This is a genomic window from Streptomyces paradoxus, assembly GCF_014202475.1.
Taxonomy (GTDB): domain Bacteria; phylum Actinomycetota; class Actinomycetes; order Streptomycetales; family Streptomycetaceae; genus Streptomyces; species Streptomyces paradoxus.
This window is the reverse complement of record NZ_JACHGV010000007.1, coordinates 1-230,686: the sequence shown is the minus strand read 5'-3', so window position 1 is coordinate 230,686 and position 230,686 is coordinate 1. Positions and strand designations below refer to the sequence as shown.

Annotated in this window: 189 protein-coding genes and 4 pseudogenes; 123 read left to right on the top strand and 70 right to left on the bottom strand. The window is 72.1% G+C overall.

From position 1 onward, the window contains the following. Positions 1-59: 59 nt before the first annotated feature. Positions 60-686: a LysE family translocator gene (locus tag HNR57_RS23640; protein WP_184562588.1), complete on the bottom strand. Its 627-nt coding sequence runs from the start codon at positions 684-686 to the stop codon at positions 60-62. Positions 687-797: 111 nt separating this feature from the next. On the opposite strand from HNR57_RS23640, the gene HNR57_RS23635 reads away from it, so the two are divergent. Beyond that, positions 798-1,250: an Lrp/AsnC family transcriptional regulator gene (locus tag HNR57_RS23635; protein ID WP_033307166.1), complete on the top strand. Its 453-nt coding sequence runs from the start codon at positions 798-800 to the stop codon at positions 1,248-1,250. Between the two features lie 22 nt (positions 1,251-1,272). Here HNR57_RS23635 and HNR57_RS39665 read toward each other — a convergent pair whose 3' ends face one another. Both HNR57_RS39665 and HNR57_RS39660 read right to left on the bottom strand, forming a co-directional pair. Beyond that, positions 1,273-1,845 (bottom strand): phosphotransferase family protein, encoded by a 573-nt coding sequence (locus tag HNR57_RS39665; protein WP_313674513.1) that lies wholly within the window; start codon positions 1,843-1,845, stop codon positions 1,273-1,275. Then, positions 1,787-2,212 carry a hypothetical protein gene (locus HNR57_RS39660; RefSeq protein ID WP_246554861.1) on the bottom strand — a complete coding sequence of 142 codons (426 nt, stop codon included), beginning with the start codon at positions 2,210-2,212 and terminating at the stop codon, positions 1,787-1,789. The genes HNR57_RS39665 and HNR57_RS39660 overlap by 59 nt, the downstream gene beginning before the upstream one ends. Before the next feature lie 183 nt (positions 2,213-2,395). Here HNR57_RS39660 and HNR57_RS23625 point away from each other — a divergent pair, with 183 nt between their 5' ends. The 3 genes from HNR57_RS23625 to HNR57_RS23615 all read left to right on the top strand — a co-directional run bounded on the left by HNR57_RS23625 (position 2,396) and on the right by HNR57_RS23615 (position 5,088). Then, entirely contained in the window at positions 2,396-3,232 is an 837-nt protein-coding gene (locus tag HNR57_RS23625; RefSeq protein WP_184562586.1) for an alpha/beta fold hydrolase, read from the top strand. Between the two features lie 127 nt (positions 3,233-3,359). Next, entirely contained in the window at positions 3,360-4,373 is a 1,014-nt protein-coding gene (locus HNR57_RS23620; protein ID WP_184562584.1) for an AraC-like ligand-binding domain-containing protein, read from the top strand. A gap of 46 nt (positions 4,374-4,419) precedes the next feature. Continuing rightward, positions 4,420-5,088 (top strand): DUF5701 family protein, encoded by a 669-nt coding sequence (locus HNR57_RS23615; RefSeq protein ID WP_184562582.1) that lies wholly within the window; start codon positions 4,420-4,422, stop codon positions 5,086-5,088. A 6-nt stretch (positions 5,089-5,094) separates the two neighbouring features. On the opposite strand, the gene HNR57_RS23610 is transcribed toward HNR57_RS23615, so the two are convergent. From HNR57_RS23610 to HNR57_RS23600, 3 genes are all read right to left on the bottom strand, one after another. Then, complete coding sequence (locus HNR57_RS23610; protein ID WP_184562580.1) at positions 5,095-7,419, bottom strand: helix-turn-helix domain-containing protein; 2,325 nt, start codon at positions 7,417-7,419, stop codon at positions 5,095-5,097. A gap of 76 nt (positions 7,420-7,495) precedes the next feature. Beyond that, entirely contained in the window at positions 7,496-8,482 is a 987-nt protein-coding gene (gene rfbB / locus HNR57_RS23605) for a dTDP-glucose 4,6-dehydratase (RefSeq protein WP_246554860.1), read from the bottom strand. A 14-nt stretch (positions 8,483-8,496) separates the two neighbouring features. Further along, on the bottom strand, positions 8,497-9,714 hold the full coding sequence (locus HNR57_RS23600; protein WP_184562576.1) for a class I SAM-dependent methyltransferase: 1,218 nt from the start codon (positions 9,712-9,714) through the stop codon (positions 8,497-8,499). 179 nt (positions 9,715-9,893) lie between these two features. Here HNR57_RS23600 and rfbA point away from each other — a divergent pair, with 179 nt between their 5' ends. Next, positions 9,894-10,775 carry a glucose-1-phosphate thymidylyltransferase RfbA gene (gene rfbA, locus HNR57_RS23595; RefSeq protein ID WP_184562574.1) on the top strand — a complete coding sequence of 294 codons (882 nt, stop codon included), beginning with the start codon at positions 9,894-9,896 and terminating at the stop codon, positions 10,773-10,775. A gap of 50 nt (positions 10,776-10,825) precedes the next feature. Here the strand turns inward: rfbA and HNR57_RS23590 are convergent, their stop codons facing one another. Next, positions 10,826-11,932: a winged helix DNA-binding domain-containing protein gene (locus HNR57_RS23590; protein ID WP_184562572.1), complete on the bottom strand. Its 1,107-nt coding sequence runs from the start codon at positions 11,930-11,932 to the stop codon at positions 10,826-10,828. Positions 11,933-12,092: 160 nt separating this feature from the next. Between HNR57_RS23590 and HNR57_RS23585 the strand changes: the two genes are divergently transcribed. The 3 genes from HNR57_RS23585 to HNR57_RS23575 all read left to right on the top strand — a co-directional run bounded on the left by HNR57_RS23585 (position 12,093) and on the right by HNR57_RS23575 (position 14,974). Continuing rightward, positions 12,093-12,710: a dTDP-4-dehydrorhamnose 3,5-epimerase family protein gene (locus HNR57_RS23585; protein WP_184562570.1), complete on the top strand. Its 618-nt coding sequence runs from the start codon at positions 12,093-12,095 to the stop codon at positions 12,708-12,710. A 68-nt stretch (positions 12,711-12,778) separates the two neighbouring features. Beyond that, on the top strand, positions 12,779-13,930 hold the full coding sequence (locus HNR57_RS23580; RefSeq protein WP_184562568.1) for a nucleotide disphospho-sugar-binding domain-containing protein: 1,152 nt from the start codon (positions 12,779-12,781) through the stop codon (positions 13,928-13,930). Between the two features lie 51 nt (positions 13,931-13,981). Further along, positions 13,982-14,974, top strand: coding sequence for an NAD-dependent epimerase/dehydratase family protein (locus tag HNR57_RS23575; RefSeq protein WP_184562566.1), 993 nt, complete (start codon positions 13,982-13,984; stop codon positions 14,972-14,974). Positions 14,975-15,017: 43 nt separating this feature from the next. On the opposite strand, the gene HNR57_RS23570 is transcribed toward HNR57_RS23575, so the two are convergent. The 5 genes from HNR57_RS23570 to HNR57_RS23550 form a co-directional block, all read right to left on the bottom strand. Next, the gene (locus HNR57_RS23570; RefSeq protein ID WP_184562998.1) at positions 15,018-15,743 is read right to left on the bottom strand and encodes a class I SAM-dependent methyltransferase; all 726 of its coding nucleotides are present in this window, start codon (positions 15,741-15,743) and stop codon (positions 15,018-15,020) included. Then, positions 15,743-16,966 (bottom strand): cytochrome P450, encoded by a 1,224-nt coding sequence (locus HNR57_RS23565; RefSeq protein ID WP_184562564.1) that lies wholly within the window; start codon positions 16,964-16,966, stop codon positions 15,743-15,745. Before HNR57_RS23565 ends, HNR57_RS23570 begins: the two co-directional genes overlap by 1 nt. Before the next feature lie 28 nt (positions 16,967-16,994). Next, on the bottom strand, positions 16,995-18,215 hold the full coding sequence (locus HNR57_RS23560) for an FAD-dependent oxidoreductase (protein WP_184562562.1): 1,221 nt from the start codon (positions 18,213-18,215) through the stop codon (positions 16,995-16,997). Between the two features lie 34 nt (positions 18,216-18,249). Beyond that, positions 18,250-19,707, bottom strand: a complete 1,458-nt coding sequence (locus HNR57_RS23555) for an alpha/beta fold hydrolase (RefSeq protein ID WP_184562560.1) — start codon at positions 19,705-19,707, stop codon at positions 18,250-18,252. A gap of 415 nt (positions 19,708-20,122) precedes the next feature. Further along, positions 20,123-21,169, bottom strand: coding sequence for a ketoacyl-ACP synthase III family protein (locus tag HNR57_RS23550; protein ID WP_184562558.1), 1,047 nt, complete (start codon positions 21,167-21,169; stop codon positions 20,123-20,125). A 178-nt stretch (positions 21,170-21,347) separates the two neighbouring features. Between HNR57_RS23550 and HNR57_RS23545 the strand changes: the two genes are divergently transcribed. The 7 genes and pseudogenes from HNR57_RS23545 (at position 21,348) to HNR57_RS23520 (ending at position 34,014) form a co-directional block, all read left to right on the top strand. Beyond that, positions 21,348-22,400, top strand: coding sequence for an acyltransferase domain-containing protein (locus HNR57_RS23545; RefSeq protein WP_184562556.1), 1,053 nt, complete (start codon positions 21,348-21,350; stop codon positions 22,398-22,400). Further along, positions 22,397-25,345 carry a type I polyketide synthase gene (locus HNR57_RS23540; protein ID WP_184562554.1) on the top strand — a complete coding sequence of 983 codons (2,949 nt, stop codon included), beginning with the start codon at positions 22,397-22,399 and terminating at the stop codon, positions 25,343-25,345. Before HNR57_RS23545 ends, HNR57_RS23540 begins: the two co-directional genes overlap by 4 nt. Beyond that, a pseudogene (locus tag HNR57_RS41075) lies at positions 25,342-27,894 on the top strand (type I polyketide synthase); the annotation flags it as partial. The gene HNR57_RS23540 and the pseudogene HNR57_RS41075, both read left to right, overlap by 4 nt. A 57-nt stretch (positions 27,895-27,951) precedes the next feature. Continuing rightward, positions 27,952-31,494 carry an SDR family NAD(P)-dependent oxidoreductase gene (locus tag HNR57_RS41070; protein ID WP_446696904.1) on the top strand — a complete coding sequence of 1,181 codons (3,543 nt, stop codon included), beginning with the start codon at positions 27,952-27,954 and terminating at the stop codon, positions 31,492-31,494. Positions 31,495-31,547: 53 nt separating this feature from the next. Beyond that, a complete protein-coding gene (locus HNR57_RS23530; RefSeq protein WP_184562550.1) occupies positions 31,548-32,492 on the top strand; it encodes an aromatase/cyclase in 945 nt (314 codons plus the stop codon). Between the two features lie 56 nt (positions 32,493-32,548). Continuing rightward, positions 32,549-32,806, top strand: coding sequence for an acyl carrier protein (locus HNR57_RS23525; protein WP_184562548.1), 258 nt, complete (start codon positions 32,549-32,551; stop codon positions 32,804-32,806). Continuing rightward, positions 32,803-34,014 carry an acyl-CoA dehydrogenase family protein gene (locus HNR57_RS23520; RefSeq protein ID WP_184562546.1) on the top strand — a complete coding sequence of 404 codons (1,212 nt, stop codon included), beginning with the start codon at positions 32,803-32,805 and terminating at the stop codon, positions 34,012-34,014. The genes HNR57_RS23525 and HNR57_RS23520 overlap by 4 nt, the downstream gene beginning before the upstream one ends. A gap of 218 nt (positions 34,015-34,232) precedes the next feature. Here HNR57_RS23520 and HNR57_RS23515 read toward each other — a convergent pair whose 3' ends face one another. Both HNR57_RS23515 and HNR57_RS23510 read right to left on the bottom strand, forming a co-directional pair. Then, positions 34,233-35,447 carry a beta-ketoacyl synthase N-terminal-like domain-containing protein gene (locus HNR57_RS23515; RefSeq protein ID WP_184562544.1) on the bottom strand — a complete coding sequence of 405 codons (1,215 nt, stop codon included), beginning with the start codon at positions 35,445-35,447 and terminating at the stop codon, positions 34,233-34,235. Further along, positions 35,444-36,712 carry a beta-ketoacyl-[acyl-carrier-protein] synthase family protein gene (locus HNR57_RS23510; protein WP_184562543.1) on the bottom strand — a complete coding sequence of 423 codons (1,269 nt, stop codon included), beginning with the start codon at positions 36,710-36,712 and terminating at the stop codon, positions 35,444-35,446. The genes HNR57_RS23515 and HNR57_RS23510 overlap by 4 nt, the downstream gene beginning before the upstream one ends. A gap of 253 nt (positions 36,713-36,965) precedes the next feature. Between HNR57_RS23510 and HNR57_RS23505 the strand changes: the two genes are divergently transcribed. From HNR57_RS23505 to HNR57_RS23480, 6 genes are all read left to right on the top strand, one after another. Further along, complete coding sequence (locus HNR57_RS23505; protein WP_184562541.1) at positions 36,966-37,433, top strand: SRPBCC domain-containing protein; 468 nt, start codon at positions 36,966-36,968, stop codon at positions 37,431-37,433. A 2-nt stretch (positions 37,434-37,435) separates the two neighbouring features. Further along, positions 37,436-38,353 carry an MBL fold metallo-hydrolase gene (locus HNR57_RS23500; protein ID WP_313674504.1) on the top strand — a complete coding sequence of 306 codons (918 nt, stop codon included), beginning with the start codon at positions 37,436-37,438 and terminating at the stop codon, positions 38,351-38,353. A gap of 69 nt (positions 38,354-38,422) precedes the next feature. Then, positions 38,423-39,202 (top strand): SDR family NAD(P)-dependent oxidoreductase, encoded by a 780-nt coding sequence (locus tag HNR57_RS23495; RefSeq protein ID WP_184562539.1) that lies wholly within the window; start codon positions 38,423-38,425, stop codon positions 39,200-39,202. A 72-nt stretch (positions 39,203-39,274) separates the two neighbouring features. Then, complete coding sequence (locus HNR57_RS23490) at positions 39,275-39,412, top strand: hypothetical protein (RefSeq protein ID WP_184562537.1); 138 nt, start codon at positions 39,275-39,277, stop codon at positions 39,410-39,412. Between the two features lie 257 nt (positions 39,413-39,669). Then, positions 39,670-40,512 carry an AfsR/SARP family transcriptional regulator gene (locus HNR57_RS23485; protein ID WP_221342910.1) on the top strand — a complete coding sequence of 281 codons (843 nt, stop codon included), beginning with the start codon at positions 39,670-39,672 and terminating at the stop codon, positions 40,510-40,512. Beyond that, the gene (locus HNR57_RS23480) at positions 40,509-40,922 is read left to right on the top strand and encodes a nuclear transport factor 2 family protein (RefSeq protein ID WP_221342909.1); all 414 of its coding nucleotides are present in this window, start codon (positions 40,509-40,511) and stop codon (positions 40,920-40,922) included. The genes HNR57_RS23485 and HNR57_RS23480 overlap by 4 nt, the downstream gene beginning before the upstream one ends. A gap of 19 nt (positions 40,923-40,941) precedes the next feature. Here HNR57_RS23480 and HNR57_RS23475 read toward each other — a convergent pair whose 3' ends face one another. After that, the gene (locus HNR57_RS23475; RefSeq protein WP_184562531.1) at positions 40,942-41,439 is read right to left on the bottom strand and encodes a hypothetical protein; all 498 of its coding nucleotides are present in this window, start codon (positions 41,437-41,439) and stop codon (positions 40,942-40,944) included. A 619-nt stretch (positions 41,440-42,058) separates the two neighbouring features. Between HNR57_RS23475 and HNR57_RS23470 the strand changes: the two genes are divergently transcribed. The 3 genes from HNR57_RS23470 to HNR57_RS23460 all read left to right on the top strand — a co-directional run bounded on the left by HNR57_RS23470 (position 42,059) and on the right by HNR57_RS23460 (position 45,050). Continuing rightward, positions 42,059-43,042, top strand: a complete 984-nt coding sequence (locus HNR57_RS23470; RefSeq protein WP_184562529.1) for an efflux ABC transporter ATPase subunit, DrrA-related — start codon at positions 42,059-42,061, stop codon at positions 43,040-43,042. Next, positions 43,039-43,842, top strand: coding sequence for an ABC transporter permease (locus HNR57_RS23465; RefSeq protein WP_184562527.1), 804 nt, complete (start codon positions 43,039-43,041; stop codon positions 43,840-43,842). The genes HNR57_RS23470 and HNR57_RS23465 overlap by 4 nt, the downstream gene beginning before the upstream one ends. A gap of 65 nt (positions 43,843-43,907) precedes the next feature. Beyond that, the gene (locus tag HNR57_RS23460; RefSeq protein ID WP_184562525.1) at positions 43,908-45,050 is read left to right on the top strand and encodes a glycosyltransferase; all 1,143 of its coding nucleotides are present in this window, start codon (positions 43,908-43,910) and stop codon (positions 45,048-45,050) included. Positions 45,051-45,132: 82 nt separating this feature from the next. On the opposite strand, the gene HNR57_RS23455 is transcribed toward HNR57_RS23460, so the two are convergent. Continuing rightward, positions 45,133-46,251, bottom strand: coding sequence for a DegT/DnrJ/EryC1/StrS family aminotransferase (locus HNR57_RS23455; protein ID WP_184562523.1), 1,119 nt, complete (start codon positions 46,249-46,251; stop codon positions 45,133-45,135). Continuing rightward, the gene (locus HNR57_RS23450; protein ID WP_184562521.1) at positions 46,248-47,213 is read right to left on the bottom strand and encodes an NAD-dependent epimerase/dehydratase family protein; all 966 of its coding nucleotides are present in this window, start codon (positions 47,211-47,213) and stop codon (positions 46,248-46,250) included. Before HNR57_RS23450 ends, HNR57_RS23455 begins: the two co-directional genes overlap by 4 nt. 208 nt (positions 47,214-47,421) lie before the next feature. Between HNR57_RS23450 and HNR57_RS23445 the strand changes: the two genes are divergently transcribed. Both HNR57_RS23445 and HNR57_RS23440 read left to right on the top strand, forming a co-directional pair. Continuing rightward, the gene (locus tag HNR57_RS23445; RefSeq protein WP_184562519.1) at positions 47,422-48,135 is read left to right on the top strand and encodes a class I SAM-dependent DNA methyltransferase; all 714 of its coding nucleotides are present in this window, start codon (positions 47,422-47,424) and stop codon (positions 48,133-48,135) included. Between the two features lie 110 nt (positions 48,136-48,245). Then, a complete protein-coding gene (locus HNR57_RS23440; RefSeq protein ID WP_184562517.1) occupies positions 48,246-48,896 on the top strand; it encodes an FMN-dependent NADH-azoreductase in 651 nt (216 codons plus the stop codon). Positions 48,897-48,923: 27 nt separating this feature from the next. Here HNR57_RS23440 and HNR57_RS23435 read toward each other — a convergent pair whose 3' ends face one another. After that, a complete protein-coding gene (locus tag HNR57_RS23435; RefSeq protein WP_184562515.1) occupies positions 48,924-49,937 on the bottom strand; it encodes a helix-turn-helix transcriptional regulator in 1,014 nt (337 codons plus the stop codon). 81 nt (positions 49,938-50,018) lie between these two features. Between HNR57_RS23435 and HNR57_RS23430 the strand changes: the two genes are divergently transcribed. The 6 genes from HNR57_RS23430 (at position 50,019) to HNR57_RS23405 (ending at position 57,180) form a co-directional block, all read left to right on the top strand. Further along, on the top strand, positions 50,019-50,843 hold the full coding sequence (locus HNR57_RS23430; RefSeq protein ID WP_184562513.1) for an SDR family oxidoreductase: 825 nt from the start codon (positions 50,019-50,021) through the stop codon (positions 50,841-50,843). Positions 50,844-51,053: 210 nt separating this feature from the next. Further along, positions 51,054-52,544 (top strand): NDP-hexose 2,3-dehydratase family protein, encoded by a 1,491-nt coding sequence (locus HNR57_RS23425; protein WP_184562511.1) that lies wholly within the window; start codon positions 51,054-51,056, stop codon positions 52,542-52,544. Positions 52,545-52,589: 45 nt separating this feature from the next. Further along, entirely contained in the window at positions 52,590-52,925 is a 336-nt protein-coding gene (locus HNR57_RS23420; RefSeq protein WP_184562509.1) for an antibiotic biosynthesis monooxygenase family protein, read from the top strand. A gap of 64 nt (positions 52,926-52,989) precedes the next feature. Further along, positions 52,990-54,309: a crotonyl-CoA carboxylase/reductase gene (gene ccrA / locus HNR57_RS23415; protein WP_184562507.1), complete on the top strand. Its 1,320-nt coding sequence runs from the start codon at positions 52,990-52,992 to the stop codon at positions 54,307-54,309. A 28-nt stretch (positions 54,310-54,337) separates the two neighbouring features. Further along, positions 54,338-56,602: an ATP-binding cassette domain-containing protein gene (locus HNR57_RS23410; RefSeq protein ID WP_184562505.1), complete on the top strand. Its 2,265-nt coding sequence runs from the start codon at positions 54,338-54,340 to the stop codon at positions 56,600-56,602. Positions 56,603-56,712: 110 nt separating this feature from the next. Next, entirely contained in the window at positions 56,713-57,180 is a 468-nt protein-coding gene (locus HNR57_RS23405) for a MarR family winged helix-turn-helix transcriptional regulator (RefSeq protein ID WP_184562502.1), read from the top strand. A 57-nt stretch (positions 57,181-57,237) separates the two neighbouring features. Here the strand turns inward: HNR57_RS23405 and HNR57_RS23400 are convergent, their stop codons facing one another. Then, positions 57,238-57,732, bottom strand: a complete 495-nt coding sequence (locus HNR57_RS23400; protein ID WP_313674495.1) for a carboxymuconolactone decarboxylase family protein — start codon at positions 57,730-57,732, stop codon at positions 57,238-57,240. 87 nt (positions 57,733-57,819) lie between these two features. On the opposite strand from HNR57_RS23400, the gene HNR57_RS23395 reads away from it, so the two are divergent. Continuing rightward, complete coding sequence (locus HNR57_RS23395; RefSeq protein ID WP_184562498.1) at positions 57,820-58,806, top strand: pirin family protein; 987 nt, start codon at positions 57,820-57,822, stop codon at positions 58,804-58,806. Positions 58,807-58,870: 64 nt separating this feature from the next. After that, entirely contained in the window at positions 58,871-59,209 is a 339-nt protein-coding gene (locus HNR57_RS23390) for a GNAT family N-acetyltransferase (RefSeq protein ID WP_184562496.1), read from the top strand. A 40-nt stretch (positions 59,210-59,249) separates the two neighbouring features. Here the strand turns inward: HNR57_RS23390 and HNR57_RS23385 are convergent, their stop codons facing one another. From HNR57_RS23385 to HNR57_RS23375, 3 genes are all read right to left on the bottom strand, one after another. Further along, positions 59,250-60,371, bottom strand: a complete 1,122-nt coding sequence (locus HNR57_RS23385) for an AI-2E family transporter (RefSeq protein ID WP_184562494.1) — start codon at positions 60,369-60,371, stop codon at positions 59,250-59,252. 130 nt (positions 60,372-60,501) lie between these two features. After that, a complete protein-coding gene (locus HNR57_RS23380; RefSeq protein ID WP_184562492.1) occupies positions 60,502-61,281 on the bottom strand; it encodes a polysaccharide deacetylase family protein in 780 nt (259 codons plus the stop codon). A gap of 170 nt (positions 61,282-61,451) precedes the next feature. Next, positions 61,452-61,667, bottom strand: coding sequence for a hypothetical protein (locus tag HNR57_RS23375; protein ID WP_184562490.1), 216 nt, complete (start codon positions 61,665-61,667; stop codon positions 61,452-61,454). 188 nt (positions 61,668-61,855) lie between these two features. Here HNR57_RS23375 and HNR57_RS23370 point away from each other — a divergent pair, with 188 nt between their 5' ends. The 13 genes from HNR57_RS23370 to HNR57_RS23310 all read left to right on the top strand — a co-directional run bounded on the left by HNR57_RS23370 (position 61,856) and on the right by HNR57_RS23310 (position 88,027). Continuing rightward, positions 61,856-62,638, top strand: coding sequence for a class I SAM-dependent methyltransferase (locus HNR57_RS23370; protein ID WP_184562488.1), 783 nt, complete (start codon positions 61,856-61,858; stop codon positions 62,636-62,638). A gap of 242 nt (positions 62,639-62,880) precedes the next feature. Continuing rightward, positions 62,881-68,088 carry a family 43 glycosylhydrolase gene (locus HNR57_RS23365; RefSeq protein ID WP_184562486.1) on the top strand — a complete coding sequence of 1,736 codons (5,208 nt, stop codon included), beginning with the start codon at positions 62,881-62,883 and terminating at the stop codon, positions 68,086-68,088. Positions 68,089-68,306: 218 nt separating this feature from the next. Further along, a complete protein-coding gene (locus HNR57_RS23360) occupies positions 68,307-69,701 on the top strand; it encodes a DEAD/DEAH box helicase (RefSeq protein WP_184562484.1) in 1,395 nt (464 codons plus the stop codon). Between the two features lie 638 nt (positions 69,702-70,339). Beyond that, positions 70,340-73,510, top strand: a complete 3,171-nt coding sequence (locus tag HNR57_RS23355) for a putative bifunctional diguanylate cyclase/phosphodiesterase (protein ID WP_184562482.1) — start codon at positions 70,340-70,342, stop codon at positions 73,508-73,510. A gap of 120 nt (positions 73,511-73,630) precedes the next feature. After that, positions 73,631-76,867 carry an amino acid adenylation domain-containing protein gene (locus tag HNR57_RS23350; RefSeq protein ID WP_184562480.1) on the top strand — a complete coding sequence of 1,079 codons (3,237 nt, stop codon included), beginning with the start codon at positions 73,631-73,633 and terminating at the stop codon, positions 76,865-76,867. A 29-nt stretch (positions 76,868-76,896) separates the two neighbouring features. Next, positions 76,897-77,655: a leucyl/phenylalanyl-tRNA--protein transferase gene (locus tag HNR57_RS23345; RefSeq protein WP_313674489.1), complete on the top strand. Its 759-nt coding sequence runs from the start codon at positions 76,897-76,899 to the stop codon at positions 77,653-77,655. A 210-nt stretch (positions 77,656-77,865) separates the two neighbouring features. Next, positions 77,866-78,270, top strand: a complete 405-nt coding sequence (locus tag HNR57_RS23340; RefSeq protein ID WP_184562476.1) for a response regulator — start codon at positions 77,866-77,868, stop codon at positions 78,268-78,270. Continuing rightward, complete coding sequence (locus HNR57_RS23335; RefSeq protein ID WP_184562474.1) at positions 78,270-78,644, top strand: response regulator transcription factor; 375 nt, start codon at positions 78,270-78,272, stop codon at positions 78,642-78,644. The genes HNR57_RS23340 and HNR57_RS23335 overlap by 1 nt, the downstream gene beginning before the upstream one ends. Next, the gene (locus HNR57_RS23330) at positions 78,641-79,741 is read left to right on the top strand and encodes a HEAT repeat domain-containing protein (protein WP_184562472.1); all 1,101 of its coding nucleotides are present in this window, start codon (positions 78,641-78,643) and stop codon (positions 79,739-79,741) included. The genes HNR57_RS23335 and HNR57_RS23330 overlap by 4 nt, the downstream gene beginning before the upstream one ends. Continuing rightward, entirely contained in the window at positions 79,738-81,225 is a 1,488-nt protein-coding gene (locus tag HNR57_RS23325; RefSeq protein WP_221342908.1) for a glycosyltransferase family 2 protein, read from the top strand. Before HNR57_RS23330 ends, HNR57_RS23325 begins: the two co-directional genes overlap by 4 nt. Beyond that, positions 81,222-83,321 carry an ATP-binding protein gene (locus HNR57_RS23320; protein ID WP_184562470.1) on the top strand — a complete coding sequence of 700 codons (2,100 nt, stop codon included), beginning with the start codon at positions 81,222-81,224 and terminating at the stop codon, positions 83,319-83,321. The genes HNR57_RS23325 and HNR57_RS23320 overlap by 4 nt, the downstream gene beginning before the upstream one ends. A gap of 322 nt (positions 83,322-83,643) precedes the next feature. Then, positions 83,644-86,427, top strand: coding sequence for a response regulator (locus tag HNR57_RS23315; RefSeq protein WP_184562468.1), 2,784 nt, complete (start codon positions 83,644-83,646; stop codon positions 86,425-86,427). A gap of 67 nt (positions 86,428-86,494) precedes the next feature. Further along, on the top strand, positions 86,495-88,027 hold the full coding sequence (locus tag HNR57_RS23310) for a GGDEF domain-containing protein (protein WP_246554880.1): 1,533 nt from the start codon (positions 86,495-86,497) through the stop codon (positions 88,025-88,027). A 205-nt stretch (positions 88,028-88,232) separates the two neighbouring features. Here the strand turns inward: HNR57_RS23310 and adh are convergent, their stop codons facing one another. Next, on the bottom strand, positions 88,233-89,750 hold the full coding sequence (adh, locus tag HNR57_RS23305; RefSeq protein WP_184562464.1) for an aldehyde dehydrogenase: 1,518 nt from the start codon (positions 89,748-89,750) through the stop codon (positions 88,233-88,235). Positions 89,751-90,027: 277 nt separating this feature from the next. Further along, on the bottom strand, positions 90,028-91,251 hold the full coding sequence (locus HNR57_RS23300) for a helix-turn-helix domain-containing protein (RefSeq protein ID WP_184562462.1): 1,224 nt from the start codon (positions 91,249-91,251) through the stop codon (positions 90,028-90,030). 231 nt (positions 91,252-91,482) lie between these two features. On the opposite strand from HNR57_RS23300, the gene HNR57_RS23295 reads away from it, so the two are divergent. Beyond that, positions 91,483-91,884 carry a hypothetical protein gene (locus tag HNR57_RS23295; RefSeq protein WP_184562460.1) on the top strand — a complete coding sequence of 134 codons (402 nt, stop codon included), beginning with the start codon at positions 91,483-91,485 and terminating at the stop codon, positions 91,882-91,884. Here HNR57_RS23295 and HNR57_RS23290 read toward each other — a convergent pair. Next, the gene (locus tag HNR57_RS23290; protein WP_184562992.1) at positions 91,850-92,338 is read right to left on the bottom strand and encodes a hypothetical protein; all 489 of its coding nucleotides are present in this window, start codon (positions 92,336-92,338) and stop codon (positions 91,850-91,852) included. The two genes, HNR57_RS23295 and HNR57_RS23290, sit on opposite strands and share 35 nt — an antisense overlap. A 687-nt stretch (positions 92,339-93,025) precedes the next feature. Here HNR57_RS23290 and HNR57_RS23285 point away from each other — a divergent pair. The 20 genes from HNR57_RS23285 to HNR57_RS23190 all read left to right on the top strand — a co-directional run bounded on the left by HNR57_RS23285 (position 93,026) and on the right by HNR57_RS23190 (position 122,892). Further along, positions 93,026-94,891: a phage tail sheath subtilisin-like domain-containing protein gene (locus HNR57_RS23285; RefSeq protein WP_184562458.1), complete on the top strand. Its 1,866-nt coding sequence runs from the start codon at positions 93,026-93,028 to the stop codon at positions 94,889-94,891. Between the two features lie 34 nt (positions 94,892-94,925). Next, positions 94,926-95,450 carry a phage tail protein gene (locus tag HNR57_RS23280; protein WP_184562456.1) on the top strand — a complete coding sequence of 175 codons (525 nt, stop codon included), beginning with the start codon at positions 94,926-94,928 and terminating at the stop codon, positions 95,448-95,450. Positions 95,451-95,567: 117 nt separating this feature from the next. Further along, a complete protein-coding gene (locus tag HNR57_RS23275) occupies positions 95,568-96,302 on the top strand; it encodes a T4 family baseplate hub assembly chaperone (protein WP_184562454.1) in 735 nt (244 codons plus the stop codon). Next, positions 96,295-97,032, top strand: coding sequence for a hypothetical protein (locus HNR57_RS23270; RefSeq protein ID WP_184562452.1), 738 nt, complete (start codon positions 96,295-96,297; stop codon positions 97,030-97,032). Before HNR57_RS23275 ends, HNR57_RS23270 begins: the two co-directional genes overlap by 8 nt. 69 nt (positions 97,033-97,101) lie before the next feature. Continuing rightward, the gene (locus HNR57_RS23265) at positions 97,102-97,944 is read left to right on the top strand and encodes a Pvc16 family protein (RefSeq protein ID WP_184562450.1); all 843 of its coding nucleotides are present in this window, start codon (positions 97,102-97,104) and stop codon (positions 97,942-97,944) included. 32 nt (positions 97,945-97,976) lie between these two features. Next, positions 97,977-99,950: an ATP-binding protein gene (locus HNR57_RS23260; RefSeq protein ID WP_184562990.1), complete on the top strand. Its 1,974-nt coding sequence runs from the start codon at positions 97,977-97,979 to the stop codon at positions 99,948-99,950. Next, complete coding sequence (locus HNR57_RS23255) at positions 99,941-100,252, top strand: hypothetical protein (RefSeq protein WP_184562448.1); 312 nt, start codon at positions 99,941-99,943, stop codon at positions 100,250-100,252. The genes HNR57_RS23260 and HNR57_RS23255 overlap by 10 nt, the downstream gene beginning before the upstream one ends. Then, positions 100,249-107,067, top strand: coding sequence for an eCIS core domain-containing protein (locus HNR57_RS23250; protein WP_184562446.1), 6,819 nt, complete (start codon positions 100,249-100,251; stop codon positions 107,065-107,067). The genes HNR57_RS23255 and HNR57_RS23250 overlap by 4 nt, the downstream gene beginning before the upstream one ends. Positions 107,068-107,106: 39 nt before the next feature. Further along, complete coding sequence (locus HNR57_RS23245) at positions 107,107-107,781, top strand: hypothetical protein (RefSeq protein ID WP_184562444.1); 675 nt, start codon at positions 107,107-107,109, stop codon at positions 107,779-107,781. After that, entirely contained in the window at positions 107,778-108,479 is a 702-nt protein-coding gene (locus tag HNR57_RS23240) for a hypothetical protein (RefSeq protein WP_184562442.1), read from the top strand. Before HNR57_RS23245 ends, HNR57_RS23240 begins: the two co-directional genes overlap by 4 nt. Positions 108,480-108,487: 8 nt before the next feature. Continuing rightward, positions 108,488-108,859 carry a LysM peptidoglycan-binding domain-containing protein gene (locus HNR57_RS23235; protein ID WP_184562440.1) on the top strand — a complete coding sequence of 124 codons (372 nt, stop codon included), beginning with the start codon at positions 108,488-108,490 and terminating at the stop codon, positions 108,857-108,859. Beyond that, on the top strand, positions 108,852-109,991 hold the full coding sequence (locus tag HNR57_RS23230; RefSeq protein WP_184562438.1) for a hypothetical protein: 1,140 nt from the start codon (positions 108,852-108,854) through the stop codon (positions 109,989-109,991). The genes HNR57_RS23235 and HNR57_RS23230 overlap by 8 nt, the downstream gene beginning before the upstream one ends. A 33-nt stretch (positions 109,992-110,024) precedes the next feature. Then, positions 110,025-110,561 (top strand): phage baseplate assembly protein V, encoded by a 537-nt coding sequence (locus HNR57_RS23225; protein ID WP_184562436.1) that lies wholly within the window; start codon positions 110,025-110,027, stop codon positions 110,559-110,561. 15 nt (positions 110,562-110,576) lie between these two features. Beyond that, positions 110,577-110,912: a hypothetical protein gene (locus tag HNR57_RS23220; protein ID WP_184562434.1), complete on the top strand. Its 336-nt coding sequence runs from the start codon at positions 110,577-110,579 to the stop codon at positions 110,910-110,912. Further along, entirely contained in the window at positions 110,909-111,304 is a 396-nt protein-coding gene (locus tag HNR57_RS23215; RefSeq protein WP_184562432.1) for a GPW/gp25 family protein, read from the top strand. The genes HNR57_RS23220 and HNR57_RS23215 overlap by 4 nt, the downstream gene beginning before the upstream one ends. Further along, positions 111,301-114,411, top strand: coding sequence for a putative baseplate assembly protein (locus HNR57_RS23210; RefSeq protein WP_184562430.1), 3,111 nt, complete (start codon positions 111,301-111,303; stop codon positions 114,409-114,411). The genes HNR57_RS23215 and HNR57_RS23210 overlap by 4 nt, the downstream gene beginning before the upstream one ends. After that, positions 114,408-118,241, top strand: a complete 3,834-nt coding sequence (locus HNR57_RS23205) for a putative baseplate assembly protein (RefSeq protein ID WP_184562428.1) — start codon at positions 114,408-114,410, stop codon at positions 118,239-118,241. The genes HNR57_RS23210 and HNR57_RS23205 overlap by 4 nt, the downstream gene beginning before the upstream one ends. Further along, positions 118,241-120,388, top strand: a complete 2,148-nt coding sequence (locus HNR57_RS23200; protein ID WP_184562426.1) for a hypothetical protein — start codon at positions 118,241-118,243, stop codon at positions 120,386-120,388. Before HNR57_RS23205 ends, HNR57_RS23200 begins: the two co-directional genes overlap by 1 nt. A gap of 60 nt (positions 120,389-120,448) precedes the next feature. Next, positions 120,449-121,996: a DUF6519 domain-containing protein gene (locus HNR57_RS23195; RefSeq protein ID WP_184562424.1), complete on the top strand. Its 1,548-nt coding sequence runs from the start codon at positions 120,449-120,451 to the stop codon at positions 121,994-121,996. Then, positions 121,996-122,892, top strand: coding sequence for a peptidoglycan-binding protein (locus tag HNR57_RS23190; protein WP_184562422.1), 897 nt, complete (start codon positions 121,996-121,998; stop codon positions 122,890-122,892). The genes HNR57_RS23195 and HNR57_RS23190 overlap by 1 nt, the downstream gene beginning before the upstream one ends. Before the next feature lie 37 nt (positions 122,893-122,929). On the opposite strand, the gene HNR57_RS23185 is transcribed toward HNR57_RS23190, so the two are convergent. The 4 genes and pseudogenes from HNR57_RS23185 to HNR57_RS23170 all read right to left on the bottom strand — a co-directional run bounded on the left by HNR57_RS23185 (position 122,930) and on the right by HNR57_RS23170 (position 126,278). Continuing rightward, positions 122,930-124,180, bottom strand: a complete 1,251-nt coding sequence (locus HNR57_RS23185; RefSeq protein ID WP_184562420.1) for a glucarate dehydratase family protein — start codon at positions 124,178-124,180, stop codon at positions 122,930-122,932. Further along, positions 124,177-125,085 (bottom strand): annotated as a pseudogene (locus HNR57_RS23180) (5-dehydro-4-deoxyglucarate dehydratase). The gene HNR57_RS23185 and the pseudogene HNR57_RS23180 overlap by 4 nt, the downstream one beginning before the upstream one ends. A gap of 24 nt (positions 125,086-125,109) precedes the next feature. Continuing rightward, entirely contained in the window at positions 125,110-125,397 is a 288-nt protein-coding gene (locus HNR57_RS23175) for an ABC transporter permease family protein (protein WP_246554914.1), read from the bottom strand. A gap of 497 nt (positions 125,398-125,894) precedes the next feature. After that, positions 125,895-126,278 carry a DUF5997 family protein gene (locus tag HNR57_RS23170; protein WP_246554859.1) on the bottom strand — a complete coding sequence of 128 codons (384 nt, stop codon included), beginning with the start codon at positions 126,276-126,278 and terminating at the stop codon, positions 125,895-125,897. A 58-nt stretch (positions 126,279-126,336) separates the two neighbouring features. Between HNR57_RS23170 and HNR57_RS23165 the strand changes: the two genes are divergently transcribed. After that, on the top strand, positions 126,337-127,119 hold the full coding sequence (locus HNR57_RS23165; RefSeq protein WP_184562416.1) for a LysR family transcriptional regulator substrate-binding protein: 783 nt from the start codon (positions 126,337-126,339) through the stop codon (positions 127,117-127,119). Between the two features lie 48 nt (positions 127,120-127,167). On the opposite strand, the gene HNR57_RS23160 is transcribed toward HNR57_RS23165, so the two are convergent. The 4 genes from HNR57_RS23160 to HNR57_RS23145 form a co-directional block, all read right to left on the bottom strand. Beyond that, on the bottom strand, positions 127,168-127,932 hold the full coding sequence (locus tag HNR57_RS23160) for a DUF4142 domain-containing protein (protein WP_184562414.1): 765 nt from the start codon (positions 127,930-127,932) through the stop codon (positions 127,168-127,170). Positions 127,933-128,070: 138 nt separating this feature from the next. Continuing rightward, the gene (locus tag HNR57_RS23155) at positions 128,071-130,893 is read right to left on the bottom strand and encodes a beta-L-arabinofuranosidase domain-containing protein (protein ID WP_184562412.1); all 2,823 of its coding nucleotides are present in this window, start codon (positions 130,891-130,893) and stop codon (positions 128,071-128,073) included. Positions 130,894-131,066: 173 nt separating this feature from the next. Continuing rightward, positions 131,067-131,753 (bottom strand): HAD family hydrolase, encoded by a 687-nt coding sequence (locus HNR57_RS23150; protein ID WP_184562410.1) that lies wholly within the window; start codon positions 131,751-131,753, stop codon positions 131,067-131,069. A 19-nt stretch (positions 131,754-131,772) separates the two neighbouring features. After that, complete coding sequence (locus HNR57_RS23145) at positions 131,773-132,249, bottom strand: Lrp/AsnC family transcriptional regulator (protein ID WP_184562408.1); 477 nt, start codon at positions 132,247-132,249, stop codon at positions 131,773-131,775. 198 nt (positions 132,250-132,447) lie between these two features. On the opposite strand from HNR57_RS23145, the gene HNR57_RS23140 reads away from it, so the two are divergent. Together HNR57_RS23140 and HNR57_RS23135 are read left to right on the top strand one after the other, a co-directional pair. Continuing rightward, the gene (locus HNR57_RS23140; protein WP_184562406.1) at positions 132,448-133,938 is read left to right on the top strand and encodes an FUSC family protein; all 1,491 of its coding nucleotides are present in this window, start codon (positions 132,448-132,450) and stop codon (positions 133,936-133,938) included. A 207-nt stretch (positions 133,939-134,145) separates the two neighbouring features. Beyond that, positions 134,146-135,171 (top strand): lactonase family protein, encoded by a 1,026-nt coding sequence (locus tag HNR57_RS23135; protein ID WP_184562404.1) that lies wholly within the window; start codon positions 134,146-134,148, stop codon positions 135,169-135,171. A gap of 100 nt (positions 135,172-135,271) precedes the next feature. Here the strand turns inward: HNR57_RS23135 and HNR57_RS23130 are convergent, their stop codons facing one another. The 4 genes from HNR57_RS23130 to HNR57_RS23115 all read right to left on the bottom strand — a co-directional run bounded on the left by HNR57_RS23130 (position 135,272) and on the right by HNR57_RS23115 (position 139,216). Then, the gene (locus tag HNR57_RS23130; RefSeq protein WP_184562402.1) at positions 135,272-136,195 is read right to left on the bottom strand and encodes a sirohydrochlorin chelatase; all 924 of its coding nucleotides are present in this window, start codon (positions 136,193-136,195) and stop codon (positions 135,272-135,274) included. 110 nt (positions 136,196-136,305) lie between these two features. Beyond that, entirely contained in the window at positions 136,306-137,292 is a 987-nt protein-coding gene (locus HNR57_RS23125) for an N-acetylglucosamine kinase (RefSeq protein ID WP_184562400.1), read from the bottom strand. Further along, positions 137,289-137,966 (bottom strand): uracil-DNA glycosylase, encoded by a 678-nt coding sequence (locus tag HNR57_RS23120; protein ID WP_184562398.1) that lies wholly within the window; start codon positions 137,964-137,966, stop codon positions 137,289-137,291. Before HNR57_RS23120 ends, HNR57_RS23125 begins: the two co-directional genes overlap by 4 nt. A gap of 92 nt (positions 137,967-138,058) precedes the next feature. After that, complete coding sequence (locus HNR57_RS23115; protein ID WP_184562396.1) at positions 138,059-139,216, bottom strand: WD40/YVTN/BNR-like repeat-containing protein; 1,158 nt, start codon at positions 139,214-139,216, stop codon at positions 138,059-138,061. A gap of 201 nt (positions 139,217-139,417) precedes the next feature. Here HNR57_RS23115 and HNR57_RS23110 point away from each other — a divergent pair, with 201 nt between their 5' ends. Further along, a complete protein-coding gene (locus HNR57_RS23110; protein ID WP_184562394.1) occupies positions 139,418-140,002 on the top strand; it encodes an Rv1733c family protein in 585 nt (194 codons plus the stop codon). Positions 140,003-140,006: 4 nt separating this feature from the next. Here the strand turns inward: HNR57_RS23110 and HNR57_RS23105 are convergent, their stop codons facing one another. Continuing rightward, positions 140,007-142,025: a HEAT repeat domain-containing protein gene (locus tag HNR57_RS23105; RefSeq protein ID WP_184562988.1), complete on the bottom strand. Its 2,019-nt coding sequence runs from the start codon at positions 142,023-142,025 to the stop codon at positions 140,007-140,009. Positions 142,026-142,166: 141 nt separating this feature from the next. Further along, positions 142,167-143,852: a DNA alkylation response protein gene (locus tag HNR57_RS23100; RefSeq protein WP_184562392.1), complete on the bottom strand. Its 1,686-nt coding sequence runs from the start codon at positions 143,850-143,852 to the stop codon at positions 142,167-142,169. 73 nt (positions 143,853-143,925) lie between these two features. On the opposite strand from HNR57_RS23100, the gene HNR57_RS23095 reads away from it, so the two are divergent. Beyond that, a complete protein-coding gene (locus HNR57_RS23095) occupies positions 143,926-144,684 on the top strand; it encodes a PaaX family transcriptional regulator C-terminal domain-containing protein (protein ID WP_184562390.1) in 759 nt (252 codons plus the stop codon). Between the two features lie 75 nt (positions 144,685-144,759). Here the strand turns inward: HNR57_RS23095 and HNR57_RS23090 are convergent, their stop codons facing one another. Next, on the bottom strand, positions 144,760-145,548 hold the full coding sequence (locus HNR57_RS23090) for a pectate lyase (RefSeq protein ID WP_184562388.1): 789 nt from the start codon (positions 145,546-145,548) through the stop codon (positions 144,760-144,762). Positions 145,549-145,882: 334 nt separating this feature from the next. Here HNR57_RS23090 and HNR57_RS23085 point away from each other — a divergent pair, with 334 nt between their 5' ends. Beyond that, positions 145,883-147,238 carry an extracellular catalytic domain type 1 short-chain-length polyhydroxyalkanoate depolymerase gene (locus tag HNR57_RS23085; protein ID WP_184562386.1) on the top strand — a complete coding sequence of 452 codons (1,356 nt, stop codon included), beginning with the start codon at positions 145,883-145,885 and terminating at the stop codon, positions 147,236-147,238. A 21-nt stretch (positions 147,239-147,259) separates the two neighbouring features. Here HNR57_RS23085 and HNR57_RS23080 read toward each other — a convergent pair whose 3' ends face one another. After that, positions 147,260-148,339 (bottom strand): NADH:flavin oxidoreductase/NADH oxidase, encoded by a 1,080-nt coding sequence (locus HNR57_RS23080; RefSeq protein WP_184562384.1) that lies wholly within the window; start codon positions 148,337-148,339, stop codon positions 147,260-147,262. 118 nt (positions 148,340-148,457) lie between these two features. Between HNR57_RS23080 and HNR57_RS23075 the strand changes: the two genes are divergently transcribed. Then, entirely contained in the window at positions 148,458-148,808 is a 351-nt protein-coding gene (locus HNR57_RS23075) for an ArsR/SmtB family transcription factor (RefSeq protein WP_184562382.1), read from the top strand. A 46-nt stretch (positions 148,809-148,854) separates the two neighbouring features. On the opposite strand, the gene HNR57_RS23070 is transcribed toward HNR57_RS23075, so the two are convergent. Then, complete coding sequence (locus tag HNR57_RS23070) at positions 148,855-149,844, bottom strand: helix-turn-helix transcriptional regulator (protein WP_184562380.1); 990 nt, start codon at positions 149,842-149,844, stop codon at positions 148,855-148,857. A gap of 62 nt (positions 149,845-149,906) precedes the next feature. On the opposite strand from HNR57_RS23070, the gene HNR57_RS23065 reads away from it, so the two are divergent. After that, positions 149,907-151,370 (top strand): MFS transporter, encoded by a 1,464-nt coding sequence (locus tag HNR57_RS23065; protein WP_184562378.1) that lies wholly within the window; start codon positions 149,907-149,909, stop codon positions 151,368-151,370. Between the two features lie 76 nt (positions 151,371-151,446). Here HNR57_RS23065 and HNR57_RS23060 read toward each other — a convergent pair whose 3' ends face one another. Beyond that, complete coding sequence (locus HNR57_RS23060; protein WP_184562376.1) at positions 151,447-152,778, bottom strand: FAD-dependent oxidoreductase; 1,332 nt, start codon at positions 152,776-152,778, stop codon at positions 151,447-151,449. Positions 152,779-152,987: 209 nt separating this feature from the next. Between HNR57_RS23060 and HNR57_RS23055 the strand changes: the two genes are divergently transcribed. Next, on the top strand, positions 152,988-153,446 hold the full coding sequence (locus tag HNR57_RS23055; protein ID WP_184562373.1) for a DUF6214 family protein: 459 nt from the start codon (positions 152,988-152,990) through the stop codon (positions 153,444-153,446). A gap of 30 nt (positions 153,447-153,476) precedes the next feature. On the opposite strand, the gene HNR57_RS23050 is transcribed toward HNR57_RS23055, so the two are convergent. Beyond that, positions 153,477-154,127, bottom strand: coding sequence for a DUF305 domain-containing protein (locus HNR57_RS23050; protein ID WP_184562371.1), 651 nt, complete (start codon positions 154,125-154,127; stop codon positions 153,477-153,479). A gap of 190 nt (positions 154,128-154,317) precedes the next feature. On the opposite strand from HNR57_RS23050, the gene HNR57_RS23045 reads away from it, so the two are divergent. Continuing rightward, positions 154,318-155,820, top strand: a complete 1,503-nt coding sequence (locus HNR57_RS23045) for an LVIVD repeat-containing protein (RefSeq protein WP_184562369.1) — start codon at positions 154,318-154,320, stop codon at positions 155,818-155,820. On the opposite strand, the gene HNR57_RS23040 is transcribed toward HNR57_RS23045, so the two are convergent. From HNR57_RS23040 to HNR57_RS23020, 5 genes are all read right to left on the bottom strand, one after another. Continuing rightward, positions 155,808-156,494, bottom strand: a complete 687-nt coding sequence (locus HNR57_RS23040) for a TetR/AcrR family transcriptional regulator (RefSeq protein ID WP_184562367.1) — start codon at positions 156,492-156,494, stop codon at positions 155,808-155,810. The genes HNR57_RS23045 and HNR57_RS23040 overlap by 13 nt on opposite strands. Positions 156,495-156,690: 196 nt before the next feature. Further along, positions 156,691-157,380, bottom strand: coding sequence for an HAD family hydrolase (locus tag HNR57_RS23035; protein ID WP_184562365.1), 690 nt, complete (start codon positions 157,378-157,380; stop codon positions 156,691-156,693). Positions 157,381-157,389: 9 nt separating this feature from the next. Further along, entirely contained in the window at positions 157,390-158,106 is a 717-nt protein-coding gene (locus tag HNR57_RS23030) for a phosphatase PAP2 family protein (RefSeq protein WP_184562363.1), read from the bottom strand. A 145-nt stretch (positions 158,107-158,251) separates the two neighbouring features. Next, entirely contained in the window at positions 158,252-159,187 is a 936-nt protein-coding gene (locus HNR57_RS23025; protein ID WP_184562361.1) for a M56 family metallopeptidase, read from the bottom strand. Between the two features lie 98 nt (positions 159,188-159,285). Next, on the bottom strand, positions 159,286-159,834 hold the full coding sequence (locus tag HNR57_RS23020; protein ID WP_184562359.1) for a DUF5134 domain-containing protein: 549 nt from the start codon (positions 159,832-159,834) through the stop codon (positions 159,286-159,288). A 149-nt stretch (positions 159,835-159,983) separates the two neighbouring features. Between HNR57_RS23020 and HNR57_RS23015 the strand changes: the two genes are divergently transcribed. After that, a complete protein-coding gene (locus HNR57_RS23015) occupies positions 159,984-161,648 on the top strand; it encodes an FUSC family protein (RefSeq protein WP_184562357.1) in 1,665 nt (554 codons plus the stop codon). Beyond that, positions 161,645-162,307, top strand: a complete 663-nt coding sequence (locus HNR57_RS23010; protein ID WP_184562355.1) for a MarR family winged helix-turn-helix transcriptional regulator — start codon at positions 161,645-161,647, stop codon at positions 162,305-162,307. The genes HNR57_RS23015 and HNR57_RS23010 overlap by 4 nt, the downstream gene beginning before the upstream one ends. A gap of 55 nt (positions 162,308-162,362) precedes the next feature. Here HNR57_RS23010 and HNR57_RS23005 read toward each other — a convergent pair whose 3' ends face one another. Together HNR57_RS23005 and HNR57_RS23000 are read right to left on the bottom strand one after the other, a co-directional pair. Further along, the gene (locus tag HNR57_RS23005) at positions 162,363-163,124 is read right to left on the bottom strand and encodes a VOC family protein (protein WP_184562353.1); all 762 of its coding nucleotides are present in this window, start codon (positions 163,122-163,124) and stop codon (positions 162,363-162,365) included. A gap of 129 nt (positions 163,125-163,253) precedes the next feature. Further along, the gene (locus HNR57_RS23000; protein ID WP_184562351.1) at positions 163,254-163,646 is read right to left on the bottom strand and encodes a VOC family protein; all 393 of its coding nucleotides are present in this window, start codon (positions 163,644-163,646) and stop codon (positions 163,254-163,256) included. Positions 163,647-163,718: 72 nt separating this feature from the next. Between HNR57_RS23000 and HNR57_RS22995 the strand changes: the two genes are divergently transcribed. Continuing rightward, positions 163,719-164,258 (top strand): GNAT family N-acetyltransferase, encoded by a 540-nt coding sequence (locus HNR57_RS22995; RefSeq protein WP_184562349.1) that lies wholly within the window; start codon positions 163,719-163,721, stop codon positions 164,256-164,258. A 3-nt stretch (positions 164,259-164,261) separates the two neighbouring features. Here the strand turns inward: HNR57_RS22995 and HNR57_RS22990 are convergent, their stop codons facing one another. Then, positions 164,262-164,945, bottom strand: coding sequence for a glycerophosphodiester phosphodiesterase (locus HNR57_RS22990; protein ID WP_184562347.1), 684 nt, complete (start codon positions 164,943-164,945; stop codon positions 164,262-164,264). A 250-nt stretch (positions 164,946-165,195) separates the two neighbouring features. Here HNR57_RS22990 and HNR57_RS22985 point away from each other — a divergent pair, with 250 nt between their 5' ends. From HNR57_RS22985 to HNR57_RS22965, 5 genes are all read left to right on the top strand, one after another. Beyond that, on the top strand, positions 165,196-166,593 hold the full coding sequence (locus tag HNR57_RS22985) for a DUF6421 family protein (protein WP_184562345.1): 1,398 nt from the start codon (positions 165,196-165,198) through the stop codon (positions 166,591-166,593). Between the two features lie 41 nt (positions 166,594-166,634). Continuing rightward, a complete protein-coding gene (locus HNR57_RS22980; RefSeq protein ID WP_184562986.1) occupies positions 166,635-167,381 on the top strand; it encodes an SDR family NAD(P)-dependent oxidoreductase in 747 nt (248 codons plus the stop codon). Then, entirely contained in the window at positions 167,378-168,448 is a 1,071-nt protein-coding gene (locus HNR57_RS22975; RefSeq protein WP_184562343.1) for a threonine aldolase family protein, read from the top strand. Before HNR57_RS22980 ends, HNR57_RS22975 begins: the two co-directional genes overlap by 4 nt. A gap of 72 nt (positions 168,449-168,520) precedes the next feature. After that, positions 168,521-169,093: a transglutaminase domain-containing protein gene (locus HNR57_RS22970; protein WP_184562341.1), complete on the top strand. Its 573-nt coding sequence runs from the start codon at positions 168,521-168,523 to the stop codon at positions 169,091-169,093. A gap of 12 nt (positions 169,094-169,105) precedes the next feature. Then, positions 169,106-169,807, top strand: a complete 702-nt coding sequence (locus HNR57_RS22965) for a B3/B4 domain-containing protein (RefSeq protein WP_184562339.1) — start codon at positions 169,106-169,108, stop codon at positions 169,805-169,807. Between the two features lie 18 nt (positions 169,808-169,825). Here the strand turns inward: HNR57_RS22965 and HNR57_RS22960 are convergent, their stop codons facing one another. Then, the gene (locus HNR57_RS22960) at positions 169,826-170,554 is read right to left on the bottom strand and encodes a lysophospholipid acyltransferase family protein (protein ID WP_031106604.1); all 729 of its coding nucleotides are present in this window, start codon (positions 170,552-170,554) and stop codon (positions 169,826-169,828) included. A gap of 187 nt (positions 170,555-170,741) precedes the next feature. Continuing rightward, complete coding sequence (locus HNR57_RS22955; RefSeq protein WP_184562337.1) at positions 170,742-171,158, bottom strand: DUF4395 domain-containing protein; 417 nt, start codon at positions 171,156-171,158, stop codon at positions 170,742-170,744. Positions 171,159-171,236: 78 nt separating this feature from the next. Between HNR57_RS22955 and HNR57_RS22950 the strand changes: the two genes are divergently transcribed. The 4 genes from HNR57_RS22950 (at position 171,237) to HNR57_RS22935 (ending at position 174,252) form a co-directional block, all read left to right on the top strand. Continuing rightward, on the top strand, positions 171,237-171,650 hold the full coding sequence (locus HNR57_RS22950; protein WP_184562984.1) for a thioredoxin family protein: 414 nt from the start codon (positions 171,237-171,239) through the stop codon (positions 171,648-171,650). Positions 171,651-171,733: 83 nt separating this feature from the next. After that, a complete protein-coding gene (locus tag HNR57_RS22945; RefSeq protein ID WP_184562335.1) occupies positions 171,734-172,225 on the top strand; it encodes a flavin reductase family protein in 492 nt (163 codons plus the stop codon). A gap of 220 nt (positions 172,226-172,445) precedes the next feature. Next, positions 172,446-173,234 carry an electron transfer flavoprotein subunit beta/FixA family protein gene (locus HNR57_RS22940; protein WP_062925382.1) on the top strand — a complete coding sequence of 263 codons (789 nt, stop codon included), beginning with the start codon at positions 172,446-172,448 and terminating at the stop codon, positions 173,232-173,234. Positions 173,235-173,289: 55 nt separating this feature from the next. Next, positions 173,290-174,252, top strand: coding sequence for an electron transfer flavoprotein subunit alpha/FixB family protein (locus HNR57_RS22935; protein WP_184562333.1), 963 nt, complete (start codon positions 173,290-173,292; stop codon positions 174,250-174,252). A 58-nt stretch (positions 174,253-174,310) separates the two neighbouring features. On the opposite strand, the gene HNR57_RS22930 is transcribed toward HNR57_RS22935, so the two are convergent. Continuing rightward, a complete protein-coding gene (locus tag HNR57_RS22930) occupies positions 174,311-175,216 on the bottom strand; it encodes an endonuclease/exonuclease/phosphatase family protein (RefSeq protein WP_184562331.1) in 906 nt (301 codons plus the stop codon). 194 nt (positions 175,217-175,410) lie between these two features. Between HNR57_RS22930 and HNR57_RS22925 the strand changes: the two genes are divergently transcribed. Next, a complete protein-coding gene (locus HNR57_RS22925; protein WP_184562329.1) occupies positions 175,411-176,739 on the top strand; it encodes a DUF6986 family protein in 1,329 nt (442 codons plus the stop codon). Between the two features lie 154 nt (positions 176,740-176,893). Beyond that, a complete protein-coding gene (locus HNR57_RS22920; protein ID WP_184562326.1) occupies positions 176,894-178,780 on the top strand; it encodes a serine/threonine-protein kinase in 1,887 nt (628 codons plus the stop codon). On the opposite strand, the gene HNR57_RS22915 is transcribed toward HNR57_RS22920, so the two are convergent. Then, positions 178,726-179,541 carry a hypothetical protein gene (locus HNR57_RS22915; RefSeq protein ID WP_184562324.1) on the bottom strand — a complete coding sequence of 272 codons (816 nt, stop codon included), beginning with the start codon at positions 179,539-179,541 and terminating at the stop codon, positions 178,726-178,728. The two genes, HNR57_RS22920 and HNR57_RS22915, sit on opposite strands and share 55 nt — an antisense overlap. A gap of 7 nt (positions 179,542-179,548) precedes the next feature. Further along, positions 179,549-180,613, bottom strand: coding sequence for a LacI family DNA-binding transcriptional regulator (locus HNR57_RS22910; protein WP_376772275.1), 1,065 nt, complete (start codon positions 180,611-180,613; stop codon positions 179,549-179,551). Positions 180,614-180,808: 195 nt separating this feature from the next. Here HNR57_RS22910 and HNR57_RS22905 point away from each other — a divergent pair, with 195 nt between their 5' ends. The 12 genes from HNR57_RS22905 to HNR57_RS22850 all read left to right on the top strand — a co-directional run bounded on the left by HNR57_RS22905 (position 180,809) and on the right by HNR57_RS22850 (position 193,578). Next, positions 180,809-181,762, top strand: coding sequence for an ROK family protein (locus HNR57_RS22905; protein ID WP_184562320.1), 954 nt, complete (start codon positions 180,809-180,811; stop codon positions 181,760-181,762). Between the two features lie 155 nt (positions 181,763-181,917). Further along, on the top strand, positions 181,918-182,361 hold the full coding sequence (locus tag HNR57_RS22900) for a helix-turn-helix transcriptional regulator (RefSeq protein ID WP_184562318.1): 444 nt from the start codon (positions 181,918-181,920) through the stop codon (positions 182,359-182,361). A 10-nt stretch (positions 182,362-182,371) separates the two neighbouring features. Then, complete coding sequence (locus HNR57_RS22895; protein WP_033307495.1) at positions 182,372-182,788, top strand: VOC family protein; 417 nt, start codon at positions 182,372-182,374, stop codon at positions 182,786-182,788. Positions 182,789-182,937: 149 nt separating this feature from the next. Further along, positions 182,938-185,340, top strand: coding sequence for an ATP-binding cassette domain-containing protein (locus HNR57_RS22890; protein ID WP_184562316.1), 2,403 nt, complete (start codon positions 182,938-182,940; stop codon positions 185,338-185,340). Between the two features lie 130 nt (positions 185,341-185,470). After that, the gene (locus HNR57_RS22885; protein WP_184562314.1) at positions 185,471-185,707 is read left to right on the top strand and encodes a hypothetical protein; all 237 of its coding nucleotides are present in this window, start codon (positions 185,471-185,473) and stop codon (positions 185,705-185,707) included. A 65-nt stretch (positions 185,708-185,772) separates the two neighbouring features. Next, on the top strand, positions 185,773-185,973 hold the full coding sequence (locus tag HNR57_RS22880; RefSeq protein WP_184562312.1) for a hypothetical protein: 201 nt from the start codon (positions 185,773-185,775) through the stop codon (positions 185,971-185,973). A gap of 147 nt (positions 185,974-186,120) precedes the next feature. Next, complete coding sequence (locus HNR57_RS22875) at positions 186,121-187,164, top strand: NUDIX hydrolase (RefSeq protein ID WP_184562310.1); 1,044 nt, start codon at positions 186,121-186,123, stop codon at positions 187,162-187,164. 306 nt (positions 187,165-187,470) lie between these two features. After that, positions 187,471-188,502, top strand: coding sequence for an ABC transporter permease (locus HNR57_RS22870; RefSeq protein ID WP_184562308.1), 1,032 nt, complete (start codon positions 187,471-187,473; stop codon positions 188,500-188,502). A gap of 79 nt (positions 188,503-188,581) precedes the next feature. Beyond that, positions 188,582-190,258, top strand: a complete 1,677-nt coding sequence (locus tag HNR57_RS22865) for an ABC transporter substrate-binding protein (protein WP_184562306.1) — start codon at positions 188,582-188,584, stop codon at positions 190,256-190,258. Between the two features lie 74 nt (positions 190,259-190,332). Further along, positions 190,333-191,325: an ABC transporter permease gene (locus HNR57_RS22860; RefSeq protein WP_184562304.1), complete on the top strand. Its 993-nt coding sequence runs from the start codon at positions 190,333-190,335 to the stop codon at positions 191,323-191,325. A gap of 28 nt (positions 191,326-191,353) precedes the next feature. Continuing rightward, positions 191,354-192,454, top strand: coding sequence for an ABC transporter ATP-binding protein (locus HNR57_RS22855; protein ID WP_184562302.1), 1,101 nt, complete (start codon positions 191,354-191,356; stop codon positions 192,452-192,454). A 26-nt stretch (positions 192,455-192,480) separates the two neighbouring features. Next, positions 192,481-193,578: an ABC transporter ATP-binding protein gene (locus tag HNR57_RS22850; protein ID WP_184562300.1), complete on the top strand. Its 1,098-nt coding sequence runs from the start codon at positions 192,481-192,483 to the stop codon at positions 193,576-193,578. Positions 193,579-193,699: 121 nt separating this feature from the next. Here the strand turns inward: HNR57_RS22850 and HNR57_RS22845 are convergent, their stop codons facing one another. After that, a complete protein-coding gene (locus tag HNR57_RS22845; RefSeq protein WP_184562297.1) occupies positions 193,700-195,055 on the bottom strand; it encodes a dipeptidase in 1,356 nt (451 codons plus the stop codon). Between the two features lie 190 nt (positions 195,056-195,245). Between HNR57_RS22845 and HNR57_RS22840 the strand changes: the two genes are divergently transcribed. Further along, complete coding sequence (locus HNR57_RS22840; protein ID WP_184562296.1) at positions 195,246-196,490, top strand: geranylgeranyl reductase family protein; 1,245 nt, start codon at positions 195,246-195,248, stop codon at positions 196,488-196,490. On the opposite strand, the gene HNR57_RS22835 is transcribed toward HNR57_RS22840, so the two are convergent. Beyond that, the gene (locus HNR57_RS22835; RefSeq protein ID WP_184562294.1) at positions 196,474-196,923 is read right to left on the bottom strand and encodes a nitroreductase family deazaflavin-dependent oxidoreductase; all 450 of its coding nucleotides are present in this window, start codon (positions 196,921-196,923) and stop codon (positions 196,474-196,476) included. The two genes, HNR57_RS22840 and HNR57_RS22835, sit on opposite strands and share 17 nt — an antisense overlap. A 170-nt stretch (positions 196,924-197,093) precedes the next feature. Between HNR57_RS22835 and HNR57_RS22830 the strand changes: the two genes are divergently transcribed. From HNR57_RS22830 to HNR57_RS22820, 3 genes are all read left to right on the top strand, one after another. Beyond that, entirely contained in the window at positions 197,094-197,786 is a 693-nt protein-coding gene (locus HNR57_RS22830) for a TetR/AcrR family transcriptional regulator (protein ID WP_184562291.1), read from the top strand. A 98-nt stretch (positions 197,787-197,884) separates the two neighbouring features. Next, positions 197,885-199,129 carry a sensor histidine kinase gene (locus HNR57_RS22825; protein ID WP_184562289.1) on the top strand — a complete coding sequence of 415 codons (1,245 nt, stop codon included), beginning with the start codon at positions 197,885-197,887 and terminating at the stop codon, positions 199,127-199,129. Beyond that, a complete protein-coding gene (locus HNR57_RS22820) occupies positions 199,126-199,791 on the top strand; it encodes a response regulator transcription factor (RefSeq protein ID WP_184562287.1) in 666 nt (221 codons plus the stop codon). The genes HNR57_RS22825 and HNR57_RS22820 overlap by 4 nt, the downstream gene beginning before the upstream one ends. Before the next feature lie 102 nt (positions 199,792-199,893). On the opposite strand, the gene HNR57_RS22815 is transcribed toward HNR57_RS22820, so the two are convergent. Beyond that, positions 199,894-201,387: an MFS transporter gene (locus HNR57_RS22815; protein WP_184562285.1), complete on the bottom strand. Its 1,494-nt coding sequence runs from the start codon at positions 201,385-201,387 to the stop codon at positions 199,894-199,896. An 86-nt stretch (positions 201,388-201,473) separates the two neighbouring features. Between HNR57_RS22815 and HNR57_RS22810 the strand changes: the two genes are divergently transcribed. Continuing rightward, on the top strand, positions 201,474-201,866 hold the full coding sequence (locus HNR57_RS22810) for a MarR family winged helix-turn-helix transcriptional regulator (RefSeq protein ID WP_184562283.1): 393 nt from the start codon (positions 201,474-201,476) through the stop codon (positions 201,864-201,866). Positions 201,867-201,884: 18 nt separating this feature from the next. On the opposite strand, the gene HNR57_RS22805 is transcribed toward HNR57_RS22810, so the two are convergent. The 3 genes from HNR57_RS22805 to HNR57_RS22795 all read right to left on the bottom strand — a co-directional run bounded on the left by HNR57_RS22805 (position 201,885) and on the right by HNR57_RS22795 (position 204,837). After that, complete coding sequence (locus HNR57_RS22805; protein WP_184562281.1) at positions 201,885-202,613, bottom strand: maleylpyruvate isomerase family mycothiol-dependent enzyme; 729 nt, start codon at positions 202,611-202,613, stop codon at positions 201,885-201,887. Positions 202,614-202,677: 64 nt separating this feature from the next. Next, the gene (locus tag HNR57_RS22800) at positions 202,678-203,556 is read right to left on the bottom strand and encodes an SDR family oxidoreductase (RefSeq protein WP_184562279.1); all 879 of its coding nucleotides are present in this window, start codon (positions 203,554-203,556) and stop codon (positions 202,678-202,680) included. 99 nt (positions 203,557-203,655) lie between these two features. Further along, entirely contained in the window at positions 203,656-204,837 is a 1,182-nt protein-coding gene (locus HNR57_RS22795; RefSeq protein ID WP_184562277.1) for an MFS transporter, read from the bottom strand. Between the two features lie 141 nt (positions 204,838-204,978). Between HNR57_RS22795 and HNR57_RS22790 the strand changes: the two genes are divergently transcribed. After that, positions 204,979-206,457: a glutamate-cysteine ligase family protein gene (locus HNR57_RS22790; RefSeq protein ID WP_184562275.1), complete on the top strand. Its 1,479-nt coding sequence runs from the start codon at positions 204,979-204,981 to the stop codon at positions 206,455-206,457. A gap of 2 nt (positions 206,458-206,459) precedes the next feature. Here the strand turns inward: HNR57_RS22790 and HNR57_RS22785 are convergent, their stop codons facing one another. The 3 genes from HNR57_RS22785 to HNR57_RS22775 are packed head-to-tail and all read right to left on the bottom strand — an operon-like array spanning position 206,460 to position 209,152. Then, on the bottom strand, positions 206,460-207,569 hold the full coding sequence (locus tag HNR57_RS22785; RefSeq protein WP_184562273.1) for a Gfo/Idh/MocA family protein: 1,110 nt from the start codon (positions 207,567-207,569) through the stop codon (positions 206,460-206,462). Next, a complete protein-coding gene (locus tag HNR57_RS39645) occupies positions 207,539-208,249 on the bottom strand; it encodes a ThuA domain-containing protein (RefSeq protein WP_184562271.1) in 711 nt (236 codons plus the stop codon). The genes HNR57_RS22785 and HNR57_RS39645 overlap by 31 nt, the downstream gene beginning before the upstream one ends. Positions 208,250-208,300: 51 nt before the next feature. Beyond that, positions 208,301-209,152, bottom strand: a complete 852-nt coding sequence (locus tag HNR57_RS22775; protein WP_184562269.1) for a class I SAM-dependent methyltransferase — start codon at positions 209,150-209,152, stop codon at positions 208,301-208,303. 77 nt (positions 209,153-209,229) lie between these two features. Between HNR57_RS22775 and HNR57_RS22770 the strand changes: the two genes are divergently transcribed. From HNR57_RS22770 to HNR57_RS22755, 4 genes and pseudogenes are all read left to right on the top strand, one after another. After that, positions 209,230-209,661 carry a helix-turn-helix domain-containing protein gene (locus HNR57_RS22770; protein ID WP_184562267.1) on the top strand — a complete coding sequence of 144 codons (432 nt, stop codon included), beginning with the start codon at positions 209,230-209,232 and terminating at the stop codon, positions 209,659-209,661. A 95-nt stretch (positions 209,662-209,756) separates the two neighbouring features. Beyond that, positions 209,757-211,016 carry an MFS transporter gene (locus HNR57_RS22765; protein WP_184562265.1) on the top strand — a complete coding sequence of 420 codons (1,260 nt, stop codon included), beginning with the start codon at positions 209,757-209,759 and terminating at the stop codon, positions 211,014-211,016. After that, a pseudogene (locus HNR57_RS40615) lies at positions 211,007-211,102 on the top strand (carbonic anhydrase); the annotation flags it as partial. The gene HNR57_RS22765 and the pseudogene HNR57_RS40615, both read left to right, overlap by 10 nt. Positions 211,103-211,217: 115 nt before the next feature. Continuing rightward, entirely contained in the window at positions 211,218-212,237 is a 1,020-nt protein-coding gene (locus HNR57_RS22755; RefSeq protein WP_184562263.1) for a LacI family DNA-binding transcriptional regulator, read from the top strand. On the opposite strand, the gene HNR57_RS22750 is transcribed toward HNR57_RS22755, so the two are convergent. Beyond that, complete coding sequence (locus tag HNR57_RS22750; protein WP_184562261.1) at positions 212,234-216,178, bottom strand: glycosyl hydrolase; 3,945 nt, start codon at positions 216,176-216,178, stop codon at positions 212,234-212,236. The two genes, HNR57_RS22755 and HNR57_RS22750, sit on opposite strands and share 4 nt — an antisense overlap. A gap of 207 nt (positions 216,179-216,385) precedes the next feature. Here HNR57_RS22750 and HNR57_RS22745 point away from each other — a divergent pair, with 207 nt between their 5' ends. The 5 genes from HNR57_RS22745 to HNR57_RS22725 all read left to right on the top strand — a co-directional run bounded on the left by HNR57_RS22745 (position 216,386) and on the right by HNR57_RS22725 (position 222,765). Further along, a complete protein-coding gene (locus HNR57_RS22745; RefSeq protein WP_184562258.1) occupies positions 216,386-217,672 on the top strand; it encodes an MFS transporter in 1,287 nt (428 codons plus the stop codon). A 2-nt stretch (positions 217,673-217,674) separates the two neighbouring features. Further along, positions 217,675-219,138 (top strand): L-fucose/L-arabinose isomerase family protein, encoded by a 1,464-nt coding sequence (locus HNR57_RS22740; protein WP_184562256.1) that lies wholly within the window; start codon positions 217,675-217,677, stop codon positions 219,136-219,138. 320 nt (positions 219,139-219,458) lie between these two features. Beyond that, positions 219,459-220,718 (top strand): cation:proton antiporter, encoded by a 1,260-nt coding sequence (locus HNR57_RS22735; protein WP_184562254.1) that lies wholly within the window; start codon positions 219,459-219,461, stop codon positions 220,716-220,718. A gap of 365 nt (positions 220,719-221,083) precedes the next feature. After that, positions 221,084-221,371, top strand: coding sequence for a DUF3040 domain-containing protein (locus HNR57_RS22730; RefSeq protein ID WP_184562252.1), 288 nt, complete (start codon positions 221,084-221,086; stop codon positions 221,369-221,371). A gap of 881 nt (positions 221,372-222,252) precedes the next feature. Further along, positions 222,253-222,765, top strand: coding sequence for a hypothetical protein (locus HNR57_RS22725; protein WP_184562250.1), 513 nt, complete (start codon positions 222,253-222,255; stop codon positions 222,763-222,765). A 640-nt stretch (positions 222,766-223,405) separates the two neighbouring features. On the opposite strand, the gene HNR57_RS22720 is transcribed toward HNR57_RS22725, so the two are convergent. After that, positions 223,406-224,257, bottom strand: a complete 852-nt coding sequence (locus HNR57_RS22720; RefSeq protein WP_184562248.1) for a helix-turn-helix transcriptional regulator — start codon at positions 224,255-224,257, stop codon at positions 223,406-223,408. A gap of 86 nt (positions 224,258-224,343) precedes the next feature. On the opposite strand from HNR57_RS22720, the gene HNR57_RS22715 reads away from it, so the two are divergent. After that, complete coding sequence (locus tag HNR57_RS22715; RefSeq protein ID WP_184562246.1) at positions 224,344-225,147, top strand: SDR family NAD(P)-dependent oxidoreductase; 804 nt, start codon at positions 224,344-224,346, stop codon at positions 225,145-225,147. A gap of 23 nt (positions 225,148-225,170) precedes the next feature. Here HNR57_RS22715 and HNR57_RS22710 read toward each other — a convergent pair whose 3' ends face one another. Next, positions 225,171-225,761 carry an IS5 family transposase gene (locus HNR57_RS22710; protein WP_184562244.1) on the bottom strand — a complete coding sequence of 197 codons (591 nt, stop codon included), beginning with the start codon at positions 225,759-225,761 and terminating at the stop codon, positions 225,171-225,173. An 895-nt stretch (positions 225,762-226,656) separates the two neighbouring features. Continuing rightward, the gene (locus HNR57_RS22705; protein ID WP_184562242.1) at positions 226,657-227,310 is read right to left on the bottom strand and encodes an IS4 family transposase; all 654 of its coding nucleotides are present in this window, start codon (positions 227,308-227,310) and stop codon (positions 226,657-226,659) included. A gap of 245 nt (positions 227,311-227,555) precedes the next feature. Here HNR57_RS22705 and HNR57_RS22700 point away from each other — a divergent pair, with 245 nt between their 5' ends. The 3 genes and pseudogenes from HNR57_RS22700 to htpG form a co-directional block, all read left to right on the top strand. Further along, on the top strand, positions 227,556-228,194 hold the full coding sequence (locus HNR57_RS22700) for a hypothetical protein (protein WP_184562240.1): 639 nt from the start codon (positions 227,556-227,558) through the stop codon (positions 228,192-228,194). A gap of 116 nt (positions 228,195-228,310) precedes the next feature. Next, positions 228,311-229,078, top strand: coding sequence for a class F sortase (locus HNR57_RS22695; RefSeq protein ID WP_184562238.1), 768 nt, complete (start codon positions 228,311-228,313; stop codon positions 229,076-229,078). Between the two features lie 83 nt (positions 229,079-229,161). Beyond that, positions 229,162-230,686 (top strand): annotated as a pseudogene (gene htpG / locus HNR57_RS22690) (molecular chaperone HtpG); the annotation flags it as partial.

Here is a 230,686-nt window from a genome sequence, read left to right as displayed (position 1 = left end):
ACGCTTCCTGCACCGATTGTCCCGCTACCGACTCGCTGAGGCTCGTCTGTTGGGAGGCGTCAGACGGCCAGGCGCTCCACCAGCAGGAACCCGCCGATGACGATCATCATCGCGCCGGAGACGCGGGTCACCGCCCGGGCCGCGGCGGGCCGGGTCCTCAGGACCGTGCGGGCCAGCACGCCGACGGTGAGATAGACGACGGCACAGGCGGTCATGTGCAGCGAGCCGAGCAGGCCGGTCTGGCCGGCGACCGGCCAGGCACCCGCGGGGTCGATGAACTGCGGGAACAGGGAGAAGTAGAGCAGCAGGGCCTTGGGGTTCAGTCCGCTGATCCCGATGCCCCTGAGCATGACCCGCGCACGGGAGGTGCCCTCGGGGGCCACCTCCTCCGCGGGGGCCGTCAAGGCGGCCGGCTGCCGGAGGACTCCCCAGCCGAGCCACACCAGGTAGCCGGCCCCGGCCAGCGTCAGCGCGGTGAGCAGCGTCGCCGAGCTCGCCACGATCACCACCAGGCCCGCCACGGCGAGCAGGGTGTAGCCCGCGTATCCGGCGACCAGCCCCGCGACCGCCGGCACGACCGACCGGTCCCGCAGGCCGGCCGTGATCGTGTAGGCCCAGTCCGCGCCGGGGGTGAATATCAGCAGCAGATCCACTGCCAGAAAGGCCGCCAGCGTGGTCGTGTCCATCGATCGTTCCCTCTCACATGCGGTGGTGCGAGGGGAAGGTTAGGCCGGATCGATCCGAAAGTGTTCCCTTCTTTACTCCTTGATCGCGCGCGCTGGGGCAGAATCTTCTCCATGGATGCCCTGGACCGGAAAATTCTTACCGAGCTGCAGCTGGACGGCCGTCTCACAGTCACCGAGCTGGCCGCGCGCGTGAAGCTGAGCGTCTCGCCCTGCCACCGCAGGCTGCGCGACCTCGAACGCGAGGGCGCGATCCGTGGGTATCGCGCGGTGGTGGACCCGTCCGCCGTGGGCCTCGACTTCGAGGCGCTCGTCTTCGTCACCATGCGCCTGGAGGACGCCGACACGGTCTCCGCGTTCGAGGAGGCGGTGGCCGCCGTCCCGCACGTGCTCCAGGCCCAGCGGCTGTTCGGCGACCCCGACTACCTCCTGCGGGTTGCCGCCACCGACCTGACCGCCTTCCAGCGGCTCTACGACCAGCAGCTCGCCCGGCTCCCCGGCGTGCAGCGCCTCAACTCCACCCTCGTCATGAAGCACGTCGTCGACGACCGCCCGCTGCCCGAGTGAGCGCCCCCCACGCGTGTGCGCCTCAGCCGCCCAGCCCCCCGGCGAACGGCATCGACCGCCATTGCTCGACCGCCGGCTTGAGCGCGTCCACCAGCAGGGGCAGCTGCGGCGCGAGCGCGAGGCAGGCCACCGCGCGGGACATGCCCACCGCGTTGACGACCCGCAGCACGTCCCGGTCCAGCCGGCGCAGACCCAGCCGCCCGGCCGCCTCGTCGTAAGCGGCCTCGCACTCGGGGCCGAGGGCCGCGAGGTCCCACTCGACCGGCCCGAGCGTGGTCAGTTCGAAGTCGGAGTACAGGGCGCCGTCCGGGCCGGAGACGATGTTGGCCGCCGGGGCGTCCCCGTGGACCGGCTGCAACCCGATGCCGGGGAACACCGCCTCGAACCCCGCGCGTGAGGCGACGGCCGGCTCCAGGACCTCCCACTCGCGCCGCGCACGGTCGAGATCGGCCGGGTCCAGGAGATCGGGGCGCGCTTCGAGCGCGGCAAGCCCCTCGGTGACGAACCGCGGTTCGGCCGCCGAGAGGAACGGCAGTTCACCCGGGTAGGAACGCAGCGCGGCGTGCAGGCCGGCGACCAGGCCGGCCTGGTGCACGAAGTCGGGCTCGGCGCTCTGGTCCAGCTCGCACGAACTGCCAGAACGTCATCGAGAACCCGTCCCGCAGCACGGGCTCCCGCGGCACCAGCGGACTCGGCGGGATCACCGGGTGCCCCTGATCCGCGAGCCACCCCGCCACGGCCAGCTCCTGCCGCTGCCGGGCGGTCTGGGAGCCGGCGTCGGCGTACGACGGCAGGACGGCCGGCACCCTGACCACCACCGGTGACGGAGCCAGGTGCACCACGACGGAGAACACGTCGTAGACGACCCTCGCCTCGGCCACGTCGAGCCCCAGATCACGCCCCGCGGCGACGGCCGCGGCGAGGGCACGAGAGGTGCGGGCGGACATCTGATCAGGTGTCATGAACCCTTCCATGGCGCCGATGCTGTCACGCCGGACACATGGGACGCATCAGGTTGAGGACCGGCGGCCGGCTGTGCGCCCCGGGTCAACAACCGGTGCGCTGTGGGGCGATCGGCCCGCCCGGGTCCGCCCTAGCGTGGCCGGGTCCCTTGCACCAACCGCTCGGAAACGAGGAAGCAGCACATGCCGTACATCACCGTGGGCCAGGAGAACTCCACCCCCGTCGACCTGTACTACGAGGACCACGGATCCGGGCAGCCGGTCGTCCTCATCCACGGATTCCCCCTCGACGGCCACTCCTGGGAACGGCAGAGCGCGGTGCTCCTCGACGCCGGCTACCGCGTGATCACCTACGACCGACGCGGCTTCGGGCAGTCCTCCCAGCCGACGGCCGGCTACGACTACGACACCTTCGCCGCCGACCTGAACACCGTGATGGAGACCCTGGACCTGCAGGGCGCCGTCCTCGTCGGGTTCTCGATGGGCACCGGCGAGGTCGCCCGGTACGTGTCCCGTTACGGCTCGGCCCGGGTCGCCAAGGTCGCCTTCCTCGCCTCCCTGGAGCCCTGCCTGCTCAAGTCCGACGACAACCCGGACGGGGTCGCCCCGAAGGAGTTCTTCGACGGGGTCGTCGCGGCGGTGAAGGCCGACCGCTACGCCTACTACACGGACTTCTACAACGACTTCTACAACCTCGACGAGAACCTCGGCACAAGGATCAGCGAGGAGGCCGTGCGCAACAGCTGGCTCGTCGCCGCGCGCGGCGGATTCTTCGCCGCGGCCGCCGCGCCCGCGACCTGGTACACCGACTTCCGTGCCGACATCCCGGCGATCGACGTGCCGGCCCTGATCCTGCACGGCACCGGCGACCGCATCCTGCCCGTGGAGGGGACCGCGCGGCAGTTCCACAAGGCCCTCCCGGCCGCGGACTACGTGGAGATCGAGGGCGCCCCGCACGGTCTGCTGTGGACCCACGCGGAGGAGGTCAACGCGGCGCTGCTCGCCTTCCTGGCGAAGTGATCCGGTGAAGTGATCCGATTCTTCCCCCGATTCTTCCTGGACCGCCCCCGGGCGGCGTGGTGACATCGTCGAGGCCGGCAGCGGAACCCGCCTGCCGGCCTTTGATGATGCCCAGGGGGGAATCCAGGTGCCCGTCGTCCTTTCCACCGCGTCACTGTCTGCGGCCGAACGGGGGGAACGCTGGCACCACGCGGTGAGCCACACCTTCATCCCGCTCGACGTACGGCTCCTCGAGGACGATCCCTCGCCCGGCAGCATCGTCAGCAACCGCCTGGGGTCCTTACAGGTCTCGCGGGTCGAGGCCGGTCCCCAGGTGGTGACGCGCAGCAGGCGGCTGATCGCCCGGGACGGGAAGGAGTTCCTCATCCTCACCCTGCAGCGGCGGGGCAGCGCCCTCAAGGAGCAGGACGGCAGGGAGGCGCGCATCGGGCCGGGTGACTTCTCCCTCTCCGACTCCTCCCGGCTGTTCCGCAAGAAGGTGGACAGCGCGTTCTGCTTCACCTCCTTCCACTTCCCCCGCCGGGAGCTCCGGGTGCGCGACACGGACCTGCGGGCGCTGACCGCCACGGCGTTCTCCGGCCGGGAGGGCAGCGCCGCCCTGGTGGGGACCTACTTCGCGCGCCTGGCCCGCGAAGCGGCGCACCTCGACGCCGTCGCCGGACGGCAGTTCGCCGCCACGGCACTCGACCTGCTGGCGCTGCTGATCAACGAGCGGTCCGGCCGCTTCGCCCCCCAGGCCCCGGAGGCCGCCGCGGCCACCCTCGTGCGCGTCAAGGACCACATCCTGCGCCACCTCGCCGACCCGGGCCTCGCACCGCCCGCGATCGCCGCCGCGCACTTCGTCTCGGTCCGCTACCTGCACAAGCTGTTCCAGTCGGAGGGCGTGACCGTCGGGGAGTGGATCCGGACGCAGCGGCTGGAGCGGTGCCGCCGGGACCTGCTGCGCTCCCCGGCCCTGGGGGACGGGGTCGCTGCCGTCGCCCGGCGCTGGGGGTTCACGAGCCCCAGCCACTTCAGCCGCGCCTTCCGCGCGGCCTACGGGATGGCGCCCCGCGAGTGGCGGATGAACGGCCTGGCCGGCGACGCGACGACGGACGGAGCGGAGCGGGAACATCCGGGCGGAGCGGCTCGTTGCCGATGAGTTCGCCCCGTCAGAGCCCGCCGTTGTCGACGACCCAGGGAGCATCGTGCCCGAGACCACGCCCGACCCGTCCACCGTGCTGACCGCACTCCCGGCCCTGAGCGCGCAGGCCGAGCGGCTCATCGAGCTGGGGGTGCACGAGATCGCCGGGCTGTCCGCCGATGAGATCCGCACGTTCGCCGCGCGGGCCGGAGCCGGGGCCGACGGCCAGGGCGCCCTGCTGGCCGTGCACCCGGACCGGGCCCCCGCCTCGGCCCTCGCTCCGCTGCTCCGCCGCGACGGCAAACCGGGCTTCGTCGTCGTCGACATGCCCGACGTCGACGAGTTCGCCCCCTGCGCCCTCGAACTGCCCGACGCCCCGCTCTACCTCGTGCACGGCATCGACCGCGGCGACCACATGGCCAACTGGTCCCCGGACGAGGCGCTGCCCGCCCTCACCAAGGAGGACCGCACCCCGCTGGTGCTCACCGAGGGCATCCACTGGGTGCTCCAGCAGCCCGAAGCCCTGGAGCGCAACCTCTGCTTCATGACCATCGGCTCCCGGCTGCGCAAGCCCAACGGCTCCTTCGACGCCCGCACCCCGGCCATCTGGATCAGCAACGGCACCGGCCGGGACGGCCGCGAGCGCCGCAACGCGCCCAAGGTCGGCTGGTGCTGGTGGAACAACCGGCACACCTGGCTGGGCTTCGCCTCCACCACGGGCCGCCGGGGCTGAGGCCCGTCACTGCGCGAACCGGGTGAGCGGCGCCGGCCGCCCCGCGGTCAGTGCGGCGAGACCCGCGCGGGCCTCGTCCAGCACATCAGCGGGAACGCGGCCCTCCAGGGCGAGCGCGGCCCGGTACGCGGAGGCGGCCTCGGCCCGCTCGCCGAGACGGGCCAGCGCATGGGCCAGATGCAGGTGCACCTTGCCCGCCTGCTTGTGCCATCCGCGGGCGTCGAACTGCCCGCGGATGGACCGCAGCGCGCCGGCGGCCTCCTGCCACCGCCCCTCGTCGAGATGGACGAACGACACCGCGTAGACGGCGGTCAGGACCGTGAACTCACGGACGTTGGCGGGGATCCGGTCCCGGTGGCGGGGATCCGCGAGCGCGTCCATGATGCCCCGGCAGGTCTCCACGGCAGCCTCACCGCGTCCCGCCCCGCGCAGCACCCGGATCATCCCGCAGGACACCTGGAGATACCCGTTGACGTCGTCCGCCTCGGTGAACAGCTCCATGGCCTGGTGATAGTGGCCGGCCGCGGGCGGCAGCTCACCGACGGCGTCCCGCAGCCAGCCGAGGTACGCGTGGGCCCACGCCTGCTGGGGGACGTCCCCGGCCGCCCCGGCGAGACGCAGCGCGTCTGTGGCCGACGCCACCGCCTCGTCGTGCCGGCGTGCGCAGGCCCAGTACGCCCAGGCGAGGTAGTTGCGGTGGGCCGCCTCCAGCGCGGCGTGGCCCAGGGCCGCCCCGGCCGCGGCGGCACGCTCGTAGACCTCGACCCAGTGGCCCCAGGACACCCAGTGGTCGGAGAACCAGTGCATGGCCTCCGCGACCTCGGCGACCCGGGTGTGCTCGCCGAGCGCCGCGGCCTCCCGGAACGCGGCCAGCCAGAGGTCGCCCTCGGCCCTGATCCAGCGCGCCGCCTGCTCACGGTCGTCCAGTTCGACCAGCCGGCCGGGATCCGCCGGTGGCATGCCGTAGTCCGGCTCGTGCCAGCGTCCGGCGAGGACGGCCGTGTCCAGCAGCCAGTGCCGCAGCCGGGACCGCGCGGCGACCGACCTCTCCCGACCGTCCTGCGAGCGGTGCCGGGCAGCCGCGTACAGGCGCAGCAGGTCGTGCAGCCGGTAGCGGTCCTGACGGGACGTCATCAGCAGCCCCGCCTCCAGCAGTTCCTCCAGGAGGTCCTCGGCGTCGGGCAGGGGGATGTCCGCGAGCACGGCGGCCGGGGCGGCGCTGAAGTCGCGGCCCGGCAGGAGCGACAGCAGCCGGAACATCCGGGCGGCCTCGGGAGCCAGGCGGGAACAGGACAGCGCGAAGGCGGAGTTGACCCGCAGATCGCCCGCGCTGAGCGCGTCCAGCCGGCGGTCCTCGTCGGCGAGCCGGCCGGCGAGCCGCTCCAGGCTCCAGTGGGTGCGGGTGGCGGCCCAGTTGGCGGCCACCCGCAGCGCCAGCGGCAGATGCCCGCACAACTCGCCGACGGCCTCCGCGGCCCCCGGCTCGGCGTCCACCCGCCCGGCGCCCACCACGGCCCGCAGCAGCGCGGCGGACTCCTCCCGGCTCAGCACGCCGAGTTCGACGCGCCGTACTCCCTCCAGACCGGCGAGAGTACGGCGGCTCGTCACGACCACGAGCAGCCGCCCCGCACGCGGCAGCAGCGGCCTGACCTGGGCCTCGCCGCCGGCGTTGTCCAGCACCAGGACCGCCCGGAGCCCGGCGGCGATCTCGTGGTAGCGGGCCAGCCGCTCCTCGGCGGTCAGCCGGGCCAGCTCGGCGTCCGCCACGCCCCACGCGCCCAGCAGCCCCGCCACGGCCTGCTCGGCCGGCAGCGGACGATCGTCCAGGCCCCGCATGTCCAGCAGGAACGCCCCGTCGGGGCAGGGCGACTCGGGCTCCTCGGCCAGCCGGACCGCCAGCGAGGTCTTGCCACTTCCGGGCGGGCCGGTCACCACGGCCGCGGGCGGCGCGACTCCCCGGCCCTCGGCGGCCTCCCGCGCGAGAGCGCGCAGCACGGTCAGTTCCGGCTGCCGGCCGACGAAGTCCCGTACTCCCCTCGGCAGGGTGAGGGGCGAGACCCTGACGCCTTCGGCCGGACGCGCCCCGGGGCGGGCCGCGCGGGCGGCCGCGAGAAGGTCCGCGTGCGCCGACTCGTCCAGCTCCAGGCCCTGGGCGAGCGCCGTGATGGTGCCCCGGTGCGGGCGCCGGCTCCGGCCGCGCTCCATGTCACCGATGGCACGCCCCGAGATCCCCGACGCCTCGGCCAGCTCCTCGATCGTCAGCCGGCGGCTGTGCCGCAGCTCGCGCAGCAGCCGACCGAACGGCGCCGTGATCCCCACCCCAGTGCCCACCGCGCGATAATACGTGCGGCCCGTGACGACATGCGTCCGGCAGCCGGTGACGACCGCCGGACGCGGGCACGCCCGTTCACACGGCGCGGCCCGCGGGGCGCAGGAGCGGTTCCCACCAGGAGCGGTTGGAGCGGTACCAGTCGACCGTCTCCGCCAGGCCCGTGGACAGCGGGACGGTCGGGCGGTAGCCCAGTTCGCCGGTGATCCTGGAGTGGTCGACGCAGTAGCGCCGGTCGTGGCCCTTGCGGTCCTCGACCCAGCGGATCTGCTCCCACGAGGCGCCGCAGGCCCGCACCAGCCGGTCGACGAGGTCGCGGTTGGCCAGCGGTGTGCCGCCGCCGATGTTGTAGGTCCCGCCCGGGCGCCCCCGGGTCCTGACCCGTTCCACGGCCCGGACATGGTCCTCGACGTGCAGCCAGTCCCGTACGTTGCCCCCGTCGCCGTACAGCGGGGCCTCCCGGCCGTCGAGCAGCCGGGTGACGAACAGCGGGATCAGCTTCTCGGGGAACTGGTACGGGCCGTAGTTGTTGGAGCAGCGGGTGACCCGGACGTCCAGACCGTGCGTCCGGTGCTGGGCGAGGGCGAGCAGGTCACCCGCTGCCTTGGACGCGGCGTACGGGCTGTTCGGCCGCACCGGGGAGCTCTCGCTCCAGGCGCCGTGGTCGATGGACCCGTAGACCTCGTCGGTGGAGATGTGGACGAACGGCCCGACCCGGTGCCGCAATGCGGCGTCGAGCAGGACCTGCGTGCCCGTCACGTTGGTCCGTACGAAGTCCGCCGCACTGTCGATGGACCGGTCGACGTGGGACTCGGCGGCGAAGTGCACCACCTGGTCGTGCGTGCGCATCAGCGCGTCGGCCAACTCGGTGTCGCAGATGTTCCCGTGAACGAAGGTCAGCCCCGGATGATCCGCCACCGGCGCCAGGTTCGCCCGGTTGCCGGCGTAGGTGAGGGCGTCCAGCACGGTGACGGTGACGTCCCCCGGGCCGCCGGGGCCGAGGATTGTCCGCACGTAATGGGAGCCGATGAAACCCGCTCCGCCCGTGACGAGCACTCTGGTCATGACAGTTCGCCTTCTCAGACGACGCGGACGTCCGGCACGTAGAGGATCCATTTTCCGCCCTGCTCCCGGAAGGCGGTCTCCCTGGCGATGATTTCCTCTGCGTGGTTCCAGGCGAAGAGCAGCGCGTATTCGGGATAGGGCGCCGAGAACTCCTCGATCGGCTTGACGGGAATGTGCGCGCCGGGAGAGAGGCGGCCCTGTTTCGCGACCGTCGAGTCGTAGATCGCGGGAACCAGACCGGGCCCGATGCCGCAGTAGTTCGTCACCGTCGCGCTCTTCGCGGTGGCCCCGTATGCGGCGACCGTGTGCCCGGCGTCGCGCAGGCGGTGCAGCAGCGCCGTGAGTTCCTCGCAGTTGCGCTTCACCTGCATGCCGAACCGTTCGAGGATCGTGCTGTCCGTGAGCTGACGGCGGCCTTCCTCGGCGGTCAGTTCCGCCACGGCCGGGCTCGGCCGGCGGCGCCCCGCGCGGGCCAGCGTGTAGCGGACCTCGCCGCCGTGCACCGGAAGCCGCTGCACGTCGACCAGTTCGAAGCCGAACCGCCGGGCCGCGGCCTGCACCGACGAGGCGGAGAAGAGGTAGAAGTGCTCGTCGTAGATCTGGTCGAAGCTGGCCCGTTCGACGATGTCGCCGAGGTAGGGGTCCTCGAAGACGAACACGCCGTCCGGGCCCAGCAGCGCGTCGACGCCGCGGAACACCGAGTCCACGTAAGGGATGTGGCACATGGTGTTGGCGGCGTAGATGACGTCCGCAGGCCCGTCCGCGGCCCTGATCTCCTTGGCCGTGGACTCCTGGAAGAAGTCGAACCGCACCCGCACACCCTGGGCGGCCGCCAGCTCGACCACGTCGCGCGAGGGGTCGACGCCCAGGTGGCGGACACCGGCGGCGGCGACGGTCTTCAGCATGGCGCCGTCGTTGCACCCGATCTCGACCACGAACGGGTCGTCACCGTGGCACTCGGTCGCCAGCAGACGGCGCGCGGTCGTGGCGAAGTGCTCCCGCATGACCGACGACATGGACGAACGGTAGGGGTAGTCCTCACGGAACATGCGCTCCCGCGGGACCTCTTCCATGAGTTGCACCATGGCGCATTCCTCACAGACGCCGACCGCGAGTCGGTAGAAGAACTCCTCCGACGTTTCCTCGGGTCGGCGAAAAGCATCGGACAGCGGCTGGCGACCGAAATCGAAGAATTCGGTGACGGAACTCCGGCAGACACGGCAGGTGGTCATGCTCGCACGCTAGGGCCGCTTCCTTGAAGGGAACTAGACGCCTGCTAGATGCCGCCGGAATACCCCATGGGACCGGTCCGGCGGAATCGCTGTCGAGTCGTCGTCGAGGCGATCTCGAATACCGGGTGACTGAATGAGGGGCGTACCGATTCACCGCGAGCGGAGGGCGGGAGACACCCGTGAAGGGGATCATTCTGGCGGGCGGTTCGGGAACGCGGCTGAGGCCGCTCACCCTCGGCGTTTCCAAGCAGCTGCTTCCGGTCGGCGACAAGCCGATGATCTACTACCCGCTCAGCGTGCTGATGCTCACCGGCATCCGGGACATCCTCGTCATCTCCACGCCGGTCGACCTGCCGCAGTTCCAGCGGCTGCTGGGCGACGGGTCCCAGCTGGGCCTGTCCCTCACCTACCGGGCCCAGCACCGCCCCGTGGGCCTGCCCGACGCGTTCGTCGTCGGCGCCGACCACATCGGAGACGACTCGGTCGCCCTGATCCTCGGCGACAACATCTTCCACGGCCACCACTTCTACTCCGTCCTGGCCGAGCACAGCACCGACGTACGGGGCTGCGTGCTGTTCGGCTACCCGGTGCACGACCCGGAGCGGTACGGCGTGGGCGAGGTCGATGCCGACGGACGACTGCTCTCGATCGAGGAGAAGCCCGAAAAACCCCGTTCCAACACGGCGATCACCGGCCTGTACTTCTACGACAACCACGTGGTCGACGTCGCGCGCAACCTCCGGCCCTCGGAACGCGGCGAACTGGAGATCACCGACGTCAACCGCTGGTACCTGGAACGGGACGCCGCCCGGCTCGTCAACCTGGGCCGGGGCTTCGCCTGGCTCGACACCGGGACCCCCGAGTCGCTGCTCCAGGCCGGCCAGTACGTGGGCACGCTGGAGGCCCGGCAGGGCGTGCGGATCGCCTGTATCGAGGAAGTGGCCCTGCGCATGGGCTACATCGACAGTGACGCCTGCTACCGGCTGGGCGTGCGGATCGGGCCCTCGGAGTACGGGGCCTACGTGCGGACCATCGCGACGGAACTCGCGGACGGCGGCTGAGACGGCCCGTGCCTGCTCCGGAGCCGGCGGCCGGAGCAGGCGCGGCCGCCTCAGCCCCCGTCCGCGACCGGGACGAACCGGATGTCGTACCGCTCGGCGTCCGCGGCCGCGAACCGCAGCAGCCGCTCGCCCTCCTCCGTGACCTCCGCCTCCTCCCGCGCGTCGAGCGGGGAGAAGCACTTCACGGTCAGAACGGCCGTCGCTTTGCCGCGCCCTTCCCGCTTGATCACCCACAGGGCCCGCACGAAGCCGTCCACGAGCACCGCCGCCTCGACGATGATGTGCCGGCGCTGGTCGTCGGTCATCAGCCGGGAGCGGTCCGCGTGACCGAGCACGACGTTGTCCAGCGCGGCCAGGAACCGCACCGGGACCACCGTGTCCGGACCGGGCAGCGGAGCCCCGGGAAGGTCGAACAGCTCCTCCCCGCCCTCGCCCCGGTACACCCGCAGCTCCGGCCGCAGCTCCTCGACCACCTCACGCAGCCGCGTCGTACCGCTCCATGCCTGGACGTCCTTCACCGTGGCCGGCCCGAATCCGGCGAGGTGGCGCCGCACGAGCTGCCGGAGGGAGGCATCCCCGGACAGCGGCCGGTCCAGCCACTCCTCGGCGAGCGCGAACGGAGTCGTCCCCCGGCGCCCCCAGGTGCCGTCCGGCGGCGGGTGCACCACGGCGAGCAGCCCCTGCACCGAACGGGCCAGAGCGACCGGGTCCCGTCCGGGCCAGCGCTCCGCCAGCAGCCGGCCCAGCTCCGGTCGCGCGAGCGAGCCGCCGGTGAGCGCCGAGCGGGCCACCGACGCGAGCTCGGCCAGGTCCACACCGGCCGTCTGCTTGCCGAACGCGGCCTTCTGCCAGCGGTCCAGCATCGGCTGCAACAGCGGGCGCACCCACAGGTAGTCCTCCGCCGTCACCAGGTGCTGGGTGCCGCGGAACAGAGTCGCGCGCACCACCGCACGTTCCTCGAGCAGCTTCGTCAGCTCCTCCAGCCGGAACCCCTCGATCCTGCTCCACAGCCCGACGTACGGCGGATCGGGATCCTGCGCCTGCAACCCGGTGAGCCGCTCGATCACCGCCGGGGCGGCCAGGTCCGTGCGCCGCGTCAGCAACTGGCGCTCCAGCGTCGCCCGATTGAGGTCCCGGCGCGTGAGAACTTCGGCCATGGCGTCCTTTCGCCCGTGTACGCGCCGAGCACGGCGGCGGAGACGGTCCCCCGCCCGGCCAACCTAGCCGCGATCGCGGTCAGCCACTGACCGCGATCGGCCATCTGCCTGGAGCGGACCTGTAGCGCGCTTCGAGGCGGCCCGGCCACAGTCACCGGCCATGGAATCGAGAGAGCTCGAGGTCGCCGGTGCGTGCGTCTTCACCCCCGAGGTCTTCCGGGACGACCGGGGGCTGTTCGTGTCGCCCTTCCAGTCGGAGGCGTTCCTCCGGGCGACCGGCCGGCCGCTCTTCCCCGTGGCCCAGACCAGCTGCAGCTTCTCCCGGCGCGGCGTCGTCCGCGGCGTGCACTTCACCCGCACCCCGCCCGGCATGGCGAAATACGTGTACTGCGTCCGGGGCAAGGCCCTCGACATCGTCGTGGACCTCCGGCTGGGCTCGCCCACCTTCGGCCGGTGGGACACCGTCGTCCTCGACCCGGTGGACTTCCGCGCCGTGTACTTCCCCGTCGGCGTCGGACACGCCTTCGTGGCGCTCCAGGACGACACCGCCATGGCGTACACGCTCTCCCTCGCCTACGACCCGGACAACGAACTCGCGCTGTCCGTCCTCGACCCCGAGCTCGGCCTGCCGCTGCCCGGGGACATCCAGCAGGTCGTCTCCGAACGGGACCGGGTGGCCCCCACCCTCGCCCAGGCCGCGGACGCCGGACTGCTGCCGCACTACGGGGAGTGCCTGAAGATCGAGGACGCCCTCACGGCACCGCGCGACCGCCCCTGACCGCCGGGGCCGTGCCGTCCCAGCCGGATTCGAGCGCCGTTCCGGCCCGCCCCCCTACGTTCCCCGGCATGAAGACACTGGTGGCCACCGGCCCAGCTCACCCGCTGTACTACCCGATCGTGCCCCTTGCGTGGGCGCTGCGCGCGGCAGGCCACGAGGTGCTCGTGGCGGCCCCCGAGAGCTTCGAGGGCCCCGTCCGCGGCTCCGGACTGCCCATGGCCCCGGTCTACGGCCCGCTCGACATGGGAGAGGTGATGGCCAAGGACCGCGACGGCGGACGGGTCCAGGTGCCCGACACCGACGAGGAGATGGCCGAGGGCATCGGCCGCGGCTTCGGCCGGCTCGCCGCCCGCACCCTGGAGGGCACAGCCGAACTCGTCGACCGCTGGCGCCCCGACCTGATCGTCGCCGAGTCCTACGGATACGCCGCCGCCGCCGCGGCGTCCGCCCGGCACGGCATCCCCTGGGTCAAGCACGTCGTGGGTCCCGGCGACCTGCCCGTCGACCCCTGGATCGCCGACGAACTCGCCCCGGAACTCAAGGAGCTCGGGCTCGGCGCGCTCCCCGAGCCGGCCCTCGTCCTGGACAACTGCCCGCCCCTGCTGGGCGACCCGGCACCCGGCACGACGCCCCTGCGGTACGTCCCCTACGGGGAGCCGGGCACCGTGCCGGAGTGGGTGCTACGGCCCCGCACCCGGCCCCGCCTGCTGGTCACCCTCGGGTCCGTGCAGCCGCAGATCGGCGGCGCCCCGATGCTCGGGCAGATCGTCCGCTCGCTCGGCGAACTGGACGTGGACCTGGTCGTCGCGGTGGCCGATCACCTCGTCGGACAGCTCGGCCCGCTGCCCGACCGTGTCATCGCCACCGGCTGGCAGTCTTTGACGTCCGTGCTCCCGGGCTGCGACGCCGCCGTCCACCACGGCGGCCCCGGCACGATGATGGCCTGTCTCGTCCACGGGGTGCCGCAGGTCGTGGTGCCGGGGCGCGGAAAGCCGCTCGACGCCATCGCCCGGCTCACCGACCTCGGCGCGGTACGCCGCATCCACCCGGCCGAACTGTCGCCCGCGACCATGCTGGAGGCCGTCCGCGCGCTGCTGGACGACCCCTCGCACGCGCGTCAGGCCCGCACCGTGGCGGACGACAACGCCCGCCGGCCGTCCCCGGCGCTCACCGTGCCGGTACTGGAGGAACTCGTCGCCGGGCACGCCGCCGGCGCCTGAGGGGGAACCGGGCGGCCGGCCACCGGCCGCCCGCAGGACGGGGAGAACGGCATGACCACACCGCACCGGCCGGCACACCCACCGCGGCGCGTGGCCGTCCTCGGCGGCACGGGCTGGGTGGGGCGCCACGTGTGCGCCGCCCTGGCCGCCCGCGGCGACGACGTCCTCGTCGTCGCCCGCCACCCGGCGCCGCACATCCGCCCCTACGCCTTCGAACCCCTCGACCTCGCCCACGCGGGTCAGGGGCGCATCACCGGGCTGCTGAGCGAACGCCGCATCGACACGGTCGTCAACGCGACGGACGCCCTCAACGCGACGGACGGCTGGGCCCGGGCCGACGAGGACCTGGACGCCGTGAACGTCGCACTCGTGCACCGGCTGCTCGCGGCCCTGGGCGAACTGCCCTGGCGCTCCCGCGTCGTGCACATCGGCACCCTGCACGAGTACGGCGATGTCCCTCCCGGGACACTCATCGACGAGCAGGTCCCCCCGCGCCCCGGAAGTGCCTACGCGCGGACGAAACTCGCCGGGTCGCAGGCCGTCCTCGACGCCGTGCGCACGGGCCGGACCGACGGGCTGGTGCTGCGGGCGTCCAACGTCTGCGGACCGCACCCCTCCCCGGCGAGCTTCCCCGGCAAGCTGGTCGGCATGCTGCGCCGGGCCCTGGCCGACGACGAGCCCATGACCGTCGTCCTCACCGGGGCCCGCCGGGACTTCGTGGACGTCCGCGACCTCGCCGACGCCGTCGTCAGGGCCGTCCACTCCCCGGCGACGGGCCACGCGCTCAACATCGGCAGCGGCCGTGCCGTCGACATCCGCACCCTGGTCCGGCTGTTCGTCACGGCCGCCGGGCACTCCACCGACCTGATCGACGAACGGACCCGGGACGTCGCCGGCCTCGGCGGCGCCTGGACCCGGGCCGACATCACCCTCGCCGGGCGGCTGCTCGGCTGGCACCCCCGTACCGGACTCGCGGAGTCCCTCGGGGACATGTGGACCGCGGCGACGACCACGGACGGCCCCCTCCAGGCGGAAGAAGCCTGAAGGGGGCCGTCCGTGGTCGTCACCGTGCCTCAGCGCACCGGCGTCACTTCAGCACGCCGACGAACAGACCGCAGCTGAAGCGGCCGGGACCGACGTACTCCACCGAGCAGCCGGCCCGCTCGAAGGCCGCCTCGTACTGCTCCCTGGTGAACAGCCGCATGAGGTGGACGTCCGTGAAGTGCCGGATGCCGGCGTCCTTCTGCGCGTCGATGTAGTGCACCACGATCGGCACGTCGTCGCCCTGCCGCCGGGAGTGGGAGACCCGCACCGTCACCCGGTCCTCGGTGCGCACCAGGTCGTCCGCGATGTAGCCGGGCAGGAACGCCTCCGGGAAGTACCAGGGCTCCAGGACGATCACACCGCCCGGGGTGAGGTGCCGCGCGAGACTGGCCAGGGTGCTCTCCAGCTCGTCCGTCGACCGCGTGTAGCCGATCGAACTGAACATCAGGCTGATCGCGTCGTAGCGGCGGGTGAGCGTGAAGTCGCGCATGTCGCCCGGGTGCACGGGGATCCCGGGCAGCCGGCGCGCCGCCTGGGCGATCATCGGCTGCGACAGCTCCAGCCCCTCCACGGTCGCGAAGTGGGCCTGGAGGAAAGCCAGATGGCCTCCGGTGCCGCAGGCCACGTCGAGCAGCGACGAGGCGTCCGGCCTGCGATCCCGGACCAGGGCCGTCACCTCGGCCGATTCGGCGGCGTAGTCCTTGCCGCGTGCGGCGTAGACGAGTTCGTAGATCTCGGCCAGTTGCGGGCCGTACGCCTCCTGCTGCATCACGCGTCCCAGGTGACGGACAGTTCGCGCACGCCGTAGACGATGGCGCCCTCCTTGCGGGGCACTTCGTCGAGCGGTACGGCGAGCCGCAGGGTGGGGATGCGCCGGAACAGCGTCGTCCAGGCGATCTGCATCTCCAGCCGGGCCAGTTCGGCGCCGATGCACAGGTGCGCACCGTAGCCGAACCCCATCTGCTTGCGGCTGCCCCGGCGCAGGTCCAGCTTCTCCGGCTCCGGGAAGACCTCCGGGTCCCGGTTGGCGGTCAGCAGCAGGCACAGGATGCCGTCACCGGCCGGGATGACCGTGCCGTCGATCTCGATGTCCTCCAGGGCGACCCGGGGCACCCCGATGTCCCCGATGGTCACCATGCGCAGCAGTTCCTCGGTCGCCGGGCCGATCATCGTCTCCGGGTCGGCCATCAGCTCCGCCAGCTGGTCCGGGTGCTCCAGCAGGCAGGCCGTGCCCAGGGACAGCATGCTCGCGGTGGTCTCGTGACCGCCGTTCATCAGCATCCGGACCATGTTGACCAGGTCCCGCCGGGTGTACTCCTCGCCCGACGCCCGGTACTCCGCGATGATGTGGCTGGTCAGGTCGGGGCCCGGCTCGGCTTCCCGGATCTCGACCAGCTTCTCGACGTAGGCGTTGACCTCGACGATCGCCGCCACCCGCTGCTCGGGGGTGCTGTGGATGCCGAACATGTTGTTGCTGTGCTCGATGATGAAGTCGTGATCGCCCTGGGGGATGCCCAGCATGTCGCAGATGATCGTCGTGGGCAGCGACAGGGAGAACAGGCGGTGGAAGTCCACCGGCGGCGCCAGGGCCAGCAGCCGGTCGATGTGCTCGTCGACGATCTCCTGGATGCGCGGGCGCAGCTTCTGCACCCGCTGGTAGGTGAACGCCGCGGCCGCCTTCCCGCGGGCGGCCGTGTGCTCGGGCGGGTCGTAGCCGATGAAGGAGGTCTCCGTACGGGCCTCGGGCGGAGCCACGAAGTAGAAGGGGAAGCCCGGGTGCTTGCGCGAGGCGCTGACCCGCGGGTCGGTCAGCAGCCGGCGTATCGCCTCGTGCCCGGTGACCGTCCAGACGCGCAGACCGGTATTGGCGAGGGTCACCGGGGTGACGCCCTGCCGCACCATGCCCGCGTACTGCTCGGGCGGGGTGAACGGGCCGGGACGGACGAAGGGGAAGGTCTCCGGCGTGCCCGAGACGTCCGCGGTGCTGGTCATCAGGTGTCTCCTCTGCTTGCGAGTCGGGTCACGACGAGGCCCGCAGTCCGCGCCCGTCGCCGTCGGCCGGTGCGTGCCAGTCGATGTGGTGGCTGCTCATCCAGGTGGGATCGGAGCCGTCGGAGCTCTTGAAGGCCCGGGCGATGAAGTAGTTGCGCAGGAAGCGGCCGACCGGGCCGCGCCGCATGTTGCCCTCGTTGTTGTACTTGCCCTGAGCCACGATGTCCTCGACGCGCCTGCGCCGCACGGACTCGTAGGTGACGAACGCCCGGTCGACGCTGGGCGCGTCCCGCAGGCACTTGGCCAGCACCACGGCGTCCTCCATGGCCACCGAGCACCCCTGGCCCGCGGTGGGCGAGACGGCGTGGGCCGCGTCACCGATCACGACGAGCCCGTCCCGGTACCAGTGCGGCGCCCTGGGCAGGTCGTAGGTGGGAGAGGGCGGCGCGGGATCGGGCGTGGCCGCGATGATCGCCGCCGCCGGGGTCCGGTCACCGGCGAACAGCTCCAGCAGGTAGCGGCGCCAGTCCTGCCGCAGGGCCCGCAGCTGCGCCCCGTCGGGCTCCGCGGCGCAGGGCGGGTTGGCGAACCACCACAGGTCGCCGTTGGGGTGCTTGGTGTAGCTGAAGAAGCTCTTCCTGCCGAAGAACATCCGGATCACGCCGGGCGGGCCCTCGGCGGGAAAGCCCCGCGCGCAGCCGAACGCGTTGAGCACTCCGAGGTAGCGCGGCAGGGGCGCGGCCGGGTCGATGATGCGGCGCACCTGCGAGCGCAGCCCGTCGGCGCCGACGAGCAGGTCCCCCTCGGCCTGCGACTCGTCCGCGAACACGGCCCGGACCGTGCTCCCCGTCGTGGTGGCGTCCACGATCCGCTTGCCGTACTCGATGGGAATGCCGCGCTGCGCCGCCTCGTCGCGCAGTGACACGTAGAGGTCCGAGCGCCGGATCGTCTGGATGATCTGACCGTCGGCGGCGAGCCGGTCGGTGCGTACGTCGCCGGTCAGCGCCCGCCCGGTGTGGCTGTAGAACGCGATGCCGGGGGTGTCGAAGCCGCGCTCGCGCACCAGATGGCCCAGGCCGATGCTGTCCAGGGCGTCGATGCCGTTCGGCGCGATGTTGACGAAGTTGCCGATGCCGTCCGCGGTCCGGTCGTACGCCTCGTAGAGGACCGGGTCCAGGCCGGCTTTCTGCAGTGCGATCGCGGTGACCGTGCCGGCGATGCCTGCGCCGATCACGAGTGCGCGTGCCATGGGTTCTTCCTTCGCTTGTCGGACCCGGTCCGGGTCAGGCGCGGCCGGTGGCCCCGGACGTGTCGTCGGAGGGGAGGTCGGGGCGGAGCACCGTGCTCGCGCACACGGTGTCCTCGGGCACGACGCCGTCGACGAGGTACGCGTCGACCAGGGCGTCCACCGCGGCATTGCCGCTGAGCCCGTAGATCTCGTGCTGGCCGGAGTCGGCCACGGTGATCAGCCGGTAGCCGAGCCGCTCGGCCATCGCGGCCCCGCCCTCGTAGTGGTCGGTCGGGTCGCCGTCGGCGTGCACGACCAGACCGGGGGACAGGCCCTCGCCGGTCGGCTTCACCGGCGGCTGCGGGGGAGTGAAGGCCCGGAAGGCGCCCACCCACGGGGCGGCCCGCAACATGCCGTACCCGTAGGGGTAGTTCTCGCGGAACACGCGCATGTCCTCGTAGTAGACCTCGAGGCCGGCGGGCCAGTCCTTCTCCAGGGTGACCGCGTCCAGCACACCGCACCGCGTGGTGCCCTCCGTCTCGGCCGGGGGCCACACCCGCTCGTCGGACAGCCACCGGCCGGCCACCGCGGCGTCTCCGGTGCGCAACTCGTTCACCAGGTGACCGAGTTCGGCCCAGCGGGCCCGGTTCGCCGAGCGGGATCCCATGGCGCCGTCGAAGAGGGTGCGCAGGAGGGTGCCGGCCTGCTCGGCGGTGTTCCGCGCGGCGTCCTCCACGGCCGACAGCACCGCCTCCCGGGAATCACCGAGCCGGAACACCCCGTTGCGTTCGGCCGCCCACGCCGCCCACACCTCGACATTGGCCCGGTTGGCCCGGCCCTGCGCCATGAACTGCTCCCGCCAGGACCAGTCCGGGTGCACACAGGAGTCCAGGACACAGCGGTCCAGCCGCTCGGGGAACAGGGCGCCGTAGACCGCGCCCAGGTAGGTGCCGTAGGTGTAGCCGACGAAGCTGAGCCTCTCCTCGCCCAGCACCTGCCGGATCACGTCCATGTCCCGTGCGGTGTTCGGGGTGTTGTGGTGGCGGCGGGCCTCGCCGCCCAGCCGCTGGTTGCCCGCTTCGCGGATCCGGGCGTCCTCGGCGAGCAGCGGGAACTCCGCATCGGGCAGCCGCGAGTCGAACGGCGCCTTGGGCGGGATGATCTCGCTGGTCAGCGGTGTCGACGCGCCGGTGCCGCGGGGGTCGAACCCGATCAGGTCGTACACCTCGGGCAGGCGGGTGCGGGACAGGACCGCCGGGAAGCCGCGGCCCAGGCCGAAGTAGCCTCCGGGGCCGCCGTTGAGTGCGAGCAGGATGCCCCGGCGCCGGGCCGGGTCCTTGGCCCGTATCCGGGTCAGCGCCAGGGAGATCAGCGGCCCGTCGGGCCGGGCGTAGTCGAGCGGCACCTCGACGGTGCACTGTTCACTGCCGTCGCCCGAGGGCGAGGGCGACCAGGTGGGTCGCCGGCCGCGGAACCCGTTCAGGGCGTCCGGTGAGAGGTGACTGGTCGTCATGTCGTCGGAGGGCCTCCGTGTCGGCGGGGCATGCGGTGATCGGCTCACAGCCTCGGGTCGGTCACTGGAATCGGCGTGGAAGGACGGTGGATGACCGGCGGGTGGTGGCCTCGCGGCCGGGTGGCGCGCGCCCCTCCGCCGGCGGTGGCTGGAACCACTGGGTCGGGACGGCGTGGCGCTTCGGTGGTCGGACGGGTACTCGGGGGTGTGGTGTGGCCTTGCCGGTGGTGGCTGGGGCCACCGGATGGGGCGGCGCGGCGCTTCGGTGGTCGGACCGGTACTCGGGAGAGTGGCGCATCGCCGGTGATGGCAGGGGCCTGGGGCGCGGCGCCGGGCCATGCCGGTGGTGGCAGGGCCCCGGGGATCGTGGCCGACGCCCCGGACGCGCTCGCCGCCCCGGACGGCAACGCCCCGCTCACTCGTCGAAGCGCGGTGCGGGCGGAGGCTCCTCGATCACCTCCAGGACGGCGACCGACCAGGCGAAGCCGCCGCCCGCGCTGATCAACGCGCAGAACTGCCCCGGGCGCAGGGCCCCGGTGCCCGTCAGCCGGGCGAGGCCGGCGAAAGGGTCACCGGCTCCCAGGTGACCGACCCCCGAACCCCAGGACCACGTCGTACGCTCCGGATCGATGTCCAGCACCTGGAAGAACTGTGCGTCCATCTTGGGGCGTCCGAGGTTCGGCAGGACGAACCAGGCGACGTCGGACGCCTTGGTGCCGGCCTCGTGCAGCGCCCGGTCGAAGGCGGCCCGCTGCCCCCGCTGAAGCCGCTCCAGCAACCGGGTCAGCCCGGTCTCCTTGACCAGCCGCTCCCGCGACGCCGCGACGCTGATCGGCGCGCGGGCGGCCAGGGGCGCCGGGGCGAAGCCGTCGCCGTCGCGGCCCATCGCCTCCAGAGCCGGGTCGGACACCGTCACCAGGCTGCGCAGCCGGGCGAACCCCCCGCCCCGCGACAGCACGAGCGCGGTCCCGCCGTCGCCGCACACCGTTCCGGGGTCGGTGTGCCACCGGTCGAACCCCGGCAGGCAGAAGCGGTCCCCGGTGGTGATCAGCGCGCTGCGCGGTCCCGCGCCGGTGTCCGACCGCAGCCAGGCCACGGCCAGTTCCATCGCCGCCATGCCGCCGTTGGACAACTGCCCGACCTCCAGGGACAGACAGCTGTTGCCCACCGCCTCGCGCTGCACGTAGGAGGCCGGCGCCCACAGGTCGTGCCCCTGGAACCAGGTGCCTGCGTGCAGGACCAGCCCGATGTCGGACGGCACCCGCCCGGACCCCCGCAGGGCTGCCCGCGCGGCCTCCACGGCCATCTCCGGCCCCGACCACTCCCCGACGCACACCGAACGCATCCCCGTACGCCGGACCGTCCGCAGGTCGGCGATGCCCCTGTCGACGACCTCGCCGACGGGCATGCGCCGCGCCAGATGCAGCCCGACCCCGGACACGTACACGTCCGCGATGTCCACAGTCCTCCCCCGTGTGTCACTCGGACCCGCGGCGGTGGTCCGCCGCCGAGGGGGGAGTGTCGGTCCGCGGTGTCGAAGCAGGCTCGAGCCGGGACGGATCACCGAGGTTCGAACGGTCCTCCGGCGCGCCTCGACCCCCGGGGATGACCGTCTGGTCGACACGAGGAAAGGGGTGGAGATGCCGGACACGGCAGGGCGGGCCAGGCCCGTCGTCCTGATGTTCGCCGGTCAGGGCGCGCAGCACCCGAGGATGGCGGCCGGACTCCACGGGCACGACGAGACGTTCACGGCCTGGATGGACGAGGCGTTCCGGCTCCTCGGACCGGATGGCGCACACCTGCGGGAGCAGTGGCTCGCGCCCACACCGGCACCCGAGTACGACGACGTGACCGTGGCGCAGCCGCTGCTCTACGCCGTGGGGCACGCCCTGGGCCGCATGCTGCTGGAGCAGGGGCTGCGTCCCGCGGCGCTGTTCGGCCACAGCGTGGGCGAGCTGGTCGCCGCGACCCTCGCCGGCGTCCTCGAATTCGCCGACGGCATGCGGCTGATGCGCGACCGCATGGCCCTGTTCGCCGACACCCCGCCCGGCGGGATGCTCGCGGTCGCCGCCTCGGCCGACGACGTCGCCGACGTCCTGGGCCCCACCGTGCACCTGGCCGCGGTGAACGCCGCCCGCCAGTTGCTGCTGGCGGGCGAGCGCGCACCGCTGGACGAAGCGGCACGCGTCCTCACCGGGCGCGGACTGGTCTGCCAGGACGTCCGCGCCCGCCAGGCCTTCCACAGTCCCGTCGTCCAGCCCGCCGTGGACGCCTCGCTGCCCGCCTGGCACGCCGTGCGGCTGGCGCCGCCGCGGCTGCCCCTCTACTCGGCCTACACCCGCGGCCGGCTCGACGCGGACCGGGCCCGCGACCCGGAGTTCTGGGCCCGTCAGCCCGCCGAGACCGTCCACTTCGCACCGACCCTGACGACCGTGCTCGACGAGCATCCCGGATGCCTCCTCGTCGAGGCGGGGCCGGGCAACAGCCTGGCGACCCTCGCCAGGCGGCAGCGCGCGATCGCCGGCGGGCACAGCGCCGTCCTGACCCTGCTGCCCGATCGTGCCCGGGGCGACGAGGCCGACATCCGGTCCGTGGAACAGGCCTGGTGCGTGCTCTCCGGTCCGGCCGTACCCGCCGGGGCCGTGGCCGGCCCGCCCCCGCCCACGCCCGCAGAGACAGGGAGGAAGCCATGAGCCCCGCACGCGACACCGACCGGAGCCCGAAGGCCGCGCGGTCCCCTCGCCCGGGACCGCCCACGGCCGGGGCGGACGACGCCCCGGTGGCCGTCGTGGGCATGGCGTGCCGGTTCCCCGGAGCGGACGGACTCGCGGCGTTCTGGCGGCTGTTGCTGGCGGGTGAGGAGGCCATCGCCTCGGGCACCGGCAGCCGCGCGGGCCGCCGCCCCGGCGGCTACCTGCCGGACGTCGACCTGTTCGACGCCGGTTTCTTCGGCGTGCCCGCCCCCGAGGCGGCCGCGCTCGACCCGCAGCAGCGGCTGCTCCTCGAACTCACCTGGCACGCGGTGGAGGACGCCCGCACCACCCCGCGCGACCTGTCGCCCGGGCCCGTGGGCGTCTTCGTCGGCGCCGGCTCCGACGAATACGCGTTCCTCAGCCGCGCCGGCGCCGGGCTGCCCTCCACCTACACGATGACCGGCACCGGCCGGACCTTCCTGGCCAACCGGCTCTCCCACTTCTACGGTTTCACCGGCCCGAGTCTCGTCGTCGACACCGGCCAGTCCTCGTCCCTGGCCGCCCTGCACCAGGCCGTTCTCGCCCTGCGCCGCGGAGAGTGCGCCGCGGCGGTGGTGGGCGGTGTGCAGCTCAACCTCACGCCCGAGGGCGACGAGGTGGTGGAGGCGCTGGGCGCACTGTCGCCCCGGGGCCGCTGCCACACCTTCGACGCCCGGGCCGACGGCATCGTCCGCGGCGAAGGTGCCGGTGTCGTGGTCCTCAAACCCCTGGACCGGGCCCTGGCGGACGGCGACCGCGTCTACTGCACCCTGCTGGGCGGGGCGATGAACAGCGACGGCGCCCGGACGGCGCTGACCGCGCCCAGCGAGGCCGCCCAGCGCGAGGTTCTCGCCGCGGCCTGCCGGCAGGCCGGTGTCACCCCCGCCGAGGTCGGCTACGTGGAACTGCACGGAACCGGGACGGCGTTGGGCGACCCCGTCGAGGCCGCGGCGCTCGGCGGTGTCCTCGGCCACGGACGCCCGGACGACCGGCCGCTGCTGGTCGGCTCGGTCAAGACCAACATCGGGCACCTGGAGGCCGCCGCCGGCATCGCCGGGTTCATCAAGACCGCCCTCGCCCTGTTCCACCGTCAGCTCCCGGCCAGCCTCAACTTCCGGACCGCCAATCCGGCCATCGACCTCCGGGCACTGGGCATGCGGGTGTGCGCGCGGAGCCGGGACTGGCCCGCGCAGGACATGCCGCGCATCGCCGGAGTCTCCTCCTTCGGCCTCGGCGGCACCAACTGCCATGTGGTGCTGGGCGAGTCACCGGTCCCGCCCGGTCCCGTGGAACCGGGCGCTCCCGTCTCGGCCGTGCCCGTCGTCCTGTCCGGCCCGACGCCCGAGGCCCTCAGGAGCCGGGCCCGCGACCTGGCCGACGCGGTCGGCGACCCGAGCCGGCCGCTCGCGCTCACCGACCTGGCCTGGACGGCCGCGACGGCCCGCACCGCGTTCGCCCACCGCGCCGGCGTGATCGCCTCGGACCGGAACGAACTGGCACAGCGGCTGCGCGCCCTGGCGGACGGCTCGCCCGACGACGGCGAGAGGGGCCTCGTCCAGGGGACGCCCGGAGAGGGCCGCACCGCCTTCCTGTTCGCCGGACAGGGCGCGCAACGCCTCGGCATGGGGCAGGGCCTCCACAAGGAGTTCCCGGTGTTCGCCCAGGCCTTCGACGAGGTGTGCGCCCGGCTCGAACCGGTGCTGGGCGCCGACCTCGCCGACGCCATGTGGCAGCGCCAGGAGGTGGACCGCACCGAACACGCGCAGCCCGCCCTGTTCGCCGTCGAGGTCGCGCTGTACCGGCTGCTGGAGTCCTTCGGCATCGTGCCCGACCTGCTGGTCGGCCACTCGCTCGGCGAGATCGCGGTGGCCCACCTGACGGGTGCGCTGTCCCTGGAGGACGCGGCCACCCTGGTCGCACACCGGGCCCGGCTGATCGGCGAACTGCCGCCGGGCGGCGCCATGGTGGCCGTGCAGGCCGAGGAGGACGAGGCACGCCAGGTGGTGGACCGGGCCCCGGGGCTCGTCGGGATCGCCGCCGTCAACGGCCCCCGGTCCATCGTCCTGTCCGGCGAGGAAGGCGCCACGCTCAAGGCGGCCGCCCACTTCGAGGACCGGGGCCGCCGCACCCGCCGGCTCCGGGTCTCCGTGGCCGGGCACTCCCCGCTCATGGCCCCCGTCCAGGAAGGGCTGCGGTCCGTCGCCGAAGGCCTCACCTGGAACCTCCCGGACGGCCCGCCGATCGTCTCCACCGTCACCGGCGAACTGGTGGAACCCCACCGGTTCGCCGACCCCGGCTACTGGGTCCACCATGTGTGCGCCCCCGTGCGGTTCGGCCCCGCGCTCACCACGGCGCACGGGCTCGGAGCACGGTTCTTCCTCGAGATCGGGCCGGGCAGGGCGCTGACCACCCTCGCCGCGGAGACCGTCGGCCACGGCACGGAACGCTTCAGCGCCCCGATGGCCACGCGGGACGAGGCCGCGGGCCTCGCCGAGACCGCCGCCTCAGCCCATGTGTTCGGCCTGCCCGTGCGCTGGGAGCCCGTGCTCGGCGGACCCGCCCGGCGCGTCGACCTCCCGCTGTACCCGTTCCAGCGGCGGCGCCACTGGCTCGACACCGCCGACCAGCCGGCGCCGCCACCGGCCGGGGCGGCCGCCCCGCCGTGGAGCGGGGACCCCTTCGACCTCGTGGTGACCTGCACGCTCAAGGCCCTCGGACTCGGCCCGGACGCCGACCTCGACGTGGGCCGCTCCTTCAGCGAGCTGGGGCTGGACTCCCGCATGGCCGTGGCCCTGCGCACCACCCTCGCCAGGATCACCGGCCGCTCCCTGCCGACCACGCTGCTCTTCGACCAGCCCACCCCCGCCTCTCTGATCGAGGCGTTCCGCGCGGACACGCCGCTCTGACCGAAAGGCCTGCTGCACACATGAACCGCGAACCGGCTTCTCCGCACGGCGAGCAGGACGCGATCGCGATCGTGTCCATGGGCTGTCGCTACCCCGGGGGCGTCACGACCCCCGACGACCTGTGGCGCCTCGTGGCGTCACGCGGCGACGCGATCACCGAGTTCCCCGGCAACCGCGGCTGGGATCCCGCGGCGGCCGACGACACCTCCGGCGCGACCGCCCCGTCCAGTACGCGGCACGGCGGATTCCTGCACGACGCGGACCTGTTCGACGCCAAGTTCTTCGGCATCGCCCCGCGCGAGGCGGCCGGCATGGACCCGCAGCAGCGCGTGCTCCTGGAAGTGGCCTGGGAGACCTTCGAACGGGCCGGACTCGCCCGCGATGCGCTCGCCGGAGCCGACGTCGGTGTCTTCGTCGGCGCCATGGCGCAGGAGTACGGGCCGCGGCTGCACGAGGACAACCAGGGCGCCGGCGGCTACCGCATCACCGGCAGCACCCCGAGCGTGGCCTCGGGCCGCATCGCCTACTGGTTCGGGCTGCGCGGCCCCGCCATCACCGTGGACACGGCCTGCTCCTCGTCACTGGTCGCCCTGCACCTGGCCGCGCAGTCACTGCGCCAGGGGGAATGCGACATGGCTCTGGCCGGCGGCGTCGCGGTGATGCCCACCCCGGGCATGTTCATCGACTTCAGCCGGCAGGGCGGCCTTTCACCGGACGGGCGGTGCAAGTCCTTCTCCGCCGACGCGGACGGCACCGCGTGGTCGGAGGGTGCCGGCCTGCTCCTGCTGGAACGCCTGCCCGACGCGGTCGCCCGGGGCCACCGGGTCCTCGCCGTGATCCGCGGCAGCGCCGTCAACCAGGACGGCGCGAGCAACGGACTCACCGCCCCGAACATGACCGCCCAGCGGGACGTCATCGACCGCGCCCTGCGCGCGGCCGGCCTGCGGCCCGACGACGTCGACGCCGTCGAGGCGCACGGCACCGGAACACCGCTCGGCGACCCCATCGAGGCGCGCGCCCTGGCGGCGGCCTACGGCCAAGAGCGCACCGGTGGGTCCCCGCTGTGGCTGGGCTCCCTGAAGTCCAACCTGGGACACACCCAGGCCGCCGCCGGGGTCGGTGGCGTGATCAAGATGGTCCAGGCCCTGCGGGCCGGGGTCCTCCCCGCCACCCTCCACGCCGACCGCCCCAGCCCGCACGTCGACTGGGAGAACAGCGGCCTCGCCCTCCTCACCGAGGAACGGCCCTGGCCGCGTGGCGAGCGGCCCCGGCGGGCCGCCGTGTCCTCCTTCGGCATCAGCGGCACCAACGCCCACCTCGTCCTGGAAGAAGGCGACGCCGAGCCCGCGACCGGGGCCGGCGCCGCCGAAGGGCCCTTCGTGTGGCAGCTGTCCGCTCCGAACCCGGAGTCGCTGCGCCTGCAGGCGTCCGCCCTGGCCGACTTCCTGACCCGGGCTCCCGGCACGGCTCCGCAGGACGTCGCCCACGTGCTGCGCGGCCGCACCCGCTTCACCCACCGCGCCGCGGTGATCGCCGACACGGCACAGGACCTCTCCGCCGGGCTCGGCAGGCTCGCCCGCGGCGACACCGTCCCGGCCGTCCCGGGCACCTACCGGTCCCCGGCCGTGCTCGGCGGCGAGGCGAGGCGCGACTCCACCGGCCCGGTCTTCGTCTTCCCCGGACAGGGCTCGCAGTGGCGGGAGATGGGACTCGCGCTGGGCGAGGAGTCCCAGGTCTTCCGCGACAGCATGGCCGCGTGCGCCGAAGCGCTGCTGCCCTACTGCGGATGGCAGCTCCAGGACGCGCTGCGCGGGGAGGCGCTCGAACGGGTGGACGTCGTCCAGCCCGCGCTGTTCGCCGTGATGGTGTCGCTGGCGCGGCTGTGGGAGAGCGTGGGCGTCCGCCCGGCGGCCGTCGTCGGCCACTCCCAGGGCGAGATCGCCGCCGCGCACGTGGCCGGTGCGCTGAGCCTCGCCGACGCCTGCCGCATCGTGGCCCTGCGCAGCAAGGCCCTGCACAGCCTGGCCGGCACCGGAGGCATGGTCTCCCTGCCGCTGGCCGCCGACGAGACCCGGGACCTCCTCGCAGCGGTGGACGGTGCCGCCGGCATCGGCATCGCGGCTCTCAACGGCCCCCGGGCCACCGTCGTCGCCGGACCCCAGGGCGCGCTCGCCGCGCTGCTCACCGAGTGCGTGCGCAAGGGCGTCGACGCCCGCCGCATCGACGTCGACTACGCCTCCCACACCGAGGCCGTCGAGGTGCTCAGGGAACCGCTCGCCCGGCAGCTGACGGGCGTCCTCCCGCGCCCCTCCGCCGTACCCGTGTACTCCACCCTGGCCGGCGAGGCCGTCGACCCCACGGTGCTGGACGCCTCCTACTGGTACGACAACCTGCGCGGCACCGTGCGCTTCCGGACCGCGGTGGAACGGCTCGTGGCGCGCAGGCACCGCACGTTCCTGGAGATCAGCCCCCACCCCGTCCTCACCATGGCCCTGACCGACATCCTCGACGCCGCCGGGGTGCGCGGCACGGTCATCGGCTCGATCCGCCGGGGGACCGGGCTCAGCCAGTTCCTCGCCTCGGCCGCCGCGGCCGAGGCCTCCGGGGTGCCGGCCGACCTCTCCTCCGTCCAGCCCGCCGGCCGCCGCATCGAGCTGCCGGGCTTCGTCTTCAGCCGCAGCAGGTACTGGGTCACCGGCGCCCCGCCGGCCGCCCCGGCGACGGGAGCCCCCGCCGGAGGGCCCGTGTCCCTGCCGGACGGCCGGACCGTCCTGGCGGCCGCCTTCGACGCCGCCCGGCAGCCCTGGCTGACCGATCACGTCGTACGGGACACCGCACTGGTCCCGGCCACCGCCCTGCTGTCCCTGGCCGCGGAGGCGGGAAGCGCCGTCGGCTGCCCGCGGATCGAGGAGCTCACCGTCGGGCTGCCGCTGCCCGTCCCGGAGCGGGGCTCCGTGGAGATCCGCGTGATGCTGGAGCCCGCCGACGCGTCGGGCCGCCGCGCCGCCTCGCTGCACGGCCGCGCCCCGGACGGGACCGCCTGGACCGAGCACGCCACCGCCGTCCTCGCCCCTGCCGGCGGCGCGGTCCCCGAGCCACCGCACACCACCCCCTGGCCGCCGGCGGACGCCGAACCCGTGGAACCGGACCGGGCCTACGACAGGCTGGCCCGGCGCGGCTACCACTACGGGCCCGCCTTCCGGGGCCTGCGACGCGCCTGGACGCGCGGGCCGGAGACGTACGCCGAGGTGAGCCTCGGCCAGGACACGCCCGGCGGCCCGTACCCCACCGCGCACCCGGCCCTGCTCGACGTGGCCCTGCACGCCGCGCTCCTCGGCACCGGCGACGACCTGAACGTCCCCTTCACCTGGCGGGACGTCACCCTGGCGCCCTCCACGGCGCGCACGCTCAGGGTGCGCACGACGACCGGCGAGACAGGGCTCACGGTGTCCTGCACGGACGAACAGGGACGGCCGGTCGCCACGGTGGGCTCGCTCGTCCTGCGGCCCCTGACCGGCACCCCCGGCCCGGACGACGGGGCCACGAGCCTGGAACTGGCCTGGGAGCAGGCGGCCGTGGACGACCTGCCTCCGCTGCCGGACTGGGCGACCCTCGCGGCCCCCGGCCTGGGGGCCGGGCGTGACTTCCCGGGTCTGGAGACGCTGCCGGCCACGGTTCCGCCGGTCCTCGTCGTCCACCCGGAGGTGCCGCGGCCGGCCGACGACGCGCTGCCCGCCACCGTGGAGCGGCTGACGGGAGAGGTCGCGGACCTGCTCCAGCAGTGGCTCGGCGACGACCGGTTCACCCGGTCCCGCCTCGCCGTGGTGACCCGCCGGGCGCTGGACGTCACCGGCGGTGAAACCCTGCCGGGCCTGGCCGCCGCCGCCGTCGGCGGACTGGTGAGGGCGGCGCAGGCCGAACACCCCGGAGCCTTCCAGCTGGTCGACATCGACGACGACCCGGCCTCCGTGGCCGCCCTGCCCACGGCCCTCGCCCTGGAGGAGCCCGAGACGGCGATCCGCCAGGGCCGGGTCCACGTGCCGAGGCTGCGGCCGGCGGACGACCAGGGCCTGCCCGTGCCGGAAGGTCACGCTGCCTGGCGACTCGACGTCACGGCCAAGGGCACGCTGGACAACCTGGCGCTGGTCCCGCACCCGGAGGCCACCCTGCCTCTCGGTGCCCGGGAGATCCGCGTCGAGGTGCGGGCGGCGGGCCTCAACTTCCGGGACATCGCCGTGGGACTGGGGCTGGTCGCCTCCGAGAAGACCATGGGCAGTGAGGGCGCCGGAGTGGTCACGGAGGTCGGGGCCGAGGTCACCCGGGTCGCGGTCGGGGACCGGATCTTCGGCGTCTTCGAACGCTCCCTCGGACCGGTCGCCGTGGCCGACGAGCGGATGGTCCGGCGCGTTCCCGACGGCTGGAGCGACGCGCAGGCCGCGAGCGTCCCCATCGTCTTCATCACCGCCTACCAGTGCCTGGTGGACGTCGCCGCCGTCCGGCCGGGGGAGTCGGTGCTCGTCCACACCGCCACCGGCGGGGTGGGCCTCGCCGCCCTCCAGCTCGCCCGCCATTTCGGCGCCGACGTGTTCGCCACCGCGGGCCCCGCGAAGCACGGCATCCTGCGCGAGTGGGGCGTGCCCGACGACCACATCGCCTCCTCGCGCTCGCTCGCCTTCGAGCACGAGTTCCGCGAGGCGACCGCCGGCCGGGGCGTGGACATCGTCCTCAACTCCCTGGCCAACGAGGCCGTCGACGCCTCCCTGCGCCTGCTCGCCCCCGGCGGACGATTCGCCGAGATGGGCAAGACGGACATCAGGGACACGGGCCGGATCCAGGAGCAGTACCCCGGAGTGACCTACCAGGCGTACAACATCCTGGGCGTCGCCCCCGAGCGGATCGGCGAGGTGCTGGACGAGCTCATCGCGCTCTTCCGCGACGGGGCCCTGGTCCATCTGCCGCTGCGCACCTGGGACGTGCGCGCGGGACAGCGGCCGCTGCGGATGCTCAGCCGGGCCAAACAGCACGGCAAGCTCGCCCTCAGCATGCCCCGGACCCTCGACACCGGCCGCCCCGTCCTCGTCACCGGCGGCGCCGACGGCCTGGGCGCCGTCCTGACCCGCCATCTCGTCACGGCGTACGGCGCCCGTGAGATCGTGCTGCTCAGCCGCCGCGGACCCGCCGCTCCCGGCGCCCCCGAACTGGTCGCGGACTGCGCCGCGCTGGGGGCCACCGCGCACGTCCTGGTCTGCGACGTCACCGACCGGAACGCGCTCGCCAAGGTGATCGCCGAGTACGCCCCCGGAAGCGTCTTCCACACCGCCGGCGTGCTCGACGACGGACTGATCGGCGGGATGACACCGGCCCGTATGCGGGCGGTGCTGGCGCCCAAGGCGCACGCCGCCTGGCACCTGCACGAACTCACCCGCGACCTCGACCTGTCGGCGTTCGTGCTGTTCTCCTCCGCGGTGGGGGTGATCGGCGGACCGGGCCAGGCCAACTACGCGGCCGCCAACGCCTTCCTCGACGCCCTCGCCCACCACCGCAGGACCCAGGGGCTGGCCGCGACCTCCGTGGCCTGGGGGCTCTGGGAGGACCGCACGGGCATGACCGCCCATCTGACGGACGCGGACGTGACCGCTCTCGCGGCCATCGGCATCGCGCCCATGACGACCGGGAGCGCGCTGCGGCTGCTGGACGAGGCCATGGCGTCACCCCGGCCCGCGGTGACCGCCTTCAGCCCCGTGCCCGAGCGGATCCGCCCCGGCACCCGCGCCGCCGCCCTCTTCCGGGGACTGCGGGACATCCCCCGGCCCGGCCCGGCGACCCCGGCCGCCGAGACCGGCGCACCCCGGACGGCCCGTCCCTCGGGCCCCGACAAGGAAACCCTCGTGGGGATGGTGTGCGCCCAGGCCGCCGAAGTCCTCGGCTACACCGAGGCCGTGACGGTGCGACCCACGGACACCTTCAAGGAACTGGGCTTCGACTCGCTGCTCAGCGTGGACCTGCGCAACCGGCTCAACGCGGCCACCGGCCTGCGGATGCCGGCCGAGGCGGTCCTCGACAACCCCACGCCCGAGGCGCTCGCGGCGTACATGCGTGCCGCAGGGAGCGGCGAACACCCCGGCACCGCACCGGAGACGACCGCGTGAACCCGCCGCCCCACCGCGCCCGACCACACCCGATGGTGAGGAGAGAGCCCGTCATGAGCGACACCGAGCCGACGCAGGTGACGCACCGGATCGACATCGAGGCACCGGCGGACGCCGTGTACCGCGTCGTCTCCGACGTGCGCCTGTGGCCGCTGTACTTCCCGCCCACCGTGCGCGCCGAACGGACGCGGGGCGACGACAGCGACGAACACATCCGCATCTGGGCCGTGGCCCACGGCGAGGTCCGCACCTGGGAATCCCGGCGCCGACTGGACCCCGCCGCGCGCAGCGTGCGCTTCGAGCAGACCGAGCCCGCCGATCCGGTGGCCGCGATGGGCGGCAGGTGGGAGGTCCGCGCGCGCGGCGACAAGGCCTGCACGGTGGTCCTCGACCACCACTACCGGGCCGTCGGCGACGACCCGGCGGCACTGGCCCGCATCGCGGCGGCCGTCGAGACCAACAGCGTCTCGGAACTGGACCATCTGCGTCTGGCGGCCGAGCGGGCCGGGACCGAGGACGACCTCCTGCTGGACTTCTCCGACACCGAGGTGATCACCGGCTCGGCGGGGGACGTCTACGACTTCCTCTACGACGCGGCGAAATGGCCGGACCGGCTCGACCACGTCGTCCGGCTGGACCTGCGGGAGAACGTCACGGGCCTCCAGTACATGGAGATGGACACCCGCGCCCCGGACGGTTCCGTGCACACCACCGTCTCCGGCCGGGTCTGCGTGCCCCAGCGGCAGATCGTCTACAAGCAGACCAGGCTTCCCCCCGTGCTGCGGGCGCACAACGGCGAGTGGCTCGTGGAGGACGCCGCCGACGGCACGGTCCGGGTGACCGCCCGCCATCAGGTGCTCCTGGACCCCGACGGCATCGCCGCCCTCCCCACGCCCCCGGCCACCCTCCAGGCCGCGCGGGACGCCGTACAGCACTCCCTGAGCTCCAACAGCCGGGCCACCCTGGCCCGGGCCCGCGCCTTCGCCGAAGCCCGCTGACCCGACCGTCCCGTGCAGCACCACACCACCCGAGAACCACACCCGAGGAGAACCCCATGGCCGAGCTGACCATCGACGAACTCAAGGGATTCCTGCTGCGTGCCGTCGGCGAGGACGAGACCATCGACCTGTCCGGCGACATCCTCGACGCGCCCCTCGCCGACCTGGGCTTCGACTCGCTGGCCGTCATCGCCACGACGAGCGCCCTCGAACAGCACTACCAGGTCAAGCTCGGGGACGACGACGCCTCCGGCCTCGAGACGCCCAAGGACTTCCTCGACGTCTTCAACCGCCGCCTGACGCAGGCCGCATGACCGTGGCCGCACCCGCATCGGTCCACCCCGCGTCTCCCGGCACGGGGGCGCGGGCCGCCGACATCCTGGAACGGGTACGGACGTTCGTGCACGCCGAGGTGCTGCCGGCGACGGATCACTTCGACACCCTCCCGCCCGTCCCCACCCCGGCCTCGGTCCGCCTGGCCGAGGCCGGGCTGGCCAACTGGTGGATCCCGGCCGAGTACGGCGGCCCGGGAGTCTCGCTGCGGGACAGCGTGGACATCGTCTCGGAACTGTCCTACGGAGACGCCGGCTTCGCCTTCGGCTCCTTCCTGTCCGTGCTGGGCACGACCATGCTCCAGCTCTCCGGCGCCGACGCCCTGACCAGGCCGCACCTGGAACGCCTGGCCCGGGACGGCGGCGTCCTCGGCATCCTCGCCAGCGAGGAGGAGGCCGGCAGCGAACTCGGGCGCATCACGACCACCTGCCGCCGCGCCGGGGACAGCGTCGTCGTCACCGGCGACAAGTACTTCTCCACCAACACCGACGCCGCCGACCTGCTGCTCGTCGTCGCCCGGGACGCCGCCGACGAGGCCGACTTCGGCGTGATCCTGGTGCCCCGGCACACCGAGGGCGTGGAACTGACCCAGCGCTGGAACATGGTCGGCATGCGCGGCTCGGCCACCTACCGGGTCGCGCTGCGCGACTGCGCCGTTCCGGCCGACCACCGTCTGCCCGGCAACGGTCTGCGGCTGCTGGAGATCGGGCTGAACGCCAGCCGCATCCTCATCGCCGCAACCGCCATCGGCATGGCCCGCCGCGTGCGCGACCTGGCCATGGAGTACGCGGCGTCCAAACGGGTGCACGGCGCCCCGCTCGCACGCAACGCGGTGTTCGCCGGAAAGCTCGGCCAGATCGAGATGCTGATCGACGTCATGCGCAACCAGTGCCGCTCGGCCGCCGAGGAGTTCGACGGCTATCTGGCCGGCGGCGACGCCGCCGGGGCCCTGTACCGGGTGGGCACGCTGCGCTCCGCCCTGGCCGCGAAGATGTACTGCGGCCAGGCCGGCTGGCAGGTGGCCACCATCGGGTCCGAGATGTTCGGCGGGCTCGGCTACACCCACGAGCACCCCATCGGGAAGCTGGTCCGCGACCTGCGGTACGTGGGCCTGGTGGAGGGCGGGGACGACGTGATCCGCGAACTCCTCTTCACCCGCTACGTGGTACCGACCGGCAAACGCCGCTGACCACACGCCGGCGGCACCCGCACCCGCCCGGTCCGGTGGACCGGCGCGGGCGTCCGGCGCCTGATGAACCCGTGCCTGCGGATGGGGCCGGGGTGCGGTGGGCTCGGGCGACGGCCAGGGCGTCGGGGCCGCGGCCCGGACGACGGCCATGCCGTATTCGATAGACAGGCCCAGGGGGCCCGGCTCGTACGAGCCGGGCCCCCTGGGCCTGTGCGCGCTCAGGGCGCCGTCAGCACCATCGCCGAGGCGAAGCCCCCGTGGCCCCGTGCCAGTACCAGTGCCGTGCGGAACTCCCCGCCGCGGGGCTCCCCGACCACCAGGTCGACTCGTGGATCCACCTCGTCCGGCGCGACGCCGGGCACGGGCGGGACGAGTCCGTCGCGCAGGCTGAGCAGGGCCGTGACAGCGTCGAGGGCCGAACCCCCGGACATCAGCCGGCCCACCAGCGCCTTGGGCGTGCTCACCGGGACTCCACCGGCCCCGAACAGCCCGGTCAGGGCGTCGGCCTCGGCCCGATCGAGCTCCGGGCTGCCGGCGGCGTCGGCGAACACCACGTCGACGGCCCCGGCCGGCAGACCGGCATCGGCCAGCGCACCGCGGGCCGCCCGCGCCAGCCCGTCGCCGCCGGAGCCCGAGGGGTCCGGGTCGAAGGCCGCGGCGTGGCCGGCCACCGAGCCCAGCACGGTCGCGCCGCGCTCGGCGGCGGACGCACGGGACTCCAGCACCATGACGGCCCCGCCCTCCCCGGGCACGAACCCGGAGGACGAGGAGTGGAAGGGCAGGAAGGCCCGCTCGGGGTCGGTCCCGCGGCTCACTCCGGTGGCCACGGACACGGTCGAGACGCCGTACGGGCACAGCACGCTGTCGAAGCCGCCGGCGAGCATGACCGGCGTCCCGCGGCGCACCCGCCTGCGGGCGAAGGCGATCGAGTCCAGGCCGCCGGCCTGCTCCGAGACGACCACACCACTGGGCCCGCGCAGGGCGTTGCGGATGGAGATCTGCCCGGTGTTGACGGCGTAGTACCAGGCGAACGACATGTAGGGACTGACCGACTCCCACCCGGTGCCCCACAGCTGCTGGAGCTGCCGCTGCCCGAACTCCAGGCCGCCGCTGGCACTGGAGACGGCCACCCCCGCGCCGAACTCGGGAAGCTCCGCGGGGGCGATCTCGGCGGCGGCCAGTGCGCTGTCCGCGCACATCATGGCCAGCTGGGTGAGCCGGTCGGTCTGCGGCAGCAGCTTCCTGGGGAAGGCGCTCTCCGCGTCGGACGGCGGTATCTCGGCGGCCAGCCGCACCGGATAGCCGGTGGCATCGAACCGGCTGATGGGCTGGATCGCCGAAACACCCTTGAGGGCGGCGGCCCAGTAGGTCTCCAGGCCGACTCCGTTCGGTGCGACCGTGTCCGCACCCGTGACAACGACATCTTTGGTCATGCTGCGGTCCGCTCCAGACTCGTGAGCACCATCGCGCTCTGGAAACCTCCGAAACCACTGCCCACCGTGAGCACCGCGTCCAGCCGCTTCTCCCGGGCGGTGTTCGGCACGTAGTCCAGGTCGCACTCGGGATCCGGCTCGTGCAGGTTCGCCGTGGGGACGACCACGCCGTGCTTCATGGACAGGGCACACGCGGCGATCTCCAGCGATCCGATCGCGCCGAGCGAGTGGCCGATCATGGACTTGATGCCGCTCATCGGCGTGTCGTAAGCGTGCTGTCCGAGGCTGCGCTTCACGGCGGCCGTCTCATGGCGGTCGTTCTGCTTGGTGCCGGAGCCGTGGGCGTTGACGTAGTCGACCGCTCCGGGATCGACCCGCGCGTCCGCCAGGGCGAGGTCGATGGCCGCGGACATCTCCCGGCCCTCCGCCGTCAGCCCGGTCATGTGGTACGCGTTGCAGCGCGCGGCGTAGCCGGACACCTCCGCGTAGACCGTCGCCCCGCGCCGCCGGGCGTGCTCCAGTTCCTCCAGGATCAGCACGGCCGACCCCTCGCCCAGGATCAGGCCCGTGCGGGTCCGGTCGAAGGGGCGGCACGCGGTCGCCGGGTCGTCGTTGCGCGCGGACGTGGCCCGGATGACGTCGAAGCAGGTCACGGTGATGGGCGAGATCGGCGCGTCGGTCGCGCCGGTGACCATCACGTCGGCCTCGCCGTCCCGGATCAGCTCCGCCGCGTAGCCCACCGAGTCGATGCCGGAGGTGCAGCCGGTGGACACCACCGACGCGGGCCCGAGCGCGCCCGTGGTGCGGGCGACCTCGGAGGCGATGGAACTGGGCAGGAAGTAGTCGTACAGGTGAGGCACCGCGAACGACGGGTCCACGACCCAGTTCCGGCCGCCCTCGGAGAGCACGGAGTACTCCCGCTCCATGGTGGTGGTGCCGCCCACCGCGCTGCCGAGGGCCACCCCGGTGCGCTCGGCGAGCGCACCGTCGATCTCCAGACCGCTGTCGGCCAGGGCCTCGCCGGCCGCCACCATGGCGAGCTGGGAGACCCGGTCGGTGCGGCGTACCTCCTGCGGGGTCAGTCCGAGCGCGAGCGGATCGAAGTCGCACTCGGCCGCGACGCGGCAGCGGTGCCCGCTCGCGTCGAACTGCGTGATCGTACGGGTCGCCGTCCTGCCCTCGACGAGGAGCCGCCAGAAGGGTTCGGTTCCGATCCCTCCCGGCGCGACGACGCCGATTCCGGTGATGACTGCCCTTCGGGCCATGGGGCTCCTTCGCGGTGCGTGAGTCGGATGGCGCGGGCCGGTGTCACTCGTGCCGCTCGCGGCACCACTCGGGACGGACGGACCGTGCGCGCCCGCCAGCCTGCGCCGCGGTCCTCGACTCACGGTCCAGTGGCGTTGGAACGCGCCACGCGCGGGTGTGCCGGCCCGGGGGTTCGAGCCGTGCTCCACACGAGGTCGAGGCGGCCCGATGACGGTGGCGGCACACTCCTGCACCCGGCGGAAGGAAGAGTTCATGCCGCACGGTTCCGTTCCCGATGTGCGCAAGTGGGTCGAGGTCGAGGCCGACCCCCGGCGCTGCTTCGAGGTGTTCACCGAGCGAATGGCGGACTGGTGGCCGCCCTCGCACGTGCTGCTGTCCAAGCCCCGGGCCGGTCTGGCCATGGAGCCGAAGGCTGGCGGCCGTTACTACGAGTGGGACGTGGAGGGCAACGAGATCGACTGGGGCACCGTCCTCGAGTGGAATCCCCCGCACGGGCTGCGTCTGACCTGGCGGGTGGACGGCCGGTGGCAGTCGGTGCCGGACGACGAGCGGGCCAGCGAGATCGAGGTCGTCTTCACCCCGGCCGGGCCCGGCCGCACCCGGGTCGAGCTCGCCCACGTCCGGCTGGACAAGCACGGTCCCGACGCGGAGCGCATCTTCCAGGCGCTGGACGGGCCGAGCCCGGGTGAGACGCTGCAGCGCTTCTCGGAGGTGGTCTGACGGTGGCCGCCGGGACGGCAGCGCCCCCGGCACTGCGCGAGCTGGCCGAAGGCGTCCACATCTACGAACAGTTGCCCGGCGGCTGGTGCGTGAACAACGCGGGGCTGATCGCGGCGGGCGGGCAGGCGGTGCTGATCGACACGGCGGCCACCCGCGCGCGAGCGCGACGCCTGCGCGAGGCCGTGGAACGCGTCGTCCCCGGCGGTCCGGACGCCGTGGTCAACACCCACTTCCACGGCGACCACGTCTTCGGCAACGACCAGTTCGCGCCGCGGGCCACCGTCATCGCCCACGAGCTGACCCGCTCCGACATGTCGGAGGCGGGGCTCGCTCTGTGCGGCATCTGGCCGGACGTCGACTGGGGCGAGCCCGAACTCACCCTGCCCGACACGACGTTCACCGACCGGCTCACCCTGCGGCTGGGCGAGGTGACCGTGGAGCTGTCCACGGTGGGGCCCGCTCACACGGCGAGCGACGTGGTCGCCTGGGTGCCCCGGCGAGGCGTGCTCTTCACCGGGGACGTCGCCTGGTCGGGTGTCACCCCGTACGTCCTGATGGGATCCGTCGAGGGCTCCCTGCGGGCCCTGGCCGAACTGCGCGCGCTGGGGCCGCGGATCGTCGTACCGGGCCATGGCCCGGCCGGTGGCCCGGAGGTCCTCGACGCCACCGAGGCGTATCTGCGGTGGCTGCGCCGGCTGGCCGAGGACGGCAGACGGGAGGGCAGGACCGTCCTGGAGACGGCCAGGCACGCCGACCCAGGGCCGTTCGCCGCGCTCGTCGACGCCGAGCGCCTGGTGGGCAATCTGCACCGCGCCTACGCGGAGCTCGACGGGCTCGCCCCCGGGGAGCGCCTCGATGTCGCCGCCTCGCTGCGGGAGATGGCCGAATTCAACGGCGGCCTGCCGCACTGCGCCGCCTGACCGGCGGTCCATGACGAGCCGTCGGGCCCAAGCCGACGAGCTGACGTGCTGACGAGTAGGAGAGAGAACATGACCGGTGCGCGAACCGCCTTCATCACGGGCGTCAGCAGCGGGATCGGGCTCGCCACGGCCCGCACGATGGCCCGCCAGGGCATCGCCGTCTTCGGCTGTGCGCGCGAGGGCAAGAAGGTCGCCGAGGTCGTGGAGGAACTGCGCGACGCCGGCTGCGTGGCGGACGGCATGTCCTGTGACGTCACCTCGCGCGAGCAGATCGGCGCCGCGGTGGCGGCCGCCACCGACCGGTTCGGCCGGATCGACATCCTCGTCAACAACGCCGGACGCGGCGGTGGCGGGGAGATCGCCGACCTCGACGAGGACCTCTGGCTGGACGTGCTGGAGACCAACCTGACCAGTGTGTTCCGGGTGACCAAGGAGGTGCTGCGGGCCGGCGGCATGCTGGAGGCCGGGTGGGGGCGTATCGTCAACATCGCCTCGACCGCGGGCAAGCAGGGCGTCATGTACGCGGCTCCGTACACGGCGTCCAAGCACGGTGTCGTGGGCTTCACGAAGTCCGTGGGCTTCGAACTGGCCCAGCGCGGCATCACGGTGAACGCGGTGTGCCCCGGCTACGTGGAGACCCCCATGGCGGTCCGGGTGCGGCAGGGCTACGCGGCCCACTGGGGCATCACCGAGCAGGAGGTCCTCGACCGGTTCAACGCCAAGATCCCGCTGGGCCGTTACGCGACACCGGAGGAAGTGGCGGGACTGGTCGGCTACTTGGTGACGGACTCGGCCGCGTCGATCACCGCGCAGGCGCTCAATGTCTGCGGGGGGCTGGGGAATTACTGAGCGCGCCGACGAACGGCGCGGGGCCCGCACCTGGAAGAACCGGGGGGCGGGCCCTCCGATTTTGGTCCGAACATGTCAAGTCTGACGCTGGGCGGCAACCTCGATCGAGTCAGATTCGAGTTGGCTGATGAATATTCCAGCACTGTTTTAGGAAGGAATCCGATCGTCGATGGCGCATTGTTCGCCGAGGTCGATTGGTTGACCGGCTGACAGGGCGTACATAGGCTGACGGTCGTCGCTGCCGCAGGTAATGACCAGGGGGGTTGCCTGACCCATCACATACAGCACCTCGAGCCAGGACGTGGCCAAACGTGCAAGTGCTCGGCACCGTCCCGCGGTCTAACCATCCGTGGAGCTGCACTTTACTGGGGGAATTAGTGAGCATACGTCTTCTGGGAGAGCTGAACGCTACCTTAAACGGCCGATCGGTGACACCAACCGCCGCGAAGCCTCGTCAAGTTCTGGCCATGCTGGCTCTGAGTGCCGGACGCATCGTCTCGGTGCCCGCGCTCATCGAGGAACTCTGGGGCGACCGCCCGCCGATGAGCGTACGGACCACACTGCAGACCTACATACTCCAGCTGCGCAGGCTGATCGACTCGGCCCTGCCGGCCGGGGCCCCGACCCGTGCCAAGGACGTCCTCGTCACCCGCTTCGACGGTTATCTGCTCGACGTCGCGGCCGAGGACGTCGACGTATGGGTCTACGAACAGCTGGTGGACGCGGGCAACCAGGCCATCGAGCGCGGCGACTACGAGGCCGCCTCGCGTCACCTGGGCAGGGCCCTGGACCAGTGGCAGGGGCACGCGCTCGCCGACGTGCGGGTGGGCATGCCGCTGAGCATCGAGGTGGCCAGGCTCGAGGAGAGCAGGCTCATCGCCCTGGACAACAGGATCGGAGCGGACATACGGCTCGGCCGGCACAACGCCGTGCTCAGCGAACTCACCGTGCTGACGGCCAAGCACCCGATGCACGAGAACCTCTGCGCCCACCACATGGTCTCGCTCTACCGGGCCGGGCGGCAGTCGCAGGCGCTGGAAGTGTTCCGCAACCTGCGCCAGACCCTGAACCGGGAACTGGGCGTGGAGCCGTCGGTCCGGCTGCAGCGGCTGCAGCGGGCCGTGCTGCGCTCCGAGCTCGATCTGGAGGCGCCGCCGGGGGTCCGGCGGCCGGTGCGCGCCGACGCCGTTCCGGCCGCGGTGGTGCCCGGAGCGGGCTGTGACGAGGAGACGAGCGGCGTTCCCGTCGGCGAACCGGCGGGGACGGGACATCTGATGACCAGGATGGGGGGCAACGGATGGCAGCGGTGAGCACCGATCTCTACGTGGAGGTGCTGCGGTTCTACGCGGGGCAGATGGCCCTGCTGGACTCGCTGGACCTCGAGGGCTACGCCGACACGTTCACCGAGGACGGCGTGACGCACCACGTGCACCGGGGACAGAAACTGGAGGGCAGGGGCGCGTTGCTGGAGCACGCCCGCGCCGCCCTGCCCCGGTACCGGGAGGTCGTGGTCCGGCACTGGAACGACAACTACCGGATCGAGCAGGGCGACGACGGCGCGCTGACCGTGGCGTACGGGTCGCTCGTGACGCTGACGGACAAGGAAGGCCAGGTCCGGTTCGAGTCGACCTACGCCGTGACGGACGTCCTGGTCCGCGTGGACGGCCGGCTGCGCACCCGGTCCCGGACACTGCTCCGGGACCGGCCGGCGGCGGCCTGACCGATGCGGGCCGGACGGTTCAGCAGGCGTCCTTGCGGCTCTCGCGGCGCATCTGGGACGTGACGGGGAAGGAGTCCTCCTCATGTCCGGCCGCGTCCAGGAACGCGCCCTCGCCCACCGTTGTGATGCGGTCGCCGCGCAGGGTGGCCCGGTGGGTGGCACGCAGGTAACCGGTGGTGTTCCCCGCGCCGTCGAAGAACCGTTCCTTCACCGTGAAGGTGAAGGTGTTGCGGCCGGTGGTGTGCCAGGTCCCCTGCCCCTCGATGCCCCCGTCGGGCCCGGGGGGCGGGGCGATCAGGCACAGCGTGCCGTTCGCCCGGAACGACACCCGCGCCTCGATCTGCCCGTTCGGGAAGCTCACCGTACCGTTCCACACGCCCACGGGAGCCGCTTTGAGCTGCGCGGATGCGGCGACGGGCGGCGCCGCGGGGGCCTCGGCGGCTCCCGCGGCCGACGGGAGAAGGGGCACGAGGGCGAGCGCGCCCACGAGGGTGAGGGCACCGAGACTCCGGCTCATGGTCAGTCATCCGTTTCTGGTCCGTGACGGACCGTTGGTGCGACAGGAGGTGGACGGAACCGGCCACGGACGGCAGGGCGTTGTACAGCCCGTGCGCCCATGACGCGTGCCGACACCGTGGGGCTCCGCGCTATGGACCGCCTGGATTGCGCCTCGACCGGCGGCCACCGCCCGCGCGTCCGGACGGCAGCAGGCGCTCTCCCGGTGGAACCGTGGCCTGTTCCCGTCACCCTGAGAGGAGGGGCGGTACGCGCTTTCCGGCGGGGTGGCCATTTCCGGGTTTCTGCCGTCCGCGGAGCGGATCGGAACCAGGATTTCTGCTTGATCGTTGCATTACCTTCTGTTTGCCTCGGCCGAAATCCTCCGGTGCGCATGAGCGGATGGCGCGTTAACGCGTAACCCTCCTCCACCCGCCCGCGGATCCGGCGTTATTCAACTAGCTGTCCAGTGCGCTGAGCGGAGAATGTGAACCGCTCGATCCCGCGGAAGACGACAGTTTCCCGTGGCACCCGGCTACGGCGGACAAAAGCTGTCCGCGATCGGTCCTACGGTGTGAGCGCCTTGGCGGAGCCGTCGGGGCACCAATGCGAGCTCGCGCCACGCGGGTGAGGGAGGAGCAATGACGAACGCGATCGTCGCCGAGGGGCTGAGGAGAAGTTTCGGCCCCAACAAGGCACTGGACGGATTCGATCTGACAGTGCGGGAGGGCACGGTCCACGGACTGCTGGGCCCCAACGGCTCGGGCAAGACCACGACGGTGCGGGTGCTGTCGACCCTGCTCCGGCCGGACGCGGGCCGGGCCACGGTGGCCGGCCTCGACGTACTGACCAAGGCGGCCGAACTGCGCCGGATCATCGGCCTGTCCGGCCAGTACGCCGCCGTGGACGAGGACCTGACGGCCCGGGAGAACCTGCGGATGGTGGCCAGGCTGTACCACCTGGGCGCCACGGCGAGCAGGCAGCGGGCCGACGAACTGCTGGAGCGGTTCGGCCTGACCAAGGACGCCGACCGGCCGGTCAAGGGCTACTCGGGCGGTATGCGCCGCCGGGTCGACCTGGCCTGCGCGGTGGTCTCCAAACCCCAGGTCCTGTTCCTCGACGAACCCACGACCGGCCTGGACGTACGCAGCCGGATGGCCATGTGGGACGTCATCGCCGAGCTGGTGCGGGGCGGCAGCACGCTGCTGCTCACCACCCAGTACCTGGAGGAGGCCGACCAACTGGCCGACCGGATCACCGTGATGGACCAGGGCAAGGTCATCGCCGAGGGCACCCCCGACGAACTGAAGGACCGGGTGGGCGGGGAGCGCCTGGAGATCACCGTGGGCAGCGCCTCGGACGCGGAGGAGGCCCGCACCCTGCTGCGCGAGATCGCCCAGGGCGGCGAGACCTCGGTCGACGAGGAGAACAACCGGGTCATCGTGCCCGTCTCCGACGGACCCGAGGCCCTCGTCAACAGCGTGCGGCTGCTGGACCGTTCACAGGTCCGCCTGGTGGGAACCACGCTGCGCAGGCCCAGCATGGACGAGGTGTTCCTCGCCCTCACCGAACGGCCGCCGGCCGGACAACAGGCCACCGGCCGTGCGAAGGAGGAAGTGAAGTGAGCGCCCTGAGCCAGGCCGTCGAGGACGGCGTCACCCTCACCAAGCGCAACGTCATCAAGAACCTGCGCAACCCCGACATCGTGGTCTTCGCCAGCGCCGCACCGATCGCCTTCGCCCTGCTGTTCGGCTTCGTCTTCGGCAGCGCGATCGACGTGTACGGCTCCAACTACCGCGAGTTCATGGTGATCGGCATCCTCACCCAGACGATGCTGCTCACCGCCACGAACACCGGCGTCGGCATCGCCCACGACATGAAGCTCGGACTGATCGACCGCTTCCGCTCCCTGCCCATCTCGCAGTCGGCGGTGCTGGTCGGCCGCACCAACGGCGACGCGGTGAACAACCTGCTGGTCATCGTGCTGATGTCGCTGACCGGCCTGTTGATGGGATGGCGGATCCGGGGCGGCGTCGTCGACGCGGCGATCGCCTTCCTGCTGCTGTTCCTCTTCGCCTACGCCGCCTCCTGGATCACCGCGGCCATCGGTCTGACGGCGAAGTCTCCCGAGGTGCTCGGCAACGCCATGCTCATGGTGCTGCTGCCGCTCACCTTCATCTCCAACTCGTTCGTGCCCAGCGAGGGACTGCCCACCGTCCTGCGCGTGGTGGCGGACTGGAACCCCGTCTCGGCCGTGGTCGAGGCCTGCCGGCAGTTGTTCGGGAACATCCCGGAGGGCCGGCCCGAACCCGAAGTGTGGCCCTTGCAGAACCCGGTCCTCGCCGCGTTCCTGTGGGTGGCGCTGATTCTCGCGATCTTCGTGCCGCTGGCCGTCCAGCGCTACAAGAAGGCCGTGAGCCAGTGAACGGCGGGCCGCCGGCCACGGCATCAGCCGCGGCCGGCGGCCCCCGGACGATCCGAAGGAGAAGCATGCGATTCCTGTTCGTCGCCGGGGGAGGTGCCGCGCCCGTGCACGCCAGCGTGCCGCTCGCCTCCGCGGCCCGCACGGCCGGCCACGAGGTCATCGTGGCCGCCCCCGAGGAGAACCTCGACCTCATCACCGGTCTCGGTCTGCCCGCCCGCGGCGTGACCGCCATGGGTATGGCCGACGCCATGCTCAAGGACCGGCAGGGCAACTGGCTGCCCATGCCCACGGGCGAGGCCCACGAGATGGACTTCGCGGGACGCGGCTTCGCCCGGCTGTCCGCAGCCGGCCTCGCGGGCACCCTCGAACTCGCCGAGGCGTGGCGGCCGGACGTGGTGATCGGCGGCGAGTACAATCTCGCCGGCCCGCTCGTCGCCCACAAACTGGGCGTGCCCCTCGTCCGCCACACCTGGGCCATCTACGACCGTACCGACGTCGACTGGCAGGGCGCCACCGACGAACTGCGCCCGGAACTGGAGCAGTTCGGACTCGACGCGATCCCCGACGCGACCCTCTTCGTCGACATCACCCCGCCCAGTGTGCGGCCCGGCCACGCCGAACCCGCCCAGGCCATGCGCTGGACCGCCGGCAACCCCCAGATACCGCTGGAGCCCTGGATGTACGCCAAGGGCGACCGCCCCCGCGTGCTCATCACCTCCGGCTCGCGCAGCGCCTTCATCCCCGCGCTCGGCATGGACTTCTTCCGGCCGCTGCTCGACAACCCGCTCCTCAACGCCGGCGACATCGAGGTCGTCGTCGCCACGGGCGAGCCGCTCGCCGGGCAGATCCGCGAGGCCTACCCGGAGATCAAGGCCGGATTCGTCCCCCTCGACGTGATCGCGCCGACCCTCGACCTCGCGGTCCACCACGGCGGCGGCGTCACCGTGATGACCCTGCTGAGCGCCGGGGTGCCGCAGCTCGTCCTCCCCGAGATCCTGGCCTCGGCGATCCCCCTGCGCCCGGTCGACGAGTTCGGCGCGACGCTCACCCTGCCCTCGCACCAGGAGCCGCCCGAGGAAGTGGCCGCGGACATCTCCAAGATGCTGTCCGACACCTCCTACCGGCGGCGCGCCCGTGACCTCGCCGACGAGATCGCCGGGCTGCCCGCCCCTTCGGAGGTGGTCAAGGCGATCGAGGGCCTGGTCTGACACCGGACCCCTCCGAACACGATGGTGCCCGCCCCCTCCAAGGGGGCGGGCACCATCGTGTTCACGGCCGCACGGCCGCGACTCAGACGCTGAGCACGGCCTCGCGCACCGCCGAGATCACCTTGTCCTGCAGACCGGCCGGCAGCGACGGGTACATCGGCAGCGAGAAGATCTCGTCGGCGAGCCGCTCCGTCACGGGCAGCGAGCCGCGCTCGTAACCGAGGTGCGCGAAACCGGAGTTGGTGTGCACCGGCCACGGATAGCTGATGTTCAGGGCGATGTCGTGACGCTTGACGTGCTCGATGATCGCGTCCCGGCGCGGATGGCGCACCACGTAGACGTAGTAGACGTGGTCGTTGCCCTCGGTCACCGACGGCAGCAGCAGCCCGCGCCCGGCGAGATCACCCAGCCCCTCGCGGTAGCGCTCGGCCACCGCCCGGCGGCCCGCGACGTAGGCGTCCAGGCGGCGCAGCTTGCGGCGCAGGATCTCGGCCTGCACTTCGTCCAGGCGGCTGTTGTGCCCGGGCGTCTGCACCACGTAGTACGTCTTCTCCATGCCGTAGTAACGCAGCCGCCGCAGCGCCGCGTCGATGTCCGGGTCGGAGGTGAGCACCGCCCCGCCGTCGCCGTACGCGCCCAGCACCTTGGTCGGATAGAAGGAGAACGCGGCCGCGTCCCCCAGCGAACCGGCGAGTTCACCGTGATGCCGGGCACCGTGCGCCTGCGCGCAGTCCTCCAGGATCGCCAGACCGTGACGCTCGGCGATCGCCCGCAGCGGCGCCATGTCCACGCACTGCCCGTACAGGTGCACGGGCAGCAGGGCCTTGGTGCGCGGGGTGACGGCCGCGGCGACCTGGTCGGTGTCCATCAGGAAGTCGGACTCGCGGATGTCCACGAAGACGGGCGTGGCGCCCGCGCCGTCGATGGCCACCACCGTCGGTGCCGCCGTGTTCGACACGGTGATCACCTCGTCACCCGGGCCCACACCCAGCGCCTGCAGGCCGAGCTTCACCGCGTTGGTGCCGTTGTCCACGCCCGTGCAGTGGGCGCTGCCGTGGTAGGCGGCGAACTCCTCCTCGAAGCCCGCCACACTCGGGCCGAGGACCAGCCTGCCGGAACGGAACACCGTCTCGACGGCGTCCAGCAGATCCTCGCGCTCCGCCTCGTACTCCGGCAGGTAGTCCCACACATAAGTCGTCATGCCGACGGCTCTCCTTTTCGCGTCGCGACGTCTCGTCGCTCGGTGAACTCACGCCAATAGGCCTCCACCGCCTCGGTCAGCGGCCTGCGCGGCCGCCAGCCGAGCGCCCGCCACGCGGGACCGGTGTCCACGCACGACCAGGTCTCGGTGGAATGCTGTCTCCCGGTCCCGCTGTGCTCCTCCACGACGGCGGGCAGCCCGCTCCGCTCGATCAGCAGGTCGACCAGCGCCCGCACGGAGGTGCTCTCGCCGCTGCCGATGTCGACCAGTTCCCCGGAGCGCGGCGACAGCGCGGCCGCCACCACGGCCTCGGCGGCATCGCGGACATCGACGTAGTCGCGGTGCGCCAGCAACGGGTCGAGCCGGATCACCGCCGGACCGCCCCGGGCCGCCAGGAGCTGCCCGGCGACCTGCCCGAGCAGGCTCACGTCCGGGCTGCCCGGCCCGGCGATGTTGCTGATCCGCAGCACCATCCCGGTCAGTTCCCCGGTGTGGAACCGGTCCAGCACGGCCCGGGTCGCGGCCAGTTTCGCCCGGCCGTACGCACTGGTCGGCCGGGCCTCGGTGACCGCGGCCGTGGAACTGCCCTCCCGCATCCGGCCGTACTCCAGCACCGAACCGAGATGCACCAGCCGCGGACGTGCGGGCAGCAGGGCGAGGGCGTCCAGCAGACGCAGCGTCGGGACCGCGGCCGCCTCCCACATCTGGTCGTCCCGCCGCCCCCAGATGCTGCCGACGGCGTTGACCACCACGCCGGCCCCGGTCCCGCCCAGCACCCGGGCCAGTTCGCCCGAAGGCGCGCTGACCAGGTCGAGGGCGAGGAAGCGCCAGGGCGGGAGACCGGCCGGTGCCCCGCGGGCCACGGACACGACCTCGACGCCCCGCTCGTGGAGGGCGGCGCACACATGCCGCCCGAGGAAACCCGTACCGCCCAGGACGACGACCGTGCCGTTCGCGGACATGGTGTCCTTCCTTCCGCTGCCTGTGCCGTCGCCCGGTCGGTGCCCGTGCGGTCCTGTCCCACCTCCGGGAACGGCGTGCCGTGGGCATCGTGGACCGTCTCGATCGCGACTCGCTCAAGCCCCGGCCGGGTTCCAGCGGCGCTCGACGGGGAGCGGGGAGTCTGCCGGGAGTCAGAAGGACACCTCACCGCCCGGCCACGGAGGAATCATGTACGGCGCCGACTCGGCCAAGATCTACCACGCGCAGCACACCGCACGGGGCAAGGACTACGCCGCGGAGGCGGAACTCGTAGCCGAACAGGTCCGCGAGCGGCTGCCCGGGGCCTCCAGCGTGCTCGACGTCGCCTGCGGCACCGGCGGGCACCTCGGGCCGTTCGGCGAACTCATCGGGCACGCCGAGGGCATCGACCTGTCGGAACCCATGCTGGAGATCGCCCGGGCCGACCTGCCCGGGGTCCCGCTGCACACCGGTGACATGCGCTCCTTCGACCTGGGCCGCACCTTCGACGCCGTCACCTGCCTGTTCGCCTCCATCGGCTACGTCGGCTCCCTGGACGAACTGCACCAGTCCCTGCGGTGCTTCGCCCGGCACGTCGTACCCGGGGGAGTGGTGGCCGTCGAACCGTGGTGGTTCCCCGAGACCTACGTCGATCGCTGGGTCTCCAGTGACGTCATCGACTCGGACGGCACCACCATCGCCCGGGTCGCGCACACCGTCCGGGACGGCGACGCCTCCCGGATGAGCGTCCACTACCTGATCGCCTCGCCCGACGGCGGCGTCCGGCACGTCACCGAGGTCCACCGGGCGATGCTCTTCACCCGCGACCAGTACGAGCACGCCTTCGAACTGGCCGGACTGCGGCCCGAGTACGTACCAGGGGTGCTCTCAGGCCGTGGGCTGTTCGTCGGCGTGCGCCAGTGACGTGGACGGGGCGCAAGCAGCGCTCCGACCGGGTTCGAGCGCGGCACCGGACCATGCGTCCAGCCGAGCGCCGGACCCGGGCGCTCACCGATCCTCATGAGAGGTGGCCCGTGGCCCGCCTGTTGCACATCGACTCCTCGCCCTCGCCCTACTCCGTCTCGCGCCGGCTCGCCGGCGTCTTCCGGGAGACCTGGGCCAAGGAACTGCCCGACGGCGACGTCACCCACCGGGACCTGGTGGCGACCCCCCTGCCGCACCTGGACGCCGACGGGGTCCACACCCTCCTCAACGCCCCCGAGACCGACGCCCAGCGCACCGCGGCCGCGCTGCACGACGAACTCGTCGAGGAGGTCCTGTCCGCGGACGCGCTGCTGATCAGCGCGCCCATGCACAACTGGACCATCCCCTCCCACCTCAAGGCGTGGTTCGACCAGTCCCTGCTGATGGGCCGCACCCTGCCCTTCGACCCGTCCGTCAACCCGCTCGCGGGCCGCCCGGCCACCGTGGTCCTGGCCTACGGCGGCGACTACGGCCCCGCCTCCCCGGACCACGCGATGGACCACTGCGCGCCGTACCTGCGGACCGTGCTCGGCCAGGTCCTCGGCTACGACCTGGAGATCATCACCGCCTCGCACACGGTGGCCCCGTTCACCTCCCAGGACCCGGCCGACCACGAGAAGGCGGCCGTCTCGCTGCGAGAGGCGGAGGGTGCGGTGGCGGAACGCGCCCGGGTCACCGCTGCGGTGCCGGCCCGCGCCTGACCGAGGGCGGCCGCGTGAGGGACCCCCTCACGCGGGCCGCCCCCCGGCCGCCGGGTCACGGACGCTGCCGGCCCACTCGTCGCTCTCCGGCCAGGCCGCCCGGTACAGCCGGCCGGTGAGCGTCCGCAGCCGCTCCACCAGCTCGTCCGGCTCGTGCACCACGAAGTCGAACCCGAACGCGGCCACCCACACGGCCAGGTGGTCCAGGCTGTCCGATCCGATGCGCAGCAGACACGACTCGTCGTCGATGGGCTCCACCGTGCCCAGGGTCGTGGGCACCTCGTCGGCCACCTCCGTCGCCGAGCCGCGCATCGTCAGCACGGCCCGGTAGCGGTACTGGGCGGTGGTGCGCCCCGTCGACAGATAGCTCACCAGGTCCTCGGTCGGCAGCGCCCGCGGGCTGAAGCGGGGCCCGGTCGGCACCTTGAGCTCCAGCCGGTCGACCCGGAACCTGCGCCAGTCCGAGCGCTGGGTGTCCCACGCGAAGAGGTACCAGCGCCGCGCGTCGTGCACCAGCCGGTACGGCTCCACGTCGCGCACCGAGCGCTCCCCGTCGTAGGAGACGTAGTCGAACCGGAGCCGTTCGCGATCCCGCACGGCCGAGGCGATCGCGCTCAGCGCCGACGCGTCGATGGTGCGCCCTGGGGTGGGCATGGTGACCATGGCGGCGCCGAGCGTGTTGATCTGATGGCGCAGCCGGGACGGCAGCACCTGGTCGAGCTTCGCCAGCGCCCTGACGGACGTCTCCGCGATGCCCGTGACCGCGCCCGACGCCGCCGTCCGCAGCCCCACCGCCACGGCGACCGCTTCCTCATCGTCGAGCAGCAGGGGCGGCAGCGAGGCGCCGGCACCCAGCTGGTAACCACCGCCCACCCCGCCGATGGCGTTGATCGGGTAGCCCAGGGCGCGCAGCTTGTCCACGTCGCGCCGGATGGTGCGCGCGCTGACGCCCAGCCGGTCGGACAGTTCCTGCCCCGACCAGTCACGTTGTGTCTGCAGCAGCCCGAGCAGACGCAGCAGCCGGGCCGAGGTTTCCAACATGGCGAGAGTTTGACATCAATGGCGGTCAATAGGTGACCGCGAATGCTCCTAACGTCGCTCCCAGACGGAAGGAGACCCCCCATGACCATTCTTGTAGCAGGTGCCACCGGCAACGTCGGACGTCCTCTCGTGGAGCAGCTGGTCGCCTCGGGACACCAGGTGCGCGCGCTCACCCGCAACCCGCAGAAGGCCGACCTCCCGGCCGGCGCGCAGGCCGTCGCCGGGAACCTGGCGGACACCGCCAGCCTGGCCCAGGCCTTCGACGGCGTGACCGCCGCGCACCTGATCAGCTTCAACGGCGAGGACTTCTCCCCGCTGACCAACGGTGTGGAGATCGCCGAACTGGCGCGCAAGGCCGGGGTGCGGCGGGTGACGGTGCTCAAGGGCGACGTGGAGAAGAGCCCGCTGGAAGAGGCGGTCGAGGCCAGCGGCCTGGAGTGGACCCACCTCTCGCCGGTGGAGTTCATGTCCAACGCGCTGGAATGGGCCGAGTCCGTCACCACCGAGGGCGTGGTCCGCGAGGCGTTCCCCGAGGCCAAGAGCGCGATGGTGCACGAAGCGGACATCGCGGCGGTCGCCGCCGTCGCCCTGACCGCGGACGGCCACGCGGGCCAGGAGTACTGGCTCACCGGCCCCGAGGCGCTGACCCCGCCGGACAAGGTCCGCATCATCGCCGAGGTCCTCGGCCGTGAGGTGCGCTACGTCGAGCTGTCCCGGGACGAGATCGTCGGCCAGTGGCGCGAGCAGGGCTACTCGGACGAGGACATCGAGTTCTTCATCATGATGCGCACCAACCCGCCGGAGGCCGGCTACACCGTGCTGCCGACGGTGGAGAAGGTCACGGGCAAGCCGGCCCGCACCTTCGCCCAGTGGGTGCGGGAGAACCGGGCCGCCTTCGGCGGCTGACCACGGCGCGAGGACAGCGCGCCGCGCGGTGCCGACGGCACGTCAGCCGGCCGGCACCGCATCCGGACAGGGCCGGGCGGGATTCCCCCGCCCGCCCGGCCCCTTCCGAGCCGCCGCCCGCCGGTTCGACCACCGCTGTGGGCATCGTCGAGCAGCTCTGACCACCGTGGCGGACGACCTGTCGGGCCATCAGGCACTCGGGAGTCCGCCTTGACCGCAACCGTCCCGTCGGCCGCACGCCGGCCGGAGTCCCCCGGGGACTCCCCGTCCCTGCGGATCGCACGGTCCGCCCTGGCGACCTCCGGTCACCTCGCGGACCTGGACGCCTTTCACGATTGGTTCACCGACTGCGGACGGCGGTTCGCGATGGAGGTGGGGGTGGTACCCCTGGACGCGCTCCGTGGCTGGCGCACCGACCCGGCCACCGGCGACCTGCGCCACGAGTCCGGACGGTTCTACACCGTGACCGGGCTGGAGGTGCACACCCCGGGCGCGCCGGTCAGCCGGTGGCGGCAGCCGATTCTCGACCAGCCGGAAGTGGGCGTCCTCGGCATCCTCGCCAAGGAGTTCGACGGCGTGCTGCACTTCCTGATGCAGGCCAAGAACGAGCCGGGCAACCCCGGCGGGCTGCAGCTGTCACCGACCGTGCAGGCGACCCGCAGCAACTTCACCCGGGTGCACGGCGGCAGCCGGGTGCCCTACCTCGACCACTTCCTCGACAGCTCGCGCCACCAGGTGCTGGCCGATGTCCGCCAGTCCGAGCAGGGCGCCTGGTTCTACCGCAAACGCAACCGCAACATGGTGGTGCTCGTCACGGAGGACGTCGAGACCCTGGACGGCTTCTGCTGGCTGACGTTGGGGCAGTTGCACCGGCTGCTGGCCGTGGACGACCTGGTGAACATGGACGCGCGCACCGTGCTGTCCTGCCTGCCGTTCGCCGCGGCGGGCCTCTCGGACCTGCACGGCGGGCCCGCCCCCGATCCCTTCACGGCCGCCCTGGTCCGCTCCTGCGAGCCCGGGGCCACGGACCGGCAGGAGACCAGGGAACTGCTCAACTGGCTGAGCGGATTCCGGTCGGGCCGCGAGGACCGCGTCCTCCCCGTCCCGCTGCGCGACGTGGACCGCTGGCGGGTCACGGACGGCCGGATCGTGCACGAGGACGGAGCGTTCTTCAGCGTGATGGGCGTGACCGTCTCGGCGGCGGGGCGTGAGGTCCGCAGCTGGTCCCAGCCCCTGATCGAGCCGTGCGACCAGGGCGTGTGCGCTTTCCTGGTGCGGCAGCGGGAGGGTGTCCTGCACCTGCTGGTGCAGGCCAAGGCCCAGCCCGGGTTCGTCGACACCGCCGAACTGGCCCCGACGGTGCAGTGCACGCCGTCCAACTACGACGTACTGCCGCCCGGCGCCCGGCCCCCGTACCTGGCCGAGGTGCTCTCCGCGCGGCCGGACCAGATCCGCTTCGACACCGTCCTCGCCGAGGAAGGGGGGCGGTTCTTCCGGGCCCGCAACCGGTACGTCGTCGTCGAGACCGACGAGGACCACGACACCCCGCGGGACGGCTACCGGTGGGTGACGATGGCGCAGCTGTCCGAGCTGCTCTGCCACAGCCACTACCTCAACGTGGAGGCCCGCAGCCTCGTCGCCTGCCTGCACGCGCTGTCCGCCGGACTTCGACCGGACCTCGAGACCGCGTTCCGACACTGAGCACCGTCCTGACCTCAGCGTTCCCGACCTCACGAGGAGACCACCATGTCCGCTCCGGGCGACCGCGCGGGAAGTGTCACGTTCGTCAACCGCTTCACCGTCTCCGGCGATCCGGACGCCTTCGAGAAGGCGTTCGCCCGCGTCGCCGAGTTCATGACGGTGCAGCCGGGCATTCTCGGCTACACCCTGTCGCGCGACGTCGACGACCCCAAGCGCTACGTGAACATCGCGCGCTGGGAGAACGCCCCGGCGCTGCGGGCCGCGGTCACGCAGCCGGGGTTCCGGGAGCACGTGGAGGAGCTGCGGCAGCTGGCCGAGAGCAGCTCCGAGCTGTACGTGGAGCGGCAGCGCTACCTCGGTGACGGCGCGCCGGCGGCATGACACCCCGGCGCGCCACAGCGCCGGACGCCATCGACCGGCCGACGAGACGAGAGGAGCGGTGCCCGTGGACGAGCTGAGCGCGGCGGTGCTGGCGGACGCCCCCGCCGAAGAGCTGCGGAACATCCCCCTGCCGCGGAGTTACCGGGCCGCGTGCCTGCGGGCCGAGGACACCGGGACCTTCGCCGGCGTCGACGACAAGGACGTGCGCAAGACGCTCCGCGTCGACGACGTGCCCCTGCCCGAACCGGCCCCGGACGAAGTGCTGGTGGCCGTGATGGCGAGCGCCGTCAACTACAACACCGTCTGGTCGGCGACCTTCGAGCCGCTGCCCACCTTCGGCTTCCTGGAACGCCTCGGCAGGCAGGGCGGTTTCGCGGCACGCCACGACCTGCCGTACCACGTGGTCGGTTCGGACGCGGCGGGCGTGGTGGTGCGCACCGGTGCCGCCGTCGCCCGGTGGGCCGTCGGCGACCACGTGGTGGTCAGCTGCGTCCAGGTCGACGACCACGAGCCGGCGACGCACGGCGACGCCATGCTGGGGTCGGGCCAGCGCATCTGGGGGTACGAGACCAACTTCGGCGGCCTCGCCCACTACGCCGTGGTGAAGGCCAGCCAGCTGCTTCCGAAGCCGGGGCACCTCACCTGGGAGGAGGCCGGGAGTTCCATGCTCACCGCGGCCACCTCCTACCGCATGCTGATCAGCGACAAGGGTGCCCGGATCAAGCTCGGCGACGTCGTGCTGATCTGGGGCGCGGCCGGCGGACTGGGCGCGTTCGCGGTGCAGTTGGTCAAGCAGGCGGGCGGCATACCCGTAGCCGTGGTCGGCTCACCCGACAAGGCCCGTGCGGTGCGCGCCCTCGGCTGCGACGTGGTCCTGGACCGCACGGAACTCGGGCTCGGCGGCGGTGGCACGGGTGAGGAGATCACGGCCCAGGGCAAGCGGCTCGGACGGGCCATCCGCAAGGCGGTCGGGGAAGACCCCGCCGTCGTCTTCGACTACGTCGGCAGGGCCACCTTCGGGCTCTCCGTCTTCGTGCTGCGGCGCGGCGGCACGGTCGTCACCTGCGGCTCCAGCACCGGCTACCGGCACGAGTTCGACAACCGCTACCTGTGGATGCACTCCAAGCGCGTCGTCGGCAGCCACGCCGCCAACCTCATGGAACAGTCCGAGTGCAACCGGCTGTTCGACCTCGGCAAGCTCGTGCCCGTGCTGTCCGAGGTGCACCCCCTGGACGAGGTCGGCGAGGCGGCCCGCAGGGTCCAGCTCAACCAGCACACCGGCAAGGTGGGCGTCCTGTGCCTCGCGCCGCGCGAGGGGCTCGGAGTGACCGACCCCGAACGGCGGCGGGCGATCGGCCCCGCCGTCCTCAACCCGTTCCGATGAACTGAAAGGCCTTCCGGTACACCGTCGCATGCGAAACACAGAAGACGACATCGTCATCGTCGGCGCCCGTGAGAACAACCTCAAGGACGTCTCCTTACGACTGCCCAAGAACAAGATCACCGTCTTCACGGGCGTGTCGGGTTCGGGCAAGTCCTCCGTGGTGTTCGACACCATCGCGGTGGAGGCGCAACGGCAGCTGAACGGCACGTTCAGCTGGTTCATCCGCAACCAGCTGCCCAAGTACCAGCGCCCGCACGCGGACGTCATCGCCAACCTGACCTCACCGGTCGTGGTCGACCAGAAGCCGGTCGGCGGGAACGCCCGCTCCACGGTGGGCACGATGACCGACATCTACTCCAGCGTGCGCGTGCTCTTCTCCCGCCTGGCCACGCCCTGCAACGCGCCGTCCCTCTACTCCTTCAACGACCCGCAGGGGATGTGCGCGGAGTGCGACGGACTCGGCCAGGCACGCCGCGTCGACGTGGACCGGATGCTCGACCGGTCCAAGTCCCTCGACGAGGGCGCCATCCAGCTCCCCACCCACAAGGTGGGGAGCATGGACTGGCAGCAGTACGCCAACTCCGGCCACTTCGACAACGCCAAGCGCCTGAGCGACTACACCGACGACGAGTGGCAGATGCTGCTGTACGGCAGCGGCGGCAAGGTCACCGTGAGCACGGCGAACAGCACGGCGACCCTCAACTACGAGGGAGTCGTGGCGCGGTTCGCCCGTACGAACCTCAAGCGCGACCTGAGCTCGCTCAGTGAGCGGGGGCGGGCCAACGTCGAACGGTTCATCACCCTGGGCGTGTGCGAGGCCTGCCGCGGAGCGCGCCTGAACCCGACCGCCCTCGAGGCCAGGGCCGGGTCCCACACCATCGCCGACTGGACGCGCATGGAGGTCAGCGACCTGATCGAGGTCCTCACAGCGGTCGACGACCCGGTGGCCGGCGCCATCGCCGAGGGCGTCGTCACGGCGCTCCGGCGGATCGAGACGGTCGGCCTGGGCTATCTCTCCCTGGACCGTGCGACGACCTCCCTGTCCGGGGGCGAGGCACAGCGCCTGAAGACCGTACGCCACCTCAGCAGCAGCCTCGTCGGGATGACGTACGTGTTCGACGAGCCGAGCACCGGGCTGCACCCGCGGGACGTGGGCCGGCTCAACGACATGCTGCGCGAGCTGCGCGACAAGGGCAACACGATCGTGGTCGTCGAGCACGACCCGGACGTGATCGCCATCGCCGACCACGTCGTCGACATGGGACCCGGCGCCGGTGTGCACGGCGGCGAAGTCGTCTTCGAGGGGTCCTTCGACGCCCTCCGGCAGGCCGACACCCCCACGGGCGCCGGACTGCGCGCCATCGGGGGAGTCAAGGAGCCGGTGCGTGAGCCGACCGGTGAACTGCGCGTGGAGAACGCCGCCCTGCACAACCTGAAGAACGTCTCCGTGGGCATCCCCACCGGCACGCTCACCGCGGTGACGGGCGTGGCGGGCTCGGGCAAGAGCTCCCTGATGGCCGGTGCCTTCATGGCCGCCCACCCCGAGTCCGTCTTCGTGGACCAGTCGCCCATCAAGGCGTCCTCGCGTTCCACTCCCGCCAGCCACCTCGACGTGATGGACGCGATCCGCAAGCTGTTCGCCAAGGCGACCAAGACGCCGGTCTCCCTGTTCAGCTTCAACTCGGCGGGCGCCTGCGACGAGTGCAAGGGCCGCGGCGAGATCGTCACCGAGCTCGCCTACATGGATCCGGTGCGGACGCGCTGTGAGGCCTGTGAGGGCAGGCGGTTCAAGGACGACGTGCTGGCGCACACGCTGCGCGGCCGGTCCATCGCGGACGTGCTGGAGATGTCCGCCGAGGACGCCGTGGCGTTCTTCCACGAGCCCGAGGTGCACGGCAAACTGGCCGGGCTGCTGGAGGTGGGGCTGGGCTACCTCACCCTGGGCCAGCCGCTGAGCACGCTGTCGGGCGGTGAGCGCCAGCGGCTGAAGCTGGTCGCCCACCTGCACCGGACGGGGGCCGTCCACGTCCTCGACGAGCCGACGACCGGACTGCACATGTCGGACGTCGACACCCTCGTGGGCCTGCTGAACCGGCTGGTCGACCGCGGCAACACCGTCGTGGTCATCGAGCACAACCTCGACGTCGTACGGCAGGCCGACTGGGTCGTCGACCTCGGCCCCGACGGTGGCAAGCACGGCGGCGAGGTCGTCTTCACCGGTACCCCGAGCGACCTGCTGAAGGACGAGGCCTCCGTCACCGGCGCGTACCTGCGCCAGTACTGCGGAGTCTGACCGCGCTCCCGCCGCGGTGCCGGCCCGGACGGCGGCGCGGCGGGAACGGTGACGCGCCAACCGGACCTCGCCCCTTCGATGACGTGTCAACGATGCCTACACTTTCTCTCATGGCGGAGACGGTGCGATGGCTGACGCCGGAGGAGCAGCGCGCGTGGCGCGGATTCGTCCGGCTGCACGAGCGGCTCGGCGGGCGGCTCGGGCGCCTGCTGCAGTCCGAGTCGAAGGTGTCGCCGGCGGATTTCGCGGTGCTGGTGCACCTGACGGACAGTCCGCGAGGGCGGCAGCGCTACCAGGATCTGGCCCGGGCGCTGGAGTGGGAGAAGAGCCGGATGTCCCACCACATCGCGCGGATGGCCGGACGGGGCATGGTCGTCCGGGAGGAGTGTCCCGAGGACGGGCGCGGCGCGTTCGTGGTGATCACGGACGCGGGGCGCGAGGCCGTCGAGGCCGCCGCGCCCCGCCACGTCGAGGCGGTGCGTGAGCTGTTCATGGACCACGTCACGCCCGCCGAACTGCGGGTGCTGACCGAGATCTCCGAGCGTGTCATCCGCAGGATGGACGAGGACCCGTCCTGAGCCGGGAGGAGCCGGGCGGATGAGCGCGGTGCCGCCGGTGCCCCGCCCTCGGTGCCCTCACGGCTGGTCCGTCGCGTGCGGCCGCACCGGATGCCGGCTCAGGATCGACACCCGGTTGAACGCGCCGATGGTGATCGCCACCCAGATCGCGGCGGAGATCTGGTCGTCGGTCAGCACCTGCCGGGCCGTCGCGTAGGCGTCCGTCTGCGCGGCGGTGTCCGCCGGATCGTTCGTCGCCTCCGCGAGCTGGAGCGCCGCGCGCTCGGCGGGGGTGAACACCTCCGTGTCCCGCCAGGCCGGCAGGACCGCCAGCCGCTGCGGCGACTCGCCCGCCCGCAGGGCTTTCCTCGTATGCAGGTCGAGGCAGAAGGCGCAGCCGTTCAGCTGGGAGACGCGGAGGTTGATCAGTTCGACCGTCGTCCGGTCGAGATCCGCCTCCGCGGCCGTCGTGCGGACCGCCTCCGAGGCCTGCACCAGGGCGTGGAAGGCCTTAGGGCTCTGCTTGTCGATGAAGATCCTCCGGGACCCCGGACCGGTGGTTCCGTCGCTCACTCCACGCCTCCATGCGCTGTGGCCGTCAGTCTGCCTGCGTGGCATCCTAGTTGATGTGACAACTAGAACGGGTGAGAGGTGGTCCCGGTGAGCAATGTCGAAACCGACCCGGCCGCGCTGAGGTGCGGAACGGCCGTCGACGGCGACCGGCCGGCCACGGCACCCCGGGTCGACGTGCTGTCGGCGCGGGAGGTGCCGCTGGGCGGGCCTCGTGCCCTGCTCGTGCGCCGGACACTGCCGCAGCGGGCCAGGACACTGATCGGAGCCTGGTGCTTCGCCGATCACTACGGCCCGGTCGACGCCGGTGCGACGGGCATGGACGTGCCCCCGCATCCGCACACCGGCCTGCAGACGGTGAGCTGGCTGTTCAGCGGGGAGATCGAGCACCGCGACTCCCTCGGCTCCCGCGCCCTGATCCGGCCCGGCGAGATGAACCTCATGACCGGCGGGTACGGCATCGCCCACTCGGAGGTCTCCACCCCGGACACCACCGTGCTCCACGGCGTCCAGCTGTGGGTGGCGCTGCCCGGGGAACACCGGAACGCCGCCCGCGACTTCCAGCACCACGTGCCGGAACCCGTGCGGCTCGACGGCGCCGAGATCAAGGTCTTCCTCGGCTCGCTCGCCGGCAGCACCTCACCGGTGCGGACGTTCACGGCCCTGCTCGGCGCCGAGATCGTCCTCGAACCGCAGGCGGCGGTCACCCTCTCCGTGGACACCGCCTTCGAGCACGGTCTCCTCGTGGACAGCGGGGACGTCCGCATCATCGGCACCCCGCTGCGCCCTGCGGAACTGGGCTACGTCCCCTGCGGCGCCGACACCCTGACGGTGGCCAACGAGTCCGACGCCCCCGCGCGCGTCGTCCTGCTCGGCGGCCCTCCCTTCGAGGAGGAGATCGTCATGTGGTGGAACTTCATCGGCCGCAGCCACGAGGACATCGTCCGGGCCCGGGAGGACTGGCAGGCGGGCTCCGACCGCTTCGGCGCCGTCGAGGGCCACGCCGGACGCCGCCTGCCCGCACCGGCCCTGCCGAACGCCGTCATCGCACCACGCCGGAACCCCGCCCGCCGCTGAGTTCCGGACGGGGCGGGCACCCGCGCCGCTCAACTCCCTTGCCACGCTTCATGAAAGGCACCCGATGAGCCAGACCTCCGCCGTCCCCGCCGTTCAGCGGTCGGACACCGAGCAGCTGTACGCGATCCTGGTCGACGGACGCCGTGCCGGGCTGACGGCCTACCGCGACCGCGGGGAGCAGCGCGTCTTCTTCCACACGGAGATCGACGACGACTTCGCCGGCCAGGGCCTGGCCGGGCAGCTGGTCCGGTCGGCGCTCGCCGACGTGCGCGCGTCCGGCAAGCGGATCGTGCCGGTCTGCCCGTACGTCGCGTCGTACCTCAAGCGCCATGACGGGTTCGCCGACATCACCGACCCCGTGACGCCGGACGTCCTGGGATGGCTGAAGGAACAACTGTCCTGAGAACAGGGGCACCGGGCGAGACCGGGGGTGGCGCTCCGGCTCAGCCCGCCGGAGCAGCGCCCCGGGCCGGACCGCCCGTACCGCCCCGCAGCGCCTGGTACACGGACCACACCACGGCCACCAGCGGTACGGCCACCACCGCACCGATCACCCCCGCCGCGACGGCCCCGCCGACCACCGCCAGGGCGACCACCACCGGGTGCAACCGGACGGCCCAGCTCATCACGATGGGATGCAGGAGGTGGCCCTCGATCTGGCCGATGACCACGATCAGAGCTACGACCACCAGGGCGATCAGCGGCCCCTTCGACGCCAGGGCGACGACGGCGGCGACCGCCAGGGCGACGGGCGAGCCGATCAGCGGGATGAACGCCGCGAGGAACTCCAGCAGGGCCAACGGCACGGCCAGCGGCACCCCGAGGGCGAACAGCGCGATGCCCACGAGGACCGCGTTGGTCGCCGCCACCAGCAGGATGCCGTGCGTGTAACCGGTGAAGGTCCGCCAGGCCGCCCCGGCCCCGACCGCGAACCGCTGCCGGGCCCGGACGGGGAGCTGGTCGCACAGCCACTGCCACTGCTTCTCGCCGGAGTGCGTGAAGAAGACCGCGCAGAACAGGGCCAGCGCGAGCACGGTCAGCACCTCGACCAGCCGGCTCGCGCCGCTGACCGCCGTACTGATGAGGGTGGAGCGGTGCTCCGACAAGAGCTTGCCGATCCGGGACTGGAGATCGTCGAACGCGTCCGCGGGCAGCCGGAAGGGCGGTTCCTCCAGCCGTCGCTCGATCCGGTCGATCCCCGCCACGAACTCCTTCTCCAGCCCGGTCCGCTGGTCCGCCACGGTCTCACCCACCAGGGCCAGCGCCCCGAGGACGAGGACGATGCCGCCGAGGAGCGCGGCGGCGACCGCGAGCGGCCGGGGCATGAACCGGGCCAGCAGACCGGCCACCGGGCGGAGCACGGCGGTGATGACGAGACCGAGGAACACGGCGACGGCGATCCGGTGGAACTCGCCGAGCACGGAGAAGGCGAACCGGACGACGATGCCGACCGCGATCAGCCGCCAGGCGTACGCGGCGGCGGTCCGCAGCACGTCCGGTACGCGCGACTCGGCGTCGTTCGGGCGCGGCAGCGCCGAGGCGGGTGGATCGGGGGGCGTCGACATCTCATGCCCGTACCACCCCGGGGCCGTCGGACCGCGAGGCGGGCCCGGAATTCCCCCGAAGGCCGGTAGCGGCCGGCGGAGCCGCCCGGGGGAGTTCCTCGACCCGACCGTGCCGGAGGCCGGACGGGCGTCAGCGCACGGGGAAACCGAAGGAGTACCCCTGCTCCTTCAGCCACGGAAGGAGCTCCCGCAGGGCGGCGACGGTCTGCGAGCGGTCTCCCCCCGCGTCGTGGAAGAGGAGCGTCGGGCCGTTGGAGATCTCGTTCTTGACGGTGGCGACGATGGCGTTCGCGCCGGGGCGCTCGAAGTCCTTGGAGTCGATGTTCCAGCCGAGCGGGCGCATGCCGCGGGACGCGGCGAGATGACGGCTGGAGGGGGTGAAGGCCCCTCCGGGAGCCCGGTAGTACAGCGGGCGGACACCTCCGGAGGCCTCGGTGATCATGCGCTCGGCGTCCCTGATCTGGTCCGTCTGATACGCCGTGGACTTGTGGTCCATGGTGACGTCGTGCGAGACCGTGTGGTCGCAGAGCCGGTGCCCGGCCGCCACGACCGCCTTGACCAGGTCGGGGTGGGCGCGAGCCTGCGTGCCCACCATGCAGAACGTGGCCTTCACACCGTGGTCCCGCAGCACCTGGAGCACTTCAGGTGTCCAGACGGGGTCCGGACCGTCGTCGATGGTGATGTTGACGCCACGGGCACCGGCGTCCGAGGCGTGCACGATGCCCGCCTTCACGGGCGCCGCCTTCCGGCCCTGCGACGGGGCGGCAGGCGCCGCCACGCCCCGGTCGGGTCGTCCCTCGGCAGCACCGAGTTGCGCGTTCCAGAACGAGGTCAGGCCTGCAACCGCGGTCACCCCGAGCGCCGCCGCCAGCACTTTGGCGTACCATCCCCGTCCGCCGTTTCCCACCATGTCTTCTGTTCCTTCGCCGTCGCCGTGATGCCCGTGCACAGGGCAAGAGGGCGGACGGCGGCCGGCGGATCCGTCTGTTACCGATCACGGACAATCCTGCTGCTCGGCGGTGTCCCGACGGCCGGGGCGGTCCCGAAGCGATGGCGGGGCGGTGGGGAAGCCCGCGCGCTCTAGTCGGTCTCGCGGTCCAGCACGCGGCGGGCCGCTTCGGCCTCTGCCGCCGGGGGCGACAGTTCGTCGAGGGTGTCGAGTCCGTCGTCCGCCTCCAGCTCCCGTTCCCAGGCCGCCGCGAGCCGCTCCTGCTCCTCGCGCGGCCTGGCGCCGACCGCCTCGCGGTGTTCCGGGGCCAGAGCTGCCAGGAATCGTCCGAGGGTGTCCGTGGGCATACGGGGCTCCTTGTCGTGGGGAGGGGGTGCCACCTGCCCCAGCATGGCTGAACCCCTGCGCGCCGGCCGTCCGACACAGCCGGGGCGTCGGCCGGGAGGCCCCCTGGAACAGCGGAACCCCCGGGTTCCCGTTCCCGATCGATGCCCGATCCTGGAACCGCGACCACCGAGGGGAATGGAGACCCGCCATGACCAGCACGTTCCGTCCCGACTTCGGGCTCACCGCGCAGGATTACGGCCGCCACCGCGCCGGCTTCCCACCGGAGGTCGTGACCCACCTGTACCGGCACGGCATCGCCTTCCCCGGCAAGGACGTCCTCGACCTCGGGACCGGCACCGGCACCCTGGCCCGGCTGTTCGCGCAGGCGGGAGCGCGGGTGACCGGCCTCGACCCGGCCGCGCCGCTGCTCGAACAAGCCCGGGAGCTCGACCGGGAGGCCGGGGTGGAGACCGACTACCGCGTCGGCTCGGCGGAGTCCACGGGGCTGCCGGACGGTTCGTACGACGTGGTGGCGGCCGGCCAGTGCTGGCACTGGTTCGACGCGCCGAGGGCGACTGCCGAGATACGGCGGCTGCTGCGCCCCGGCGGCCGGGTGGTCATCGCCCACTTCGACTGGCTGCCCCTGCCGGGCAACGTGGTCGAGGCGACCGAGGAGCTGATCCTCTCCTTCAACCCGGCGTGGACGCTGGGCGGCGGCACCGGACTGTACCCGCGCTGGCTGACCGACCTGGCCACCGCGGGCTTCACCGGCATCGAGACCTTCTCCTTCGACCTGGCCGTGCCCTACTCGCCCGCTGCGTGGCGGGGGCGGATCCGGGCCAGTGCCGGGGTGGGCGCCAGCCTGACGCCGGACGAGGTGGACCGCTTCGACGAGGCCCTCGGCCGGGTGCTGGGCGACCGCTTCCCCGGTGAGGTGCTCCAAGTCCCGCACCGCACCTGGGCCGTCGTGGCCACCAGGGGCGACGGCTGACCCGCGCGTCCGACCGTGTGAACCACCGCGAGTCGGACGCCCGTGTTCGACCTGTCGCACATTGTTCGAAAGCTCTTGACGCTGCCCCGGGCGCCGACTGAAACTCTCGCAACACACGTCACCTGCGTGTAACGGCAGGCCCACGGCCGGGACTTGCCGCCGCCTCGTCGGCTCCTCCACCTCTTTCCGTACCGCCGCCCTGTCCGTCATCGGCCATGCCTCAGCAGAGGACCTCAGAAGACATGACGCACGTCGCACGACTTCGCAGCCGCGCGAGACGTTGGGCGGGCCCTCTCGCCGGACTGACCGCCGCGTCGATGCTGCTCACCCTCGCCGGCCCCACGGTCTCCGCACAGGCGGCCCCGGAGGCCCCGGCGGCCGAAGCCGCGGACATCACCGACGGCCTGGCGCTGTGGTACAAGCTCGACGCCGGCGGCACCGTGCCCGACGCCTCCGGCAACGGCCGCAACGGCACGGTCAGCGGCACCGCCGACTGGCCGGCACCCGGTCAGGGGCTCGCCTTCAACGGCTCGGACACCTACATCAAGGTGCCGGACGACGTCATGAAGGGCATGGACGCGATCACCGTCTCCATGGACGTACTGATCGACTCCACCCAGAGCACGCCCTACTTCCTCTACGGCTTCGGCAACACCAGCGCGGGCAGCGGCAATGGCTACCTGTTCACGACGGGCAACTCCTTCCGCACCTCCGTCGCGACGGGCAACTGGTCCACCGAGCAGACCACCAAGGCGTCCGACTCCCACAACCTGACCCGCGGAGTGTGGAAGCACATCACCTACGCCCAGAGCGGCTCCACGGGCGTGCTCTACGAGGACGGCGTCGAGGTCGGCCGCAACACCTCGGTCACCACCACACCCGGCGCCATCGGCTCCGGCACCACCAGGGCCAACTCCATCGGCAAGTCCGTCTACGACGGCGACAAGCTCTTCAAGGGCCGGATCCGCGACTTCCGGGTGTACGACCGGGCACTGGACGGCCCGGAGGTCGAGCAGCTCTCCCTCCCCGTCGCCACCCAGGGCGTCGCCGACGACAAGGAGGCTCTGAGCCTGGGTGACACCAGCGGCGTCACCGCCGACCTGGACCTGCCGAAGACCGGCCCGGCCGGCGGCTCCGCCATCAGCTGGGACAGCGACAACCCCTCCGTGGTGTCGGACACCGGCAAGGTGACCCGCCCCGAGGCCGGCTCACCCGACGGCCACGCCCGGCTTACCGCGACCTTGAAGAAGGGCACGGTGACCGGCACCAAGACCTTCGACGTCACGGTCCGGCCCGCACTCGACGACGCCGCCGCCACCCGGGAGGCCGCCGAGGCGCTCACGGTGCACAACCTCGACGACGCCCGCGGAAACCTGACCCTGCCCAAGGGCGGCAAGTACGGCACGGCCGTCACCTGGTCCTCCGCGAAGCCGGACGTCGTCTCCGCCGGCGGCGAGGTCCACCGCCCCGCGCACGGCGACGGCGCCACCACCGTCGAGCTGACCGCCACCGTCACCAAGGGCGAGGCGAAGGCGACCCGCGTCATGACGGCCAAGGTGCCCGAACTGCCCGCCGAGGCGGCCCTCAAGGGCTACATGTTCAGCTACTTCACCGGCGAGGGCACCTCCGACGGCGAACAGCTCTACGCCGCCCTCAGCAAGGGCAACGACCCGCTGCACTGGCGCGAGCTGAACGACGGAAAGCCGGTCCTCACCTCCACGCTCGGCGAGAAGGGCCTGCGCGACCCGTTCATCATCCGCTCCCCGGAGGGCGACAAGTTCTACCAGATCGCCACCGACCTCAGGATCTACGGCAACGGCGACTGGGACGCCTCCCAGCGCACCGGCAGCAAGTCCATCATGGTCTGGGAGTCCACCGACCTGGTGCACTGGACGAACCAGCGCCTGGTCAGGGTCTCACCCGACAGCGCGGGCAACACCTGGGCGCCGGAGGCGTTCTATGACGCCGAGCGCGGCGAGTACGTCGTGTTCTGGGCGTCGAAGCTGTACGACAACGCCGACCACTCCGGCGACACGTACAACCGCATGATGTACGCCACCACCCGCGACTTCTACACCTTCAGCGAGCCCAAGGTCTGGATCGACCGCGGCTACTCGGTCATCGACTCCACGATGATCCGGCACGACGGGACGTACCACCGCCTGTCCAAGGACGAGCGGAACAACACCTCCTCCACGCCCAACAGCAAGTTCATCTTCCAGGAGAAGAGCGACTCGATCCTGGACCCGGCCTGGACTCCGGTCGCCGAGGGCATCGGCAAGGGCGCGATGAACGCCGCCGAGGGACCGCTGGTGTTCAAGTCGAACACCGAGGAGAAGTGGTACGCGTTCCTCGACGAGTTCGGCGGCCGCGGCTACATCCCCTTCGAGACGACCGACCTCGACTCCGGCACCTGGACCCCCTCCACCGGCTACGACCTGCCGGCCAAACCCCGCCACGGCACCGTGCTGCCGGTCACCCAGGCCGAGTACGACCGGCTGCTGCGCGCCTACCAGCCCGACCAGATCGTGAAGAGCGTCGAGGACGTCTCCGTGAAGACCGGGGTCGGCCGGGCGCCGGTGCTGCCGGCCACGGTGATCGCCGAGTACGCCGACGGCGTCAAGCGGCCCGTCTCCGTCGCCTGGGAGGACGTCCCGGCGTCGAAGTACGCCCAGGCCGGCACCTTCACCGTCACCGGCAGTCTGCCGGGCGGCGCTGCGATCCCGGTCCGGGCCGAGGTCACCGTGTCCGACGAGGGACCGGACGTCCCGGCGGACCTGCTGCTGCACTACGACTTCGACGAGACCGGCGGCAGCATCGCCCGTGACTCCAGCGGGCACGGCCACCACGGCACGTACGTCCGCACACCCGACTTCGGCACCGGTGTCGAGGGCGGCTCGTTCAAGATGTCCGGCGGCTCGGACTCGCCGTACGTGAAGATCCCCAACGGCGTGCTGAAGAACGCCGGCAGCGTGACGGTGTCGACGTACGCCAAGTGGAAGGGCGGCAGCAGCTTCCAGTGGCTGTTCGGGCTCGGACCCGACAGTGACAAGTACTTGTTCGCCACCCCGTCCAACGGCGGATCCAGCCTCTACTCGGCCATCACGAAGGCCAGTTGGTCAGCCGAGTCGAAGCTGACGGCCGGCTCGCAGCTCACGCCCGGCCAGTGGCGGCACGTCACGGTGACGCTGGACGGCGCCACCGGCACGATGGTCCTGTACGCCGACGGCGTCGAGGCGGCCCGCACGACGACCACCATCAAGCCGTCCGAGCTGTACGACGCGGCCAAGGACCACAGCGGCTACATCGGCCGCTCCCTGTACGCGGCCGACCCGTACTTCGGCGGCGAGGCCGACGACTTCCGCATCTACGACCGTGCCCTCACGGGCGCCGAGGTCATGGAACTCAGCGGCAACACGGCGGGCATCGCCAAGGCGACGCACCCGCAGCTCAAGGTCGACGCGCTCATCGACAACGGCGGCGGCACGATCACCCTGCCGATGAAGGCGGGCACCGATCTCACCGCGCTGGCACCCGAGTTCACGCTCGCCGAGGGCGCGACGATCAGCCCCGCCTCCGGCAGCGTGCGGGACTTCACCGAGCCGGTGACGTACGAGGTCACCGGGTCGGACGGCAAGAAGCGCACCTGGAAGGTCTCGGCGCTGATCATGAAGACCCCGGTCCTGCCGGGCCTGAACGCCGACCCGAACATCGTCCGCTTCGGCGACACCTTCTACATCTACCCGACGACCGACGGCTTCGAGGGCTGGAGCGGCACGCAGTTCAAGGCCTACTCCTCCACGGACCTGGTCCACTGGAAGGACCACGGCGTCATCCTCGACCTGGGTCCCGACGTCAGCTGGGCGGACAGCAGGGCCTGGGCGCCGGCGATGACCGAGAAGGACGGGAAGTACTACTTCTACTTCTGCGCCGACGCGAACATCGGCGTCGCCGTGTCCGACTCGCCCACCGGGCCGTTCAAGGACGCCCTGGGCAAACCACTGCTGAAGGCCGGTGACTTCCGCGGCCAGATGATCGACCCGGCGGTCTTCACCGACGACGACGGCAAGCAGTACCTCTACTGGGGCAACGGCCGCGCCTATGTCGTCCCGCTGGGCTACGACATGACCTCCATCGACACCGCGCAGGTCAAGGACATCACCCCGAGCGGCTACAACGAGGGCACCTTCGTCATCAAGCGCAAGGGCACCTACTACTTCATGTGGTCGGAGAACGACACCCGGGACGAGAACTACCGCGTCGCCTACGCGACCGGCCCCTCACCCACCGGCCCGTGGACCAAGCAGGGCGTCATCCTGGAGAAGGACCTGTCCCTGGGCATCAAGGGCCCGGGCCACCACTCCGTCGTCCACGTCCCCAGCACCGACGACTGGTACATCGCCTACCACCGCTTCGCCATCCCCGGCGGAGACGGCACGCACCGCGAAACCACCGTCGACAAAATGGAGTTCGGCTCCGACGGCCTGATCGAGAAGGTCGTCCCGACCCTCGGCGGCATCGACCCGGTCACCGTCGTCCACGCAGGGCCGGACGCCACCGGCACGGAGGGCGAGCCGATCACGCTCGCCGGCACCGACTCCGGGGCGGGCACGCCGAAGTGGACCGTCCAGGACGGCGCCCCGTGCACGGTCGAGGACCCCGCCGCGGCCCGCACGACCCTCACCTGCACCGACGACGGCACCTTCCGGGTCACCCTGACCGGCGGGCGCGGCAGCGACACCGCGAGTGTCGAGGTCTCCAACGCAGCCCCGTCGATCACCTCCGCCAAGGGCCCGGGCTCGCCCCTCTCGGTGGGCAAGGCCGCCGTCGTCACCGCGTCCTTCGACGACCCGGGCACGAGCGACCGCCACACCTGCACGGTCGACTGGAAGGACGGCAGCCGGCCGACGACCGGCACGGTCACCGACTCCGGCTGCCGCGCCGCACACGTCTACGACGACGCGGGCATCCACCGCCCGGTCGTCACGGTCACCGACGACGACCAGGGCTCGGACAGCACCACGCTCGCCGAGCTGATCGTCTACGACCGTGCCGCCGGGCCCGTCGCCGGCGCCGGCACGATCACCTCGCCGGCCGGTGCCTGCCCGGGCAGGCCGGGGCTCACCGGAAAGGCGGCGTTCACCTTGGCCGCCCAGTACCGGAAGGGAGCCACCGTACCCACCGGCAAGGCCACGTTCGTCTTCGGTCCGGCCAAGCTCACCTTCCGCTCCACCGGCTCCGACTGGCTCGTGGTGAACGGCTCCAGGGCCGTCTACCAGGGCACCGGCACGGTGGGCGGCAAGAGCGGCTACGCCTTCAGAGTCACCGCCACCGACGGCCCGGACACCTTCCGCATCAGGATCTGGAAGAAGTCCACCGGAGACGTCCTCTACGACAACAAGACCGGCGCCAGGACGAAGGGCATCGTCACCATCGGACACCGCGAGTAAGGACGTGCGCCGAGTGGCCGGGACCGGGCCAGGACCCGGTCCCGGCCACTCGGTGGTTCCGGAGCAGTCCGTGACATCGGCCGCGCGGCCCCGGAGTGCCCCGTGCTAGCGTTGGCTGTTTGCCGCTCACTGCGCCGTGACCCGTTCGGTGTCCCTGGCCGGTGACCGCGTCCCCGCCGCGCCTTCCTCGGTACGGTTTCCTCGGAGGAAGGCTTTCCGTGAGCGAATCAGCACCCCGCGATGCCGGGCGACAGGACTCGGCGTTGCCTTCGGCGGCCTCCTTCGCAGGGCTGGGACTCCCGGCCGAGGTTCTGCGAGTGCTCGACGATCACAGTGTGACCGTTCCCTTCCCCATCCAGGAGGCGGCGCTGCCGGCCGCGCTCGCCGGGCGGGACGTCCTGGGCCGGGGCCGCACCGGGTCCGGCAAGACGCTCGCCTTCGGGCTGGGGATGCTCGCCCGGACGGCCGGGCGGCGTGCTCAGCCCAAAGAGCCGCTGGCGCTCGTCCTGGTGCCCACCAGGGAGCTGGCGCAGCAGGTGGGTGAGGCGCTCACCCCGTACGCCGAGGCGCTGGGACTGCGGCTCGCGACCGTGGTGGGCGGAGTGTCCATCGGACGGCAGGCCACCGCGCTGCGGGACGGCGCCGAGATCGTCGTCGCCACGCCCGGCCGGCTGCACGACCTCATCGAGCGCAACGGCTGCCGGCTGGGACGGGTGCGCATCACGGTCTTGGACGAGGCCGACCAGATGTGTGACATGGGGTTCCTGCCGCAGGTCACCGAGATCCTGGACCAGGTGCGTTCCGGCGGGCAGCGGATGCTGTTCTCCGCCACCCTCGACCGCGACGTGGACCAGCTGGTGCAGCGCTACCTTCGCGACCCCGCCGTCCACTCCGTGGACCCCTCGTCCGGCGCGGTGTCCGCGATCGAGCACCACGTCTTCGTCGTGCACGGCCCGGACCGGTACGCAGTGACGACGGAGATCGCCGCCCGGGACGGCCGCGTGCTGCTGTTCCTGGACACCAAGCACGGCGTCGACCAGCTCACGCGGCATCTGCGGGCCAACGGCGTGGCCGCCGCCGCCCTGCACAGTGGGAAGTCCCAGCCGCAGCGCACCCGGACCCTGGCCCAGTTCAGGAACGGTCAGGTCACCTCGCTGGTGGCGACGAACGTCGCCGCACGCGGCCTGCACGTCGACGACCTCGACCTCGTGGTCAACGTCGACCCGGCCACCGATCCGAAGGACTATCTGCACCGCGCGGGCCGCACGGCTCGGGCCGGGCGCTGCGGCACGGTCGTGACCCTCGTCCTGTCGGGGCAGCGCCGTGAGACGAGCCAGGTCATGGCCGACGCCGAAGTTGCTCCCAAGGTCAGTAAGGTGCGGTCCGGCGAGGCGGAGCTGAGCCGGATCACCGGGGCCAGGGCCCCTTCAGGAGAGCCTCTCGACGGCGGGTCGGCCGCATCGCGCCCCAAGAACCACAACGCCCCGTTCCGCGGCCTGGGCAGCGCCAAGGACGCGAAGAGCGGCTCCGGTGGCAGGTCGTCCCGTAAGAGCAGCGAGGCCCGCAAGCTCGCGGAGGCCCGCAGGGCGGCCCGGGTGCGGCGCGGCGGCTGAGCCCGGCGCTCGGACCTCCGGGCGGTGTCTTCTCCCGACACCGCCGGGACGGACGGACCTCCGGGGCCGGGGTACGCCCCGCCGCCGCGCCATGGCTCCGGGAATGACGGCCAGTTCGGGCGCCTGACCGCCGAGCTGTGACAGCGTCATGACGATGCCGCCGATCAGGAACATCGGAAGGCGTGACACGACGGCCGCCGCGGAAAAGAGCCAACTACCTGAAGGAGGAGAGGTTCTGCGGCAGTCGGTCAGCACGGGCCTGCACCCTTCCGTCAGGAGCCGACCGTCGCAGAAACCGGACCGGGTCGGGTCTCCGCGACCTGCATTTTCGCGCATGTCGTGGTATTGCGCGAGGCGACGCCGTATCTCGCTGCAAGCGTGCGAGAAAGAGCAATCCCGGTAAGCTGGATGAGGGCACGTCGATGCCTCGGTGCAGAAGTAGCCAGCATAACGGTGAGCGTGTATACCGGAGGCCATGTTCACCGGAAAACGTGTTCACAGGCGATCAGGGTCGAGTCCCGGCCCGGGCCGGGCAATTCTCCTTCGTCAGCTCGGTTTCACTGGCCTCTTCGCCGCACCGGTGCCGTTCGCCCAGCTCACCCCGCCCGACAAATGGTCCTCTCAGGAGGTTAGTTGGGATGAACGCGCGACTGCGAAGCCAAACTGCGATGGTCGTTGTCAGCTCATGTATCGTCGTGCTGACGGCGCTCTACTACGCATTTCCGGAACAGCGGCTGCTCTTCCTCGCCATTGGAGCGACCGGCGTCTTCGGTATCGTCCTCGGTGTCTTTCTCAACCATCCGGCGCATCGACTCCCCTGGCTGCTTCTCGCCGCGGGTAATTTCGCCTTCGCCGCAGGCCAGGCCACCCAGATCATTCTCATCCAGTTGCTCAACGAAGAGATCCCGTTCCCGTCGATCGCTGACGGCTTCTATCTCGCGGCATATCCGCTCTATGCGGCAGGACTCCTGGGCTTTGTGCACTGGCGCACGAGTTGGCGCGACCGGGCGAGCCTCGTCGACGCGCTGACGCTGACCGTCGGCCTGGCGTTGCTGTCGTGGCTCTTCCTCATCGATCCGTACGCCCGCGCCGCAGGTCTCACCTGGGTGCAGAAGGCGTTCGCCATCGCCTATCCGCTCGGTGACATCCTCGTCCTGGCGATGCTGCTGCGGCTGCTCGTCGGCCGTGGCGGCAAGAGCCGCTCGCTCATGCTGCTCACCGCGGGCACCGTCGGCCTGCTCACCGCCGACGTGCTGTACGGCCTGATCCAGCTGAACGGGACGTGGCGCACGGGGAGCGCGGTCGAACTCGGCTGGGCCGTCCTGTACGGCGCCTGGGCGGCTGCCGCGCTCCATCCGTCCATGCGCTTGCTGACGCAGCCGCTGCCATGGCGAGCCGAGACCGGCACGGGCCGGCTGGCCCTGCTCACTCTGGCGTCGCTCATCGCGCCCGCCATCCTCCTGACGGAGGCGGTGCGGGGCGTGAGGTCCAACGTCGGCGTCATCGGGGTCTTCTCCGCGGTGCTCTTCCTCCTCGTGCTCTACCGCCTGGCGGGGGTGGTGGCGACCCACCGGCGGGCGGTCGGCCGGGAGAAGGCGCTGCGCAACGCGGTGTCGGCGCTGGGCGGAGCGGGCGAGCTGCGGGACGTGGCCGAGGCAGTCCACTCCGCGGTGACGCAGCTGATGCCGGTCGGCCCGCCCCGTTCCGCGCTGCTCACCCTGCCGGACAGCACACTCTGGGTGAACGGGGCCCACAGCGTCCTACGCGGGCCCCTGGCCACGCGGGCGACCGCAGCCGTACGGGAACTGATCGCGTCCGGCGAGAACCGCCTGGTGGCCCTCGACGGTGTGGGGCCCGCCCTTGTCGACCACCTCACGGTTGAGCCGACCCGCAACGACCACGCGCTGGTCTGCCGGCTGGCCGCGCAGGGTCATCCCTCGGACGACCCGCTGATCGGGGTGCTGATCGTGGCGGGGCAGGAGCACGACCTGGTCGTGCTCCGCGACACGCTGGTGACGCTCGCCGCGCAGGCCGCACTTGCCGCGCAGCGGGTCACCCTCGCCCACGAGGTCAACCGGCGCAACAGCGAGATGTACTTCCGCACGCTGGTGCAGAACGCCTCGGATGTCATCCTGATCCTCGACGAGGACGACCGGGTCCGTTACGCCAGCCCCTCCGCCGACCAGGTCCTCGGCCTGCCGGACCTGGAGGGCGCCCTCCTCGTCGATCTGGTACCACCGCAGGACAGTCGCGCGGTGGTCGAGACGCTCGGCCGGATACGCAGGGGCGAGCCGCAGACCGGGCGCGAACACTGGCGCGTGCTCCGCGGCGACCGGTCGTCCATCGAGGTCGAGCTGAAGTGGAGCGACCTGCGGGAGGAGGCGACCGTCGGTGGAGTGGTGCTCACCTTGCGGGACGTGACCGAACAGCGCAAACTCGAGCGCGAACTCACCCACCAGGCGTTCCATGACTCGCTCACCAATCTGGCCAACCGCGTGCTCTTCCAGGACCGGGTCAACCACGCCCTGGCACAGGCTCAGCGTGACGGCACGGTGGTCGGCGTGCTCTTCATCGACGTGGACGACTTCAAGGTCGTCAACGACATCCACGGCCACGGTGTGGGCGACGAACTCCTGGTCGCGCTGTCACTCCGGCTGCAGACGACCGTCCGTGCCTCCGACACCGCCGCGCGCATCGGCGGTGACGAATTCGCACTGCTCGTGGAGGGCTCCGTCGGGACAGAGGGCGTGGAGCGCTTCACCGAACACGTGATGGGCGTGTTCGACGAACCGTTCCGGCTCAGTGTGGGGCCGATGAGCACGTACGCCAGCATCGGCGTCGCGACGACGGAAGACAGCATCGACTCGGTCGAACTGCTGACACACGCCGATCTCGCGCTGTACTCGGCGAAGACGGCGGGCAAGCGCCAATGGCGCCGCTACCACCCGGAACTGCAGAGCGGCATGGCCGAGCGCGCCAATCTGCAGGAGGCCCTGGACAGTTCGTCGATCGAGACGTCGTTCCTGGTGCTCTACCAGCCCATCGTGGAGCTGGCCAGTGGTCAGATCGCCGGCTTCGAGGCGCTCGTTCGCTGGCCCCACTCCACGCGCGGCATGGTTCTGCCGGAGCAGTTCATCACGCTGGCCGAGGAGAGCGGGCAGATCGTCCCCCTGGGCGCCTGGGTGCTCGACCAGGCCGCGGCCGAGGCGGTCCGTTGGGAGGGCTCCGTCCTGCGCGACGGGACGGCCGGTCGCAAACCGCCGTACATCAGCGTGAATGTGTCACCGCGACAGTTCCGGGACGACGACTTCTACAACGTGGTCCGGCGCGCCCTGGATCTCTCAGGCATCGAACCGACGTCTCTCGTGCTGGAACTGACCGAGAGCGTGCTGATGTACAACGACGAGCGTATTCGGGGCGAGATGAATGCGCTCACAGAGCTCGGCATTCGTATTGCGATCGACGATTTCGGAACGGGCTACTCGTCGTTGAGCTATCTGCGTGAGTTCCCCATCTCGATACTCAAGATCGACAAATCGTTCGTCGATGAACTCGGGCGATCGCCGGAACAGTACGCCCTCGTCGAGGGCATCGCACATCTCGCGGACACGCTCGGCCTCACGGTCATCGCCGAAGGGGTGGAGAACGTGAGGCAGCAGGAGTTGCTGATCTCCATGGGCTGCCGGTTGGCGCAGGGCTATCTCTTCGCAGAACCGGTCAGTGCCGAGGAGGCGGGGCAACTGGTCCTCGCACCGCCGCTCGGCAGTCTGGCCGAATTGCCTGTGAGGCCCGCGGAAGGGAACCAGTGATGGCGGCGGCCCCTTCCCGCCAGGAGTTCAGATCGTGCTCCGCAGGACGCCGCGCGAGGCAGGAGGCTCGAGGTGACGGAACGTGATCCTCGGACGGCAGAGTCGGTTGCACCGTGCGTCGTGCTGCGCAACGACGAGGAGCAGTACGCGGTCTGGCCCGCGGACCGCCGGATTCCGGCCGGGTGGCATCGGATCGGCGGACCGGAGTCCGACACGTGGTGCGGGGCTCTGGTCGAGCGCCTTTGGACCGACATGCGGCCCGCGAGTGCCCGCGCCGAGCGGTCACCGGAGACCTGGCCGGGCAGTGTGCCCGAGCTGGTGCGGGAGCGAGCGACGCGTGAGCCGTCCGCTCTCGCGGTGCTCTCGGACGACGGTCGGCTCAGCTACGCCGAGCTGAGCGGTCGCGCCGACCGGCTTGCCGACCGGTTGCGGGAGTGGGGCGTCGGCCCGGAGTGCGTCGTCACCGTGTGCCTTGACCGCGTGCCCGAGCTGATCGTCACCCTGCTGGCGGTGCTGGGATCCGGAGGCGCGTTTCTGCCGCTCGACCCGGCGACCCCGCCGCAACGGATGGTCACACTGGTCGGTGAGACCGGTTCACGCCTCATCATCACGAGCCGCGAGCACGCCCCGATGTTCGCCGGGTGCGAGGCACGGATCGTCCACGCCGAGGCGGCCGAGGAACCGGCTGCGAAGGAGCCGCCGGAGGCGTCGCGGCCGACACCCGGCCCCGGTCCGGACGACCTCGCCTACGTGATCTACACCTCCGGTTCCACCGGGCCGCCCAAGGGGGTGATGATCAGCCACCGGTCGCTGGCCCACTCCCTCACGGCGGTGGTCCGGGCCTACGAACTGACGCCCTCCGACCGGGTGCTGCACGCCGCGGCGCTCGGCTTCGACACCTCACTGGAGCAGATCTTCGCCACGCTGATCAGTGGCGCGACGCTCATCCTCGCCGGAACCCCGACGTGGGCGCCCACCGACCTGCTGCGCCGCCTGCCCGAGTACGGGATCACCGTCGCCGACCTGCCCCCCGCGTACTGGCACCGGGTCGTCTCCGTCGCGGACCGCAGCGAGATGCTCGCGTCGCTGAGGCTCACCATCGTCGGCGGTGAGATCGTCACCGCGAAGGACTGCCGCGCCGTTCTGCGCAAGATCCCCGGCGTACGGCTCGTCAACGCCTACGGGCTCACCGAGACCACCATCACCTCCACGCTCTGCGAACTGAATCAGGAAGTGCTCGCCGCGCCGGACACTGCCGTCGCCCCGGTCGGCCGGCCCCTGGAGGGGAGTCACGTCCATGTGCTCGACGCCGATCTGCGCCCGGTGCAGCCGGGCGAGCGCGGTGAGATCTACATCGGGGGGCAGGGTCTGGCGCGCGGCGTCTGGCGTCAACCCGCCCTGACCGCACGGCAGTTCCTGCCCGATCCGCACGGCTGTGCGCCGGGGGACCGTATGTATCGCACCGGGGACCTGGGCCGCCGGCGCCCGGACGGCAACCTGGAGGTGCTGGGCAGGGTCGACGACCAGATGAAGATCCGCGGGTTCCGGGTGGACCCGGCGGAGATCGAGGCCGCGCTCGTCTCCCGTCCGGAGGTCGGCCAGGCGATGGTGGTGGCCCGGACGCGTGACAACGGCGACCGGGACCTGGTCGCCTACTACACGCCCGCCTCGCCGCCGACCGGCGGCGAGGCCGCGCAGCGCGCACGGCTGCGGTCTGCACTCAGCGAGGTCCTGCCGGGCTACATGATCCCGGCGGCCTTCCACGCGGTGGAGCGGCTGCCCGTCGCGCCCAGCGGAAAGCTCGACCGCAAGGCCGTACCGGAATCCGGGGCCGCGCCGATGACGACGGACGGCGCCGACGACCGTCCGGTGGTGCAGGGGATGGCCCAGCTGTGGTGCCAGATCCTGGGTGTGGACTACGTCCGTCCGCACGATGACTTCTTCGAGCTGGGCGGCAACTCGCTGCTGGCCATGGAGATGCTCGCCCGGACCCGCGTCGTATTCGGCATCGGCGTCACGCAGATCCGCGACCTGACCCGTTCACTGCTGCGGCAGCCGATGCTCGCCGCGTTCGCCGAATCCGTGCGCCAGGCACGCGCCGGCACGCTGACCCGCCCGGGCGGTTTGAGCGTCGACTTCGCCTCGGAGACCGATCGGCGCATTCCGGAGGTGGGCCGTGACGGGCCGGCTCCGGATCACCGCCGCTCCGGTGACGTCCTTCTCACCGGGGCGACGGGATTCTGCGGCGCCCACATGATCGACGAGCTGCTGCGCAGCACGACGGGACGGATCCTTTGCCTGGTCAGGGCCTCGGACGAGCGGCACGGCATGGAGATGATCCGCGCGAGCCACCAGCGGTACGTCCTCAGGGATCTGTCCAGCACGCGCGTGCAGCCGGTCGTCGGCGACCTGGGCAAGCCCGGACTGGGGCTGCCTCCCGGCCGGTTCGAGGAGCTGGGATCGACCATCGACGCCGTCTACCACTTCGGCGCCCAGGTCAACTTCATCTACCCGTACCACGAGTTGCGCGCGGTCAACGTCGACGGAACATACGAGATCATCCGCCTCGCCGCAGGCAGGGCCGTCCCCGTCCACTTCGCCTCCAGCATGGCGGTGCTCGCCGGATTCGGGCCAGCCGGGGTGCACGAGGTGACCGAGAGCACGCCGCTGGACTTTGCGGAGTATCTGTCGGTCGGATACGTGGAGACCAAGTGGGTCGCCGAAGCGCTGCTGAAGAAGGCATCCGGCGCGGGATTGCCGGTCGCCGTCTACCGTCTGATGGACATCGCGGGCAGCAGCGGAACCGGCGTGATGAACACCAACAGTGAGATGGCCGCCCTCATCCGCTTCATCGCGCGGACCGGTCTGTGCCCTGACGTCCGGCTGCCGCTGGACTTCCTGCCGGCCGATCGCCTCGTCCGCGCGATCGGACACATCTCCACCCGCCGTCCCCCGCGCGGCGAGGTCTATCACCTCACCAACCCCCGTCCCGCACTGCTCGGTTCGCTGGCCGAGCGCATGCGCCAACGGGGGTATCCGGTCCAGGAGATCCCGTACGCAGAGTGGATCGCCGCTCTGGTGAAGTATGCGGCCGGACACCCCACCGACGCGATAACACCGTTCGTCCCGCTCTTCGTCGACCTGTGCCACGGCGCCGACATCACCGTGAGCGAGATGTACTTCCAGGGGGTTTTCCCGGAGTTCACCCGCGACAACGCGGAGCGGGCACTGGTGGACGCCGGGATCGGCATTCCGCCCGTGGACACGCAGATGATGGACCGCTTCATCGACTTCCTGCAACAGGCCGAGCAGGCAGGGCCGGTGACCGACCGGGGGCAGGGAGCGGCACGGTGGTGACGCGGTGCCCTGGATGGGATGCGCTGGACGTGTTGGGAGCGGCCGCCGACGGCCCGGTGGCCTTCTCCGCCGACCTCAGCCCCGCCGGCCTCCTGGCGGCGTACCGCGCCGGGGTCTATCCGTTCCCGGCATCCGACGAGTACACCCGTGCCCTCAATGAGGTGGTCTTCGCCGATCAGGTGCAGGAGGGTCGCATCCCGCTCGTGGGGGAGCAGGAGCCGGCCGATCCCTTCGCCGTTTCCTGGTGGTCACCCGACCCCAGGCCGGTGCTGCCCGTCCCTGCCGCGCATCTCAGCCGTAGCCTCGCCCGGCGGCTGCGCAACGGGCTGCCGTGGTCGACCAGCCTGGACCAGGGGTTCGAGCGGGTCGTGCGCGAATGCCGCGGCGACCGTGTCCCGCTGTGGCTCACCGAAGAGCTGATCGCAAGCCTGGTCCGCCTGCACGAGCTGGGTCATGCTCACAGCGTCGAGGTGTGGGAGGAGGGCGATCTGATCGGCGGCGTCTTCGGCCTCAGGATCGGCTCGGTCTTCAGCATGGACTCGATGTTCTTCCAGCGTCCCGGCGCCTCGAAGGTGGCGGTGAGCGACCTCGCCGCGCGTTTCGCGCAGGCCGGCGGCGAGCTGCTGGACGCGCAGCGGGACAGCCCGCACGTCCGCGATCTCGGCGGCATCCTCATGCCGCGAGCGCAGTACGTGCGACGCCTTCGCCGCACCGTGCCTGACAGCCTCCCGATGCCCACCGCCACGTTGCCCGCCCGCCGCCTCGCCAGGACCGCGGGATCACGCTGACCTTGTTCGTCGCGCTGCCCGGCGCCCTGGAGGCATGACGCCCGGGTCCACCGGCTCCGGGTGATGGGCGTCAGGCGCCCCTCGGGCGCGGCGTATGCCTCGGGCCGGGGCTGCCCTGCCTTCCTCGCGGAGTGCCCCGAATGGGGCCAGTGGGTCATATGTGGTGAAGGTTAACTAACGGTTCTAACCTGTGACTGACAGTCCGACTTCGTGGACAGGACGGTGATGTTCCCACCTCGCGTACTCGTCATCGACGACGACCAGGATGTGAGCGCTCTGCTGGAGCGGCACTTCCGCGAGCGGGGATGCCCCGTGGCCGTCGCGCACTCGGGCGAAGAGGGGCTCGGCCTCGCCTTTGCCGATCCGCCGGACATCGCGGTCATCGACGTGATGCTGCCCGGCATCGACGGACGGGAGGTCGTCCGCAGGCTGCGGGCGGACGACCGGACGAGGAGATGCCGTCTCGTTGTCACCTCGGTGCTCGACCCGGAAGATCTGAACGGCCTCGCGGACGAGGTGCTGCCCAAGCCGTTCCGGCAGTCGGCCGTGGTGCGGCTCGTTGACTCCTACCGGGGCTCTGTGGCCCAGGAGTCCCAGGAGTCCCAGGAGGAGTAATGGCTCATGTCCTGATCGCTGACGACGACGCGGACATCCGGGATCTGGTGGCGTTCAAGCTGACCCAGAGCGGTCACCAGGTCACGGCCGTGGAAGACGGCATGGCGGCGCTCCGGGCAGCGCGTGAGAACACCGTGGACCTGGCACTGCTCGACATCCGGATGCCGGGCATGTCGGGCCTGGACGTGTGCCGGGAGCTGCGCGCCATGGCCCAGACCGCGACACTCCCCGTCATCATGATCACCGCCCGCTCTCAGGAAGCGGACGTCGAGGTCGGCTTCGCGGCGGGAGCCGACGACTACATCATCAAGCCGTTCAGCCCGCGAGAGCTCTCCAGCAGGGTCACCGCGGTGCTCAACCGGGTGGAACGGTGATTTCCGCCGGCCTCGTCCGTGGCGCGCTGCTGGGCCTGCTGGCCGTCGTCCTGGCACTGAGCCTGCTGATCGTCGCCAACCGTTTCGTCCGCAGGCACCGAGAGCGCAGACGCGAGCGGATCGCGGCACCGGTGCGCGGCTCCCTGCTGGAGCTTCTGTGCGCGGAGGGGGATGAGCAGACCGAGTTGCTGAACCGGCTGGCGGAGATCGACAGACGGACCTGGGCCGCCCTGGAGCCGACCCTTACCACGCTGCTAGGCAAGGTCGCCGGTGGGGCCCGCGCGGCGCTGGTGCGCCTGTACGAGCTGCGCGGGGCCGCCGTGGACGCCGTCACCGAACTGTCGAGCCGCAGCGCGGCCCGGCGGGGGCGCGCCGCGCAGGTGCTCGGTCAGCTCAGCCACCGCCCCGCCGCCCCGTCGCTGTGCCGTCTGCTGGCCGATCGCGACCCCGAGGTACGCCTGGCCGCCACCCGGGCGCTGGGCCGGTGCGGGGGGCCGGAGGCCGTGCCGTACCTGCTGGAGTCCCTCTACGGACCGCGGGCCGTGCCGCCCGCCGCGGTCATCAGGGCGCTGGTCTCCCTGGGGCCGCAGGCACAGCGGAGTGTGGCCGCGGGGCTGGAACACCCGCAACCTCTCGCCAGAGCCGTGGCCATCGAGGTCCTCGGCGCGACCGGCGTGGTCTCCCATACATCCGAGATCGCCCGTGCACTGCGCGAGGACCCCCAGATCGAAGTCCGCGTCAAAGCGGCACGCGCGCTGGGCAGACTGTGCATGCCCGAGGGCCTGGAGCCGCTGCTGGCGGCCGTCCGGCCCGGTCGGCCGGTCGCCCTGCGCATGGTGGGCGCCGGAGCCCTCGGCACTCTGGGAGCCGTCGCCGCGACGGGCCCGCTGGCGGAGCTGCTCGGCGACCCCGACCGGCATGTGGCCGCCACCGCGGCTCGCGCACTGTTGCAGCTCGGCCCGGAAGGACGGGCCGAGCTGCACGCGGCGGCCGACGACCGCTCCCGCGGACCGGCCGCCGCCCAGGCCAGAGCCGTGCTCGCCGAATCGGCTGTCGGGGCCGCCCGCCACGACGTTCGCGCCGAGGTGGCGCTGTGAGCGTGGCGACCGGCGAACCGTGGGCGTCGCTACTGGGCGCGCTGCACACGGTGATCACTGTGTGCGACAGCGTGGTGATCGTGTACTTCCTGGCCATCAACACCAGTTATCTGGTGCTGATCCTCATCGCCCTCGGGGAGTTCGTCAGAACGCTGCGCAGGGCTCCCTTCGCGGGCCATGACGAGGCCGCCACCAGTCCTCTCACCCCACCCGTTTCCGTGATCATGCCCGCGCACAACGAAGCGGCCGGCATCGCCGAAGCGGTACGGGCCATGCTGCTGCTGCGCTACCCGGAGTTCGAGGTCGTCGTCGTCGACGACGGCTCCATCGACGGCACGCTGGACGCCCTGCGGGAAGCCTTCGACCTGGCCGAGGTGGAGTACGTGGTGCCCGACGACATCCCCGTACGCGGCGGGGTCACCTCAGTCCATCTGCCCAGGGGCGGCCCGGTACGCCTTGTGGTGGCCCGCAAGGACAACGGCGGCAAGGCCGACGCGCTCAACGTCGGAATCAACCTGGCGCGCTACCCGCTGGTGTGCATGGTGGACGCCGACTCGATCCTCGACTCCGAGGCGCTGCTCGCGGTGGCCAAACCGTTCTGTGACGATCCGCAGCGGGTGGTCGCCTCCGGCGGCGTGGTCGGCCTCGCCAACGGCTGCACCGTCGTGGCGGGACGGGTGGTCGAGGCGCGTGTGCCCCCGGACCTGCTCGGACGCGTTCAGGTCGTCGAGTATCTGCGCGCCTTCCTGCTCGGCCGCACCGGATGGTCCAAGCTCGGCAGCCTGCTCATCATCGCCGGGGCCTTCGGTCTCTTCCGCAAGGACGCGGTCGTGGCGGTCGGAGGGATGGACCCGGACTGCATCGGCGAGGACGCCGAACTGGTCATCCGCCTGCACAAGCACATGCGCGAGCAGGGCCGCGACTACCGCATCGTCTTCGTCGCCGAGCCGATCTCCTGGAGCGAGGCGCCCTCGAAGCTGAAGGTCCTGGCCCACCAACGGCGGCGCTGGCACCGCGGCCTGACGGAGATCCTGCTCAAGCACCGCCGCATGATCGGTAACCCCCGCTACGGCCGGATCGGCCTGCTGGCACTGCCCTTCTACGTGGTCTTCGAACTGCTGGCCCCGCTGGTGGAGCTCGCGGGGCTGGTTCTCGTGCCCCTGGGCGTCCTGATGGGCGCGGTGAACGCGGACTTCCTGTGGCGCTTCCTGGTCGTCGCCTACATCTACGCCGTCGTCGTCGGCATGGTGTCGGTCGCGGTGGAGGAGTACGCCTTCCACCGGTTCACGCGGTGGCGGGACGTCTGGGGAGGCCTCGTCGGGGTGGTGGCCGAGAACATCGGATACCGCCAGCTGACAGCGTGGTGGCGGCTGCGCGGCATGTGGGACGGGTTGCGCAAGTCCCCCCAGGTGTGGGGGGCCATGACCCGGGCCGGATTCGAATCTCCCGGCCAGGTGAGGGAGAAAGGAGGTGATCGTGTATGACCCGTGCCTTCGGACAGGACGGCGGCCGGGTGGCGCACCGGCTCGGCCTCGCATTCGGACTGCTGACCCTGCTGATCGCCCTGTGCGGGGCCAGCACGCTGATCGGCGCGCTGGCGCTGGAAAGCCAGCGCGACCGGATCACCGACCAAGTGCTCCCCGCCCAGGACGACAACGTGCGCCTGCTCAACGCGGGTATCAGCGCGCAGCGTTCGATGCGGGGCTACCTGGTCACGGGCGACCGGAGTGAGCTCGCTGCCTTCCGTGCGGCCCGGGAGAGCATCGCGTCGATCAGCGGCGACGTCCGTGCGCACAAGGTCTTGGACGAAGAAGATCTCACGACGCAGCAGCGGCAGATCGAGGCGTATCTGCGCGTTGCGGACGACCAGGCGAAGACCACCCCGGGCAGCGCGCGGGCCGTCACGCTCACCCGTGAGGCCTCTCAGCGCTTCAACGCGTTCGAGGTGACCAACGCCCGCCTGGATGAACGGATGAGCGAAGAAGAGCAGCGTCTGGAGGACCGCGCCGACACCGCGATCCGGGCGGGCATCGCCGGGTTCGGCACCGCACTGGTCGCGGCCCTCGCCCTGGCCGTGTACACGTCGGTGCACACCACGCGCGCCCTGACCGGGCCGTTGCGGAGAACCGAGCGGACGCTCGGCCGGCTCACCGCCGGAGACCATGCGGCCCGGGCCGAGGTGACGGGGCCGGAGGAGATTCGGGCGGTGGCGCGGTCCGTCAACCTGCTCGCGGACCAGAGGGACCGGCTGCGCGCGGTCGAGCTGGAACGGCAGCGACTGTCGACGGTCGCGAAGGAGACCGGCATCAGGATCAGGGACCGCCTCGACGTCGGCTACGTTCTCGACGAGGCGTGCAACGGCATCGGCGAGGTCCTCGCCGCAGACTACGTCTTCATCCTCCTCGCCGAGGACGGCGGCTCCGGATTTCCCCTGGCCCGGGTCTGGTCCGCGGAGCGGGGCCTGCTGTCCGACGACGAGCGAAGGGGCATCCCGACGCTCCCGGCCGACGTGGTCCGCGACCACTACCGGCGGGGAACGCCCTGGCTGGCCACCGACCTGTCCCAGTACGTGTCGGACACCAGGCCCATGCCAGGTGCCCCCGGCTCATTCGGGAAGACCGGTATGCCGGCAGAGAACCGCGCCGCCGCGGCGGCGCTGGGCCTGGACTCGGCGGTGATCATCCCCATCGGGGTGGGAGAGGAACCGATCGGTGCCGTGTCCGTGGCCCGAACCAGCGCAGACCGCCCCTGGCGTCCGGTGGACGTCGAATTCGCCGAGTCCATGGCGGGCGGCGTCGGCCGGGCGCTGCACACCGCCCTTCTCTACGAGAAGGAGTCAGGCCTGGTGGACAAACTGCGCGCCCTGGACAAGGCCAAGAGTGACTTCCTGTCCACCGTCTCCCATGAGCTGCGCACCCCGCTGACCAGCATCGTGGGATACATCGAGCTGCTGAAGGACGAGGACACCGATCCGCTCTCCCCGTCCCAGCTGCGCATGCTGGACGTCGTCGACCGCAACGCCAACCGGCTGCGGGCACTGATCGAGGACCTGCTCACGCTCTCCAGGATCGAGTCGGGAGCGTTCTCCTCCTACAAGGCACCGATCGACCTGCGGCAGCTGGTGACTTCGGCGGCCGACGCGATGAGACCGGCCGCCGAGGCCGCCTCGGTCGGACTGGAGACGTACTGCCCCGAGCAGCCGCTGGTGCTGGAGGCGGACGGTGAACAACTCGACCGGGTTCTGATGAACCTGCTGTCCAACGCGGTGAAGTTCACCCGCGGCGGCGGGACGGTCAGCGTACGGGCCGACGCGCAGGACGGGGAGGCGGTTCTGAGCGTGAGCGACACCGGCATCGGCATCCCCGCGGCCGAGCAGGAGAAGCTCTTCCAGCGGTTCTTCCGCGCCTCGAACGCCACCGAGCAGGCCATCCCGGGAACCGGACTGGGGCTGACCATCGTGCACACGATCGTGGCGAACCACGGCGGCCGGACGCAGGTGCGCTCCGAAGAGGGCCGGGGTACCACGATCACCACCTGGCTGCCGCTCAGTGGTACGGACGGTGCGGCGGACTCCGCCTGAACGGCGCTGTCGTCGGTGACGGCCCGCTGCCACGACTTGGCGTCGCATTCGAAGATTGAAGGGCAGTCAGAGGGCTGTCACCAAAGCCATGGAATGCGGGTGCCCGGCAACCGGGCTCCCCGAACGCCGCAGCCCGACCGCAACCCGTTCAACCTCTGCTCCCTCGATTTGCGATCTTCAGTGGTTCATTCTTTGCTTGATGTGTCCGACGAGCGGATCGCCAGATCGCCGTCATCGCACGCCGCACCCAAACCGTCGCGACCGGTCTGTTCGGTGGTCCCGGCCGCGCCTCGTGGTCGCGCCCGAAATGTGGAGGCGGACGATGGAACCGGAATCGACAGCCACGCCGAGGCAGTATGCGGCCGACGACGAGGAGCGGTTTCGGCTGCTGCTCAAGAACTCCCCGGACATGGTCTTCCGCCGGACGCTGGAGGGCGTTTACCGGGAGGTGTCCGCCGCGGGGCAGGAATTGCTGGGCCGTCCGGCCGAGGAGATCGTGGGGACGTCGGTGAAGTCCTGGGTCCATCCGGCCGATGTGGAGGAATTCGAGTGGGCCGAGCGTGATCTGCTGCGCGACGGCCGGGTGGCGGTGTGTCTGCGTCTGCGGCATGCCGACGGGCACCCGATGTGGACGGAGTTGACGTGCTGGGTGGTGCGGGACCCCGCAGGCGAGCCGCTCGAAGTGCGCGGGTTCATCCGTGAGGCGGCGGGGCAGCGGCGCAGGGAGGAAGCGCTGCGGCTGTTGCAGGATCAAGCACGTTCGGTCATCGAGACCGCCCGGGACGCCTTCGTCTCCATCGATGAGGACGGCCTGGTCATCGACTGGAATCTGAGCGCTGAGAAGCTGTTCGGATTCAGCCACCACGAGGCGATGGGCCGTCCGCTGACGGAGACGATCATTCCTGAGCGGTACCACGCCGCGCACAGGGCCGGTCTGCAACGAGTGCTGTCCGGCGGGGACTCTCATGTGCTGGGCGGTCAGGTCGAGCTCACCGCCCGTCATCACGACGGTCACGAGATCCCCGTCGAACTGGCGGTGTGGCGGCTGAAGTCGGCGAAGGCGCGCTGCTTCAACGCCTTCATCCGGGACATCAGCGAGCGCAAGCAGGCCGAAGCCGCTCTGGCGGAGGCCCGCGACCAGGCGATCGCCGCGTCCCAGGCGAAGTCGCAGTTCGTCGCCTCCATGAGCCACGAGATCCGCACACCCATGAACGGCGTCATCGGACTGAGCGAGCTGCTGCTGGGCACCGAACAGGATGCCGAGCAGCGACGTTACACCGAGGGCATTCATGCCGCCGGCACGGCACTGCTGACGCTGATCAACGACATCCTTGACTTCTCCAAGCTGGAGGCGGGCAAGCTCGAACTGGACGAGGTCGCCTTCAGCCCGCAGGTGCTGGTGGAGGAGGTCGTCTCGCTGGTGGCGCAGACCGCGCAGGCCGAGGGCCTGGAACTGCTCAGCGACTGCGATCCCGACCTGCCCGCGATGGTGCTCGGGGACTCCGGCCGACTGCGGCAGGTCCTGCTCAATCTGGCGTCCAACGCGGTGAAGTTCACCGAATCCGGCGAGGTCGTGCTCCGTGCCCGCCCGGCCCCGGCCCGGCCACCCGCAGAACAGGCGCCATGGCTGCGATTCGAGGTGGCCGACACCGGCATCGGCATCGCCACGGCCGATCAGGAGCGGATGTTCGACGCCTTCTCCCAGGCCGATGCCTCCACCACCCGCCGCTACGGAGGCACCGGTCTGGGTCTGGCGATCTGCCGCAGGATCACCGAGGCCATGGGAGGCTCCATCGGCGTCACCAGCCGGCCCGGCCAGGGCAGTACCTTCTCCTTCTGCGTGCCGGTTCGCGCCCCCGACGCCCCCGAACTGCCCCCGGCCGCACCGCACCCCGACGTCCTTCGCGGGATACGGGTCCTGGTCGTCGACGACAACGACACCAACCGGCTGATCCTCGATGCGCAGTTGCGCAGGTGGCACATCGGGCCGACCATGGTCGCCGGCGGCCCCCAGGCGCTGGTGGCCCTGCACGAGGCAGAGGCCGCGGGGCGTCCCTTCACCCTGGCCATTGTCGACATGTATATGCCCGACATGGACGGCCTGGAACTCGCCCGCCGGATCACCACCGACCAGAACCTCGCCCGGGTACAGATGCTGCTCCTCACCTCCGGCCCCCAGCCGCCCGCCGCCGAGCTGCACGCGGCCGGCATCGCCCGCAGTCTGTCCAAGCCCGTCCACCAGTCCCAGCTCCTGGACGCCCTGGTCGAACTCGCCACCCGGACATCGCCGGTGGTGGCGGCTCCGGCAGCGCAGGCCCCCACCGCGCCCGAGCCCGCCCACCGGGGCCATCTCCTGCTGGTCGAGGACAACGAGATCAACCAGATGGTCGCCCAGGGCTTGCTCACCCGGCTCGGCTACAGCGCGGACATCGCCGCCGACGGCGCCCAAGCCCTGCTCATGACCCAGGAGCACAGTTATCAGGCTGTGCTCATGGACTGCCAGATGCCCCGTATGGACGGCTACACCGCCACCCGTGAACTGCGCCGCCGCGAACGGGACCACGGTCACCTGCCGGTGATCGCCATGACCGCCGGTGCCCTCGCCGAGGACCGGGAACAGTGCATGGCCGCGGGCATGGACGACTACATCTCCAAACCCGTCAGCGCCGACGAGCTGGAACAGGCCCTCGGGCGCTGGGTCCACGCCGGCCCACCACAGGCGGGCAACGAGGACCTGCGCGTCTCCATCGAGCAGCGGCTGGACGAACTGCGCGGCGCCGGCAGCCCGGCCGAGCACGAACTCGTGGACAGGCTGGTGGACCACTTCCTCGTCCGGGCCCCCGAGATGACCAGCGCGCTCTTCCACGCGCTCGACCGCCACGACTCGCAGGAGATCGCAGACCAGGCTCACAGCCTCAGAGGCGCTGCCGGGAACATAGGCGCTGTAGGCCTCGCCGCCCGTTGCCAGGAACTGGAAGAGCACGCGAGGTCCGGAGAGCCGACCTCACTGGCCGAGGCCGCTCCCCGCCTCCAGGACGAACTCGACCGGACCTGTCGCACCCTCGAGACGGTCCGCTCTCACCCTCCAGGCCGCGAACCCGGCTGACGAGCCGCCCGGACATCGCCTCCTGGGCGCGCGTACTGGCCGGAGGGAAGGAGAGCCTGTGGGCAAGATGCAAGTCTTGTTGCCCGCCCGCCGTGATGCGACGGCCTGGGTGTATGCGGCAGCAGGGGCCGTGATGATCGTCGTCTATCTGTTCACCGCCGCCGCGGCGCGTTACATGCTGCCCGTACTGATAGCCGCCTCGGTCGTCTTCGCGATCGCGGGCGGAGTGATCAGGAACAGGCCGCCCTCGTTCCTTCCGTGGCTCCTCTTCGCGGCGGCAATGGCACCGTACACGGTGGCGGACGCGATCTGGGGCCTGTACCAGGTCCGCGACGCAGAGGTTCCGTTCCCGGGTGCGGCCGACATCCTCTACCTGGGTAGCTACTTGTTGTTCGCCGCAGGGCTCGTGACATTGGCCCGGCAGCATTCAGGCCGCCTGCACTGGGCGGGGTGGCTGGACGCGGGAATCGTCACGCTGGGGTTCGGCATCCTGTCGTGGGCGTTCATCATCGCTCCCTACCTGCGCAGCGAGCTGTCCGCGTGGCCGCTCGCGGTGTCCATCGCCTATCCCGTCGCCGACCTGGTGCTGTTGTCCGTAGCCGCCCGGTTGCTGCTCACCACCGGCAAGCGCACCCCCTCGATTCTTCTGTGCAGCGGATGGCTGCTGGCCCTTCTCGCCGCCGACGGCCTCTACTACGGCACGATGGCCACGACCGGGACCGCGATCGCGGAGGATGTGTCCGAAGTGGGGTGGATGGTCTCGTCCCTCCTGCTGGGGGCCGCGGCGCTGCACCCGTCCGTCGGCTGGCCGACACAACTGTCGGACGGCAAGGAGAGGATGCCCCGGAGGCGACTGTCGATCCTGATCGCGCTCATCCTGGTGGGGCCGTTGATCGTGCTGGCCAATGTCGGGGGCATCCGGGGCCAGCCCGTGAACATCACGGTGATCGTCGGCATGCTGGCGACTCTTTCGCTGCTGCTGGTGCTGCGCATCGCGTTCCTCGCCCAGTACGCCCAGAGCAGGGCCACCGAAGCGCGGACACAGGCGCACTACCTCGCGGCATCACTGCGAGAGCAAGAAGAGCTCCAGAAGCAGCTGAGCCATCAGGCGACCCACGACCCGCTGACGGGGCTGGCCAACAGAGCGCTGTTGGACCAGCGCCTGGAGTCTGCTCTCAGCCGGTGCTCCGCCTCTTTCCCCGCCGCGCTGCTGATGCTCGATCTCGACGGCTTCAAGGAAGTCAACGACACCCTGGGCCACCCGTCCGGCGACGAACTGCTCGTCGACGTCGCCCGGCGGCTGACGGCCAGGGTCCGCGAGCAGGACATGGTGGCCAGGCTCGGCGGGGACGAGTTCGCACTCCTCGCGGAAGGCGTGGACGCCACCACACTCGTCGACTACACCAGGCGGATCCTCGACTCCTTCATGGACTCCTTCATCCTCGACCGTGGCCATGCGGTCCGCGTGACAACGAGCATCGGAGCACGGAGCATCACCAGGCCGACCACGCCGGCAGCAGCGCTGCGGGACGCGGACATCGCCCTGTACCGAGCCAAAACCGCGGGCAAGAACCAGGCCGTGTTCTTCGAAACCCCGTGACGGTCGCAGCGATGCGCGCCGCGACCACGCCGAGTTCCTTGCCCAGGACGTCAGCACGCGAACCGTCTCATCGAGGACTCCGTGCGGTGATGGGCGAGCACGAGAGGACGCCACGGCGGCGCCTTGGCCCGGGCTCGGCCCGCAGCTGTGCCCCGCGAAGGGCGCCCGGGGGTGTCTGCCCGGTCAGGCGCCCTTCCGCATGTGTCTAGAACAAGCCCAGCTTCTTCGGCGAGTACGACACCAGCAGGTTCTTCGTCTGCTGATAGTGGTCGAGCATCATCTTGTGCGTCTCGCGTCCTATCCCCGACTTCTTGTAGCCGCCGAACGCCGCGTGCGCCGGGTACGCGTGGTAGCAATTGGTCCACACCCGGCCCGCCTTGATCTCGCGGCCCAGGCGGTAGGCCGTGTTGCCGTCGCGGGTCCACACGCCCGCGCCCAGGCCGTACAGCGTGTCGTTGGCTATCTTCAGGGCCTCGTCCACCGAGTCGTACGTCGTGACCGAGACGACTGGGCCGAAGATCTCCTCCTGGAAGATCCGCATGTCGTTGGTGCCGCGGAAGATGGTCGGCTCGATGTAGTAGCCGCCCTCCAGCCCGGGTACCGCGCGGGGGTTGCCGCCCGTGACGACCTCCGCGCCCTCCTTCCTGCCGATGTCGAGGTAGGAGAGGATCTTCTCGTACTGGTCGTTGCTCGCCTGCGCGCCGATCATGGTCGCCGGGTCCAGCGGGTCTCCGCCGACGATGGCCCGGGTGCGTTCGACGCAGCGGGCCATGAAGTCGTCGTAGATGGAGGCGGGGATCAGGGCGCGGGACGGGCAGGTGCAGACCTCGCCCTGGTTGAGGGCGAACATCACGAAGCCCTCCACCGCCTTGTCCAGGAAGTCGTCGTCGGCCGCCATGACGTCGGGCAGGAAGATGTTCGGGCTCTTGCCGCCCAGCTCCAGGGTGACGGGGATGATGTTCTCGCTCGCGTACTGCATGATCAGGCGGCCGGTCGTGGTCTCGCCCGTGAACGCCACCTTGGCCACCCGCGGGCTGGACGCCAGCGGCTTGCCCGCCTCCACGCCGAAGCCGTTGACGACGTTGACCACGCCCGGCGGGAGCAGGTCGGCGATCAGGTCGATGACGTAGAGCAGGCTGACCGGGGTCTGCTCGGCCGGTTTGATGACGACGCAGTTGCCCGCGGCCAGAGCGGGGGCCAGCTTCCAGGTGGCCATGAGGATCGGGAAGTTCCACGGGATGATCTGCCCGACCACACCCAGCGGCTCGTGGAAGTGGTACGCGACGGTGTCGGCGTCGATCTCCGCGATGCTGCCCTCCTGCGCGCGGACGACTCCGGCGAAGTACCGGAAGTGGTCCACCGCCAGCGGGATGTCGGCGGCCAGGGTCTCGCGGACCGGCTTGCCGTTCTCCCAGGTCTCGGCGACCGCGATCTTCTCCAGGTTCTGCTCGATGCGGTCCGCGATCCTGTTCAGGACGTTCGCGCGTTCCGCCGTGGACGTCCGGCCCCACTGGTCGGCCGCCCGGTGCGCGGCGTCCAGGGCGAGGTCCACGTCGGCCGCCGTGGAACGGGCCACCTCGCAGAAGACCTTGCCGGTCACGGGCGTCGGGTTCTCGAAGTAGCGGCCCTCGACGGGCGCGGTCCAGTCGCCGTCGATGAAGTTGTCGTAGCGGCGGGCGAAGGTGACGATGCTGCCTTCGGTTCCTGGCTGCGCGTACACCATGGCGGCTCTCCTCGGTGAAGGGCGGTGCGGGACGGGTTGCTGCATCCCTCACTGTGCTCCCGGGAGGTTGGTGCGAGGTTGGCGCCGATGGGCGGCCGGCGACAGGCGTCGGTGGGGTTGCCCATGGACGCGCGCAGGTCGTGGGGGCCGACGTGGGAGGCATCCACCCGTACGGCGTGTGGCGGTACTCGGGCCACGCGCAAACCCACAGCGAGCGCACCTCCCTCTTGATCGGCTTCAACGCGCCCACTCACCAGGGAACCGCGGTACGCGGACGTCAGTCTCGCAGGGACGCCGTCAGCCGGCCCCTGGCGATCGCGCGGCGCGTGTCGTGCGGGCCGAGCAGCCGCAGCGCGTGTTCGTGGACCTCGGTGTCGTACGGGGCCCGCTCGCCGTAGCGCAGGGCGTGTTCGGCGCGCGTGCTCGCCAGCACGGCCTCGCGCACCGCTACTTCGAGGCGCGTGCGCCACTCCTCGATGCCTGGGGCCTCGGAGCGGGGCAGGAGCGGGCCGCCCCAGTGTCGCAGCGCGGTGTCCGTGTCGCCCTGCTCCAGCGCGCGCAGGACGTCGGCGGCGTCGCAGGACACCGGGGCGGTGAGTGCGTAGTGGCGGGGGGATATCGCACCGCCCAGGGCCCGGCGCAGGTGGGAGATCTCCGCCTTGAAGGTGGAGGACGTGACCGGCCGGTCGCCGTACAGGGCCGCCCGCAGCCGTTCCGGAGAGAAGCCCTCGGGTTCGAGGGCGAGGAGCGTGAGGATCTCCAGCTGGCGGGGGCGCAGAGGGAGCGGCCGCCCTTCGTGCACGGCTTGCTCTGAGCCCAGGCACGTGAGCCGCAGTTGGCCCGGGCGGGGCACCTCCGAGGTGAGGCGGGCCTCGATCGTCGACACCAGCGTGCGGACGGTGGACATGGCCAGGGGGTGCGAGCGGTCCCAGGTCGTGGACAGGTCCAGCACACCGAGCACGCGGCCGTCCCGGCCGTGCACGGGGGCGCAGTAGCAGACCCAGCCGTGCAGGGCCGACACCAGATGCTCGGCCGAGAAGACGGAGCTGGGGCGGCCGGTGCGCAGGGCCAGGGAGAGCGCGTTGGTGCCCATGGCCTGCTCGTCCCAGCGGCCGCCCGGCGCGAAGTTGACCTGCTCGGCCCGGCGGCGCATGGCCGGGCCGCCGCAGGTCCACAGGATGGTGCCGGCCTCGTCGGTGACCGCGGTGACGAACCCGGCGTCCTCGGCGATGCTGTGCAGCTCTCCGGCGAGGGCGGAGACCGGCCGGTACAGCGGTGAGGACGTCCAGCGCTGGTGCACCCGGCCGCCGTCGGTGACCGGGGCGCTGTCCCGGCCCGGGTCCACGCTGCCCAGCGAACGCGCCCAGGACTCGGTCACCTCGTGCCGCAGTGCCGCGGTGCCGCCGGGCCGCGCGCCCGGGACGCTCAGCCGCGGCACCCAGCGGGACCACTCGTGCTCCAGCACGGCCCTGCGCCGCTTGAGGTCAGGGCGCTGTGACATGGCCTCTCCCTGCCGTCGTACCGGTTTCTCGGCGTGAGGTCAGTGTTACCGGATGCGCGCTCCCCGGTCGAGAATTCGGCCGGACCCGGTTGAGCTGTTCTGAACGGGCGACCGCCTGACTGGATGTTTGTCCGGTGCCGGCGCTCCGCCGTACGGGTGACGGGTTCACTCGACCCGACGGACGGGGTCCGGCCCGCGTACCACCGGTGCGCGGCGCCGCGTTCCCCTGGCATGGACAGCACGGAGACGGCGCGGCGCCTTCCCGGGAACGATGCCGCGCCCCGCTCGTACGCCGAACTCACCGCCGGATACACGGGACATCCGCCGATCTACGCGGCCCTGGTCGCCGAGTGGGAGGCGCGCGGCCACACCGTGCCGGAGCACCGCGACGGCCAGTGGGTCTCCTTCGCCGCTCCGGCCGAGAGCGAGACCTGGACCACCGTCACCTCGTGGACCGCCGGCCGGCACATGGGCCCGGTCGTCCCGGCCGCTCCGCACCCCGCTGCCGGCCGGCACCCCGCAACGGCCGCCCCCGGTGGCACCCGCGCTGCCTCCGGCCGCCACCCGGGGGCGGCGGTGTTCTCCTCCGGTGCCCGCCTCACCAGCCGTCCGGCACCGCCGGCTCCGCGCTGACCGGGGCCAGCACCGCGAGGGTTCCGCTGGCCTCCCGCAGGGCCGATTCGAGCGTGCTCGGGGTGTGCAGCGTGCCGGTTCCGTCCGGCGGGACGAGCCACTCCAGGCGGCCGGCGGGCCGGTACGGCGGCGGCACGGCCACCCATGAGCCCCGGCCGACGTGCCGCACGCCGAAGCCGACCCATTCGCTGACCGGGTCGGGCGGCAGGAAGAACCCCACTCTGCGGGCCGCGCAGTCCACCAGGGTGGGGCCGGGCACCTTCAGCGGGTCGCGCCACAGGATGTCGAGCGCGAGGAGGCCGAGCCGGTCGGGGACGCTGAGCACGTCCCAGTACCGCCCGGCCTCCACGAGCACCGTTCCCGCGCCGTAGTCCCACTCCCGCTTGCACTCCTGGGGGTCCGTGGCGGCCGCGGCGAGCCACTCGACGGCTTGCTTCCACATGACGCTCTGCATGGCCACCCCAGCACAGTCGGCGGCGCCGCGGTCGGGCGCGCACTGGACACGGGCCGGTGACCCGCGGGTTCCGCGTGCCGCCCGGCCGTAGCCATGCTCGTAGATATTTCTACGGCCCGGAAGGGGTGGCGTGGTCTGGCGTTTGTGTCGGGCATGTCCCGGTCGAAAGGGGGCACTCGTAGGTGCGTCCCGTAAGGCCGCGATCAACTTCGTGCCCGTCCATGGCGCCCCGATGGATTCGGCCACCGAGAGGTGTGTGCGACTCGGGGAGAAGCCGGGGAGCGCCGGACTCCGCCGCCCCGGACGCAGGTCCATCAGGTATGCCGTGCGCGCCGCCGGGCCGCCGGTGTGCGGGAGGTGTGGACCGGTTCACGAGGGCGCGCGGGCGCGATGTGCGGATCCGGGGAACTTTGCCTTCACAAAACCTTCCTCCGTGCTGGCCAGAACCCGTCTTGTTCGGTCAACTGCGAACCCAGCAGGGTGGGTTGAGCACTTGAGCATCAGGAGTCACAAGCGATGCGCTTGGCCCGTGCGACCGACAGCACGGGCACCGACGGGGGAACTGATGACGTGCGCGTGACCACTGCCGACGGGGTGTGTGGCACCTTCGCGCACCACCCGGAACGTCCCTCCCTCACCGCCTCTTGGTGCCTTCATCGGGTGCCCGACAAAGGGACAGGAGGGGGAATGCCGATGAGTGCAGTGAGCGCCGCCAAGCCGACGTATCCCGGTGTCTACGTCGAAGAGCTTCCCAGCAGCACCCGCACCATCTCGACCCTGACCACTTCGGTGACCGCCTTCGTGGGCCACACCCGGCGTGGTCCGCTGAACGAGCCGGTGCGCGTCACCAGCTTCACCGAGTTCGAGCGCCGCTTCGGGGGCCTGAGCGCCCGGAGCGCCGTCGGCTACGCCGTCCACCAGTTCTTCGGCAACGGCGGCACCGTCGCGGTGATCGTCCGGGTCGCCAAGGCCGGCAGCGGCAAGGCTGCCTGCGTCATGCTGGAGTCCACCGAGGGCCACAGCGAGTGCGACGTCCTCACGGTGCACGCCAAGGAGCCCGGCGCGTGGGGCAACGGCCTGCGCGTCGCCGTCGACCACGACACGCCCTGCCCCGACGAGACCTTCAACCTGCGCGTCCACGACGCCAAGGGCGAGGCCCGCGAGAGCTTCACCGGCCTGTCCACCGACCCGTCGAGCGGCCGGTACGTGCAGACCGTCGTCAACGCCGGCTCCCGGCTGATCCGCGTCGAGGTCGTCGGCGAGGGCCGCCCCGACCCCTCCGGCACCGTCTCCAAGCCGTTCGGGCCCGAGCTGCCCGACCTCGCCGTCGACCTCACCGTCAAGATCGGTGACGTGGAGCGGGAGTTCACCCTCTTCGACCCGGACTGCGACGGCGAGGCCCCGTCCTCCGTCGCCGGGCTGGCGCTGCTTCTGGAGCGCAAACTGCGCGCCCTGCCCGACGCGCCCGGCAAGCACGCCTTCGCCGGTGCCGAGGTCACCGCCTTCGGCCGCCGCGTCCAGGTCGTCGCCGGCTCCACCGACCCCGACGACGTCGTCCGCTTCCTCGGCGAGTGCGCCAACGACCTGGGCCTGGAGGCCTCCGTCAACCCGCCCGTCTTCCCGCTGGAGGGCGGCGAGGACGGCGAGGCGCCCGGGCCACGCGACCTCATCGGCTCCGAGGCCGACAAGTCCGGCATCCAGGCACTGCGCGGCGTCGCCGACGTCAACCTGCTCGTCCTGCCCGAACTCGCCGCCTACGAGAAGACCGAGGACTCCCTCACCGTCGTCTCCGCGGCCCAGCGCCTGTGCCAGGAACGGCGGATCTTCCTCCTCGTCGACGCACCCGGCACCTGGGTCAGCGTGGACACGGCCCGCGCCGGGCTCGCCGCCTTCGACGCCGTGCGCGGCAACCACGCGGGCCTGTACTTCCCGCACCTGCAGCTCACCGACCCGCTCACGGGCCGGCTGCGCTCCTTCCCGCCGTCCGGCGCCGTCGCGGGCGTCATCGCCCGTACGGACTCCGAGCGCGGCGTGTGGAAGGCCCCCGCAGGCACCGAGGCACGGCTCGCCGGTGTGCACTCGCTCACGGTCGACCTGACCGACCGCGAGACCGGCCTGCTCAACCCGCTGGGCGTCAACGTCCTGCGCACCTTCCCGGTGACCGGCCCCGTCGTCTGGGGCGCCCGCACCCTGGAGGGCTCCGACGCCCTCGACAGCGAGTGGAAGTACGTCCCCGTACGGCGGCTCGCGCTGCACGTCGAGGAGAGCCTCCAACGCGGACTGCAGTGGGTGGTGTTCGAGCCGAACGACGACAACCTGTGGCAGCAGATCCGGCTCGCCGCCTCCTCGTACCTGCACACGCTGTTCCGCCAGGGCGCCTTCAAGGGCGGCACGCCCCGCGAGGCCTACTTCGTCAAGTGCGACGGCGACACCACGACCGCCGAGGACATCGAGAACGGCATCGTCAACGTCCTGGTCGGCATCGCCCCGGTCCGCCCGGCCGAGTTCGTGGTCGTCAGGATCCAGCAGACGTCCGGGCAGTCCGCGCTCTAAGGCAAGCTCCAAGGAACCCCTGAGGACATTTTCGATGGCAGAGTTCACGGTCAACGCCCATCGCTTCGACCCGTACAAGAACTTCAAGTTCCTGGTCCTGTGGGACGGTCGGACGGTCGCCGGCATCAGCAAGATCAGTCCGCTGAAGCGGACCACCGAGGTCGTCAAGCACCGCCACGGCGGCGACCCCTCGTCCCCGCGCAAGTCGCCGGGCCGCTCCGAGTTCGAGGGCATCACCCTGGAACGCGGCGTCACGCACGACCCCGAGTTCGACCGCTGGGCCAACAAGGTCTGGCAGGTCGGCGCGGGCCTCGGCTCGGAGGTCTCCCTCGCGGACTTCCGCAAGGACATCGTGATCCAGGTCCTCAACGAGGCCGGGCAGGTCGCCGTCTCGCACAAGCTGTACCGGACCTGGCCGAGCGAGTACCAGGTCCTCGGCGAACTGGACGCCAACGCCAACGCGGTCGCCATCCAGTCGCTGAAGCTCGAATGCGAGGGCTGGGAGCGGGACTACGAGGTGGCCGAGCCGGAGGAACCCTCGTTCCTGAACCCGGCGTAGCGCTCCGCGGGGAGACCGCGATCGACGTCTGTGGTGTGCCGGCGCGTCGTGGCTGGTCGCGGTCGCGCAGTTCCCCGCGCCCCCGTTGGGGCGCTGCCCAACCGGACAGGAGGAGGCGTGGCCATCACGCAGGCGGCTGACTTCCTGGCCACCTGGGAGAGCGGGACGGCCCAGGCGCCGGCCGGGCGGGCGCTGCTGCTGCACAGGGCCGCCCGGCCGGACCTGGGCGGTGATCAGCAAGCACTGCTGGCGCTGCCGGTCGGGCAGCGGGAAGCGGACTTGTTCGCCCTGCGCCGGGCGCTGTTCGGCGAGCGGATGCAGGTGCGCCTGGACTGCTCGGCGTGCGGCGCGGACATGGAGTTCGAGCTGGACGCCGGGGACTTCGCCCGCACCCTGGCCGACCGTGGCGAACCGCTGGTGCGGGTCGCCGAGGACGGCTGGGAGGTCGAGTTCCGGGTGCCCGGTGTCGCCGACCTGACGGCGGCGGCCCGGGCGGCCGACCCGCGCCGGGCCCTGTTGGCGCGGTGCGTGGTGAACGCCGTACGGGACGGGCGGCCCGCGTCCGCGGACGTGCTGCCCGCCGCCGTGCAGCGGCGGATCGCCGAGGCCGCCCAGGCCGCCGACCCCGGCGGCGACGTCACGCTCACCGTCGCCTGCCCCGAATGCGGGGAGGGCACCCGGGCCGAGCTGGACATCGCCTCCTACCTGTGGTCCGAACTGGACGCCTGGGCCCGGGACCTCCTGCTCGACGTCCATCTGCTCGCCACCGCGTACGGCTGGAGCGAGCCGGAGATCCTGGCGCTCAGCCCGCTGCGGCGCCGCTACTACCTGGAGCTGTGTGCGGATGCCTGAGTCCACCCCGGAAGGGCGGCCGGAGCCCGACTTCCTCGACCGGCTGCTCGCCCGGCACGCGCCGGCCGCCGAGCGGCGTCCCGGCGTGGTGCGGGTCCGGCCGCGGCTGGCGGGGCCGTTCGAGCGGGTCGAGGCGGTCCGGGCCGGCGCACCGGACCCGGAGGACGCCGAGCCGCTGTGGCCGGTCGCCACCCCGGCCCCCGCCGCCCGGCCGGACACGGCGCGCCCGGCGGCCCGCGAGATCGTCCGCACGGAGCGGGAGCGGACGGTCGTACGGACCGAACAGGCCCCCGCGCCCGACGAACCCACGGCCCGCCCCGTCCGGGCCGCCGAGCCACTGCTGCGTCCCGCGGCGCCGGTCCGCCCCGCGCCGCGGCCGGTCCCCGACACCGCCCGCCGCGCCGCGGTCCGGGGCCGGCCGGAGAGCGCGGCTGCCCTGAACGCGGCGTCCGCACCAACCCCCCCGGGTGCGGACGCCGCTCCCCCCGCCGTGTCCGCCCCGCTGCTCCCCAGCGCGGCGGACACGGCGGCCGCCCGGGACGCCGTCCGGCAGGCCGCGGCCCGGCGCCCGGGGCGACCGGCCGAGCAGGTCGTGCAGGTGAAGATCGGGCGGCTGGAGGTCACGGCCGGTGGCGCCCCCCCGGGTGGCGGCCGGGCCCGCCCCCGGGAGGCGGAGCGCCCGCAGGCCACCGTCAGCCTGGCGGACTACCTGGCCAGGGGGCGCGAGTGAGCGGCACCCCGCACACGGACGTACGACGAGAAGCGGCACGACGAGGAGAGGAACCGAGGAACTGACGCCATGAGCAACGCACTTGCCCTCGCCCACGTCACCCAGGCCCTCGCCCTGCTGATCGAGGACAACCTGCCGCCGGACATCGACATCGCGGTCAAGGTCGAGCCGCGCAAGCCGCCGGCGGACCCGCCGGCCGAGCCGACCATCACCGTCTTCCTGTACCAGGTCACGCCCAACACCTCGCAGCGCAACAACGACCTGCCGACCCGGGCGCCCGACGGCACGCTGGTCCGCAGGCCCGCCGCCGCGCTCGACCTGCACTACCTGATCAGCGCCTACGGCGAGGAGGCCGAACTGGTCGGGCAGCGCCTGATCGGCTCGGTGGTGCGCACCCTGCACGAGACACCCGTGCTGCCCGGGGACATCATCGAACTCGCGGGCCGGCGACCGCACCTGAGCGGCAGCGACCTCGCCGAGGCGGTGCAGCGGGTGCGGTTCACGCCGACCGTGATGGACGTCGACGAGACGTCCAAGCTGTGGGGGATGCTCCACCAGACGCCGTACACGCTGTCGGTCGTCTACCAGGCCGTGCTGGTCCTCATCGACGGCCGCGCGACGCCGGGGCCGGCCAGGCCGGTCGAACGGCCGGAGGTGCGGGTGCTGCCGTTCGGGGCGCCCGGCGCGCCGACCCCGTCGGACCGCGTCCCGGCCGAGACGGTCACGCCCCCGCAGGAGCCCACCGTCGTACCCGCCAAGGCGGTGGTCGGGACGGAGGCCAAGGCGCCCGCGAAGACCGCCCGGGGCCGCAAGTCCGCCCAGCCGGCCAGAACCGCGAAGAAGACGGCCGCCAAGCCCGCGAAGTCCACGCGGACGCGGCCGGCGGACGGCAGCGAGGACACGGAGAACTGAGGCACATGGGAACGACGGGGGCGGGTGAGGACATGGGAGCGCAGCCGACGGCCGGAGCCGCTGCCGCCGCACTGGGCGGCGGTACGACGCTGACGGTGGAGATCCGGCGTGTCCTGGCGTGCGTCGACGCTCACGCGCTGCGGGCCACGGACGGTGAGGGGCGAGACGCACAGGCCCTTCCGCCCGAGTCCGCCGACGGCCCCGGCACCGCCCCGCTCGACGCCCTGGTCGCCTGCTTCGGGCTCACGGCGTTCGAGCGGGACCTCGTCCTCCTCACGGCGGCCCAGGAACTCGACCCCACCACCGGTGCCCGCTGTGCCGCCGCCTGCGGTGATCCGGAGCGGACGCATCCGACGTTCTCGCTGGCCCTCGCCGCCCTCGACGAACCGCACTGGAGCGCGCTGCCGCCCGTGTCCCCGCTGCGGCGCTGGCGGATCGTGGAGCCGGACGACGAGTCACGGCTGACGACCTCCCGGCTGCGGCTGGACGAGCGCATCCTGCACTTCCTGCTCGGCTCGCCCTACCTGGACGCCCGGCTGCACGGCCGACTGCGCCGCACTGACGTCCCCGACCGGCTGCCGGCGTCGTACGACCTCGCGGCGAGCGGCGTCGCCGCGGGCTGGACCGACGGGGCCCGCCCCGAGGCGCCGCTGCTCGTCGAACTGGTGGGCGGCGACCCGCGCAGCCGCGCCGACATCGCGGCCGCGGCCGCGGCCCGCGCCGGGCTCGGGCTCTACACGACCGGCGCCGAGGACATCCCCGTCGACCCCGCCGAGCGTGACCGGTTCGCCCGGCTGTGGCAGCGCGAGGCGATCCTGCTGCCCGCCGCGCTGCTCGTGGAGCTCGGCGAACCGGACCGCGAGCAGCGGGCGGCCACCGAGGCGTTCCTCGCGGGAGCGGCCGTGCCGGTCGTCGTGTCGAGCGCCGACCCGCGCCGCACGGACCACCCGCACGGCACCCGCGTGAGCGTGCCGCTTCTGGACGACGACGAGCAACTCGCGCTGTGGGCTGACGCGTTCGGCGACGTCCTGGACCTGGAGGAGATCGAACTGCGGTCCCTGATCGCCCAGTTCCAGCTGCCGCCGCACGTCGTGCGGTCCGCCGCCGCGACCGTGCGCCGTGAACTGCCCCACGAGACCGAACTCGACGCCGCCGGACTCGCCTGGCGGGCGGGCATGGACGAGGCCCGGGTCGGCATGGACGAACTCGGCCGCCGGATCGAACCGCGGGCCGGCTGGAACGACCTGGTGCTGCACGAGCGGCAGACCGCCGTGCTGCGGGAGATCGTCGCGCATGTGCGCCGGCGCGCCGTGGTCCACCAGGAGTGGGGCTTCGGCGCGACCCTGCGCCGTGGCCTCGGCGTCACCGCGCTCTTCGCCGGCGGCTCCGGCACCGGCAAGACCCTGGCCGCCGAGGTGATGGCGAAGGAACTCGGCCTGGACCTGTTCGTCGTCGACCTCTCCCAGGTCGTCAGCAAGTACATCGGCGAGACCGAGAAGAACCTGCGCCGGGTCTTCGACGCCGCCGAACGCGGTGGCGCGCTCCTCCTGTTCGACGAGGCCGACGCCCTGTTCGGCAAGCGCAGTGAGGTCAAGGACAGCCACGACCGGTACGCCAACCTGGAGGTGAGCTATCTGCTGATGCGGATGGAGGCCTACCGAGGGCTGGCCGTCCTCACCACCAACATGAAGAAGGCCCTCGACAACGCCTTCCTGCGGCGCATCCGCTTCGTCGTCGACTTCCCCTTCCCGGCCGAGCACGAACGCGCCGAGATCTGGCGCCGCGTCCTGCCGCCGCGGGCCCCGGTGAAGGACATCGACCCGGAACTGCTCGCGCAGCTCACCGTGGCGGGCGGATCGATCCGCAACATCGCCCTGTCCGGTGCCTTCCTCGCGGCCGAGGAGGGCGAGGCGCTCCAGATGCGGCACATGCTCGCCGCGGCCCGGACCGAGTACCTCAAGCTGGAACGCTCCTTGACGCCGACGGAGGTCCGCGGATGGGTGTGAGACAGACGGGCGCGCGGACGGCGACGGGTGTGACGCCCGCGCCGCGCGAGATCCGGGTCGAGATAGGCGAGCTGGTCCTCGACGGCTTCCGCGCGGACCCCGACCGGGTGTCGGCCGCGTTCGAACACGAGCTGGCCCGGCTGGTCCGCGAACGCGGGGTGCCCGCCGACGGCCCCTGGACCGCCGATGTCCTGTCCGGCCTGCCGCCCCTGGCCGCCGGGCTCTCCGCGCGGCGGCTCGGGCAGGAACTGGCGCGTGCCGTGCACGAGGGACTGTGCGGGCGCGGGGAGGTGACATCGTGAGCTCCCCGACCCGGGACAGCCGGGCCGAGCAGTCCGCCGGGCAGCGCCGCCGCAAGCGCAAGGACCGTGCCGCCGCGGCCCGCGCCCCCGAGCCGAAGGACATCGTCAGCGGCGCCGGCCAGCCCCTCGACCCGGGCGTACGGCGGGAGCTGGAGGAGCGTCTCGGGCACGACCTGAGCCGCGTACGCACGCACACCGGGCGGGACGCCGGGCAGCTGGCGGACCTGCTGGGCGCGGACGCGGTCGCCGTCGGCCAGGACATCTTCTTTCGCGAGGGGGCGTACCGGCCCGGCACTGACGAGGGCCGCCGCCTGCTCGCCCACGAGCTGTTGCACACCGTCCAGAACCCGCACGGCCTCGGTGCGCTGCGGGCCGGACGTGAACTCGGCGCGGTGAGCCTGCCCCAGCAGGCCATCGAGCGGGAGGCCGAATCGACGGCACAGGACCTGGTCCGGGATCCGCAGCCCGGGCCGGACGCGGCGGCGGAGGTGGAACCGGGGCAGGCCACACCGGGCTGGCTCCGCTACGCCACCGTCGACGCCGACCGCCGCCGTATGGAGCAGCTCGACCCCGCGACGCTGGTCGACCGCATCGCCAACGGCCTGCTGCGGTCCCTGCGGGGCGACCCGGAGGACCGGTCGGGACGGGTCCGGCTCCAATTGGCCCGTATGGCGCCCGAGGTGCAGGACTCCGTCCTGGACCGGCTGGAGCTGCGCCTGCCGGCGCCCGCCGTGGACCGTCTCCTCGAAGAGGTCGAGGAGACGGAACGGCGGGGGCCGCTGCCGATGGACGCGGGGGTGGCGCCTCAGGCGGTGCCCGGCGCGGCGGAGGAGATCGAGGAGGAGCGGGCCCGCGACGACTCCGAGCCGGAGGCCGGCGGCTCCCAGGACCGCGACCGGGACCGGGACGACGCCACCGGCAAGCCGGGCGGGCAGGGACCGGCCGAGGAGGCCGAGGGTCGGGAAGGTTCCGGGGCGGCCGGCCGGGAGGGTGCCCAGGGCGCGTCCCCAGGGACAGCCGGTTCGGCCTCGCGGCAGCAGGAGGGCGCGCGGGACGAGCAGGAACGGTCGCGGGACCGGCGGGAGGAGAAGGACGCCTCCGGCCGGGAGGATCGCGAGGACGCGGAGGACGAGCGCGAGGACGCGTCCGGCACCGAGCGCGACCAGCGCGATCAGGACCGGCAGGACGAGCGCGCCGCCGAGGAGGAGGGCGGGCGCGAGGAGGAGGGCGCCGAGGAGGCGGAGCGGCAGGCCGTCGAGGGGGAGCAGCGGCGGGAAGAGGCTCCGGAGAGTGAACGGCGGACCGCGGGCACGGGCACGGTGGACCGCAGCGGCGCCGAGCCGGGGGAGAAGAGCCGCACCGGCGGTGACCCGGGCACGACCCGTACGGCGGGGGATCCTGAGAACGAACAGGGCGTCGACGACGAGCCGTTGGGGCTCGACTCGGAGCCCGCGAACCAGGGAGAGGAACCCGGTCGGGAGACGGATGACGGGTCGGCAGGAGCCCGTCCGGCCGGAACCGACGTCGACCTGCTTCCCAACCCCGCGGACGCCGGGAACCTGCTCCCCGTCGAGCAGCGGAAGAAGGGCAGCCCCTCGCAGGCGCCCCTGCCCTCCCCGGGACCACTGCCTGAATCGGCGCAGGACGAGACGGCACTCGACGCGACCGGGAACGCGGTGCGGCGTGCCGAGGAGGACGACTCCGAGGACCAGGACGTACAGGACCTGTCGAAGGCCGTCTCCGCACAGGGAGAGACGGAGCCCCAAGGGGCGGGCGCCGCCACGGCCGCGACGTCGCAGGGGCCGGGGCCCACCGCGGCGGCACCGGCCGACGGGGCCGGGAAGGACTGGGACAAGAAGCAGGCGGAGGAAGGGGCGGAGGACGCCGAAGCCCGCCGGCGGGACGAGGACGCGGGCCACGCCGACCGAGGCGCGGAGCGGGCGACCGCTTCCGAACCGGGGGAGACGGCTGTGCCCGGGCAACTGGACAAGGCGGGTGAGGACGCCCGTCGCCAGGGGCCCAGTACGTCCTCGTCCGCGTCGGCGGGCTCCGATGCGGCGGCCGCGGAGGGCGGCGGCGGGGCAGGTACGGCCGGTGGTGGCCGTACCGAGGACGGCTCGGGCGCCTCTGCCAGGGGCAAGGCGCGCGATGGCGAGGGCTCCGGATCCGGCACCCGGCAGGACGAGGGCACGCCGGACGGGGCGGCGCCCGGGGCCGGCCGTCCCGGGCCGGCGGAGCAGGCGCCCAGGCCCGAGTCCGGCGACCAGGACGTGACCGAGGGCAAGGGCCCGGCCACCACACCCGCCCCCGGGACCGGCCCGGACAAGGTCTCCCTCCCTGGTCCCGCGGGCGCACCGAAGCTGGCCCCGGGCAACGGCCCGTCCCCCATGGCCGCGGGACCGGAGCCCAGGACCAACACGCCCAAGGCCACGCAGTCCCCGGAACGCGGTGCCACGTCGGACGGCGGTTCCACCGGTGCGCGTTCCCGACCGGCGGGCAGCAAGCGGCAGGCGGCACGCAAGGCGGCCAGAACAGCCTCACGCCGCGGCGCGAGCCCGGGCGGCGGAGGCGGCCGCAGGTCCCCGGCCCCCGTCCGTTCCGGCGGCCGTTCCTCCGCGTCCGGTGCTTCCAGGCCGAACCCCAAGCCCAAGAAGGAGGCCCCGCCCCCGGATGTCTCCAACGCCACCCCGGAATCCGGCCTGTCGACCGCCGCGGGGCTGAAACCGCACCAGGCCCTGGAGACCCTCAAGGGCGTCGACAGTGCGGTCGGCCGCTCGGTCGACAAGGAACGCACGGCCCTGCGCAAGGCCCCGCCGCAGACGCAGCGACCCTCCGGCTCCCCGCGCACGGTCCCCGGCGGCCCGAAGGCGGCTGCCCCGGGCACGTACACCAACGCCAAGGTCGCCCGGACGGAGGCCGCCCCCGGCAAGACCCCCGAGATCACCGGCGACCGGAAGCCACAGGGCGAGGTGCCGGGCGCGAACGTGCCGGAGCCGAGCTGGTGGGACATCGCCGTCACCATCGGCGCCCAGCTGCTCGGCAAGCTCCTCAAGGAGATCCTGCCGCTCGACGACCTGATCGACTCCATCCTGGGGCTGCCGACGAAGGACGAGGGCCTGAACGACGCCCGCGTCGGCGACGCCCCGAGGCTGCCGCTGGAGAACGACTCCGACCCGCGGCGCACCGACGAGCAGGGCCGCAAGCTCGACGACCGGAAGAGCGAACTGCACCGGTCGGGGCGTGAGGACGCGGCCCGCCCCATGGGCGAGGACCAGATCTATCCCGACGTGCCCAAGGAGACCCTGACCGGCAAGGTGGCGGGCGGGAAGAAGGGCGCGCAGGGCGGCGGCACGCGGTCGGTGTCCGGCGGCGGTGTGCCGATCGAGTCGGCCTCCGCGGTCGCCGAGCACGACCGGGGGCCGCAGATCCAGGCGGGCTTCTCCCAGGGCCGCCAGAAGATGGGCCAGGAGCGCCAGACCAAGGACAAGAAGGCCGCCGACGACCGCAAGCAGCACGACCAGGACCTCCAGAAGGAGGTCACGGCCAGCGGGAAGAAGCAGTCCGCCGCCCGTGACAAGGGCCGTTCCGACATCGCCGACTCCCGGGACCGGTGGCGCAAGGAGCAGGACGACAAGGTCTCGGAGATCGACGACAAGAAGGGCAAGAAGTACGACAAGGTCCGCGACGACATCAAGAAGAAGGAGGAGGACACCGACAAGGACGTCGACAAGCGGACCGAGGACGACAACAAGAAGATCGACGACGAGCAGACCCATGCCGAGAAGGAGGCGGAGAAGAAGCAGGAGGACGGCAAGGACGACGCCGACAACTGGCTCGAAGAGGCCATCGAGAAGCTGAAGGAGTTCTTCGAGAACCTCAAGAACGCCATCAAGAGCGTCTTCGAGAAGGCCCGCCAGGTCGTCACCGACCTCATCGACAAGTTCAAGCAGCAGGTCTTCAAGCTCATCGACGACGCCCGCAACTGGGTCATCGACCAGATCAACACCTTCGCCGACGCGCTGATCGCCCTCGGCGACGAACTCCTCGCCGACTATCCGGCGATGCGCGACAAGTGGCGCAACACCATCGACGGCGCCCGCGACTGGGCCGTGCAGAAGGTCAACGAGGCGGCCGACGCGCTGAAGGAGGTCGCCGGGAAACTCCTCGACGGCCTGTGCGGCGCGCTCCTGGCCGGGCTCGACGCCCTGGAGGGCGGCCTCCTGGCGGCGGTCGACATCGCCGAGACGGTCACCGTCGGCGCACTGGAGTTCGGAGCCGCCGCCGTCGCGGCGCTCGGCGAGTGGGCGGCCATCTTCAACGACATCGTCTCCGACCCCGGCGACTGGATCGGCAAGGCCGGGGCCGCCGCGGAGACGGGCGCGAAGGAACACCTCTTCGAGGAGATCAAGACCGCCGTCCGGGCCTGGTTCGACCAGAAGGTCCAGGAGATCATCGGCATCCCGATGGAGGACTTCCAGGAGCTGATCTCCGGCGGGGTCACCGTCGAGCAGATGGCGCAGCTGGCCTGGGACGAGGCGCTGCCCCAACTCCCCGTCATCATCGGCGTGATGGTGGTCGAGAAGGTCGTCGCCAAGCTCATCCCCGGCGCCGGCTGGGTCATGGCCGTCATCGACGCCCTCCAGACGGCGTGGGGCGCCCTCAGCGAGATCCTGACCGCGTTCGGCCTGTTCATGGACTTCCTGAAGTCGGTCAAGAGCGGCAACGGCGCGCTGCCGTTCGCGAAGGCGGTCGCGGCCGGGGTCGTGGCACTGCTGGAACTGGTCTACGAGTTCCTCGTCGAAGGCGTCAGCCGTTTCATGGGCAAGGTCGCCGAACGACTCGGCGGCATGCTCAAGAACCTCCGCACCAAGAAGAACAAGCCGGGCCCCTCCGACGACAAGCCGGACGCCCCGGCCCGGCCGAAGGACGAACAGCGCCCGCCCACCGACGACCGCACCCCCGCGCCCGGCAAGCACTCCGGGAGCCGGACGTCCCGCCCGCCGGCCGGGCCGCGCCCCGGCAAGCGGCCGGCACCCGAGAAGAAGCGCCGCCCCTCGCACACCACGCGACCGAAGAGGCGCCGTGACGACGACGAGCGGCGCGAGGAGGGCCGCGAGGTCAACGCGGCGAGGCGCCGCATGCGGGACGCCGAACGCTCGGCACGCGACGAGGACCGGGACGAGCGCACCGGCCCGGCCCGCCGGGGTCCCGCCCGGGACACCCTCCGCACCGACCGCCGTGGCCCGGGCGCGGATCGCGGGGAGGACCGCGAACGGCACCGCGACACCAAGGGCGCACGCCCCGGCGACGGCGACCGGGATCCCCGCGGCACGCGCCCCGGCGGCCGGCGAGGCGACGACAGCCGTCGCCCGGACGGCGACCGCAAGGACGACCGTCGCGGGCCGGGAAGGGACCGCGACGAAGATCGCCGCCCCGCGGAGCGTCCTCGCCGCCGTCCGCTCCGACGCGCTCGGCAGACCATCACGTCAGCGGTCAACCGTGCCCGACGCGCGGCCCGCAGGCTGTACGGCACAGCGCGCCGCAGGCTCGGCGGGCGCCTGGACGACCGGCTGCGCCGGATGCGGGAGATGTGGCGGCGGCGTCGCGACCGGCTGCGTGACGACCGCGCGGACCAGCGCGACAGGGAGAACAGGGAGCGCCGCGACGAGAGGCACACGCGCGAACTGGTCCTGCCGACGGCCAGGTTCCGCGCCGACACCGGTGAGCTCCACACGCTGATGTTCCACGGCAAGGGACGCGCGGCGGCCCTCTACGTGCACAGCATCCCCCAGTTCATCCCCGGCTTCCTCCAGGACTGGGGACGCCAGATCGCCGGGATGCAGGACTCCTCCCACAAGTCGGACCAGAGCGCCGCCCTCAAGCAGGCACAGATCCGGCACCGGCGAGCGGAGAGGCTCCAGGCCGCGCTGCCCGCCAGGGTGCCGCGCGGTGGCGGGCGGGCTGCTTGGCAGGCGAACTACGAGGCCCTCCAGAGCGAAATGGCCCACCTCGCGGCAGCCATGCGGAGGCGGCACAACGGCGTCCCGAAGCCCAAGCCCAGAATTCCCCACTTCACCGACCACCGCATGGGCAGGAACTTCACCGCGCGATACCTCGACAAACTCGTCAAGGGAACGCCCTCCACGGACGCGGACAGCAACGCGGACATCCCGATCGGCTGGCTCTACGCGAAATCCATCAACAGCGATCCGAGCAATCGATGGGTCCGGATGCATCTGCTGCCGGACCGCATCGGCGGCCCCGCAAAGGGCTCCAACATGGTCCCGGCCAGCGGCCCCGAGGTGAACACCCCCTTCCTCCACGGCGTCGAGGACAACGCCTACCAGGCGCTGCACTCCAGCCCCGCCAAGGAAGAGATGATCTGGTACGACGTCCAGGTGCGGTTCCACAAGCCGCCTGCCTCGCCGGCGCGTGGTTTCCCCAGTTTCATCCAGGCGGTCTGGGGCGGATACACCGAGGACCGGCAGAACCGGCGTTGGGATCCGGACAGCCCGGCGCAGACTCCTTTCCAGGCGACGCCACCGCCGCCGTCCGCGGACCGCACGCTCTACATCAACCGGGCTGACGTGGGTGCCATCAAACGCACGCTCAAGGAGACGGGTTACGAGTTCTCCCAGGCACTCCTCAGGCTTCGCCCGTACGACAAGTACAGCGACCTCGAAACGGCGATCACCAACTACGACAGAGCGAAGCCCACGGCCCAGAAGTTCCACAACCTGCGAGAGCGGCTCGACCAGATCAAGACCCTCGTGGACAACGACATCATCCGTTTCGAGAGAGAGCCCGGGACATAGATGGACAGCCCCACACGTCGGGAACGTGACTATCTGAGGATGATCGAGGAATTGCGCTCGTGCGACTCGATCGTCGTGTTCGACGACCTGGTCGGAGCCGAGGATCTGGAGGGCGGCAACCTGGGCCGCCCCCTGAGCGAGCAGGCGGCGGAGGTCCGCGCCATCGCGCAGAGCAAGCCGGAGTGGGCCGGTGTGACGCTCGACCCGGACATCGAGCGGTGCGGTCTGCGATTCCCCGAGATCGGCAGCCACTGGGCGACCGCGAAAGGCCTCCCGAGGCTTTCCGGGGAGTTCCGGCTCCCCATGTTCTACGACGCCCTGTTCGCCGTTCCGCCCAGCACCGCCGGGCACGGATCGGCGGCAGGCGCGGTCGACCCCGCACAGCTCCGGGAGATCGACGGGCACCCGCAGTCCGGCTCCGGGCTCCTGGCCGCGGTGCGCGTCCAGCCCCACACGAGTCCGCTGGAGATCTGGGTGTCGATTCCGGAAACCGGCCCCCGGAAAACGGACCTCGACTACTGCGGATATCTGGACGCTCTGCTGATCACCAAGGGCGCCTACGGATGGCAGTTCCTGTTCACCGACGTCTCTCTCGCGGACGACCCCTTCCACCATGTCGTGAGCAACATGGAGGTCATGCTGGGGCTCTTCCCCGAGCTCTTCCCGGAACACGACTACGCCCCGCTGGCGGAGCGGCTGGAGGCCCGCCGGTGACCCGCTACGCCGACATCCCCAAACCCGTCCGATCCGGCGTCGTCGTCGTCGACCCCGACACCGGCACCCCCCAGCGCATCATCGTCCTCCAGTTCAACCCGGACACCCTCGAACGCAGCGTCAGCCCCCAGTCGGCCGGCGACAGCGGGGACGCCGGGGGCGGCGGTACCGGCAGCGGGGACCGCAACGAGGCACTCCGGCTCAAGGGGCCCGCGCAGGAGACCTGGAAGTTCACCGCCGAGATCGACGCAACCGACCAGTTCGAGGTCGCCGCGCCCGACGGGATCCACCCCCAGCTGGCCACGCTGGAGATGCTCGTGCAGCCGACCACCGCTCAACTGCGCGCCGCGAGCAGGCTGGCACAGAAGGGCGCCATCGAGATCAGCCCGATCGAGATGCCGCTGACGCTGTTCACCTGGGGCAGCAAGCGGGTCATGCCCGTGCGGCTGACGGAACTGTCCGTCAACGAGTCCGCCTCCGACGTGAACCTCAACCCGATCCGTGCCTCGCTCAGCATCGGGATGAAGATCCTCACCGTCAGCGATCTGCCCGCCGGGCACCGCGGCGCCGACCTGTATATGGCGCACCTCGCGCAGAAGGAGCGGCTGGCCGCGGCGGCGCGGGGCGGCGGCCTCGGCGCGCTGGGCCTCGGCGGCGGCATCGGGACGGCAGCGAGCGCACCGATCAGGAGGGGCTGAGCCACACCATGGCCGACATCGAACCGTACGAGAGCGCCCTGGACGCCCTGCCCGGCGCCCATCCCTACCCGCGCACCAGCAGGTACCACGACGCCGAGATCGGCGTGCACCGGCAGGCCGACGGCACCGAAGTGCGCTACACCAAGCGCCGGTTGCTGCCCCCGCTCGACGAGACCGGGCAGGACGCCGCACCCCATGTCGTCGGCGCCGGGGAGCGGCCCGACCTGCTCGCCCAGCGGTACTTCGGCGACCCGGGGCAGTGGTGGCAGATCGCCGACGCCAACCCCGTACTCGACCCGCGCGAGCTGACCGACGAAGCCGGGCGGGTCATCGTCATCCCCCTCGCCGACGGCTTCGCACAGGGGGACCGGCGTGTTTGACCTGCCCGTGGGGCAGGGCCCCGTCCGCATCGCCCTCCTCATGGGGCCCAAACTCGCCCGCCCCGTGCCGGCCGAGGTCACCGAGGCCCTGCTCTCCGCCCAGATCACCGCCACCGCGGGCGAACGCAGCGGATTCCAGCTCGCCTTCGACCTCACCAAGAACGGCGTCATCAGCCGCCGGCTGCTGCCCGAGGGGTTCTTCGACCCGAAGACCCGCCTGATCGTGACCGTCGACGTGCGCGGCACGCCCGCCGTGCTCTTCGACGGGCTCGTCGTACGGCAGGAGGTCGGCGCCAGCAACCGGCCCGGCCACTCCACCCTGACCGTCACCGGCGAGGACCTCACCCTGCTCATGGACCTGGAGGAGCGCACCGCCCGCTACCCCAACCTGCCGCCGTCCGCACGCGTGCTCAGCATCCTGCGCCGCTACTCCGACTACGGAATCCGGCCCGACGTCTACACCGAGAAGGTCGCCCAGCCCCCGCACCAGGACCTGCGGGTGCACTACCAGACGGGCACCGACCTGAGCTACGTCACCGAACTGGCCCGCGCCAACGGCTACACATTCTACCTGGAGCCGGGGCCGAACCCGGGCCAGTCGTCCGCCCGTTGGGGCCCAGAGGTCCGGCTCGGCATCCGCCAGCACGCCCTCAACGTCAACCTGGACGCCCACTCCACCGTCGACCAGATGACGTTCGCCTACGACGGCACGGCCCGGGAGGAACCGCAGGCCCGCTGGCAGGACCCCGGGACCCGGCAGTCCACGCTGCTGCCCCAACCCCCGATCAGCCCGCTGCGGCCGCCGCTCGGCCGGCGCCCCACCCCGGCCCTGAAGCGCAGGACGCTGTCCGGCACCGCCAAGCAGCAGCGCGAGCAGGCCGAGGCCGAACTGCTCGCCCGCGCGGCCGTTTCCGCCGACGTCGTCTCCGGCTCCGGCTCCCTCGACGTGAACCGGCACGGCTACATCCTCCAGCCGCGCCAGCTCGTCGGCGTACGGGGCGCCGGGCGGGCCTACGACGGCGACTACTACGTCAAGTCCGTCACCCACAACCTGCGGCCCGGCTCGTTCCAGCAGAACTTCACCCTCTCCCGCGAGGGCCTCGAAGCCCGCAGCGACTACGTACGGCCCTAGCGGTCAACCCCTTCACATCAGGAGCAGTTCAGCATGGCGGCACCCAGCAATCGCTACCTCGGCAAGTTCCGCGGCCGGGTCGTCGACGACAACGACCCGCTGCGCATCGGCCGCGTCACCGTCGAGGTCCCCGACGTCCTCGGCGACGAGCCGTCGACCTGGGCGCTGCCCTGCCTGCCCTTCACCGGGCCGCAGTCGGGACAGTTCGTGGTGCCGCCGCCCGGCGCGGGCGTGTGGGTGGAGTTCGAGCAGGGGGATCCCAGCTTCCCGGTGTGGACGGGGTGCTGGTACGGGGCCGCCGACGAGCTGCCGCCCGACGCCCGCCGTGAACTCCAGGCCGGATCGCCGAACAAGCCGGTCGTCGTGCAGACGCCGGGGGCGCACAAGGTCGTCATGAACGACACGCCCGGCGCCGAACAGGGGATCCTCCTGCAGGCCCAGGGCGGCGCCTCCATCCGCATCACCAGGGAAGCCGTGGTCATCGCGACCGGCGCGGGCGCCGAGATCGTGCTGCGCGGACGTGAAGTGACGATCAACGAGGGCCAGCTGACCGTGCTCTCGAAGCGATAGACGGGGGGACAGAACGTGTCCGGGAATCTGCTCGACGCGGGAGCCGTGATCGGCTGCCCGCACGGCGGCCGCGTCACCGCCGCCACACCACCCGCCGGGGGCATGCGCGTCGCGGGCGCCGCCGTCGCCACGGCCGCGCACCACTACGTGGTCACCGGCTGCCCGCACACCGTCGACCGGGTGCCCACGCCGTGCGCCACGGTCCGCTGGACCGCCGACCGCACCGGCATCACGGTCGACGGCGTGCCCGTATTGCTCGACACCTCCGCGGCCCAGTGCTTCAGCGCGGCCCTCGTCCCGCAGGGGCCGCCCGTCGTCCAGGCCGCGCAGCGAAAGGTCACCGTCCGATGAGCCCCCACGGCCGGGCCGCCGGGCCCCGTTCCGACATCGCGTTCCCGCTGCGGGCGGACCGCCGCGGACGCACCGCGCACGCCACGCACCCAGAGCACGTCCACGACCTGATCGAGCAGCTGCTGTTCACCAGCCCCGGCGAGCGCGTGATGCGCCCGGACTTCGGCTGCGGGCTGCTGGACCTGGTGTTCGCACCCAGCAGCCCCGAGCTGATCAGCACGCTCGAACTGTCCGTGCAGGCCGCGCTGCAGCGCTGGCTGGGCCACCTCATTGACATAACGGCCCTCGACATCGTCAGCGAGGACCACTCCGTGCGCGTGCACCTGTCGTACGCCGTCCGCGCCACCGGCGCCCGGCGCGACGACGTCTTCGAAGGGAGGGCCGCCGCATGACCACCGGCACCACCGCGTCCCGCCGCAGCAAGGTGCGGGCCGCCCGGCTGAACGGCGTCGACACCGTCGAGGCCGACGACACCGGGCTGCTGCTCACCGTCACCTTCCTCGGCAAGGCCCCGCACGGCCTCGGCCCCGAGAACGTCCGCATCGACGGCGGCCGCCGCGTCACCGGCATCACCGCCCTCGACGTCAGCGTCGAACGCGACGACGACCCGGAGCTCGACGACCGGCTCTACGTCACCCTCGACCGGGCCGGCGACACCTCCCGCTACCGGCTCTCGCTCGTCGAGACCGACCCGTACGGTCGGCCCGGCACCGAGCCGTACCGCGGCTTCGACCAGCGCTACCACAGCGCCACGTTCGCCTTCCGGGCCGACTGCCCGACCCCCTTCGACTGCAAGGACGAACCGCACGAGGAGCCGTCCTTCCCGGCCGCGCCCGTCATCGACTACACGGCCCGCGACTACGACACCATCCGCAAGGTCCTGCTGGACCGGCTCGCGCTCACCACCCCCGACTGGGTCGAGCGCAACCCCGCCGACCTGGGCACGACCCTCGTCGAACTGCTCGCGTACACCGGCGACCGGATCAGCTACCAGCAGGACGCCGTCGCCACCGAGGCCTACCTCGACACCGCCCGCCGCCGCGTCTCCGTCCGCCGCCACGTGCGGCTCATCGACTACGCGATGCACGACGGCTGCAACGCCCGCGCGTACGTCACCGTCCGGACGGCGGACGACCGGACGCTCGCCCCGGGCACGTTCCGCTTCGCATCCGTCGACGTGCGCAGCCTGGACCCGCACGACCGGCCCGAGCCCGGCACGGTGATCGACGAGGCCGAACTCGGGGACCTCGACGAGCGCGGTTCGGTCGAGGTCTTCGAACCGGTCGTCGCCGCCGACCCGCTGGAGCTGCGCGTGGCGCACAACGCGATCCGGCTGTGGACCTGGGGCGGTGAGGTGTGCTCGCTGCCCCGGGGCGCCACGGCGGCCACCCTGCGGGACGCGTGGGCGGACCCGGAGACGTGCCGCGAGCGCCGGCTGGCCCTGCGGCCGGGTGACGTGATCGTCCTGGAAGAGGTGAAGGGCCCGCGCACCGGCACCCCGGGCGACGCCGACCCCGCGCACCGCCAGGCCGTCCGCCTCACCTCCGTCACCCCCGGCCTGGACCGGATCGAGGACCAGCCGGTCCTGGAGGTCACCTGGGCCGCCGAGGACGCGCTGCGTTTCCCGCTCCGCCTCGCCACCCGCGGCGGCCGCGACTGCCTGCCCGTGGAGGACGTCACCCTCGCCCGCGGCAACGTCGTCCTCGTGGACCACGGACGCACCCTGACCGGGCTCCCGGAGACGATCACCGTGCCGCCCGTGCCCGCCGTCGTCGCCCCCTGCGACCGGCCCGCCTCCGGCTGCCGGGACACCGAGGAGGGCAACGCGCCCGCGCGGCTGATCAACGCCCTGACGGAACAGACCCGTTCGGGCCGCGCGCTCGTGCCCGGCGACGTCCACGAGCTCTTCGACGTCGTCGGCGAGGCCGCCACCAACCGCGCCGGCCTCGGTCTGGAGAGCGCCGGCCAACGGCACGAACAGGTCGTGCCCGGCACGGCGTACGCACAGGCCGCCGCGCTGCACACCCTGCTCGCCCAGTCGGTCTACCCGGGCATCACGCCCCGCTTCCGCCCGGTCCTCGGCCGCACGCCCGTCACCCAGGCAGTCCCCTTCCCCGACCCCGGCACCGTCGCGGCGGGACAGGCCGCACGGATCGCGGCCATCGCGGACCAGGTCCGGCAGCGGCTGGCCGAACTGTGGCGCAGCGCCCGCGACCGGGACGGCCTCGCCGAGAAGGAGATCGCCGAACTCGCCGTCATCTACGGGCTCGACCTGCTGGAACGCCTCGACCTGCGCAGCCACCCGGTCCGCGCCCTGCGCGAACTCCTGCACCGCGGCGACCAGTTGCTCGGAACCAAACTGCGCCGCCTCGAAGTCCTCGCCGCCCGGGCCCGCGCGGGCACCGTGCTCGACGGGCACATCGCCTGGGAGATCGCCCACGCCTGGGGCCCGGCGTACGCGGCCGGACTGCACCCCGAGGAGACCGTTCTGCGCGGCCCCGCGACCGCCGCCCTCGACCAGGATCCGCGCAAGGCGCTGCCCGCTGTACGCCTGCACGGCGACGGCGAGACCTGGGCGCCGCGCCGCGACCTGCTCGACAGCGGGCCGCGCGAGCGGCACTTCGTGGGCGAACTGGAGGACGACGGCCGCCTCGCCCTGCGCTTCGGCGACGGCCGCCACGGCGCGAAGCCCACCCCCGGCGCCCAGATGGAGCCGCGCTACCGGCTCGGCGGCGGCACCGCCGGAAACGTCGGCGCCGAGGCCATCAACCACCTGGTCGTGCAGGGCGAGTGCGAGGCGCCGGTCGCCGTCGTACGCAACCCGCTGCCCGCCACCGGCGGCACCCGGCCCGAGCCCGTCGAGCAGGTGCGCCAGCTGGCCCCGCTCGACCTGCGCCGCACCCGGCTGCGCGCGGTCACCGCCGAGGACTACGCCGCCCTCGCAGGCGCGCTGCCCGGGGTGCAGCGGGCGGCGGCCGAACTCCGCTGGACCGGCAGCGTCCAGGAGGCGCACGTCGCGATCGACGCGTACGGCACCGCCGACCCGTCGCCGGACCTGCTCGACTCGGTCGCCCAGGCCCTGGAGACGTACCGGCGCATCGGCCACGACCTCGTCGTGGGGCCCGCCCGGCTGGTGCCGCTCGACATCGCCCTGAGCGTCTGCGCCAGGCCCGGCCACCAGCACGGGCAGATCCTGGCCGAGCTGTACCGCGTGCTCGGCAGCGGACGGCTGCCCGGCGGACGGCTCGGATTCTTCCACCCGGACGCGCTGACCTTCGGCGGGCCGGTCCGGCTCAGCCGCCTGGTCGCCGCCGCCGCGGCCGTGCCCGGAGTGGAGGGCGTCGAGGTCACCCGGCTGCGGCGGCTGTCCGGACAGGACCGAGGAGAGAGGGAGGACGGCGTGCTGCGGCTCGGCCCGCTGGAGATCGCCACCTGCGACAACGACCCGGACCGGCCGGAGAACGGCCTGCTGGCGATATCCCTGGGAGGTGCCCGATGAGGGACACGCACCCGGTCACTCAGACCGACGAGTGCGGCTGCGGTGGCAGCTGCCGCGACGGCCACGACGAGCGCCTCGCACCCGCCCCGCCGCACAACGCGCCCGGCCGCACCGCGCTGGACTACCGCGTCGGCGCGTACGGCTCCTTCCGGGCCGCCCTGCTCGACCGGCTCGCCTCGCCCGCCTACCCGGCGCTCGGTGACCTCACCGTCCGCACCCCGGACGACCCGGCGATCGGCCTGCTCGACGCCACCGCCGTCCTCGGCGACCTGCTCACCTTCCACTCCGAGCGGATCGCCGACGAGGCCTACATCCGCACCGCGAACGAGCACCGCTCCCTGGTGCTGCTCGGCCGGCTCGTCGGGCACCGCCCCCGTCCCGGCGTCGCCGCCGCCACGCACCTGGCGTACACCCTCGAACGCGACCCGCGCGCCGAGGCCCAGAACGTGCTCGTCCCGCGCGGGGCGCGCAGTCACAGCGTGCCCGCGTCGGCCGACGAGGAGTCGCTGACCTTCGAGACCAGCCGGGACCTGACGGCCCGCTGGGACTTCAACGAACTGAAGGTCCGGCGACGTCGTCCCTCGCTCGTCACCCCGCAGGACCTGGAGAAGCGCTCCGAGCTGTTCGTCGAGGGCACGGGGCTCTCCCTCCAGACCGGCGACCAGCTGCTGTTCGTCTTCGGCGAAGGCGCGGGCGGCGAGCGCAAGCTGCTGCCGGTGGCGAAGACGCGGGTCGACCGGGACGACGGGATCACGGCGATCTCGCTGCCGAAGTCGGCGCCGCCGACGCTGAAGGAACTCGTCGACGAGGTGCGGCGCTGGATCGCGCTGCCCGCGCTGCCCGGCGAGCCGGGGGAGGAGCCGCCGACGCCGGAGGTGCCCAACCCGCGTCCGGTCAGCCGGCTGATCGAGGACTTCGAGGACCAGGTGCTCGCGCCGTTGCGGGCGGACCTGGACGGTGTGAAGACGCCCGAGCGGCTCGCTGCGCGGCTTGTGGAGCCCGTTGCCAGGCTCGGTGAGGCTCAGGTGCTGGCCACGCCGTACGAGGACGTCGGGGCGTGGTTCGAGCGGCTGGAAGCGGTGCTGGCGGAACTGGCCGAGCGGGCTTTGGCGTTGGCTCCGGCGCAGACGGTCGAGTCCGCGGCGCCGTCCGGGCTGGTCGCGCAGTTCCCCGCGCCCCTGGGGGGCGACCCACGCACCGCCGCTCTGAAAGCCTTGGGCGATCTGCTTCCCGCGCTGCGCGCCGGCACATCCGCCCCCACCGCCCCCACCGGTCGGCAGCTCCCGGGCACTGACACCGCCCGGCTCCTCGCCGCCCTCGACCCCGGCCTCGGCAGCGTCTACCCGGCCTGGCGCACGGCCGCCGCCCCCGGTGCCCCGCGGCTCCTGCGCGAACTGCTCGCCCTGCGCGTCACCGCGGCCCCCTTCGGTGCGGCGGCCCCGCTGAAGCCGGTCCAGGACGATCGCGGACGGGTCATCCGCACCGCCGACTGGCCCCTCACCGGCGCGGTGCTGGCCGGCCTTCGGGTCGTGTTCGACACGACGGGCAAGTCACCGGTCCGGGCCGAGTTCCAGTACGTCGAGGGCAGCAGCTCGGACCAGCGCGCCGAGAACCTGCCCGTCACCCGGCCGGTCACCTTCACCCTCGGTCCCGGCCAGGTCGAGCTGTCCGTGCGCTCCGGCCAGGACCGCGACCTGAACTGGCTCAACCTCCCCCACTCTCGACATCGCTCGAGCGGGGGAACCCCCAGGCCCGCCGACCCCCAGGAACCCGGCGTCACGGTCCGCTTCCTCTCCGCCCTGCCCGAGCGCACCCTGTTCGTGTCACGGCCCGACGACGAGGGCCTGGTCCACGTCGGTGTCCACAACGGCACGTCCGAGCAGATCGCCCTGAGGCCCGGCGCGAGCGAGCAGTTCACGCACGGCGAGTACGAGGTCGGCCTCAAGTACACCGCGGGCAGCGCCGAGCCGGGCGTAGAGGTCGTCATCGCCAGCAAGCCGGAGCCGGTCAACCGCCGCACGCTCCAGCTGGACACCGTGCACGAGGGCATCACCGTCGGCAGCTGGGTGGCGATCCGGCGGCCCGCCAAGGGCGCCGAGGGCGGAGTGCCCGGCGATCCGAAGCTGCGGTTCGTCACCACCCAGGTGGTGGCCGCCCGTACCGCCGCGTACACCAACTACGGCATCACCGGCCGCGGTACCGAACTCACCCTCGCCGACCCCTGGCTGGACGAGTTCGACGTCCTGCTGTCGCACATCCGCGACACCACCGTGCACGCGGCGGGGGAGCCCCTGCGCCTCGCGGACGAACCCCTCGGCGAGGACGTGCACGGCAACGAGATCGAACTCGGCGAACTGTACGAGGGGTTGCGGCCCGGCCGCACGCTCGTCGTGTCGGGCGAACGCAGCGACATCCCGGGCACGGCCGGGGTGCGGGCCACCGAAGTGGTCACGATCGCCGCCGCCGATCCGGCCGTCGATCCCCGGCTGCCCGGCGACCACGTCCACACCCGGCTCGTGCTCACCGGGGACCTGGCCCACCGCTACCGCCGCGAAAGCGTCCGCATCCTCGGCAACGTCGTCGAGGCCACCCACGGCGAGAGCCGCGAGGAGGCCATCGGCAGCGGCGACTCGGACCGGGTCAACCAGACCTTCGCGCTCTGGCAGTCCCCGCTGACCTGGCTCGCCGACGACAACCCCCTCGGCGCCACCCCGGTCCTGGAGATCCGGGTCGACGGGCTGCTGTGGCATGAGGTCGACAGCCTCGCCGGACGCGGCCCGGCCGAACGCGTCTACATCACCGGCTCCACCGCCGACGGCCGCACGACGGTGACCTTCGGCGACGGTGTGCACGGCGCACGGCTGCCCTCCGGCCACGAGAACGTCCGCGCCCGCTACCGCTTCGGCACCGGCAAGGCGGCCAACATGCCGGCGGACCGCGTCACCCAGCCCCTCACCCGGCCGCTCGGCGTCACCGCGGTCACCAACCCGCGCCCGGTCACCGGCGGTGCGGACGCCGACGGCCCGGGCCTGACCCGCCGTACCGTCCCGCTGGCCGTCTCGGCGCTGGACCGGCTGGTGTCCGAGTCCGACTACGAGGACTTCGCCCGCTCCCGCGCCGGCATCGGCCGGGCCGCGGCACGCGAACTCTTCGACGGGCGGCGCAGGGTGCTGCACGTGACGGTCGCCGGCACGGACGACGTGCCCATCGCCCCCGACTCGGACACGCTGACCGCGTTGCGCGGCGCCCTCACCGCGTACGGCGACCCGGGCCTCCCGGTCCGGGTGGACGGCCGGGAACCGGTCCTGCTGCTGATCGCCGCGAAGGTGAGAACCGCCCCCGGCCACTCCTGGCAGTACGTCGAACCCCGGCTGCGGCAGGCCCTGCTGAACCGGCTCGGCTTCGAGGGCCGGGAGCTGGGGCGGCCTGCCCGCCTCTCCGAGGTCCTGGCCACCGCCCACACCGTGCCGGGCGTCGACTACGTGGACGTAGACGTCTTCACCGGAGTACCCGCCTCCGCCACCCCGGCGGAACTCACCGAGGTGCTCACCCGCCCCGGCCCGCCCAAGGCGTCCGTCCCGGCGCGCCCGGCGACGTACGACGAGAAGATCCACACGGTCCGCGCCGAGAACGGCGAGACGCTGTCGGAGGTCTGCGCCCGGTACGGCGTTCCGCTCGCCGGACTGCTGCGCCTCAACCCCGACATCACCGACACCCGGCGGCTTCCCAAGGGCCGGTCGGTGTACGTCTTCCGCGGCATCCGCCCGGCCCAGCTCGCGCTGCTGTCGCCCCGGGCCGCGGACACCCTGATTCTGACGGAGGTCAAGTGATGTCCCCGGATCCCCAGTCGGAGACGACGGCCCCGGTGGTGCCCAGGGAGCCGGACGGACTCGCCGACCTGCTGCCCCGCCGGCACCGGCTGCGCGACGCCGAGGAGGGCGAGCCGCTGCGCGCCCTGCTCGCCGTGGTCGCCGAGCAGATCGACCGCGTCCGCGACGGCGTCCAGCAGGGCTACGAGGACCTGTTCGTGGAGACGGCGGCGCCCTGGGTGCTGCCGTACCTCGGCGACCTGGTCGGCTACCGCACCCTGCCCGGCTACGAACGTGTCCTCACCACCGGCCTGCACGACGGCGGCCGGGCCGCCCTCGCCGAGGCCGTCGCGCCGCGCCGGGACGTGGCCGCCACGGTCGCGAGCCGTCGCCGCAAGGGCACCCTGCATCTCCTGGAGGAACTGTCCGAGCAGGTCGCGGCCTGGCCCGCCCGGGCCGTCGAACTGTCCCGGCAGGTCGCCCACACCCAGCCGGTCAAGCTGTACGGCACCGGCACCCACCGGGGCGGACGCGGCCGGCTGACCGATCTGCGCGACGGCGCCGAACTCGCCCTCGGCGGCGGTCCGTTCGCCGGAACGGCCCGCACGGCCGACGTCCGGCGGGCCGGGTCCCGGTACCGGCAGGGCGGCCGGACCCCGGCGGGCGTCGCCCTGTTCGTGTGGCGGCTGAAGGCGTACGCCCTGACCCGGACCCCGGCCTACTGCATCGACCGGGCCCGCAACCTCTACACCTTCTCGATCCTCGGCAACGACACCCCGCTGGCCACCAAGCCCTTCCCGGAGCCCTCACCGGCGCACATCGCCACCGTCGACAACGTCCCGGCGTTCATCACCCGCCGTCTCCTGCACGACCGGCTGCTCGACTACTACGGCCCCGGCAAGAGCTTCGTCATCCGGCGCGACGGCGAGGACGATCCCGTACCGCCCTCGGACATCGTGGTCGCCGACCTGTCGGACTGGCGCTACCGGCCCAGGCGCGGGCAGGTGGCCGTCGACCCGGAGCTGGGCCGGATCGCGTTCGGGTCGCGGTCCGCGCCCCGGCAGGGCGTGTGGGCCGACTACCACTACGCCTTCGCGGCCGACCTGGGCGGCGGCGAGTACGAGCGCGACCGGGAGCCGCGTCCCGACGCCGAGTTCTACCGGGTCGGGCCCGGCCAGCCCCACCGGCAGATCATGGACGCCTACCGGGCCTGGCAGCACGACCGCCGGGCCGGCCGGACCGGGCCGGCCGGGATCATCGAGATCACCCACAGCGGCGCCTACCAGGAACAGCTGGACTTCGACCTCGACCCGGGCGACCGGCTCGAACTGCGGGCGGCGGAGGGCACCCGCCCCGTCATCCGCCTGCTCGACTGGTACAGCAACCGCCCCGACGCCCTCAACATCCGGGCCGTGTCGGACGACTGCGCCCCGCACGAGCGGCCCCGGGTCGTACTCGACGGGCTGCTGGTCGCCGGGCGCGGCATCAACGTCACCGGCGCGATGGGCGCCGTCGTCGTACGGCACAGCACGCTCGTGCCCGGCTGGTCGCTGGAGCCCGAGTGCGCACCGCACTCGCCCGAGGAGCCGAGCATCGTCCTGGACCGCACCACCGCGTGCCTCCAGGTCGAGCACAGCATCCTCGGCACCATCGAGGTCATCGGCGACGAGGTGAGCGAGGACCCCCTCGACATCCACATCCGCGACAGCGTCCTCGACGCCACCGCCGACGACCGCGAGGCCCTCTCCGCCCCCGACTGCCGCCACGCCCACGCGGTGCTGCATCTGCACCGCACCACGGTCATCGGCGAGATCCACACGCACGCGGTGCGAATCGCGGAGAACAGCGTCTTCACGGGCCGGCTCCATGTGGCCCGCCGCGGCATCGGCTGCCTGCGCCACTGCGCCGTCCCCGCCGGCTCACGCACCCCGCCCCGGCACCGCTGCCAGGACACCAAGCCGCTGTTCACCTCCCAGCGCTACGGCACGCCCTGGTACGCGCTGCTGTCCGACCGCTGCCCCGAACAGATCCGGCGCGGCGCCGACGACGGCGCCGAGACGGGCGCCTTCCACGACCTGTACCGGCCGCAGCGCGAGGACGGCCTCCGGGCCCGGCTCGCCGAGTACACGCCGGCCGGCACCGACGCCGGGATCTTCTTCGTCACGTGAGGCGCGCACCCGCCACCGACCTCGCGAACCCGCACTTCCGAACCAGGGGGGACACCCTTCATGCACGCAGATCTCTCCCGCTCCACGTTCCGCCCGGAGCGGCACTACTCCGCGGTCGTCGCCCAGCAGGGCCGCGTCCAGCTCGACGCCGACCTCAACGAGCAGACCGCGATCCAGCTCCACCAGGCCCGCACCCTCGCCGCCGACCTGATCGGACCGCACGGCGGACCGCGCGACGCCGCCGGCTTCCGCATCGAGTACGTGGGCGGCAAGCACGAGATCGACACCCTGCTCATCCACGGCGGCCGGTACTACGTCGACGGCATCCTGTGCGACGCGGGCCGCCCGGCGGCAGGGGTGCCCGTCACCGGCGAGGAGAGCGAGGACTCCGCGCCGGAGCCGCCCGCGACCTGGACCTACTGGGACCAGCCCGACGGCTTCCGCGACCCGGAGAAGCCCGGCGACCGGCTGCCCTCACCCGCCCAGGCACCGTTCGTCGCCTACCTGAACGTGTGGGAGCGGTCGGTGAGCGCGGCGGAGGACCCGGAGCTGCGCGAGGTCGCCCTCGGCGCGGCGATGCCCGACACCGCCGCCCGTGTCAAGGTCGTCTGGCAGGTGCTGCCGCTGTCCCTCGCCGCGCTGGAGATCGAGGAGACCGACCCGTCCAGGGAGGTCGTCCGGGCCGCCTTCACCCGCTGGGCGCAGCGGCGGTCGGCCCCCTCGGCCCGGCTCGCCGCCCGCAGCGAACGGCCCGACCACGCGGACGAGGACCCGTGCCTGGTCAAGCCGGACGCCCGCTACCGGGGCCCGGAGAACCAGCTGTACCGGGTGGAGGTCCACGCGGGCGGCGAGGCGGAGGACGCCACCTTCAAGTGGTCCCGCGAGAACGGCTCCGTCGTCTTCCCCGTCGACGAACTCGACGGCACCTGGGTGCAGTTGGCGTCCCTGGGCCACGACGGCAAGCTGGACCTGGACGTCGGCGACCACGTCGAGTTCACCGACACCGCCTACGCCTCCCGCCTGGAACCCCTGCCGCTGCTGCGCGTCGAGGAACTGGACCTGCCCGGCCGCCGGGTCCGCCTGTCCGCCGAACCCGGCCCGGGCGTGGGCCGCCTCGCCCACCTGAACCCGTACCTCCGTCGCTGGGACCACCGCGGCGGCCCGAGGCGCAAGGGCCGCAGCACCGCCCTGCGCGGCGGCGCGATCCCCGTCACCGAGGGGGAGTGGCTGCCCCTGGAGGACGGCGTCGAGGTGTACTTCGCCAAGGGCGGCGCCTACCGCACCGGCGACCACTGGACCGTCCCGGCACGCACCGCCACCGGCAGCGTCGAGTGGCCCGTCGACCAGGCCCGCCGGCCGCTGCTCCGGGGCCCGGCCGGAATCGCCCGGCACTTCGCCCCGCTGGCCCTGATCAAGGGCGAGGGCAGCGCCGTCGACCTGCGCCTGGCCTTCGGCCCGCTGGCGAGCAGCGTGCCGGCCGCCGACGAGGCCGCCCTCGCCGCAGAGGAGCAGGCCCGCCGCGAGGAGCAGGCTGCCGAGGCCGACCCCTCCCGGGGACGGTCGCAGACCACAGCCGAGGCGGAAGCCGCCGCGGAAGGAGACAACTGATGGCCAAGCCCCTGAGCGCGTCCAAGCTGGTGGAGATCCTCAGAGCCGAGGGCGTGACCGTCCACGAGGTCCGCGGCTGGCGCACCCACAACCGCAACAGCAAGGGCCCCTGGGGCCCGGTGAACGGAGTGATGATCCACCACACCGTCACCTCCGGCACGGCCTCCTCCGTCGACATCTGCTACGACGGTTACTCCAGCCTGCCCGGCCCGCTGTGCCACGGCGTCATCGACAAGAAGGGCCACGTCCACCTGGTCGGCAACGGCCGCGCCAACCACGCCGGTCTCGGCGACAGCGACGTGCTGCGCGCTGTGATCAACGAGTCGAAGCTGCCGGCCGACAACGAGGCCGACACCGACGGCAACCGGCACTTCTACGGCTTCGAGTGCATCAACCTCGGCAACGGCAAGGACCCGTGGCCCGAGGCGCAGAAGGAGGCCATCGAACGGGTGTCCGCGGCGATCTGCCGCCACCACGGCTGGTCCGAGCGTTCCGTCATCGGCCACAAGGAGTGGCAGCCGGGCAAGGTCGACCCGCGCGGCTTCACCATGGACGCCATGCGGCGGCGCATACGCGACCGGCTCAAGGGCGCCGGGGGCGGCACCAAGCCCGCGCCGGACCCCAAGCCGTCGCCCAGGCCGTCCCACGAGCCGTTCCCGGGCGCCGCGTTCTTCCACGTCGGGCAGCGCTCCCCGGTCATCACGGCGATGGGCCGCCGCCTGGTCGCCGAGGGCTGCAGCCGCTACGAGGAGGGGCCCGGCCCCGACTGGAGCGAGGCCGACCGCCGGTCCTACGCCCTGTGGCAGCAGAAGCAGGGCTTCTCCGGCAAGGACGCCGACGGCATCCCCGGCAAGCTCACCTGGGACCGGCTGAAGGTGCCGGAGTCGGGGAAGTGAGGGCGTGCGCCCCTCCCCGGTGAGGGGCGCACGGAGGTCACCAGCGGGGCAGCCTCAGCTCGTACTCCGGCTGGAACCGCCGCATGTAGCCGGTGTCGTCCCGGCTGCGCATCCCCGAGTCGACGTAGCGACGGTGCAGCCGCTCCAGCCGGTCGTGGTCGAGCTCGACCCCCAGCCCGGGCCCGGTCGGCACCTTGACCTCCCCGTCGCGCAGCTCCAGCACGCCGGGGACGATCACGTCGTCCGCCGAGTTCCACGGGTAGTGCGTGTCGCAGGAGTGGCCGATGTTGGGGATGGCCGCGGCGACATGGGTCATCGCGGCGAGGCTGATACCCAGGTGCGAGTTGGAGTGCATCGACAGGGCGAGCCCGAACGCCTTGCACACGGCGGCCAGTTCACGGGTGCGGCGCAGCCCGCCCCAGTAGTGGTGGTCGGTGAGCAGGACCTGGATCGCGTCCTGCTCGACGGCCGGCTTCAGATGCTCCCAGGCGATCACGCACATGTTGGTCGCGAGCGGCATGGGGGAGTCCTCCGCCACCTCCGCCATCCCGCCGATGCCCTGGGTCGGGTCCTCCAAGTACTCCAGCACGCCGTCGAGTTCACGGGCGACGTACTTCGACGTCTCGACCGTCCACGCCGCATTCGGGTCCAGCCGCAGCGGCTGCCCGGGGAACGCCTCCGCCAGGGCCCGCATCGCGGCGATCTCCTCGTCGGGCGGGAAGACACCGCCCTTGAGCTTGAACGACCGGAAGCCGTGGCGCTCCTGCATCAGCCGGGCCTGCTCGACGATGCCGGCCGGGTCGAGGGCCTCGCCCCAGTCGTCGCGGATGGCCGCACGGCCGTCGAGGGCGGGGTGCCCGGCCCACTTGTAGAAGAGGTACGCGGCGAACGGCACCGCGTCCCGGACCTTTCCGCCCAGCAGGTCGCTGACGGGACGGCCGAGCAGCCTGCCCTGCGCGTCCAGACAGGCCACCTCCACCGCCGACGTGGTCCAGCCGCGCTCGTGGGAGCTCGGCACGGCCGGCAGCAGCGCCGCGTCGATCGCGGCGGACACGGCGGTGGTGTCGAAGACGTCCATGCCGGCGACGACCTTCGCGGCGGCGTGCAGCCGCTCCAGCCGGGCCGTCCCGCCCGGCGACTCCCCGAGCCCCACCGTGCCGTCCTCCAGCACCAGTTGGAGGACGATCCGCAGGGCGAGCGGTTCGTGCACGCCGTTGGAGTTGAGCAGCGGCGGATCGCCGAACGCGATCGGGGTCACGATCAGTTCGCGGATGCGCGTGGCGCTCATGCGGCGGCCACCTCCAGGCCGTGGTCGAGGAGTTTCGCGAGCCGGGCGATGTGCTCCGGCGCCGGGTCGAGCAGCGGCGCCCGTACACCGCCGACGTCCAGGCCGCGCAGCGTCACCCCGGCCTTGACGAGCGACACGGCGTACCCGGGGACCTCGTCGCGCAGGGCGACCAGCGGGCCGTAGAACTCGTCGAGGAGCCGGGAGACCAGGGCGTCGTCGCCGTCGGCGAGGGCCCGGTGGAAGGCCAGGGCGATCTCCGGGGCGAAGGCGAACACCGCCGAGGAGTACAGCTCCACACCGACGCCCCGGTAGGCGGGCGCGGTCATCTCGGCGGTGGGCAGGCCGTTGAAGAACTGGAAGCCCTCCGTGCCCGGAACGGCTCGCACCGCGCGCACGATCCGGTGCATCCGCTCGATGTCCCCGATGCCGTCCTTGAGGCCGACGACCCCGGGCAGGGCGGCGATCTCGGCGGCCGTCTCCGCGGTGAGCCGGGCGGTGCCCCGCTGATAGAAGACGACGGGCAGGTCCGTGGCCGCGATGACCTCCTCGACCTAGCGCACGAGGCCCTGCTGCGGGGCGCTGACGAGGTAGGGCGGCAGCAGCAGGACGCCGTCGGCACCGGCGCGTTCGACGCGGGCGGCCTGGTCCCGGGCGACCGGCGTGGGGCCGCCGGCCGCCGCCAGGACCGGCCCCCGTCCCGTCGTGGTCTCGACGGCGACCCGGGTGGCCCGCTCGATCTCCTCGGCCGACAGCGCGTGGAACTCACCGGTGCCGCAGGCGACGAACACACCTCCGGCGCCCGCGGCGACCCCCGAGTCGATGTGCTGGGCCAGCCGTTCCTCGTCCAGTGAACCGTCCGCCGCGAACGGCGTGACCGGGAAGAACAGCACTCCGTGGAACTTCATGTCTCCCTCAAACGTGGGGGGTTGTCAGCCCTTGGTGGCCCCGGCGGCGATGCCGGTGACCAGCGAGCGCTGGAGGAGCAGATAGACGATCAGGCTGGGGACGAGGGCGATGACCGCACCGGCCAGCACCACTCCGGAGCCGACCTCGGGGTCGGTGCGCAGGATGGACAGGGCGACGGTGACCGTGTAGTCGGTGGGGTCCTTCGCGGCGATCAGCGGCAGCAGGTACTGGTCCCAGATCATGATGAAGCCGAGCACCCCGGCCACGCCGAGCGCGGGCTTGCACAGCGGCAGGAAGACCTGCCACAGCATCCGCAGCTCGCCACAGGTAACTGGCTCCCCACCAGGCGACGTAGCCGTTCTGGGCGCTGCCCGGCACGACCATGCCGTACGTGTCCTTCCTGCCGTCCCCGTCCGGGTCCCGGGTGGCGAAGGCCTTGGCGAGGGCGAGGGTGTCCTGACTCCGGATCGCTCCGGGTCCACACCTCCAGGGTGTTCGGATCGCCGGGCCCGGGCGCTGCCGGAACCGGAGCCGCAGGCGGCCGTTCCGAACAGGAGCCCCGAGACGGCGAGCGTGGCAGCCAGGCGGAGACTTCGTCGGCGATCCCGCATAGGTGGTCCGTTCATATTCGTGAATCCGCTTCACGAATCTAAATGATCGGCCAAGCTACGGATCGCTTCAGCGCCATGTCAAGACATGGCCGAAGGATTTCACCGAGACCACACGACGCCCGGGAACACCGAGGAAACAGCGACGGCCCCCACCGGATCATCCGGTTGGGGGCCGTCCGAAAACGAGAGGGCGGAGGTCAGGCCTGACGTTCGGCGTTCTTCTTCTTGATCCGGGCCGCTTCCTTGCGGACCTCCGCCTGGGTCGTGCGCTCCCGCTCCAGCCACTCGGGCGCTTCCTGCTTCAGCGCCTCGATCTGCTCGGTGGTGAGGGGCTCGGTGACGCCCGCGCGGGCGAGACCGGCGATGGAGACGCCGAGCTTGGCGGCGACCACCGGCCGTGGGTGCGGGCCGTTGCGCCGCAGGTCCTGCAGCCACTGCGGCGGGTTCGCCTGGAGCTCGTTCAGCTCGGCGCGCGAGACGACACCCTCCTGGAAGTCGGCGGGGGTGGCCTCGAGGTACACACCCAGCTTCTTCGCCGCGGTCGCGGGCTTCATCGTCTGGGTGCTCTGGTGCGACGTCATGGATCCCAGGGTAACGAGCATGTGCACGACCCCTGACCACGGCCGGTAACCTGGCGAGGTGACAGGCTCGGATGCAACCTCCTCGTTCCGGCTCGCCTACGTCCCCGGGGTGATGCCCGACAAGTGGGTGCGCATCTGGAACGAGCGGCAGCCCGGTGTCCCGCTGACCCTCACGCAGGTGCCCGCCGAAGCGGCGGCCGAGCGGCTGCTGGGCGGGGAGGCCGACGCGGGCCTCGTCCGCACACCCGTGGACCGCTCGGTCTTCAGCGCGATCCCCCTCTACACCGAGCAGACCGTCGTCGTGGTGCCCAAGGGCCACCTGGTCACCGCCGTCGACGAAGTGGCTGCGGAGGACCTGGCCGACGACATCGTCCTGCACCCCCTCGACGACGTCCTCGACTGGGAGAGCCTGCCCGGCAGGCCCGCTCTGGAGCGGCCCGCGACCACGGCCGACGCCGTCGAACTGGTCGCGGCGGGCATCGGCGTCCTCGTCGTCCCGCTGTCGCTCGCCCGCCTGCACCACCGCAAGGACCTCACCCACCGGCCCCTCAAGGACGCCCCCGAGTCGAGCGTGGCCCTGGCCTGGCCCGAGGACGCGAAGACGGACCAGGTCGAGGACTTCATCGGCATCGTCCGCGGCCGTACGGTCAACAGCACCCGGGGCCGTCAGCAGCCCCCGGCGCGGGGCGAGTCCGCGGACGCGGACCGGGGCGGCGCCCGGCGGAAGCCGGCGCCCGGTAAGTCGGCGGCGGGAAGGTCCGGCGGGGCGAAGCGGGCCGGGAAGAGCGGGCGCGGCGCCCCGAAGAACGACCGGCGCGGCAAGCCCCGCCGCCGTTCGTAGGACCGGGGGCCACGCCCGAACCGAGGCCCCCGAAACCCCGTACCCGGCTCAGCCGGCCGACGGAGACGGCGCCGGCGCCCCGTAGGACGGATTGGGGGCGACCGTCTGGAAATCCTTCAGCTCTTCGGGGATGGGCAGCACGCGGACCGGCGCACCCTGCTGTGGAGGCGGCGGTGTCGTCTGCTCCTGGGGCAGCTTGGGCGGGGCGGTGATCTGGAAGCTGACCTGCTCCTGGTTGATCAGGCCGGTCTTCTCCAGGACCGTGATGTGGTCGAGAACGGTGTCGTTGGTCGTGTCGGCGAGCTCCCGCACGAGGCTGTTCCGGGTGGTCGCCCGGATCTTGGCGATCGTCGGGAAGATGCCCCCGTGCGCGACGCGCATGATGGTCACGGCCGTAGACTCGAACTCCTTGCCGGTGCTGCCCTCGGCCGTCGCCACGAACTGCTGCTGCTGCGGCGACGCCTCGTTCGGCAGGGTGATGCCCAGGTCAGCGGAGATCTTGCGGCAGCCCGCGTCGAGCCGTCCGTGGCCCACGAGCAGATGCTTGGAGACCTCCTGCATCTCCGGCGACGTGCTCCGCTCCTTGATCAGCTGCCCGAGCGGGTACTCCCACAGTCCGGCCGCGCGTACGCGCACCACGAAGTCGCGGTCCGCCTCGGTCAGCGGACCCCACTGGGTGTTGGCGATGATGCGGTCCTGGCCGGAAGCCGCGTTCTCCACGCCCAGCATGCTGGGATAAGCGAGCGCGGTCAGCGTAAGGACCAACGCGCCGCCCACGAACGCGGTTCCTGCCGTGCTGCGCGAGATGCGCATCGTGCCTCCTGGGATATGAACGGCCCAACACCAAGAGGTACGGATGGCGGAGGCGAAACAATCATCCCTGCCGCAAAAAAATTCGGCCGTGTGCGGCGCCCCGCCAGGACGCCGCACATGCCCCCGCCGGGCAGGCGCTCAGGGCCGGTACGAAGCCGCTTCCGCCGTCGCCACCACCTTGTCCGCGTCCCCTCTGGCCAGCAGTCCGGCCGACACCCACGCGTCCACCGTGGTCCGCACCCGCGCCACCAGCGCCCCCTTGTTCCGGAAGGGCGCCCCGGCCCAGATCTCGTCCAGCAGCGTGGTGCCGCCGGACTTAGCCGGGTTGGCGACGCCCGCGTCCCGGCCGCCGAACACGACCCTTGGTTCCGTACGCCGGAAGTAGGCGTGGGTCGGATCCTCCGTCCCCTCGGCGAACGGCGCCCACTCGGTCCCGTCCAGCGTGAAGTGCAGCGGCCTGCCCGGCACCGGGGTGAGCGCGGACGTGAGATCGCCCGACAGACCGGCGCCGCGGTACAGCCCGACCTTCAGGTACTCCGTGGCCGCGTCCCGGGCGACGAGGTTGACCGGCCCGTGGAACAGGGTCTGCAGGGACGCGTCGTCCAGCGCCTTCTCCACCCGCGTCCGGAACGGCATGGCGATACGGACGGTGTCACCGGCCCGCCAGCTCCGGGACACGTCGAAGTAGCGGCCCGGCTCGGGAGTCCCGGACACCGCACGCCCGTTGACGGTCACCCGGAACCCGGCGGTCGCCCAGGACGGCACCCGCAGCCGCAGCGTGAAGGAGGCGCGGCCGCCCCCGAAGGACAGCGTGCTGCCCTGCTCCTGCGGGAAGCGGGTGGTCTGGGTGACCGTCACGCCCTTCTCCGCCCAGGTCAGCGTGGACGGGCTGTACAGATTGACGTACAGGGCGCTGCCGTCGGACTTCGCGAAGTACACCGAGTCCTGGTACTTCGTGGCGCTCTCCATGCCGGTGCCCTCACAGCAGGTCGTGCCCTGCTTGGGCGTGTAGTCCCGGACGTGACCGGGTGTCAGCCCGATGAAGTACGTGACGAGCGGCTTCTCGGCGTCCGGCTTGTCCTGCTTGGAGCCGAGCACCTGGTTGTACAGGGCCCGCTCGTAGTAGTCCATGTACTTAGGGTCCTGCTCGTGGAAGAACAGCGTCCGGCTCAGCTTGAGCATGTTGTACGCGCAGCAGGTCTCGGCGGTGGTCGCGCTCAAGGTGCCCGCGATCACGTCCCGGGCCTTCCAGAACTCCGCGGTACTGGTGCCGCCGATGCCGTACATCCGGTGCGGGACGACCATGTCCCAGAAGTTCTTCGCCGAGGTGAGGTAGCGCTCCTCGCCCGTCTCGTCGTACAGCCGCACGTACCCGGTGAAGATCGGGATGTGCTGGTTGGCGTGCAGCCCGTCGAGGATGTCGGTGTCCGCGGCGCACGCGTCGATCAGCCGGTCCAGGTCGAACAGCCGGGCCAGCGCGAGGTGTTCGGCCTTGCCGGTGACCGTGTGCAGATCACAGATCGCCTCTACGATGCCGCCGAACTCGCCACTGGAGAAGATCCCCCACATGCGCTGGAGCGTGGCCTCGGGCAGCTTCGACAGCCGGGAGTACATCCAGTCGCACATGCCGGACGCGAGGTCGAGCGCCCGGTCGTCGTCCGTGGCGGTGTACGCGTCGAGCAGCCCCTTGAGGATCTTGTGCGCGGTGTAGTACGGCGCCCACACCTTGGTGTAGTCGGAGCTGGTCCTCGACTCCAGGTCGATGAACTGCGTCTCGGGGTACGCCGCGAGGAAACCGGGGTGGCTGGGGCCGCCCCAGGTGCGGCGCAGGACGGCGGTCAGGCCCCGGCCGGAGGCGTCCGCGAAGGTCCCGCCGGCCGTCTCGTCGAAGGCGTACGACGCCAGGTCGCCGCGGCCCGTGGAGGCGTCTGCGGCCCGGTGGCTCTGCAACTCCGTGATCTCGGCGGCGGTCAGCGCCCGCGAGAAGACGTTGAACTCCTCGAAGGCACCCGCGAAGACCGGGTCGGCGGGGTAGTTCGAGCGGCCGAGCCAGTTGTTCTTCAGGGTGCCCAGAGCCGAAGGGGTGAGGCTCATCGCGGTGTTGCGCGCCACGGCGGTGCCGTTGACGTACAGGGAGCCGGTGCCGTCCGCGATCGTGACCGCCAGGTGGCTCCACTGGTTCAGCGGCAGCGCGGCCGTGCCGTTCAGGCCCTGCTCGCCGCCGGCGCCGGAGGTCGTGATGGCGAAGCGCGGCACGCCGGCCTGGTTGCGGGCGGCCAGGTACAGGTAACGGCTGGTGCCGTCGCCGAAGTCGAAGATCCGGCTCCAGCCGGCGTCATGGGTGGGCCGGACCCAGATGGACAGGGTGATCGCCGAGGCCCCGCCGAGCACGGCGGCCGGCAGGTCCACGTACTGGTGGGAACCCCGGACCTGATCGGCGGCGGCCCCGAACCTCCCGGTGACGCTCAGCACCGCCGGTTCCCGCCGCAGCGCCGCGCGCACCTCGGTCAGCGCCCCGACCATGGAGTTGATCCGGTCGGCGAACACCTGCTCCTTCGTCCCGCGGTACGCCTGCGCCAGCATGGTCAGGAAGTGACCGGTGTAGTGGCCCCGCAGGTTGCCGTTGGCCTCGCCGTCCAGACCCTCCCAGCCGCCGGGCGCGACCGCGCCACCGGTGGAGAGACCGGCGTTGGCGCGGAACACCTGGAGCAGCCGGTTCACGTCGTAGCCGCGGGCGTGGTCCAGCATCAGCTTCCGCTTGGCGGCGAAGACACCCTGACCGAGGCTCACGTCCTCCAGCCCGAAGGGCCGGACGGTCCAGGCCGGCGGGGCGCCGACGGCGGCCGCGGTGACGGCGGCGGCAGCCTCGGCCCGCCCCGACGTCGTACGGGAGAGCGCGGGTACGGCGGCGGCGGTGCTCGCGGCCTGGAGAAGGGATCGTCTGGAGAGGGGCGGGGCCATGGGCTCCTCCACGGGAAGACTTCGTTCGGTATCACGAACGGTGTGCGGGGGGTCGGCCAGACGCTATGCGTGGGGTGAGGGGGCGTCAACGGCGCGGGCACGATTGGTGTTCGGGGCTGATGGGACGGTGTCGCCGGGGCTGTCGTGAAAGCGCCGTACGGCCGCCCGCAGAGTCACGCCGTCCGGCACAGCCAGTCGAACGCCGCCCGCCCCGTGAACTCCCCTTGGCCGCCCCGCAGAAGCAGGCCGGCGGTCGCGAACTCCGGTGCGTCCACCTGGGCCGGGACGTACGGGATCGCGATGCACCGCATGCCGGCCGCGTGCGCGGCGGCGGCACCCGGAGCGGCGTCCTCCAGCACGACACAGTCGGAGGGTGCCGCGCCGAGCCTGCGGGCGGCCTCCAGGAAGACGTCCGGAGCGGGCTTTCCGTGCGCGACCTCGTCGGCGGAGACCACGGTGTGCAGGTGTGCGTCCAGTCCGGTTCCGGTCAGCACCGCGGCGATGGCCTCCGGGGACGAGCCCGACGCCACGGCCATGGGCACGCCCTCGGCCGCCAGCAGCCCGACGAACGTGCGCATCTCGGGGTAGGCGCGTGTCGCGCTGCCGGCCAGCTCCAGATAGTGGCGGTTCTTGACCGTGAGCAGCTCGTCCACCGAGACGGGCAGTCCATAGCGGTCCTTCCAGTCCGCGACCGTCTCCTGTGTGCTGATGCCGACGTACCGCTCGTGGTCCGCCCAGGTGAAGTCCGTGACGCCGTACGCGGCGAGCGTCTGGCGGCCTGCCTCGTAGTAGTTCGGCTCGCTGTCCACGAGGGTTCCGTCGAGATCGAAGATGACCGATATTCCGCGGAGCTTGCTCATGGGGTCATGCTCTCAAAGATCATCCGCGAGTCGACCGCCCGATCGACTCCACCAGCGGCAGCATCCGGTGGGACACACGCTCACGCAGGGCGACCTCGGTACGGGTGCGCACCACCCCGGGCATGCTGATCAGCTTCTGCACGACGTCCTCCAGGTGCGCGTTGTCCCGCGCCACCACCCGGGCCAGCAGGTCCCCGCCGCCCGTGATCGAGAACGCTTCGACGATCTCCGGCACGGCCGCCAGCGCGTCGCCCACCTCGTCGAGATGGCCCTGGGTGACCTCGATGTGCACGAACGCCAGCACCGGATGCCCGAGCGCGGCGGGGGAGAGGGCCGGTGCCGTGCCGGTGATCACCCCGTCGCGCTCCAGCCGGTCCAGCCGGGCCTGCAGCGTGCCCCGGGCGACGCCGAGGATCCGGGCGTACTCGCGCACGCTCGTGCGCGGCTGCTCCAGCAGCAGCCGCAGGATGCGGGTGTCGAGCTCGTCCACGGGCATGGCGCCTCCTCCTCGTCCGTTGGCTCTGCCGCGGCCGTCTCCCGGCCGCTCCGGCTGTACCAATGGACCAGTCTAGAAGTGGCCGGTTGAGCCAGTGGCCCCCGGGATGCTGATATGGATGCGTCGATGGCGCTGCGGACCTCCGCGGCGCCTTTTTCATGTGTGCTCATGGCGGTGTTTCGAAAGGGGCGGTAAGCGGTGCTGAAGAGGGTGTTCATGGCTCCGGATCCGGGGCGGACGCGACTGCGGTTCGCCGCGCGGGCCGTGCTCGGCATCGCGCTCGCGGTCACCGTGTGCGGCCTCTCCGGGTACTCCCTCGCGGGTGCCGTCACCGGCGGTCTCGCCGCCCTGCTCGCCCTGTTCACCGTCACCGACGCGACGGTCCGCGGCCAGGCCGTCACGACCGCGCTGCTGCCCGTCGTCGGGCTGCCCGTCCTCACCGCCGCGGCCGAGCTGCACGACCACCCGGTGGCCCGCGACCTCACCTTCCTCGCCGTGGTCGGCGCGGGCGTGTACGCGCGGCGCTGGGGGCCGCGCGGGCACAGCCTCGGCGTGTTCGCGTTCATGACCTTCTTCGTGGCGCAGTTCCTGCAGGCCACCACCAGCCAGCTGCCCCAGCTGTACGCCGCGGTCCTGCTGTCCGTCCTCGCCGCCGCCGCGGTGCGCTTCGGCCTGTGGTGCTACGAGCGCCGCCTCCCTGCGCCCGCCGTGCCCGCCCCGCCGGGCGGCACCGGTCTGGCCCGGGTCACCACCCGCCAGGCGATCCAGGCGACCGCCGGAGCCGGCTTCGCCCTCGTCGTGGGACAGCTGGTCTCCGGGCAGCGCTGGTACTGGGCCGTCGGCGCGACCTGGTGGATCTTCGTCAACACCACCTCGCGCGGCGAGACCCTGGTCCGCGGCTTCCGGCGGCTGCTCGGCACGGTCATCGGCATCGGCCTCGGCCTGCTCGTGGCCGTGCCCGTGCACGGCGACCCCGCCGTCACGGCCGCCCTCACCGCCGTCTGCATCTTCGGCATCTTCTACACGGCCGCCGTGTCCTACACGTGGATGATGCTCTGGGTCACCCTCCTCGCCGGACTGCTCTACGGCCTTCTCGGCGTGCTCGGCCCGGACCTGCTCGCCCTGCGGCTCGCCGAGACCGGCGTCGGGGCGCTCGGCGCCGCACTCGCCGTGATCCTCGTCCTGCCCGTCACCACCCACAGCGTCACCGACGCCTGGATCCGGCGGGCCCTGCGCTGTGTGCACGCCTGCGCCGTCGAGACCGCCCGGCGGCTGGCGGGTGCGGCCGACGCCGACCCCGCCCCGCGGGTGGCGGAGCTGGAGCAGCTCCTCGCCCGGGTACGGCTCTCGGTCGCCCCGCTCGTGCACCCGCTGAACCCGATGCTCGGCCGCAAGCGCCGGGCCCGGCACGTGCTCGCCCTCCTCGACGACTGCGCCCGGGAGATCCGCGGCCTGGTCGCCGTCGCGGCCGACCCGGAGGCCTCCCACGACACCCGCCTCGCCACGGCCTGCCGCCGGGTGGAGGCCGCCGTGGAGGCCCTCACCGAGGGCAGGGACATCGCGATCCACGCGGACGGACTGCCCCACGCGGAACCCGCCCTGGCCCATCTGCACGGCCTGGAGCGGGCCCTGACCGAACTGGCCCGGCCCCTGCGCACGCCGTCGGGCTCCCCCCTGGTAAGGGCCTAGGTGCCCTGGGGTGACCGGGGGCCGGGTCGGCGTTGACAGGGTGGGTGCTTCTGCGACGGCCGGGCAGGCCCTGGTGGCGGTTGCCCGGCCCGGCGTACCCCCGCCGACCCACGTCCGACCGGACGAACGACCCCTTGACCGCCTGGTCTAGACCTTGCATGATCGGCTGCGCGGTCCTTCCGGGCGGCGCGGCGAGAGGGGACAGCGGTGGCGGACGGCAGGCGACGGGCGTTCATCGGGTCGTTCACGGCGGCCGGCGGCCCCGGGATCGTGACGGCGGAGGTCGACGCCGGCAGCGGCGCACTGACCGTGCTGAGCAGCGTGCAAGCCGTCCCGGACCCCTCCTGCCTGACCCTCGCCCCGGACGGGGAGACGCTGTACGCGGTCAGTGAGACGGCCGAGGGCACGGTGGCCGCGTACCGGGTGGCCGGGGACAAGCCCGAGCCGGCCGGGCGGCCCGTGCCGGTCGGCGGCAGCGGACCGACCCACCTCAGCCTGTTCGCGGGCCACGTCCTGACCGCCAACTACGGCTCCGGCAGCGTCACCGCGGTCCCCGTCCGCCCCGACGGCAGCCTCGCACGGTCCGCTTCCGGCGTGCTCCGGCACACCGGCGCCGGGCCGCACACGCCTCGCCAGCAGGGCCCGCACGCCCACCAGGTGCTGCCCGACCCGAGCGGCCGCTGGGCCGTCAGCGTGGACCTCGGCACGGACTCGGTGCGGGTGTGCACGCTGGTGGACGGCACCCTCACCCTGTACCGGGAGACCGCCCTGCGCCCCGGCTCGGGGCCGCGCCACCTGGCCTTCCACCCCGACGGCTCGTACGCCTACGTCGTCAACGAACTGAGCCCGTCCGTCACCGTGTGCCGCTGGGACGCGGCGGAGGGCGTCCTGACGCCGCTGTCCGAGATCCCGGTCCTGCCCGGCGCACCGGCGGGCGACGCCTACCCGTCGGGCATCGTCACCTCGTCCGACGGCCGTTTCGTGTGGACCGCCATCCGCGGCGAGGACGTCCTGTCCGTGCTCGCCGTGCGGGGCGAAGAGCTGCGGCTCGTCACCACGGTGCCCTGCGGCGGCCACTGGCCGCGTGCCCTTGCCGCCTCCGACGGCTTCCTGTACGTCGCCAACGAGCGCTCCGGCGACGTGACGTGGTTCGCGGCCGACCCGCTCACGGGTGTCCCGCGACGAGGCGGCTCGATCCGGGTGACGGCGGCCTCGTGCGTGGCCCTCGCCTGAGCGGGAGAGGCAACACACCCCGCCGGAGACTCGCTCCCGACGGCGAAGGCCCGCTCCAATCCGGAGCGGGCCTTCTCGGCGTCGCGCGCGGCGCCTCGCGTCAGCGCGCCGGCGTGCTCTGCGCCTGCTGCGGAGCGATGCCCAGCGCCGTCGTGTACTTGGCCAGGGCGAGCTTGCCGATCGCCGGGTACGGGCCGAGCGACTCGGCGGCGGAGCAGCCCGCCTCCTTCGCGGCCTCCTCGACCAGGCCCGGCTCGATCTCCGGGCCGATCAGGTACGGGGCGAGGGCCAGCTGCTGCGAGCCGGAGGAGCGCAGCTGCTCGGCGACGGACGCGATGGAGCCCTCCTGGTCCAGGGCCGCGGCCATCACCGGCACGGCGAGGCGCGCGGCGAGCAGCATGCCGGTGATCCCGGCCGCCTGCACGGCCTCGTCACCGCCCACCGACGCCAGCACGATGCCGTCCGCGGCGGTCGCCACGGTGAACAGCCGGGCACGGTCCGCACGGGCCAGACCGGCCTCGGACAGCCGCACGTGCAGCGCCTCGGCGAGCAGCGGGTGCGGGCCAAGGACGTCGGTCAGCTCGGCCGCGACCCGGCTCTCCATGAGGGCCTGGCGGACCTGGCGCAGCAGCGCGCTGTCCGGACCGGCGAGCAGCGGCACGACGACGGCGACGGGGCCGTCGGGCATCTTGACGTCCATGCCGGCGGCGCGGGCCTGCTCGAAACGGGCCGTGCGCTCCTCGGCGGCGTGCACGAGCACGGCCTGCAGGGTCGGGAACTCCGCGTTGTCCCCGTCGAGGTAGCCGATGCGGGCGTCGAGGCCGGGCAGCTCGGAGCGGGCGATGCTCACGACCTCCTCGGCGAGGCTGCGCGTGGCGCTACTGGGCGTCCCCGGCACGGCGAGGACGAGCGCGGGCGCGCCCTCGGGAGCAACCAGCGGCTCGGGACGGCGGTGCCGTCCGGGCTGGCGGGGGCGCGGCATTCGTACGGGCAGGCCATCCGCGGGCCCAGTGGGGGAACTCATGGCGCCGCATGTTACTGGCTTCTTGGGTTCCCCTGTTCGGGGAGGGTGCAGGTGAGCGGTATCCGTCCTGTTTTGTCTGATGTGTTACGTACGGATGGGATGTGTTCGGATCAATCACCCGACCGGGTGGTCACGGCCAGCATCGTCTCGTCACCCGGCAGCGTGAGCGAACCGGTGCTCAGTTCCGTCGCGATGCGCACCGAGCCGTGCAGCGGATCGCCCTCGGCCGGCACCCGCCGGGCCCGGGGGAGCAGCCGCGTCAGTTCCTCGTCCAGGGGCCCCAGTAGCGGGTCGCCCAGCTTGAACAGGCCGCCGGTGACCGCGACACGGGGCTCACCGCCGGATGGGCACACCGCTGCCGCGGAGCCGGCCATGTGCCGGGCGGCTTCCCGCAGGATGCCCGCGGCGACGGGGTCCTCGTCGGCGCAGGCGGCCACGGAGGGCGCGAAGGAGGCGAGTACGGCGGGCCGGTCGGGACGGGGATACAGCGCGCCGGGCAGCCCGGCGACGGGCCCGAACACCTCCTCGGCGCAGGCCAGCAGCGGGGCCGAGCCACCCTCGCGCCCGTCGTGGGCGCGCAGCGCGGCCTCGAGGCCGGCCCGCCCGATCCAGGCACCGCTCCCGCAGTCGCCGAGCAGATGCCCCCAGCCGTCCGCCCGCCGCCAGCCGGTCAGGTCGGTACCCACCGCGATCAGTCCCGTACCGCCGGCGATCACGGCGCCGGGCCGCGGCCCGAGCGCGCCCACGTAGGCGGTCACGGCGTCGGCGGCCAGTGCGACCCTGCGCACGCCCCACTCCCGGGCCAGGGCGCCCGGCAGTTCGGCGCGCAGCCCGTCGCCCAGGGAGGCCAGCCCGGCCGCGCCGACGGCGACGGCGGTCAACCGCACCGCTCCCGCCTCGGCGAACAACGCGCGCACCAACGGCACGAGTTGCGTCATGAAGTGCCCGGGGTCGATGCCCCGGTCGCCGGTGCGGACCGGCTCGGCGGACGCCCGCCGGGCCAGCGGTCCGCGCTCGGCGGTCCCCATCACGGCCCGGAGTCCGGAGCCGCCGGAGTCCACGGCGAGGAACCCGGGGTCCTCCGACGCCCCGGTCACGGCAGGCGCCAGTCCACCGGTTGGCCGCCCTGGCGGATCAGCAGGTCGTTGGCCCGGCTGAACGGACGCGAGCCGAAGAAGCCCCGGTCGGCCGACATGGGGGAGGGGTGGGCGGACTCGACGGAGGGCAGGTCGCCGAGGAGCGGACGCAGATTGCGGGCGTCACGGCCCCACAGGATGGACACCAGCGGCTTGCCGCGCCCCGCGAGGGCGCGGATGGCCTGTTCCGTGACTTCCTCCCAGCCCTTGCCGCGGTGGGCGGCGGGCTTGCGCGGGGCGGTGGTCAGGGCCCTGTTGAGCAGCAGCACGCCCTGCCGCGTCCACGGCGTGAGGTCTCCGCTGGACGGCTGGGGGAGTCCCAGGTCGGCGTTCAGCTCGCGGTAGATGTTGATGAGGCTGCCCGGCAGCGGCCGCACCTCGGGCGCGACCGAGAACGACAGCCCCACGGCGTGCCCCGGAGTGGGGTACGGGTCCTGACCGACGATCAGGACCCGTACGTCGTCGAAGGGCTGCTGGAAGGCCCGCAGGACGTTCGGCCCGGCCGGGAGGTAGGTGCGTCCCGCGGCGATCTCCGCGCGGAGGAAGTCCCCCATCGCGGCGACGCGTTCGGCCACCGGTTCCAGGGCCTCAGCCCAGCCCGCTTCGACGATTTCATGCAAGGGTCGTGGTGCCACGGGCGTCACCCTACTGCCGTACGGGCAGCGGCGATCAACCGGTGGCCAACGCCTGTGCGCACCCTCGTGCCCTCCCCGGCCCCGTCCGCGCCTCAGCCGACCACCGCGGCCCGCACGCACAGCACGTCCGGCAGGTGCTGGGCCAGTTGCCGCCAGCTGTCGCCGTCGTCCGCGGACGCGAACACCTCGCCGTTGCGGTTGCCGAAGTAGACGCCCGCCGGGTCGGCGTCGTCCGTGCACATCGCGTCGCGCAGCACCGTGCCGTAGTGGTCCTCCTGGGGCAGGCCCGCCGAGAGCGGCTCCCAGCTCTTGCCCGCGTCCGCCGTCCGGTAGACCCGGCACCGGTGGTCGGCCGGGACCCGGTCGGCGTCGGCGTTGATCGGGAACACGTACGCCGTGTCGCCCCGGTGCGGATGCGCCACCGCCGCGAAACCGAAGGTGGACGGGAGGCCCTCGCCGATGTCCGTCCAGTGCGCGCCCGCGTCGTCGCTGCGGTACACCCCCCAGTGATTCTGCAGGTACAGCCGGTCCGGGCTGGCGGCGTCCCGCGTGACCTTGTGCACGCACTGGCCGAACTCCGGGTTCGGGTCGGGCAGGAACACCGCGGAGACACCCGAGTTCGAGGGTGTCCAGCTCGCGCCGCCGTCCAGCGTGCGGAACACGCCGGCGGTCGAGACGGCGACCGTCACGGCCCGCGGGTCGCGCGCGTCGGTGAGCACGGTGTGCAGGCCCTCACCACCGCCGCCCGGCACCCACTTCGACCGCGTGGGGTGCTCCCACAGGGGCCGGACCAGCTCGAACGTCTCCCCGCGGTCCTCCGAGCGGTACAGCGCGGCCGGTTCCGTCCCCGCGTACACCACGTCCGGCTCGGCGGCGGCCGGGTGCAGCTGCCACACCCGCTCCAGGGACGCCCCGGTGTCCTGGGGGAACTTGACCGCCGGGCGGGCCGGTTCGGTCCAGGTGCGGCCCAGATCGTCGGAGTGGAACACCGACGGACCCCAGTGCGAGCTGTCACCGCCGGCCAGCAGCCGCGGAGCCCCGGCCCGGGTGTCGATGGCGACCGAGTACACGGCCTGCGCGTTGAAGTAGGGGCTCTCGTCGAACTCCCAGGCGCCGCCATCTCGCCGGCGCCCGATGAACAGGCCTTTGCGCGTGCCCACGGCGAGCAGTACCTCGGTCATGCCGATCACCTCCGCGGCGTCTCCGTCGACGCCTTCGTCCCGGACACCGGCCAGTCTGCACCCGGCCACTGACAGTCACCTCCGGGCCGTGCTCTGCCGCAGGTCAGCGGGGTGTCGGCGGCAGGGTGGCGGAGGTGGCCCGGTCCGCTCCCGCAGGGGCGGGGTTCGTGGTGACCGTCACGCCCGGTAGGTGCAGTGAGCATCCAGGCGCCGCCGTCCGTATGGGGAGGGCGGCGAGATGGTCGTGGGCTCGTGAGGAGGAGGCCTTCGATGGCGTTACGTGGTCCGAAGGTGTGGCTGTGGCGCTGGCGGCGCAATCCGCTCAAGCGCCGCGCAGACAGGGTGGAGGCCTGGGTCGTCCTGGGGGTGTGGACGCTCACCGTGCTCGCCGGGCTCCTGGTCTGGACGGCGGTGAGCCGTTCCGTGGAGGACGGACTGGCCCGGGAACGCGTCGAGTGGCGCCCCCTCGTGGCACGGCTCGCCGAGCGCGCTCCGGGGACGGCCTCGGAGAACGCCCATGTGTCCCGCGCGGAGCAGGTGTGGGCGACGGCACGGTGGACCGCCGCGGACGGCTCCCGGCACTCCGGCCAGCTGCGGGTCCCGGCGGGCAGCGCGGCCGGGGCCCCGGTCACCGTGTGGACGGATCCCGAGGGCCGTCAGGTCACCCGGCCCGTCACCGGGTCCCAGGCCCGCGTACGAGCTCTGCTGATCGGCGGCGTGGCAGGCCTGTGCGGCGCGGCCGTACCCCTGATCGCCGGCCGTGCTCTGCGCAGCCGCCTGGAATGCCGACGCATCGATCAGTGGGACGCGGAGTGGTCCCGCTTCGGCCCGATGTGGGGGCGTACGACGGGGTGAGGCCCTACCGGTGCGCCTGCCCGGCCAGCGCCTCCCGGCACATCCGGAGCAACCCCAGGTCCTCGCGTATGCCCTGACCCCCGGAGTCGGGGCGATGCCGTCGGGGGGAGGCGAGCTCCGCCCGGAGCACGTCGTGCAGGGGTGTTCCCGCCGGTCCCAGGGCCGCGACGCCCTCGGCGATCGTCCTGCGTGTGCGCGGGTGCTCCGCCCACGTGGAGCGGAGGACGGGGAGGAACCCCTCCGGTCCCCCGGTGATGCGCCACACCGCGCACGCGGCCGTGGCGCGCGCCCACGCGTCCTCGCAGCCGGCCATCCTGCGCAGCCCGGGCAGGGCCGGCCGGGCCGCCGGGCCCAGCCGCCCCAGGACGGCCGCCGCACGGCGCCGCCGGCCGCTCGTCGGGCCCATCAGCTCCCGCAGCAGCACGGGCAGCACGGCATCCGCGTCGCCCGTGGCCGACCAGAGCGCGTCGGCCGCCGCGACGGCGCAGTCGGTCTCCAGCAGCCCGCGCAGTTCCGGTATCGCCTCACGCGCGCCGCCCCCGAACACGCCGAGCGCGCGGGCCGCTGCTTCCGTGACGGCGTCGCGCCGCCGCAGCCCGTCCGGCAGGCCGCGCAGCAGACGCAGGACCGCGGGCAGGGACTCGGCGTCGCCCAGTGCGGCGAGGGCCGACAGCAGGGGAACGGCCCGCCGGTGGAGGTCGGGTGCGTCGAGCGGCACGCGGGAGAGCCGTCGCCGCAACGCCGGGGCGAGCGGCAGGGCCGCGCGGCCCAGGTGGGGTACTACCAGACCCAGGTCGTCCGGTACGACCGGGCCCGCCAGCACCTCGGCCAGCACCGGTGTGGCCCGCGCGTCCCCGGCCCCGGCCAGTGCCTTGAGCGGACCGCCCAGGGCCGGAGCACCCCGCTCCCGGTGCCGTATGCGCAGCCCGGGACGGTACGTCACCAGTGCGTGCAGGTGGTCCGCGGCGGGCGCGGCCAGCTCGGAGAGCTCCACCAGGACCGCGACCGCCGCGTCGTGCAACCGGCCTTCCTCCGCGCCCAGCTGACCGCCGATGAGGGTGACCGGCTCCGTGGGGGCGGTGCGCCATGCGCGGAACAGCCCGGCCGACAGCCACACGCCGTTGCACCGGTCGAGGGGATCCGGGCTGGTCAACTGCCCGCACAGCAGGGCGGCCCGGTCGGCCACCCGGCCGCCGAGCGCGGAGTGCAGGGTCCGCAGCAGCCGGGAGCCCTCCTCGTCCGAGGGGCGCAGTCGCAGCAGCCGGCCGGCCAGCGTGTCCGGACCGGGACCGTCGTACGCGTCTGCCGCAGCAGAGAGCCGCTGTGCGGATCTGTCCCTGAGCAGCCGGACGACGGCCGGGACGAGATCGGCGGGGAGCAGTTCCGGGGCACAGCCCGCGAGCTGGCCCAGTGCCGCGAGCCGGAGCCCGGGGCCGTACGGGGGCTCGCTCAGCCCGGTCAGCAGGCGCACCGCCTCGGCGGCATGGGCATCGCTGGTCAGGCGGTACCGCCGCGCGAACAGGCCGAGGCACTCCGTCAGAGCGAGCAGGACCCGGTCGTCCCGTTCCACCGTGATCCGCTCCCGCACCAGGGTGAGCACCCGTGCCGGCGGGTCGAGGAACCGCACCAGCGCCCCGGGAACCACCCGGCGGACCCCGGCGTCCGCGTCCCCCACGAGCCGGACGAAGACACCGGCCCGCGCGCGCAGCGCCGCGCGGGCCCGCGCGGCGAGATCACCGCGGGCACCGCCCTCGTCACCGATGCTGACGAGGAGCTCCACGACGCCCGCCCGGTCCCGCACCTCCTCGCGGACGGCGAGGTCGAGGAGAAACGGAACACAGGCGAGCGTCGAGTCGTACACCTCGCCCTGGTGGTGCACGGCGCCGTACATCGCGTCGAGCGCGGTCTGCCGCGCGGCCGGGTCGGCGGAGGCCAGTCCCCGCAGTAATCCGGGAACGTCCTCCGCACTGCCGTACGCATGGCGCAGCGAGGTCCAGTCGACCTCGTCGATCCCCCTGAACACGTTGTCCTCCCCCAGACGATGTGCCATCTGACGGGGAGTCTGCACCACGGCACCGACAACGAAGCGGAACCGGGAGGTGACTGTGCGCGAACTGTGCGCTCGATGGCTTGAGTTCGAGTCGGCCCGCCCGCCTCGCCCCGTTCAGCCTGCCCCGGCGCCCGGGCCTTCGCCGGGCAGTGCCCGCTCCACGATGGTGTCCAGGCCCGCCGTACGGGGCAGCGTCCCGAACGCGTGCCCCCAGTCGCCCCCGAGCCGCGTCGCGCAGAACGCGTCGGCCACCGGCGCCGGGGCGTGCCGGACGAGGAGGGAGGCCTGGAGCGTCAGCGCCATCTGCTCCACGAGGCGGCGGGCCGTCGTCTGCGACGCCTCGGACAGCCCCGTCTTGAGCCGTGTCACGGCCCCGTCCAGCCGGGCGTCCGCCCCCCGGGCGAGGGCGAGCTCGCCGAACAGGGCCTCGGCGGTGCCCGGTTCGCGGCTCAGCGCCCGCAGCACGTCGAGGGCGTTGACGTTCCCCGAGCCCTCCCAGATCGACAGCAGGGGAGCCTCGCGGTAGTGCCGGGGCATGCCCGAGTCCTCCACGTAGCCGTTGCCGCCGAGGCATTCGAGGGCCTCCGCGGTGAAGGCCGGGCCCCGCTTGGTCACCCAGTACTTGCCGACGGCGGTGGCGATCCGGCGGAACGCGGCCTCACCCTCGTCCCCGCGGATCGCCCGGTCGGCCGCTCCGGCCAGCCGCAGGGTGAGCGTCGTGGCGGCCTCGGACTCCAGCGCCAGATCGGCGAGGACGTTGCGCATCAGCGGCTGGTCCACGAGCCGTGCGCCGAAGGCGCTGCGGTGGCGCGCGTGGTGCCCCGCCTCGACGAGGGACGTGCGCATCAGCGCGGCCGACATCATCACGCAGTCCAGCCGTGTGCAGTTGACCATCTCGATGATGGTCTTCACGCCCTGCCCCTCGGGGCCGACCAGCCAGGCCACGGTCCCGTCGAACTCGGGCTCGGAGGAGGCGTTGGACCGGTTGCCCAGCTTGTCCTTCAGCCGCTGGATGCGGAAGGTGTTGCGCGTGCCGTCGGGCAGTACGCGCGGCACCAGGAAGCACGACAGCCCACCCGGAGCCTGCGCCAGGACCAGGAACACGTCGCACATCGGCGCCGAGGTGAACCACTTGTGCCCGCGCAGGGTGTACACCCCGGGCTCGGCCGTGGGCGTGGCCGTCGTGGTGTTCGTCCGGACGTCGGAGCCGCCCTGCTTCTCCGTCATCCCCATGCCCGCCAGCAGCCCCCGCTTCTCCGTGGGCTCCCTCAGGACGGGGTCGTACTCCCGGCTCGTCAGCAGCGGCTCGTAGAGCTTCGCCAGCTCCGGCTGGGTGCGCAGCGCGGGGACGGCGGCGTAGGTCATCGACGTGGGGCAGCCGTGCCCCGCCTCGGTGTGCCCCCAGACCAGTCCGCCCGCGGTCCTCGCGACGTGGGCGCCGGGCCGGCCGTCCGCCCAGGGCGAGGCGGCCAGTCCCTCCGCGATCGCCGTGCGCATCAGGTGGTGCCAGCTGGGGTGGAAGTCGACCTCGTCGACGCGGTTGCCGTACCGGTCGTGGGTGCGCAGCTCCGGCTCGTGCCGGTTGGCCAGGTCGGCCCACTCCCGCACCTGGGCACTTCCGGCCTGCCGGCCGAGGCGCCGCAGGTCCTCCTCGGCCCATCCGGCGCCCTCCCGCCGCAGGCCCTCCAGCAGGGCCGTGTCGTCGGAGGCGTCGTACGGGGCGAGGGGCGGGGCCTGGTTGGTGACCTCGTGCGTGGCGGATCCGCGGTACCCCTGTTGTTCGTCCGGTGTCGAGACCATGCCGCAAGTGTTGCACTCTGTCTGCGGTCGCAGCAATAGTGCAACATCAAGTCGCCGCGTACAGTACGTGACCATGCCGATGAACGTCCCGGCGCGGTCCAGCGCGCTCGATCTGCGTCCGCTGTCCGCGCGGTCGGTCGTGCTGAGCCTGCTGCTCGGGGCGCATCCCCCCGAACTGCCGGTCAGGGAACTGGTGCGGCTCGTGGAAAGCTTCGACGTCGGCGGCTCGACCCTGCGGGCGGCGCTCAGCCGGATGGTGGCCGCCGGAGACCTGCGGCGCACGGACGGCGGCTACCGCCTCAGCGACCGGCTGCTGGACCGCCAGCGCCGCCAGGACGACGCCGTGCACCCGCGCACGCGCGCGTGGGACGGCGACTGGGAGATGGCCGTGATCACCGCGACCGGCCGCGGCCCCGCAGAACGCGCCGACCTGCGAGCGAGGCTGACCGCCCTCCGTCTCGCCGAACTCCGAGAGGGCGTCTGGCTGCGTCCCGCCAACCTGACCCGTGCCCTCCCGGGCGACCTGGACCAGGTGGTCCAGCGCTACACGGCCCGCCCCGGCCGGCCCTCGGGCGAACTGGCCGAAACGCTGTGGCCGCTGGAAGACTGGTCCGCCACGGCCCGGGGACTGCTCGCCCACATCGCCGGCGAGGCCCGCCCGGCCGGCCGCCTGACCGCCTTCGCCGCAGTCGTCCGGCACCTGCTCGCCGACCCGGTCCTGCCGCCCGGGCTCCTGCCCGCCGACTGGCCCGGCGCCGAACTGCGCGCCGCCTACACGGGCTACCAGCGCTCCCTGATCGGAGAGGCACGCGCGCGCGTGCGCGGCACCTGACACGAACGGCCGTGCGCAGCGCCCGCCGGGACGCTCCGCACGGCCGCCTTCACCGTGGGGGGAACCGCTGGGGACTCACCTGTAGGTGATGTCCGAAGTGGAGTAGAGGCAGTTCTTGCTGTCGGGGCCCGAGCCGACCGCGGAGTTGTTGTTGTACTTCTGGCAGGGCACGACCTTGCGGCCCGAGTCGTTGCGGATCGTGATGTTCCGCAGGGTCGCCACGTCGTTGCGGTTGACGTTGATGCCGACGAGCCGCGCGGTGGAGCCGGTGCCGGTCACGTCGACGGTGTTGAGGTTGACCTTGCGCGTGTACTGCGTGGAGCAGTCGCCGCAGGAGCGGTAGAGCGTCTTGAACTCCTGCACCGCGAAGTTGGAGATGGTCAGCGTGCCGCCGCCGTTGTGCTGGAAGACCTTGTCGGCCGCCTTCTTCGCGCCGCCGCCGATCACCTGGTAGGTGGCGCCGTTGCCGCCGCGGAAGGTGGCGGCGTCCTCGCCGACGTCCTCCCACCAGACGTTCTGCAGCGTGCAGCTGCCCTCGCAGTGGATGCCGTCGGCCGCGGGGGCGCCGAGGATGACGTTCTTCAGCACCGCGCCGTCCGCGAGCCTGAAGATCGGGTCCTGCCCCTCCTCCTGGCCGTCCCCGGCCAGCTCCCCGGTGCCGTAGTACCGCTTCATCCCGTAGTCCTTGCTGCCGGACACGGAGATGGTGGCGGAGGTGCCCTGGCTGCCGTTGGGGGTCGGCCAGGTCGCGGCGCTCGCCGTGGGGGCGTTGGTCGTCATGATCATGCCAACCGACAGGCCGAGTGTGGCCAGTGCGCCGGTCAGTGCGCGCCGGCGGGCGCGCGGACGTGTCGCAGAAGTCATGTCCCGATTCCTTCTGTCGTGGGGGTGGGCGGGGGTTCGGGGCCTCCGGCGCCCGGGCATCGCGTGGGGGAGAACTTCATGGAGCCTGATGGATCACGTACATGAACCTCGTTCATGGTGCTACTCGCGCTGCGCGCTATGCGTGCCCCGTTTGCGCTAACGGGTCACACTGCTGAACGGAACGTAGAGGGCAAGCGCTTTCTAGTCAACGCCTCGCGCAGAACACTTTCGGCCGCTCCCGGTCAGGCCGCCGACCGTGTGGGAGCGCTTCCATGCGGGCCATGTCCATGTCACCATGCCGAACGGACGCTTCCCTTCATGAGAGGGCGAGTCGATGAACCGAAGCAACCCGGACGTGCCCGCCACCGCCCGTACAGCGACGAGGAGACGCCCGCCGTCGGCACTCCTCGCGCTCGTCGCCGCGCTGCTCTCGCTGCTCACGGCCGCCGCGCTCGGCGCGCCCGCGGCCGTCGCCGGCGAGCCCGCCCGCGGCCCGGTCCGCACCGGGCCCGTGCCCGCCGCGGCCCTCACCGAGGTCACGGACTTCGGAACCAACCCCAGCAACCTGCGGATGTACCTGTACGTACCGGAGAACGTCACGCCGAAGCCGGCCGTCGTGGTGGCCGTGCACTGGTGCACCGGCTCGGGCCCGGACATGTACAACGGCACCGAGTACGACACGCTCGCCGACCGGTACGGATTCATCGTGCTCTACCCGTCCGTCACCCGCAGCAGCAAGTGCTTCGACGTCTCCTCGCCCCAGGCCCTGCGCCGCGGCGGCGGCAGCGACCCCGTCGGCATCAAGTCGATGATCGACTGGGTCACCCGCACCTACGACGCCGATACCGGCCGGGTGTTCGCCACCGGCATCTCCTCCGGCGCGATGATGACGAACGTCCTGCTCGGCGACTACCCGGACGTGTTCGCGGCGGGCGCCGCCTTCTCGGGCGTCCCGTTCGGCTGTTTCGCCACCACCGACGGCTCCGAGTGGAACAGCGCCTGCTCGGGCGGCACGATCACCCGAACACCGAAGGAGTGGGGTGACCTGGCCCGGGGCGCTTACCCCGGCTACACCGGCCCCCGGCCCCGGATGCAGATCTGGCACGGCACCCAGGACGACGTCCTGCGCTACCCCAACTTCGGGGAGCAGATCAAGCAGTGGACGAACGTGCAGGGCGTGAGCCAGACGCCCGCCACCACCGACACCCCCCAGTCCGGCTGGATCCGCACCCGCTACGGCGGCACGGGTGACCGGGCCCCCGTGGAGGCCGTCAGCCTCCAGGGCGTCGGCCACAACCTGTATGCCCAGGGCATGGCGTCCCGCGTGCTCACCTTCTTCGGCCTGGACGCCTCGGGCCCGGCTCCCCAGCCCGGCGCGTGCCGGGTGACGGTCACGGTGAACGCCTGGAACACCGGGCTGACCGCCTCCGTGACCCTCACCAACACCGGCACGACGACCGTCGACGGCTGGAGACTCGGCTTCACCCTGCCCGCGGGCCAGACGGTCACGGGCGGCTGGGGCGCCACGTACACGCCGTCGTCCGGGGCGGTCACCGCCACCAACGTCTCGTACAACGGCAGGATCGCGCCGGGGGCGAGCGTGAGCATCGGCTACCAGGCCGGGCACGGCGGCAACAGCGCCGCTCCGGCCGCGTTCACGCTCAACGGAACGGCGTGCGCGGCCGGTTGACGTACCTCGCCGGATGCCGGATCAGACCGACCGGTGGTACTGGTCCGGCACCCGCACCTCACCGCCGAGTTCCCGTGCCGCGTGCCGGGCCCACGAGGGGTTGCGCAGCAGTTCCCGGCCCAGCAGGACCGCGTCCGCCTCACCGTTGGCCAGGATCTTCTCGGCCTGCTCGACGTCGGTGATGAGTCCGACGGCGGCGACCGGCAGGGACGTCTCGTTCCTCACCCGGGCGGCGAAGGGCACCTGGTAGCCGGGGGTCGTGGGGATGGGGACGCCCGAGGCGTTGCCGCCGCTGGAGACGTCCAGCAGGTCGACGCCGTGGGCGCGCAGGTCGGCGGCGAAACGGACCGTGTCGTCCGCGGTCCAGCCGCCGTCGTCGAGCCATTCGGTCGCCGAGATGCGGAAGAACAGCGGCTTGTCGTCCGGCCAGACCTCCCGCACGGCGTCGACGACTTCGAGGGCGAAGCGGGTGCGGTTCTCGTACGAGCCGCCGTAGGCGTCGGTGCGGTGGTTGGAGTGCGGGGAGAGGAACTCGTTGATCAGATAGCCGTGGGCGCCGTGGATCTCGGCGATCTCGAAACCGGCGGAGCGCGCGCGGCGGGCCGCGGCGGCGAACTGCCCGACCACGTCCTCGATCTGGCCGGTGGTCAGTTCGGCCGGGGCCGGGTGCCGGTCGTCGAAGGCGAGCGGGCTCGGGGCGACCGCGTCCCAGCCGTGCTCGTCCGGGCCGACCGGGGCGCCGCCCTTCCAGGGGCGGTCCGTGGACGCCTTGCGGCCGGCGTGGGCGAGCTGGATCGCCGGCACCGTGCCCTGCGCGGTGAGGAAGCGGGTGATGCGGCGGAACGCCTCGACCTGCGTGTCGTTCCAGATGCCGAGGTCGTAGGGGGAGATGCGGCCCTGCGGGGACACCGCGGTCGCCTCCACGATGATCAGGCCCGTGCCGCCGGTGGCGCGGGCGGCGTAGTGCGCGAAGTGCCAGTCGGTGGGGACCCCGGTCTCCGGTCCCTCCGGCGCCGCCGAGTACTGGCACATCGGGGGCATCCACACGCGGTTCGGGATCGTCAGCTCGCGCAGGGTGAAGGGCTCGAAGAGCGCGGTCACGGCGGACTCCATTCGTCACGGGGCCGATGTCGACTCGTACGATAGGCATCGTAGTACGGCAGATGTCAAACTACGAAGGTTCTCGTACCATGGAGACTCCCGAGGAAGTGGAGTCGCCGTGTCGTCCCCCGCCGTCAGCAGTCGTGACCTGCCGCATCCCGCGCGTGACGAGATCCGGCTGGAGGGGGTGCTGCACGCGCTCTCGGATCCGATGCGGTTGCGGATCGTGCGGGAACTCGCCGGTGCGCGCGGTGAATTGTCCTGCTCGGACTTCGAGCTGCCCGTCACCAAGTCGACCACCACCCACCACTTCCGGGTGCTGCGGGAGAGCGGGGTGATCCGGCAGGTGTACCGGGGCACGGCCAAGATGAACGGACTGCGGCGGGACGAGCTCGACGAGTTGTTCCCGGGACTCATGGGCGCGCTGCTCGACGCGGCTGCCCGGCAGGCCGTCCGGTGGCGTGACTGACGCGCGCCTCCGGCTGCACTGACCGGGGACGTCGACCGGGCAGCCGCTATCCGGCGCCCGCCAGCCGATGCCGGATGGTCCGGAAGGCGTCGGCCAGTTCTGGCGGGCAGATGTCGTCCAGTGTGGTGTCGAAGGTGATGAGCAGGCCCGCGACGCCGGCCCAGGACCAGCCGCCGATGGTCAGCCGGCACCGACCGGAGTCGACGGCCTCCACGACGGATCCTCCGGGGGCCCAGCGAGCGACGACATCGGCGGGCAGGGCGAGGGTGGCGCTGCCGACGCACTGCCACTGGCCGGGGGTGTCTCCCCGGTCGGGATTCCGGACGACGAGGCGAGTGAGGTCGTCGCGTGTCAGCGGCTGGGGTGTGAAGGCGGCTCCGGCGGGGGTTCGCGGGCGGATGCGGTCGACCCGGTAGGTGTGCCAGGTGCGGTGGGCGTGGTCGCGGGCGATGAGGTACCAGCGCCCGGCCCAGACGACGAGGTCGTGCGGCTCGACCTCGAAGGGAGGCTGGAATGCGGAGTCGCCGGGCGCGGGGACGCGGCCGTCGGGCGTGGTGTAGTCGAATCGCAGGACGCGGCGGGTGCGGATGGCCGACCCGAGGGCTTGCAGGGTTGCCGCGTCGAGGGGCGGAGCGGAGAACTCCCAGTAGTTGCGCAGGCTCGTGACCTCGAAGGCCTCGCTGGCGGCCCGCAGGCGGGCGGGCATGACCTGGCGCAGGGTGGTCAGCGCGCGGGTGACGGCGTCGTCGATGCCGGTGACGACCGCGGGCGCGGTCTGCAGCGCGAGGGCGATGGCGACGGCCTGGTCGTCGTCGAGGACCAGCGGCGGCAACTTCCCGCCCGTCCCGAGCCGGTAACCCCCGCCGGGGCCCTTGACCGCGTCGACGGGGTAACCGAGTTCGCGGAGGGTGTCGATGTCCCGGCGCAGGGTCCGTGACGAGACGTCGAGTCGATCGGCGAGTTCGGGTCCGGACCATTCGACGCGCGCTTCGAGCAGGGACAGCAGGCGCAGGATCCGCGCGGACGTGTCAGCCACAGAAGGCAGTCTGGCACCGGTAGCGGTCATTCGGTGTCCGCTACCGGTGCCACGGTGCGGGCATGGCTCACTCCTCCAGCACCCCCGCGCGGGAAGTAACGGTGGCCGGCCGCCGGGCATCCCTCGCGCTGCTCGTCATGCTGTCCGCCTCGTTCATGGACCTGCTCGACGTCACGATCGTCACGGTCGCCGCCCCGGACATCGCCGCCGACCTGCACGCGTCCCGGTCGCAGTTGCAGTGGATGCTCGCGGCCTACACCCTCGCGCTCGGGTCCGGCCTGATCACGGGCGGGCGAGTCGGAGACGACCACGGCCGCCGCAAGGTCTTCCTCGTCTCCCTGGCCTGCTTCGCGGTCGCGTCTGCCGCGTGCGCTCTGGCCCCCACGGCCGGGGTATTGATCGCGGTCCGGGCGGTGCAGGGACTGGCCGGTGGGTTCATGGTCCCGCAGGTGTTCGGCATCATCCGGTCGTCGTTCGAGCCGGCCGCGACGGCCAAGGCCTTCGGGGCGTACGGGGCCGTCCAGGGTCTGGCGTCGGTCGCCGGGCCGCTGCTGGGCGGAGCGCTCGTCGACGCCGACCTGTGGGGCCTGGGCTGGCGCACGATCTTCTGGATCAACCTCCCCGTCGCGGTCATGGCCCTCGCGCTGGGGGCCCGGGTGCTTCCCGAGTCCCTCGCGCCGGTGCGCGCCCGTCTGGACGTGGCGGGGGCCGTGCTGGTCGCCATCGCGGTGCTCCTGGTGCTGCTGCCGCTGGTGCAGGGCCGGGACTGGGGGTGGCCGGCGTTCGGGTGGGCTCTGCTCGTGATCGGATTGCTGCTCCTGGCGGTGTTCCTGGCCTATGAGCGTGCCTTGACCCGCAGGGGCGGTCAGCCCGTGCTGGACCCGGCCCTGCTGTCGGTCCGGCCGTTCTCCGCGGGCCTGGTGGCGTCTGTGCTGTTCTTCGGCGGCCTGGCCTCGTTCTTCCTGGTCCTGTCGATCTACCTGGCCGGCACCGGCCGTTCCGCGTGGGACACCGGCCTGGTGATCCTGCCGTACGCGATCGGGTCGATGATCACCTCGGGCGCCGGTGTCGCCCTCGCCGCGCGGGCCGGCCGCGCCCTCGTCGTCACGGGTTCCCTGACCCTGGCCGTTTCCCAGGGACTGCTGTGGTGGCTGGTCCGCGACGGAGCCACGGCCCCGGGCTACTGGCCCCTGGCCGGCGTCATGTTCCTCGGTGGCCTCGGCCTGGGGCTGGGTGCGCCGATCCTGGTCAACGTCGTCCTCGCCGGTGTGCCGGGCCGCCACGCCGGCGCCGCCGGCGGGGTCCTGTCGACGGTGAACCAGATCGGCGGCGCCGCAGGTGTCGCCGTCCTCGGCACCGTCTTCTTCAACGCCCTCGCCCCGGCTGCCGGGACGGCGTCCGGCGCACCGGAGCAGCTGTTCGGCCACGCCCTCGCCCAGGTGATGCCCTGGCAGGTCGCCACCTACGTCCTGGCCGCCCTCGCGATGCTCGCCCTGCCCAGAACCGCCGCCTCCCACCAGCGGTGACCCGCCCGCCCGGACGGCGAGTCGGACCCCTGGCGAAATCAAGGCCGACGAATGGGCCGATGCCCGCTGTTGCCCGTCAGCGTGCGGCTTCCCGGAGGGACTGCCAGTCGGGGAGCTTCACCACGCCCCTGCCCAGTGACGCGCCCAGTTCCGCCTCCGCCCGTTCGATCGACTGCCAACCCGCCCATTCCACCGGATCGGTACCCGCTGCGCGCAGGGCCGGCAGGGGGTCGTCGGGGACCGGCTTCGCGGCGAGGGCGGGGGCGTCCTCCAGGAGGGATGTCGCCGTCTCCTTCGCGCAGGGGCGGTTCGTGCCGATGACGCCCGTGGGGCCGCGCTTGATCCAGCCCGCCACGTACTCGCCCGGAGTCACGACGCCCTCGCGCAGGACGCGGCCGGACAGGTTCGGGACGGTGCCGGTGGCCGGGTCGAACGGAAGGCCCTCCAGGGGGACCCCGCGGTAGCCCACCGAGCGCAGGATCAGCTGTCCCTCGATCACCTCCAGGCGGCCCGTGCCCGTCACGCCGCCGTGGCCGTCCGGGGCCGTCCGCTCGAAGCGCGCCGCGCCCACGCGGCCCTGCTCGGCGAGCAGTTCGGCAGGGCGGAGGAAGAAACGGATGTGGATGCGGCGCGGGGCGCCTGTCGGGGGCGTCTCGGCCCAGCCGCGCAGGACCTCCACGTTGCGGCGCTGCGGGGCGGGCAGCGCGGAAGGGTCCGTGCAATCCGGGTCCAGGGCCAGCTCCGCCGGGTCCACGACCACGTCGGTCTCCGGCAGGGTGCCCAGTTCACGCAGCTCCTTGGTGGTGAACCGGGCCTGGGACGGGCCGCGCCGGCCCACCATGTGGATCTCGGTCACCCGGCTCTGAGTCAGGGTCGTCAGGGCCGCCTGCGGCATGTCGGTAGGGGTGAGCTCGGCCAGTCCCCGGGCCAGCATCCGCGTGACGTCCACGGCGACGTTCCCCACGCCGATGACCACGGCCGACCGGGCGTCCCGGAGGAATCCGGCGTCCACGGCGTCCGGGTGGGCGCTGTACCAGGACACGAACTGCGTCGCCGACCAGCTCCCCGGCAGATCCTCCCCGGGGATGCCCAGACGCCGGTCGGTGGCGGCGCCCACGCAGTACACCACCGCGTGGTAGAGCTCCCTCAGCCGCGCGACGGGCACACCTCCGGGGCCGATCTGCACGCCGCCGAGGAACCGGACCCGGTCGTGCTCCAGGACCGCGCGCAGGGTGTTCTGCAGCGACTTGATCTTCTCGTGATCGGGTGCCACGCCGTAGCGGACTAGGCCGTACGGGCACGGCAGCCGGTCCAGGACGTCGACGCGGACCTCGGAGTCCAGCTGGACGAGGCTCTGGGCGGTGTAGCACCCGCTCGGCCCGGAGCCTACGACGGCGACTCGCAGCACGGCGGAACTCCTTACCCGGTGAATCCGGCGGATCTCGGGAGAGCGCTGACGCCTCCAGCATCGCACCGGCCGGGCTCCGCTGACAGGGTGCTGTGCTCCACCCGCGGCGCGTGTCCGATCTATAGGGAATGTGATCATGCGGTTACGTTCGGTATGTGCTGGAAGCATCCTTTCTGAATCTTTCTGATCGCTCTCCGGCGGACGGTGCGGTGTCCGTGCGCCCCGCATGGGAAGTGCGGGAGAACGAGGGCACCACCCGGTGGTTCGAGTTCCGGCTGGTTTTCGAGGACGGCGCCCGGGTCGACGCGCTGGCCGTCGTGGGCGGCGGATGCGTCTGCGTCGAGGAGGTGCGCGCTCAGCCCGCCCTGTCCCTCGACGACCTGGCCGTGCTCGCCGGCTGGATCGAGGAGTCGGTGGCGGAGGCGTGCGGTGCCGGGCCCGGGCCGGACGGCTGCGGGGCGCAGCGGCGCCGGGCCCGGCCGGCCTGGCCGCACGGGGCGGAGGGACGGCGGCTGGTGGCGCAGGAGTACCGCGCGGCCCAGCGGGACGGCGCCGACCCGGTGCTCGCCGTGATGGGTGCGACCGGGCACAGCCGCCGTACCTCCCTCAGGCTGATCGGCCAGGCCCGGGACGCGGGCCTGCTGCCACCGCGCCGCGCCCGGCGCTGACCGCGACGGGAACCCCGCCCTCGGGCGCGCTCAGAGCATGTTCCGCATGCGTGTGATCTCGCTCGTCTGCTGCGCGATCACCTCGTCGGCCATCTCCTCGACGCGGATGTTGTTGCCCTGCCCCTTCACGTCCGTGGCCATGGTGATCGCGCCCTGGTGATGGGTCGTCATCAGGGCGAGGAAGAGCCGGTCGAAGGCCTTCCCGTCGGCCGCCCGGAGCTTCTTCAGCTGGGCCGGTGTCGCCATGCCGGGCATCGTGGCGTGCTCGTGCCGCTCGGCCTTGAGCGGCTTGCCGTACGACTTCAGCCAGCCCTTCATGGCCTCGATCTCGGGCTTCTGGCCGGCCGCGATGCGCTCGGCGATCCGCTTCACGTCCTTCGACTCGGCCCGCTGCGGGGTGAGTTCGGTCATCACCAGGGCCTGCGCGTGGTGCTCGATCATCATGCGCACGTAGGAGACGTCGGCCGAGTTGGGGGAGTCGTTCTCCGAACGCCGGTCGGCGGCCTCCTCGGCGGACAGGGTGCGGTTCGCCTCGCCGGGCTCGCCCGGCGCGATCACGGCGGGCCCGTCCGCCGCGGCCTGCTTGCGGTCCGGGCCGGAGTCACAGCCTCCGACCGCGAGCACGGCCAGGGCGGCCAGCCCCGTGACGGCGGACGCCCGAGACGCACGGCGGAAGAGCACAACGACCTCCTGTGGCAGGTGGGTTGGGACGCACCTCGTGTTGCGGACGGCGTACTGGCACGCTTCCGCGGGTCATTGATCGGGAAACTTCATTGCGATTCTGTTGCCCCCTGTTGGTATGTGCATGGCGAAGACGATACTGCGTGGTGCGTGAACCGTTCCGCAGTGAACGGAACCAGGGAGGAAAACAGTGATCCTGTTGAACGACCGCAGAACACGCCGCAGACGCTTGGGAGTCGTGGCTGCCGCCGGTGGGCTGCTGGCCGCGCTCCTCACAGCGGCACCGGCAGGGGCCACCCCCGACCCGGGGGACGCGCCGCCCGCGCCGAAGAAGGTTTCCAAGAGCGCCCAGGCCGAGGTCCGTGAGGCCATCCAGAACGGCGAGATACCCGCCCAGGACGAGATCGTCCACTCCGACAACATCCAGCACCTGGCCCACGTCCCCAAGGACGTGCTGCAGGGCACGAACTCGGACCTCGCCTTCCAGGGCAGGTACGCGTTCGCGGGCAACTACGACGGCTTCCGCATCTTCGACATCAGCAATCCCAAGGTGCCGAAGACCGTCGCCCAGGTACTGTGCCCCGGCTCGCAGAACGACATCTCCGTCTCCGGTGACCTGCTGTTCCTGTCCACCGACTCCTCGCGCAGCGACAGCAGTTGCTCCAGCACCACCCAGCCGGCGACCGAGAAGTCCTCGTGGGAGGGCATGAAGGTCTTCGACATCAGCGACAAGCGCAACCCGAGGTACGTCGCCGCCGTCGAGACCGCCTGCGGCTCGCACACCCACACGCTGGTGCCCGAGCGCCGCAACGTCTACGTCTACGTCTCCTCGTACTCGCCGAACGCCGCCTACCCCGACTGCCAGCCGCCGCACGACGGCATCTCCGTGATCAAGGTGCCGCGCAAGGCCCCCGAGAAGGCCGCGGTCGTGGGCTTCCCCGTGCTGTTCCCCGGTGAGGGGCCGGACGGCGGCGGCAACCCGGGCGGGCCCACCAACCCGGGCGTGTCCAAGACCACCGGCTGCCACGACATCACCGTGCTGCCGTCGAAGGACCTGGCCGCGGGCGCCTGCATGGGCGACGGGATCCTGTTCTCCATCAAGGACCCGGAACGCCCGAAGGTCATCGACCGCGTGCAGGACAACGTGAACTTCGCGTTCTGGCATTCGGCGACCTTCAACCAGAAGGCGAACAAGGTCGTCTACACCGACGAGCTGGGCGGCGGCGGCGCGGCCACCTGCAACGCGGAGATCGGCCCGGACCGCGGCGCCGACGGCATCTACGACATCGTCGGCAAGGGCGACAAGCGCAAGCTCGTCTTCCGCAGCTACTTCAAGATCCCCCGCCACCAGGCGGACACCGAGAACTGCGTCGCCCACAACGGCTCGCTGATCCCGGTCAAGGGCAAGGACATCATGGTCCAGGCCTGGTACCAGGGCGGCGTCTCCGTCTGGGACTTCACGGACTCGGCCGATCCCAAGGAGATCGCCTACTTCGACCGCGGCCCGCTGACCACCGACACGATCAAGTCGGGCGGCTCGTGGTCGGCGTACTACTACAACGGCTACATCTACTCGAACGAGTACGCCCGGGGCTTCGACGTCCTGAAGATCGACGACCGGCGTACGAACCCGGCACGCTGGGTCCACCAGCGTGAGCTCAACGTCCAGACCCAGCCGGACTACTTCGACTGACCCCGCGGGTCGCACTCCGGTGCGGCCCCGGTCGCGAAGAACCGCGACAGATCCTTGTCGCCCCTCCCGCCGCAGGCTCCGGTCTCCGGCGGGAGGCCCAGCTCCCAGTCGAGCCGGTAGCGCTTGAACAGCTCGGCGCGCAGCACCGGCACCGGCATCGGCACCCCCGGCACCAGGGCCGCGTACACGGCGCCCATCAGCAGGGCGCGCATCATCGGGTAGTCGCTGTCGACGTCGGGCGAGCCGTGCCGGGCCATGGTGTCCCGCAGCAGCTCGGCCAGCCGCCGCTGCTCCGGGCACTGCATGAAGCCCTCGGCCTGCAGGATCCCCGCCATGTGCTGGCGCATCAGCACCGGCCGGTCCCTGGCCAGGCCCAGGATCGCGTCGATGGCCCGGGCCATCCGCTCCCGGCCGTCCTCGGTGCACGGCTCGCGCTCCAGCGCCTCCTCCAGCGTGCGGTGCATCAGCCGGTGCACGGCGGACTGCACCAGCTGGCGCTTGCCGGGGAAGTAGTACGACACCAGACCGCGGGCCGAACCCGCCCGGTCCGCGATGTCGCCGAGCGTGGTCGCGTCGTAACCGCGCTCACTCACCAGCTCGACCGCGGCCTGCAGGAGCCGCTCCCGGGAGCGCCGCCGCAACTCTTCATTGACCGAGGCGCTACGCGGAGACATGCGGTAACTCCTGTGTTGACTGGCTGCCAGCCAACTATACTCGGAGCGTCCGGCCACGGCCTGTCAGGTCTGGGCTGGCGATGCCGTCTGCCTCGGGCGACACGGGGGATCGTCCGAGGCGGGCGAGCATGCGGATCCGATGGTGGCCTCGGGCTACTTGCCCTCCGGTCCGCCTCGCCGAGGCGGCGTGCCCGGCTCAGCTCACCAGATCCAGGACCGGCCGCAGCCCGTCCGGCCGGTCGGCCGCCGGCAGGTGGTCCACGAAGTGCACCTTGCATCCCAGAGCGGTGGCGCCGCCGTCCGCCCGGCGGTCGTCGCCGACCATGAGGGTCCTGCCCGGTTCGGCGCCGAGTGCCTCGCAGGCGGCGGCGAACAGCCGCGGGTCGGGCTTCTGGATGCCGTGCTCGAACGACAGGACATACGTGTCGACGTAGCGATCCAGCCCGTGCGCGCGGAAGACCGGCCGCAGGTCCCAGCCGATGTTGCTGACCACCCCGACGGGAATGCCCCGCTCCCGCAACGCGCTCAGCACCTCGACGGCGTCCGGGTACGGGGCCCAGGCGTCCGGGGTCATGTGGCGTTCGTACAGCGCGTCGTGCAGTGCGGGGTCGGGCAGCGGGACCTGCCGGGCGAGACCGGTGTAGGCGGCCCGGTGCAGTTCGGCACTCCGGTCCCGGACGGGCCAGGCGTCGGCCAGTTCCTCCGGCACCCGCGCGGGGTCACCGCCGCCGGGCAGCGCGCCGACCGCCTCCAGCGCCAGCGCCGCGGAGGCCAACTCGGCCTCCGTGAGCCGGACATCGGCCCCGGCCAGGGCGCCACGAAGCCAGGAGTCGGTGGACTCGACACGGAAGAGGGTGCCGGAGAAGTCGAAGAGCACGGCCGTCATGCGGCGATCCTACGAGGGCGTGCCGGCCTCGCTGGGAGAACGGTGGTCGCTGCCGAGTCGAGGGTGCCGGCGACCGTGCACCCACACCGCCAGGGCCACCACGGTCGTCCCCAGCAGCCAGCCGCCCACCACGTCCGACGGCCAGTGGACCCCGAGCCAGATCCGCGTCAGCCCGACCCCGACCACGGAGACGACCGCCACGGCCACGGCCGTACGCCACACCGCCCGGCCGACGCCGTGCCGGTGCAGGAGCCACAACAGCAGGCCGCACACCACCGTGGCGGTCATGGCGTGACCTGAAGGGAACGCCGAGTAGTGGGCCGAGTCGACCGGGTCGGGCCACACGGGACGGGGGCGGTCCACCGCGGCCTTGATGCCCTGCTGCAGCACGGTGCCCAGGGCGACGGCCAGCGCCAGCCACAACGCCGTCCAGCGCGCCGCCCGCCGCGCCACCAGCCACACGACGACAGCCGCGCACAGCAGCCGCATCGTCCATGGATCCCACACCCAGTCCGTGAGGATGCGGCACGTCTGCGTGAGGACCGGCTCGTCGACCGCCCAGCGGTGGGTGGTGCCGGAGATGTCCCCGTCCAGGCCGATCAACGGGCTCCATCTGGCCGCGACGAAGGTCAGCAGCAGTACCGAGCACACGGCCAGGACGCCGGTGAGGCGGGCAGCAGTGCGGTGCTCCGGACGGGGCGGGGAGTCGACGGACGAGGTGTGCATACAGCGATCCTCGCCGAACCGGGGGGTCCGGATCCAGTACGGCGATGATCTTCGGCTCTCGGGCGGCCCGCTTCGGCCATCGAGGGCCGCCGAACCCGGCTTGGGCACACGACCCGTCCGAGACCGCTCGCGGCGGCCCTGGCGGTCATCCCAGCGCCCGCAACCCCGGTACGAACGCCACCAGCACCGGCACCACCGGCACCAGCGCTGCCGCCGCCGTCAGCCGCAGGCGCCGGGCCGCGGTCAGCCGGTCCGGCGGCGTGAGCAACCGGTGCACGCGGGCCGGGACATGGGCCTGCGGCGTCGGGCAGGGCCCGAACACCCCACGGTGCTCGTTCAGTTCGACCAGGGCCAGGGCGGTGGTCAGACGGCCGAAGCGACGCGACGCCGTGTCGTCGGCGGCGAGTTCGACCAGGCGGTGCATCTCGTCCCGGAACGCGGCGAACACCGGAACCTGCGGAAACCCGCCGGCCAGGGCCGAGGAGCAGTTCAGCAGCCAGTCGTGCCGGGCCCGGGCGTGGCCTTGCTCGTGGGCGAGCACGGCGTCCAGCCGGCGGCCCTTCAGCCGCCGCAACGCGGCCGTGGTGACGACCAGTTGCGGGGGAGTGCCGGGCTGCCACCAGGCGTCCGGCTGCTCGCTCTCCAGGACGACGAGCCGGCCCGAGACGGCGACCTCGCCCGGCAGCAGCGGAGCCCGCACCAGCAGATCGGCGCGCCGGCGGCGGTGCCGGGCACGGGCCCGGCCGATCTCGCGGAGCAGCATCGCCGCGCTCCACAGCCCGCCGCCGGCCAGCGCGAGGGCGGTGGTCGCCGCCCAGGGGCCCGCCGTGCCGAGGACGTAGGCCTCGACGACCGCGCGCGGGGCCGTCGCGAAGAGGTGCCCGCCGACCGCGCGCCAGGCCGCGGCCGCGCTGAGCGTCATCGACAGCGCGCAGCACACGAGGACGGTCGCCACGACGCACTGCCACACCCACAGCGCCACCACCGGCTCACGGTCGGGCCAGTCCGCCCGGGCGAGCAACCGGGGGGCGACGACGGCGGTCAGGGCGCCGAGCAGCAACAGCGCGGCGGTGAGCATCATGAGGGCAGCCTATGAGCGCGGCCACGCTCCGGGGTACGACATGTGGCGTCGAAGTGACGCAGGCAACGCATCCGTTGGGCGTACCGGACCGCTCCCGCTCAGAGCGTCAGCAGCATCGCCACCATCGCGATCCCCATGGACAGCCGGCAGGCCCGCGCCAGTTCCGGCCGGTCACCCCACCCGCCGGGACCGCCGCCCCCGGCCACGGCGGCGACCGGCACCAGGCGGACGCCGGTCAGCAGTACGTAACCGGCGAAGTAGAGCAGCAGCGCCCCGGTCAGGAGCGGGACTCCCGATCCGCCCGCACCGTGCGCGTGCGCGGGCGAGCCGGCCATGACGACGGACATGTAGACCATCGCCCCGGCGCCCACCAGGTGGTGGAGGTGATGCGCGCCGGACCGCGCCGCCCACAGCGCGTGAACGCCCGCCGCCGCGAACACCGCCGCGTAAACGGGCCAGGCCCACGAAGGCGGGGTGAACACCGCCGGCGGCACGGCCATCGCGGCCATCCCGAAACCCATCAGCGCCTCGCCGCCGGCGGCGAGGCGCTGCCCCTCGGTGCCGCTGCGCATCCGCGCCAGGCAGTAGGTGCCGGTCGCCGCGCAGAGCGCCACCAGCAGCCAGCCGGACGAAGCCGGTCCGTGCACGCGCACCTCCCCCTTCGGCATTCGGTCATTCGATGCCCGGGCCACGCGGCGCGCACGCGAGCGCAAGGGTGTACACGGGGAGCATTCGGCGGAGCGCACCAGGTGAGGAGATATCTTTTACGAGTAAAACACCTGTTAAGGTTGTCCTCATGAGCAGTGCTACACCCGCCTCCGCCACCCCACCCGCCCGGTGCTTCCCGCTGGCGGGGGTGCTGCGCCTCGGCAGGCCCTCGGAGATCTGGTTCAAGCCCGCGCTGAGTGTCGTCGCCTCGATCGCTCCGCCCGCCCTCACCCTGTCGGCGCTCGGCCGGCCCGACCTCGTGATGTACGCGATGGCCGGATCCCTGTGCGCGCTGTACGCCCACAACCGTCCGTACGCCGCCCGGGCCGGCGTCCTCGCGTGGGTGGTGCTGGGCATGCTGGGCGGAGTCGCCGTGGCCCTGGTCGCGGCCTCGCTCACCGGCAGCGCCGTCGTCCTGGTCACCGTCGGCGCGCTGCTGGCCGCCGCGCAGAAGGTGCTGTGCGACGCCACCCGGGTCGGCCCGCCCGGCAATGTCGTGCTCACCTTCGTCAGCTCCGCCTCCCTGTTCGCGCCGCAGACCCTCGGCCAGGTGCCCGGCCATCTGGCCCTGACCGCCGCGACGGGGGCCTGGGCCTGGCTCGTCTGCATGGCACCCGCGCTCGTCCGGCCGCACGGACCGGAGCGCCGCGCCACCGCCGCCGCCCTGAAGGCCGCCGCCGGGTACGCCGACACCGGCGGCACCGGCGAGGGCCATGCCCGGGCCCGCGCCGCCGGCTATGCCGCGGTGCAGGCCGCCTGGCAGTCGCTGCTGTCCACCAGCGCCCCTTCCCGGACCAGGAGGGGCCTCGAACGGCTCGTGGTCCGCGCCGAGGTCGCCCTCGCGGCGCCGGCGGAGGCGGACGCGGGGCGGCTGCGCGCGTGGGCGGGCTCGCTGCGCGGCACCGGGCCCGTCCCGCGGGCCGGAATGCCGGACGCGGCCGCCGACGAGCTGCTCGGAGTGGACGCGGCCCGGCCCCTCTGGGCGCGGATCGGCCCGCTGACCCCGCTCGCCGTGCGTACCGCCCTCGGCTGCGCGCTGGCCGGCTACGCCTCGCTGGCCCTCGGGATCGGCCGCCCCTACTGGGCGCTGGTCACCGCTGCCTCGCTCTACCAGGCGAACCTCGCGCTGACCTGGAGCCGGACCGTCCAGCGGGTGGTGGGCAACGTCGTCGGCGTGCTCGTCTTCCTGGCCGTCGTGCCGCTCGCGCACCTGGGGCCGGTGGCACTCGTGCTGTGCTGCCTCGCCTTCAGCTTCGGCGCGGAGGTGCTGATCAGCCGCAACTACTGGCTCGGCAGCGTCTGTGTGACGCCCATGGCCCTGCTCATCACGGAGTTCGCCGGGCACCAGGAGCCCGGGGCGCTGATGACCGAGCGGGTCGTGGACACCGTCGTCGGCGCGCTGGTCGGGTTCGCCGCCGCCCTGGCCGTCACCGACCGGCGTACGGGCGACCGCGTCGAACGCGCGCTGACCGCCGCGGACCGGGCCCGCGAGCACGCCGCCCGCCTCCTGGCCGAGCCGGACCCCGGCACCGCTGCCCTGCAATCCGCCCGCCGCGGCCTGGCCGCCGCGCTGGCCGAGCTGCGCGCCACGGCCGACGCCGCCGCCGGTGAATGGTGGCAGCGGGCTCTGCCCCAGGAGCGGGTCGTGCTCGCCGAACAGTCCGGACACCGTACGCTCGCCGCGACGGCCCGACGCCAGGGCCTGCTCCCGGACCGGGACCCGGCCAGCGAAACGGAGGACGCACGGCCATGACGCCGACCGAAGGACCATCGCCCACGGGGAGCGACGCGGGACGGGCCCAGCGGCCGGGGGCCGGGGCAGAGCCGGTGGGGGAGGGGCGGGAGGAGGCGACGACCGGGGGCGAGGGGGTCCAGGCGTCCGGTGATGATCGCCCGGGCGGCGGGCGCCGGGGCGACACCGTCGCCGCCGTCGTCCGGCAGTGGCGGGCCGTGCACCCCGGGCTCGACACCGGGCCGATGGAGATCATCGGGCGGATCAACCGCTGCGCAGCCCTGCTGCAGCAGGCCGAGGACGCTCCGTTGCGCCGGGCCGGGCTCAGCCGCCCCGAGTTCGATCTGCTGGGTGCGCTGCGTCGCACCGGGCACGAACTGACGCCCGGGGACCTGGCCAGGGAGACCTTCTCCTCGGGGGCCGCCGTCACCAAACGCCTGAAGCAGCTGACCGAGCGCGGTCTGGTCGAACGGCGGGGCGACACCCGGGACCGCCGGGTCGTCCACCTCCGCCTCACCGACGCCGGACGCGACCTCGTCGACGCGATCCTGCCCGTCCAGCTCGCCTACGAGACGGCCGTGCTGTCCGGCGTGGACGGCCCCGAGCAGGGTGAACTCGCCGCTTTGCTGGGGGAATTGCTCAGTCAGCTGGAGGGGCGTCTCGGCGTTCTGCGGGCCTGATCACCGGCGGGCCCGGCGGTGGTGGTCCCGCAGGAGCGGATGCGACGACGCCGGCTCAGGCCTCGTCCCCCGCCCGGTACACGCCGAACACCGCCCCCTGCGGGTCCCGCAGCACCGCGATGCGCGGCCCGTCGGGCACGGAGGTGGGCACCATCAGGACCGTGCCGTGCTGCTGGACGACGGCGGTCGTCTCGTCCACGTCGGCCACGGCGAAGTACGGCAGCCAGTGCGCCGGTACCTCGGGCGGGAACTTGTCGTCCATCGTCACCATGCCGCCGAAGTCCGCACCGCCGACGCCCCACTGGGTGTAGCGGTCCGACGGGGCGACCGTCCAGCCGAACACCCGCGTGTAGAAGGACACGGCCCCCTCCGGGTCCCGCGTCATCAGCTCCACCCAGCCCAGGGAACCGGGCGCGTTGAACAGCCCGGCACCCGGGAAGGTCCCCGCCTGCCACAGCTGGAACACGGCACCGCCCGGATCGGCGGCCACCGCGAACCGCCCCACGTCGAACACGTCCGTCGGGCCGAACAGCAGTGTCCCGCCCGCCTCCGTCACCGCACGGGCGGTGGCGTCCGCGTCGGTCACCGCGAACGACACGTTCCACGCGACCGGCTGCGACGGCTGGTACAGCGGGGCGAGCGCGGCCACGGCCGCGTCCCCGAGATGGGCGACGGTGTAGCCGCCGGCCTCCTGACGCGCGTCGGTCTCGGGCCGCCAGCCGAACAGCCGCGTGTAGAACCGCCGGGCCGCGTCCAGGTCACTGGTCCCCAGCTCGGTCCAGCAGGGGCCGCCGGTCACCGGTGCGTCGAGCTTCATGGCGTTCCTTCCGCGAACGGCGGGGACAGTCCCCGGGCACCCCCTCCAGCACGCTAAGCCGCCCCCGGGGCTCCCTGCCATCCGGGAAACCCGGTGGTGTGCGCACCGCCCGGACCGCCCGGCCCGGCCTCAGATGCCGGGCCGGTAGCGGATCGGATGGTCCGCCGGTACCTGCACCAGCACGATCGGCGTCCCGTCGGGGTCGGCGATCCACATCTCGATCAGCCCCCAGGGTTCCCGCACCGGCGGCCGCACGATCTCCACGCCCTTCGCCCGCAGCTCCTCCTGCGCCGCCGCCACGTCGTCGACCTGCAGCCACAGCCGTACGGTGGGCGCCGAAGGCGTCTCGGACCGGCCCGAGACCTCCAGGAAGCCGCCGCCCAGGAAGAAGACCGTGCCGCGCTCGGGTCCCGTGCCGAACTCGCGGTACACGGCGAGGCCCAGCTGCTCGCCGTAGAAGGCACGCGACCGCTCCGTGTCGGTGGGGCGGAGCAGGATCCGGCTGCTGAGTACATGCACCATGCGGCGGAGCTTAGTGGTGGCGTTACTCTCATCCCTGCCCGAGCCGTGCCAGGAAGACGGAGACGTACGCCCATGGAGACCGCCGCCACCGCACTGACCTTCCGCGACGCCACCGACGCCGACGTGGACGAGCTGGTCGCGCTGATCGAGTCGGCGTACCGGGGCGACGACAGCAGGGCCGGGTGGACCACCGAGGCGGACATCCTCGAAGGGCAGCGCACCGATCCCGAGGGCGTGCTGGAGGTCGTCAAGTCACCCGACAGCCGGCTCCTGACGGTGGAGCGGGACGGCAGGATCGTCGCCTGCTGCCAGCTGGAGCACCAGGGCGAGCACGCCTACTTCGGGATGTTCGCCGTCAGCCCCCTGCTCCAGGGAGCGGGGCTCGGCAAGGTGATCATCGCGGAGGCGGAGCGGCAGGCGCGCGAGACCTGGGGCGCCAAGGAGATGCAGATGACCGTGATCTCCGTGCGCGACGACCTCATCGCCTGGTACGAGCGGCGCGGCTACCGCCGTACGGGACGGATGACCCCGTTCCCGTACGGCGACGAGCGCTTCGGCGTCCCGCAGCGCGACGACCTGCAGTTCGAGCTGCTGGTGAAGGAGCTCGCGTAGTCACTAGGCCGTGAAACGGCCCGTTCGCTTGATGTCCGGGTGGTCGGTGGTCGCGCCGTCCAGGCCGAAGGCCCGGACCAGCCGCAGCTGGTCCTGCGTGTTCACCACCCAGCCGATGATCCTCAGGTCGGCCTTGCGGGCCCGCTCCACGATCTCCAGGGTGAGCCGGCGGATGTTCAGGCAGACGGTCTCGGCCCCGGCCTGGACGGCGCGGTCCACGATGTCCGTGCCGTAGCGGCTGGCGATCAGCGCGGTGCGCACCCCCGGCACCAGCGGTTTGATCTCTGCGATCGCCTCGTCGTGGAACGAGGACACCTCCACGCGGTCCGCCAGCCCGCGCCGGTTCATCACCTCGGCCAGCGCCCGCGCCGCCTGCGCGTCCTTGATCTCCGCCTGCAGCGGCGTGTGGACGGCCTCCAGGACCTCCTCGAAGACCGGGACCCGCTCGCCCCGGCCCGCGTCCAGGGCCCGCAGCTCGGCGAGGGTCTTCTCGGCGATGGGCCCGGTGCCGTCGGTCGTGCGGTCCACATCCGTGTCGTGCATGACGACGAGCGCGCCGTCCTTGCTCAGGTGCAGATCGAGTTCGATGGCGTCCAGGCCCGCCTCCTGGGCGGCGACGAAGGACCGGAGGGTGTTCTCGGGCTCCACACCCATGACTCCGCGGTGACCGATGGTGAGGAAGTTCAAGACGCGACTCTCTTCCGTCGACAGGCGGCAGTGGGGGGCCTGAAGGCCCCCCTGACCGTATCGCCTGGACCCGCCCTGTGCAGAGAGTGAGGGCATGGTCGCCGCGCATTCGGGCAGAAGCATGACCGACAGGAAAAAGTGCGGTGAAGCACAGGGTCGGGCAGGATAATTTCCCGGGTTCACCCTTGCTGGGAGGAACCTCGTGTGTATACGGTCTGCATACGTGAGATTCTCCCGTGGAAGGTGGGACATGACGGAAATTCTTGTGCAGGTGGGTTCGGAGGAAGGTCTTCCTCCCGTGGCCAGGGTGGTCGAGCACCCGGCATGGCCCGTGCTCAAGGATGCCGTGGAGCGGATCCGGCCATGGCAGTCCAAGGACGGGTCGATCGACTTCGACGCCGAGGGCGCGCCCGACCCGGCCGACGCCGAGCTCGCGGTCCGCCAGGTCGCCGACGCCGTCCGGGAACTCTCCCCGCTGCTCCCGCACGACGGTGCCTACCACGACGCCCTGGTCAAGGATCTGACCCGGTGGGCCGACAGCGGCTTCCAGGTGCCCGACTTCCTCGACTCGCTGCTGGCGTTCCAGCCCGCCGCGAACCGCGCGGACGGCCTCCAGCACCTCGTCGTCTTCCCGATGTACACCCAGAACGGCAACCCGGACCGCAACCTCGAAGCGGTCGTGCTGCGCATGGTCTGGCCGGACTGGCTGGCCGAGCTGGAGCGCACCCGCTACGACAACCCGCTGTTCTGCGGCATCAAGTTCGAGGACTTCACGGCCGGCTACGACACCAACTCGGCCGTCCTGTTCCCCGAGACCATCGCCGTGCGCGAGGCGCCGGAACGATTCACCTGGGGCGGCATCTTCTGCGACCGCGAGGCCGCCCGCTTCCGCCGTGTGACCGACGCCGCCGTCGACATCCTCGGCCTGGAGCTGCCCGAGGACGTCGCCGCGATGGTCCACGACCAGAAGCGCTGCGAGGAGGCGTTCGTCCTGTGGGACATGGTCCACGACCGCACCCACAGCCACGGCGACCTGCCCTTCGACCCGTTCATGATCAAGCAGCGCCAGCCGTTCTGGATGTACGGCCTGGAGGAGCTGCGCTGCGACCTCACCGCCTTCAAGGAGGCCGTGAAGCTTTCGGCCGACGGCGTACCGCAAGCCCGTGACGTGCAGGTCGCGGTGCTCTTCGACCGCATGTTCCGCTTCCCGGTCACCGGCGAGCGCGTGCGCAACTACGACGGCCTGGGTGGCCAGCTCCTCTTCGCCTACCTGCACAAGCACGACGTCGTCCGCTGGACCGACAACAAGCTCACCATCGACTGGGAGCGCGCCCCGCAGGTCACCAACCAGCTGTGCGCCGAGATCGAGAACCTGTACCGCGACGGCATCGACCGCCCGAAGCTCGTCCACTGGTTCGCCGGGTACGAGCTGGTCTCCACGTACCTCTCCCCGCACCCGGGCTCCAAGTGGGCCAAGGGCCCCGACGCCCTGGACACGACGCAGCCGCCGCGCAAACTCGTCGATGACGTGCTTCCGGACGAGTTTCCGCTGAGCATGTTCTATGAGGCTCTGTCCAAGAAGCTGAAGAACGTGATCGCCTCCACCAAGGGCATCACGGCGGACAGCGGCGAGCGGATCGCCGCGTGAGCGATCGGCGTACCGGGAACACTGCTCAGGAGGCGAAGATCATGGGGAACGGGGCGCTCAGCGGTGCGGTGATCGCGGTGGCCGGAGCGGGCGGGCCCGCCGGCCGGGCCGCACTGCTCAGGCTGGCCGAGGCGGGTGCGACCGTCATCGGGTCGGACAACGACCCGGAGCGGCTGGCGGAGGCGGTGGACGCGGCGAGCTACGCGACCGGCGGCGCCACCGTCACCGGTGACACGGTCGATCTGCTGGACCTGGGGGCCACCCGCGACTGGGCCACCCGTATCGAGAAGGACTTCGGCCGCGTCGACGGCCTGGTCCACCTCGTCGGCGGCTGGCGCGGCAGCGAGACCTTCACCCGGACCAGCCTCGACGACTGGGACTTCCTGGAGATGCTGCTGGTGCGCACCGTGCAGCACACCTCGCTGGCCTTCCACGAGGCGCTCCAGCGCAGCGACCGCGGCCGGTACGTGCTGATCAGCGCCGCGGGCGCCAGCAAGCCCACCGCGGGCAACGCCGCCTACGCGGCCGGCAAGGCGGCGGCCGAGGCGTGGACGCTGGCCATGGCGGACTACTTCCGCAAGGCCGGGGGTGCCGAGGGGCCGACGTCGGCTGCTGCGATCCTGGTGGTGAAGGCGCTGGTCCACGACGCGATGCGCGCCGATCGGCCCAACGCGAAGTTCGCGGGCTTCACCGACGTCAAGGACCTGGCCGAGGCCATCGCCAAGGTCTGGGAGAAGCCCGCCGCCGAAGTGAACGGAAACCGTCTGTGGCTCACCGAGAAGCCGTGAACCCGCCGAAGACCGACGCCCGTCGTCATCACGACCCCGAGGTCCGCGGTTTCGCCAGCGACAACTACTCCGGTGTCCACCCGGAGGTCCTCGCCGCCCTGACCCTGGCCAACGGCGGGCACCAGGTCGCGTACGGCGAGGACGCCTACACCGAGAACCTCCAGCAGGTGATCCGCAGCCACTTCGGACCCACGGCCGAGGCGTTCCCGGTCTTCAACGGCACCGGCGCGAACGTCGTCGCGCTCCAGGCGGTCACCGACCGCTGGGGCGCGGTGATCTGCGCCGAGAGCGCGCACATCAACGTCGACGAGTGCGGCGCCCCGGAGCGGGTCGGCGGTCTGAAGCTGCTGACCGTCCCGGCACCCGACGGCAAGCTCACGCCCGAGCTGATCGACCGGCAGGCCTACGGCTGGGACGACGAGCACCGGGCGATGCCGCAGGTGGTCTCCATCGCCCAGGCCACCGAGCTGGGCACGGTCTACACGCCGGAGGAGATACGCGCCCTCTGCGAGCACGCCCACGCGCACGGCATGAAGGTGCACCTGGACGGCTCGCGGCTGGCCAACGCCGCCGCCACCCTGAACGTCCCGATGCGGACGCTCACCAACGCCGCCGGCGTCGACATCCTCTCCCTGGGCGGCACGAAGAACGGGGCCATGTTCGGCGAGGCCGTCGTGGTCCTCAACCAGGACGCCGTCAGTCACATGAAGCACCTGCGCAAGCTGTCCATGCAGCTCGCCTCCAAGATGCGCTTCGTGTCGGTGCAGCTGGAGGCCCTGTTCGCCCGCGACCTGTGGCTGCGCAACGCCGGGCACGCCAACGAGATGGCCCAGCGGCTCGCCGAGGGCGTGCGGGCCGTGCACGGTGTGGAGGTCCTCTACCCGGTGCAGGTCAACGCGGTCTTCGCCCGCCTGCCCCACGACGTGAGCGAGCGCCTCCAGAAGCGGTTCCGCTTCTACTTCTGGGACGAGGCCGCGGGCGACGTCCGCTGGATGTGCGGCTTCGACACGACCGAGGACGACGTGGACGCGTTCCTGGCAGCGCTGAAGGAGGAGATGGCCCGCTAGGCGCCTGCATAGGTATACGGCAGAGCGTAAAAGGATTGACGGGGCGGTGATCCCTTCCTACGCTCTGCCTGTATGCAGCTGATCCAGCAAACGCCGGACCTCTCCGCCTACTTGGCCGCTGACGAGGCGATCGACCATCATCATCCGCTCGTGCGTGAAACGGCGGGGAGGCTCGCCGCCGGGGTGGCCGACTCGTATGACTATGCGCGGGCGGCCTTCGAGTTCGTGCGCGACACCATTCCGCACTCGCAGGACTCCGGCGATCTCCGCGTCACCTGGCGCGCCTCGGACGTCCTGGAGCGGCGCACCGGCATCTGCTACGCCAAGGCCCACGCGCTGGCCGCCCTGCTGCGGGCCGAGGACATCCCCACCGCGCTGTGCTACCAGAAGTTCGAGGAGGTGCACGGGCTGGTCGCCGTGCGGTTCAACGGCGCGTGGCACCGGCAGGACCCCCGGGGCAACAAACCCGGCGTCAACGCCCAGTTCTCCCTCGACGGTGAGCGGCTGGCCTTCCTGCCCGACCCGGCGTCCAATGAACTGGACTACCCGGTCTTGTATGCTGCACCACATCCGGTGGTGCTGGACGCCCTCACGGCAGCGCGCGACCGGCCGCACCTGTGGCAGACACTCCCCATCGCACTCTGAGGCAAGGCGACCATGAGGCTCACACTGACCGTGTCCGAGGACGTACGCGCACTCGCCCCCGGTTTCACGCACGTCGCGATCGAGGCGCACGGCCTGGTCAACGGGCCGAGCAGTGAAGCAAGCTCGGCCCTGCTGGACGATGCGGCCCGCCGGCTCGCCGTACGCCTGGACGGCCGCGCCCCGCACGAGGACCCGCACATGGCCGCATGGCGCGAGACCTACACCGCGTTCGGCTCGAAGCCGTCCCGTACCCGCAACTCCGCGGAGGCGCTGGCCAAGCGGGCCCTCTCGGAGGCCGGGCTGCCGCGCATCAACCTGCTCGTCGACCTCTACAACGCGGTTTCCGTCGCCCATCTGATCCCCGTCGGCGGCGAGGACGCCGACCGCGTCGAAGGCGGCATGCGCCTGATCCGCGCCACGGGAGAGGAGGACTTCGTGACCGTCGCCGGGGGCGAGGAGACCGTCGAGCACCCCGACGCGGGCGAAGTCGTGTGGCGCGACGACGCCGGCGTGACCTGCCGCCGCTGGAACTGGCGCCAGGGCCCGCGCACCCGGCTCACCGAGCGGACGACGTCCGGCATCTTCCTGCTGGAGAGCCTGGCGCCGATGCCGGTCGCCGAGGTGACGGCGGCCGGCGCGGAACTCGCCGAACTGCTGGCGAAATTCAGCCCCGGAGCGGACATCGCCGTCCGTGCTCCGGAGTCCTCCGCCTGAGTTCGGGCCGGGCGGGCGTCAGTGCGCCTCTGCCGCCCGCACCTGCTCCGGCGTCGGGGCCGTGCCGCCGAGGTGGGCCGGCATCCACCAGGTGTCGTCCGGGCCCTTCGGGCGGACGGGGTAGGCGCGCTGGGCGGCTTCGAGGAGCTCCTGCACACGCTCGCGCAGCTGGCGTGTGATGGCGCCCGCGTACTTGTCGCGGGAGGCCTCGATCGCCTCGCCCACCCGGATCGTGATGGGGATGTGGCTGCGCTTGAAGTTGCGCGGGTGACCCTTGGTCCACAGCCGCTGCGTGCCCCACACCGCCATCGGGATCAGCGGGACGCCGGCCTCCTGGGCCAGACGCGCGGCGCCCGACTTGAAGCTCTTCAGCGTGAACGACTGCGAGATCGTCGCCTCCGGGAAGACCCCGACGATCTCGCCGGACCGCAGCGAGTCCAGGGCGTGCGCGTAGGCCGCCTCGCCCTGCTTGCGGTCCACCGGGATGTGCTTCATGCCGCGCATCAGCGGGCCGGAGATGCGGTGCCGGAAGACGGACTCCTTCGCCATGAAACGCACGAGACGCTTCTGCGGCAGGGCCGCCAGGCCGTCGAAGACGAAGTCCAGGTAGCTGATGTGATTGCTCACCAGCACGGCGCCGCCCGAGCGCGGGATGTTCTCCGAACCCTGGAGGTCGATCTTGAGGTCCCACACCTTGAACAGCGTGCGGGCGAAACCGACGACGGGACGGTAGACGAGCTCTGCCATGGGCGGGCCGGCCCCTTCCTGCTCTGCCTGGGAAGGGATTCCCAGTGGAAAGTTACGCAGCCGTAGGTTTACGGCTTGTCGCAGATCGTGCCCGAAGAACGGCCGGGTAGCCAGTCCTCGTGCCCGTCGGCGGCGAGATTCTCGTCACGTCGCCCGCCGCTTCCCACCTCGTGCTTTTGCGCGCCCATTACTCCGCGCGGACCGCCACCCGCCGCCCGAGCAGGTACAACTCGCAGCCCAGGCAGTACCCGAACGCAGCATTGAGGAAGGCGGCGGCGAGCGCGGCGCCGGTCGCCGCGAGTCCCAGCCAGCCGGGGCCCAGGGTGTAGCCGACGAGCCCGAGTCCGGCGAAAAGCAGCCCCACCACCTGGGCGAAACGCGGCGGTTCGGGCGCTTCGAACGCGGTCGGCGGTCCGAGCCGCGGCCGCACGGCCCTGGCGAACAGCAGGCCGTACGGGGAGCGGCGGACCCCGCCCGCCGCTCCGAGCAGGAAAGCCAGCGTCTGCCAGGCCAGCAGCCAGGCGCTCCCGGTGACCAGAACGACCGCCAGGACGGCGGCCGTGACGGCCGCGCCGAACCGCGGTCCTCTCACATCGATGTCCATGGGAACCAAGCATTCCGCAGAACGGGCGGGTGGCGGGGCCGGGAATCTTTGCGGTCTCGTGAACGCTTGCAGCAGGTGATGACCGGACTGGTGGTGTGCGTGGTGGTGCTCGCGGCGGCGAGCGCCTACGGAGTGCTGCAGCGGCGGCGGAGCGGGAGAGTGCGGGTGCGCGGGCGCGACGACGGCAAACGGCTCGATGCGGCGGAACTGGGCGCGGAGCTCGGCGAGCGGGCCACGCTCGTGCAGTTCTCCAGCGCGTTCTGCGCGCCGTGCCGGGCGACCCGGCGGGTCCTCGGCGAGGTCGCCGGTGTGGTCCCGGGTGTGGCCCACGTCGAGATCGACGCCGAGGCCCATCTGGACCTCGTGCGGCGGCTGGACATCCTCAAGACCCCGACCGTGCTGGTCCTGGACGCCGACGGCCGGGTGGTGCGGCGGGCCACCGGGCAGCCGCGCAAGGCCGACGTGATCGCCGCGCTGGGGGAGGCGGTGTGACCGGCGTGACGCGGTCCGTGAGCCATCTCCCACATCACGGAACGAACTTGACTGCGCGTACCAATTATCGTCAGCCTGACCCCATGCCTGCGGACCTCCTCGCCACGCCCGACCTCCTGCGCTCGGTCTTCCGGCGGCACGCGGCGGGAGTCGCCGTCGTCACCGCTCGTGGCGAGGCGGGGCCGGTGGGCTTCACCGCGACCTCCCTGACGTCCGTCTCCGCCGAACCGCCCCTGCTGTCCTTCGGGGTCGGCACCGGCTCCTCCAGCTGGCCCGCGATCGCGGCGGCGGACCACGTCGGTGTCCACATCCTCGGTGAGCATCAGCAGGAGCTGGCCGCGACCTTCGCCCGCAGCGGCGTCGACCGCTTCGGCCCGCCCACCGCTTGGCGGGAGGGGCCCGAGGGCGTTCCCGTCCTCGACGGCGTGCTCGCCTGGCTGGTGGGCCGGGTCGTCGCGCGCGTGCCCGCCGGGGACCACCGGATCGTGCTCGCCGAGGTCGTGCACGGCGACCCCACCGGCACCGGTCGTCCGCTCCTCTACCACCAGGGACGTTTCCAGCGTCTGGGCGACTGAGCCGGGTGCCCCCCGGGCTGCGTGACCGTCGAGTTCCGGTTACGCTGCGTTGCGAAGGTCACAGTTCAAAGCGCTTGCTTAGCGGGAACGAACTGGGTGTACTGACGAGTAATATTTCGCTCGGGGCGTGGGTTCGCCCCGACCGGGATCGGACGCTAGAGGCGCCTATGCTGCCTGCAAGTAGGCAGCATGGAAATGACGATGCAGTAGGAGAGCCGGCGTGAGCTTGAGGATCGTTGTCACTGTGAAGTACGTGCCCGACGCCACTGGCGACCGGCACTTCGCCGATGACCTGACCGTCGACCGGGACGACGTGGACGGTCTGCTCTCCGAGCTCGACGAGTACGCGGTCGAGCAGGCGCTGCAGATCTCCGAGAACTCCGACGACGACGTGGAGATCACCGTCCTGACGGTGGGCCCCGAGGACGCCAAGGACGCCCTGCGCAAGGCGCTGTCCATGGGCGCTGACAAGGCGATCCACGTCGAGGACGACGACATCCACGGCACCGACGCCATCGGCACCTCCCTGGTCCTGGCCAAGGCGATCGAGAAGGCCGGCTACGACCTCGTCATCTCCGGCATGGCCTCCACCGACGGCACCATGGGCGTCGTGCCCGCGCTGCTCGCCGAGCGCCTGGGCGTCCCGCAGGTCACCCTGCTCTCCGAGGTCTCCGTCGAGGACGGCACGGTCAAGGGCCGCCGCGACGGCGACGCCGCCTCGGAGAACCTGGAGGCCTCCCTCCCGGCGGTCGTGTCCGTGACCGACCAGTCGGGCGAGGCCCGTTACCCGTCCTTCAAGGGCATCATGGCCGCCAAGAAGAAGCCGGTGGAGTCCTGGGACCTGTCCGACCTGGACCTGGAGGCCGAGGAGGTCGGCCTGGAGGGTGCCTACACCACGGTCGACGGCGCGGCCGAGCGCCCGGCCCGCACCGCGGGCACGATCGTCAAGGACGAGGGCGAGGGCGGCAAGCAGCTCGCTGAGTTCCTCGCGGGCCAGAAGTTCATCTGAGCCCTGCATTCGCTGACCGCCCCTCATCTTTCGCAAGCAGGAGAGAAGAAGTCCCATGGCTGAAGTTCTCGTCTACGTCGACCACGTGGACGGTGCCGTCCGCAAGCCCACCCTGGAGCTGCTGACCCTCGCCCGCCGCATCGGCGAGCCGGTCGCCGTCGCGCTGGGCAACGGCGCCGGTGACACCGCCGCCGCGCTCGCCGAGCACGGCGCGGTCAAGGTCCTCACGCACGAGGCCGCCGAGTACGCCGACTACCTGGTCGTACCGAAGGTGGACGCCCTCCAGGCCGCGCACGAGGCCGTGTCCCCGGCCGCCGTGCTGGTCCCGTCCTCCGCCGAGGGCAAGGAGATCGCCGCCCGTCTGGCGCTGCGCATCGGCTCCGGCATCATCACCGACGCCGTCGACCTGGAGGCCGGCGACGAGGGCCCCGTGGCCACGCAGTCGGTGTTCGCCGCGTCCTTCACCACCAAGTCCCGTGTCTCCAAGGGCACCCCGGTCATCACGGTCAAGCCCAACAGCGCCGCCGTGGAGGCCGCCCCGGCCGCCGGTGCTGTCGAGGCGCTGTCGGTGACCTTCTCCGCGCAGGCCACCGGCACCAAGGTCACCGGCCGTACGCCGCGTGAGTCGACGGGCCGTCCGGAGCTGACCGAGGCCGCGATCGTGGTCTCCGGTGGCCGTGGCGTCAACGGCGCGGAGAACTTCGCGATCATCGAGGCCCTCGCCGACTCGCTCGGCGCGGCCGTCGGTGCCTCGCGTGCCGCGGTGGACGCCGGCTGGTACCCGCACACCAACCAGGTCGGCCAGACCGGCAAGTCCGTCTCGCCGCAGCTGTACATCGCCAACGGCATCTCCGGCGCGATCCAGCACCGCGCCGGCATGCAGACCTCGAAGACGATCGTGGCGATCAACAAGGACGCCGAGGCCCCGATCTTCGACCTCGTCGACTACGGCGTCGTCGGCGACCTCTTCGACGTCGTCCCGGCCCTGACCGAGGAGATCAAGACCCGCAAGGGCTGATCGACCCCCGGCTGTGAGAGGCCCCCGTGACCGCGCGAGCGGTCACGGGGGCCTCTTCTCATCCCAGGGTCATCGAGGCCTGCACCGGCAGATGGTCGCTCGGATACGTCCCGTCCATGCTGAAGGTATTCATCCCGGCCCAGTGCGTGGTCACCCCGGGCGTGGTCAGGATCCAGTCGATACGCCGCCCGCCGGGCCTGAGCGCCCGGTAGCCGTGGTGCGTCCCGTACGCCGGACCCCGCGAGGCCGCCGCGTCCCAGGCGTCCACCAGTCCGATGTCCAGCATGAGGTCGTACACCCGGTTGTCGTGGGCGGCCGCGTTGAAGTCGCCGGTGACGATGACCGGTGACGACCGGTCCCACCCGGCGATGGTCTCGCCGATGAGCCCCGCCGAGCGTTCCCGGGCGTACTGGCTGACGCTGTCCAGGTGGGTGTTGAGGACGTAGAACTCCCGTCCGTCGCGGGCGAGATCGGCGAAACGGACCCAGGTCACCATGCGCAGCCAGTCCGCGCCCCAGGTGTTCGAGGCGATCGTGTGCGGAGTGTCGGACAGCCAGAAGTGATCGAACTCGAGCGGCTCGAGTCTGCGCGTGTCGTAGAAGACCGCCATGAACTCGTCCTTGCTGCCGCCCCCGCGTCCGGTGCCGATCCAGTCGTAGTGCCCGCCGAGATCCTTCTCGATCGCGCGCACTTGCCGGTAGAGCCCTTCCTGGGTGCCGATGAGGTGCGGCAGCTCGCGGCGCAGCAGTTCTCGCATCACCGGTCGGCGCACGTCCCAGCGCGGTGTCCTGTCGACGACGGTCCCGAAGCGGACGTTGAACGTCATGACGTTCAGGGCACCCGGGTGCTCGCCGGCGGAAGCGGGCTGTGTGGGGCCCGCGGTGGTGAGCAGCGGCCCCGCGATGGCGGCGGCGGCCGCCGCCTTGAGCCCGTGGCGGCGCGTCACTCCGACCTCGTTCGACACGTGGTCTCCCTCCCCTTGCACGTCAGGATGAAGCTTGCCTTCTGAGTACGGAAGAAGAGGGCCGATCGGCAGTGATCAAGCAGGAGGCATGGAGAATTCCACTTCAGGATGGTGTTGACCAGGCCGAAGGTCGGCCGATAACTTCGCTCTACGGATTGTTGATTCCGTACAGCGGAAAACAGGAGGGTCTCGGAATGGGTCAGGGCCAGCAGGAGAAGGTGGCGACGAGCCTCGCGGGCGCCGTCAGCGAGGAGATCAGTGCCTCCCTCGCGCCGGTCGACGCGGAGCTGGAGCGCCGCTACCCCGGGGACCCCGGCACCCGCCAGCCCGTCCACACCGTCTACGTACCCGGCGACGCCTTCGCCGCCGACACCGTCCGCTCCTGGGGCGACCGCGCCCTGGCGGCCCTCGACGAACACGCCCCGGACGCCGCGTCCTTCGCCGCCGTCCTCGGCTTCTCCGAGGAACTCGCCGAGCCCGTGTACGCGCGCGTGCGCGCCAAGCTGGAACGCGAGCCGATCGAGGACCTGCGCGTCGACTTCGAGGACGGCTACGGCAACCGCCCCGACGCCGAGGAGGACGAGGCCGCCGCCCGCGCCGCCCGGATCGTCGCCGAGGCCTACGCTGGGGGCACCTCCCGGCCGGAGGCTGGGGGAGGCACCGCCGCCCCGTACATGGGCATCCGCATGAAGTGCATGGAAGCGCCCGTCCGCGCCCGGGGCATCCGCACCCTCGACATCTTCCTCACCGGCCTGATGGAGGCCGGCGGCCTGCCCGGCGGGCTCGTGCTCACCCTGCCCAAGGTCACGTACCCCGAGCAGGTCACCGCCATGGCCCGGCTGCTGGACGCCTTCGAGAAGACCCACGGTCTCGAACCCGGCCGGATCGGCTTCGAGATCCAGATCGAGACCAGCCAGTCCATCCTCGCCGCCGACGGCACCGCCACCGTCGCCCGCATGATCCAGGCCGCCGAGGGCCGCGCCACCGGCCTGCACTACGGCACCTTCGACTACAGCGCCTGCCTCGGCGTCTCCGCCGCCCACCAGGCCAGTGACCACCCCGCCGCCGACCACGCCAAGGCCGTCATGCAGGTCGCGGCGGCCGGCACCGGCGTACGCGTCTCCGACGGCTCCACGAACGTCCTGCCGGTCGGTCCGACCGCCAGGGTCCACGACGCCTGGCGCCTGCACTACGGCCTCACCCGCCGCGCCCTGGCCCGCGCCTACTACCAGGGCTGGGACATGCACCCCGGCCACATCCCCACCCGTTACGCGGCCGTCTTCGCCTTCTACCGCGAGGGCTTCGAGCAGGCCGCCACCCGCCTGTCCCGCTACGCCAACCGCACCGGCGGCGACGTCATGGACGAACCCGCCACCGCCAAGGCCCTCAGCGGCTACCTGCTGCGCGGCCTGGACTGCGGCGCCCTGGACAACGGCGAGGTCGCCCGCCTGGCCGGCCTGACCCGGGCGGACCTGGAGTCCTTCGCGGCACCCCGGCGCGGTGACCTGACGGCGTCCGCCTGACACCGTCCGCACGACGTGCCGGCCGGCGCGTACCGGCCCTGTCACAGCCGTCACCGGCGGCCGTCGCCGTCACCGCAGCCCCGTAGTCTGTACGCCACGCACAGGCGGTGTAGGCCGCCGGCGCAGTCGGCGGGGTCACAGGAACGGGGCAGCGGTGTCAACGGGGGAGCACGGACAGGCGGACGGGACCGGACGGCTGCTGGCCGGCCGCTATCGCGTCACGGCGGCGCTGGGGCGCGGTGGCATGGGCGTCGTCTGGAAGGCCGTCGACGAGGTCCTCGGGCGTGAGGTCGCGGTCAAGGAACTGCGCACCTACACCGACGCGGCCGGTCCCGAACTGGAGGCTCTGCAGCTGCGGATGCGGCGCGAGGCGCGTGCGGCGGCCCGGGTGCGCCACCCCGGCGTCATCTCCGTGCACGACATCGCCCAGGTCGACGGCCGCCCGATCATCGTCATGGAACTGGTCGACGGGCCGTCCCTGGACGACGTCCTGCGTGAGCGCGGCACGCTGGACCCGGGCGAGGTCGCCGGCATCGGCGCGAAGGTCATGGACGCCCTGGCCGCCGCCCACCTCGCCGGCGTCCTGCACCGGGACGTGAAGCCGGGCAACATTCTGCTCGACCGCTCGGGCCGGGTCGTCCTCACCGACTTCGGCATCGCCACGATGGACGATCCCGGCGACGGTTCGGCCACGCACCTCACCCGCAGCGGCGAACTCGTCGGTTCCCTCGACTACCTCGCCCCCGAACGCGCGCAGGGCGCCGATCCCGGCCCCGCCTCCGACATCTGGGCGCTGGGCGCCACGCTGTACGCGGCCGTCGAAGGCTCCTCGCCCTTCCGCCGCACGTCCACGTTCTCCACGCTCACCGCGATCGTCACCGAGCCGCTGCCGGAACCCCGCCGCGCGGGCTCCCTCGCGCCCGTCCTCCAGCGGCTGATGGACAAGCGCCCCGAGTCCCGCCCGGAGGCCGACGAGGCCCGCGAACTGCTCCAGGCGGTCGCGGACACGGGCGGCACGGACACGCCGACCTCTTCTCTGCGAGGCCCCGCGGTCCCGCCCCCGCACGCGGAGACGGAACGCAGCGTCCCGTCGGTGCCGCCCGGGTTCGGGCCCCCGCAGCAGGGCGCCGCCGTCCCCCACGAGGGCACGAACACTCCGGGCTTCGGCACGGCAGCCGCTTTCGGAGCCGCAGGGACGGCGGGAACCGCGGGTGACGGCGGGCCTGGGGCCACCGCTCCCGGCCACCCGACGCCGCAGGACCCCGGACCCGGTCATGCCCCGCCGCCGGGCCCCGGCTCGCAGGGCTTCGGTCCGGCCGAGCCCGGCAGCACCGCCTCCGGTGCCTCCGCCGCCACCGCCCCGGTGAACACCGACCCGGCCCCGCCCCGCCGCACGGCACGCGTCCTGCTCGCCGCCGCGGCCGTCACCGTCGTCCTCGCCGCTGCCGGCACCACGATCGCCCTGATGAGCGACTCCGGCGGCAAGGAGACCGGCGCGCGGACCGACGCCGCCCGCGCGGACGCCGGGTCCTCCGAGCCCGGCGGCGCGGACGACGGCTCGAACGCCCCGAGGGCCACGCGGCAGGGCGACGACAAGGGCAGGGCCCCGTCCGGGAAGCCCGGCGCCGAGAAGGACCCCGAGCCCACCGGCCGGGCGACCTCCACCGCCCCCGCGAAGTCCACCGGCGGCGACACCGAAGGCGCCACCGGGCAGGAGACGCCGGACGGCACCCCCTCCGGCACTCCCACCACACCGGCCCCGGTCTGCCACCCCATCGGCGGCGGCAAGTACAACTGCCACGTCTGGAAGACCGCCGACTCCTACACCGCCTCCGGCACCAAGGTGGGCATCCTCAACGCGGGCACCAACTACTTCTACTGCCAGCAGAACCTGGGGCGCCGCGAGACCTCCGGGGAGTGGACCAACATCTGGTGGGCGAAGACCGACGACGACAGCGGCAACACCGACGTCTGGGTCAGCGACGTCTACATCAAGGGCGGTGACAACGACGCGCCGGTCCCCGGGCTCCCGTTCTGCTGAGCCCGTGCCGAGGCGGCCACGTACCGTTCGAGACCGGAGGCCGTCACCAGCTTCTCCTCGATGAACAGCCGGGTGCCCCGCTCGCACAGCCGCCGGTCCCCGCGGGCCCGCGCGCAGAACTCCTCGGGCACGACACCGAACAGCTCCCGCAGCCGCGGCAGCCCGACGAGCAGCTCCGTCAGCAGCTCCCGCTCACCCGGGTGCGTGCGCGGCGTGCCCGTGCCGTCGTGAAGGACACCGTGCCGGTTGACGTAGGCGTACGCCCCGGGCAGGCGCGTGCCGTCCGCGAGGTCGATCCGGACGTCGGGCGACGGCAGCCAGGCCCGGTCGAAATTGCCGCCCGGCGACGGCACGCCCTCGCTCGCGTCGATCACCGCGAGCTGCTCGGCGTCGAGCCACAGGACGAACAGCTCCCGCACGGTGTCCGGGGCGCCGACCGGCGAGGCCGACACGTATCCCATGCGGCTCACGTGCGCCGAGACGCCGGCGTCGACGCCCGTCACCCGGGCCTTGACCATCGGCAGCGGCGACGCGACCCCGCACTCCGTCATCTTGTGCCTGAGCTGTCCCGGGCAGCCGTTGGAGCCGATGGCGACGACCGGCGTGCGGTCGTCGTACACCAGCCGCTCCAGGGGCAGGAAACGGTCCCCGTCGAGGAGCCCGGAATCCGCGGGCCACGCGCCCGGATACAGCAGCGGGTGCTCGCGAGGCGCCTCGTGCAGACCCAGGGCTCGCAGTGTGCGATCGGTGGCGTCGTCCATCGGCCGCTCAGTCCGCCGGGGGGAACTCGCCCGAGCCGCGGGTGATCAGCCGGGTCGGCAGCTCGATGCGCTCGGGGTTGACGAGTGTGCCGTCCAGCTGCCGGAAGAGACGTTCCGCCGCGGTGCGCCCGATGTCCGCCGCGTCCTGGGCCACGACGGTGACGCCCGGCTGGAGCAGGTCGGCGAGCTCGATGTCGTCGAAGCCGACCAGGGCGACACGGCGGGCCTGCTCGGCGAGGACGCGGATCACGGTGACCGTCACCCGGTTGTTGCCGGCGAAGATCGCCGTGACCGGGTCGGGGCCGGTCAGCATGTCCTCGGCCGCTCTGCGCACCCGCTCGGGGTCGGTGACGCCGAGGGACATCCAGGAGCCCGCCACGGGTATGCCCGCGTCCTCCATCGCGGCCCGGTAGCCGCGCAGCCGCTCGGCGGCCGTGTGGATGCGGGGCATGTCGCCGATGAAGCCGATCCGGCGGTGGCCGTGCGCGATGAGGTGGGCGACGCCGCCGCGGGCGCCGCCGTAGTTGTCCGACAGGACCACGTCGGCGTCGATGTGCCCCGCGGGCCGGTCCACGAACACCGTGGCGACGCCCGCCTTGAGCTCGGGCTCCAGATAGCGGTGGTCGTCCCCGGCCGGGATCACCACCAGCCCGTCCACCCGCCGCGCGCACAGGGCCAGCACCAGCTCCTGCTCGCGCTCGGGGTCCTCGGCGCTGGAGCCGTTGATCAGCAGGGCGCCGTGCGCACGGGCCACCTCCTCCACCGACCGGCTCAGCGGTCCGTAGAACGGGTCAGCCAGGTCTTCCAGGACCAGGCCGATGCTCGCAGTGCGGCCCTTGCGCAGCACCCGCGCGCTGTCGTTGCGGCGGAAGCCGAGGGCGTCGATCGCTTCCTGGACCCGCCGCTCCGTCTCCGGGGTGACCCCCGGTTCCCCGTTCACGACGCGGGAGACCGTCTTGAGGCCCACTCCGGCGCGTGCCGCTACGTCCTTCATGGTCGGCCGGGTGCCGTAGCGCGTTGCGGATCGGAGGGAAGTAGGGGCCACGGTGTCCAGTCCTGTCCTGTCGTCCACGGGGGTGCGTCGATCCTGGGTTTGTATGAGGATGTGGCGTCGAGCATAGAGCCTGGACAACGTTGTCAGGCTCGGGAGAGACTGTCCACCGCAATCTCCGGCCCCGCGCACCCTCGCGGGACCGGACCGCTGCGTGCCCTGCTTGATGGCCAATCTCGGCGTTTTTCTCATGCCCGACGGGGAGATCCGACACTGATGCACACCGACCTCGTGGCCGCGCTCGACATCGGCGGCACCAAGATCGCCGGCGCTCTGGTGGACGGCCACGGCCGGATCCTGGTCCGCGCCCAGCGGCCGACGCCCGCCCGGGAGGACGGCGACACCGTGATGCGGGCCGTGGAGGAGGTGCTGGCCGAGCTCACCGCGTCGCCGCTGTGGGGGCGTGCCACGGCGGTGGGGATCGGCAGCTCCGGGCCCGTGGACGCCTTGGCGGGCACGGTGAGCCCGGTGAACGTGCCCGGCTGGCGCGACTTCCCGCTCGTCGCCCGGGTGCGGGCCGCCGCGGGCAACCTGCCCGTCGAGCTGATCGGCGACGGTGTGGCGATCACGGCGGCCGAACACTGGCAGGGCGCCGCCCGTGGTCATGACAACGCGCTGTGCATGGTCGTCTCCACCGGCGTCGGCGGCGGGCTCGTGCTCGGCGGCCGGCTGCACCCCGGCCCCACCGGCAACGCGGGCCACATCGGCCACATCAGCGTGGACCTCGACGGCGATCTGTGCCCGTGCGGCTCGCACGGCTGCGTGGAGCGCATCGCGAGCGGTCCCAACATCGCCCGGCGCGCCCTGGAGAACGGCTGGCGGCCCGGCCCCGACGGGGACACGTCGGCCGCCGCGGTGGCCGCCGCCGCCCGCTCGGGCGACCCGGTCGCCGTCGCCTCCTTCGAGCGAGCCGCCCAGGCTCTGGCCGCCGGGATCGCCGCCACCGCGACGCTCGTGGAGATCGACATCGCCGTGATCGGCGGGGGAGTGGGCAAGGCGGGCGACGTCCTCTTCGATCCCCTGCGCAAGGCGCTGAGCACCTACGCGACGCTGTCCTTCGTCAGGAACCTGACGGTGGCACCGGCGCAGATGGGCACCGACGCCGGGCTGGTGGGCGCGGCGGCGGCAGCGCTGGCGGAGCGGACGGACACGGCGGTGGCCGGGGTGTGAGTCGGGGCCGGCCGATCGGGCAGGAACGTTCAGCCTGCGATGGCGTGCCGCGGGCCGGTGCGGGGACCGGCGGTGACCCCGGGCTATACGGACCGGTTCGGTCCGTATAGCCGGAAATCAGCCGCACGTGCGTGCGATGTGGCACGATCGCGCTTGTGAGCAGCAGACCCGCCTCGGCACAGCACCTGCGTGACCTCGCCCGACTGCGCCGTGTCAAGGACCGGATCGACCGGGAGTACGCGAAGCCTCTGGACGTCGAGGCGCTCGCCCGGGGCGTGCACATGTCGGCGGGGCACCTGAGCCGCGAGTTCCGGCAGGCGTACGGGGAGTCGCCGTACAGCTACCTCATGACCCGGCGCATCGAGCGCGCCATGGCGCTGCTGCGCCGGGGCGACCTCAGCGTCACCGAGGTCTGCTTCGAGGTCGGCTGCGCGTCGCTGGGCACCTTCAGCACCCGGTTCACCGAGCTGGTCGGCATGCCGCCCAGTGCCTACCGGCGCGAGGCGGCGCGCGCGACGGCCGGCATTCCGTCGTGCGTGGCGAAGCAGGTGACCAGACCGATCAGGAATCGAGAAGCGCCCGCCGCGAGCCGAAACTAGCGTGATGGCCATGGACCTCCACATTCACGCCAGCTTCCTCCCGCACGACGACCCGGACGCCGCCCTGGCGTTCTACCGCGACACCCTCGGCTTCGAAGTCAGGAACGACGTCGGATACGAGGGCATGCGCTGGATCACGGTCGGCCCCGTCGGCCAGCCCGGCACGAACATCGTGCTGCACCCGCCGGCCGCCGACCCCGGCATCACCGACGACGAGCGCCGCACCATCACCGAGATGATGGCCAAGGGCACCTACGCCAGCATCGTCCTGGCCACCACCGACGTCGACGGCACCTTCGAGCGGGTGCAGGCGGGCGACGCCGAGGTGGTCCAGGAGCCCGTGGACCAGCCCTACGGTGTCCGCGACTGCGCCTTCCGCGACCCCGCGGGCAACATGGTCCGCATCCAGCAGCTCAAGGCGCCGTAACAGCCCCACAGAACGACGCGTCATCCCGCGCGAGCCCGTACGGCCACGCAGTGGCTCCGGCTCCCGCACCCCCCGCGCCGGCCCCCGGGACCGGCGCGGGGCCCGAGACCGCCCGAACGCGGCAGCGCCGCCCGGCAGATGGAGACACCATGAGCAAGGCCACGACGACGGACAGACAGTCGCCCGGGCCGCACGTTGCCGACAGCCATGACGTGATCCGCGTGCACGGCGCGCGCGAGAACAACCTCAGGGACGTCAGCATCGAGATCCCCAAGCGCCGGCTCACGGTGTTCACCGGCGTCTCCGGGTCGGGCAAGAGCTCGCTGGTGTTCGACACGATCGCGGCGGAGTCGCAGCGGCTGATCAATGAGACCTACAGCGCCTTCCTCCAGGGGTTCATGCCGAACCTGGCCCGGCCCGAGGTCGACGTGCTGGACGGACTGACGACCGCGATCGCCGTCGACCAGCAGCGCATGGGCTCCGATCCCCGCTCCACCGTCGGCACCGCCACCGATGCCAACGCCATGCTGCGGATCCTCTTCAGCCGGCTCGGCACGCCCCACATCGGCCCGCCCGGCGCCTTCTCCTTCAACACCGCCTCGGTCTCAGCGAGCGGTGGGTTCACGGTGGACCGCGGTGCCGACAAGACCAGGACCGAGAAGGTGTCCTTCAGCCGCACCGGCGGCATGTGCACGCACTGCGAGGGCCGGGGCACCGTCTCCGACATCGACCTCACCCAGCTCTACGACGACTCCAAGTCGCTCTCGGAGGACCCGTTCACGATCCCCACCTACACCGGGGGCGGCTGGGTGGTGCGCGTCATCGCCGAGTCGGGCTTCTTCGACAAGGACAAGCCGATCCGGAAATACACCAAGAAGGAGCGGCACGACTTCCTGTACCGCGAGCCGACCAAGGTGAAGATCAACGGCGTCAACCTCACCTACGAGGGGCTGATCCCGAAGATCCAGAAGACCTTCCTCTCCAAGGACCGCGAGTCGATGCAGCCGCACATCCGGGCCTTCGTGGACCGGGCGGTCACCTTCACCCGCTGCCCCGAGTGCGACGGCACCCGGCTCAGTGAACTCGCGCGCTCCTCGAAGATCGGCAAGATCTCCATCGCCGACGCCTGCGCGATGGAGATCCGCGACCTGGCGGAGTGGGTCCGGGGGCTGGACGAGCCGTCGGTGGCGCCCCTGCTGGCCAAGCTCCAGCACACCCTGGACTCGTTCGTGGAGATCGGCCTCGGCTACCTCTCGCTCGACCGGTCCTCGGGCACGCTCTCCGGCGGCGAGGCCCAGCGCACCAAGATGATCCGCCACCTCGGCTCCTCGCTCACCGACGTCACCTACGTCTTCGACGAGCCGTCCATCGGCCTGCACCCGCATGACATCCAGCGGATGAACAACCTGCTCCTGCGCCTGCGCGACAAGGGCAACACCGTGCTGGTCGTGGAGCACAAGCCGGAGACGATCGCCATCGCCGACCACGTCGTGGACCTCGGCCCCGGGGCCGGCACGGCGGGCGGCACCGTCTGCTTCGAGGGAACCCTGGAGGGGCTGCGCGGCAGCGACACCGTCACCGGCCGCCACCTCGACGACCGGGCCAAGATCAAGGCGGCGGTCCGCAAGCCCACCGGCGCGCTGGAGGTCCGGGGTGCCTCGGCGAACAACCTGCACGACGTCGACGTCGACATCCCGCTCGGCGTCCTCACCGTCGTGACCGGCGTGGCCGGCTCCGGCAAGAGCTCGCTCGTGCACGGCTCGATGGCCCGGCAGGCCGGGGCCGAGGGCGTGGTGGCGATCGACCAGACCCCGATCCGCGGCTCCCGGCGCAGCAACCCGGCGACGTACACCGGGCTGGCCGACCCGATCCGCAAGGCCTTCGCCAAGGCCAACGGGGTGAAGCCGGCGCTGTTCAGCGCCAACTCCGAGGGCGCCTGCCCCACCTGCAACGGCGCCGGTGTCATCTACACCGACCTGGCGATCATGCAGAGCGTCGCCACGCCCTGCGAGGAATGCGAGGGCCGGCGGTTCGAGGCGTCGGTGCTGGAGTACCGCCTCGGCGGCCGCGACATCAGCGAGGTGCTGGCGATGCCGGTGACCGAGGCCGAGGAGTTCTTCGGCGGCGGTGAGGCCCGCACCCCGGCCGCGCACCGGATCCTGGAGCGGCTCGCGGACGTCGGGCTCGGCTACCTCACCCTCGGGCAGCCGCTCACCACGCTGTCCGGCGGCGAGCGGCAGCGGCTCAAGCTGGCCACGCACATGGGCGAGAGGGGCGGCGTGTACGTCCTCGACGAGCCGACCACCGGCCTGCACCTGGCGGACGTGGAGCAGCTGCTCGGCCTGCTCGACCGGCTCGTCGACTCCGGAAAGTCGGTCATCGTGATCGAGCACCACCAGGCGGCCATGGCGCACGCCGACTGGATCATCGACCTCGGTCCCGGCGCCGGCCACGACGGCGGCCGGATCGTCTTCGAGGGCACCCCGGCCGACCTCGTCGAGGCCCGCTCCACCCTGACCGGGGAGCACCTGGCGGCCTACGTGGGCGCCTGAGCCCGACGGCACGGAGCCGCCGGTGATCCCGGCACCGGCGGCCTCACCCGTCCCTGCGGCAGTCGCGGAGGGCGGGCTGAACGGCCCATCCCGGCGAGCGGCCGGTGCCGTCCCCGCGCACTCTGGTGCCATGGCGTCCGAGAAGCCCGTCGTGGTCTACCCGCCCGCCGCGGACGGCGGCCGGCGGGTGCGTGTGGACGACCAGTTCCTCGGCATCGCCTACGGGCCGCTCGACGTGGCGGAGTTCCTGCGGCGAGCCGGGATCGAGGACGCGGACGCCGCGTACGTGGCGGCCACGGGGCTGATCGAGTGGCGCGGCGGCGGGCCCGGGACGTGGGGAGCCGACCGGGGCGGCCACTCCGCGTGAAGTCCGCTTCGCCCGGTCGCACGCGGACGCGTGACCCCGGAGCGGGTCCGGCAGTTGAGTCGGGCATGAAGAAGCGCAGCATGCTCGCCATCGCCTCCCTCGCCACCGGCTTCGTCGTCGCGGCGGTCACCCCGTCGCACGCCGTCGGGGACCGCCTCGGCACCCTGAGTGTCGACGACACCCTCAAGACCCTCGACGAGACCGTCGCCAAGGACAGCCTGTCCCTGGACCGGGAGGGCGGCGCCCAGGCGAAGAAGAAGGGCTGACGAGCCGCACGGCCCCGCGGTCACGGCGCCGGTGCCCCCGCGTGAGGGGGCGCCGGCGCCGTCGTCATGTGCGCCCTCAACTGCGGCTGGTTTCCGTGGCAGGGTGGAGCGGGCAAGCCTCAGGGGGCCAACAGAAGAGGGGGACCTGTGACCGTCGTCTGGATCAACGGCGCGTTCGGTGCGGGGAAGACCACCACCGCACGGGAACTGATCGAACTGATCCCGAACAGCACGCTCTTCGACCCGGAGGTCGTCGGCGGCGCGCTCGCCCACCTGCTGCCACCCAAACACCTCGCCGAGGCCGGAGACCTCCAGGACCTGCCGATCTGGCGACGCCTGGTGATCGACACGGCGGCCGCGTTGCTCGCCGAGCTCGGCGGGACCCTCGTCGTCCCCATGACCCTGCTGCGCCAGGAGTACCGCGACGAGATCTTCGGGGGCCTGGCCGCGCGCAGGATTCCGGTCAGCCACATCCTGCTCGCTCCGGCCGAAACGATACTGCGGGAGCGGATAGCGAGCCGTGAGGTCCCTCGCGACCTGCCCGACGGCGACCTGCGCATACGCCAGTGGTCCTACGACCACATCGAGCCGTACCGGGCCGCCCTCGCCTCCTGGCTCACCGCCGACGCCCACCCGGTCGACACCAGCGCCCTCACGCCGTACGAGACGGCGGTCCGGGTCGCCGAGGCCGTCACCAGCGGTTCCGTGCCCGTCTGCGACATCGTGCAGACACCCGAGCCCACCGCCGAGACCGTCGCCGCCGGAGTGCTCCTCTTCGACGAGGAGGACCGGGTACTGCTCGTCGACCCCACGTACAAGGCCGGCTGGGAGTTCCCCGGCGGCGTCGTCGAACCCGGCGAGGCGCCCGCTCGCGCCGGGATGCGCGAGGTCGCCGAGGAGACCGGCATCAGCCTCGACGAGGTGCCGGGCCTGCTCGTCGTCGACTGGGAACGCCCCGCGCCCCCCGGCTACGGCGGACTGCGGCTCCTCTTCGACGGCGGCCTCCTCGACTCCGCGGAGGCCGGTCGGCTGCTGCTGCCCGGCCCGGAGCTGCGCGCCTGGCGCTTCGTCACCGAGGAGGAGGCCGCGGACCTGCTGCCACCGGTGCGCTACGAGCGGCTGCGCTGGGCCCTGAGGGCACGCGAACGCGGAGCGGCGCTCTATCTGGAGGCCGGGGTGCCGGTCGGCTGACGCCGGGCCCGCCGCCCGCGCCCTTTACCCGGCACGGGGGATTCCGAGGGAAAAGCAAAAGGAAACAACGCGGCGGTCACGGCCAATCACTGCCCAAGGAATCTCCCGCAAACATTCACGCGGCGGGTAATCACATTCCCTGCTCTCGTCAACACTTTTCCATGACCGCAAACAATCCCTTTTCTCGCCCCTGCGCGGCTTGACCGGACTCGCACGCCGTTGCGAAAGTCCGCAGAGTCTCACGGCGGAATCAACGACCGCCACCCAATTTCCTTGCCTCAGGGGCAGATCCGGGATGTCCGTACGATGACCACGCAACACCAGCCGGTCGACACCGGCGGTGGCACCACGCTGCTGACCGAGCCGTCGACGCAGGAATCCAGACCCGGCGGCACGGTTGTCGCCGGCCGCTCACCGGCCCGGATGGCCTGGCGGCGGATCAGGCGGGACAAGGTCACCACGGCCGCCCTGGCGGCCACCCTCCTGTTCATCGCGATCGCGCTCCTCGCGCCGGTGCTCACCGCACTGACCGGCTGGGGGCCGATCACCCCCGACAACAAGGCGATCAATCCGGACACGGGAAACTTCCCCTACGGATCGCTGGGCGGCGTCAGCGCCCAGCACCTGCTCGGCGTCGAACCGGGCACCGGTTACGACCTGTTCGCCCGCGTCGTCTACGGTCTGCGCACCTCCCTCTACGTGGGGTTCGCCTCGGCCGTGCTGTCCACCGCGGTCGGTGTCGTGGCCGGGCTGGCGGCCGGCTACTTCGGCGGCTGGGTCGACTCCCTGCTGTCGCGGATCATGGACGTGATGCTGGCCTTCCCGCAGCTGCTGTTCATCATCGCGCTCACCCCGGTGATCCAGAACGCGCTGCAGACCGACAGCCACGGCGGCACCGACGAGAACCTCCGGCTGCTCGTCCTGGTCCTCAACATCGCCGTCTTCGCCTGGGCGTACACCGCACGCCTGGTGCGCGGGCAGGTGCTGAGCCTGCGCGAGCGGGAGTTCGTCGACGCCGCCCGGCTGATGAGCGCCGGCCGCCGGCACATCCTCTTCCGGCAGCTGCTGCCCAACCTGTGGGCGCCGATCCTCATCTCCTTCGCGCTCGCCGTCCCGCAGAACATCACCACCGAGGCGGCCCTGTCCTACCTGGGAGTGGGTGTCATCCCGCCGAACCCCGACTGGGGCGCCCTGCTGTCGGACGCCTCCCAGTTCTTCCTTCAGGACCCGATGTACCTCTTCGTGCCCGGCGTCCTGCTCCTCGTCCTGGTCCTGGCGCTCAACCTCCTGGGGGACGGCGTCCGGGACGCCCTGGACCCCCGCGCCCGGCGCGGCTGACCCGAGCCACCCCCCGAGTATCGGCCCGGCGGCCCCACGAACGGCCGCCTAGCCCGTAGCAAGAAACGGAGTTTCCTCAATGACGCGCAGCACGCGCAGATCGCGCACGGTCGCTCTCACGGCCTCAGCCGTGATGATCGCCCTGGGGGCCACCGCATGCGGAGGGTCCTCCGGCAGCAGCGCCGGCGGCGCCCCCGGCAAGGGCGGCACGCTGACCATCCTCGACAAGGCGGACTTCGACCACCTCGACCCCCAGCGCGTCTACACGACCGAGGGCCAGAGCATGGACCAGGAGATCGTCCGGACCCTCACCGGCTGGGACGAGACGGGATCGGCCCCCAAGCTGGTCGGCGACCTCGCCACCGACACCGGAACACCGTCCAAGGGCGCCACCGTCTGGACCTTCCACCTCCGGCACGGCGTCAAGTACCAGGACGGCGCCGAGGTCACCGCACCCGACGTCAAGTACGGCGTCGAGCGGTTCTTCTCCTCCGACATCAACGGCGGCCCGCCCTACGCGGCCCAGTGGCTCGTCGGCGGCGCCGACTACAAGGGCCCCTACAAGGGCAAGCAACTGGACTCCATCCAGACGCCGGACAAGTACACCATCGTCTTCCATCTGAACCAGCCGGTGGCCGACTTCAACGAGACCACCACGATGCCCGGCTGGTCCGCCGTGCCCAAGGCCCATGACACCGGCTCGACCTACGACACCCATGTGTGGTCCGACGGCCCTTACATGATCAAGTCGTACACCAAGAACAAGGAACTCGTCCTCGCCAGGAACACCCACTGGTCGCAGTCGACCGACCTGATCCGGCAGCAGAACGTCGACGGGATGGACGTCCGGTTCGGGCAGGACGAGTCGGCCATCGACCAGCAGATCAAGGCGGACGCCGGCACCGCCCAGACGTCGATCCAGCAGTGGCCGATCGCGGGCTCGGACCTGGCCCAGCTGGCCAACGACCCCTCGCTGAAGAGCCGTTACTACAAGATCCCCGCGCCGGGCATCAACTACCTCGCCATCAACACCACCCGCGTCAAGAACCTGAAGGTCCGTCAGGCGATCGAGTACGCCATCGACAAGACCACGGTGCGCGGCGCCTTCGGCGGCTCCGCCTACGGCGACTACGCCAGCACCATGCTGAGCCCCGGCATCGGCGGCTACAAGAAGTTCAACCTGTACAGCGCCAACCCGGCGGGCAACCTCGCCAAGGCCAAGGAGCTGATGAAGCAGGCGGGCAACCCGAAGCCGACCATGTCGATCGCGGTGGAGAACACCCCGACCCAGGAGCACTTCGCCGACGCCGTGAAGACCGCGCTGGAACGCATCGGCATCACGGTGAACATCACCCCGATCGACGCGGCGAACTACTTCAGCACCATCAACAACACGAAGAACCAGTACGACCTGACCTGGGGCGACTGGATCGCCGACTGGCCGAACGCCTCCACCGTGCTGCCCACCCTCTTCGACGGCCGGCTGATCAAGAAGAACCCGCAGGCCAACCAGGACCTGTCCTACCTGAACGACCCGAAGGTCAACGCGCTGATCGACCAGGCCGCCAAGACGGCCGACGTCAAGCAGCGCAACGCCACCTACGGCCAGATGGACCAGCAGATCCTGAAGGACGCCGCCGTGGTCCCGCTGATGTACATGAACTTCAGCGAGATGGCCGGCTCCAAGGTCGGCGGGGTCATCCCCGACACGATCGTGGCCGAGCCGAGCCTGGTCCACATCTACGTCAAGCACTGACGCCCCTCCTCTAGACCCCGCCGGCGGCTCCGGCCACCGGCGGGCATCCCACTCACGTCAGGTCCCGGCACCCCATGTTTCGTTACCTCATCAGACGCCTGCTGGCAGCGGCCCTGATCATGCTGGTGATCACCACGATCACCTTCTTCATCTTCTTCGCGCTGCCGTCCGACCCCGCACTCCTGGCCTGCGGAAAGACCTGCTCGCCCTCGCGCCTCGCGGAGATCAAGCACTCGCTGGGCCTGGACCGGAGCTACCTGACCCAGTACTGGGAGTTCCTCAAGGGGCTGTTCGCCGGCCGTGACTTCGGCGACCAGAGCGTGCGCATCCACTGCGGCGCGCCCTGTCTCGGCGTCTCCTTCCAGACCGACACCCCCGTCCTGACCACCCTGCTGTCGGACTTCCCGGCGGACCTCTCCCTCGGCCTCGGCGCCGCGGTGGCCTTCCTGCTCCTGGGCGTCGGCCTCGGCACCGTCGCCGCCGTGCGCCGGGGCAGGGCCGCCGACAAGGCGGCGGTCGGACTCGCCCTGTTCGGCGTGTCGGTGCAGATCTACTTCATCGGTCTGCTCCTGCTGTACCTCTTCGTCGACAAGTTCCAGATCCTGCCGGCCTCCGGCTACACCTCGATCACCGAGGACCCGGCCGGCTGGTTCAAGGGCCTGATCCTGCCGTGGACCACCCTCGTCATCGTCTACCTGGCGATGTACACCCGGCTCACCCGCTCCTCCATGCTGGAGGTCTTCGCCGAGGACTACATGCGCACGGCCCGCGCCAAGGGCCTGCCGGCCGCCACCGTCGTCCTCAAACACGGCCTGCGGGCCGCCATCACCCCCATCATCACCATCTTCGGCATGGATGTCGGCTCCCTGATCGGCGGCTCCGCGGTCATCACCGAGTCGGTGTTCGGCATCAACGGCATCGGCAAGCTCGCGGTCGACTCCGTGCAGAACTCCGACCTGCCGGTCATCCTCGGCACCACGCTCTTCGCCGCGACGTTCGTCGTCATCGCCAACGTCGTCGTCGACCTCGTGTACGGCCTCGTCGACCCGCGTGTGCGCCTCGCCTGAGCCTCCTTCTTCATCCTTAGGAACACCCGTGTCCGTTCAGACCTCACCGCAGCCCGCGGATGTCGCACCCGCGCCCGCACCCTTCCTCGACGTACGCGACCTGAAGGTGCACTTCCCGACCGAGGACGGCCTCGTCAAGTCCGTCGACGGCGTCTCCTTCACCCTGGAGAAGGGCAGGACCCTCGGCATCGTCGGCGAGTCCGGCTCCGGCAAGTCGGTGACCTCACTGGCCCTGCTCGGACTGCACAAGGGCACCCGCGCCCAGGTCAGCGGCGAGATCTGGCTGGAGGGCAGGGAACTCGTCGCCCTGCCCGAGGCCCAGATGCGCGCCCTGCGCGGCCGAACGGTCTCCATGATCTTCCAGGACCCGCTGTCCGCACTGCACCCCTTCTTCACCGTCGGCTCGCAGATCGCCGAGGCCTACCGGGTGCATCACAAGGTCTCCAGGAAGGAGGCCAGGGACCGCGCGGTGGAGATGCTGAAGCGGGTCGGCATCCCGCAGCCCGAGCGGCGGGCCGGGGACTACCCGCACCAGTTCTCCGGCGGCATGCGCCAGCGCGCCATGATCGCCATGTCGCTGGTGTGCGACCCGGAGCTGCTCATCGCCGACGAGCCCACCACCGCCCTGGACGTCACCGTCCAGGCGCAGATCCTGGACCTGATCCGCGACCTCCAGGAGGAGTTCGGCTCCGCCGTCGTCATCATCACCCACGACCTCGGCGTGGTCGCCGACGTCGCCGACGACATCCTGGTGATGTACGGCGGCCGCCGCATCGAGTACGGCACTACCCGCGACGTCCTCAAGGATCCCCAGCACCCGTACACCTGGGGCCTGTTGCAGTCGATGCCGCACCTCAGCGGCGACGTCGGCGAACGGCTCAACCCGATCCCCGGCAGCCCGCCGAGCCTGATCAACCTGCCGGACGGCTGCGCCTTCCATCCCCGCTGCGCCTACAAGGGCTGGGTGCCGGAGGGCCGTTGCACGGCGGAGCGGCCCGAACTGCGACTCGTCTCCGGCAGCGAACGGCACCTCGCCGCGTGCCATCTCAGCGACGACGCCAAGCACGAGATCCGCGGCGGGGACGGCCCGGACGACCGGGGCGCCGCGGCCGGACGGGCCGCGCAGTGACGGCGGCGGACGAAAGGGAACATGCCGTGAGCACCACCGAGCCCCGCACCGGGCAGAGCACCGACCGCCCCGCCGCCGAGAACACCGGCGAGAACCTGCTGGAGGTGCGCGGTCTGCAGAAGCACTTCCCGATCCGGCAGGGCATCATCTTCCAGCGGCGGATCGGGGCCGTGCGTGCCGTCGACGGCATCGACTTCTCGGTCGGGCCCGGCGAGTCCCTGGGGCTGGTCGGCGAGTCCGGCTGCGGCAAGTCGACCACGGGCCGGCTGATCACCCGGCTCCTCGAACCCACCGGCGGTTCCGTCGTCTTCGACGGCGAGGACATCACGCACCGGTCGCCGGGGCAGATGCAGGAGGCCCGGCGCAACCTCCAGATGATCTTCCAGGACCCGTACTCGTCGCTGAACCCCCGGCACACCGTCGGGACCATCATCGAGACGCCGATGCGGCTCAACGGCATCAACCCGCCCCAGGGCCACAAGAAGCGCGCCCAGGAACTCCTGGAGACGGTCGGACTCAACCCCGAGCACTACAACCGCTATCCGAACGAGTTCTCCGGCGGTCAGCGCCAGCGCATCGGCATCGCCCGCGCCCTCGCCCTGCGGCCGAAGCTGATCGTGGCCGACGAGCCGGTGTCGGCGCTGGACGTCTCCATCCAGGCGCAGGTCGTCAACCTGCTCCAGGACCTCCAGCGGGAGTTCGGCATCGCCTTCGTCTTCATCGCCCACGACCTGGCCGTGGTGCGGCACTTCTCCGAGCGGGTCGCCGTGATGTACCTCGGCAAGATCGTGGAGGTCGCCGAGCGGGAGTCGCTCTACACCCGTCCCCGGCACCCCTATACGCACGCGCTGCTGTCCGCCGTCCCCGAGGCCGACCCGGACGCCGTCGAGCGGCGCGAACGCATCCGGCTGGCCGGGGACGTGCCGTCCCCGATCGACCCGCCCTCCGGCTGCCGCTTCCGCACCCGCTGCTGGAAGGCACAGGACAAGTGCGCCACCGAGGAACCGCCCCTGGCCCGGGCCGAGGGCAGCCCCACGGGCCATCTCACCGCCTGCCACTTCCCCGAGGAGCCCACGGTCGCCGCGCGCGAGGAGGACATCGTCCTGGACCCGGCGCTCGGCTAGCCGCCGGCCGCGGGCGAGGGCCTGGGGGGCGTCCAGGTCGAACACCCCGGGCATCAGCGTGCCGTCCGCGGAGAAAGGCCCCCGTCCGAGGACGAGGGCCTTTCCGGCGAGGGCGGAGCGGTCAGCCGGCCGCGTAGTTGCGCAGGAACAGCGCCTCCGCCACCGACAGGCGCTCCAGCTCGTCGGGGGACACGCTCTCGTTCACCGCGTGGATCTGCGCCTCCGGCTCGCTCAGCCCGATCAGCAGGATCTCCGCACGCGGGTAGAGGGCGGCCAGTGTGTTGCACAGCGGGATGGAGCCGCCCTGCCCCGCGTACTGCATCTCCTGGCCCGGGTAGGCGACCGCCATCGCCGCCGCCATGGCCTGGTACGCCGGGCTGCCGGTGTCGGCGCGGAACGCCTGGCCCTCACCGATCTGCTCGGTGCTCACCCGAGCACCCCACGGCGTGTGCGCCTCCAGGTGCGCCTGGAGCAGCTTGGTCGCCTCGCCCGCGTCCACCCCCGGCGGCACCCGCAGACTGATCAGCGCCCGGGCACCGGCCTGCACGGACGGGGTGGCCCCGACGACCGGCGGGCAGTCGATGCCGAGGACCGTGACGGCCGGGCGCGCCCAGATCCGGTCGGCGACCGTACCCGACCCGATCAGCTCCACGCCGTCGAGCACCTTGGCGTCCCGCCGGAACTGCTCCTCCCCGTACTCCAGGCCCTCCCAGGCCGCGCCTCCGGAGAGCCCCTGGACGGTCGTCGAACCGTCCTCGGCGCGCAGCGAGTCCAGGACCCGGATCAGCGCGGCCAGCGCGTCCGGCGCGGCACCGCCGAATTGGCCCGAGTGCAGGTTGCCCGCGAGCGTGTCGATCCGCACGCGGACGAGCGTCATGCCGCGCAGGGTGGACGTCACGGTCGGCAGACCGGCGCGGAAGTTGCCCGCGTCGCCGATGACGATCGTGTCCGCCGCGAGCAGCTCCGGGTGCTCCTCGGCGTAACGCTCCAGACCGCCCGTGCCCATCTCCTCGGAGCCTTCGGCGATCACCTTGACGCCGACGGGGATCCCGCCGTTCGCCTTCAGCGCGCGCAGCGCCAGCAGGTGCATGATCAGGCCGCCCTTGCAGTCGGCGGCCCCGCGCCCGTACCAGCGCCCGTCCCGCTCGGTCAGCTCGAACGGCGGCGTCGTCCAGGCGGCCTCGTCCAGCGGCGGCTGTACGTCGTAGTGGGCGTAGAGCAGGACGGTCTTCGCGCCGGCCGGGCCGGGCAGGTAGCCGTACACGGACTGCGTGCCGTCGGGGGTGTCGAGCAGCGCCACGTCTTCGAAGCCCTCGGCGGTGAGCGCGTCCGCGACCCAGCGGGCGGCGCCTTCGCTCTCGCTCCTCGGGAACTGGTCGAAGTCCGCCACCGACCGGAAGGCCACCAGCTCGGTGAGCTCCTCCTTCGCCCTGGGCATCAGCGAGGCGACGGTCTCGGCGACCGGATTCGACGACATGGGCACGCTCCTCGTGGGTGCGACGTTGTACGGGTGCGTACCTCTCGGTACGCGGTGATCGTGTGGTGTGGGCGCGGCCCCGTGTAAGGGCCACCCACGTCGCCGATCCTCCCACAGCGGCCTGCGGTGACCGCCGCCGTAGGATGCGGGAGACAGCGGCAGGCGGCTTGATCGGGAGCAGTAGACCATCGTGAGCAGCGAGAACTCTTCGGCGGACGACGTGCGGCAGGTGTGGGACGTCGTCGTGGTGGGCGCGGGACCCGCGGGCGCTTCGGCCGCCTACGCGGCGGCGGTGGCCGGCAGACGCGTGCTGCTGCTGGAGAAGGCCGAACTGCCGCGGTACAAGACGTGCGGCGGCGGCATCATCGGCCCCTCGCGCGACGCCCTGCCGCCCGGCTTCGAGCTGCCGCTGAGGGACCGGGTGTATGCGGTGACGTTCTCCAGCAACGGCCGGTTCACGCGCACGCGCCGCTCGAAGCAGATGCTGTTCGGGCTGATCAACCGGCCCGAGTTCGACCAGCGGTTGGTCGAGCACGCGCAGAAGGCCGGCGCCGAGCTGCGTACGGGCGTCACGGTCCAGCGGGTCGAGCAGCACGGCTCGGCGGTGCCGGACCGGCGCACGGTCGCCGTGGTCCTGCAGGGCGGCGAGGTCGTGCTCGCGCGGGCCGTCGTCGGGGCGGACGGCAGCGCCAGCCGTATAGGGGCGCATGTCGGGGTCAAGCTCGGTCAGGTGGATCTCGGCCTGGAGGCGGAGATCCCGGTGCCGGAGACCGTCGCCGAGGACTGGAAGGGCCGGGTGCTCATCGACTGGGGCCCCATGCCCGGCAGTTACGGCTGGGTCTTCCCCAAGGGCGACACCCTGACGGTCGGAGTGATCTCGGCCCGTGGCGAAGGCGCCGCGACCAAGCGGTACTTGGAGGAGTTCATCGGCCGCCTCGGGCTCGCCGGCTTCGAACCCGCCATCTCCTCGGGGCACCTGACCAGGTGCCGCGCCGACGACTCGCCGCTCTCGCGCGGTCGGGTGCTGGTGTGCGGCGACGCCGCGGGGCTGCTGGAGCCGTGGACCCGTGAGGGCATCTCCTTCGCGCTGCGCTCCGGCCGGCTCGCGGGGGAGTGGGCGGTGCGGATCGCCGAGGCGCACGACGCCGTGGACACCCGGCGGCAGGCTCTCAACTACGCGTTCGCCGTCAAGGCCGGGCTCGGGGTGGAGATGAGCGTCGGCAAGCGGCTGCTGACGGTGTTCGAGCGCCGTCCCGGACTGTTCCACGCGGCGCTGACGGGCTTCCGCCCGGCGTGGAAGGCGTTCAAGGAGATCACGCAGGGCTCCACGTCGCTCGGCGAGATCGTCCGGACGTATCCGGTGGCCCAGCGGGCCCTGACCGCGCTGGACCGCCGTCCCGCCGCCGCGGGCGGCGAGGTCAGCTCGTCGGAGTGATCTCGAAGACCGGGTGGTCGGGGGCGATGCGGCGCAGCTCGGCGTCCGGGGAGTCGGGACCGACTCCGTCGAAGAAGACCCCGACCTCCGCCTTCCAGCGCTTGAGGTAGGCGCGCAGGACCGGGGTCTTGTCGTCGTCGCCCACCTCGGCCGCGGTGAAGGTGTCCACGCGCTTGCCGAGGTGCAGTTCGCCGCCGCCCGCGGCGCGCATGTTGTGCGTCCACTGCACATGGCCGCGGGGTGCGACCAGGTACCGCCTGCCGTCCAGGGTCAGCAGGTTGACCGGGGTGGTGCGCCACTGGCCGCTCTTGCGGCCGCGGACGGCGAGGACACGGGAGCCCCAGACGCTGATGCCACGGCGGGTCATCCACGCCACGATGCGGTTGAAGACGTTGACGGTGAACCAGCCGGGCTTCCGGACGTGCGTGGACATGGTGCCCCCTCGGATGGCGGCGACGCGGCGCTCTCTTCTGTGAGCACTGCTCTCGCTCTCTGGTGTCAGTCTGCACCAGGCCGCCGCGCCCGGGCAAGAGCACTGCTCTCGTTTTTGTTCACTGCTCCGTTCTGTGTGCACTGCTCTGTTCCCGTGGGAGACTGCCCGGCATGAGCACCGCACACGGCGCCCGTGCCCGGGCCAGGATCGAAGTCACCGCGGCCATCAAGGACGAAGCCCGCAGACAGCTCGCGGCCCAGGGCGCCGCCCGGCTCTCCCTGCGGGCCGTGGCCCGTGAGCTCGGCATGGTCTCCTCCGCGCTGTACCGCTACTTCCCCAGCCGTGACGACCTGCTGACCGCTCTCATCATCGACGCCTACGACTCCCTCGGAGAGAACGCCGAGGCGGCCCATGAGGCGACGGCCTCCCCCTTCGAGCGCTGGATCACGGTCTGCGAGGCGGTGCGGGGCTGGGCGCTGGACCATCCGCACGAGTACGCGCTGATCTACGGATCGCCCGTCCCCGGCTACACGGCCCCAGACGCCACCGTCCCGGCCGCCGCCCGCGTCGGCCTGCTGCTCATCGGCATCGCCCGCGACGCCCACCAGGGGGCGGCTCTCGACCGGCCGGCGCCGGCGGACGACCTCCGCCCGGAGGCCGAGCGCATGGCCGCCGACCTCGCCCCCGACCTCCCCCCGGAGGTCGTGACGGCCCTCGTCGCGGCCTGGGCCCAGCTGTACGGCCTGGTCGGCTTCGAGCTGTTCGGCCAGTTCAACCGGGTGGTGGAAGACCGGGAGACGTTCTTCCGGCACGCGGTGGGGCAGCTCGCCCGGGGGGTGGGGCTGGTGCCCGGGCCCCGGTAGACGCCGGGCCGGTGATCGCGCGTACTTCCCGGGGAGTACGCGCGATCACCACGCCGAGGTGACGCGGCCGCGGAGGCGCGGCGTCTAGCGTGGCCGGTATGGACGAACAGCGCGCGCGGAGCAGCCCGCCGCCGGGGTGGCGGCACGGGCCCGCGCCGTGGGACCGGTGGGAGCGCCCGGCGGCGCGGTGGCCCTGGCGCTCCACGGTCCTCGTGACGGTGTTCGTCCTGGTGGGTTCGGGCTTCGCCGCCCACGGACAGCAGGGCGAGCGGGCGGAACTGGATCTCTTCGCAGGACTGCTGCTGGTGGTGGCCTGCGGGCTGCTGCTGTGGCGCAAGCGGTATCCGGTGGCCGTGGTGTTCGGCACTGCGGCCGCCGTCATGGTGTATCTGGGGGCCGGGTATCCCTACGGGCCGGTGCTCTTCACCGTCGCCCTGGCCTGCTTCAGCGCCGTCGTCGCCGGGCACCGCCGGGCGGCCTGGGCCGCGATGGGCATGCTCTGGGCCGGGCACGTCCTGGTGGCGCACTGGCTCTTCCGGTGGCTGCCGCCGTCCGGCGACTCGGCCGTCTCCTGGGGTGAGGAGATCGTCGTCGCCACCTGGCTGGTGGCCATCGCGGCGGTGTCGGAGCTGTTCCGCGTCCGGCGGGAACAGTGGGTCCGCGAACGGGCCGAGCGTGCCGAGGCCGCGCGGCGGCGGGCGGACGAGGAACGGCTGCGGATCGCGCGCGAGCTGCACGACGTCCTCGCCCACAGCATCTCCGTCATCAACGTGCAGGCGGGGGTCGGCCTCGCGCTCCTCGACACCGACCCCGAGCAGGCCCGCACGGCCCTCACCACGATCAAGGACCAGAGCAAGGAGGCGCTCGGCGAGGTGCGCCAAGTGCTCGACACCCTGCGCGCCCCCGGCGCCGCGCCGCGCGCCCCCGCCCCCGGGCTCGACCGGCTGCCCGAACTGGTGGAGCAGGCCGCGGGGGCGGGCCTCACGGTGGACGTCGAGGGGAAGCCCCCGCGCCTCGCCCCCGGCACGGACCTCGCCGCCTTCCGGATCGTCCAGGAGGCCCTGACCAACGTCGTACGGCACTCGGGTTCGCGGCGCGCGCGGGTGCACCTCGCGCACGACGCGCGCGTGCTGCGGCTGCGCGTGGACGACGACGGGCCCGCGACGGGGGGCGACGCGGGCGGCAGCGGCAACGGGCTCGCCGGTATGCGGGAGCGGGCCGCCGCCCTGGGCGGCACCATCGAGGCGGGCCCCCGCCCGGACGGCGGGTTCCGGGTGCTCGCCGTGCTGCCGCTGACGCCGTCCGCCCGCACGTCTCCCGGACCGGCACAGGAGGACCGGTGATCCGCGTACTGCTCGCCGACGACCAGGCGCTGGTACGGGCGGGGTTCCGGGCGCTGCTCGACGCGCAGCCCGACATCGAGGTGGCCGCGGAGGCCGCCGACGGTGCCGAGGCGGTGCGCCGGATCCGCGAACTGCAACCCGACGTCGTCCTGATGGACATCCGCATGCCCGCCCTCGACGGACTCGCCGCGACGCGGCAGGTCACCGGTGACCCCGGCCTGAAGGACGTCAGGGTCGTCATGCTCACCACCTTCGAGCTCGACGAGTACGTCTTCGAGGCGATCCGCTCCGGCGCCTCCGGCTTCCTGGTCAAGGACACCGAGCCGGACGAACTCCTGCGCGCGGTACGGGCGGTGGTCGCGGGCGACGCGCTGCTGTCGCCGGGCGTCACCCGGCGGCTGATCTCCGAGTTCGCCTCCCGCTCCAAGGAACCGGCGGCGGCCGGCGTCCTCGGCCGGCTCACCGAACGGGAGCGGGAGGTGATGGCGCTGGTGGGGATCGGCCTGTCCAACGAGGAGATCGCCCGCCGCCTGGTCGTCAGCCCGCTCACCGCGAAGACCCACGTCAGCCGCACCATGGTGAAGCTCGGCGCCCGCGACCGGGCCCAACTGGTCGTCCTCGCCTACGAGTCGGGGCTGGTGCGGCCGGGCTGGCTGGGCTGACCCGCCTTCCGCAAGCGGACCAGCCCGGCGGGGCGGACAGGGGTGCGCCCGGCGGGCAAGGCGGCCCGCCGGGCGCACGGTCGGAGGCGTACCCCGGTAGCGCTAGTCGCGGACGGCGACGCGCTCCGCCTCCTGGGGAGTGGACTTGGCGACCACCACGGACGGCCCGGCGGACGGCCCGCCCCTGCGGGGCCGCAGGCCCGTGAGGGTGATCAGCAGGCCCGCGAGGGCGACGAGCGTCACGACCACCAGGCCGGGCCGGTAGCTGTCGAGGACGGCCTGCGGGGAGGGGTTGCCGCCCTCGGGGGAGTTCGCGGTGACCACCGCCGTCACCACCGCGAGGAAGATCGCACCGCCGACCTGGACCGAGGTGTTGAGCAGCCCGGAGACCATGCCCTGCTCGTGCTCGTCGACACCGTTGGTGGCCTGGACGTTGAGGGACGGGAAGGTCAGCGCGAAGCCGGAGCCGACCAGCAGCATCGTCGGCAGGATCACCGCCGCGTAGACCGGGTCGAGGTCGATGCGCAGGAACAGCACGTACCCGGTGACCATCAGCGCGAAGCCCAGCACCATCAGCCGGGCCGTGCCGAAGCGGTCGATGACGGCTCCGACCTTCGTCGCCGACAGCGCCACCAGCGCGCCCGCCGGCAGGAAGGCCAGGGCCGTGTGCAGCGCGGACCAGCCCAGCAGTTGCTGCATGTACAGGGTCACCAGGAACTGGAAGCCGATGTAGCTGCCGACGAACGTCAACGCGCCCAGCTGCGCCCGTACTTGAGGTCCCGAGCGCAGCACGCCGAGCCGGATCAGCGGGCTGGGACTGCGCCGCTCGACGGCGACGAAGGCCGCCAGGAGGACGGCCACCGCGGCGAAGGACAGGACGGTGCGGGCCGAGCCCCAGCCCACCTCGGGCGCCTCGACGACGGTGAAGACGAGCAGCAGCATCGAGGCGGTGCCGAGGACGGCCCCGGGAATGTCGTAGCCGCCCCGGCCGCGCTCGCGCTCCGTGCGCGGCAGCAGCTTCAGGCCCGCGAACAGGGCGATCAGCGCGACGGGGGCGGGCAGGAGCATGGTGAGCCGCCAGCTGGCCTCGGTGAGCAGGCCGGAGAAGACCAGGCCCATCGAGTAGCCGGTGGCGCCGCAGGTGGTGTAGATGGCCAGGGCGCGGTTGCGCAGGGGGCCTTCGGGAAACGTCGTGGTGATGATCGACAGGCCGGCGGGGGCCGTGAAGGCCGCGCTCAGGCCCTTGACGAAGCGGCTGGCGATGAGCAGGGGCCCGGAGTCGACGAGACCGCCGAGCAGCGAGGCGAGCGCGAAGACGCCGAGGGCCACCAGGAAGACCTGGCGCCGGCCCAGCAGGTCGGCGGCGCGGCCGCCGAGGAGCACCAGACCGCCGTAGCCCAGGATGTAGCCGCTGACGATCCATTGCAGCGCCGAGGTCGACAGGCCGAGGTCGGCGCCGATGGACGGCAGGGCGACGCCGACCATGGACACGTCCAGGGCGTCCAGGAACATCGCGGCGCAGAGCACGAGCAGGGTGCCCCAGAGCCGTGGCGTCCAACGCCCTTCGGACGTGCGGGAGATGAGCGGAGAGGTCATGCCCGGGACACTACATGCGTATGCATGAGATGCAAATGCATTTAATTCAGGTGCAACAATCTCGGTTCTCTGTTACGGTGCGGCGCATGGCTCAGCAGGCCGAGCAGGCGCTCGTGGAACAGTGGCGGGACATTCTGGCGCTGCACGCGCGTACGCAGTGCGAACTCGACCGTGCGCTGCACGGCCACGGTCTGTGCGCCAGCGACTTCGAGGTGCTCGACGTCCTCGCAGGGTGCCGGACGCCGAAGGGCACGCCGTCCTACCGCGTCCAGGAGATCTCCGAGCGGGTCCATCTGAGCCAGAGCGCGCTGTCGCGGCTGATCGCCCGGCTGGAGAAGGAGGGGCTCGTCGAGCGCGGCATGTGCCCCGAGGACCGGCGCGGTGTGAAGGTCTGCCTCACGGCGAAGGGACGCGCGCTGCACGGCGAGGTGCTTCCCGTGCAGCGCGCGGTGCTGGCGCGGATGCTCACCGACGGCTGATCGCCCGTCGGCGGCCGTTCAGATCGCCGACGCCTCCCGCCACAGCGCGGCGAGCGACCGGTCGCCCGTGGCGTTCGGCAGCGGAGCCCGGTTCCACAGCGCCAGATACAACTCCTCGGCCGGACCGGACAGTTCGCACTCGGCCGCGCCGGAGGCGTCCCGCGTCGTCACGGGCGGCTCCGGTGACAGCCGTACGGTCCACACCGCGCCGGTGTCCTGCGCGCGGACCCGCAGAACGCGCGGCTCGGGGGTGCGTACCCGGCTCCTGGAGCGGGCGTGGAAGCCGCGCAGCAGTTCGTCGATGCCGTCGGTGGCGAACTCGGCGGTGACGCCGGTCGGGCTGCCGCCGCGTGCGGACTCGGCGTCGACCCGGTGCACGGCCGTCTCGTGCGCCTGCCGGCGGGCCCAGAAGGCCAGCGGTGACGGCGCGGGCAGGAAGGTGAAGCACTCCACGCCGGGCGAGGCGCCGGCCAGGGTGCCCACGAGCCGGCGGTGGCTGTCGCGGTACCAGGCGATGAGCTCCGCGCCGTCGAGGTCGGTGGGTTCGACCAGCGGGCGGCGTTCGGTGATCTGCTCGGCGACGTAGGCGGCGGCCCAGCGGTGCACGGCGCCCGTGTGCCGCAACAGGTCGCGCACCTGCCAGCCGGGGCACGTCGGCACCTTGGCGTCGGTCCCGGCCTCCTCGGCGGCCGCGGCCAGCAGCCGGCCTTCCGTCTGCAGTGCCTCAAGGAACTCGGCGGTCTCCATGGCGCCGAGTCTGCCGCATGAAGTGCTCTCGAAGCCCGGGGATTTCCGCTGGCCGCCCCGGGGGCTACGGCAGCGGTGTCCCGCCCGTCGCGTTGACGATCTCGGCGGTGATGTACGAGGCCTCCTGCGAGGCGAGGAAGACGTACGCCGGAGCCATTTCGGCGGGCTGGGCGGGCCGCCCGATGGGGGCCTGCTTGCCGAACGTCTGCGTGTCCGGCAGGGTCGCCGGGATCAGCGGCGTCCACACCGGGCCCGGCGCGACCGCGTTGACGCGGATGCCCTTCTCGATCAGCATCTGCGCCAGCCCCTGCGTGAACGTGACGATCGCGCCCTTGGTCGTCGCGTAGTCCAGCAGATGCGGACTGGGCTTGTACGCCTGCACGGACGTGGAGTTGATGATGCTGCCGCCCTCCGGGATGTGCGGCAGGGCCAGCTTGCACAGCCAGAACATGCCGTACAGGTTGGTGCGCAGCACCCGGTCGAACTGCTCGGTGGTGATCGCCTCGATGCCGTCGGGCTGGGACATCTGGTACGCCGCGTTGTTCACGAGGACGTCGATCCGGCCGAACTCGTCCACGGCGCGGTCGATCAGCGCCCGGCAGTTCTCCTCCTCCCGTACGTCGCACGAGACGGGCACGGCACGGCGGCCTGCCTGCTCTACGAGCCGGGCGGTCTCGGCGGCGTCGTCCTTCTCGTCATCCAGATGGGTGAAGAGCACGTCGGCTCCCTCACGGGCGAACGCGAGGGCGACCGCGCGGCCGATCCCGGAGTCCCCACCGGTGATCACGGCCTTGCGGCCCTCCAGCCTGCCGCTGCCCCGGTAGGACTCCTCACCGTGGTCCGGGGGCGGGTCCATCGGCCCCGTCCAGCCGGGGTGCGGCTGGTCCTGCGAGGGAAACTCCGGGGTCGGGTGCTGCTCTCCGGGGTGCTGCTGTTCGGTCACGGGTCTGCCTCCTTGTACACGTCGTACGGCCCGGTGATCACCACGGGCGTACCCCGGGTACCCAGGATCACCGCCATCCCCCCTGGCAGCGCCTCCCCTTCAGCCCCCGGCCGCGCGCCGGGTGGCCGCCCCCACCAGTGCGCCGACGACCGCCGCCACCCCCGCCAGCACCGCCACGCTGGTCAGTGCGGCGGGCAGGGTGAACCAGTCCGCCATGAAGCCGATCGCGGGCGGGCCGAGGAGCATCCCCCCGTAGCCCAGGGTCGAGGCCGTGGCGACGCCGCCGGGGCCCGCCAGGGCGCCCGCGCGTTCCACCGCCACGGGGAAGAGGTTCGCAAGGCCGATGCCCGTGACCGCGTAGCCGAGCAGGGCCGCCCAGAGGGTGGGGGCGAGGGAGCCGAGCAGCATTCCGGCCGCCGCGGTGGCGCCGCCGGCGACGACGGTCCGGGTCCGCCCCAGGCGTTCCAGCAGCGTCGTGCCGGTCAGCCGCCCCACCGTCATGGCGAGCGCGAAGCAGGAGTAGCCCGCGGCCGCCGCACCCGCCGAGGCGTGCAGGTCCTGTTCGAGGTGCAGGGCGCCCCAGTCGGCCAGGGCCCCCTCGCCGTACGCGGTGCACCCCGCGATCACGCCGAAGACGATCACCAGCCCCCGGGTGCGGCGGTCAAGGCTGCGAGGGGCGCCCTCGGCGGGCAGTTCCCGCTCCGGTGGCGCCGGCGGCTCGTGACGCAGGAGCGTGGGGCCCGCCGCGGCGGTCACGAGCAGGCCGACGAGGGTGAGCAGCAGCAGATGCCGCGTGGGGGAGAGGACGCCCGCGACCAGCCCGCCGAGCCCCGCTCCGACCATGCCGCCCAGGCTGAACGCCGCGTGGAAGCTCGGCATGACCGGCCGCCGCAGCGCGGCCACGAGCTCGACGGCCGCGCTGTTGAAGGCGACGTTGATCCCGCCGTACGCGGCCCCGAAGAACAGCAGGACCAGGCCCAGCGCGAGCGCCGAGTGGGTCAGCGGAGGCAGGGCGACGCTCAGGGAGAGCAGCACGGCGCAGACGACGGTGACCCGGTGGTTCCCGAAGCGGCGGCACAGGCGCCCCGTGAGTGTCATGGTGACGACGGCCCCGGCGGAGACGCCCAGGAGGGCGAGGCCGAGGGCGCTGGCGGAGGCGCCGGTCTGCGCCTTGATGGCTGGGATGCGCACGACCCAGCCGGCGAAGACGAAGCCGTCGAGGGCGAAGAAGACGGTGAGGGCGATCCGGAGCCGGGTGAGGGAGCTGCTGCGGCCCGGCACGTCATTGTGCGTTCGGGGTTTGTTTATTTGCGGCACAAAGTCAGGCTAGGTGGGTGCGGTGTCGAGGACAAGGTGCGACTCTGGGACGAGACCCATCCGCTGAGGCGCGGACGTATCCGCCGAAGGAGCGCAGGAGGGCACATGGGACGTGACGTGCCGGCCCTGGTGTTCACCCGGGAGGACCGCCGACGGTACCGGGAGAAGATGCACACCGACCTCGAGGTGCTGGCCCGGATGCTCCACGAGTCGGGGTTCGAGAGCGAGCGCCCCCAGGTCGGCCTGGAGATCGAGCTCAACCTGGTCGACGACGCCGGACTGCCCGCGATGCGCAACACCGACGTGCTCCAGGCGATCGCCGACCCCGCCTGGTCGAGCGAGCTGGGCCGCTTCAACCTGGAGATCAACATCCCGCCCCGGCAGCTGACGGCGGGCGGCCCCGGTTCCTGGGAACAGGCCATCCGGGACGCCCTCAACCACGCCGAGGACCGCGCCGCGGCGGTGGGCGCGCACCTGATCATGGTCGGCATCCTCCCCACCCTGGGCGAGTCGGACGTCAGCGAGTCCGCGCTCTCCGGCGACCCCCGCTACCGGCTCCTCAACGAGCAGATCTTCGCGGCCCGGGGCGAGGACCTGCGGATCAGGGTCGACGGTGTGGAGCGCCTGTCGACGTACGCCGACACGATCACTCCCGAGGCCGCCTGCACCAGCACCCAGTTCCACCTCCAGGTCGACCCGAAGGAGTTCCCGCACTACTGGAACGCGGCCCAGGCCGTCGCCGGCGTGCAGATCGCCCTCGCGGCCAACTCGCCCTTCCTGTTCGGCAAGGAGCTGTGGCGCGAGACCCGCATCCCCTTGTTCGAGCAGGCCACCGACACCCGCCCCGAGGAGATCAAGGCCCAGGGCGTACGGCCCCGGGTGTGGTTCGGGGAGCGCTGGATCACCAGCGTCTTCGACCTCTTCGAGGAGAACGTGCGCTACTTCCCGGCCCTGCTGCCGTTGTGCGAGGACGAGGACCCGCAGAAGGAGCTGGACAGCGGCGGCGTCCCCCAGCTCGGCGAACTGACCCTCCACAACGGCACGATCTACCGCTGGAACCGCCCCATCTACGCGGTCACCGACAGCGGCCCGCATCTGCGCATCGAGAACCGCGTGCTGCCCGCCGGCCCCACCGTGGCCGACATCATCGCCAACGGCGCCTTCTACTACGGCCTGACCCGCGCCCTGGTCGACGAGGACCGGCCGGTGTGGACACGGATGTCCTTCTCGGTCGCCGAGGAGAACCTGCACACCGCGGCCCGCGACGGCATCGACGCCCGCCTGTACTGGCCCGGCGTGGGCGAAGTGCCGGTCACGGAACTGGTGTTGCGGCGGCTGCTGCCCCTCGCCCACAAGGGTTTGGAGCTGACCGGCATGGACGCCGCGTGGCGCGAACCCCTGCTCGGCATCATCGAGCAGCGCTGCGTCACCGGCCGCAACGGCGCACTGTGGCAGGCGGAGATGGTGCACCAGCTGGAGAAGGCCGGCATCTCCGACCGGCGGGAGGCACTGCGGCAGATGACCCGGACGTACATGGACTACATGCATATGAACGCGCCCGCGCACACCTGGCCCGTGGACTGACCTCAGGAGGGCCGGCCGTGCCACTGGGCGGCGGCCGTCAGGGGCACGGGTGCGGGCACCCGTGCCGATGTCGTCAGCTCGATCCGGCGTCCCTCGGCCGCCGAACGCAACAGCGCGGTCATCGTCTCCAGTACGTGCAGGGCGAGTTCACCGCCGGCGCGCGGTGGCCGCGACGCGTCGGCGGTGAGGAAGTCCAGCAGTCCGACGCCACGGGCGCCGTCCGCGTAGCCCGCCGACACCGGCACGGCGCGCCACCGGGTGTCGCCGAGCGCGTGGACGCGCACCTCGCCGTCGAAGCGGTTCGGGTCGGGCACCGACAAGGAGCCGCTGTCGCCGTGCACCTCGATCGGGGCGGCCGTGGTGGCCACGCCGTCGAAGCTCGTCGTGAGCGTCGTCAGCGTCCCGTTCACGTGCTCCAGCACTCCGGAGACATGGCTGTCCACCTCGACCGGTATGCGCTCGCCCGCGCGCGGGCCGGAACCGATCACGCGCTCGGCACGCAGCCGCCCGGCCGCTCCGGTCACCGATCGCACCGGCCCGAGCAGATGGACCAGGGACGACAGGTAGTACGGCCCCATGTCCAGCAGCGGGCCGCCACCGGCCGTGTAGTAGAAGTCGGGGTGGGGATGCCAGCGTTCATGCCCCGGGGTGACCATCACGGCGGAGGCGAACTGGGGTCGTCCGATGCTTCCCGCCTCCACGGCCGCCCGCGCGGTCTGGATTCCCGTGCCCAGGACGGTGTCCGGGGCACAGCCCACCCCCGTGCCCGCCCGCGCGGCGGCCTCCAGGACGGACCGCGCGTCCTCCAGGTCCGCCGCCAGTGGTTTCTCCCCGTAGACGTTCTTGCCGTGGCGGATCGCCCCGAGGGCTATCCCGGCGTGGGCCGCCGGGGTGGTCAGGTTCAGCACCGTGTCCACGTCCGGGCTGCCCAGCAGCTCCTCCACCGACAGCGCCCGGGCGTCCGGCAGTTCGGCGGCGGCCGCGGCGGACCGGGAGGCGTCGAGGTCGGCGACCGCGGTGACGCGCACCCCGGGATGGCCGGCGAGCGTGTCCAGGTACGCGCGGGAGATGACGCCGAGTCCTACGACCCCGACGCGGTGCGCGTCGCCCACAGCATGCCCCTCTCGATGATGGTGCGGACGTGGGGGTGCTCCAGCACGTCGACGCTGTGCCCCGGTGTCGTCACCACGATTCGCCCGGCACCCCACCGGCGGGTCCAGACCGCGGGTGAGGTGACCGGCCGGTGCCAGGGCTGCCACGGCCGGACCGGATGCGTGGTGGTGGCCAGGACGTCGACGAGGTCGTCGTGGAGCACCCAGTACTGCTCGGTGTCGAGCGTGAAGTCCTCGATGCCCGCCGTGACCGGGTGCTCGCGACCGGCGTCGGTGAGGGTGATGGTGTGCGGCAGGAAGTTGTCCGCCGCCTCACCCCGGCGCTCGCACGGTTCCTTGCCGGGGTGCGTGGCGAACTGGCCGCCCACCAGGTGCAGATAGTCCGAGGAGGCGCGGAACGAGTCGGCGATGCCGCCGTGCCAGCCGGTGAATCCGGTCCCGGCCGCGACCGCGGCGGTCAGCCCCGCCAGCTGCTCGCGCGTGATCTCCGACATCGTCACGCACTGCACGATCAGGTCGGTGGCGGCCAGTTCGGCGGCGTCCGCGTAGATCCCGGTCGACTCCTCGACCCGGACGTCGTACCCGTTGCTCCGGAGGAAGGGCAGGAACAGTTCCGTGGCCTCGACCGGCTGGTGCCCTTCCCAGCCGCCTCGGACCACCAGGGCTCTCTTCTGCGTCATCGTGATGTCACTATGCGCCGGGCGCCCGCGCCCGGAAAAGGGGGCCGGACCTCACGAAAGTTTCGCGGCGGCGGCCCGCGCGGAGACCATCCAGCAGGCCGCGGTGTAGCGGACCTCCGTCCCCTGCACGAAGGGGTCGAACGCGGGCCGGACCGCCTCGACGATCCGCGCCCGGGTCTCCTCGTCGGCCCCGGGCAGGATCATGCCGAGCGGACCGAGCCGCGTGAAGTACGTGACGAGGTCCTTCTCCGGCAGGGCGCAGACCACGTCGACCGGCTGGATGTCGATCCCGGCCCAGCCGCTCTCCGCCAGGACGCGGTGGACGCGCTCCGGGTCCGCGAACGCGAACTGGCCCGGCTGGTCCGGCCGGCGCGCGGGCAGGTCCGGCAGGAACGGGGCCGCGGCGCGTTCGGCCGTCGTCATGAACGGGTTCTCCTCGGGGCCCCGCCACACGACACACCGCAGCCCGGCCCCGTCCCTCACCGTGCTCCGCAGATTGGTGAAGGCCCGCACGGGATCGTTGAAGAACATGACGCCGAAGCGCGAGACGACGGCGTCGAAGGCGCCGGGTTCGAACGCGTACTCCTGCGCGTCGGCCTGGACGAAGGACGCCGGCACGCCCTCCCGCTCGGCCTGCGCCCGGGCCGTCTCGATCATCGGCCCCGAGATGTCGACACCGACGCAGTGACCGGACCTGCGGGCGACGGCCCGGGTGATGCCGCCCGTGCCACAGCCGACATCGAGCACGCTTCCCGCGTGTTCGGCGGCCACCGCGTCGACGAGCAGCTCCTCGAACGGCCTGAACATCTCGTCCAGCAGCTCCTGGAGATCCACCCAGGCGTTGCCGGCGGGCCCGTTCCAGCGGGCGGCCTGCTCGTCGTCGGACCGGTGTGAGGCGTCCATCTTCGTCTCTCCCTCTGCTTGCCTTCGTCATGGCGGGATGACAGCGTTCTACTTCAAGTCGACTTGAGGTCAAGACAATGACAGACCTGGACATCGCCGAAGTGGCGCACCGCGCCGGTGTGCCCGCCTCGACCCTGCGCTTCTACGAGGAGAAGGGGCTCATCGCCTCGACCGGCCGGCGCGGGCTGCGGCGTCAGTACGACCCCGGGGTGCTGCAGCGGCTGGCGCTGATCGCGCTGGGGCGGACGGCCGGGTTCTCGCTCGACGAGATCGCGCGGATGTTCGCCCCGGACGGACAGCCGCAGATCGACCGGCGGATGCTGTCCGCCAAGGCGGACGAACTGGACGGAAGGATCCGCGAACTGGGCGTCCTGCGGGACTCCCTGCGACATGCCGCCGCCTGCCCCGCACCCAGCCACATGGAGTGCGGCACCTTCCGCCGCCTGATCGACGCGGCGGCCTCCGGCGGTGTCGCCGCGCCGGGACGGCGGCTGCCCGGCCACCGTTGACGGGCACTCGCGCTCTTGGTCCAAAACTGGCTCGTGCTTTGCCCGATTCCCGTCGTCGCGTCCCTAGCCTCGGCTGCGGACTTCGGGAGGTCACCGTGCTGAAAACCGTGAGAGGGCAGGCAGCAGGTCTGACCAAGGATCAGCGCAACGCCTTCGTGGCCGCCTATCTGGGCTGGGCCATGGACGCGTTCGACTACTTCCTCGTCGTGCTCGTCTACAGCGAGATAGCGGACGACTTCCATGTCTCCCTCACCGACATGGCCTTCCTGACCACCGCGACCCTGGTGATGCGGCCGGTCGGCGCGCTGCTCTTCGGCATGTGGGCGGACCGCCGGGGCCGCCGCGTCCCGCTCATGGTCGACGTCGTCTTCTACTCGATCGTCGGCTTCGCCTGCGCCTTCGCGCCCAACTACAGCGTCCTGCTGGTGCTGCGCCTGCTCTACGGCATCGGCATGGGCGGCGAATGGGGTCTGGGCGCGGCCCTGGCCATGGAGAAGATCCCCACCGAACGGCGTGGGTTCTGGTCGGGCCTGCTGCAGAGCGGCTACTCGCTGGGGTACCTCCTGGCCGCCGTGGCGTTCTTCGTCATCGAGCCCGTCTTCGGCTGGCGCGGCCTGTTCGCGTTCAGCCTGCTGCCCGCCCTGGTCGCGCTGTGGGTGCGCAGCAGGGTGGAGGAGAGCGAGGTGTGGGAGAAGAGCGTCGCGCTCAACCGCACCCCCGCGCACCAGGTGTTCAGGAACCCCGCGGTGCTGCGGCGCTTCGTCTACCTGGTCGCGCTGATGACGGCCTTCAACTGGATGTCGCACGGCACCCAGGACATCTACCCGACCTTCGTGAAGAAGGGCCTCGACCTGTCGGCGAACACGTCGATCGCGATCGCGGTGGTCTACAACATCGGCGCGATGATCGGCGGGGTGCTGCTCGGCGCCTACTCCGAGCGGCTGGGCCGCCGCCGGACCATCATGATCGCGGCGGCGGCGGGCCTGGTCGTGGTGCCGTTCTTCGTGCTGTCCACCACCGTCGGCTGGCTGATGCTGTCGTCCTTCCTCATGCAGGTGTGCGTGCAGGGCGCGTGGGGCGTCATTCCGGCGCATCTGACCGAGATGAGCCCCGACGCCGTCCGCGGCTTCTACCCGGGCGTCACCTACCAGCTGGGCAACCTCATCGCCGCACTCAACCTGCCGATCCAGGAGGCCCTCGCCGAGCGCCACGGCTACCCGTCGGCGATGGCATGGACCATCGTGCCCACCCTGGCCGTGGTGATCCTGCTGAGCGCGCTCGGCAAGGAGGCCAAGGGGATCCGCTTCGGGAGCGGTTCGGCGACGGCGCCGAGCGGTGCGGCGACCCGCTCGTGAAGAAGGGCGATCTGGCCGTCGTCAGCGCCTACTACTCGCTCGACACCGGCTGCGTGGAGGTCCTCGCCGGCGCGCCCTCCGCCTGATCCGGGGGCCCGAGCAGACCGGGCGGGAAAAACGTTCCACGCCCGGTCACGGTATACTTGCGACGCCCATGAAGGCCATCGTCGTGCCTGGTCGCGCGGCCGTAACAGCGAGGGGGTGGAGGCCGTTCCGGCACGCCCCGCCCGCATCCAGGACGTCGCCGCCGCGGCCGGTGTCTCGGTGTCCACGGTGTCGAACGTGCTCAACCGGCCCGAGCGGGTCACCGCGCAGACCGCCGAGCGCGTCCGCGTCGCCGTCGCCGCGCTCGACTACGTCCCCCACCCCGGAGCCGCCGGTCTGCGCACCGGTCACTCCTCCGCGATCGGGCTGGTCCTGCCCGACGTCACCAACTCCTTCTACGCGCGCATCGCGCGAGGCGCCGCCGACGCGGCCTATGACCACGGCTACTCCCTCGTCCTGTGCCACAGCGGGGACGACCCCGAACGGGAGCAGGGCTACTTCAGCATGCTCGTCGGGCAACGGGCCGTCGGCGTCGTCGTCGTACCGCTCGGCGCCGACCCGGGCCGGCTGGCCCGGCTGCGCGAGCGGGGCATCCCGCTCGTCCTGGCCGACCGTGCCATGCCCGACCGGGAGGGCTGCTCGGCCTCCGTCGACGACATCGCCGGCGGCCGCATCGCCGTACAGCACCTCCTCGACAGCGGGGCCCGCGACATCCTCGTCGTCAACGGCGAGCGCGGCATACGTCAGTGCGCCGACCGCTACCAGGGCGCCCGGCAGGCCGTGCGCAGCCGCCGCGAGGCCCGGCTCGGCCAGGTCGTCGCCGAGCGGATGACCGTCGCCTACGGCACGGAGATCGCCCGGGGGCTGAAGGACCTGCCCGACGGGGTGTTCTGCACCAACGACTTCCTCGCCGCAGGCCTCTGCCGGGGGCTGACCGAACGCGGCGTGCGCATCCCCGAGGACGTGCAGGTCGTCGGCTACGGCGACCTCGACGTGGCGACCTTCGGGGCGACCACCCTGACGACGGTCCGGCAGCCCGTCGAGGACCTCGGGCGGGCGGCGGTGGAGATGCTGCTCGACGAGATCGAGGCCCGCGCGGACCATCTCCACGAGACCCGCGTCTTCGCCCCGGGCCTCGTCCTGCGCGACTCCACCCGGCCGTCCGCAGACGGCTAATCCCCGGACGGTATCCGCAGCGTCACCGGCCCCCACAGCCCCGACGGCAGCTGCGACGGGAAAGCCCAGGCGGTCGGCGTGGCCTCCGCGAGATACGGAGCCAGCGTGCCCCGGACCGTCACCTCCAGCCGGACGGTCCGCCCCGCGGCGCCGCGCAGCGGGAAGCGGTACGGCGCGCAGAACGCCTCCCCGGCGAACTCCCCGTCGACCGACACCTCCACGCTGCCCCGGACCCGCCCCAGATCCAGCACGGGATCGGGCCCGGGCGGCACCTGCACCTCCCGTGCGTACGTCACACCCCCGCTCCAGCCGCCCAGCCCCCGCTCGCGCCAGTCGCCCAGCTCCAGCGGCGCCGGCACCGTCCGCACCCGGACCGGCCCGTGCCAGGCGGAGCCGCCCCGCAGGACGGCCGTGGGCCCGGTGACCACCTCGACCCGGGCGGGTGCGGGGAGCGGCTCGTGGAGTGTCAGCCGGTCGCCCGCCAAGGCCCGTTCCTCTCCGTCCCCGACCCGCACGCGCGCGTGCAGCGCCAACGGCAGCTCCAGCGACACCGTTCCCGGCGGCACCGTGAACCGGAAGCGCTGCGGCGACGCCCGGACGTCATCAGTGGACCGCGACGGCCGTACGGCACCGCCGAGCACCGGAGGACCGTTGAGCCATGCGCTCTCCGGCAGCGGATGCGGCCGTACGGCGGCGTGGCAGTGCTGCAACTCGCCCCGCCTGCGCCCGTCCTCGACGGTCCGGCCCCGCCACGCGCCCGCCTCCGCCTCCCAGCCGGCGCCGCTGACCAGGGCCGTCACCCCGGGCCCCGAACACACCACCAGATCGACGAACACCGCGTCCCGGGCACCGGCGCTGTCGGCCACCACCTCCAGCAGGTGCGCGCCCGGCCCGAGTTCCGGCTCATGGCGGAAGAACATCGGCACGGCTCCCCAGTCCGCCTCGTAGTACTCCGCCTTCTCCTGCCGCGCCACCACCTCGCCGTCGATCAGCACGGTCAGCGCCGAGGCGGCACCCACGACCAGCACCGCCCGCGCACCGCCGGCCGGGACCCGGAAGCCCGCGCGGTAGGCGACCCGGCCGCCGGGCCGGACTCCGTCGGGCGGGCGCATGAACCGCGGCCGCGGCCCGAACCCGCCCGGTTCGGACAGGCAGAAGAAACTGCCGAGCGGTGTACCGGCGACTGCCGAGATCGACGAGGGCCGGTCCTGGGCGCCCGACAGCTCGTATTCGAGCACATTGCGGTCGCGGCTCACCTCGACCGGGGCGGAGGCCAGGTAACCGCCGCCGTACGGGCCCAGCGGCTCCCCGTTCCACCACACCCGTTTGACCGCCTCCGCGCCGACGTGCAACTCGGCGGGCCCCCGGTGCCCGGTCTCCACGATGGCCCGGACCCGGGCGACCGCTTCGCCGGCCGGCACGGGGACGCGTACGAACTCCTCGTTCACCAGCCCCTTGGTGCCCAGCAGCCCGCCTTGGTCGGGCATGCCGCGGCTCGACGAGTACACCGTGGCCTCCCAGCCCGAGTCCGGCGGCACGAGGGGCACGTGACCGGCCAGGATCCGCTCCACGCACGCCGCGTCCAGCGGCTCGGGAGCCTTGTCGGGCGGCACCGGGTGCAGGACCCGGACCCGGTTGCCGTAGGTGACCCGGCTCCGCTCCCACACCGTCCCCTCGGTCCACTCCATGGTCCAGATCTGCGGCTCGGCCACCGACGCTCCCGGGGGCAGTGCGAGGTCGCCCCAGGTGTTGTCCATCGTGGGCACCAGCCGGCCCTGCCAGCCGGCCGAGACGTCGAGCACCCGGACAGCCGTCCCACCCGCGGCAGGCGTCGGGCCCGGACGGCCCTCACGCCAGACCACCAGGGCCGCCGGGGAACCGTCCAGCGGCACCTCGATGGTCGAGAGGGCACCGTCGTCGGAGACCGTGACGAGGGCCGGGCTGCGGGAGCCGGTCGCCGGGTTCCACACCTCGGCCTCCGCGACGCCCGCCCGGACGGTGACGGACGAGGCGCGGACGGGCTCGGGGGCGGAGCCGGGCGGGCGCAGCGGATGTGCGCCGATCTCCGGGAAGGCGGCCGTGACCAGGGCCACCGCCCGGTTTCCCTTCCGCCGCACGAGCAGCGGTACCTCGCCCGTCGCGTGCCCGGCCGCGTCCGCCACCGCCGCGGCGGCGGCCCCGGGGTCGCGCACCCGCTCCAGCCGGGGATGGGCGAGCAGGGCCGCCACGACCGAGTCGTCACCGGACCGGCCCGCGGCCGTCGCGGGCGGGCGGCCCACGACCACCACCCGCCCTCCCGCGTCGAGCAGTTCGGCCAGCCGGCGCGCGGTCCCCTCCTCCAGCACGCTCGCCGAGGGCAGCAGCACCGCGCCGTACGCAAGGTCCCTGATGCGCAGGGCACCCTCGGTGGCCTCGGCGCACTGCACCGAGTCGTCGTCGACGACGTCGAAGGAGATTCCGCGCCGGTCCAGGACACCGGCGTGCGGCCCGAGCCAGTTGTTCGAGCCGCACAGGTCCAGGTAGTGCCGCTGCGTCTCGTCGGCGAGGGTGTGGCCGCCGCCCAGCCGGCCGTCGCCGAAGTGCCGGACCGGCGCGTCCAGCGGGACGAGCGCCTGCATGGTGGCCGTCGGGTGCAGCACCGCCACGTCGGCCGCGTAGCCGCCCCACGACATCACGGAGCAGATCCGGGCCACGGCCCGGGAGAACGCCGGGTACTGCTTCCAGTAGGGCTGGCGCCAGTCGGTGGACGGCGGCGCCCACTCGAACCAGCCGGCCGCGGTGCCGAAGTAACTGGCGTGCGGGTTGTAGAGGTTGGCGCCGCTGCGCAGGAACGGCAGCAGCCAGCCGTAGGTGTCCTCCAGCGTGCCGCCCCAGCCGGAGGAGTGGAACGCCTCGATCCAGACGCGCTCGTGGCCGTACAGGTGGGCCATGGAGGAGTGCACCTTGGCGTCGCCGTGGTGGTCGCTGCCGGCGGCGCCGTACCAGCGGTGGGTGCGGAAGTAGTCGGTGTAGAGCTGCGTGGACTGGGCCGGGTAGCCCGCGCGGGCGGGGTGGCTCTGGTCGCTGCCCAGCAGCAGACCGCGCTCGCGGTGCCAGGCGGCGAGCGGCCGGAACAAGGCCTCCTCGGTCAGCTCCGCGCGGACCCTGTAGTAGTCCCCGCGGATCTTCCCCTCCGGCACGCCCGCGTCTGTGCCGAACAAAGCCGGCAGGTGGTCGAGCAGGTCGTAGCCTCGCCGGGCGCGGAACTCCTCGGCGAAACGGTGGCTCCAGGCGTTGGTGCCGGGCAGTTCGTCCTGGAAGCTGCCCGCGACGACCGTGCCCAGGTACTCGGGTACGCGGCGGTCGTACTCGTGGTGGACCGTGTCCATCAGCAGGCCGACCGCATGGGGGTCCAGGTAGTCGAACGCGGTGGGGACGGCGGTGACGAGCCGTACCACGGTCCCGTCGGCGGCCGCGAGGTGCCCGTCCCCGGTGAGGTCGAGCCTCCGGCCCTGCCGGGAGTACACGGCCAGCGGTGTCTCGGCGCCCGTCAGGGGCACCCTGCCCCCGGCGACGCTCACGTCGCGGCAGCGCAGGGCGAGTCCGGCCGCCCCGGGATGACGCCGCGTCACACCGCCCTGCACATTGGCGCCGGAGAACCCGATCTGGTCGTAGAACCACAGCCGGGTGCCCAGCTCCGCCGCGATCGCGCAGGCGTCCCTGAAGCGCTCCCACCACTCCTCGCCGAACCACGCCGGATCGTCGGCCCGGGCCCCGAACGTCGGCCCGGCCGGGGCCAGATTGATGACGACCAGGTTGTGGACCCCACCCTGGGCGAACGCCCTCAGCTGCCAGGCCAGTCGCTCCCGGGTGACCTTCGCACCCGACCACCACCACAGGGGAGTGGGGCCGAAGGCGCGGGGCGGGTCGTCGAACAGCCGCCGGAGCTCGGGGGAGATCACGGACGCGGTCCTTCCCCTAAAACGTTTTTAGGCCCTCTTCACGGTAGGCGAGCCGGAGCGGCCACGCCATATCCCGAGCGCGGTCGGTGAGGCCGACGTCATGTCACCCATGCGTGCGCGACACCTTGTTGCAACGTTTTTCCCGCCCTATATTCGCCTCGACCAGGCACCCGGAACCGCGATGTCACCAGACGACGGAGTCGCATCATGGCCGGTACCCGCCCCATCCCCCCACCGCTCTGGAAAGCCGCCGCCCTGTCGGGCATGGCCTCCTATCTCGACGCCGGTCTGATCGTGAGCATCTCCGTCAACCTGGCCGTCTACCGCGACAGTTACGACATGGGCGTGTGGATGGCCGGGGCGATCAGCGCGATCGTCACCGGCTGCATCGCCGTCGGATCCCTCGTCGGCGGACGGCTCGCCGACCTCTTCGGACGCCGCCGCGTCTACAACTGGGACATCTTCTGCTTCGCGATCGGCGCCCTCGTCATCACACTGGCGCCGGACGACATCACCCTGCTGGTCGGTGTTCTCGTCGCCGGGCTCGCGGCCGGCGCCGACCTGCCGACGTCCCTGGCCGTGGTCTCGGACGCGGCGCCCCCCTGGGCCCGGGGCAGACTCGTGGCGTTCACGCAGGTCATGTGGATGCTGGGCATCACCGTCGCCATCTTCCTCGGCTTCGTCCTGTCCACCACGGGCATGACCGGGGCCCGGCTCATCACCGGGCAGCTGGCCGTCGCCGCACTCGTCACCTGGGCCCTGCGGTCCCGGCTGAAACTGCCCGACGAGCCGCCGGAGACGGAGACCGGCGCCGCCCCGGAAGCCATCTCCCTGAAGAGCGTGTGGACGCGAGCAGCCCTGCTGCCGATGACCGCGACGTTCGTCTTCTACGTGACCTGGGGCCTCGGAGCCAACACCTTCGGACAGTTCGGCACCTATCTGCTCGTCACCGTCAGCGACGCCTCACAGAGCCTCGCCACCGGGATCAACCTGGCCTTCATCCCCATCGGGGTGCTGCTGACCTTCGCCTTCGTACGCGTCGCCGACAGTCCCTGGCGCGACCGGCTGTTCCACGTGGCCGCGGTGGTCCAGATCCTCGCCTTCGTCATCGCGTCCCTGACCGCGGGCGCACTCGCCGGCATGCTCGTCTTCTTCGTGCTCTACCAGCTCTCCAACCCCTTCGCCGGGGAGGCCAACTACAAGGTGTGGTCGCAGCTCACGCTGCCCGCCGACACCCGCGCCACCACCCAGGGCCTCACCTACGCCCTCTCCCGGGGCGTCTTCGCCGTCGCCGCCTTCTTCACCCCCGCCCTCGCCGACCACAGCCCGTCCGTCCTGCTCTGGACGATCACCGCGTGCATGACGGCGGCGGCCCTGGCGGGCCTGTTCATCATCCGCGTCCTGGTCCCGCGCTCCGCGAGAGAGATACCGGGCGGAGCGGACCTCCGCATCCCCACCACCTCGCCCGCCGGCCTTTCCGACAAGGAGCACTGACCATGGCAACGACCGCGGACCGCACGGCCGTACGGGCCGCAGCCCTGCACGACCTGCTCCCGCCGGTCACCCGGCGCCGGACCCGCATCGGGCTGGTCGCCGGCGGACTGGGCACCTACTGGCCGCAGTTCCCCGGCCTGCTCACGCAACTGAAGGAGTCGGCCGCCTACGTCGCCGAACGGTTCCGGGCCATGGACGCCGAGGTGACCGACGCCGGTTTCGTCTCCGACGCACAGGAAGGCGCCCGCGCCGCCGAGCAGTTGCGACGCGCCGACTGCGACCTGATCGTGCTGTTCCTGACGACGTACCTCACCTCCTCGATAGTGCTGCCGATCGCCCAGCGCTCGCACACACCGGTGCTGGTCATCGACCTCCAGCCGACCGAGAAGATGGACCACGCCACCTTCGACACCGGGGCCTGGCTGGCCTACTGCGGGCAGTGCCCCGTCCCGGAGGTCGGCAACGTCTTCCGGCGCGCCGGCATCCCCTTCCGGTCCGTGTCGGGCTGGCTGCGCCAGGAGTCCGCCTGGCGGCGCATCGAGCAGTGGATCCGGGCCGCGCACATCCGGGCCGCGCTCCGGCACGCCCGGCACGGCCTCATGGGACACGTGTACCCCGGCATGCTTGACGTGCAGACCGATCCGACGCTGCTCGCCTCGACGTTCGGATCGCACGTGGAGGTCCTGGAGTTCGACGACCTGCGGCACCGGGTGGAACAGGTGACGGAGGCGGAGACCCGGGAGCGGATGGCCCTCGCCCGGCGGATCTTCACCCTCGACGAGAGCGTCGTGGAGGAGGACTTCGCCTGGGGCGCGACCGTGTCCGTCGCCCTGGACCGGCTGGTGGCCGACTTCGAACTCGACAGCCTCGCCTACTACCACCGCGGACTCGACGGTGAGCTGCACGAGCGGCTCGGGGCGGGCATGATCCTCGGTGCCTCGCTGCTCACCGCGCGCGGCGTGCCGGCCGCCGGCGAGTACGAACTGCGCACGTCCGTAGCCCAGTTGGCGTCCCAGAGTGTCGGCGCCGGAGGCTCCTTCACCGAGATCCAGGCCTTGAACTTCGAGGACGGCGTGGTGGAGATGGGCCACGACGGACCCGCCCACCTCGCGGTCGGCGCCCGCGACCCGCTGTTGCGCGGGCTCGGCGTCTACCACGGCAAACGCGGCTGGGGCGTGAGCGTCGAGTTCGACGTCCGGCACGGGCCCGTCACCCTGCTCGGCCTCGGCCAGGACGCCGACGGCAGCCTGTCCTTCGTCACCTCCGAGGGCACCGTCGTACCGGGACCGCTGCTGGAGATCGGCAACACCACCAGCCGGGTCGACTTCGGCCGGGACCCCGGCGAATGGGTCGACGCCTGGAGCGCCACGGGAGTCGGCCACCACTGGTCCCTCGCGGTCGGACACCACACGGCCGACTTCCGGGCGGCGGCGAGCCTGCTGGGCATCGGCCACCGGCAGGTCTGACAGTCCCCGGCGGGGCGGCCGGTACCGCCCCGAAGGCCCGCCCGGCTGCTCCCCAGGAGGGCGAGGACGGCAAGGACGGCACGGACGGGTGGGTGTCGTCCCCACCCGGAGATGGGTGCCGTCACCGATGGTGGCGGCACCGAGGTGCGTGTGAGGCTGGCAGCACCGCCCGGGCCGCCGCGCCGGCCGTGTCACGGCCGCTGCCCCGGGTCGCGCCGAGAGGCGCACGACGCCACCCCTCAAGGCCCCTGAAGGAGGAGCCCCTATCCGTCCCCGCTCGGTGAAACGATCCGTCTGCGCGCCCTCGAAGGTGGTGATCCGTGGGACACGCTGACAGCCTTCTCGCCATGGGCGGAGCCTTCCTGGCCGCCGCCCTCCTCGCCCGCCTCGGCGGCAGAATCGGGCTCCCCACGATCCCGCTGTTCATGCTCGCGGGCATCCTGCTCGGTCCTCACACCCCGGGCCTCGTGATCGTCCAGGACGCCCACGACTTCGAGATGCTCTCCGCGCTCGGACTGGTGCTGCTGCTGTTCTACCTGGGCCTGGAGTTCCACCTCGACGACCTGAAGGACGGCGGCCGGCGCCTGCTGACAGCGGGTGGGATCTATCTGCTGCTCAACGTCGGCGCGGGGCTCGGCTTCGGCTTCGCCCTGGGCTGGGGCGTCCGGGAGGCGCTGGTCCTCGCCGGTGTCCTCGGGATCTCCTCGTCCGCCATCGTCACCAAGGTCCTCATCGACCTGGGCCGCATCGGCCGCCCGGAGACGCGCCTCATCCTGGGCGTCATCGTGGTCGAGGACATCTTCCTCGCGCTGTACCTGGCCGCCCTCCATCCGGTCATCAGCGGCGCCCAGGGCGTCGGTGACATGGTCCTGCAGGCCTCCAAGGCCTTCGGCTTCCTGCTGCTGCTGGCCACGGCGGCCCGCTACGGCACGAAACTGGTCGGGCGTCTCATCGCGACCCGCGACAACGAACTGCTCGTCATCAGCTTCCTCGGCGTGGCCGTCCTGGTGGCGGGAGTCTCCGAGGTCCTGGGCGTCGCCGACGCCATCGGCGCGTTCATGGCCGGCCTGATCCTGGCCGGGACCCCCTCCGGCCCGCGCATCAGGGACCTGGTCCATCCGCTGCGCGACGCCTTCGCGGCCATCTTCTTCTTCGCCTTCGGTCTCTCCATCGACCCCGGCGACATCGTCTCCGTCGTCGGACCGGTCGCCGCGGCGGCCGCACTGACCCTCGTCATGAACGTCCTCGCGGGCCTCCTCGTCGCCCGTGTGTACGACTACGGCATCGAGCCCGCCGCCGAGATCGCCACCGCCCTCGTCGCCCGTGGTGAGTTCGCGCTGATCCTGGCCGCCATGGCCGCCGGCGCCGGACTCGACGCCCGGCTCGCCCCGTTCATCGCCGGGTACGTCCTCGTCCTCGCGGTCCTCGGCCCCATCGCCGCCGGACGCGCACACCTGCTGGCCCACGCGCTCCGGGCGGGGCAGGGCCTCCTGCCCGGCCGCACGGCCCCGGCGCCCGGCCCCGAGCCCGACCACGCCGCCCCGCCCGCCGCTCCCCAGCCCGCCGAGGCCGAGCGCTAGGGGCTGTCGCGCTCAGGGCCGTCAGGCCGGGGCAGCATCCACCGGAAGGGCACCGTCCTCACCCGGCGTGTCCGCTGCCCGGCCCGCCGCCATCCGTGACAGCACCCATCTGCGGGCCGAACACCCGCCTGTCGTCCCGGCGTTCATGGGGGTCGGGCACCGGGAAGGATGAGGGTGGGGCCCGATGGCGTGAGCCGTTGGAGGAGGGAGAAGCTGAAGCCCTGGTGAGACAGCCGCGGCCGGCCGTACCGGCGCACCGGCGGCCCGTCTCCCTCCGCAGCGCCGCAGGGCCCGACACCCCAGGACTCGTCATGATCCCGGCCGTGCCCTGCCTCGAAGCGCTCGGGTTCCGGGAAGGAGAAGCCGTGCCCCAGTCCGAAGACCACCGCCTCGTCGACCTCGAAGCACGACTCGAGCGGGAGGATCCCCGCTTCACCCGGGCCATGAGATCAGGCCGCCCCGCCCGGCCCCGGGAGTACCGCCGCACCGGCGCATGGTGGGGGCTGGCACTGGGCGTCGCCGTGCTGACCTGCGGCATCGCCCTGGCCCAGGGGCTGCTCATCGCGGGCGGGCTGGTCCTCGTCGGCATGGCGGCCCAGCTGGCCGATCCGGACCCGGCCCGCATGGCGCACCGGGGGTTCGGGCGGCGTTGACGGGGGCGGGCCCGGGGGCCTCTCCGGCCCAATGCAGTTGCCTTACTCGGCCTCGGGGAAATCGGTACAGCGGTTGGCGCTGAGAACGATCATGGTCAGGGTGCAAGCGTCCCGACTCGGTTCTCGTACTCGCGGCGGGCCTTGCGCTGAGCCGGGACTGTGGGGAACCCTGGCCGCCGTCGAGCGGCTGGCAGCGGCGGTCGGTACCTGGCCGGGAGCCGCCGGTGTGCCGGCCGGTGACGGAGGCCGGCACACAGGCGGTGCCAGAACGTTGGTCGGCGCTCGCGGGAGGGTCTGTCCAGGGCTGCCTCCCGGGGGCGCGTCATCCGGCCGGCCCGGCTCACGACCTTCCTGGGTCGGGGGTTTCGGGGCGGCCATGCGGCGCACCCTGCACAGCCGCGGCCGCTACCGTCCCGGGCGCCGGCCTGGGACCAACTGCGCCGCTTGGACGGCGACGGCGGTGCGGTCCAGTGAAACGGCCGAGGGTGAGGGCCCGGATTTTGGGATCAGCTGTGCGGCCGGCGACGCATCGCGGGGCGCGGCAGTCAACGGCGGACCAGCAGCACCGCGCCGCACGGCGACTCCACCGCGCGGCCCGTGATGCCGAGCACGGTAGGGGTGGCGTGCGGACAGCGCGGCCGTCGGTGAGGGCTCGGAACAGGTACTGCCGGGCCGGCGCCGAGAATTCCGATGCAGCACTCCAGCGCCTGGGCCCCTGAGCCGTTCGGGTCCGTTCCCGGCATTTCGCCGCGTCGGATCCGTTCTCTCGCGGTTTGCTGTCGTGGTGCGGGGGAAATCCGACGCCGATGTTCCCAGCCCGCTTGTGTGCGCGGTCGCACCGTCGAGGAGATCGCCGAGGACAAGCGAGAACGGGGCCCAGGATGCATCGCGACAAGCTCGGGATCTACCTGAATGACCACTTGGCCGGTGCCACCTTCGGCATCGGGCTGGCGCAGCGCATCGCTCACCAGCACCGCCACTCGGCGCGTAGCGCCGACCTGCAGCGCATCGCCGACGAGATCGCCCAGGACCGGCAGATCCTGCTCGAAATCATGGACGCGCTCGGCGTCCCCGCACGCCGCTACAAGGTCTACGGTGGCTGGGCGGCCGAGAGGCTGGGGCGTCTGAAGCCAAACGGCGTCCTGTACCGGCGCTCCGGGCTGAGCACGTTGATCGAGCTTGAGACCCTGCGGCTGGGAGTCGAGGGGAAGACCCTGATCTGGCGCACGCTGCTCGTCGTGGCTGCGGGGGAGCCCCGTCTGGATGAATCTCAGCTGCAAGATCTGCTGGACCGGGCGCGGGGCCAGATCGACACGCTGGAGACGCTGCGCCTCACGGCAGCGGCGGCGGTCTTCTCCCCCGGACTGCGCACCGTGACTTCTGACAGCCCGTGAGACTGCGGTGACGTCGTCGAACGTGTAGCCGAGGCATGCCGATGAAGCCTTCCGATGCCGCAAACGTCGGCGGCCCCCGGGTCCGGTGTCCGTGTCTCCGTTGCTCCGGGGGGAGTAGAGCGCGGGAGACGCAGTTCGATTCCCGACCGACGCGGATGACGTCGAGTGTCACCTCGGCCCGCGATACGCCGCCGGCTCCAGCTCGCCGGGCCCCGCTCACGCGGCGGCGCGGCCGCCGGGTTCCACCGGCACGAGCGGGCCGTAGCCAGCCCCGGCACCAGCACAGCGATCTTTCCGCGAACCCAAGCAGCCCCTAGTCGGTGTGCTAACCGACCATGATCGCTCTCAGCGCCAACCGCTGTACCGATGTTCCCCGAGGCCGTTACTGTCCCGGCCGCCGAGTGCCCCATGCGGCGGTGGCGGCCATGTCCGTGAGCGTGGCGGCATCTAAGGGGTGCGGGCCGTCAGGCAGCTTCTCAGACCGTTGTGGTGGGCGGAATGCGGTTGCTGTGGCCACCTGCTAGGGCGTGTGTCGAAAGTGGTTGCTCAGGGGCCGTGCAGGCCAGGGCTCAGAAGCGCGCGGGCGATGCTGACCGGCGTCGGTCCACATCAGGGGACGTTGAAGTGCGGCCGGTATGGCTCAGCGCGTGACGTCCATGCGCTGTGTGCCGATGACCGACAGCAGCCGTAGCGCCTCTTCGGAGGGCGAGCCTGGGACCGCGGTGTAGATCACGACCTGCTGGTCGCGGTCGGTGATGTCGAGGACGTCGCAGTTGACGGTGACGGGGCCGACCAGCGGGTGCTGGAAGGTCTTGCACAGGGTGAGCTCGGCGGACACGTCGTGGGATTGCCACAGGCGGGTGAACTCTTCGCTTCCGTCGAGGAGTTCGGCTACCAGCTCGGCGACCTCTGGATCGTCGGGGTAGCGGGCGGCGGCGGCGCGCAGCCGCTGCGTCGAGATGCGGGCGAAGGCGTCCGCGTCCGACACTCCGTACAGCCGCTGCCCCTTCGTGTGCGGGCCAAGAAAGAGACGGCGCACGAGGTTGCGGTCGCGTCGCGGCAGCGCGGAGAAGTCCTCCATCAGGGCTGCCGCCAGATCGTTCCAGGCCAGTACCTCGAAGGTCGCGGACGTTACGGTCGCCGCGGCCTGCGGCAGTCGGTGCAGCAGGTCGAGGATGCTCTGCCGTACCTGACGCGAGGGCCCGGCCGACGGGAGCGGCGGTGTGCCGGCCAGGTGATGGACATGGTCGCGTTCGGCATCCGTCAGGCGCAGGGCCCGAGCCAGCCCGGCCAGCACCTCGTGCGACGGGTGCGGCGCCCGGGCTTGCTCCAGCCGTGTGTAGTACTCGGTCGAGATGTACGCCAGCTGCGCCACCTCCTCGCGGCGCAGGCCCGGGGTACGGCGGCGCGGTCCGGCGGGCAGCCCCACCTCGGCAGGGGTGATCCGCTCGCGTCGGCTGCGCAGGAAGTCGGCCAGTTCTCGTCGGTCCACCTCTCCAGTGTGCGGGGGCGCCGGGCGCGGATCCAGGTACCGCCGGTGCCTGGTTGCGCTTCGCGGACGGGCGCAGGCTTGGCGCCATGGACAACACACCTGTCACCGGCACATCCACCACGCCTGCCGCCCTGGGCCTGCTGGCCAACAAGGTCGCCTTCATCACCGGTGCCGGACGCGGCATCGGAGCCGCCGCGGCTCGGCTCTTCGCCCGCGAGGGCGCCCGAGTGCTTCTCGCGGCCCGGACGGAGGACCAGCTGCAGGCGGTGACCGCGGAGATCCGGGCGGCGGGCGGCACCGCGGAGTACGTGGTGTGCGACCTGGCCGACGCGGCCGGCGTGCGCGCCGCCGTGGACCGCGCCGTGAACGTCTACGGCCGGCTCGACATCGCCTTCAACAACGGCGCGACGATCCAGCAGCCCGGCCCGATGCACCAGATGCCGGAGGCCGACTTCGACCGCCTCTACGACGTGAACCTCAAGGGCGTCTGGCTGGCCATGGTCGCCGAGATCGCCGCCATCCGAACCACCGCCGGGACCGGCGCCATCGTCAACAACTCATCTGTCGGCAGCCTGATGGGAAACCCCGAGCTGCCCGCCTACGGCGCGATGAAACGGGCGGTCAACAGCCTCACCGAGTCGGCCGCCGTCACCTACGGCCCGGAAGGCATCCGCGTCAACGCCATCGCCCCTGGCAACACGGCGACCGAGATGATAAGCACCTGGGAAAAGGGATCACCCGGTCTCCGAGAGCGGCTCACGGCGCACACCCCGCTGGGCCGCGCGGCCGACCCGCAGGAGATCGCGCAGGCCGCCGCCTGGCTGCTGAGCGACCGCTCCTCCTACGTGACCGGCACGGTCCTCCGGGTCGACGGCGGCGCGCGGGCCTGAGCCAGGGACGCCTCTATCCCTGTTCACAGCCACTCGGTGATCGCCGCTACGAGGACGGTCGCCTCGTAGCGGACCGCGAGCTTGTCGTACCTTGTTCCCACAGCTCGGTGCCTTTTGAGTCGATTGATGCCGCACTCAACCGCGTTCCGAGCTTTGTAGTCCGCCCGGTCGAACTTCGGCGGACGGCCGCCGCAGGAGCCGCGTTTCTTGCGGTTGCGGATGAGATCGGCCTTGTCCGGGATGGTGCAGTGGATCCCGCGTCTGCGCAGGTAGGCGCGTGCCCCGGCGGCATGCTGGTGGGCACGGACGATGGTGGAGTCAACGTTGATCTCCCAGGTGATCAGGTCCTTGGCGTCGGCCCGGACCTGCAGGGCTGTGAAGATCCGCTGCCAGGTGCCGTTGCGCTGCCACCGACGGAACAGGTCGTACACCCGGCCCCAGGGTCCGTACTCCTGCGCCATGTCCCGCCAAGGGATGCCGGTACGGACCCGGAAGCGTATGCCGTCAACCAGCCGCCTCCTGATCCATATCGGCGGTCGGCCGAGCTTCTTGCCCCTCGGCAACAGGGGCTCCAGCACCGCCCACTGCTCGTCCGTCAAATCTCCACGCGCCATGAACCAAGATCATCCCACGATCAAGATCCACTTTTGACACACGCCCTAGAGGAGCTTCGTCGCGTCGCCGTCCCGCTTTGTTCGAGACAGCCGTGCCCAGCGCCACTGTTGGCGGCGGTATCCGTACCACTCGCGGAGCCTGACTTCCTGCCCGGGCCGGACCACAAGAGGGTCGATCCTTGCGACCAGTGCGCTGTCCGTTCCGAGGCTCCACTCCAGCGCCGCATACGGAATCGGTCGTGCCGGCGCGTTCAGCACGTACGCCATCAGCTCATCTGTTGAGCCTCCAGCTAGCAGGTCACCAGGTTGGCCTCTTCCCTCTCTTCCTTCCGCCGGTCGCGCAGGAGGATGTAGAAGCCGAGCAACAGCGATCCCCCTGTAAGCACGGCGCTAAGCCATGCGGGGACTGTGCCCAAGTCAAGACCACTCACTTCTTCGCAGTCCTAGCGATCGCCATGCCGCGCCTGGCGGACACCGGCCTCTAAACCGCCATCAGGTAAGCGGCACCTCCCACGATCTCCGCCTCGCCAACCTTGGGATGGCAGACGCGGCGGTGCCGGATCCCGGCCCGTGGCCGGCTGCACACAGTCCAGACGGGGCCGCGCGTCCTCGATGCCCGTGTCGAGCCAGCGAAGCGCCAGGACCACGAGACGTGCCTGCTCCCACCCTCGGCTCTGGGCGCCCGAGCCGCGTGGCAAGTACTCCACTCGGCACACGCCGCAGACGCCCATGCCGCAATGACTGATGGGCCCAAGACAGACGCTGCCGATTAGGGCGGGGACAGGCCTTGTGATCCCTTGAGCGCAGGCCTTCCGGCCCGGCGGGCTCTTCGGCTTCGCAGTGGGGTTGTGAGCCCAACGGCCGGGCTGCACCGTATTGCGTCTGGCGCGGGTCCTCAGCACAGGCCATCCGAGCCTGCCACGGTGAAGACGTCAGCGAACTCAACCGACCAGAAGCCGCGGTCGGCGATGACCAGGTCGCCGGGGCCGGTGGAGCCGGCCAGCGGGTAGGCGAGGCTGCGCTCGCCGTCGCGGTAGCCGCCGAGGCGAGCATCGAGTACTCCGTGCGTTCCGATCTCGGCGAGGACCACCGTCCTGACCTGGGGGAACCCGAAGGGGACGCCGCCGGTGGTGGAGGGGCCGTCGAAGGTGTCGCCGTTGCGCGTCGAATCCGGAAGATCGAACTGGGTGCCGTCCAGGGCGAGGAGCCGCAGACCTCGCCACCATGCGCCGGGCGTGTCCCTGGTGGCGAGCGGGCCAGCCACCTGGCGGAACACAGTCTCCAGCACGTCCTCCCCGAGCCGGGCGCGAGCCCGACACAACGACGACCGGTTCACCCGAGAGAGGGCCCGGCTGCCTGGGATGCCGCTGGTCAGCACCCGCAGCACCTCCTCGTACGACTCCCGGGCGAACAGACACAGGGCCAGGACGAAGTACACGACCAGCCGGGCCGGCAGAAGTCGGCGGCGCCGCTCGGCTCGGTCGTGCTTGGCTATCGCCGCGTCCACCAACTCAGCGGTGAACACCTTCGTCAGGATCCCGATCCGCACCCGCTGGCCCGCACCCCACCCCGTCACACGCGGGGCAACGATCTCCGCAGCTCAAAAGCAACTGCATTGGCCTCTCCGGCCCCCGGGGACGCCGGGGCGTTCCGCCGTTTGAGTGCCGTCGTAACCCGTGTGAACGCCCTGGATGGTGGGGCCGCTCGGCATGACTGACGGTGGTTCACGTCGAGGCCGGGTCTCGTGAGCTGGCGAGGCGTCAGCTGCCCGGGTCGCGACGGAAGGACTCACCGATGCGCTCTGCCCGCATGCTGCTCGCAACGGCCACTGCCACGGCCGCCCTCGCGATCACCGCGCCCGCCGCCTATGCCGAGGCGATGGGTGACTGGGACAACGACTCCAGTTCCTACAGCAAGGAGCACCACAAGGACGGCAAGCACCACAAGCCACACGGCGGGGTACACACGGGTGGCGGAGCCCTGGCCGCGGTGACCGCGGACGACGAGTGGGACGGCGGCAAGGGCGACCACGAGGGCAAGGAAGAGGAGCACGGCAAGGAGAAGGGGCACGAGAAGGGCTCCTGGAAGGGCAAGCACGACAAGCCGCACGGCGGGGTGCACACCGGTGGCGGAGCCCTGGCCGCGGTGAACTCCGACGACGACTGGGACAACCCCAAGCACGACACGGGCACGCACAAGGAGGACGACTGGGGCGGCAAGCACGACGAGCACGGCAAGGGCTCCTGGGAGGGCAAGCGCGACAAGCACGGCAAGCACGACAAGCACGACAAGCCGCGCGGCGGCGTGCACACCGGTGGCGGCGGGCTGGCCTCCGCGCCGGGCGTGACCGCCGGCGGGATGGCCGTGCTGGCCGTGGCCGGCACCGGTCTGTACGCGCTGCGCCGTCAGAAGGCCTCGCGCGGCACCGCGTGACCGACGCCTGACCTCACAGCAGCCGTGGCCGCCGCACGTGCACCTCGCGTCGCGGCGGCCCGGCTCGTCGTCCCGCGTGCCGTGCCCGCTGCCGTGCTCGAATGAGGTGGTCCTTGATGGCAGCCAGTCCCCCCGCTCTTCCCGACCCCGGCCCCGGCCCCGAGCCTGAACCGTCGAAACGGCGGCTGCGCACCGTCGCGACGGTGCTGTGGACGCTGGCCGCCCTCGTCCTGACCGTGACCCTGGTCGGCGGCCGCGGTGGGTCGTCCGACGCCGCCGGCCCGCCGCACGCCCCGCCGGCCGTGGCCGCCACCCCGGCCGTTCCCGCCGTGCCCGACACACCGCCCACGTCCGCCGCGCCGCACCGGTCCGCCGCGCCGCACCGGTCCGCCGCGCCGCACCGGTCCGCCGCGGCCGGCGCCGGCCCGCATCTGCCGCGGTCCCGGCCGGTCCGCCTGCTCATCCCCAAGATCTCGGTCGACGCGCCCTTCACCGACCTCGCCATCGGCCGCTCGGGTCAGCTGGAGCCCCCGCCGTCGCACGACACCAACCTCGTCGGCTGGTACGCCAAGGGCCACACCCCCGGAGAGGCGGGTACCGCGATCATCGCGGGACACGTGGACACCGCGACCTCCCCGGCCGTGTTCGCCGGGCTCAGCGCACTGAAGAAGGGCGACCGGTTCCAGGTGGTGCGGGCCGACGGTGGCAAGGCGACCTTCGTCGTCTACGCCACGGAGTCCTTCAAGAAGGACGGCTTCCCCAGCGACCGCGTCTACGGCGACACCCCTGACGCCCAGGTCCGGCTCATCACCTGCGCGGGTGCCTACGACCGTCAGGCCCGGGACTACACCGAGAACCTGGTCGTCTTCGCCCGCCTCGTCTGACTTCCGGGGCCCCGGCCTGACTTGGTGTTTTACAGTGACATCCAGTTCAGGCGACTGTGGGACCTGTGAGGGATTCGCGAACCATGACGACCGAAACGTTTGAGTTCCAGGTAGAGGCGCGTCAGCTGCTCCAGCTGATGATCCACTCGGTCTACTCGAACAAGGATGTCTTCCTGCGGGAGCTCGTCTCCAACGCTTCCGACGCGCTCGACAAGCTGCGTCTGGAGAAGCTGCGGGACGACACGCTCGACGCCGATGTGTCGGACCTGCACATCGAGCTCGACATCGACAAGGAGGCCCGCACCCTCACGGTGCGGGACAACGGCATCGGCATGTCGTACGACGAGGTCGGGCAGCTCATCGGCACCATCGCAAACTCGGGTACGGCCGCCTTCCTGGAGGAACTGCGGGAGGCCAAGGACGCCGCCGGGGCCGAGGGGCTCATCGGCCAGTTCGGTGTCGGCTTCTACTCCGGCTTCATGGCGGCGGACGAGGTGACGCTGGTGACCCGGCGCGCCGGCGAGGGCCAGGGGACCCGCTGGACGTCGCGCGGCGAGGCCACCTACACCCTGGAGAGGGTCGACGACGCACCGCAGGGCACGTCCGTGACCCTCCACCTCAAGCCCGCCGACCCCGAGAACCAGCTGCACGACTACACCTCCGAGTGGACGATCCGGGAGATCGTCAAGCGCTACTCGGACTTCATCACCTGGCCGATCCGGATGATCCCGGAGGCGAAGGACGGCGAGGGCGCGCCCGAGCCCGAGACGCTGAACTCCATGAAGGCCCTCTGGGCGCGCTCGCGCGACGAGGTGTCCGACGACGAGTACCACGAGCTGTACAAGCACATCAGCCACGACTGGCGCGAGCCGCTGGAGACGATCCGGCTCCAGGCCGAGGGCACCTTCGAGTACCAGGCCCTGCTCTTCGTCCCCTCGCACGCCCCGCACGACCTGTTCACGCGGGACTTCAAGCGCGGCGTCCAGCTGTACGTGAAGCGCGTCTTCATCATGGACGACTGCGAGGCGCTGCTGCCGCCCTACCTCCGCTTCGTCAAGGGCGTCGTCGACGCGCAGGACCTCTCGCTCAACGTCTCCCGCGAGATCCTGCAGCAGGACCGGCACATCCGGATGATGCAGCGCCGGCTGACGAAGAAGGTGCTGTCCACGGTCAAGGAGTTCCTCGCCAAGGACGCCGACCGCTACCGCACGTTCTGGCGCGAGTTCGGCACCGCCCTGAAGGAGGGCCTGGTCACCGACTCCGAGAACCGTGACGCGATCCTCGCCGTGTCCTCGTTCGCGACCACGCACTCCGACGACGAGCCGACCACGCTCGCGCAGTACGTGGAGCGGATGAAGGACGGTCAGGACGACATCTGGTTCATCACCGGGGAGTCCCGGCAGAGCATCGAGAACTCCCCGCACATGGAGGCGTTCCGGGACAAGGGCATCGAGGTCCTGCTGCTCACCGACGCCGTCGACGAGGTCTGGGTCGACGCCGTCGGCGAGTACGAGGCAAGAAGCTGCGGTCCGTCACCAAGGGCGAGATCGACCTCGACGGCGAGGGCGGGGAGAAGGCCGGCGAGGAGCGCGAGAAGCAGGCCGAGGA

Coding starts and splice junctions, on each gene's coding strand:
- HNR57_RS22810 (WP_184562283.1), top strand. CDS start 201,474: ATGGCTCAGCAGGCCGAGCAGGCGCTCGTGGAACAGTGGCGGGACATT.
- HNR57_RS22845 (WP_184562297.1), bottom strand. CDS start 195,055: ATGTCGTCGAATCCGGTCGCCGAGACCGTCGCCTCGCTGATGCCCAGG.
- HNR57_RS23215 (WP_184562432.1), top strand. CDS start 110,909: ATGAGCCCCCACGGCCGGGCCGCCGGGCCCCGTTCCGACATCGCGTTC.
- HNR57_RS22995 (WP_184562349.1), top strand. CDS start 163,719: ATGGAGACCGCCGCCACCGCACTGACCTTCCGCGACGCCACCGACGCC.
- HNR57_RS23265 (WP_184562450.1), top strand. CDS start 97,102: ATGAGCAACGCACTTGCCCTCGCCCACGTCACCCAGGCCCTCGCCCTG.
- HNR57_RS22865 (WP_184562306.1), top strand. CDS start 188,582: ATGACGCGCAGCACGCGCAGATCGCGCACGGTCGCTCTCACGGCCTCA.
- HNR57_RS22880 (WP_184562312.1), top strand. CDS start 185,773: ATGAAGAAGCGCAGCATGCTCGCCATCGCCTCCCTCGCCACCGGCTTC.
- HNR57_RS22935 (WP_184562333.1), top strand. CDS start 173,290: ATGGCTGAAGTTCTCGTCTACGTCGACCACGTGGACGGTGCCGTCCGC.
- HNR57_RS22965 (WP_184562339.1), top strand. CDS start 169,106: ATGAGGCTCACACTGACCGTGTCCGAGGACGTACGCGCACTCGCCCCC.
- HNR57_RS23110 (WP_184562394.1), top strand. CDS start 139,418: ATGGCGTTACGTGGTCCGAAGGTGTGGCTGTGGCGCTGGCGGCGCAAT.
- HNR57_RS23635 (WP_033307166.1), top strand. CDS start 798: ATGGATGCCCTGGACCGGAAAATTCTTACCGAGCTGCAGCTGGACGGC.
- HNR57_RS23565 (WP_184562564.1), bottom strand. CDS start 16,966: ATGACCAGCACCGCGGACGTCTCGGGCACGCCGGAGACCTTCCCCTTC.
- HNR57_RS23200 (WP_184562426.1), top strand. CDS start 118,241: ATGTCCCCGGATCCCCAGTCGGAGACGACGGCCCCGGTGGTGCCCAGG.
- HNR57_RS23280 (WP_184562456.1), top strand. CDS start 94,926: ATGGCAGAGTTCACGGTCAACGCCCATCGCTTCGACCCGTACAAGAAC.
- HNR57_RS23585 (WP_184562570.1), top strand. CDS start 12,093: ATGGAATCGAGAGAGCTCGAGGTCGCCGGTGCGTGCGTCTTCACCCCC.
- HNR57_RS23525 (WP_184562548.1), top strand. CDS start 32,549: ATGGCCGAGCTGACCATCGACGAACTCAAGGGATTCCTGCTGCGTGCC.
- HNR57_RS39660 (WP_246554861.1), bottom strand. CDS start 2,212: ATGACACCTGATCAGATGTCCGCCCGCACCTCTCGTGCCCTCGCCGCG.
- rfbB (WP_246554860.1), bottom strand. CDS start 8,482: ATGACCAGAGTGCTCGTCACGGGCGGAGCGGGTTTCATCGGCTCCCAT.
- HNR57_RS22925 (WP_184562329.1), top strand. CDS start 175,411: ATGGGTCAGGGCCAGCAGGAGAAGGTGGCGACGAGCCTCGCGGGCGCC.
- HNR57_RS23255 (WP_184562448.1), top strand. CDS start 99,941: ATGGGTGTGAGACAGACGGGCGCGCGGACGGCGACGGGTGTGACGCCC.
- HNR57_RS23470 (WP_184562529.1), top strand. CDS start 42,059: ATGACGAACGCGATCGTCGCCGAGGGGCTGAGGAGAAGTTTCGGCCCC.
- HNR57_RS39645 (WP_184562271.1), bottom strand. CDS start 208,249: ATGACGCAGAAGAGAGCCCTGGTGGTCCGAGGCGGCTGGGAAGGGCAC.
- HNR57_RS23210 (WP_184562430.1), top strand. CDS start 111,301: ATGACCACCGGCACCACCGCGTCCCGCCGCAGCAAGGTGCGGGCCGCC.
- HNR57_RS23235 (WP_184562440.1), top strand. CDS start 108,488: ATGGCCGACATCGAACCGTACGAGAGCGCCCTGGACGCCCTGCCCGGC.
- HNR57_RS23530 (WP_184562550.1), top strand. CDS start 31,548: ATGAGCGACACCGAGCCGACGCAGGTGACGCACCGGATCGACATCGAG.
- HNR57_RS23310 (WP_246554880.1), top strand. CDS start 86,495: ATGCAAGTCTTGTTGCCCGCCCGCCGTGATGCGACGGCCTGGGTGTAT.
- HNR57_RS23065 (WP_184562378.1), top strand. CDS start 149,907: ATGGCTCACTCCTCCAGCACCCCCGCGCGGGAAGTAACGGTGGCCGGC.
- HNR57_RS23355 (WP_184562482.1), top strand. CDS start 70,340: ATGAACGCGCGACTGCGAAGCCAAACTGCGATGGTCGTTGTCAGCTCA.
- HNR57_RS22885 (WP_184562314.1), top strand. CDS start 185,471: ATGGCGTCCGAGAAGCCCGTCGTGGTCTACCCGCCCGCCGCGGACGGC.
- HNR57_RS22950 (WP_184562984.1), top strand. CDS start 171,237: ATGACCGGACTGGTGGTGTGCGTGGTGGTGCTCGCGGCGGCGAGCGCC.
- HNR57_RS23170 (WP_246554859.1), bottom strand. CDS start 126,278: ATGACGTCGCACCAGAGCACCCAGACGATGAAGCCCGCGACCGCGGCG.
- HNR57_RS23095 (WP_184562390.1), top strand. CDS start 143,926: ATGCCGATGAACGTCCCGGCGCGGTCCAGCGCGCTCGATCTGCGTCCG.
- HNR57_RS23290 (WP_184562992.1), bottom strand. CDS start 92,338: ATGCAGAGCGTCATGTGGAAGCAAGCCGTCGAGTGGCTCGCCGCGGCC.
- HNR57_RS23490 (WP_184562537.1), top strand. CDS start 39,275: ATGTCAAGTCTGACGCTGGGCGGCAACCTCGATCGAGTCAGATTCGAG.
- HNR57_RS23015 (WP_184562357.1), top strand. CDS start 159,984: ATGAGCAGTGCTACACCCGCCTCCGCCACCCCACCCGCCCGGTGCTTC.
- HNR57_RS23575 (WP_184562566.1), top strand. CDS start 13,982: ATGACCACACCGCACCGGCCGGCACACCCACCGCGGCGCGTGGCCGTC.
- HNR57_RS23100 (WP_184562392.1), bottom strand. CDS start 143,852: ATGGTCTCGACACCGGACGAACAACAGGGGTACCGCGGATCCGCCACG.
- HNR57_RS23320 (WP_184562470.1), top strand. CDS start 81,222: ATGACCCGTGCCTTCGGACAGGACGGCGGCCGGGTGGCGCACCGGCTC.
- HNR57_RS22860 (WP_184562304.1), top strand. CDS start 190,333: ATGTTTCGTTACCTCATCAGACGCCTGCTGGCAGCGGCCCTGATCATG.
- HNR57_RS22915 (WP_184562324.1), bottom strand. CDS start 179,541: ATGGACGACGCCACCGATCGCACACTGCGAGCCCTGGGTCTGCACGAG.
- HNR57_RS23420 (WP_184562509.1), top strand. CDS start 52,590: ATGTCCGCTCCGGGCGACCGCGCGGGAAGTGTCACGTTCGTCAACCGC.
- HNR57_RS22955 (WP_184562337.1), bottom strand. CDS start 171,158: ATGGACATCGATGTGAGAGGACCGCGGTTCGGCGCGGCCGTCACGGCC.
- HNR57_RS23430 (WP_184562513.1), top strand. CDS start 50,019: ATGACCATTCTTGTAGCAGGTGCCACCGGCAACGTCGGACGTCCTCTC.
- HNR57_RS23130 (WP_184562402.1), bottom strand. CDS start 136,195: ATGAGTTCCCCCACTGGGCCCGCGGATGGCCTGCCCGTACGAATGCCG.
- HNR57_RS23475 (WP_184562531.1), bottom strand. CDS start 41,439: ATGAGCCGGAGTCTCGGTGCCCTCACCCTCGTGGGCGCGCTCGCCCTC.
- HNR57_RS23155 (WP_184562412.1), bottom strand. CDS start 130,893: ATGGCCCCGCCCCTCTCCAGACGATCCCTTCTCCAGGCCGCGAGCACC.
- adh (WP_184562464.1), bottom strand. CDS start 89,750: ATGGTGTACGCGCAGCCAGGAACCGAAGGCAGCATCGTCACCTTCGCC.
- HNR57_RS22870 (WP_184562308.1), top strand. CDS start 187,471: ATGACCACGCAACACCAGCCGGTCGACACCGGCGGTGGCACCACGCTG.
- HNR57_RS22805 (WP_184562281.1), bottom strand. CDS start 202,613: ATGGAGACCGCCGAGTTCCTTGAGGCACTGCAGACGGAAGGCCGGCTG.
- HNR57_RS23495 (WP_184562539.1), top strand. CDS start 38,423: ATGACCGGTGCGCGAACCGCCTTCATCACGGGCGTCAGCAGCGGGATC.
- HNR57_RS23410 (WP_184562505.1), top strand. CDS start 54,338: ATGCGAAACACAGAAGACGACATCGTCATCGTCGGCGCCCGTGAGAAC.
- HNR57_RS22960 (WP_031106604.1), bottom strand. CDS start 170,554: ATGGCAGAGCTCGTCTACCGTCCCGTCGTCGGTTTCGCCCGCACGCTG.
- HNR57_RS23145 (WP_184562408.1), bottom strand. CDS start 132,249: ATGCCCGTGGACGAGCTCGACACCCGCATCCTGCGGCTGCTGCTGGAG.
- HNR57_RS23085 (WP_184562386.1), top strand. CDS start 145,883: ATGAACCGAAGCAACCCGGACGTGCCCGCCACCGCCCGTACAGCGACG.
- HNR57_RS23510 (WP_184562543.1), bottom strand. CDS start 36,712: ATGGCCCGAAGGGCAGTCATCACCGGAATCGGCGTCGTCGCGCCGGGA.
- HNR57_RS22825 (WP_184562289.1), top strand. CDS start 197,885: ATGGACGAACAGCGCGCGCGGAGCAGCCCGCCGCCGGGGTGGCGGCAC.
- HNR57_RS23385 (WP_184562494.1), bottom strand. CDS start 60,371: ATGTCGACGCCCCCCGATCCACCCGCCTCGGCGCTGCCGCGCCCGAAC.
- HNR57_RS23450 (WP_184562521.1), bottom strand. CDS start 47,213: ATGTCCGCGAACGGCACGGTCGTCGTCCTGGGCGGTACGGGTTTCCTC.
- HNR57_RS23205 (WP_184562428.1), top strand. CDS start 114,408: ATGAGGGACACGCACCCGGTCACTCAGACCGACGAGTGCGGCTGCGGT.
- HNR57_RS23285 (WP_184562458.1), top strand. CDS start 93,026: ATGCCGATGAGTGCAGTGAGCGCCGCCAAGCCGACGTATCCCGGTGTC.
- HNR57_RS23455 (WP_184562523.1), bottom strand. CDS start 46,251: ATGACGACTTATGTGTGGGACTACCTGCCGGAGTACGAGGCGGAGCGC.
- HNR57_RS22905 (WP_184562320.1), top strand. CDS start 180,809: ATGCACACCGACCTCGTGGCCGCGCTCGACATCGGCGGCACCAAGATC.
- HNR57_RS23000 (WP_184562351.1), bottom strand. CDS start 163,646: ATGGTGCATGTACTCAGCAGCCGGATCCTGCTCCGCCCCACCGACACG.
- HNR57_RS22725 (WP_184562250.1), top strand. CDS start 222,253: ATGCATCGCGACAAGCTCGGGATCTACCTGAATGACCACTTGGCCGGT.
- HNR57_RS23295 (WP_184562460.1), top strand. CDS start 91,483: ATGGACAGCACGGAGACGGCGCGGCGCCTTCCCGGGAACGATGCCGCG.
- HNR57_RS22745 (WP_184562258.1), top strand. CDS start 216,386: ATGGCCGGTACCCGCCCCATCCCCCCACCGCTCTGGAAAGCCGCCGCC.
- HNR57_RS23010 (WP_184562355.1), top strand. CDS start 161,645: ATGACGCCGACCGAAGGACCATCGCCCACGGGGAGCGACGCGGGACGG.
- HNR57_RS23365 (WP_184562486.1), top strand. CDS start 62,881: ATGACGCACGTCGCACGACTTCGCAGCCGCGCGAGACGTTGGGCGGGC.
- HNR57_RS23315 (WP_184562468.1), top strand. CDS start 83,644: ATGGAACCGGAATCGACAGCCACGCCGAGGCAGTATGCGGCCGACGAC.
- HNR57_RS22970 (WP_184562341.1), top strand. CDS start 168,521: ATGCAGCTGATCCAGCAAACGCCGGACCTCTCCGCCTACTTGGCCGCT.
- HNR57_RS23460 (WP_184562525.1), top strand. CDS start 43,908: ATGCGATTCCTGTTCGTCGCCGGGGGAGGTGCCGCGCCCGTGCACGCC.
- HNR57_RS23570 (WP_184562998.1), bottom strand. CDS start 15,743: ATGCAGCAGGAGGCGTACGGCCCGCAACTGGCCGAGATCTACGAACTC.
- HNR57_RS23225 (WP_184562436.1), top strand. CDS start 110,025: ATGGCGGCACCCAGCAATCGCTACCTCGGCAAGTTCCGCGGCCGGGTC.
- HNR57_RS22790 (WP_184562275.1), top strand. CDS start 204,979: ATGGGACGTGACGTGCCGGCCCTGGTGTTCACCCGGGAGGACCGCCGA.
- HNR57_RS23435 (WP_184562515.1), bottom strand. CDS start 49,937: ATGTTGGAAACCTCGGCCCGGCTGCTGCGTCTGCTCGGGCTGCTGCAG.
- HNR57_RS23625 (WP_184562586.1), top strand. CDS start 2,396: ATGCCGTACATCACCGTGGGCCAGGAGAACTCCACCCCCGTCGACCTG.
- HNR57_RS22895 (WP_033307495.1), top strand. CDS start 182,372: ATGGACCTCCACATTCACGCCAGCTTCCTCCCGCACGACGACCCGGAC.
- HNR57_RS22775 (WP_184562269.1), bottom strand. CDS start 209,152: ATGGACGCCTCACACCGGTCCGACGACGAGCAGGCCGCCCGCTGGAAC.
- HNR57_RS23540 (WP_184562554.1), top strand. CDS start 22,397: ATGAGCCCCGCACGCGACACCGACCGGAGCCCGAAGGCCGCGCGGTCC.
- HNR57_RS23445 (WP_184562519.1), top strand. CDS start 47,422: ATGTACGGCGCCGACTCGGCCAAGATCTACCACGCGCAGCACACCGCA.
- HNR57_RS23505 (WP_184562541.1), top strand. CDS start 36,966: ATGCCGCACGGTTCCGTTCCCGATGTGCGCAAGTGGGTCGAGGTCGAG.
- HNR57_RS23545 (WP_184562556.1), top strand. CDS start 21,348: ATGCCGGACACGGCAGGGCGGGCCAGGCCCGTCGTCCTGATGTTCGCC.
- HNR57_RS22700 (WP_184562240.1), top strand. CDS start 227,556: ATGCGCTCTGCCCGCATGCTGCTCGCAACGGCCACTGCCACGGCCGCC.
- HNR57_RS23035 (WP_184562365.1), bottom strand. CDS start 157,380: ATGACGGCCGTGCTCTTCGACTTCTCCGGCACCCTCTTCCGTGTCGAG.
- HNR57_RS23555 (WP_184562560.1), bottom strand. CDS start 19,707: ATGACGACCAGTCACCTCTCACCGGACGCCCTGAACGGGTTCCGCGGC.
- HNR57_RS23580 (WP_184562568.1), top strand. CDS start 12,779: ATGAAGACACTGGTGGCCACCGGCCCAGCTCACCCGCTGTACTACCCG.
- HNR57_RS23390 (WP_184562496.1), top strand. CDS start 58,871: ATGAGCCAGACCTCCGCCGTCCCCGCCGTTCAGCGGTCGGACACCGAG.
- HNR57_RS22715 (WP_184562246.1), top strand. CDS start 224,344: ATGGACAACACACCTGTCACCGGCACATCCACCACGCCTGCCGCCCTG.
- HNR57_RS22985 (WP_184562345.1), top strand. CDS start 165,196: ATGACGGAAATTCTTGTGCAGGTGGGTTCGGAGGAAGGTCTTCCTCCC.
- HNR57_RS23520 (WP_184562546.1), top strand. CDS start 32,803: ATGACCGTGGCCGCACCCGCATCGGTCCACCCCGCGTCTCCCGGCACG.
- HNR57_RS23030 (WP_184562363.1), bottom strand. CDS start 158,106: ATGCACACCTCGTCCGTCGACTCCCCGCCCCGTCCGGAGCACCGCACT.
- HNR57_RS23150 (WP_184562410.1), bottom strand. CDS start 131,753: ATGAGCAAGCTCCGCGGAATATCGGTCATCTTCGATCTCGACGGAACC.
- HNR57_RS22695 (WP_184562238.1), top strand. CDS start 228,311: ATGGCAGCCAGTCCCCCCGCTCTTCCCGACCCCGGCCCCGGCCCCGAG.
- HNR57_RS22980 (WP_184562986.1), top strand. CDS start 166,635: ATGGGGAACGGGGCGCTCAGCGGTGCGGTGATCGCGGTGGCCGGAGCG.
- HNR57_RS23405 (WP_184562502.1), top strand. CDS start 56,713: ATGGCGGAGACGGTGCGATGGCTGACGCCGGAGGAGCAGCGCGCGTGG.
- HNR57_RS22945 (WP_184562335.1), top strand. CDS start 171,734: ATGCCTGCGGACCTCCTCGCCACGCCCGACCTCCTGCGCTCGGTCTTC.
- HNR57_RS22890 (WP_184562316.1), top strand. CDS start 182,938: ATGAGCAAGGCCACGACGACGGACAGACAGTCGCCCGGGCCGCACGTT.
- HNR57_RS23380 (WP_184562492.1), bottom strand. CDS start 61,281: ATGGTGGGAAACGGCGGACGGGGATGGTACGCCAAAGTGCTGGCGGCG.
- HNR57_RS23600 (WP_184562576.1), bottom strand. CDS start 9,714: ATGACCACCTGCCGTGTCTGCCGGAGTTCCGTCACCGAATTCTTCGAT.
- HNR57_RS22835 (WP_184562294.1), bottom strand. CDS start 196,923: ATGTCCACGCACGTCCGGAAGCCCGGCTGGTTCACCGTCAACGTCTTC.
- HNR57_RS23375 (WP_184562490.1), bottom strand. CDS start 61,667: ATGCCCACGGACACCCTCGGACGATTCCTGGCAGCTCTGGCCCCGGAA.
- HNR57_RS23190 (WP_184562422.1), top strand. CDS start 121,996: ATGGCCAAGCCCCTGAGCGCGTCCAAGCTGGTGGAGATCCTCAGAGCC.
- HNR57_RS23040 (WP_184562367.1), bottom strand. CDS start 156,494: ATGTCTCCGCGTAGCGCCTCGGTCAATGAAGAGTTGCGGCGGCGCTCC.
- HNR57_RS23175 (WP_246554914.1), bottom strand. CDS start 125,397: ATGCTGTGGCAGGTCTTCCTGCCGCTGTGCAAGCCCGCGCTCGGCGTG.
- HNR57_RS23300 (WP_184562462.1), bottom strand. CDS start 91,251: ATGTCACAGCGCCCTGACCTCAAGCGGCGCAGGGCCGTGCTGGAGCAC.
- HNR57_RS23270 (WP_184562452.1), top strand. CDS start 96,295: ATGCCTGAGTCCACCCCGGAAGGGCGGCCGGAGCCCGACTTCCTCGAC.
- HNR57_RS23640 (WP_184562588.1), bottom strand. CDS start 686: ATGGACACGACCACGCTGGCGGCCTTTCTGGCAGTGGATCTGCTGCTG.
- HNR57_RS23260 (WP_184562990.1), top strand. CDS start 97,977: ATGGGAGCGCAGCCGACGGCCGGAGCCGCTGCCGCCGCACTGGGCGGC.
- HNR57_RS23515 (WP_184562544.1), bottom strand. CDS start 35,447: ATGACCAAAGATGTCGTTGTCACGGGTGCGGACACGGTCGCACCGAAC.
- HNR57_RS23005 (WP_184562353.1), bottom strand. CDS start 163,124: ATGAAGCTCGACGCACCGGTGACCGGCGGCCCCTGCTGGACCGAGCTG.
- HNR57_RS23090 (WP_184562388.1), bottom strand. CDS start 145,548: ATGACTTCTGCGACACGTCCGCGCGCCCGCCGGCGCGCACTGACCGGC.
- HNR57_RS23590 (WP_184562572.1), bottom strand. CDS start 11,932: ATGGCCGAAGTTCTCACGCGCCGGGACCTCAATCGGGCGACGCTGGAG.
- HNR57_RS23485 (WP_221342910.1), top strand. CDS start 39,670: ATGCTGGCTCTGAGTGCCGGACGCATCGTCTCGGTGCCCGCGCTCATC.
- HNR57_RS23335 (WP_184562474.1), top strand. CDS start 78,270: ATGGCTCATGTCCTGATCGCTGACGACGACGCGGACATCCGGGATCTG.
- HNR57_RS22770 (WP_184562267.1), top strand. CDS start 209,230: ATGACAGACCTGGACATCGCCGAAGTGGCGCACCGCGCCGGTGTGCCC.
- HNR57_RS23370 (WP_184562488.1), top strand. CDS start 61,856: ATGACCAGCACGTTCCGTCCCGACTTCGGGCTCACCGCGCAGGATTAC.
- HNR57_RS23185 (WP_184562420.1), bottom strand. CDS start 124,180: ATGAGCGCCACGCGCATCCGCGAACTGATCGTGACCCCGATCGCGTTC.
- HNR57_RS23160 (WP_184562414.1), bottom strand. CDS start 127,932: ATGCGCATCTCGCGCAGCACGGCAGGAACCGCGTTCGTGGGCGGCGCG.
- HNR57_RS23560 (WP_184562562.1), bottom strand. CDS start 18,215: ATGGCACGCGCACTCGTGATCGGCGCAGGCATCGCCGGCACGGTCACC.
- HNR57_RS23195 (WP_184562424.1), top strand. CDS start 120,449: ATGCACGCAGATCTCTCCCGCTCCACGTTCCGCCCGGAGCGGCACTAC.
- HNR57_RS23025 (WP_184562361.1), bottom strand. CDS start 159,187: ATGATGCTCACCGCCGCGCTGTTGCTGCTCGGCGCCCTGACCGCCGTC.
- HNR57_RS22830 (WP_184562291.1), top strand. CDS start 197,094: ATGAGCACCGCACACGGCGCCCGTGCCCGGGCCAGGATCGAAGTCACC.
- HNR57_RS22740 (WP_184562256.1), top strand. CDS start 217,675: ATGGCAACGACCGCGGACCGCACGGCCGTACGGGCCGCAGCCCTGCAC.
- HNR57_RS23245 (WP_184562444.1), top strand. CDS start 107,107: ATGATCGAGGAATTGCGCTCGTGCGACTCGATCGTCGTGTTCGACGAC.
- HNR57_RS22815 (WP_184562285.1), bottom strand. CDS start 201,387: ATGACCTCTCCGCTCATCTCCCGCACGTCCGAAGGGCGTTGGACGCCA.
- HNR57_RS22710 (WP_184562244.1), bottom strand. CDS start 225,761: ATGGCGCGTGGAGATTTGACGGACGAGCAGTGGGCGGTGCTGGAGCCC.